General features: G+C 66.4%; 165 protein-coding genes, 1 tRNA gene, 2 pseudogenes and 2 riboswitches. Of the genes and pseudogenes, 66 read left to right on the top strand and 102 right to left on the bottom strand.

Annotated features, from left to right (window positions below):
• Positions 1–271: 271 nt before the first annotated feature.
• A complete protein-coding gene (locus tag AC6A67_RS01080) occupies positions 272–1,921 on the bottom strand; it encodes an acyl-CoA dehydrogenase family protein (protein WP_498034672.1) in 1,650 nt (549 codons plus the stop codon).
• A 133-nt stretch (positions 1,922–2,054) separates the two neighbouring features.
• Between AC6A67_RS01080 and AC6A67_RS01085 the strand changes: the two genes are divergently transcribed.
• A complete protein-coding gene (locus AC6A67_RS01085; protein ID WP_498034673.1) occupies positions 2,055–2,861 on the top strand; it encodes a hypothetical protein in 807 nt (268 codons plus the stop codon).
• Positions 2,862–2,986: 125 nt separating this feature from the next.
• On the opposite strand, the gene AC6A67_RS01090 is transcribed toward AC6A67_RS01085, so the two are convergent.
• Both AC6A67_RS01090 and AC6A67_RS01095 read right to left on the bottom strand, forming a co-directional pair.
• A complete protein-coding gene (locus tag AC6A67_RS01090) occupies positions 2,987–3,838 on the bottom strand; it encodes a fumarylacetoacetate hydrolase family protein (RefSeq protein ID WP_498034674.1) in 852 nt (283 codons plus the stop codon).
• Between the two features lie 130 nt (positions 3,839–3,968).
• A complete protein-coding gene (locus AC6A67_RS01095; RefSeq protein ID WP_498034675.1) occupies positions 3,969–4,760 on the bottom strand; it encodes a TetR/AcrR family transcriptional regulator in 792 nt (263 codons plus the stop codon).
• A 161-nt stretch (positions 4,761–4,921) separates the two neighbouring features.
• Here AC6A67_RS01095 and AC6A67_RS01100 point away from each other — a divergent pair, with 161 nt between their 5' ends.
• Complete coding sequence (locus AC6A67_RS01100; RefSeq protein ID WP_498034676.1) at positions 4,922–6,172, top strand: multidrug effflux MFS transporter; 1,251 nt, start codon at positions 4,922–4,924, stop codon at positions 6,170–6,172.
• 59 nt (positions 6,173–6,231) lie between these two features.
• Here the strand turns inward: AC6A67_RS01100 and AC6A67_RS01105 are convergent, their stop codons facing one another.
• From AC6A67_RS01105 to AC6A67_RS01120, 4 genes are all read right to left on the bottom strand, one after another.
• Positions 6,232–7,047, bottom strand: coding sequence for an ABC transporter ATP-binding protein (locus AC6A67_RS01105; RefSeq protein WP_498034677.1), 816 nt, complete (start codon positions 7,045–7,047; stop codon positions 6,232–6,234).
• Complete coding sequence (locus AC6A67_RS01110) at positions 7,047–7,982, bottom strand: FecCD family ABC transporter permease (RefSeq protein ID WP_498034832.1); 936 nt, start codon at positions 7,980–7,982, stop codon at positions 7,047–7,049. The genes AC6A67_RS01105 and AC6A67_RS01110 overlap by 1 nt, the downstream gene beginning before the upstream one ends.
• A 118-nt stretch (positions 7,983–8,100) precedes the next feature.
• Complete coding sequence (locus AC6A67_RS01115) at positions 8,101–9,039, bottom strand: ABC transporter substrate-binding protein (RefSeq protein WP_498034678.1); 939 nt, start codon at positions 9,037–9,039, stop codon at positions 8,101–8,103.
• Between the two features lie 241 nt (positions 9,040–9,280).
• The gene (locus AC6A67_RS01120) at positions 9,281–11,266 is read right to left on the bottom strand and encodes a TonB-dependent receptor plug domain-containing protein (protein ID WP_498034679.1); all 1,986 of its coding nucleotides are present in this window, start codon (positions 11,264–11,266) and stop codon (positions 9,281–9,283) included.
• Between the two features lie 120 nt (positions 11,267–11,386).
• Positions 11,387–11,586: riboswitch (cobalamin riboswitch) on the bottom strand.
• A gap of 253 nt (positions 11,587–11,839) precedes the next feature.
• On the opposite strand from AC6A67_RS01120, the gene AC6A67_RS01125 reads away from it, so the two are divergent.
• Complete coding sequence (locus tag AC6A67_RS01125; RefSeq protein WP_498034680.1) at positions 11,840–12,181, top strand: hypothetical protein; 342 nt, start codon at positions 11,840–11,842, stop codon at positions 12,179–12,181.
• 64 nt (positions 12,182–12,245) lie between these two features.
• On the opposite strand, the gene AC6A67_RS01130 is transcribed toward AC6A67_RS01125, so the two are convergent.
• Both AC6A67_RS01130 and AC6A67_RS01135 read right to left on the bottom strand, forming a co-directional pair.
• Positions 12,246–13,172, bottom strand: coding sequence for a response regulator (locus AC6A67_RS01130; RefSeq protein WP_498034681.1), 927 nt, complete (start codon positions 13,170–13,172; stop codon positions 12,246–12,248).
• On the bottom strand, positions 13,135–16,830 hold the full coding sequence (locus tag AC6A67_RS01135; RefSeq protein WP_498034682.1) for an ATP-binding protein: 3,696 nt from the start codon (positions 16,828–16,830) through the stop codon (positions 13,135–13,137). Before AC6A67_RS01135 ends, AC6A67_RS01130 begins: the two co-directional genes overlap by 38 nt.
• A 452-nt stretch (positions 16,831–17,282) precedes the next feature.
• Here AC6A67_RS01135 and urtA point away from each other — a divergent pair, with 452 nt between their 5' ends.
• The 7 genes from urtA (at position 17,283) to AC6A67_RS01170 (ending at position 24,863) form a co-directional block, all read left to right on the top strand.
• Positions 17,283–18,548, top strand: coding sequence for an urea ABC transporter substrate-binding protein (gene urtA / locus AC6A67_RS01140; protein ID WP_498034683.1), 1,266 nt, complete (start codon positions 17,283–17,285; stop codon positions 18,546–18,548).
• 250 nt (positions 18,549–18,798) lie between these two features.
• The gene (gene urtB / locus AC6A67_RS01145) at positions 18,799–19,725 is read left to right on the top strand and encodes an urea ABC transporter permease subunit UrtB (protein ID WP_498034684.1); all 927 of its coding nucleotides are present in this window, start codon (positions 18,799–18,801) and stop codon (positions 19,723–19,725) included.
• Positions 19,726–19,882: 157 nt separating this feature from the next.
• Positions 19,883–21,154 carry an urea ABC transporter permease subunit UrtC gene (urtC, locus tag AC6A67_RS01150; RefSeq protein WP_498034685.1) on the top strand — a complete coding sequence of 424 codons (1,272 nt, stop codon included), beginning with the start codon at positions 19,883–19,885 and terminating at the stop codon, positions 21,152–21,154.
• A 22-nt stretch (positions 21,155–21,176) separates the two neighbouring features.
• Positions 21,177–21,926: an urea ABC transporter ATP-binding protein UrtD gene (gene urtD / locus AC6A67_RS01155; protein WP_498034686.1), complete on the top strand. Its 750-nt coding sequence runs from the start codon at positions 21,177–21,179 to the stop codon at positions 21,924–21,926.
• A gap of 134 nt (positions 21,927–22,060) precedes the next feature.
• Positions 22,061–22,750, top strand: a complete 690-nt coding sequence (urtE, locus tag AC6A67_RS01160; RefSeq protein WP_498034687.1) for an urea ABC transporter ATP-binding subunit UrtE — start codon at positions 22,061–22,063, stop codon at positions 22,748–22,750.
• Between the two features lie 50 nt (positions 22,751–22,800).
• Positions 22,801–24,033, top strand: a complete 1,233-nt coding sequence (fmdA, locus tag AC6A67_RS01165) for a formamidase (protein ID WP_498034688.1) — start codon at positions 22,801–22,803, stop codon at positions 24,031–24,033.
• A 449-nt stretch (positions 24,034–24,482) separates the two neighbouring features.
• On the top strand, positions 24,483–24,863 hold the full coding sequence (locus AC6A67_RS01170) for an FmdB family zinc ribbon protein (protein WP_498034689.1): 381 nt from the start codon (positions 24,483–24,485) through the stop codon (positions 24,861–24,863).
• Between the two features lie 396 nt (positions 24,864–25,259).
• On the opposite strand, the gene AC6A67_RS01175 is transcribed toward AC6A67_RS01170, so the two are convergent.
• From AC6A67_RS01175 to AC6A67_RS01190, 4 genes are all read right to left on the bottom strand, one after another.
• Positions 25,260–26,366: an acyl-CoA dehydrogenase family protein gene (locus AC6A67_RS01175; RefSeq protein ID WP_498034690.1), complete on the bottom strand. Its 1,107-nt coding sequence runs from the start codon at positions 26,364–26,366 to the stop codon at positions 25,260–25,262.
• Between the two features lie 11 nt (positions 26,367–26,377).
• Positions 26,378–27,589 carry an acyl-CoA dehydrogenase family protein gene (locus tag AC6A67_RS01180; protein WP_498034691.1) on the bottom strand — a complete coding sequence of 404 codons (1,212 nt, stop codon included), beginning with the start codon at positions 27,587–27,589 and terminating at the stop codon, positions 26,378–26,380.
• 210 nt (positions 27,590–27,799) lie between these two features.
• Positions 27,800–29,017 carry an ABC transporter substrate-binding protein gene (locus tag AC6A67_RS01185; RefSeq protein WP_498034692.1) on the bottom strand — a complete coding sequence of 406 codons (1,218 nt, stop codon included), beginning with the start codon at positions 29,015–29,017 and terminating at the stop codon, positions 27,800–27,802.
• Between the two features lie 684 nt (positions 29,018–29,701).
• Positions 29,702–31,072 (bottom strand): amidohydrolase, encoded by a 1,371-nt coding sequence (locus AC6A67_RS01190; RefSeq protein WP_498034693.1) that lies wholly within the window; start codon positions 31,070–31,072, stop codon positions 29,702–29,704.
• Positions 31,073–31,381: 309 nt separating this feature from the next.
• On the opposite strand from AC6A67_RS01190, the gene AC6A67_RS01195 reads away from it, so the two are divergent.
• Positions 31,382–32,851, top strand: coding sequence for an oxygenase MpaB family protein (locus AC6A67_RS01195; protein WP_498034694.1), 1,470 nt, complete (start codon positions 31,382–31,384; stop codon positions 32,849–32,851).
• A 22-nt stretch (positions 32,852–32,873) separates the two neighbouring features.
• The gene (locus AC6A67_RS01200; RefSeq protein WP_498034695.1) at positions 32,874–33,644 is read left to right on the top strand and encodes a CerR family C-terminal domain-containing protein; all 771 of its coding nucleotides are present in this window, start codon (positions 32,874–32,876) and stop codon (positions 33,642–33,644) included.
• A gap of 24 nt (positions 33,645–33,668) precedes the next feature.
• Here AC6A67_RS01200 and AC6A67_RS01205 read toward each other — a convergent pair whose 3' ends face one another.
• Positions 33,669–34,085: a PaaI family thioesterase gene (locus tag AC6A67_RS01205; protein WP_498034696.1), complete on the bottom strand. Its 417-nt coding sequence runs from the start codon at positions 34,083–34,085 to the stop codon at positions 33,669–33,671.
• A 268-nt stretch (positions 34,086–34,353) separates the two neighbouring features.
• Positions 34,354–34,815: a GNAT family N-acetyltransferase gene (locus AC6A67_RS01210; protein WP_498034697.1), complete on the bottom strand. Its 462-nt coding sequence runs from the start codon at positions 34,813–34,815 to the stop codon at positions 34,354–34,356.
• A gap of 326 nt (positions 34,816–35,141) precedes the next feature.
• Here AC6A67_RS01210 and gltS point away from each other — a divergent pair, with 326 nt between their 5' ends.
• The gene (gene gltS / locus AC6A67_RS01215; RefSeq protein ID WP_498034698.1) at positions 35,142–36,350 is read left to right on the top strand and encodes a sodium/glutamate symporter; all 1,209 of its coding nucleotides are present in this window, start codon (positions 35,142–35,144) and stop codon (positions 36,348–36,350) included.
• Positions 36,351–36,564: 214 nt separating this feature from the next.
• Here gltS and AC6A67_RS01220 read toward each other — a convergent pair whose 3' ends face one another.
• The 5 genes from AC6A67_RS01220 to AC6A67_RS01240 all read right to left on the bottom strand — a co-directional run bounded on the left by AC6A67_RS01220 (position 36,565) and on the right by AC6A67_RS01240 (position 42,469).
• On the bottom strand, positions 36,565–37,641 hold the full coding sequence (locus AC6A67_RS01220) for a glycerophosphodiester phosphodiesterase (protein ID WP_498034699.1): 1,077 nt from the start codon (positions 37,639–37,641) through the stop codon (positions 36,565–36,567).
• Positions 37,642–37,918: 277 nt separating this feature from the next.
• The gene (locus AC6A67_RS01225) at positions 37,919–38,461 is read right to left on the bottom strand and encodes an aspartate 1-decarboxylase (RefSeq protein ID WP_498034700.1); all 543 of its coding nucleotides are present in this window, start codon (positions 38,459–38,461) and stop codon (positions 37,919–37,921) included.
• A gap of 264 nt (positions 38,462–38,725) precedes the next feature.
• Positions 38,726–39,607, bottom strand: coding sequence for an SDR family oxidoreductase (locus AC6A67_RS01230; protein WP_498034701.1), 882 nt, complete (start codon positions 39,605–39,607; stop codon positions 38,726–38,728).
• A gap of 684 nt (positions 39,608–40,291) precedes the next feature.
• Complete coding sequence (locus tag AC6A67_RS01235; protein ID WP_498034702.1) at positions 40,292–41,833, bottom strand: acyl-CoA synthetase; 1,542 nt, start codon at positions 41,831–41,833, stop codon at positions 40,292–40,294.
• A gap of 180 nt (positions 41,834–42,013) precedes the next feature.
• Complete coding sequence (locus AC6A67_RS01240) at positions 42,014–42,469, bottom strand: nuclear transport factor 2-like protein (RefSeq protein ID WP_498034703.1); 456 nt, start codon at positions 42,467–42,469, stop codon at positions 42,014–42,016.
• A gap of 254 nt (positions 42,470–42,723) precedes the next feature.
• On the opposite strand from AC6A67_RS01240, the gene AC6A67_RS01245 reads away from it, so the two are divergent.
• From AC6A67_RS01245 to AC6A67_RS01255, 3 genes are all read left to right on the top strand, one after another.
• The gene (locus AC6A67_RS01245; RefSeq protein ID WP_498034704.1) at positions 42,724–43,794 is read left to right on the top strand and encodes a helix-turn-helix domain-containing protein; all 1,071 of its coding nucleotides are present in this window, start codon (positions 42,724–42,726) and stop codon (positions 43,792–43,794) included.
• A 570-nt stretch (positions 43,795–44,364) separates the two neighbouring features.
• Positions 44,365–45,366, top strand: coding sequence for a sulfurtransferase (locus tag AC6A67_RS01250; protein WP_498034705.1), 1,002 nt, complete (start codon positions 44,365–44,367; stop codon positions 45,364–45,366).
• Positions 45,367–45,492: 126 nt separating this feature from the next.
• Positions 45,493–46,761, top strand: coding sequence for a YeeE/YedE family protein (locus tag AC6A67_RS01255; protein WP_498034706.1), 1,269 nt, complete (start codon positions 45,493–45,495; stop codon positions 46,759–46,761).
• 131 nt (positions 46,762–46,892) lie between these two features.
• Here the strand turns inward: AC6A67_RS01255 and AC6A67_RS01260 are convergent, their stop codons facing one another.
• Positions 46,893–47,408: an Lrp/AsnC family transcriptional regulator gene (locus tag AC6A67_RS01260; protein ID WP_498034707.1), complete on the bottom strand. Its 516-nt coding sequence runs from the start codon at positions 47,406–47,408 to the stop codon at positions 46,893–46,895.
• A 383-nt stretch (positions 47,409–47,791) separates the two neighbouring features.
• Here AC6A67_RS01260 and AC6A67_RS01265 point away from each other — a divergent pair, with 383 nt between their 5' ends.
• The 6 genes from AC6A67_RS01265 (at position 47,792) to AC6A67_RS01290 (ending at position 54,460) form a co-directional block, all read left to right on the top strand.
• On the top strand, positions 47,792–48,517 hold the full coding sequence (locus AC6A67_RS01265) for a TetR/AcrR family transcriptional regulator (protein ID WP_498034708.1): 726 nt from the start codon (positions 47,792–47,794) through the stop codon (positions 48,515–48,517).
• Between the two features lie 370 nt (positions 48,518–48,887).
• Positions 48,888–50,042 carry an NAD-dependent epimerase/dehydratase family protein gene (locus tag AC6A67_RS01270; RefSeq protein ID WP_498034709.1) on the top strand — a complete coding sequence of 385 codons (1,155 nt, stop codon included), beginning with the start codon at positions 48,888–48,890 and terminating at the stop codon, positions 50,040–50,042.
• A gap of 88 nt (positions 50,043–50,130) precedes the next feature.
• Positions 50,131–51,111, top strand: coding sequence for an aldo/keto reductase (locus tag AC6A67_RS01275; protein ID WP_498034710.1), 981 nt, complete (start codon positions 50,131–50,133; stop codon positions 51,109–51,111).
• A gap of 801 nt (positions 51,112–51,912) precedes the next feature.
• Entirely contained in the window at positions 51,913–53,097 is a 1,185-nt protein-coding gene (gene exbB, locus AC6A67_RS01280; RefSeq protein WP_498034711.1) for a tonB-system energizer ExbB, read from the top strand.
• Between the two features lie 5 nt (positions 53,098–53,102).
• Positions 53,103–53,570 carry a TonB system transport protein ExbD gene (exbD, locus tag AC6A67_RS01285; RefSeq protein WP_498034712.1) on the top strand — a complete coding sequence of 156 codons (468 nt, stop codon included), beginning with the start codon at positions 53,103–53,105 and terminating at the stop codon, positions 53,568–53,570.
• Positions 53,567–54,460, top strand: coding sequence for an energy transducer TonB family protein (locus tag AC6A67_RS01290; protein WP_498034713.1), 894 nt, complete (start codon positions 53,567–53,569; stop codon positions 54,458–54,460). Before exbD ends, AC6A67_RS01290 begins: the two co-directional genes overlap by 4 nt.
• Positions 54,461–54,533: 73 nt before the next feature.
• Here AC6A67_RS01290 and AC6A67_RS01295 read toward each other — a convergent pair whose 3' ends face one another.
• Positions 54,534–55,067, bottom strand: coding sequence for a DUF2306 domain-containing protein (locus AC6A67_RS01295; RefSeq protein WP_498034714.1), 534 nt, complete (start codon positions 55,065–55,067; stop codon positions 54,534–54,536).
• Positions 55,068–55,169: 102 nt separating this feature from the next.
• Here AC6A67_RS01295 and AC6A67_RS01300 point away from each other — a divergent pair, with 102 nt between their 5' ends.
• Entirely contained in the window at positions 55,170–56,075 is a 906-nt protein-coding gene (locus AC6A67_RS01300; RefSeq protein WP_498034715.1) for a LytTR family DNA-binding domain-containing protein, read from the top strand.
• Between the two features lie 104 nt (positions 56,076–56,179).
• Here the strand turns inward: AC6A67_RS01300 and AC6A67_RS01305 are convergent, their stop codons facing one another.
• Together AC6A67_RS01305 and eno are read right to left on the bottom strand one after the other, a co-directional pair.
• Complete coding sequence (locus AC6A67_RS01305) at positions 56,180–57,157, bottom strand: alpha/beta fold hydrolase (protein ID WP_498034716.1); 978 nt, start codon at positions 57,155–57,157, stop codon at positions 56,180–56,182.
• A 430-nt stretch (positions 57,158–57,587) separates the two neighbouring features.
• Positions 57,588–58,874, bottom strand: coding sequence for a phosphopyruvate hydratase (gene eno / locus AC6A67_RS01310; RefSeq protein ID WP_498034717.1), 1,287 nt, complete (start codon positions 58,872–58,874; stop codon positions 57,588–57,590).
• 428 nt (positions 58,875–59,302) lie between these two features.
• Here eno and queF point away from each other — a divergent pair, with 428 nt between their 5' ends.
• Positions 59,303–59,779 (top strand): preQ(1) synthase, encoded by a 477-nt coding sequence (gene queF, locus AC6A67_RS01315; protein ID WP_498034718.1) that lies wholly within the window; start codon positions 59,303–59,305, stop codon positions 59,777–59,779.
• A 95-nt stretch (positions 59,780–59,874) separates the two neighbouring features.
• Here the strand turns inward: queF and AC6A67_RS01320 are convergent, their stop codons facing one another.
• Positions 59,875–60,246 carry a hypothetical protein gene (locus tag AC6A67_RS01320; RefSeq protein WP_498034719.1) on the bottom strand — a complete coding sequence of 124 codons (372 nt, stop codon included), beginning with the start codon at positions 60,244–60,246 and terminating at the stop codon, positions 59,875–59,877.
• Positions 60,247–60,756: 510 nt separating this feature from the next.
• Between AC6A67_RS01320 and AC6A67_RS01325 the strand changes: the two genes are divergently transcribed.
• Complete coding sequence (locus AC6A67_RS01325) at positions 60,757–61,071, top strand: hypothetical protein (RefSeq protein WP_498034720.1); 315 nt, start codon at positions 60,757–60,759, stop codon at positions 61,069–61,071.
• A 170-nt stretch (positions 61,072–61,241) separates the two neighbouring features.
• Positions 61,242–62,453: an ABC transporter substrate-binding protein gene (locus AC6A67_RS01330; RefSeq protein WP_498034721.1), complete on the top strand. Its 1,212-nt coding sequence runs from the start codon at positions 61,242–61,244 to the stop codon at positions 62,451–62,453.
• Between the two features lie 280 nt (positions 62,454–62,733).
• Here AC6A67_RS01330 and AC6A67_RS01335 read toward each other — a convergent pair whose 3' ends face one another.
• The 5 genes from AC6A67_RS01335 to tpiA form a co-directional block, all read right to left on the bottom strand.
• Positions 62,734–63,915 carry an MFS transporter gene (locus AC6A67_RS01335; RefSeq protein WP_498034722.1) on the bottom strand — a complete coding sequence of 394 codons (1,182 nt, stop codon included), beginning with the start codon at positions 63,913–63,915 and terminating at the stop codon, positions 62,734–62,736.
• A gap of 345 nt (positions 63,916–64,260) precedes the next feature.
• Entirely contained in the window at positions 64,261–65,118 is an 858-nt protein-coding gene (gene kdsA, locus AC6A67_RS01340; RefSeq protein WP_498034723.1) for a 3-deoxy-8-phosphooctulonate synthase, read from the bottom strand.
• 318 nt (positions 65,119–65,436) lie between these two features.
• Complete coding sequence (gene pyrG, locus AC6A67_RS01345) at positions 65,437–67,065, bottom strand: CTP synthase (protein ID WP_498034724.1); 1,629 nt, start codon at positions 67,063–67,065, stop codon at positions 65,437–65,439.
• 193 nt (positions 67,066–67,258) lie between these two features.
• Positions 67,259–67,684, bottom strand: coding sequence for a preprotein translocase subunit SecG (gene secG / locus AC6A67_RS01350; protein WP_498034725.1), 426 nt, complete (start codon positions 67,682–67,684; stop codon positions 67,259–67,261).
• Between the two features lie 375 nt (positions 67,685–68,059).
• A complete protein-coding gene (gene tpiA / locus AC6A67_RS01355) occupies positions 68,060–68,824 on the bottom strand; it encodes a triose-phosphate isomerase (protein WP_498034726.1) in 765 nt (254 codons plus the stop codon).
• 579 nt (positions 68,825–69,403) lie between these two features.
• Between tpiA and AC6A67_RS01360 the strand changes: the two genes are divergently transcribed.
• The 5 genes from AC6A67_RS01360 to trpC all read left to right on the top strand — a co-directional run bounded on the left by AC6A67_RS01360 (position 69,404) and on the right by trpC (position 75,534).
• Positions 69,404–71,302, top strand: a complete 1,899-nt coding sequence (locus AC6A67_RS01360; RefSeq protein ID WP_498034727.1) for a SurA N-terminal domain-containing protein — start codon at positions 69,404–69,406, stop codon at positions 71,300–71,302.
• Positions 71,303–71,310: 8 nt separating this feature from the next.
• Complete coding sequence (gene trpE, locus AC6A67_RS01365) at positions 71,311–72,828, top strand: anthranilate synthase component I (protein WP_498034728.1); 1,518 nt, start codon at positions 71,311–71,313, stop codon at positions 72,826–72,828.
• A gap of 248 nt (positions 72,829–73,076) precedes the next feature.
• The gene (locus AC6A67_RS01370) at positions 73,077–73,673 is read left to right on the top strand and encodes an anthranilate synthase component II (RefSeq protein WP_498034729.1); all 597 of its coding nucleotides are present in this window, start codon (positions 73,077–73,079) and stop codon (positions 73,671–73,673) included.
• Between the two features lie 18 nt (positions 73,674–73,691).
• Entirely contained in the window at positions 73,692–74,729 is a 1,038-nt protein-coding gene (gene trpD / locus AC6A67_RS01375) for an anthranilate phosphoribosyltransferase (RefSeq protein WP_498034730.1), read from the top strand.
• Positions 74,730–74,739: 10 nt separating this feature from the next.
• Positions 74,740–75,534 (top strand): indole-3-glycerol phosphate synthase TrpC, encoded by a 795-nt coding sequence (trpC, locus tag AC6A67_RS01380; RefSeq protein WP_498034731.1) that lies wholly within the window; start codon positions 74,740–74,742, stop codon positions 75,532–75,534.
• A gap of 560 nt (positions 75,535–76,094) precedes the next feature.
• Here trpC and AC6A67_RS01385 read toward each other — a convergent pair.
• A complete protein-coding gene (locus AC6A67_RS01385; RefSeq protein WP_498034732.1) occupies positions 76,095–77,927 on the bottom strand; it encodes a flavin-containing monooxygenase in 1,833 nt (610 codons plus the stop codon).
• A 470-nt stretch (positions 77,928–78,397) separates the two neighbouring features.
• On the opposite strand from AC6A67_RS01385, the gene lexA reads away from it, so the two are divergent.
• A complete protein-coding gene (gene lexA, locus AC6A67_RS01390; RefSeq protein ID WP_498034733.1) occupies positions 78,398–79,123 on the top strand; it encodes a transcriptional repressor LexA in 726 nt (241 codons plus the stop codon).
• Between the two features lie 113 nt (positions 79,124–79,236).
• On the opposite strand, the gene AC6A67_RS01395 is transcribed toward lexA, so the two are convergent.
• On the bottom strand, positions 79,237–81,747 hold the full coding sequence (locus AC6A67_RS01395; protein ID WP_498034734.1) for a ComEC/Rec2 family competence protein: 2,511 nt from the start codon (positions 81,745–81,747) through the stop codon (positions 79,237–79,239).
• A gap of 784 nt (positions 81,748–82,531) precedes the next feature.
• On the opposite strand from AC6A67_RS01395, the gene asnB reads away from it, so the two are divergent.
• The 3 genes from asnB to gltA all read left to right on the top strand — a co-directional run bounded on the left by asnB (position 82,532) and on the right by gltA (position 88,003).
• The gene (asnB, locus tag AC6A67_RS01400) at positions 82,532–84,508 is read left to right on the top strand and encodes an asparagine synthase (glutamine-hydrolyzing) (protein ID WP_498034735.1); all 1,977 of its coding nucleotides are present in this window, start codon (positions 82,532–82,534) and stop codon (positions 84,506–84,508) included.
• 394 nt (positions 84,509–84,902) lie between these two features.
• The gene (gene gltX / locus AC6A67_RS01405; protein ID WP_498034736.1) at positions 84,903–86,324 is read left to right on the top strand and encodes a glutamate--tRNA ligase; all 1,422 of its coding nucleotides are present in this window, start codon (positions 84,903–84,905) and stop codon (positions 86,322–86,324) included.
• Positions 86,325–86,713: 389 nt separating this feature from the next.
• Positions 86,714–88,003: a citrate synthase gene (gene gltA / locus AC6A67_RS01410; protein ID WP_498034737.1), complete on the top strand. Its 1,290-nt coding sequence runs from the start codon at positions 86,714–86,716 to the stop codon at positions 88,001–88,003.
• A 381-nt stretch (positions 88,004–88,384) separates the two neighbouring features.
• Here gltA and lpxB read toward each other — a convergent pair whose 3' ends face one another.
• From lpxB to AC6A67_RS01480, 14 genes are all read right to left on the bottom strand, one after another.
• Positions 88,385–89,557 carry a lipid-A-disaccharide synthase gene (gene lpxB / locus AC6A67_RS01415; protein ID WP_498034738.1) on the bottom strand — a complete coding sequence of 391 codons (1,173 nt, stop codon included), beginning with the start codon at positions 89,555–89,557 and terminating at the stop codon, positions 88,385–88,387.
• 261 nt (positions 89,558–89,818) lie between these two features.
• Positions 89,819–90,640, bottom strand: a complete 822-nt coding sequence (locus AC6A67_RS01420) for an LpxI family protein (protein WP_498034739.1) — start codon at positions 90,638–90,640, stop codon at positions 89,819–89,821.
• 3 nt (positions 90,641–90,643) lie between these two features.
• Positions 90,644–91,447 carry an acyl-ACP--UDP-N-acetylglucosamine O-acyltransferase gene (gene lpxA, locus AC6A67_RS01425; protein WP_498034740.1) on the bottom strand — a complete coding sequence of 268 codons (804 nt, stop codon included), beginning with the start codon at positions 91,445–91,447 and terminating at the stop codon, positions 90,644–90,646.
• Complete coding sequence (gene fabZ / locus AC6A67_RS01430) at positions 91,444–91,908, bottom strand: 3-hydroxyacyl-ACP dehydratase FabZ (protein WP_498034741.1); 465 nt, start codon at positions 91,906–91,908, stop codon at positions 91,444–91,446. Before fabZ ends, lpxA begins: the two co-directional genes overlap by 4 nt.
• A 160-nt stretch (positions 91,909–92,068) precedes the next feature.
• On the bottom strand, positions 92,069–93,109 hold the full coding sequence (lpxD, locus tag AC6A67_RS01435) for a UDP-3-O-(3-hydroxymyristoyl)glucosamine N-acyltransferase (protein WP_498034742.1): 1,041 nt from the start codon (positions 93,107–93,109) through the stop codon (positions 92,069–92,071).
• A gap of 97 nt (positions 93,110–93,206) precedes the next feature.
• Complete coding sequence (gene bamA / locus AC6A67_RS01440) at positions 93,207–95,570, bottom strand: outer membrane protein assembly factor BamA (RefSeq protein ID WP_498034743.1); 2,364 nt, start codon at positions 95,568–95,570, stop codon at positions 93,207–93,209.
• A 178-nt stretch (positions 95,571–95,748) separates the two neighbouring features.
• Positions 95,749–96,906, bottom strand: a complete 1,158-nt coding sequence (gene rseP, locus AC6A67_RS01445; protein ID WP_498034744.1) for an RIP metalloprotease RseP — start codon at positions 96,904–96,906, stop codon at positions 95,749–95,751.
• Positions 96,907–97,111: 205 nt separating this feature from the next.
• On the bottom strand, positions 97,112–98,341 hold the full coding sequence (dxr, locus tag AC6A67_RS01450) for a 1-deoxy-D-xylulose-5-phosphate reductoisomerase (protein WP_498034745.1): 1,230 nt from the start codon (positions 98,339–98,341) through the stop codon (positions 97,112–97,114).
• A gap of 65 nt (positions 98,342–98,406) precedes the next feature.
• Positions 98,407–99,270: a phosphatidate cytidylyltransferase gene (locus tag AC6A67_RS01455; protein ID WP_498034746.1), complete on the bottom strand. Its 864-nt coding sequence runs from the start codon at positions 99,268–99,270 to the stop codon at positions 98,407–98,409.
• Positions 99,267–100,115, bottom strand: a complete 849-nt coding sequence (locus AC6A67_RS01460) for an isoprenyl transferase (protein ID WP_498034747.1) — start codon at positions 100,113–100,115, stop codon at positions 99,267–99,269. Before AC6A67_RS01460 ends, AC6A67_RS01455 begins: the two co-directional genes overlap by 4 nt.
• A 224-nt stretch (positions 100,116–100,339) precedes the next feature.
• Positions 100,340–100,903 (bottom strand): ribosome recycling factor, encoded by a 564-nt coding sequence (gene frr / locus AC6A67_RS01465; RefSeq protein WP_498034748.1) that lies wholly within the window; start codon positions 100,901–100,903, stop codon positions 100,340–100,342.
• Positions 100,904–101,181: 278 nt separating this feature from the next.
• Positions 101,182–101,892: a UMP kinase gene (gene pyrH, locus AC6A67_RS01470; protein ID WP_498034749.1), complete on the bottom strand. Its 711-nt coding sequence runs from the start codon at positions 101,890–101,892 to the stop codon at positions 101,182–101,184.
• A gap of 386 nt (positions 101,893–102,278) precedes the next feature.
• Positions 102,279–103,199, bottom strand: a complete 921-nt coding sequence (gene tsf, locus AC6A67_RS01475) for a translation elongation factor Ts (protein ID WP_498034750.1) — start codon at positions 103,197–103,199, stop codon at positions 102,279–102,281.
• Between the two features lie 145 nt (positions 103,200–103,344).
• Entirely contained in the window at positions 103,345–104,355 is a 1,011-nt protein-coding gene (locus tag AC6A67_RS01480) for a 30S ribosomal protein S2 (protein ID WP_498034751.1), read from the bottom strand.
• 467 nt (positions 104,356–104,822) lie between these two features.
• Here AC6A67_RS01480 and AC6A67_RS01485 point away from each other — a divergent pair, with 467 nt between their 5' ends.
• Together AC6A67_RS01485 and AC6A67_RS01490 are read left to right on the top strand one after the other, a co-directional pair.
• Positions 104,823–105,770, top strand: coding sequence for an ATP-binding protein (locus AC6A67_RS01485; RefSeq protein WP_498034752.1), 948 nt, complete (start codon positions 104,823–104,825; stop codon positions 105,768–105,770).
• 64 nt (positions 105,771–105,834) lie between these two features.
• A complete protein-coding gene (locus AC6A67_RS01490) occupies positions 105,835–106,464 on the top strand; it encodes a DJ-1/PfpI family protein (protein ID WP_498034753.1) in 630 nt (209 codons plus the stop codon).
• Between the two features lie 112 nt (positions 106,465–106,576).
• Here the strand turns inward: AC6A67_RS01490 and AC6A67_RS01495 are convergent, their stop codons facing one another.
• From AC6A67_RS01495 to AC6A67_RS01545, 11 genes are all read right to left on the bottom strand, one after another.
• Positions 106,577–107,920, bottom strand: coding sequence for a peptidoglycan DD-metalloendopeptidase family protein (locus AC6A67_RS01495; protein ID WP_498034754.1), 1,344 nt, complete (start codon positions 107,918–107,920; stop codon positions 106,577–106,579).
• A gap of 804 nt (positions 107,921–108,724) precedes the next feature.
• Positions 108,725–109,477, bottom strand: coding sequence for a protein-L-isoaspartate O-methyltransferase family protein (locus AC6A67_RS01500; RefSeq protein WP_498034755.1), 753 nt, complete (start codon positions 109,475–109,477; stop codon positions 108,725–108,727).
• Between the two features lie 199 nt (positions 109,478–109,676).
• Positions 109,677–110,438, bottom strand: a complete 762-nt coding sequence (surE, locus tag AC6A67_RS01505) for a 5'/3'-nucleotidase SurE (protein ID WP_498034756.1) — start codon at positions 110,436–110,438, stop codon at positions 109,677–109,679.
• Positions 110,439–110,580: 142 nt separating this feature from the next.
• Positions 110,581–111,978, bottom strand: coding sequence for a serine--tRNA ligase (gene serS / locus AC6A67_RS01510; protein WP_498034757.1), 1,398 nt, complete (start codon positions 111,976–111,978; stop codon positions 110,581–110,583).
• Positions 111,979–112,186: 208 nt separating this feature from the next.
• A complete protein-coding gene (tatC, locus tag AC6A67_RS01515) occupies positions 112,187–113,014 on the bottom strand; it encodes a twin-arginine translocase subunit TatC (RefSeq protein WP_498034758.1) in 828 nt (275 codons plus the stop codon).
• A complete protein-coding gene (gene tatB, locus AC6A67_RS01520; protein ID WP_498034759.1) occupies positions 113,011–113,982 on the bottom strand; it encodes a Sec-independent protein translocase protein TatB in 972 nt (323 codons plus the stop codon). Before tatB ends, tatC begins: the two co-directional genes overlap by 4 nt.
• 331 nt (positions 113,983–114,313) lie before the next feature.
• Positions 114,314–114,559: a twin-arginine translocase TatA/TatE family subunit gene (locus AC6A67_RS01525; RefSeq protein WP_498034760.1), complete on the bottom strand. Its 246-nt coding sequence runs from the start codon at positions 114,557–114,559 to the stop codon at positions 114,314–114,316.
• Positions 114,560–114,767: 208 nt separating this feature from the next.
• Positions 114,768–115,781 (bottom strand): beta-N-acetylhexosaminidase, encoded by a 1,014-nt coding sequence (nagZ, locus tag AC6A67_RS01530; protein WP_498034761.1) that lies wholly within the window; start codon positions 115,779–115,781, stop codon positions 114,768–114,770.
• A gap of 139 nt (positions 115,782–115,920) precedes the next feature.
• A complete protein-coding gene (locus AC6A67_RS01535; protein WP_498034762.1) occupies positions 115,921–117,534 on the bottom strand; it encodes an SPOR domain-containing protein in 1,614 nt (537 codons plus the stop codon).
• A 113-nt stretch (positions 117,535–117,647) separates the two neighbouring features.
• Positions 117,648–119,408 carry an arginine--tRNA ligase gene (argS, locus tag AC6A67_RS01540; protein WP_498034763.1) on the bottom strand — a complete coding sequence of 587 codons (1,761 nt, stop codon included), beginning with the start codon at positions 119,406–119,408 and terminating at the stop codon, positions 117,648–117,650.
• Between the two features lie 1,162 nt (positions 119,409–120,570).
• A complete protein-coding gene (locus AC6A67_RS01545; RefSeq protein ID WP_498034833.1) occupies positions 120,571–121,848 on the bottom strand; it encodes a deoxyguanosinetriphosphate triphosphohydrolase in 1,278 nt (425 codons plus the stop codon).
• Between the two features lie 309 nt (positions 121,849–122,157).
• On the opposite strand from AC6A67_RS01545, the gene erpA reads away from it, so the two are divergent.
• The 4 genes from erpA (at position 122,158) to metA (ending at position 127,241) form a co-directional block, all read left to right on the top strand.
• Positions 122,158–122,484: an iron-sulfur cluster insertion protein ErpA gene (gene erpA, locus AC6A67_RS01550; RefSeq protein ID WP_498034764.1), complete on the top strand. Its 327-nt coding sequence runs from the start codon at positions 122,158–122,160 to the stop codon at positions 122,482–122,484.
• 368 nt (positions 122,485–122,852) lie between these two features.
• Entirely contained in the window at positions 122,853–125,000 is a 2,148-nt protein-coding gene (locus tag AC6A67_RS01555; protein WP_498034765.1) for an aq_1923 C-terminal domain, read from the top strand.
• 279 nt (positions 125,001–125,279) lie between these two features.
• On the top strand, positions 125,280–125,891 hold the full coding sequence (locus AC6A67_RS01560; protein WP_498034834.1) for a CatB-related O-acetyltransferase: 612 nt from the start codon (positions 125,280–125,282) through the stop codon (positions 125,889–125,891).
• 254 nt (positions 125,892–126,145) lie between these two features.
• Positions 126,146–126,253, top strand: a riboswitch (SAM-I-IV-variant riboswitch).
• Between the two features lie 70 nt (positions 126,254–126,323).
• Positions 126,324–127,241 carry a homoserine O-acetyltransferase MetA gene (gene metA, locus AC6A67_RS01565; RefSeq protein ID WP_498034766.1) on the top strand — a complete coding sequence of 306 codons (918 nt, stop codon included), beginning with the start codon at positions 126,324–126,326 and terminating at the stop codon, positions 127,239–127,241.
• A 258-nt stretch (positions 127,242–127,499) separates the two neighbouring features.
• Here metA and AC6A67_RS01570 read toward each other — a convergent pair whose 3' ends face one another.
• The 3 genes from AC6A67_RS01570 to aspS form a co-directional block, all read right to left on the bottom strand.
• Positions 127,500–128,615 carry an acyltransferase family protein gene (locus AC6A67_RS01570; RefSeq protein ID WP_498034767.1) on the bottom strand — a complete coding sequence of 372 codons (1,116 nt, stop codon included), beginning with the start codon at positions 128,613–128,615 and terminating at the stop codon, positions 127,500–127,502.
• Between the two features lie 321 nt (positions 128,616–128,936).
• A complete protein-coding gene (locus AC6A67_RS01575; protein WP_498034768.1) occupies positions 128,937–129,911 on the bottom strand; it encodes a glycosyltransferase family 2 protein in 975 nt (324 codons plus the stop codon).
• Between the two features lie 215 nt (positions 129,912–130,126).
• Positions 130,127–131,920 carry an aspartate--tRNA ligase gene (gene aspS / locus AC6A67_RS01580; RefSeq protein ID WP_498034769.1) on the bottom strand — a complete coding sequence of 598 codons (1,794 nt, stop codon included), beginning with the start codon at positions 131,918–131,920 and terminating at the stop codon, positions 130,127–130,129.
• Between the two features lie 253 nt (positions 131,921–132,173).
• On the opposite strand from aspS, the gene rnd reads away from it, so the two are divergent.
• Complete coding sequence (gene rnd / locus AC6A67_RS01585) at positions 132,174–133,331, top strand: ribonuclease D (RefSeq protein ID WP_498034770.1); 1,158 nt, start codon at positions 132,174–132,176, stop codon at positions 133,329–133,331.
• 977 nt (positions 133,332–134,308) lie between these two features.
• On the opposite strand, the gene AC6A67_RS01590 is transcribed toward rnd, so the two are convergent.
• The 5 genes from AC6A67_RS01590 to AC6A67_RS01610 form a co-directional block, all read right to left on the bottom strand.
• Positions 134,309–135,772: a Ppx/GppA family phosphatase gene (locus tag AC6A67_RS01590; RefSeq protein ID WP_498034771.1), complete on the bottom strand. Its 1,464-nt coding sequence runs from the start codon at positions 135,770–135,772 to the stop codon at positions 134,309–134,311.
• A gap of 37 nt (positions 135,773–135,809) precedes the next feature.
• A complete protein-coding gene (locus tag AC6A67_RS01595; RefSeq protein ID WP_498034772.1) occupies positions 135,810–138,497 on the bottom strand; it encodes an RNA degradosome polyphosphate kinase in 2,688 nt (895 codons plus the stop codon).
• Positions 138,498–138,614: 117 nt separating this feature from the next.
• Positions 138,615–139,526, bottom strand: a complete 912-nt coding sequence (locus tag AC6A67_RS01600; RefSeq protein ID WP_498034773.1) for a P-loop NTPase family protein — start codon at positions 139,524–139,526, stop codon at positions 138,615–138,617.
• 437 nt (positions 139,527–139,963) lie between these two features.
• Complete coding sequence (locus AC6A67_RS01605) at positions 139,964–141,073, bottom strand: AI-2E family transporter (RefSeq protein WP_498034774.1); 1,110 nt, start codon at positions 141,071–141,073, stop codon at positions 139,964–139,966.
• 112 nt (positions 141,074–141,185) lie between these two features.
• On the bottom strand, positions 141,186–141,716 hold the full coding sequence (locus AC6A67_RS01610; RefSeq protein ID WP_498034775.1) for a CDP-alcohol phosphatidyltransferase family protein: 531 nt from the start codon (positions 141,714–141,716) through the stop codon (positions 141,186–141,188).
• A gap of 448 nt (positions 141,717–142,164) precedes the next feature.
• On the opposite strand from AC6A67_RS01610, the gene purM reads away from it, so the two are divergent.
• Both purM and purN read left to right on the top strand, forming a co-directional pair.
• Entirely contained in the window at positions 142,165–143,238 is a 1,074-nt protein-coding gene (purM, locus tag AC6A67_RS01615) for a phosphoribosylformylglycinamidine cyclo-ligase (RefSeq protein ID WP_498034776.1), read from the top strand.
• A gap of 19 nt (positions 143,239–143,257) precedes the next feature.
• Entirely contained in the window at positions 143,258–143,914 is a 657-nt protein-coding gene (purN, locus tag AC6A67_RS01620) for a phosphoribosylglycinamide formyltransferase (RefSeq protein ID WP_498034777.1), read from the top strand.
• A gap of 267 nt (positions 143,915–144,181) precedes the next feature.
• Here purN and AC6A67_RS01625 read toward each other — a convergent pair whose 3' ends face one another.
• Entirely contained in the window at positions 144,182–144,532 is a 351-nt protein-coding gene (locus AC6A67_RS01625) for a hypothetical protein (protein WP_498034778.1), read from the bottom strand.
• A 109-nt stretch (positions 144,533–144,641) separates the two neighbouring features.
• Entirely contained in the window at positions 144,642–145,064 is a 423-nt protein-coding gene (ndk, locus tag AC6A67_RS01630) for a nucleoside-diphosphate kinase (RefSeq protein ID WP_498034779.1), read from the bottom strand.
• Positions 145,065–145,517: 453 nt separating this feature from the next.
• Between ndk and AC6A67_RS01635 the strand changes: the two genes are divergently transcribed.
• Positions 145,518–145,961 carry a DUF2147 domain-containing protein gene (locus tag AC6A67_RS01635; protein WP_498034780.1) on the top strand — a complete coding sequence of 148 codons (444 nt, stop codon included), beginning with the start codon at positions 145,518–145,520 and terminating at the stop codon, positions 145,959–145,961.
• Between the two features lie 187 nt (positions 145,962–146,148).
• On the opposite strand, the gene AC6A67_RS01640 is transcribed toward AC6A67_RS01635, so the two are convergent.
• Together AC6A67_RS01640 and AC6A67_RS01645 are read right to left on the bottom strand one after the other, a co-directional pair.
• Positions 146,149–146,835 carry a Crp/Fnr family transcriptional regulator gene (locus AC6A67_RS01640; protein ID WP_498034781.1) on the bottom strand — a complete coding sequence of 229 codons (687 nt, stop codon included), beginning with the start codon at positions 146,833–146,835 and terminating at the stop codon, positions 146,149–146,151.
• A 229-nt stretch (positions 146,836–147,064) separates the two neighbouring features.
• On the bottom strand, positions 147,065–147,313 hold the full coding sequence (locus AC6A67_RS01645; protein WP_498034782.1) for a hypothetical protein: 249 nt from the start codon (positions 147,311–147,313) through the stop codon (positions 147,065–147,067).
• Between the two features lie 513 nt (positions 147,314–147,826).
• On the opposite strand from AC6A67_RS01645, the gene AC6A67_RS01650 reads away from it, so the two are divergent.
• A complete protein-coding gene (locus tag AC6A67_RS01650) occupies positions 147,827–149,689 on the top strand; it encodes an ABC-F family ATP-binding cassette domain-containing protein (protein ID WP_498034783.1) in 1,863 nt (620 codons plus the stop codon).
• Between the two features lie 101 nt (positions 149,690–149,790).
• On the opposite strand, the gene AC6A67_RS01655 is transcribed toward AC6A67_RS01650, so the two are convergent.
• The 5 genes and pseudogenes from AC6A67_RS01655 to AC6A67_RS01675 all read right to left on the bottom strand — a co-directional run.
• The gene (locus AC6A67_RS01655) at positions 149,791–150,285 is read right to left on the bottom strand and encodes a hypothetical protein (protein ID WP_498034784.1); all 495 of its coding nucleotides are present in this window, start codon (positions 150,283–150,285) and stop codon (positions 149,791–149,793) included.
• A 105-nt stretch (positions 150,286–150,390) separates the two neighbouring features.
• Positions 150,391–152,079: a S10 family peptidase gene (locus AC6A67_RS01660; RefSeq protein WP_498034785.1), complete on the bottom strand. Its 1,689-nt coding sequence runs from the start codon at positions 152,077–152,079 to the stop codon at positions 150,391–150,393.
• 225 nt (positions 152,080–152,304) lie between these two features.
• Positions 152,305–152,757, bottom strand: coding sequence for a DNA polymerase III subunit chi (locus AC6A67_RS01665; protein ID WP_498034786.1), 453 nt, complete (start codon positions 152,755–152,757; stop codon positions 152,305–152,307).
• Between the two features lie 284 nt (positions 152,758–153,041).
• Positions 153,042–154,292: pseudogene (locus tag AC6A67_RS01670) on the bottom strand (leucyl aminopeptidase); the annotation flags it as partial.
• Positions 154,293–154,343: 51 nt separating this feature from the next.
• Positions 154,344–155,081, bottom strand: a pseudogene (locus AC6A67_RS01675) (M17 family peptidase N-terminal domain-containing protein); the annotation flags it as partial.
• 196 nt (positions 155,082–155,277) lie between these two features.
• On the opposite strand from AC6A67_RS01675, the gene lptF reads away from it, so the two are divergent.
• The 5 genes from lptF (at position 155,278) to rsmA (ending at position 162,165) form a co-directional block, all read left to right on the top strand.
• Positions 155,278–156,441 (top strand): LPS export ABC transporter permease LptF, encoded by a 1,164-nt coding sequence (lptF, locus tag AC6A67_RS01680; RefSeq protein WP_498034787.1) that lies wholly within the window; start codon positions 155,278–155,280, stop codon positions 156,439–156,441.
• Positions 156,442–156,455: 14 nt separating this feature from the next.
• Positions 156,456–157,544, top strand: coding sequence for an LPS export ABC transporter permease LptG (gene lptG, locus AC6A67_RS01685; RefSeq protein ID WP_498034788.1), 1,089 nt, complete (start codon positions 156,456–156,458; stop codon positions 157,542–157,544).
• A 147-nt stretch (positions 157,545–157,691) separates the two neighbouring features.
• Positions 157,692–160,214: an LPS-assembly protein LptD gene (locus AC6A67_RS01690; RefSeq protein ID WP_498034789.1), complete on the top strand. Its 2,523-nt coding sequence runs from the start codon at positions 157,692–157,694 to the stop codon at positions 160,212–160,214.
• Positions 160,211–161,302 carry a 4-hydroxythreonine-4-phosphate dehydrogenase PdxA gene (gene pdxA, locus AC6A67_RS01695; protein WP_498034790.1) on the top strand — a complete coding sequence of 364 codons (1,092 nt, stop codon included), beginning with the start codon at positions 160,211–160,213 and terminating at the stop codon, positions 161,300–161,302. The genes AC6A67_RS01690 and pdxA overlap by 4 nt, the downstream gene beginning before the upstream one ends.
• Positions 161,299–162,165 carry a 16S rRNA (adenine(1518)-N(6)/adenine(1519)-N(6))-dimethyltransferase RsmA gene (rsmA, locus tag AC6A67_RS01700; RefSeq protein ID WP_498034791.1) on the top strand — a complete coding sequence of 289 codons (867 nt, stop codon included), beginning with the start codon at positions 161,299–161,301 and terminating at the stop codon, positions 162,163–162,165. The genes pdxA and rsmA overlap by 4 nt, the downstream gene beginning before the upstream one ends.
• A gap of 175 nt (positions 162,166–162,340) precedes the next feature.
• On the opposite strand, the gene gmk is transcribed toward rsmA, so the two are convergent.
• The 7 genes from gmk to fabD all read right to left on the bottom strand — a co-directional run bounded on the left by gmk (position 162,341) and on the right by fabD (position 170,010).
• Positions 162,341–163,009, bottom strand: coding sequence for a guanylate kinase (gene gmk / locus AC6A67_RS01705; protein ID WP_498034835.1), 669 nt, complete (start codon positions 163,007–163,009; stop codon positions 162,341–162,343).
• A 5-nt stretch (positions 163,010–163,014) separates the two neighbouring features.
• Positions 163,015–163,896, bottom strand: a complete 882-nt coding sequence (locus tag AC6A67_RS01710) for a YicC/YloC family endoribonuclease (protein WP_498034792.1) — start codon at positions 163,894–163,896, stop codon at positions 163,015–163,017.
• A 153-nt stretch (positions 163,897–164,049) separates the two neighbouring features.
• Positions 164,050–165,426, bottom strand: a complete 1,377-nt coding sequence (mltG, locus tag AC6A67_RS01715; protein WP_498034793.1) for an endolytic transglycosylase MltG — start codon at positions 165,424–165,426, stop codon at positions 164,050–164,052.
• Positions 165,427–166,191: 765 nt separating this feature from the next.
• Complete coding sequence (fabF, locus tag AC6A67_RS01720; protein WP_498034837.1) at positions 166,192–167,457, bottom strand: beta-ketoacyl-ACP synthase II; 1,266 nt, start codon at positions 167,455–167,457, stop codon at positions 166,192–166,194.
• Between the two features lie 155 nt (positions 167,458–167,612).
• The gene (locus AC6A67_RS01725; RefSeq protein ID WP_498034794.1) at positions 167,613–167,849 is read right to left on the bottom strand and encodes an acyl carrier protein; all 237 of its coding nucleotides are present in this window, start codon (positions 167,847–167,849) and stop codon (positions 167,613–167,615) included.
• 355 nt (positions 167,850–168,204) lie between these two features.
• Positions 168,205–168,942: a 3-oxoacyl-[acyl-carrier-protein] reductase gene (gene fabG / locus AC6A67_RS01730; protein WP_498034795.1), complete on the bottom strand. Its 738-nt coding sequence runs from the start codon at positions 168,940–168,942 to the stop codon at positions 168,205–168,207.
• 123 nt (positions 168,943–169,065) lie between these two features.
• The gene (gene fabD / locus AC6A67_RS01735) at positions 169,066–170,010 is read right to left on the bottom strand and encodes an ACP S-malonyltransferase (protein WP_498034796.1); all 945 of its coding nucleotides are present in this window, start codon (positions 170,008–170,010) and stop codon (positions 169,066–169,068) included.
• A 269-nt stretch (positions 170,011–170,279) separates the two neighbouring features.
• Here fabD and rpoZ point away from each other — a divergent pair, with 269 nt between their 5' ends.
• The 4 genes from rpoZ to AC6A67_RS01755 all read left to right on the top strand — a co-directional run bounded on the left by rpoZ (position 170,280) and on the right by AC6A67_RS01755 (position 175,467).
• Positions 170,280–170,678 carry a DNA-directed RNA polymerase subunit omega gene (rpoZ, locus tag AC6A67_RS01740; RefSeq protein WP_498034797.1) on the top strand — a complete coding sequence of 133 codons (399 nt, stop codon included), beginning with the start codon at positions 170,280–170,282 and terminating at the stop codon, positions 170,676–170,678.
• Between the two features lie 879 nt (positions 170,679–171,557).
• A complete protein-coding gene (locus tag AC6A67_RS01745; RefSeq protein ID WP_498034838.1) occupies positions 171,558–173,750 on the top strand; it encodes a RelA/SpoT family protein in 2,193 nt (730 codons plus the stop codon).
• A 29-nt stretch (positions 173,751–173,779) separates the two neighbouring features.
• Complete coding sequence (pyrE, locus tag AC6A67_RS01750) at positions 173,780–174,364, top strand: orotate phosphoribosyltransferase (RefSeq protein WP_498034798.1); 585 nt, start codon at positions 173,780–173,782, stop codon at positions 174,362–174,364.
• Between the two features lie 467 nt (positions 174,365–174,831).
• Positions 174,832–175,467 (top strand): LabA-like NYN domain-containing protein, encoded by a 636-nt coding sequence (locus AC6A67_RS01755; RefSeq protein WP_498034799.1) that lies wholly within the window; start codon positions 174,832–174,834, stop codon positions 175,465–175,467.
• Between the two features lie 432 nt (positions 175,468–175,899).
• Here AC6A67_RS01755 and smpB read toward each other — a convergent pair whose 3' ends face one another.
• Positions 175,900–176,373: an SsrA-binding protein SmpB gene (smpB, locus tag AC6A67_RS01760; RefSeq protein ID WP_498034800.1), complete on the bottom strand. Its 474-nt coding sequence runs from the start codon at positions 176,371–176,373 to the stop codon at positions 175,900–175,902.
• 2 nt (positions 176,374–176,375) lie between these two features.
• The gene (gene dapA, locus AC6A67_RS01765) at positions 176,376–177,275 is read right to left on the bottom strand and encodes a 4-hydroxy-tetrahydrodipicolinate synthase (RefSeq protein WP_498034801.1); all 900 of its coding nucleotides are present in this window, start codon (positions 177,273–177,275) and stop codon (positions 176,376–176,378) included.
• 823 nt (positions 177,276–178,098) lie between these two features.
• Between dapA and AC6A67_RS01770 the strand changes: the two genes are divergently transcribed.
• Positions 178,099–180,414, top strand: a complete 2,316-nt coding sequence (locus AC6A67_RS01770; RefSeq protein WP_498034802.1) for a lytic transglycosylase domain-containing protein — start codon at positions 178,099–178,101, stop codon at positions 180,412–180,414.
• 489 nt (positions 180,415–180,903) lie between these two features.
• Here the strand turns inward: AC6A67_RS01770 and AC6A67_RS01775 are convergent, their stop codons facing one another.
• On the bottom strand, positions 180,904–182,493 hold the full coding sequence (locus AC6A67_RS01775) for a porin (RefSeq protein ID WP_498034803.1): 1,590 nt from the start codon (positions 182,491–182,493) through the stop codon (positions 180,904–180,906).
• Positions 182,494–183,220: 727 nt separating this feature from the next.
• Here AC6A67_RS01775 and AC6A67_RS01780 point away from each other — a divergent pair.
• The 6 genes from AC6A67_RS01780 (at position 183,221) to AC6A67_RS01805 (ending at position 188,896) form a co-directional block, all read left to right on the top strand.
• The gene (locus AC6A67_RS01780) at positions 183,221–183,667 is read left to right on the top strand and encodes an EamA family transporter (RefSeq protein ID WP_498034804.1); all 447 of its coding nucleotides are present in this window, start codon (positions 183,221–183,223) and stop codon (positions 183,665–183,667) included.
• 429 nt (positions 183,668–184,096) lie between these two features.
• Positions 184,097–184,188, top strand: a tRNA-Ser gene (locus AC6A67_RS01785).
• A gap of 158 nt (positions 184,189–184,346) precedes the next feature.
• Positions 184,347–184,955 (top strand): tyrosine-type recombinase/integrase, encoded by a 609-nt coding sequence (locus tag AC6A67_RS01790; protein WP_498034805.1) that lies wholly within the window; start codon positions 184,347–184,349, stop codon positions 184,953–184,955.
• 185 nt (positions 184,956–185,140) lie between these two features.
• Complete coding sequence (gene istA, locus AC6A67_RS01795) at positions 185,141–186,667, top strand: IS21 family transposase (RefSeq protein WP_498034806.1); 1,527 nt, start codon at positions 185,141–185,143, stop codon at positions 186,665–186,667.
• A gap of 311 nt (positions 186,668–186,978) precedes the next feature.
• A complete protein-coding gene (locus AC6A67_RS01800; protein ID WP_498034807.1) occupies positions 186,979–187,347 on the top strand; it encodes a hypothetical protein in 369 nt (122 codons plus the stop codon).
• A gap of 268 nt (positions 187,348–187,615) precedes the next feature.
• Positions 187,616–188,896 (top strand): flavin-dependent oxidoreductase, encoded by a 1,281-nt coding sequence (locus tag AC6A67_RS01805; RefSeq protein WP_498034808.1) that lies wholly within the window; start codon positions 187,616–187,618, stop codon positions 188,894–188,896.
• Between the two features lie 60 nt (positions 188,897–188,956).
• On the opposite strand, the gene AC6A67_RS01810 is transcribed toward AC6A67_RS01805, so the two are convergent.
• Entirely contained in the window at positions 188,957–190,450 is a 1,494-nt protein-coding gene (locus tag AC6A67_RS01810; protein ID WP_498034809.1) for a UdgX family uracil-DNA binding protein, read from the bottom strand.
• Positions 190,450–191,682, bottom strand: a complete 1,233-nt coding sequence (locus tag AC6A67_RS01815) for a putative DNA modification/repair radical SAM protein (protein WP_498034810.1) — start codon at positions 191,680–191,682, stop codon at positions 190,450–190,452. Before AC6A67_RS01815 ends, AC6A67_RS01810 begins: the two co-directional genes overlap by 1 nt.
• Positions 191,683–191,987: 305 nt before the next feature.
• On the opposite strand from AC6A67_RS01815, the gene AC6A67_RS01820 reads away from it, so the two are divergent.
• Positions 191,988–193,628, top strand: a complete 1,641-nt coding sequence (locus AC6A67_RS01820) for a fatty acid--CoA ligase (RefSeq protein WP_498034811.1) — start codon at positions 191,988–191,990, stop codon at positions 193,626–193,628.
• Positions 193,629–193,873: 245 nt separating this feature from the next.
• On the opposite strand, the gene AC6A67_RS01825 is transcribed toward AC6A67_RS01820, so the two are convergent.
• From AC6A67_RS01825 to AC6A67_RS01850, 6 genes are all read right to left on the bottom strand, one after another.
• Positions 193,874–195,463 carry a sugar ABC transporter ATP-binding protein gene (locus tag AC6A67_RS01825; RefSeq protein WP_498034812.1) on the bottom strand — a complete coding sequence of 530 codons (1,590 nt, stop codon included), beginning with the start codon at positions 195,461–195,463 and terminating at the stop codon, positions 193,874–193,876.
• The gene (locus AC6A67_RS01830) at positions 195,456–196,592 is read right to left on the bottom strand and encodes an SMP-30/gluconolactonase/LRE family protein (protein WP_498034813.1); all 1,137 of its coding nucleotides are present in this window, start codon (positions 196,590–196,592) and stop codon (positions 195,456–195,458) included. The genes AC6A67_RS01825 and AC6A67_RS01830 overlap by 8 nt, the downstream gene beginning before the upstream one ends.
• 2 nt (positions 196,593–196,594) lie before the next feature.
• Complete coding sequence (locus tag AC6A67_RS01835; RefSeq protein WP_498034814.1) at positions 196,595–198,790, bottom strand: ABC transporter permease; 2,196 nt, start codon at positions 198,788–198,790, stop codon at positions 196,595–196,597.
• A gap of 367 nt (positions 198,791–199,157) precedes the next feature.
• Positions 199,158–200,210 (bottom strand): sugar ABC transporter substrate-binding protein, encoded by a 1,053-nt coding sequence (locus tag AC6A67_RS01840; RefSeq protein WP_498034815.1) that lies wholly within the window; start codon positions 200,208–200,210, stop codon positions 199,158–199,160.
• Positions 200,211–200,551: 341 nt separating this feature from the next.
• Positions 200,552–201,562 carry an ABC transporter permease gene (locus AC6A67_RS01845; protein WP_498034816.1) on the bottom strand — a complete coding sequence of 337 codons (1,011 nt, stop codon included), beginning with the start codon at positions 201,560–201,562 and terminating at the stop codon, positions 200,552–200,554.
• Positions 201,563–202,607: 1,045 nt separating this feature from the next.
• Positions 202,608–203,135, bottom strand: coding sequence for a hypothetical protein (locus tag AC6A67_RS01850; RefSeq protein ID WP_498034817.1), 528 nt, complete (start codon positions 203,133–203,135; stop codon positions 202,608–202,610).
• 539 nt (positions 203,136–203,674) lie between these two features.
• On the opposite strand from AC6A67_RS01850, the gene AC6A67_RS01855 reads away from it, so the two are divergent.
• Entirely contained in the window at positions 203,675–205,324 is a 1,650-nt protein-coding gene (locus AC6A67_RS01855; RefSeq protein WP_498034818.1) for an FAD-binding dehydrogenase, read from the top strand.
• Positions 205,325–205,616: 292 nt separating this feature from the next.
• Here the strand turns inward: AC6A67_RS01855 and AC6A67_RS01860 are convergent, their stop codons facing one another.
• From AC6A67_RS01860 to AC6A67_RS01870, 3 genes are all read right to left on the bottom strand, one after another.
• Entirely contained in the window at positions 205,617–206,225 is a 609-nt protein-coding gene (locus tag AC6A67_RS01860; RefSeq protein WP_498034819.1) for a hypothetical protein, read from the bottom strand.
• Positions 206,226–206,347: 122 nt separating this feature from the next.
• Positions 206,348–207,427 (bottom strand): zinc-binding dehydrogenase, encoded by a 1,080-nt coding sequence (locus AC6A67_RS01865; RefSeq protein ID WP_498034820.1) that lies wholly within the window; start codon positions 207,425–207,427, stop codon positions 206,348–206,350.
• Positions 207,428–207,649: 222 nt separating this feature from the next.
• Positions 207,650–209,212 (bottom strand): flavin-containing monooxygenase, encoded by a 1,563-nt coding sequence (locus AC6A67_RS01870; protein ID WP_498034821.1) that lies wholly within the window; start codon positions 209,210–209,212, stop codon positions 207,650–207,652.
• 459 nt (positions 209,213–209,671) lie between these two features.
• Here AC6A67_RS01870 and AC6A67_RS01875 point away from each other — a divergent pair, with 459 nt between their 5' ends.
• Positions 209,672–209,845, top strand: coding sequence for a hypothetical protein (locus tag AC6A67_RS01875; protein ID WP_498034822.1), 174 nt, complete (start codon positions 209,672–209,674; stop codon positions 209,843–209,845).
• 265 nt (positions 209,846–210,110) lie between these two features.
• Here the strand turns inward: AC6A67_RS01875 and AC6A67_RS01880 are convergent, their stop codons facing one another.
• The 3 genes from AC6A67_RS01880 to AC6A67_RS01890 form a co-directional block, all read right to left on the bottom strand.
• A complete protein-coding gene (locus tag AC6A67_RS01880; RefSeq protein WP_498034823.1) occupies positions 210,111–210,926 on the bottom strand; it encodes an SDR family NAD(P)-dependent oxidoreductase in 816 nt (271 codons plus the stop codon).
• A 419-nt stretch (positions 210,927–211,345) separates the two neighbouring features.
• Entirely contained in the window at positions 211,346–212,506 is a 1,161-nt protein-coding gene (locus tag AC6A67_RS01885; protein ID WP_498034824.1) for an ABC transporter substrate-binding protein, read from the bottom strand.
• Between the two features lie 280 nt (positions 212,507–212,786).
• On the bottom strand, positions 212,787–214,079 hold the full coding sequence (locus AC6A67_RS01890; RefSeq protein WP_498034825.1) for an acyl-CoA dehydrogenase family protein: 1,293 nt from the start codon (positions 214,077–214,079) through the stop codon (positions 212,787–212,789).
• Positions 214,080–214,391: 312 nt separating this feature from the next.
• On the opposite strand from AC6A67_RS01890, the gene AC6A67_RS01895 reads away from it, so the two are divergent.
• Positions 214,392–215,375 carry a LysR family transcriptional regulator gene (locus AC6A67_RS01895; RefSeq protein WP_498034826.1) on the top strand — a complete coding sequence of 328 codons (984 nt, stop codon included), beginning with the start codon at positions 214,392–214,394 and terminating at the stop codon, positions 215,373–215,375.
• Between the two features lie 118 nt (positions 215,376–215,493).
• On the opposite strand, the gene AC6A67_RS01900 is transcribed toward AC6A67_RS01895, so the two are convergent.
• The 4 genes from AC6A67_RS01900 to AC6A67_RS01915 form a co-directional block, all read right to left on the bottom strand.
• On the bottom strand, positions 215,494–216,003 hold the full coding sequence (locus AC6A67_RS01900; RefSeq protein ID WP_498034827.1) for an OsmC family protein: 510 nt from the start codon (positions 216,001–216,003) through the stop codon (positions 215,494–215,496).
• 131 nt (positions 216,004–216,134) lie between these two features.
• The gene (locus AC6A67_RS01905) at positions 216,135–216,917 is read right to left on the bottom strand and encodes an ABC transporter ATP-binding protein (RefSeq protein ID WP_498034828.1); all 783 of its coding nucleotides are present in this window, start codon (positions 216,915–216,917) and stop codon (positions 216,135–216,137) included.
• 3 nt (positions 216,918–216,920) lie between these two features.
• Positions 216,921–217,823, bottom strand: a complete 903-nt coding sequence (locus AC6A67_RS01910; RefSeq protein ID WP_498034830.1) for an ABC transporter permease — start codon at positions 217,821–217,823, stop codon at positions 216,921–216,923.
• 177 nt (positions 217,824–218,000) lie between these two features.
• The gene (locus AC6A67_RS01915; protein WP_498034831.1) at positions 218,001–218,999 is read right to left on the bottom strand and encodes an aliphatic sulfonate ABC transporter substrate-binding protein; all 999 of its coding nucleotides are present in this window, start codon (positions 218,997–218,999) and stop codon (positions 218,001–218,003) included.
• Positions 219,000–219,302: the final 303 nt, after the last annotated feature.

The following is a 219,302-nucleotide window of genomic DNA, read 5'->3' on the forward strand; positions in this document are numbered from 1 at the left end:
ACTGAAGGGCTGGCGCGCCGGCCTTAGGGCGCCAGCCACCGGCCCGCGCCGACCATCCCCCTCCTACGCGCGTCATGCCCGTGCTCGTCACGGGCATCCACGTCTGGTTACAGCCTCAAGGCGTCCATCGCGCAGGCCTGTTGGCGTCGCGGCGCTTGCGGGGTCGGCATAGAGCGTGGATGCCCGTGACAAGCACGGGCATGACGGCTGGTGGGGTGTGGTGCGTCTCTTCCCCTGGCCGGCGCGGAGCGCGACTCTGGCCAGCTCCCGCTCACGCTGATGGATGACGGGCGAGGATGGCTGCGATGTCGACGCTGGCGGGCAGCGTGCCGAAGCTGCGGCCGCCTTCGTCCATGATGCGGGTGGCGACGAAGGCGTCGGCGACGGCGGCGGGCGCGCCGGTCAGCAGGATCGCCGCCTGCAGGGCGAGCGCCATGCGTTCGGCGGTGATGCGGGCGTCGCGCTCGGCGACCCCGGCGCGCAATTGCGTCAGCAGCCGCTCCGCCGCCGCGTCGAAGCCGGCGTGCAGGCCGCTGGCCCGCCCCAGCTCATGGGCGAAGGCGTCGAGCGCCGCCGGCTCGCGCGCCAGGGTGCGCATGATGTCGAGGGCGATGACATTGCCCGAGCCCTCCCAGATGGCGTTGAGCGGGGCCTCGCGGAACAATCGCGGCATGATGCTCTCTTCGACATAGCCCGCGCCGCCATGGCACTCCATGCACTCATAAACGAAATTGGAATGGCGCTTGGTCAGCCAGTATTTGGCCACCGCCACCGCCAGGCGGGCGAAGGCCTTTTCTTCCCCCTCCGTTGCGTCAAACGCCCGGGCCACGCGCATGGTCAGCGCCACCGCCGCCTCATATTCCAGCGCCAGATCGGCCAGCACCGCCTGCATCACCGGCTGGTCGGCCAGGGTTTTCTGGAAGGCGCGGCGGTTGCGGGTGTGGTGCAGCGCATGGGCCAGCGCCATATGCATCATGCCGGTTGTGCCGGAGATGGTGCCGAGGCGGGTGTGGTGCACCATGTCGATGATGACATTGACGCCGCGGCCCTCCTCGCCCAGCAGCCAGGCGAAGGCGTCGTGATATTCGATCTCGCTGGAGGCGTTAGCTTTGTTGCCGAGCTTGTCCTTGAGCCGCATCACATGAATGGCGTTGCGCTCGCCGTCCGGGGTGATGCGCGGCGCCAGGAAGCAGGACAGGCCGCGATCCGTATAGGCCAGCGTCAGGAAGCCGTCGCACATCGGCGCCGAGCAGAACCATTTGTGCCCCACCAGCCGGAAGGTGGCGCGGCTGTCATCGAGCGGATAGGCCCGGGTGGTATTGGCCCGCACATCGCTGCCGCCCTGCTTCTCGGTCATCGCCATGCCAAGGGTGACGCCGGCTTTGCCGGCGATCGGTCGCAGTTTGGCGTCGTAGCCGCCGCCGATCAGCCGGTCGAGCCATGGCTGCGTCACCTCCGGCGTGCTGCGCAGCGCCGGAACCACCGCATAGGTCATATTGATCGGGCACAGCACGCCGGCTTCGGCCTGGGTGAACACCGCCAGCATGGCGGCGTGCGCCACATGGCGGCCGCGCTCGTTTGTGCGCCACGCCAGATCATGCACGCCATGGCGCATGGCGAGGGCCATCAGCTCGTGATAGGCCGGATGAAACCGCGCCTCGTCGATGCGCCGGCCGAAGCGGTCGAATTGCACCAGCTCCGGCGGAAAGCGGTTGGCCTGGGCGCCCAGCTCCAGCACCCGCTCCGACCCCACATCTTCGCCCAGCCGCATCAGCGGTTCATCCAGCCACGCGCCGGCCTCACGGGCCACCGCCTCGCGCAGCGCCGTGTCGATGGCGTACAGATTAACGTCGGCGAACTCGCCCGACTGGTTGGTCACTTCATGGGTGGCCAATGCATTGCGGGGGGCATAAGCGGGCATGTATTCCTCCTGTCGCGGCGGTGCGCCCGCCATTGTGGCGTTGCGGGGCGGTCTGGCGCGGGCCAGCAGGATCTCGGCAGCTGGCCATCGCGCTCCGCGCCCGCATGATGATGACGATGGAAAGTTGCTAAAATTGACCGAAACTGTCAACAACAGTAACAACTCCGCCATCTCATCGCGCGTGTTGCTGCTCGACCTGTTCACCACGGGCGAGCACGAAACCCTGAGCGCGCAACAGATCATGGCCATTGGCGCGGCCTTCGGCATGAGCCGCGAGGCGCTGCGCACCGCCTTGACGCGCCTGCGCGCCGAAGGCCGGTTGCGCGCCGTATCGCGCGGCGTCTATGCGGCGGGCGCCAATGATGATCCGATCCGCGCCCGCGCTGCGGTGTGGCGCCGCCACACGGCGCGCCGCATCGCCTGGGACGGCGGCTGGATCGGCGCCGCCATCCGGCCAACCAGCGTCAGCCGGGCGCTGTGGCGACGCACGCAATGGGCGCTGGAGTTCTGCGGCTTCCGCCAGGATGAGACCGGCCTGTGGCTGCGGCCCGACAATCTCACCGGCGGCGCCACGCTGATGGCCGCCGACCTCGCCGGCTTCGGGGCGACGCCAAACATGCCGGTGTTCCGCATGGATCATGTCGCCGCAGCGCATGCGGCGCGTTTCGCCGGCCTGTGGGACGTGAGCCGCGCCGCCCAGGGCCACGCCGCCATGATCGCCACCTTGCAGGCCTCGGCTGACAGCCTTGGCGTCGGCGCCGCCGCCGCCGTCGAGACCTTGCTCACCGGCCGCCGCGCCATCCGTCGCATTCTGCGCGACCCGCTGCTGCCGCCCGAACTGGCGGGCCCGGCGACGCCAGACGCGCTGGTTGCGGCGATGATCGCCTATGACGACATCGGCCAGGCCGCATGGCGCACATTTCTCGATGAGCTTGGCTGAGGCGTTTCTGCGTCAGGCAGGCAGGCGCTGGGTTCGCGCCCCAAGCCAGCCGATGCTGCCTGAGGCGTCCTTCCGCGTCGCACATGCGCCACACCGCCTGCACCGCGGGCTGCCCCCTCCTGATGTCAGCTGGCGTTGCTGGCGCGCACCTTTTGGCGCTGCACGCCGAGGCCGGCGCCGCCCAGTTCGACCACATCGCCAGGCTTGAGGAAGCGCGGCGGCTTCTGGCCCATGCCGACGCCCGCCGGGGTGCCGGTGGTGATGACGTCGCCGGGCTCCAGGGCCATGAACTGCGACACATAAGCGACGATGAACGGCGCCTTGAAGATCATGTTGGCGGTCGTGCCGTCCTGCATGCGCTGGCCGTTGACGTCGAGCCACAGCGCCACATTGTCGGCGGCGCCGAGTTCGTCGCGGGTCACCAGCCATGGCCCCAGCGGCCCGAATGTCGGCGCGCTCTTGCCCTTCATCCAGTTGCCGCCCCGCTCCATCTGCCAGGCGCGCTCGGAGATGTCGTTGCACAGGCAAAAGCCTGCCACATGCTGCAGCGCCTGCGCCTCGCTCACCTGTGAGGCGTGGCGGCCGATGACGATGGCCAGCTCGACTTCCCAGTCGGTTTTGACGGAGCCAGGCGGGATCAGCGTGTCATCATTGGGGCCTACGATGCAGGACGGCGCCTTGTTGAACAGGATCGGCTCGGCTGGCGCCGCCATGCCGGTCTCGGCGGCGTGGTCAGTGTAGTTGAGCCCCACCGCCACCACATTGCGCGTGCCGCCGACGCAGGGGCCGAGCCGCACGCCCGCTGGCGCCGCCTGCAGGCTGGCGGGATCGAGCGCCCGCAGACGCGCCAGGTTTTCGTCAGACAGGGCCGCGCCTGCGATATCCGGCACATAAGCGGACAGGTCGCGGATGACGCCAGCCTCATCCAGCAGCCCGGGCCGTTCGGCGCCGACCGCTCCAAAGCGCAGCAGCTTCATGCATGTCTCCATCGCAGCGGCGCGCCTGCGGCGCCGGTCACCTCAGCCGCAGCGCGGCTGGCGCCGTGCATATGACGGCATCGCAGGAGCGCTCGCAAGATCGCTCGCAAGCCGCCATGGAGGCAGCGCGTCAGCCGCCCGCAGCCAGCCAGTGCAGCAGTTGGCCACGGGTAGCCCGTAACACCTCCTCGGAGGTCGGCGTCTCGCCAAACACCCGCGCCAGCATCAGGCCGCCGACCATGGCGCTCCAGATGAAGATGGCGTCGTCGCGGCTGGCGCCCTCGCCCAGCGCCGCCTGCAACCGCTGAAAGCCGCGTTCGGCCAGATCACGCACCGGCTGGCTGGCGTCGGCGTCGGCCAGCCGCGCCATGTCCGCCGCCAGCGCGGCGATGGCGCAGCCCGCCGCCAGATTGTCGCGATGGCTGCGGCTGAGATAGCGACTGACAGCCGCCGCCGCCTGCGATCGCCCGTTGCTGTGGCTGTCAACTGGCGTGGTTTGCGCTTGAGCCGCAGCCGCCGCGCTCCTTGCGGCGTCCGAGGCCGCGGCGCGGTTCGGCGTCATGCCGGCCGCTTGCACAGCCCCGTCTGATCCGCCTCGCCCCGGTCGCAGCGAAGCGTCTATCTCCCCCGTCTGGCTAACCGATTTGGCCATCGGCGCGTCGCTGCGCCCAGTCTCCGCATCCGCCATAAGTCCCGCGCCGAACAGGCTGCTGCTGGGGGCGGCGGCACGGCGGATCGCCGCCTGCAGCAACGCCTCGCGCGAGGCGAAATGCTTGTAGAAGCCGCCATGGGTCAGGCCAACCTGGCGCATCAGCGCATTGACGCTGACGCTGTCCGGTCCGCCAAGGCGCAACTGTTCCGCCGCCGCCGCGAGGATCAGCTCATGGCTATGCTGCTTGTCGGCCCGCGATCGTCTGGTCATGGCGGCCTCCGCATATCGGCGTTGACAATCTGGATGATGACTATAATCTGACATTTGGATTATAACAATCATCCAAATATCGTAAAATAGTTCAATAACATAAGAGCATCGCCCTGCGATGCGGCGCGCGCGCCCTGGCGTCGCGTCAGGAGGAGGCCAGCATGGCCAGCCCACATGCACCCACCACTGCGCCCACCAGGGCGCCCACCACGGGCGCTCACGCCGCCGCCGCGCCGCGCAAGCTGACGGCGGGCCTGATCGCTTTGCTCGCCGGGCTCGCCGCCGTCGGCGTTCTGTCCACCAACATCATGCTACCGGCCTTCCCGGCCATCGCCGCCAGCCTGCATGTCGAGCAGCAGGCGCTCGGCGTCACCCTGTCCAGCTTCTTCCTGGTGTTCGCCCTTGGCCAGCTGGTGGTCGGCCCGCTCGCCGACAGCTATGGCCGCCAGAAGGTGGTCGTCGTCGGCCTTGGCCTGTTCCTGATCGGCTCGGTGGTCTGCGGCTTCGCCCAATCGCTTGACACATTGGTGCTCGGCCGGGTGCTACAGGCCACCGGCGTCTGCGCCACCTCGGTGCTGGCCCGCGCCATAGCCCGCGACCTGTTTGACGGCGACATGCTGGCCAAAGCGCTGTCGATGATCATGGTCGCCATGGCGGCGGCGCCGGGGTTCTCGCCTCTGGTCGGCGGCTTGGTCGCGACCTATTTCGACTGGCGCATGGTGTTCGCCTTGGTCAGCCTCGCCGCCGTCGCGCTGCTGCTGTTCCACAGCGTCAATCTCGGCGAGACCCTGCCGAAACATTTGCGGGCGCCGCTGTCCTTCGCCGGCGTAATGCGGACCTATGGCGGCCTCTCGCGCGATGTCCGCTTCCTCGGCCCGGCGCTTGCGGTGTCGCTGATCATCGGCGGGCTCTACGCCAGCTTTGCCGCCGCGCCGATCATCCTGATGCGCGATATCGGCCTGACGCCGATCCAATATGGCCTGTTCAACGCCGCCTCGGTGTTCGTGGTGTTCGGCGCCGGCATCGCCGCGCCACGCCTCGCCCAGCGTTTCGGCGCGCTGAAAACCGCCATCGGCGGCGCCATCCTGTCGGCCATCGGCGGCGTGCTGATGCTGCTGATCTACCGTCAGGGCGACATCATCTCTTACGTGGTCGCCATGGTGGTGTTTCTGATGGGCATGGGCATGGCCAATCCGCTGGGAACGGCGGTGGCGCTGCGCCCGTTCGGCGATCGCGCCGGCGCGGCCTCGGCCCTGCTTGGTTTCCTGCAAATGGCCTTCGCCGCCATCACCACCGGCATCGCCGCCGCCGTGGCCATCCCGCCAGCCATTCTGCTCGGCCTGTTACAGGGCTTTGGCGGCGCGCTGGCCTTCGCGCTGTTCATCTGGCTGTACCGCACAGGCGCGCGCTGATAGCGCATTATTTCAGCGCGTTGCGCCTATTTGTTCGTGCGCCGCCTGAGCCATGGCTGTCATGACTCAACTTGATCTAACGGCGCGCTCACCGGCCGCCATGGGGCGACGAAGGCTTCGCCCTGCCAGGCGCCATGGGCCAGCGTCACCCCGAAGGCCGACGCCATATGGGCGTCGGTCAGCACGGCGGCGGGCGGACCCTCCGCCTGCAGGCGACCACCAGCCAACAGCGCCAGACGGTCGCAGAAGCGCGACGCCAGGGTCAGATCGTGCAGCGTCACCAGCACGCCGACGCCCTGCGCCGCCCGCGCCCGCAACAGCGCCATCACCTGCAACTGATGCAGCGGATCGAGCGCCGCCACCGGCTCGTCAGCCAGCAGAAACGGCGCCTCCACCGCCAGCGCCCGCGCCAGCAACACCCGCATCCGCTCACCGCCCGACAACGTCCCCAGCGCCCGACCGGCCAATTCAACGCAGCCGGCGTCGGCCAGCGCCTGGGCGATGGCCCTGCGGTCGGCGTCGCTCTCGCCGCTGAACAGCCGCCGGTGCGGCAACCGGCCGAGCGCCACGACGTCGGCGACGCGCATCGGCGCGCTAAACTCCGGCGTCTGGGCGAGAAACGACACGGTGCGCGCCCGCTCCTCAGGCGGCAGCGCCGTCTGGTCCTGCGCGCCATACAGCGCCTGGCCGCCTGCTGGCTGCAGCACGCCGGCCAGCGCCCGCAGCAGCGTCGACTTTCCGGCGCCGTTAGGGCCGATGAGGCCAACCACCTCGCCACGCATCAGCGACAGGCTGAGCTGGTCAAGCACCAGCCGGCCGTCGAGCCGGCAACTGAGGGCGCGGGCATGAAGCGCGTCTGCGTCCGCCGCCTGCATCACAGCCTCCGCATCCGCAGGATCATTGAAATCAGGAAGGGCGCGCCGATCAACGCCGTCATCACCCCCAGTTTCAGCTCCTGCTGGGTCGGGATCAGCCGCACGACGATGTCAGCGGCCAGCACCATAATGGCGCCGGCGAAGCCGCTGGCCAGCAACAGCCGCCCCGGTCGATGCGCCACCCACGGCCGCATCAGATGCGGCGCCACGAGGCCAACGAAGCCGATCGCGCCGCTCACCGAGACCGCGGCGCCCACCGCCAGCGCCGCGCCCAGCACCATCTGCAAGCGCAGCCGTCGCAGGCTGACGCCGAGGCTGGCGGCGGTGTCCTCGCCGAGCGCCAGCGCGTCGAGCCTCCAGCCGCCGGTGAGCAACAGCGCCCAGCCCGCGACCATGAACGGCGTCGCCAGCGCCACCTGGGCGAGGCTGCGATCGGCCAGCGAGCCCATCAGCCAATAGACGATTTCGATCGCCGCATAGGGATTTGGCGCCAGATTGAGCGCCAGCGCCGTCAGCGCTCCGGCCAGAGCGTTGATGGCGACGCCCGCAAGGATCAAAGCGGTGGCGCTCTGCGCCCGGTGCGCCAGCTGCAGCAGCAGCGCCGTGGCGACAAAGGCGCCTGCCATGCCGCCAAGCGGCAGCGCGAGGGCGAAGGCGCCGGCGACGCCGAAATAGAACATGCACACTGCGCCCAGCGCCGCCGCGCCGGAGACGCCGATGACGCCAGGCTCGGCCAGCGGGTTCTGCAACAGCCCCTGCATGGCCGCGCCTGACACGCCGAGGCTGAAACCGATAAACACCCCCAGCAAGGCGCGCGGCAGGCGCAATTCCGTCAGCACCAGCGCCGCCACGCTGTCCTCTCCCGCCAGCGCCTGACGCAACGCCTCGCCGAGATTGAGCGGCGCATAGCCGATGGCCAGCGAGGCCAGGGTCATGGCCAGCGCCGCCAGCGCCAGCAGGACGATCAGCCCACGCCACGCGCGCAGGTCGGCGCGATGCCTCTGCTCAACCAGGTCGACGCCGCTCTGATGTAAGGCGCGGTGGCTCACGGCGTCATCTCCCGGCCCGCGCCCCAGCAGGCGCTGGCGCGGCGAGGACGACTGGCGCGGCAAGCTTGACTGGCGCGACAGAACCAGCTGCTTCGAGCGCCGCGCGCTTCTCCTGTGCGGGCTGAGACGGCGTCACGTCACCCAACGTCTGGCTGGCCCGCCAGTCGGCGACAGCGTCGTGTAGAATGGTCATGGCGTCGAGCACGCCAGGGCCGGGGCAGGTCCACAGCCGCGACGGCAGCACGACGATGCGGGTGTGGCCCTTGAGGCTGCGCAGCGCCGGATGGTTGAGGAATTCGCTGGCCAACGCCGGCGGTGAATCCGGATCGCCAGCGATGATCAGCAGCTCGGGCGCCGCCGCCAGCACGAACTCCAGCGGTAATTGCTCATAGCCGGCCAGCGGCCCGCCAGCGAGATTGCGCATGCCGGCGCGGGTCAGCATGTCGTCGAGCAGCGAGCCCTCGCTGGAGGTGAAACCCGCCGGCCGCAGCACCACGGCGGTGGGCCGGCGGCCCTCGGGCAGCGGCGCCGCCAGCAGCGCATCGAAGCGCGCCGTCAGCGCTTTGGCGGCCGCTTCATTGTGGAACAGCACGCCAGCCTCACGGATCTGGTCGCGCACGCCGGCAAGCGAATTGGGCACGTCGAGATCAGCCACCGGCACGCCGAGCCGCCGCAGCAGCGCCACGGTTGCGCGGGTGGTGTAGCGGCCAGCCACCACCAGATCAGGCTTGAGGCCGGCGATCTCTTCGGTGGCGCCGCGATTGACCGGCACGCCACGCGCCAGCGCAGCGACATTGGAGCCGATATTCTCCAGCGCCAGCGGCGATATGGAGATCAGCGTCCCAGGCCGCGCCAGCCGCAGCGCCAGCTCGTCGGCGCACATGTTGATGGAGACGATGCGACGCGGCGGAGCGCGGAATGCCGCGCGGTCCGCTTCCCCCATATGGATCTGGCTGAAGCCCGCTGCCGCGTCCTTCTGCCCGGCCGATGCCGGCGCGTAGCTTAGAAGCAGGCAAGCGACAATACCTGCGGCCAGGCAGGTAGCGGGTTTGAACGTCGCGGCTTTGCAAGTCGGGGGCATAAATGGCGCAAGCAGGCGCCCAGCCGCTACCTTGAGCGCGTAGCGCCCCTGTCGCGGCCTGCCCATGCTGCTGGCGCTCATGCTCATCGCCCTACCGCCGGCTTCAGAAGGTGATCCGCGCGCCGACCGTGGCCGTGCGACCGGCGACGCCGTAGCTGTAGACTTCCTGATAGCGCCTGTCGAACAGGTTATCGACCTTGGCGTAGAACTCGGCGTTGTCATTGAGGCGATAGGAGGCGCCGACATTGACCACCGTATAGGCGCGCAAGGTCACGAGGCTCTGGTTATAGAAGGCGTCGTAAGCGAAGTCCTTCTGCGGCCCATTATAGACCACGCCGACATTGACGTTGGCCTTGTTGTCGAGGAAGGCATAATTGACGTTGAAGCTGGCCATATTGCGCGGCCGGCGCGGCAGCGGCTTGCCCTCAGAGTCTTCGCCATCGGTATAGGTATAGGAGCCGACCATGGTCAGGCCGGTCAGTGGTTTGACGGTGAGGCCGATCTCCGCGCCCTGGATCGCCGAGGTCCCCGGCAGATTGACCGAGGTGTAGCCGGCGCCCGTGATCAGATCGCTGATGCGCTGGTTGAAATAGGTGGCGTTGAGCACCACCCTGTCGCCCCAGATCTCCTGATCGACGCCAAGATCCCAGCCGCGCGCCGTTTCCGGCTTCAGATTGGGATTGCCGCGATAGGTCGAGGAATAGCCGAACAGCTCGGCCATGGTCGGGTTCTTGACGCCCGTGCCATACGACCCACGCAATTTGGTTCCGGTCTCGTCGATGCGATAGGCGCCCGTGACGCGCCAGGTGGTGCTGTCGCTGAAGCGGTCGTTGAGATCGCGGCGCAGGCTGGTGGTGACAGTGAGATTGCGGAACGTGCCCTGATATTCGCCGATCAGTGCGTTGGAATTCATGCGGTTGTCGACATTGGACCAGGCGTTATCGGCGCGGTAGCGCTCTTCCTTGCGCTGGGCGGCGAAGGTGACGATGTGGCTGGCGTCGACGAAGGCCGGCGTGTCGAAGCGCAGGCTGGTCTTGTACTCATAGCCATTGACCACGCCGCGCGTCTCGCCATTCGGCAGCCGGTCCCAGCGGTAGCGCGAGGCCTGGTCGTTGTAGGTGGTGGCGACCGCCTGGGTCCAGCGACCGTCGAACAGCTTCAGCTTCGCCTCAGCCCGGCCGAACAGCTGCGTGCCGCGGCCATCCTCATCCGTGTCATAGGCGCCCATGCCGCCGGTGTAGCCGTCGAGCTTGTTGAAGAACCGCGTGTAGCGGCCCATCAGGTTGAATTCGAGATATTCATTGGGGCTGAAGCCCAGCTTGGCGTTGCCGGTGGCGTTGCGATAGCCGTCGGGCTCGTAATTGCCATTGCGGCGGTCGGCCACCGAGAAGCCATTGGTGCTGAAGCCGCTGGCGCCGAAGGCGTAATTGAAGCGCTCGTCGCCGCCGCTCAGGCTGGCGCCGCCGTTCAGGGTCTGGCGTGAGCCGCCGTCGAGGCGCACGGAGAGCTTCGGCTTGCCCGCGCCCTTTTTGGTGACGACATTGATGACGCCGCCGACGGCGTCCGAGCCATAAAGCGCGCTTTGCGGGCCACGCAGCACCTCAATGCGCTCGATATCCTCGGTGAGCAGATTGGCGATATCATATTCCGAGCCGGCCGCCGGATCATTGGCGACCACGCCGTCGATGATCACCAGCGTCTGGTTGGCCTCGGAATTGCGCAGCCGCACCTGGGTCTGCTTGCCGACCGGGCCGCTGCGGTTGACGGCGACGCCGGGAACCTGACGCAGCGCGTCGGCGACGAAGCGTATCTGCTGCTGTTCCAGCTGCTGCGCGGTGATGACGGTGACGGCGCTGCCGACCTTCGACATCTCGGTGGGGGTGAGATTGGCCGATACCGAAATGGTGTCGAGCTGCACCTCAGCCGGCGCTGCGGCGACGCTGGCCCCCGTTTGCTGGACTGATTGCCGGGCTGACTGCTGACCTTGGGCCACGGCGGTGGACAGCGCCAGGATCGAGCAGCCTGCGATCAGACTGGCGACCATCTGGGAAGAGCGCGCGCGCTGGATGGAGGAGCGTTGGAACGACATAAACAAAAACCCCGGCGGGACGCCTCGTGACACGTCACCGCGAGCAAGGTTTCTGCTGACGTCGCCACCACGCATGCGTCAGCCGTCCCCTTCCGGAAAGCCCCCGCTCCCTGGGTTCGCGTGTGACCACGACAGACGGCAGGTCTCCTGGCTCGCGGGTCGTGGTTCAGCGCCGCCTTCCCGGACCCGGTCGTCCAGTGGCTTGTTGACGCAAACTCGCCGCTCACAGTTGCGGGGGCAGCTGCAGATCCAGATGGCGGGCCATCCGTACTGCATTCCCTTTTGATCCTTTACAAGGAACCGTCCCTGCCCGCTTAGGCCCGCGCCATGGGCCTTGTCAATGCGGGCAAGGCGGCACGGGCGCTGGCGGCGCCCCTTAGGCCGTGGCGGATGACGTCGCCAGTGGGCGTCGGCAAGAAGGCGGCAGGAGGCGGCGGCGGCAGGCTTTTGTGCGGGGGCAGTTGCATATTTGTGTCGGTTCGGCGCGCGTTGGCGGCGTCTGTTGCGCTAGCGGGTGGCGGCCGCACCGGGACGTGCGCCGCAAAGACGTGGATGCCCGTGACGAGCACGGGCATGACGGCGTGGGGTGGTTTTGGGGTGGTGGTTTTTGACGAACCGGCGATGCGCTGGCGCTCGCGCCATCACTTCGCGCGCCAAGGTCGCGGCGACGCCACCAGCACGGCCGACGTAACCAGCACGTGCAACACACCCACCACAACCAGGTCACCCAGCACAGCCGGCACAGCCGGCACAGCCAACCCGACCACGGCCAATCTTACCACACCCAGCCTGACTACACCCAACCTGTCCACGGCCAACCTGACCACACCCACCGCCGTCATGCCCGTGCTCGTCACGGGCATCCACGTCTTCTGCGCCTCACAAGAAAAGTCAGCAGGCCAGCCTGCGCCGTAGCTGGGGCCCGCCGCCATGGCGACACAGCGCAAGGCCATGCCGCCAAGGGTCACGCCGCCAAGGGTCACGCCGCATGGCGGGCGTGGTCGAGGAAGCGGTCGGCGACGAGGGCGGCGGCGGTGCGGTTGTCGACGCCGAGCTTGCCCAGCACCTGCTCCAGATGCTTGTCCACCGTGCGCCTCGCCATGCCCAGGATGTCGGCGATCTCCTGATTGGTCTTGCCGAAGGTCAACCACAGCAGCGATTCGGCTTCGCGCGTCGTCAGGCCGAAACGCGCCTGCAGCCGCGCCACGTCATCGCCCTCATGATCGACCACAGCCTGAATGATAATCTCGCCGCGTCCGCCACGACCCAGGCAACTGAAACGCCGGTCGCGGTAGCGCAGCGTCGGCGCCTCCGAGACTGGCCGTCCGGCGACGGCCGCCAGCCAGGCCAGCGCCGGGCCAGGCAGGGTCAAAGTCACCGCAGCGCCTGGGGGGGCGTCATCCGGTTTGTCCCCGCCGAGCAATTGCGCCGCGCCATGGCTGGCCCACACCACCTGGCCGTCGGCGCGGGCGGCGAACACCGAGCGCCCGGACTGGTCGAGCGCCCCCGAGGCCAGCCGCATGCGGCGGGCGTTGAGGGCATGGATGGTGATGCGGGCCAGCAGCACCTCGTGATTGACCGGCTTGACCACATAATCGACGCCGCCAGCCTCAAGGCCGCGCACGATGTCCGCCGGCTCGCTGAGCCCGGTCATGAAGATCACCGGCGCATCCACCGCATGGGCGCCCTGGCGAAATTGCCGACAGGTCTCAAAGCCATCCAGCCCAGGCATCACCGCATCAAGCAGGATCAGGTCCGGCGTCACCCGCGCCGCGACATCGAGCGCGCTGGCGCCGTCGCGGGCGACGATGGTCGAGCAGCCAGCCTGCTCCAGCGTCATGCAAATGGCGCTGAGCGCGGCGGGGTCATCATCGACGACCAATACGATCAGGTCCTGCTGGTTCATGGCGTCGTTCCCTGAGAAGGCGGGCGATGGCGGGCAGGTCGAAGACGTCGAGCGCCGCACGGATACGGTCGAGCGCGGCGCGTTCAAGCCACGGCGGCGGATTCGCCAGCGCCTTGCGCAAGGCGGTGGCGCGCCCCTCTTCGGCGAGGCGCAACAGTTCAGCGGCGGATGGCGGTCGCCGCACAGTGACGACGGGCGCGGCCGCGTCAGCGCCGTCGGCGTCAGCACCGACGGAGCCAGCCCCGGCAGCTGCGCCGCCCGCGGCGTTGGGCCGTGGCGCGCCAGCCGGTCGCCCAGCCGCGTTCGCCTCATTGCGTCGCGCCAATGCGTCCGGGGCCAGCAAGCGGCTAATGCGCGCCGACAAATCGTCGAGCCGGAACGGCTTGACCAGCACGCCGTCGGGCGCCTGATCATCGTCTTCGCCCTGCACATCGGCCTCGCGGGCATGGCCGGTGATAAACAGCACCGGCGTCGCTACATGGCCGAGTTGGCGCAGCCGCCGCGCCATCACCGTTCCGTCCATGCCTGGCAGATCGATGTCGAGCAGGAACAGCTGCGGCTGCACCTCGTCGAGCAGCGCAAGGCCCGCCTCGGCGCTGGCGGCGGCATGCACGACGAAGCCGAGCGGCTCCAGATGGGCGCGCATCAGCCGGATCTGCGCCGGATCATCATCCACCGCCAACACCTCAACCGGTCCACCCGCGCCTGCCAGAGCCAGGTCTGGCGCCGCCAGCACGGCGGCAAGCGTCTCGCCCTCGCCCGCCGCCGCTGGCGTCTCGGCGGGCAGCATCAGGCGGACGGTGAAGCGCGCGCCCTGGCCGGGGGCGCTGTCGAGGGTGATCTCGCCACCCATCACGTCGATGAGCAGACGGGTGATGGTCAGGCCAAGACCCGAACCGGGGTGGCCGGCCCGGGCGGCGGCGCCGCGCTGGAACGGGTTCCAGATGCTGGCCTGTTCGTCGGGCGGAATCCCTGGGCCGGTGTCGGCCACCTCGAAGCGCGCCACCTCATTGCGATAGCGCACGCTCAGCGTCACCGCCCCCTGCTCCGTATAGGCGACCGCGTTGGAGCACAGATTGATCAGGATCTGCCGTAGCCGCTTTTCGTCGATGCGCACCAGAGGCGGCAGCGGCGTCTCAATCCTGAGCAGGAAGGAGACGCCCTTCTCCGCCGCGCTGGCGGTGAAGATGCGCTGGATCTGGTCGAGGAAGCCATGGATGTCGACCAGATCGACATTGAGGGCCAGCCGGCCTGCCTCGACCTTCGAGATGTCGAGCAGGCCTTCGATCAGCCCGGCCAGATGCTCGGACGAGCTGCGGATGGTGCGCACCGCCGCCTGGCTCTCATCGGGCAGGCCGCCGCTGCGCTCCAGCACCTGGGCGAAGCCATAGATGGCGTTGAGCGGCGTGCGCAATTCATGCGACATGCCGGCCATGTAGCGCGACTTGGCGCTGTTGGCCGCCTCGGCTCTCTCGGTTGCTTCGCGCAAAGCGGCGTCGGTGCGGCGGTGGGCGCGAATCTCACGCATCAGCCGGGCGCTCTGGCCGCGTACTTCGGTGAAGGCCTTGAGGTGATTGTCGTTGGTCAGCAGCAATAGCCAGATGCCGACGCCGGAGCAGATCAGCGCGAGGCAATAGACCATCACCGCCACGCGGTTGAAATCAGCCGAACCGCCAGCAGGCGCAAGCAGGGCCAGCATCGCCGCCATCGAACCGGCGGCCAGGGTCGTGAAGATCAGGAAGCGCCCGACCAGCGAGCGCACCACCTGCAGCGCCTTGCCCGGCAGGATCTGGCGCAGCAGCCGGTAGGTCTGGGCCCCGACCCGGGCGCTCCTGCGGCAATTGTCGTGGCAGGCCGCCTCGAGCGAGCAGCACAGGCTGCACACCGGCCCGCGATAAAACGGGCAGTGCAGCAGGTCCTCGCGGTCGAAGCTGTAGTCGCAGATGAAGCATTCGGCCTCGCCGGCGCTGGCGGCGTCTGGCTGTCGCGCCAGATAGAAGCGACCACGCGTCGCCCAGGCGATGGCTGGAGCCGCCGCGATCGCCGCGCCCAGGGTGATGAAGGACGAAAACGCCTGGGCCAGCTCGCCGCCGAGGCCGCTGGCGGCGAGCAGCGCCGCGACGCCCGCCACCGCCATGGCCCCGACGCCCACCGGATTGATGTCGTAAAGGTAGCCGCGCCGGAACTCGATATCTTGCGGCGCAAGATTCAGCGGGCGGTTGATGGCGAGATCGGCAAACACGGCGCCGACCCAGGCAAGGGCGAAATGGGCGTAAACCAGCAGCGCCCGCTCCAGCGTCTCCAGCACCCCGGCCCACATCAGGATGAAGGCGATGGCCACGTTGAACACCAGCCACACCACCCGCCCAGGATGACTGCGGGTCAGGCGGGCGAAGAAGTTCGACCAGGTGATCGAGCCAGCGTAAGCATTGGTCACATTGATCTTGATCTGCGACAGCACGACAAACGCCACGGTGAGCAGCACCGCCACGCCCGCAGGCGCCGGCAAAGTGGCGAAGGCGGCGTGATACAACGCCGACGGATCAGAGCTGGCCACGCCGGTCAGATGCACGCCGAGCACGGCGAGAAATGAGCCGAGCAACAGCTTGACCGCGCCGGGGATGATCCAGCCAGGCCCCGCGGCCAGCAGCGCCGCCCACCAGCGCCGCCGCCCGCGCGCGTCGACAGGTTCTGGCAGAAACCGCAAATAATCGACCTGCTCGCCGATCTGGCCGACCAGAGCAAACAGCACGCCGCAGGCGGCGCCGAACATCGCCCAGCTGGAAGCGGTGACGTCACGGGCTGGCCACGCCAGCCATTCCGCCGCGCCTGGCGCGCGCCCGAGCCAGAACACGGCGACGAACGGGATCAGATGCAGCAGCAGCCACGGCCAGGCGGTGAAGGCCTGGAAGGTGGAAATGCGTCTCACCCCGCCGGCCACGATAGGAAACACCACCAGAGATCCGGCCAGAAATCCGGCCCACACCGGAATGCCGAAGAACAGCCGCAAGGCTTCCGCCAGAATGGCCGATTCCAGCATGAAAAACATGAAGGTGAAGCCGGCGTAGACCAGGGAGGTCATTGTCGAGCCGAGATAGCCAAAGCCTGCGCCGCGGGTCAGCAGGTCAACGTCGACGCCGGAGCGGGCGGCGGCGCGGCAGATCGGCAGGCCGAGCACGAACAGGATCAGGCTGACGGTGAGGATGGCGGCGACGGCCACCATGGCGCCATAGGCCAAAGTCAACGCCGCGCCAATGGCTTCCAGCGCCAGAAAACTCACCGAGCCCAGCGCCGTCGAGGCGACGCGGCCGGCGCCCCAGCGCCGCGCCCGCCGCGCCGTGAAGCGCAAGGCGAAATCTTCCATGGTTTCGTCGGCGACCCAACGATTGTAGCGGCGGCGCTCGCGCGTGGCTGCGGCATGACGCAGTTCTGGTCGCTGCGGCCTCAGGCCTGCCGGAGGCGCCGTCTCACCGGCGCCCAGTGGCTCGATCTGTTCGCGTCGGGCGGCGTCACGGCGCAGCGCCTCCTGCTGACGCGCGGAAGGACGCTGCGCGGCGGTCAGACGCGCCGAAACGCCAATGGCGTATCGACCGGGCTGCGCGCCGCCTGCATCAGCAGCGGCGCCCGCTCCGGCCGCCTGGCCTGCCATGTCTCCCATCCGCGTCCCCCAGGCGGTCGCCGCGCCAGCGGTCGCTCGCCCAATTCCGCCTTGCTGCTGGCCCTCGCCATGTTGTTTGCGGAAAACGACGGCCACAGCTTCGGGCGACGACGATTCCGCCCGTAACGGTAGCCAGCAGACCTTGGGGACGCCCGCCGAACATTTGCGCAGGGCGCCAATAATGCGGCGCCTTACGCGCGTAATCCCGGCGCCTGACCCGCGCCAGCGATCAGATCTTACCTGGATTGGCGCCCATTATTCAGGCGCCTGCGCCGCAACATCAGCGCCAGCGCCCGGCGACTACGCAATTTCACGTATGCCGCCCTGCCCCGGACTTCTGCAGCATGAGCTCATTCCAGCCCACAGCCTTTTGGCGCCGGGCGGATCAGCCTCTTCCCTGGAGCGCGGCGGCGTTTGACCGCGCGTTTCCTGACCAGCGAGCAGGAGCCATCATGTCTGACGAAACCCGGTCCAGCAGCTTCAGCCCCTCGCGACGGGCGCTCATGCTCGGCGGCGCCGCGCTTGGCGCATCCCTGTTCATGCCGAAGAACCTCAGGGCGCAGGATTATCCCACCGCCAAGGTCAACACCACCGGCCTCAACGTCACCGACAAGGACGTCACCGTCGGCATCCTGCACTCGGTCACCGGCACCATGGCGATTTCGGAAATCGGCTCGGTGCAGGCAGAAAAGCTGGCGATCGAGCAGATCAACGCCCAGGGCGGCGTGCTCGGCCGCCAGATCAAGTTCATCCAGGAGGACGGCGCCTCCGACTGGCCGACCTTCGCCGAGAAGGCGCGCAAGCTTTTGGTCAATGACAAGGTGCCGGCGGTGATGGGCTGCTGGACCTCGGCCTCGCGCAAGGCGGTGCTGCCGGTGTTCGAGCAGAACAACGGCATGCTGTATTATCCGACCTTCTACGAAGGCCTCGAGCAGTCGCCCAACGTCATCTACACCGGCCAGGAAGCGACGCAGCAGATCATCGCCGGCATCGACTGGGTCACCAAGACCAAGGGCGCCAAGACCTTCTATCTGCTTGGCTCGGATTACATCTGGCCGCGCACCTCGAACAAGATCGCCCGCAAGCATATCGAGGACAAGCTCGGCCTCAAGGTGGTCGGCGAGGAGTATTATCCGCTCGGCCACACCCAGTTCAATTCGGTGATCAACAAGATCAAGCTGCGCAAGCCGGACGTGATCTACGCGGTGGTCGTCGGCGGCTCCAATGTGTCGTTCTACAAGCAGCTGATCGCCGCCGGCATCGATCCGGCCAAGGAAAAGCCGATCATCCTGACCATTTCGGTGACCGAAGACGAAATCCGCGGCATCGGCGGCGAGAACATCAAGGGCTCCTATGCCTGCATGAAGTACTTCCAGAGCCTCGACAATCCGGCCAACAAGGACTTCGTCGCCGCCTTCAAGAAGATGTGGGGCCAGGACATGGTGATCGGCGACGTCACCCAGGCCGCCTATCTCGGGCCGTGGCTGTGGAAGATGGCGGTTGAGAAGGCCGGCTCCTTCGATGTTGACAAGGTGCGCGCCGCCTCGCCAGGCCTCGAGATGACCAATGCGCCGGAAGGCGTGATCAAGGTCCACCCCAACCACCACCTCTGGTCCAAGACCCGCGTCGGCAAGGCGCTGGAGAACGGCCAGTACGAAGTGGTGTTTGAGACCAAGGACCTCGTCGAGCCCGATCCGTTCCCGAAGGGTTACCAGTAAGCCCGTGCGGCGACTGAGCAGGTCAGGTCGCGGATGCGTCAGCATCTTCACGGCCTGACATTAGGCTCCACACCGCCGGCGCCGCAGCCATCGCTCGATAGGCGGCGCCGGCCTCCTCCCTCATGCCAGCCAGGCCGGACGCATCGCCCGGCCCGCCGCCAGTGGCCTTTGCGCCTGACGGGGCCAGCGCCCCGCAGAAGCTGGCCCTGACGCCGCAGGCATGTCGCGCAACCAGCAATGGGGACGGAAGATGTTTGGCGAATACAGCATGTCCGAACTGGCGTCGATTTTTGCGATGCAGGGTATTTCAGGTCTGATCCTGTTCTCCGTGTTCGTGCTGATGGCGCTTGGTCTGGCGATTATTTACGGCCAGATGGGCGTCATCAACATGGCGCATGGCGAATTCATGATCCTTGGCGCCTATGTCACCTATCTGGTGTCGCAGGTTTTTGGCGCGATGCCGCCGGCCATGTTCAATATCTACTTCCCCATCGCCATGGTGGCGGCGTTCATCGCCGCAGGGGCGCTCGGGGCGCTGGTTGAGTGGGGACTGATCCGCCACCTCTACAAGCGGCCGCTCGACACCCTGCTCGCCACCTGGGGCCTGTCGCTGATCCTGCAGCAGATCTACCGCACCGTGTTCGGCGCCCGCGAAGTCGGCGTCACCATGCCTGATTGGATGATGGGCAGCCTGAAGCTGAGCGACAGCATCGAGGCGCCGATCAACGGCATTCTGGTGATGGGCATCGCCATCGCCATCTCCATCGTCGTCGGCCTGATGATGTATCGCTCCAGCTGGGGCCGCCAGGTCCGCGCCGTGATGCAGAACCGCATGATGGCCGGCGCCGTCGGCATCGACACCGGCCGCACCGACCGGCTGACCTTCGCGCTCGGCTGCGGCATCGCCGGCGTCGCCGGCTCGGCCTTCACCATGATCGGCTCCACCGGGCCAAGCTCCGGCCAGCTCTACATCGTCGACACCTTCCTCGTCGTGGTGTTCGGCGGCGCCGCCAGCCTGCTCGGCACCATCGCCAGCGCCTTCACCATCTCCCAGGCCCAGTCGATCCTTGAGTTCTTCCTCTCCGGCTCGATGGCCAAGGTGATCACGCTGCTCTCGGTCGTCGCCATCCTGATGCTGCGCCCGCAGGGGCTGTTCTCCCTGAAGTTGCGCAAGTGAAACGGCAAGTGAACCAGCAAGTGAACCAGCAAGTGAAACGGCGCATGAGCCCGTCAACCCAACCGGACCACGCCCGCTAAAGGCCCAGCCGCCGGACGGCCCCGATCATCCGCTGATCCGCCGCCCGGCGCGCACCCCGAACCAGCAGGAGACCGTTATGCGCTCGCCATACTCCCCCGTAGCCGGAGCTGGATCTGACGCCGGCCTGAAGCGCCAGATCATCGGCCTCGCCATCCTCGCCGTGCTTCTGCTCGTTGTTCTGCCCATCGGGCTCGACAGCTTCCGCCTCAATCTGTTCGGCAAGTATCTGTCCTTCGCCTTCGTCGCCATCGGCCTTGTGCTGTGCTGGGGCATGGGCGGCATTCTCTCGCTCGGTCAGGGCGTGTTCTTCGGCCTCGGCGGCTACGCCATGGCCATGTTCCTCAAGCTGGAGGCCTCGACGCCCGAGGCGACGAAGATCCAGTCGACGCCCGGCATCCCGGACTTCATGGACTGGAACCAGGTCACATCGCTGCCCTTGTGGTGGGAGCCCTTCCACTCGCTGGGCTTCACGCTCATCGCCATCATCGCCCTGCCGGTGATCTTCGCCTTCATCATTGGCACGGCCATGTTCCGGCGCCGGGTGGGCGGCGTGTATTTCGCCATCATCACCCAGGCCATCGCCGCCATCGCCACCATCCTGATTATCGGCCAGCAGGGCTACACCGGCGGCGTCAACGGCATCACCGATCTGCGCACCCTCGCCGGCTGGGACATCCGCCCGGAGAGCGCCAAGACCACCTTGTATTTCGTCTGCGTCGGCCTGTTGCTGCTCAGCGCCATCGCCGCCTTGCTGGTGCAGCGCAGCAAGCTCGGCCGCATCCTGATCGCCATGCGTGACCAGGAAGACCGGGTGCGCTTCTCGGGCTATGACGTCGCCGCCTTCAAGACCTTCGTCTTCTGCCTCGGCGCGGCGTTCGCCGGCATCGGCGGGGCGATGTTCACCCTGCAGGTCGGCTTCATGTCGCCGACCATCGTCGGCATCGTGCCGTCGATCGAGATGGTGATCTTCTGCGCGGTCGGCGGCCGGCTGTCGGTGATCGGCGCGGTCTATGGGGCGCTGCTGGTCAATCTCGCCAAGACCACCTTCTCGGAGAGCTTCCCGGAGCTGTGGCTGTTCGGTCTCGGAGCGCTGTTCATCGCCGTGGTCATGGCCTTCCCGTCGGGTCTCGCCGGGGTGTGGGTCGAGCGCATCGAGCCGCTGTTGCGCCGCAAGGGCGACACGGCGGGCGCCCAGCCTGCCGACGGCGGCGACGCCAGCCAAATCGCCACCAGGGACACCGGCCACGCCGCGACGCAGCACGCCGAGACCCCCGCCAGCCGTCCCGCGCCATCTGTGAGTGAGAGCGTCGTCGCCGACCTGCCGCCTGGCGCCCGCGCCGCGCACTGACCCCACCCGGAAGGAGCCAGCCATGTCTGACGCAGCGCCACACTTCATCCTGACGGTCGAGGGGCTCACCGTCTCCTTCGACGGCTTCAAGGCGGTCGACAGTCTGAACCTGTACATCGAGCCCAATGAGTGCCGGGTGATCATCGGCCCCAACGGCGCCGGCAAGACCACGGTGCTCGACCTGATCTGCGGCCGTACCAAGGCCACCGGCGGCTCAATCCAGTTCCGTGACATGGAGCTGCTGAAGATGCGCGAGGACCAGATCGTCCACGCCGGGGTCGGCCGCAAGTTCCAGACCCCGAGCGTCTACGAAGACCTCACCGTGTTCGAGAATCTGGAGATCAGCTACCCCAAGGGCCATGGCGTGTTCGGCGCCCTCGCCTTCCGCCGCGATCAGGCGGTGAAGGACCGCATCCAGGACATCGCCGAACAGATCTTCCTCGACGACGCCCTGGGCAAGAAGGCGGGCCTGCTGTCGCACGGCCAGAAGCAATGGCTGGAGATCGGCATGCTGCTGATCCAGGACCCGCAATTGCTGATGCTGGATGAGCCGGTGGCCGGCATGTCGGTGGCGGAGCGGCGCAAGACCGCCGAATTGCTCAACCGCATCATCCAGGACCGCAGCGTCATCGTCATCGAACACGACATGAGCTTCGTCGAAGACATCGCCACCCGCGTCACGGTTTTGCACCAGGGCAAGCTGCTGTCGGAAGGCTCGCTGGCCCATGTCAAGGCCGACCCGAAGGTGGCCGAGGTCTATCTCGGGCACTGAGCCGAGGCGGCGTCGCCTGTGACGCGCCCACACTAACTGTCTGATTTTTAAGAATTTCGCCTGATCCGACGCCCGCATTGCGTCTGCAGGCTGGCGCCAGGGCCGCCGCCCGTCGCCAGAAAGGAGCCTTCGCTATGCTGAAGATCTCGCAACTCAGATCCGGCTATGGCGCCTCGGAGGTGCTGCACGGCCTCGACCTAGAGCTGGCGCCGGGCGAAATCGTCGCGGTGATGGGCCGCAACGGCATGGGCAAGTCGACGCTGATGAAGACCCTGATGGGCATCATCCCGTCGATGTCGGGCGACATGCGCGTCGGCGACAAGCCGCTGAATGGCCTCAAGTCGCACAAGCGCGTCGCCGCGGGCATCGCTTACGTGCCCCAGGGCCGGATGATCTTTTCGGCGCTGACGGTGCAGGAGAATATCGAGACCGGCCTTACCGTCACCGGCCAGCGCGAGGTTCCGCAGGATCTCTACAGCATGTTCCCGGTGCTCTGGGAGATGCGCGCCCGCCGTGGCGGCAACCTCTCCGGCGGCCAGCAACAGCAGCTGGCCATCGCCCGGGCGCTGGCCTCCAACCCGCAGACGCTGCTGCTCGATGAGCCCACCGAGGGCATCCAGCCGTCGATCATCAAGGACATGGCCCGCACGCTGAAGCAGCTGCGTGACGCGCGCGGCCTGTCGATCCTGGTCTCCGAACAGGTGCTGTCGTTCGCGCTCGATGTGGCTGACCGCATCGTCGTCATCGACAACGGCCGCTTCGTCCACGAGGCGCCGCGCGCCTCCGTCGACGCCGCCGCCGTCGAGCGCTTCCTGTCGGTGTAACCGCCGCTTTTCCTGTCCCGCTTCCCTGACTGCAAGACTGAGAGGACGCCATGGCTGACACCCTCATCTCCGTAAATCTCTCGGAGAACCCGCACACCAATGAGAACGTCCATAACCGCTGGCACCCGGACATTCCGATCAATGTCTGGGTCGAGCCCGGCGATGACTTCAAGATCGAGTGCTATGACTGGACCGGCGGCCAGATCAAGAACAATGACGACGCCTCCGATGTGCGCGACGTTGAGCTACCGCAGGTGCACTATCTCTCCGGCCCCATCGGCGTGAAGGGGGCCGAGCCCGGCGATCTTTTGGTGGTCGACATTCTCGACATTGGCGCCAAGGAGGAGATGCAGTGGGGCTTCAACGGCTTCTTCTCGAAGAAGAACGGCGGCGGCTTCCTCACCGACTATTTCCCGGAGGCGCAGAAGTCGATCTGGGACTTCGAGGGCATGTTCACCAAGTCCCGCCACGTGCCAGGCGTGCGCTACGCCGGGCTGATCCACCCCGGCCTGATCGGCTGCCTGCCTGACCGCAAGATGCTCGACGCCTGGAACAGCCGCGAGAAGGCGCTGTTCGACACCAATCCGGATCGCGTGCCGGGCCTTGCCAATCTGCCCGACGGCGGCCCCACCGCCCACATGGGCGCGCTGAAGGGCGAGGCCCGCGACAAGGCGGCGGCCGAGGGCGCCCGCACCGTGCCGCCGCGTGAACATGGCGGCAATTGCGACATCAAGGATCTGTCGCGCGGCTCGAAGATCTATTTCCCGGTCTATGTGCCCGGCGCCGGCCTCTCCATGGGAGACCTGCACTTCTCCCAGGGCGACGGCGAGATCACCTTCTGCGGCGCCATCGAAATGGCCGGCTGGCTGCACATCAAGGTGTCGCTGATCAAGGAGGGCATGAGCAAGTATGGCATCCGCAACCCGATCTTCCGTCCCTCGCCGATCGTGCCCAAGTATGACGACTATCTGATCTTTGAGGGCATCTCGGTCGATGACGCTGGCACGCAATATTACCTCGACGTCAACGTCGCCTATCGCCAGGCCTGCCTCAACGCCATCGCATATCTGAAGAAGTTCGGCTACTCGGGCGCCCAGGCCTACGCCATCCTCGGCACCGCGCCGGTGCAGGGCCACATCTCCGGCGTCGTCGACGTGCCCAACGCCTGCGCCACGCTCTGGCTGCCCACCGACATCTTCGAGGGCGATCTGATGCCAGGACCGGATGGTCCGACGCAACTGGTCGATGGCTCGGTCGACGTGCCGCTGGCGCCGGACCTCTGAGAGCAGAACCCGATATCTGTCTTCAGAGGACCGCCTCTGGAGACAGATAGTCAGCGGCGGTCGGCGTGACCTGACACGTCGGCCGCCACTGGCGCGCGGGTTTCGGCCCGCGTCCGTGGGGACCTGGCGCCCGTGCAGCACTCCTGACGGGTCCTCGCCCATCGCGTCCCCAGACGTGGATGCCCGTGACGAGCACGGGCATGACGGAGGGAAATGGGCTGGGGCTGGGTACGCTCTGGCCGTAAGTTCGCCGCGACCGGGCGTATCGCCGGAGTCTCGCAGCACCGCCCCCCATGCCCGTCATGGTCGGGCTTGACCCGACCATCCACGACTTCCTGCTGCACACACGATCGCCGCCGCCTGCCCCCCTGCGCCCAACCCAACGTCAGCGCCGGACGCGACACCCACAACCATCCATCGCCACAGATCACCGAACCCGGGAGACCGCCATGCCATCCTATGATTATGAATGCGCCGGATGCGGCCCGTTTGTGGCCTTCACCAGCATGGCCAATTACGCCGCGCCGTGCGCCTGCCCCGATTGCGGCGCAGACAGCCCGCGCGCCTTCTTCACCGCCCCGATGCTCTCCGGCATGTCCAGCGAGCGCCGCTTCGCCTGCGAAACCAACGAGCGCAGCGCCAACGCGCCGCGACGGCTGTCAAAGGATGGACCCGGCAAGTTCGCGCCTGGCGGCGAGGCGCCGAAGAAGCACGCCGCCAATTGCTCCTGCTGCTCCGGCAAGAGCCTCAAGGCCCCGCGCAAGACCCTGCACCGCCCGGATGGTTCGAAGAGCTTCCCGACGGCAAGACCGTGGATGATCTCGCATTGAGGGCGCCGGCGCCGCCACTGGTTCCTGCGAGGCCGTGGCGCCCGCCGCATGCCTGTCTCGCTCAGCAAGCGCGGCCAGCGCGTGGCGTTGCATGTCTGTCGCAGTCTGCGTGGATGCCCGTGACAAGCACGGGCATGACGGTGGGAGGGCGGACGGGGGGTGGCGGCCGGCGGCGCACATGACGACCGTTCAGTCGCCCGAAACATTGAGCTGCGAGGTCGCCAACGCATGGCCCCATGCGGAGACGTCAGCCCACCTCCCACCCAACGCGCGTCATGCCCGTGCTTGTCACGGGCATCCACGTCTTCCTGCAGAACCAACGCCCAACAACAAAGGCCGGAGCGTCGCCGCCCCGGCCCTGTTTGCACCTTAAACGAACGACGAAACAGCCGCCCCTCAGGCCGCCTCGCCCACCTTCCTGAAGTGGTAGTCCGGCGCGCCGAACATCGCTTCGAACGCCAGCACCCGCTTCAGATAGTGGCCGACAGACAGCTCATTGGTCATGCCGACGCCGCCGTGGGTCTGCACTGCGGCCTCCGCCACAAACCGCCCCTGCTTGCTGACCTGGGCCTTGAGCACCGAGATGTCGCGCGCCGTGGCGCGGCCGGCTTCGATGAGCGCCGTGGTGTAGATCAGCGTGGCGTAGGCCTTGGCGTGGGCGATCTTCATGTCGGCCAGGCGATGGCCCACTGCCTGGAACGAGCCGATCGGCACGCCGAACTGCTTGCGGGTCACCGCATAGGCGCCGGTGATGTCCATCAGCGCGCCGATGGCGCCGACGGTTTCCGCCGCCAGCACCAAAGTGGCGTCCTGCACCAGTCTGACCAGCGCCGCATGGGCGTCGCGCGACAGCACGTCGGCGGCGCCCACCGCCACATTGTCGAAGCGGATGTGGGCGGCGCTGCGGCCGTCCTGGGTGCGGAATGGCTGGATGGAAACGCCAGCAGCCTTTGGATCAACCGCGACCAGCACCAGACCAGCCTCGTCGCCCGCAGCGCCGGAAGCGCGCGCCGCCACCACCAGCAGGCCAGCCTCGGTGCCGGCGATCACCAGGCGCTTCTCGCCGCTGAGGCTGAAGCCGTCGCCATTCGCCTGCGCCACCATGGCGATCTGCGCCGGATTGGCGAGGCCACGTCCCTCGTCATAGGCGAAGGCCGCGACCAGCGCGCCGGAGGCCACATCGGCGAGACGCGGATGGCCCGCAGCATGCAGCGCGCCGCCAGCCAGCACCTGCGAGAACGCCCAGGGCTCGACGGTGAGATGCGCGCCGAACACTTCCGCCACCGGCACGAGGTCGACGACCGAACCGCCGAGGCCGCCGGCCTCTTCCGGGAGTGGCAGCGACAGAACGCCGAGCTCACCGAGCTGGCGCCAGGCGGCGTCGGACCAGGAAGCGCCTGAGCGCAGCAAGGCCTGGCGGGCGTCGAAATCATAGGTCTTGTCGAGGAAACGCTTGACGCTGTCGCGCAGCATCACCTGCTCTTCGGTGAAGGTGAAATCCATGGCTCAGCTCCTCACCGGTTGGCCGCAAGCACGGTGCGGGCGATCAGATCGCGCTGCACTTCGTTGGTTCCCGCGTAGATCGTGGTGGCGCGGGTGTTGAGGTAATAGGGCATGGCGACGAGGTCGAAGTCTTCGCCCAACGGCGCCACATTCGAGCCCACGGTCAGGGCCTCCAGCTGCTGCGGCACGGTCTCGATGCCCGAGACGCGGGTCATCATCACCGAGACGCGCTGCGACAGCTCTGAGCTCATGGTCTTGTTCATCGACGGAAAAGCGGCGTCCTTGACCATCGGATGGCCGCTGATCGCCAGCTTCTCGAAGTGCTGGTAGGACAAAACGTCGGCTTCCAGCTCGCCCAGATCGCGGACGAACACCGGATCATCGGCGAGCACGCCGCCGAACGGCGACGGCGTCGCCGCAGCCGCGACGCGGATCTCAGCCAGCGAGCGTAGCAGGCCAGGGGACGCCGCCGAGCCGCCGCGCTCATGCTTGAGCAGATGCTTGGCCACCGACCAGCCGTCGTGTTCGGCGCCGACGCGGCCCGACTTGGGCACGCGCACATTGTCGAAGAACACTTCGCACTGCTCGGGGAAGCCATCGAGGCCGACGATCGGCCGAATTTCCATGCCCGGATAATCGGTGCGGTCGAGGAGCAGGAAGGTGATGCCTTCCTGCTTCTTGCCGCTGCGATCGGTGCGCACCAGCATGAACATGCGGTTGGCGTGGTGGGCCAGCGTGGTCCAGATCTTAGAGCCGTTGATGATGTAGTCATCGCCATCGGAGGCGGCGAAGCACTGCAGCGAGGCGAGATCGGAGCCGGCGTTGGGCTCGGAATAGCCCTGGGTCCAGTAGTCATCGCCCGAGAGGATGCCCGGCAGGTGCTTGCGCTTCTGCTCCTCGGTCCCAAGTTCGATCAGCATCGGGCCGACCATGACGAGGCCATTGGGCAGCAGCGGCGGCAGGCCGCGCTTGCGATATTCCTCAGCGAAGATGTAGCGCTGCTCGACGCTCCAGCCGGTGCCGCCATATTCCTTTGGCCAGGCGGGCGCGGCCCAGCCCTTGGCGTGCAGGATCTTCTGCCAGGCCATCACTGGCTCAAACGGCGCGAACACGCTGGTGGTCTTGCGGCCTGCTTCGCTGATCTCTGGCGTGGGCGCCGTATCCAGGAAATCTGCGACCTCCTGCCGGAACTGCTCCAGCTCCGGTCCGAACTCGATATTCATCTCAGGCCTTCCCCCGCTCAGATGCGATTTCGGGCCGCCAGAGTCGACCCGTCAGCTTTTCGCCAGGCGCAGACTGCCAGCCCGCGCCCGGCCCGTAAACATGCCCTGATGGCAAGGGTGGACCGCAGCCCCCCGGCCAGTCAGCGGTTCAGCCAGGATGCGAAGATGCTGACGCATCCGCATCCTTAAATGCTCAGGCGCCGCTCGGGCTTAGCCAGCCGACACCGGCTTGTCGTCATAGGCCCAGGCGCCGCCACCCTCATAGGCGCCCATCACCAGCTCGTTGAACGGCGAATAGTCGGTGGGCGTGGTGGCGTAGGTCACGCCTGGCATCAGCACCGGCGTGATGACGCCCTTCAGGTTGGTGGCCTGCTTCAGCAGGTTCTCGCGGGTCAGCTCGTCGCCGCAACGCTCGAGGATCTGGTGCATCAGCACGGCGACGCCATAGCCGATGAAGGCGATGGAATTGTCCGGGGTGATGTTGGGCATGCGCTTGGCGCGGAGCTTCTCGAACGCCTGCACGCCAGCGTCGCTCTCCCAGCGCTTGCTGCCGAGCTGCTTGATGTAATGGGCCGAGATGATGCCCTTCGCCGCCTCATCGCCAGCGGCGGTGAGGATGGTGGTGCCGCTCGAGGTCGAGATCAGCAGCTGCAGCGGCTTCCATGCCAGCTCATGCGCCTTCTTCACCGACTGCGAGGTGAACTTGCCCGACGAGCAATTGTAGAACACGTCGGCACCCGACTTGGCCAGATTGATCATCTGCGAGTCGACGGTGGCGTCGGTCAGGTCGTAATGCGCCTCGGCGACGATCTTGCCGCGATCGCCCAGGCCTTCCTTGAACGCCTTGAGGTAGTCACGACCGAACTCGTCGTTCTGGTACAGCACGGCGATCTTGGCGCCTGGCTTCTTTTCGGCGAGATAGTTGGCGAGGATGCGTCCCTCGACCGAATACAGCGGCAGGCCAGGGGTGGTCCACGGGAACTGCTTCGGGTCGTTCCAGCGCGGCGCGCCGGCGTTGAGCAGCAGCTGCGGCACCTTCTTGTTGTTGAGGTACTTCTGCACGGCGGCCTGGGTGGCGGTGCCGAGCGACGAGAACAGGCCGAGCACCTCTTCCTGCTCCACGAGGCGGCGGGTCGCCTCCATGGTCTTCGGCGGGCTGTAGGCGTCGTCGAGCGAGATGAACTTGATCTTGCGGCCGCGGATGCCGCCATTGTCGTTCAGCTCATCGAAATAGGCCTTCTGGGCGTGGCCGACGGCGCCATAGACCGAGCCAGCGCCGCTGTAGGGGATGGTCTGGCCGAGGCGGATCTCGGTGTCGCTGGCGCCGGTGTCGTATTTCTTGCCCGAGGCAAGGACCGGCGCGCCGCGCAGGGTGAGGCCAGCGCCGAGCGCAGCTGCGCCGGCGACGATAAACTGCCTTCTATCCATCGTACGTTCCCTCTGGAATCGTTGCGCCGGCCATCGCCAGCGAATGGTCAGGGCCGCGTCAGCGCGCGGCGCGGACGGAGGTGTTCCCCCTGCTCCGCTCCGGCGACCAGTCTCCCAACCCTGCTGCGCGAGGCATTGCGCCTCAGCTGCTGCAGGGGCCTCCCAGGGATCCGGCGCGCCGCTCGATCAATGGGGCTGGCGCTGCCGTCTTCGAGACGATCTGACGTCGAACCGCATTGGTCCCAAACGGGACTATTGTTCCATAACCTATCTGCGATAAAACGCAAAGGGGTTGCCATAAGTTGCGCCGCCTGCTGCGCCACATGGCCGCAAAGTGGGCGCCTTCCGTTGGGGGCTGGTGGATGAATTGTGGCCGATGCGCCGATTGCACGGCGGCCAAGGTCACGGCGGCGGTCACGGCTGTGGGTCAACCGGCGAGCGCGCCGGGCGCAGCCGGAAGACAGCGCAGAGCGCTTGCGGGATATCGCAAGGATCACTGCAGATTCGCAACGAGACCTGGCTGGTCGCGGCGCATGATCAGCATTTTCCGTTAAGTCAGGCGCGTGCGCATGCGTTCGCGGCTCACCGCGGGGGCGTGTCGTGCCGACGGCTGTCTACGCGCCGAGCCCCACGTCGGCGTCATGAGCGGCGCCAGGGCCGCCCATCGGCGCGCAGGCAGGCGGCTTACTTGTCGCCAGCCGCCGGCTTCTGCAGCAGATCGAGCGCCGACAAAGTGGCGACGCGGGCGCCGAAGGGAATCGCCTTCAGGTCAACGACGAAATTTGGGTTGTGGTTGGCGTAAGGGAATTTGCGCCCTTCCCGCGCCGCGCGGGTGAAGACGCCGGGATCGGCGACGCCAACGAAAGCGTAGTTGATCGGCACATCCTTGAGGTCGCCCAGCAGCAGATGGAAATCTTCCGAGCCATTGGCGCGGGGAATGTCGGTGATCACCGCCTTGTCGCCGAGCGCGCCGCGCAGGCTGGCGGCCAGCCGCTGCGACAGCTTCGCATCATTGACCAGCGGGGTGGAGCCGCCCTTCATGGTGATGGCCGGGGCGTCAGCGCCTGGCGCGCCATAGGTGGCCATGATCCCGGCGTTGACCGCCTTGATGCCCTTGAGCAATTGCTCGCGCACCTCGGGACGGTACCAGCGCAGATTTGCCTTCAGCGTCGCGGTTTCCGGGATAACATTGTTGTCGGCCCCGGCCTGCACCGAGCCCACGGTGATCACCGCCATGTCCTGCGGATCAATCATCCGGCTCACAATCGTCTGGTAGCCGAGCACCGCCTGGGCGGCCATCACCACCGGGTCGCGCGCCATCTGCGGCATCGAGCCGTGACCGCCGACGCCCTTGAAGGTGATGTCGAGCTGGTCCGTGCCAGCCATCCGTGGGCCTGGCGCATTGGCGACGACGCCCACCGGGATCGGCGCGGTGTGCAGGCCGATCAGATAGTCCGGCTTCGGCGCGCCGTCCTTGCCGATCAGTCCATCCTTGGCCATGGCGGCGGCGCCGGTGATGGTTTCTTCAGCCGGCTGCGCCACCAGCACCAGCGTGCCGCTCCATGCGTCCTTCATCTCGACCATGGCTTTGGCCATGCCGAGCATCCAGGTGACATGGGCGTCGTGGCCGCACATGTGCGCCACCGGAACCTCGGCGCCATCGGCGCGGGTCACCCGCACCTTGCTGGCGTAAGGCAGCCCGGTCTCTTCCTTCACCGCATTGGCGTCCATGTCGGCGCGATACATCACCACCGGCCCCGGACCATTGACCAGCGTGGCGACCACGCCGGTGCCGCCGACGCCCTCGCGCACGCTGAACCCGAGCTTGCGCAGATCGGCTGCGACAATGCCGGCGGTGCGCTTTTCCTCAAACGCCAGTTCAGGATGCTGGTGCAGATCCTTGTACATGTCAGTGAGCCGGCCCGTGTCCGCCTCGATGACCTTGCTGGCGCGCTCGACCACGGCTGGCGCAGGCGCCGCCAGCGCCGCCAGCGGCGCAGCTAGGGCGAATACAGCGGCGGACATGACGAGTGGGAGGCGGGACATGAAGGACATAACGGACAGATCTCCCTTGACTGGCGACCAGCGCCTGCGGCCGAGCATAGCCACATGACCGCCAATTGGGACAACAATCGTGCAAAAGCCGGCTTTTGTGATCGAAAACCGGGTTTTACACAGTCAAAATCCCAATTTATTGGCTTTTGCGGCGGCAGATACAAGTTCACTTGGCGCCTATTGCCTCGCACATGCCTGACGCTCTGGACACGGGCGGCATCCGTGCCGATCGGCCACGCTCACGCTAAAGATTGACAGGGCTATCGCGTGATAGAATTATATCAGCCGATATAAATTCGGGAGGCAAGATTGGCTCAAGAACAGATGGCCGGCGCGGACGCGGCGCAGCAGGACGCCACGCGGGACAGCACGGCCAGGCCGGCGCCTGCCGCCAATGGCGCAGCCCGCGAGGCCAGCCCACAGGCCGCATCTGGCCCCACCCATGCCTTCGACCACGCCAGTCCCGACGTCTGGGCCCGCGCCCGTCGCCAGGCGGCGCAGATCCCGGCGATTTACGGCAATATCGACTTCGACCGCATGCCGGAGCGTTTCACCGCCAGCCTGGGCGACGAAAGCTCGGTGCGCGGCCCGCTGGCCAAACATCGCCCGGAATTGCTGGCCAATAACGCCCGCGTCGCCATGATCGCCGCCTACACCATGACCGGCGACGTGGTGGCTGACGCCTATGCGGCGTTGATGCCGAAATATGGTTTTCGCGGAACCATCACCATGCTGGAGACGGCCTGCCGCAAAGGCATTGAGGCCGTGCCCGAGGCGCCGCCGGAACTGGTCGCCCTGATCGCTGACATGGAGCGCACGCCCGATTGGGTGAACATGGACATGGTGCGCGAGGGGGCGCGCTTTGAGCGCAACAGCATGGCGAATCTCGCGCCCTATGCCATTCGCGGCGCCCTGCTCGCCACCTTCATGAACAAATACTCCGCCCTGCCGATGGCGCTGACCGGCACGTTGACCGATAGCCTCGCCGCCAAGCGCGCCTTCGAGACCGCCACCTTCTTCACCCTTACGGTGATGCCCGGCGGGCTGGAGCGTCATTCCGAGGGTTTCCGCTCCGCCGCCATGGTGCGGCTGATGCATTCCATGGTGCGCTTTAACGTCATGCGCCGGCCTGGCCTGTGGGACGCCTCGGTGTTCGGCGTGCCGATCCCGCATGTCGACCAGATGCCGGCGGGGCTGATCGGCTCCTTCCTGCTGTCGTTCAAGGTGCTGGCCAAGGGCCGTGAGCATTTCACCCATGATGAGCGCTGCCAGGTGGAGCTGGCGCGCTACCGCTGCCACCTGCTCGGCCTGCCGGGCGATCTGCTGGCCGATACGCCGCGCGAGATCGTCAATCTGCTGATGACCCGCCAGGCGACCCTGCGCTACGGCTTCGATGACAAGATCTGCGGCACTCTGGTGCGCGGCGCCATGTCGGCGGAGATGTCGAAGGACCCGTCGCTGGTTGGCCGCATCCGCCGCACCATGGAGCGCAGCTTCTCCAAGGCCTATCTGGTGCGCAACTTCCTCGACGGCAGCGTGGCCAAGGCCCACGCCATGGGCGTGACTTATACCGGGCGTGACCGCGCCATCGCCATCGCCACCGGCCTGTTCCTGTTCCCGCGGCTCAAGGCCTATGACATCGCGGCCCGCGTGCCGGTGCTGCGCGACATCGCTGACCGCCGGCTGGTGGCCAAGCTCAACCGCCGCCTCGCCAGCTATGGCCACGCCGACTTTGCCTCTGACGGCGACGCCTACCGGCCGGCCCACGCCGGTGGCTGAGCGCCGCAAGGCCGCTGACGCAATGGCGTCGGCGGTCAGTGCTGGGAAAGGGCTGGCGATCAAAGCCGCCACTTCTGGAGCCGCAGCGAGCGCGACCGCGAGCCTCGCTCCGCGCCAGGCCGGGCGGCGTAATGCGCAGGCCGGCTATGCGCGAGGCGACGACACCCGGCGCGCCATCCTGCAGGCGGCCTTGCTAGAATTTGGCGAGCACGGCTTCGACCGGGCCACCACCCGCCGCATCGCCGAGGCGGCGGGAGTGACGTTGCCCGCCATCGCCTATCATTTCGGCGGCAAGCAAGGGGTGTATCTGGCCTGCGCCGAGGCGATCATCGGCAGCTACCAGCGCCAGTTCGCCACCATTCCGGCGGCGATTGTCGCGGCGACGCGCCCAGGCGCCGACAGCGACGCCTGCCGGGCGCTACTGCGGCGGCTCCTGCGCCAGCTTGCGCAACTGTTCGCTGGCAGCGACGCCGCCCTCAACTGGGCGGGCTTTGTCGCCCGTGAGCTGCGTGAGCAGGGCCCTGGCTTCGCATTGCTGTACGACCAATTATGGCGGCCAGGCGTCAGGCTGCTGGCGCGGCTGATCGCCGGCATACGCGGCGGCGGCGAGGTGACGGAAGCCGACACGGTCGATGCGCTGCTGCTGCTGTCGAGCCTCGTGGCGTTTTACAGCGGCCGGGCCGTATCGCTGCGCACCCTCGGCTGGCGCCAGATTGGCCCGCAGCAGCTGCAGGCGCTCTACGCCGCCGCCGACCGGCTGGCCTATGGCGTTGCGAGCCAGCGTCAGGGCTGAGCGCGCTCGCCACGCCACACGCCATCAGGCCGGGCGCGGCCACAGCACCATCTGGGTGCAGCGAAACAGCGCCAGTGTCTTGCCCGTGACCTCACTGCGCGCCTCCGCGTCCCAGACCTGGGTGGTGCGGCCGCCATGCGCCATGAAGGCGCGACAGCGCACCGCGCCCTCGCGGGCCGTGCCGAGGAAATTCGATTTCAGCTCAATGGTGGTGAAGCTCTCCGCCCCCTCGGGCAGCGACAGCATGCAGCCATAGCCGCAGGCGCTGTCGAGCAAGGCGATCAGCGTCGCCGCGTGCAGAAAGCCATTGCCCGCCAGATGGTGGTTCTGGATGGTGAAGCCGCCCTCCACCAGCCCGCGCTCGGCCAGCGACCATTCCATGCCGAGATGCTGCGGCAGGGTGCCGACATGCCGCGCCGCAATCATCGCCAGTCCTGACATGTCGCCCTCCATGTTTGAACGCCCTCAGGCCCTGCTGGGGACCATGCGCCGGGTTTGTCGCAGGACACCGCCGTCACGCCACGCCGCGGATGCGCGGGAGGACAGGCCCGATGCGTCCCAGCTTAACCGCCCGCCGCCGGGAAGGGCTTCACGATCTGGCAATAGCGCCTGGACCCGCCTGCGCAGCCGCTGACCCATCCGCGCCCTGAGCTGTCCCGTGGCGAGCGCTCGCCAGGGCCGCCTTGCGAAAGGCGCGCCGCAACTGGCGTCAATCGTCGAGCGCCAGCACCATGAACAGCGAATTGGGGTCGGCCCTGTAGTCGCCGAACGGTCCGGTCTCGGCGAAACCATGGCGCAGATATAGCTCCACCGCCGGGCGGAAATAATCCCACGACCCCGTCTCCAGCCAGACCTTGCGCACGCCCTGGTCACGGGCGTCGGCGATCAGGTGACGCAGGATCTGGCCGCCGACGCCGCGCCGCCGCAACGCCTCGACCACATACATGGATTTCACTTCTGCATGCGCGCCATTGAATCGCTTCCACGCGCCAACGCCAAGCAACGCGCCCTGATCCCACATCGACCAGAAGCGGATCTCCGGTCGCTGCAGGCCGGCGATGTCGAGCGCATGGGCGCTGCCAGGCGCGGTATTGGCATAAGCAGCGTCAAAATGCGCCCGCAAAGCGGCGATTACCCGGGCGTCTTCGAACACCCCAAGACGGAACATCATCAACGACCTCCCGCATACCAAATTTGCGTCGCTGTAGCCGCGACTTCGCCTGTCTTCAGCGTCAGTGCGCTCAACAGCATCATAGAGAATATCTGAGGCGAACTGCATCACATCTCGCTTTGCCTGCAACGTCCCTGGCGAACACAGAACGACAGGCAAATCCGCGCATCAGATGGGCCCCATGCAAGCAAGCGTCATCACAACCATTGACACCGGCCTTCAATATGTGGAGCCAGACGGTGACAGACCTGCGCGGCCGTCTCCGCACGCGCAATCGACCAATGCACGGCGCCCGGCCAAAGCCGCTCGACCGCTACTGATGGCGCATGATGATTGACGTTTCAGCCTTCCTCTCGTTCACGATCGCAGTGTCTTTGCTGCTCGGCGGCAAGCTGATCACCATGCAGGCGCCGTTATTGCAGCGCTACAGCATCCCCGAGGCGGTGACGGGCGGCATTTTGTGCGCGGTCGCGGTCGGGCTGATCTATGCTTTCACCGGCCAGAAGGTGCAGTTCAGCCTCAACGCTCGCGACTTTCTGCTGCTGATGTTCTTCGCCTCGATCGGCCTGAGTTCTGACCTGCGCTCGCTGCTCAGCGGCGGCAGGCCGCTGCTGATCCTGCTGGCGCTGGCCACCGGCTTCATGCTGCTGCAGAACGTGCTCGGGGTCGGCATCGCCGGGGCATTCGGGCTGGAGCCTTTGGCCGGACTGATGGTCGGCTCGATCTCGCTCACCGGCGGGGTGGGCACCACTTTGGCCTGGGCGCCGATCTTCCGGGAGCAATTTGGCGTCGCCAACGCCATGGAGCTCGGCGTCGCCGCCAATACGGTCGGGCTGATCGCCGCCTGCGTCATCGGCGGCCCGATGGCCACCTGGCTGATCAGCCGTCACCATCTGCGCGCCGCCAAGGAGCAGCCGCTCGACGTCGGCGCGCGCAACGTCAATCCGCCGCCGCTTGAGCATTTCAGCGTGTTGTGGGCGCTGCTGGTGATCAATGTCACCATCATGCTCGGCATGGGTCTGCACAGCCTGATCGCCAAAGCAGGCGTGACCCTTCCCGCCTTCGTCAGCTGCCTGATGGCCGGCATCATCGTGCGCAACGTCACCCCGGCCTTCGCCAAGCGGCGGCTCAACCAGATCTGGCCAGGCATGCGCCAGGGCATGGCGCTCATCTCGGACATCGCGCTTGGCCTGTTCCTGATCATGGCGCTGATGGGCCTGCAATTGTGGGAGCTTGGCGGCGTGCTCGGCTTCATCCTCGTGGTGCTGGCGCTGCAGATCGGCCTGACCGTGCTGTGGACGCTGCTGGTGGTGTTTCCGGCCATGGGCAAGGATTATGAAGCGGCGGTGGTCTGCTCCGGCTTTGGCGGCATCACCCTGGGCTCCACCGCCACCGCCATCGCCAATATCACCGCCGTGGCCCAGCAACATGGCGCGGCCCACCGGGCCTTCATCATCGTGCCGCTGGTCTGCGGCTTCTTCATCGATCTGGTGAACGCGGCGGTGATCACCGCTTTCATCGCCGTGATGGGTTGATACCAGAACCCGGTGAGTATGACTCATCGGGTTCTGGTTAAGCCCATGCGGCGTCTGAGCATTTCAGGATGCGGATGCGTCAGCATCGTCGCATCCTGGTATGACGCCTTTGTTCTGAGGCGCATGCCCTGACGGCAAATTTCAAGCGAGGGATGCCGCCTGACCTTGGCGCGTCGGCGCGCCGCTCGCCCTGTCGCTGCTCGCCTTGCGCGCCTCAGCCGCGCGCCATGGCGTCGCGCACCATGGCGTCGCGCACGGCGACGGCCACATCGGTGAAATCGGTGAACAGGCCGTCGACGCCCAGCGCCAGCAAGGCGCGCACTTCCGCCGCTGCATCGCCATGGTAATCGCCGGCCAGAAACTGTGGCTCGCTGCGCACGGTCCAGGTGATCACCCCGAGCCCTGCCGCATGCGCGTCGCGCACAACGCCACTGGGCGGTAGGGTCATGCGCGCGCCCTCGCCTTCCATCTCCACCGCAAGCCCATCCGACGCCGTGGCGGCGCGGGTCGGAATCAGCCAGCGCTTCCACGGCGCGATGTAGTCGGCCCAGTTGCGCGCCTCGGCCAGCCCCTGCGGCGTCAGCAGATCCGCCCAGCTGCGGCTGTCACCGGCCAGACGCCAGTCAAAGGGCCCGCGATTGTGCGGATCGAGCGTCATGGCCCCCTTGGCGTCGCAGCCGTCGCCATCGACCAATTGCAGCAATTTCACCCCAAGCCGGCGGCGCAACCAGCGCAGATTGGCGGTCTCGAAACTCTGGATGATCACGGGCGCATCTGGCCCGGTCCAGCCAGCCTCGGCCAGCGCCGCCACAAGGGGCTGCTCAAGTCCGAGCCCCAGTTCGTCGTGCCAGGATGGGTGCTTGGTCTCGGGGGCAACGCCGATCACGCGGCCAAGCCGCGCCGCCGCCTGCTGGGCCAGCGCAATCACCTCAGCGAAGCTCGGGATCAGATACAGATCGTTATGCGACTGGTCGCGCCACGGCATCGGCTGGCGGGCGCGCAAGCTGCGCAGCTCGGCGAAGCTGAAATCGCAGGCAAACCAGTCGGTGACGCTTACCCCATCCAGCAGCAAGGTGCGCCTGCGATCGGCGAAGGCGGGATGATCGGCCACATTGGTGGTGGCCCCGAGCTTCGGCTCATGCCGGGCGACCAGCACGCCGTCGCGGCTACACACCAGATCGGGCTCGATATAATCCGCGCCCAGCGCGATCGCCCGCTGATAGCCTTCGAGCGTGTGGTCAGGCAGATAGCCGGAGGCGCCCCGATGGGCGATGATCAACGGTCGCGTCATTTTACGCCCTCCGGTTCGCCATGCTGCGGCCTGTATGCAGCTTGAGCCCCATGCCTACGTTCAGGCAAGTGGCCATGGCGACAGACCCGTCGCTGGCAACGGCGCTGGCAAGGGGCTCGCAAGAGTGCTGGCAAGCATGCTGGCGAGGGCGCGCACAAGTGTGGGCGCATATTCCCGGCGCCAGGGCGCCTGCGCGTGAAGCGGACAGGCAAAAGGCCGGGCGAACCCGGCCTTGTCGAGGATGTGTAGCTGGATGGCGCCAGATGCTGGGCGCTGATTACGCCACCGACTTCAGATGGCGCGACAGCACGTCGGCGATGGCGTGGTCGTCGAGGCCGCGGGCGCGCAGATCATCGGTGAAGGCCTGGACGTTGAAATCGCCAACCTTGCGCTCGGACGGGTTCTGCTGCGGCTCAGTGACCATGCGGAAGTTGAACGGACGCTCCGGCGCCTCGAACACTTCGTAATGAATCAGGTCCTCGACCTGATTGCCGGCGCCGTAGGTCAGCACCTTGGGCCGCATCGAATACAGCTCGGTCTCCTGCACGAAGGCCGAGGCGCAGATGATCAGCTGGTCGCCCTTCTGGCAGTTGCGCGCGGCGGCGCCGTTGAGCACGCAGGCGCGCGAGCCTGGCTCGCCATAAATCACATAGGTGTAGAAGCGCGCGCCATTGGCCTTGTTGAAAATATCAACGAACTCCAACGGGCGAATGCCAGCCTGGGTGCACTGGTCGGGATCGAGCGTAATGGAGCCGTGATAATCCAATTCGGCGCCCGTTACGCGAATTCCATGCAGCTTGGCCCTGACAACCTGGATCATAGCAAACCTTCCACGGCGTCACGGCAAAGGCGTGCGCCCTGTTTCACCTTCCCGCACATGCAGCAGGCGCGGAAGCGCGGGATATACTTAATATCAACGCGCTTCGCTAGCCTTATCCGCACCGTCACGACGCCTATTCGCGACGGGGGCGTCACGGCATGCCAGATGACGCGGCGACGCCGTTGACAGGTGATCGGTGTGCCAGGCCGCAGATCCGGGGGGCGGTTGCGCTGCCACGCAGTGGAGGCCCGCCGCCGCGCCTCTTTAGCCGCCGCGCTGGGCCCGGTCCTTTTGGTTCTGGCTGGTGATCAGCTCCCGCGCCTTGCGCCAGTCGTCATCCGACCACTCGCGCAGCGCCATGTAAAAATTGCCGCCGGTGGCGAGCCCCTGGGCGCCGTCGAGGGCGATGGTCTCGCCTGTCAGCCAGTTGCAGCCGTCTGACTGCAGGAAGCTGGCGAGGTTCTGCAATTCGGCGAAGGTTCCGGTGCGGCCCATCGGGTTGACCTTCGACGAACGGTCGCCAGGCGTCGCGCCGGGATTGAGCCGGGCGCTCATGCCTTCGGTGGGGATTTCACCCGGCGCGATGGCGTTGAGGCGGATGCCATAATGGCCCCATTCGGCGGCCAGTGACTGGGTCATGACATTGACCGCCGCCTTGCTCATGGCCGAGGGCACGACATAGGGGCCGCCATTGCGCACCCAGGTGGCGAGAATGGAAATCACCGAGCCAGGCAGCTTCCGGGCGATCCAGCGCTTGCCGACCGAATGGGTGACGTAAAACGTGCCATGCATGACGATATTGGCGATGGCGTTAAAGCCGCCTGGCGTCAGCTCCTCGGTGCGTGAGATGAAATTGCCGGCGGCGTTATTGATCAGGCCGGTCAGTGGCGGGCCATCGCGAAAAATCTCCTCGACCATGGCGTCCACCGCGTTGAAGTCGCGGATATCGACGCCATAGCTATCCACCCTGCCGCCATGCCGTTCCGTCAGCTCGCGCGCCGTGTCATCGAGCACGCCCTTGCGCCGGCCACAGATCACCACATCGGCGCCCAGCTGCAGAAAGCCCTCGGACATCGCCTTGCCGAGGCCGGTGCCGCCGCCGGTGACCAGAATACGCTTACCCTTGAGCAAATCCTTGCTGAACATCGCGTCCTCCCTTGCCCGCCGGCGTTGGGGCCGTCGACGCCAAGGCGCCCGCCCACATGGCCCAGGCCTGCTGGCCCGGCTCCGGTCGATGCTCGAGAATGACACCGCGCCTGCGCCGCCGCCGCAAGCGTTTTCCACGCCCGCGCCGCGCGTCTCCATCAGCGTGGAAGACGAATTGGCAAGGATGAGCCGCCCAAATTTGACCCGCCGGTGCGCCTGCCTGCCCCCCACCTCTCCGCCGTCATGCCCGTGCTCGTCACGGGCATCCACGGTTGCGCGGATCCGGGCGCAGTCGCGCCGGATGACAGGCGATGGCTGGCGATTGCGGCGAACAAAGACGTGGATGCCCGTGACGAGCACGGGCATGACGTGGTGGGGTGGGAGCTGGGCGCGCTAACCCCCGCGCTCCAATGCGCAGTCGCGGCAGGCTGTCGCAAGCTGCGGCCCGAGCCATCGCTATCCCCGGCCATCGCCACCACGACGCCGCGCCCCACCTCCCCGCCGTCATGCCCGTGCTCGTCACGGGCATCCACGGTTGCGCTGATGACGGGCGTAGTCGCGTCAAATGACTGGCGACCGGCCAACGATGGCGACGTCCAAAAACACAAATGCCCGTGACGAGCACGGGCATGACGCATGTGAGAGGGAGCCAGGCGGGCCAGCTCCCCGGGCGTTTGGGATTGTTCAGCTGCTGGCGCGGGCCTCGTCGCGCAGCACATTCTTGAGCACCTTGCCAGCGGCGGAGAGCGGCAGGGCGTCGCGGAACTCGTAGCTGCGCGGGACCTTGTAGCCGGCGATGCGTTCGCGCACCCAGGCCGACAGCTCGTCTGGCGTCGCCGCAGCGCCTGGCTTCAGCACCACCACGGCGTGCACGGTCTCACCCCATTTTTCGTGCGGGCGCGCCACCACGGCGACCGAAGCCACCGCCGGATGGGTCGACAGCGCGCTCTCCACTTCGGCGGAATAGACGTTCTCGCCGCCGGTGATGATCATGTCCTTGATGCGGTCGACCACATAGACATAGCCGTCGGCGTCCATGCGGCCGGCGTCGCCGGTGTGCATCCAGCCGCCACGCAGTGCCTCTGCGGTCTCCTCCGGCCGCCCCCAATAGCCCAGCATCATATTGGGCCCGCGCACCACGATCTCGCCGGTGTCGCCGAGCGCCACTTCATTGTCCTGAGGATCAACGATCTTGACCTCGGTGACCATCGACGGGCGGCCCGCCGAGCGGTGGTGACCGCGCTCGCGATGCGCGCCCGTATGCTCCGCCGGGCGCAGCTGGGTGGCCACCGGGCTGAGCTCGGTCATGCCATAGGCCTGGCTGTAGCCGACATGCGGCATGGCGGCCATGGCGCGGTCGAGCAGCGCGTCGGTGATCGGCGAGGCGCCATAGGTGACGTTCTCCAGCGAGCTGAGGTCAGCCGTGGCGAACTCCGGCGCATCGAGCAGCATCTGCAGCATGGTCGGCACGAGGAAGATGTTGTTCACGCCATGAGCGCCGATGGCGGCGAGCGTGCCGGCGGGGGTGAAGCCTGGCAGGAACACCATGCGGCAGCCATTGATCAGATTACCGAACACCGAAGTCAGGCAGCCGACGTGGAACATCGGGGCGACCATCAGGCCGACGCCGCGCGGCGCGCCCTCGCCCATACCGGCATAGCTGAGCGCCGACGACATCAGATTGTTGTGGCTCAGCATCACGCCCTTGGGCCGGCCCGTGGTGCCGCCGGTATAGAGCACGCCTGCCAGCTCATCACCGCGCCGACCCACATCGGCGATGGGCGTGGCGGCAGCGATCAGATCGTCAAGATTTGGCAGATCCTCCGGGCCCTTGCCCTCGCCGGAACGGATCAGCGTCACCTTCACAGTGGCCCTGGCCACCGCCTCGCGCGCCTGGGCGAGGAACATGTCGTCGGCGATCAGCACGCGGGTGTCGCAATCATCGAGCGAGAACGCCACTTCCGCCGCCGACCAGCGGATATTGACCGGGTTGATGACGCCGCCCGCCCAGGGTGTGGCCATCAGATAATGCATATAGGCGTCGGAGTTCGGCGCGAACATCGCCACGCGATCGCCTGGCGTTATGCCAAGGCCCTGGAGCACGGCGGCGAAACGGGCTACGCGCGCGCCGGTCTCCCGCCAGCTCAGCTGACGGTCGCCGTTGATGGAGGCAATGGCGTTGGGTTGCACGCGCAGGGCGCGGTGCAGCGGCTGGGTCAGATACATGGCAAGCCCCGATGGAAGGTCTGGATTGTTATGATGTTGGCCCTGCGCCAGTGATCCGGCCAACCGGTTACACTGGCGCACGGGCATCTCGCGAAAAAAAGGCGTCCGGCCCCGGCGCGCCGGCGCCGCGGTGGGGCACGCGCCCGCCCGTGGCGTTGTCGACTTATCCGCTGGCGTGAGTCACGCAGCTGGCGACGTCTGCGACTTCTGCGCCTGCGCCTGCGCCTGCGCCGCCTGCGCTGCGAAGCGCTGCTTCATGCGCTCCGCCACTTCGGCCAGCGCATTGAGCGGCCGGATCATGATCTCAAGCTCGGTGATCAGCCCCTGATCATTGAGCCTGAAGCGGTCGATGCCGCGCAATTTGTGTTCACCGACATTGGCCTCGAACAGCAGAATGACGCCATCGTCACTGATCCACTGGTCGACGTAACGGAAGTTCTCGAACACCGCCAAAGCGTTGCACACCACCGCGACCGCGTAGGGCTTCGACGGCTTCGCGCCATAAAAGGCTGGCGACATCAGCACGGCGTCATCGGCGAAGAACGCCTCCGCTCCCGCCGCATCATGTTGCAACGCCCATTGCTTCCAGCGTTGCACGAAATCAGCGGCGATGGCCGCCCGATCCTTGTCCGACATTGGACGCCTCCCCTTGTCCCCAATGCGCCAGCGAAAGGCCGCAGAACAGCCCGAGATTCCGGCGGCATAAGCAATGCCGGTTCAACGACAGGCGGCAAGCGTGGCGTGCGCCATAAACTTGTGTTTTTGCGCCAAGTAAGCCAGCATGCGCCAGGCCGCCCAAAGCGGGCCTGCCCATGGGCAGGTCCAGGGCGCCGCCGCCGTCTGCGGGGCGGCCCGCCGGGCCGTTGGCCGGCAGGCCCAGGACGCGCCCAATGTTGCTCTCGCTGTACCGCAAGATATCCGTATCGCCGCAGAGCATCCGCGCCATGGCCGAATTGCTGGCCGAGGTCGGCATCGACGCCGCCCCGGCCTACGCCGCCGCCGGGGTCAGCGCTGAATCTGCCGCCAATCCATTGGCCAGCGTCAGCGGCGCGGCGGAGCTGGCGTTTCAGGAAAAATTTGTCGAGCTGACCGCCGGACAGCGCCACCTCTGGCTGGAGCTGGGCCTGCGTTCACGGCTGCTGCTGCATGGGCCGTTTGGCGCGGCGGTGATGACGGCGCGCACCCTGCGCGCCGCCATGGAAACCGCCGGCAGCCTCGCCTGGATGCACCATTCGCTGGCGCTGTACCGGATGGAGATTGACGGCCCCATTTGCACCTTGCGGATGAATCTCGACCAGACGCCGCCGCATATGCGCGAGTTCACCGCCCTGCGCGACGCGCCCACCACCACCGATCTGCTCAATCTCATCTGGGGCGGTCGCTTTCCATTTGGCAGCATCGTCATCACCACCACCGGCGCGGTGCAGACTGGCGTGCGCAAGCCCGAGGCCATGCAGGTGCTGCGCGGCGAGCCAGGCGCTGTCTGGACCTGGCCGAGCGAATTGCTGGACCAGCGACTGCCAGCCTCAGACCGGCGCTCGCATGAGGCGGCGCTGCGTCAGGCCGCCTCGTTGCTGCAACAGGCGAAGTCGTCTGGCGACAGTCGCGACCTCACCAGCCGCATCTGCGCCCTGCTGCACGCCGACGGCCCTGGCCTCAGTCTCGCCGAGGTGGCGACGCGCCTCAATATGAGCGCCCGCACCCTGCAGCGCCGGCTGGGCGAGGCCGGGGTCAACTTCCGGCAATTGCAGGGCCAGGAGCGGATGAACGGCGCCAGACGCCTGCTGCGCGACACCGATCTACCCGTGGCCGAAATCGCCTGGCGGCTGGGCTATACCGAGACCTCGGCGTTCAACCACAGCTTTCGCCGCGCCTTCGGCATGAGCCCCCGCGCCTGGCGACACAGCGTGGCGCTGAGCGCCCGCACCGGCCAGAACGCCGCGCCGTTAGCTGACGATTGACGCGAGGCCCCTGGCGCTTGCGACAGGCCAGCACCTTGATGGGCAGCCCCAGCTGATCATCGCCAGATTTCACCAGCTGGCGCCCGGCCATACCATTCCGATCGAACATATCACGCGCACAATACTGCATCCGCATGCGCGAATTGCAGACCAATGACCGCTACAGGGCTGATTTCACGGCGTGCCCCTATCGCCAGCCACGGTCGTGGCCGCCAAGGCCAGCCGGTGTTGGGCGCGCCAACATCGCCACAAGACTGGCATGAAAAATTATTCTACACACGCTATGGCGAACGGACTAAAATTCCACGCCATGCGCCGTAATAAATAGTTTTAATCACTTCTTTGTGCGTGCATTATTTGCGACAACCATTCTGGAAAGTGTTTTGCGGCGCTGGACGGGGAGCGAAGCCCTCGCCGGGTCAGGCGTCGCGTCCGGCCATTTGGCCGCCACCGGTCACATCGGCGCTGGCGCAGCTGAGCTTAAGGCTGTCGCCGCCCATTTGACCGGCGTTTTGCCCCACGGGGCGCAAGGCGCTGGCGGCTCAAGGCGCAAGCAAGCGGGGGGTTCCCATGTCGATGTCATTTACCGCAATTATCCGTCACACGGCCGCCGCCGCCGTGCTGGCCATCGCCGCCACCGCCATCTCGGCGCCGGCCTTCGCCGCCACCGACAAATCGGCCGCCGCCGCGGTCGCCAAGGTTGATCCGGCCGCCGCTCACAACGCGCTTGTCACCACTGACTGGCTGGAGAAGAACCTCGACAACCCCAAGCTGCGCATCATCGAGGTCAGCGTTGATCCCGGCCTGTTCGAGCGCGGCCACATCCAGGGCGCGCAGAACATCAACTGGCACACGGATCTGGTCGACACGGTGCGGCGCGACATCGCCAGCCCGGAGAAGTTCCAGGAGCTGCTGCGCAAGCTCGGCGTCGACAAGGACACCACCGTGGTCCTGTATGGCGACAACAATAACTGGTTCGCCGCCTGGGGCGCCTGGGTGTTCGACATCTATGGCCTGCGGGACAATGTGAAGCTGCTCGATGGCGGTCGCAAGAAGTGGGAGCTGGAGCAGCGCCCACTGTCGACCTCGGTCGCCACCGTCGCCCCGTCGAAGATCGATATCTCGGGCCAGAACAAGAGCCTGCGCGCCCGCCTGCCGGATGTGCTCGCCTCGGTGGAGAAGAAGAGCAACGCCACCATCCTCGACATCCGCGCGCCAGATGAGTTCAACGGCAAGATCATCGCCCCGCCCGGCGTGCAGGAACTGGCCATCCGCGCCGGCCACATCCCCGGCTCGGTCAATGTGCCATGGGGCAAGGCGGTGAACGCCAAGGACGGCACGTTCCTGCCGCTCGACGAACTGAAGAAGGTCTATGCCTCAGTGGGCATTGACGGCTCGAAGCCGGTGATCACCTCGTGCCGCATCGGCGAGCGCTCCAGCCACACCTGGTTCGTGCTGTCGCGCCTGCTCGGCTATGACGCCGCCAATTACGATGGTTCGTGGACCGAATATGGCAATGTCGTCGGTCTGCCGATCAACAATCCGGCGGGCACGGTCTGGGGCGGCAAATAAGCCGTCAGACTGACGCCGCTACATTTGAGGGCCCGCGCCATCGCGCGGGCCTTTCGCCGTTGACCTGACGTCGCCGCATGCGGCGGCGTCCCATGCCTGCGCCCTCGCCGATCTGGATCACTCGCCATGACCATCGCCTCGCCCGCGCCAGCCGCTGGCGCTCCCGCCAATCCGTCGCCTTCCGGCGCCGCATCCGCCGCCTCGCCTGCCCTGACGCAGTTGCCAGACTGGCGGCCATCGCCGCTCGCAGTCGTCGTGGCGCTGGCGGTCATCGCCGCGCTCATCGCCGGCGTCTTCGCCCTTGGCCAGCAGCCGGGCCCTGGCGCGCAATTGCAATTGTCGCTGGCGCTTGGCGCATTGTTCGGCCTGGTTCTGCAGCGCTCGCGCTTCTGCTTCCAGTGCATCTGGCGCGACTGGCTCGACAAACGCGACCCATCGGGTCTCTTGGCGATCATCGCCGCCCTCGCCGTCGGCGTCGCCGGCTATACGCTGATCTTTGGCGCATGGCTGCCCAATCCGTCCGGGACCCGCCTGCCGCCCACCGCCCATATTGGCCCGGTTGGCCCGGCGCTGGTCGTCGCCGGGCTCGCCTTTGGCGCTGGCATGGCCCTGTCCGGTTCGTGCATCAGCGCGCACATCTACCGGCTGGGCGAAGGCTCGCCAACCTCGCCCTTCGCGCTGGGCGGCGTGGTGATTGGCTTTGTCCTGGGCCTGATGAGCTGGAACAGCATTTACCTGCTCAGCATCTCCGAGTCGCCGGTGCTGTGGCTGCCGCATCATCTCGGCTATGGCGGGGCGCTTACCCTGACCTTGCTGACGCTCGGCGCGCTGGCGTTCTGGCTGTTGCGCTACCGCAAGCCGGCGCAGGTCGGGCCTTCCACCCCCTATCATACCGTCTTCGTCCAGCGCTGGCCGGCGTGGGCTGGCGGCCTGCTGGTCGGCGTCATTGGCGTCGCCGCTTATCTGCGCATCAGCCCGCTCGGCGTCACGGCGGAAATCGGCTCACGCTCACGGCAACTCGCATCGTCCTTTGACTGGCTGCCGGAGCGGCTTGAGGGGCTGGATGGCTTTCGCGGCTGCGCCACCGTGGTGCGCGACGCCTTGCTGACCAACAATGGCCTGTTCATCCTCGGCATCGTCGCCGCATCGTTCGCCGCCGCGCTGCTCGCCGGCGCCTTCCGCCCGGCGTGGCCCAGCGCCTCGCAGATGGTCCGCGGCGTCATCGGCGGCGTCCTGATGGGCTGGGGCGCACTGATCGGCCTCGGCTGCACCATCGGAGTGTTGCTCTCGGGCATCTCCGCCGGGGCGCTGTCGGGCTGGGTGTTCGGCGCAGCCTTGCTCGTCGGCGGAACCGCCATGACCTGGGCTGGGCGCAAGGCCGGGTTCCTCAGCTAGGCGCGCAGTTCGGGCGCCGGCAAGCGGCGCTCGCTATTTGCGCGACACATACAATAATGGCGGCCAGCTGGCCGCCATATCCGTCTTTGTCAGGCTTTGGAGCTAACCCATGCTGGTTGCTTCAGGCGCCGTCAGATCACCGGAATCGCCGTCTCCGATTTCAGCCGTTCGAGGGCGAAGCGCGACACCACATTCTTGAGATTGCCGGCGGCGATGATGCGTCGGTAGACCTCGTCATATTCGGCCATGTCGCGCACCACCACGGTCGCCAGATAATCGACGTCGCCAGCCATCCGGTAGAACGACAGCACCTCCGGCATCTGGCGCAAGGCGTCGGCGAAGCGGCGGATCTCCGCTTCGGAATGCTCGCCAATCTGCATTGAGACGAACACGGTGACGCCATAGCCGAGCATCTCATGATCGAGCAGCGCCACCCGCTTGCGGATCACCCCCGCCGCCTCCAGCCGCTGGATCCGCTTCCAGCACGGCGTCGGCGACAGGCCCGCCTCATCGGAGATTTCAGCGATGGTCAGCGAGGCGTCGCGTTGCAACGCCCGCAGGATACGCCGGTCGATGGCGTCGAGTTTCGGCGCCGCTGCGCGCGGCGCGCTGCGCGTGCTGTCCCGGTTGCTGGCCAGATCCGCCATGACGAGTGCCCCTGTGCGACGTCAGTCCGACCATGGCACTGGGCAAAGCGGGGGGCTTCACCGGGCACGGCCAAATTCACATTGTTTGACGAGTTAATATGCCAATATACATATGAAGTTGCATATTTGACAATATCATTATCTATGGATGTGAAATATACCCTCCCTTCCCCCGTTCGCTGCACAGCCGGCTCGTCCAGCAAGGCGCGCGCCGTCCTGCCCGTCAGGCGCAGCCCCCCGCCCGCTGCGCGCTGGCGGCGCCAGAAGCGGAACCATGGCCATTGCTGCTGCGTTAAACCGGTAACCAGGCCGTTAATGGCCAAGCGGATGATTTCGCTGAATAGTCGCAACCCAGTTTGGGGCCAGTCGGGGGACTTGGGGCTTTGACCAAATACAATGACGCTACGAGGCGCCTGTCGCCGGCGTCGGTTTCGGCCGTTGCCAGCCTGAAGCGCAAACCTGGCCGCCCGCCACGGGACAACGCGGAGCATGACGATACTCGCCTGCAGCTGACGCAAGCCGCCGCGCGCCTGTTCGCCAGCAAGGGGTTTGATGCGGTGAGCACCGCCCTGATCGCCAGCGAGGCTGGCATGGCGCAGTCCATGGTGCATTATCACTTTGGCTCAAAGGAGCTTCTGTGGCGCGCCGCCGTCGACTGGCTGATGCGCCGTCGCGGCGACGCCATCGCCCTGCGCGGCCCCGAGCGCCAGGACATGTCGGTGGCGGCCGATCCGCTCATTGATCTGCGCATCAAGATCTGGAAACTGGTGGCGGCCAGCGGCGACGAACCGGACCTGGTGCGAATCGTCATGCATGAGGCGATCAGCAACAGCGAGCGCTACGACTGGTTCTTCGCCCACTACGTCAGCAGCACGCTGCAGGCGATCGAGAGCGCCATCGCGGCCGCCCAGTCCGCTGGCTCCCTTGGCCATATCAAACCCGAAGCCGCGGCGCGCATCATCACCGCCGCAGCCACCATGACGCTTGGTTTCGCCACATCCGGGATGGACGACGCCGAGCAATACCCAGCCTATGTCGAGATGATCACTGATCTGCTGTTTCAGGGGCTGATTGGTCTCGACGCCAGCAGGGCGCCCCCAGCCGCCTGACAGCCGGACCAAAAGCCCCCCGCGCATGTCGCACGTCGGCGAGGGCGCAAACCGGCCATTTCCGAACTCACTCCTCAACCCGATGCGCATGCTTCCTCGGGTTCTGGTTCAGCCCGTACGGCGAGTGAGCATTTTTGGTCGCGGATGCGTCAGCATCGTCGCGGCCCGGCGTCAGCCTCGCCCCCGCCATGCCCGGCCCAGTTCCTCGCGTCTTGCGCTGCGCGCCTGGCCCCCTGCTGGCGACGACGCTGGACGCTCCACCGCGCTTCCGTGCACACTTCCAGAAAAGCAGCCATGGTCATCGCGCGCCTTGCATTGGGCGCGCCATGACGCGGAGTGCATGAAAAGAACATCGCAAGGGAGGACAGCCATGACCGGGGCGGAAACGGCGCAGGTTGGCGCAGGTTCAGACAGACTGGCGGACGCCACTGATATGCATGTGCTGGTGGCCGGCGCCTCTGGCCTGGTTGGCCACGCCGCCATCCAGCACTTCCGCGATGTGCTTGGCGTCAAGGTCACGGCGCTGTCGCGGCGACCGCCGCCGGACGACCATGGCGCGCGCTTCCTGTCGCTTGACCTCACCGACGCCAATGCCTGCGCCGCCGCCGCCGCCAGCCTCGGCGACGTCACCCATGTGGTCTATGCGGCGCTGTATGAGAAGCCAGAGCTGATCGACGGCTGGCGCGACGCCGAGCAGATCGCCGTCAACGCCGCCATGCTGCGCAATCTGATGCTGCCGCTGGCCAAAGCCGCGCCAGGCCTGCGCCACATTACTCTGTTGCAGGGGGCCAAGGCCTATGGGGCCCATGTGCGGCGCATGAACCTGCCGCCGCGCGAGGATCGCGATGAGGCCCATGACATCGCCAATTTCTACTGGGAGCAGGAGAACTGGCTGCGCGCCGCCTGCGAGCGGCATGGCTGGGGCTGGACCATCTGGCGGCCGCAGATCATTTTCGGCCTGTCATTTGGCAGCGCCATGAATCCGATCTCCGCCATCGGCGCCTGGGCGGCGCTGCTGCGTGAACGCGGCGAGCCGTTGTATTTCCCTGGCGGCCTTAGCGGCAATGTCCTGCAGGCGGTGGACGCTGACCTGCTGGCCCGGGCCATCGCCTGGGGCGCCACGAGCGCCATGGCCCGCGACCGCATCTTCAACATCACCAATGGCGATGTGTTCGTCTGGGCCAATGTCTGGCCGGCCATCGCCGCAGCGTTGGGCATGGCGGCTGGCGAACATCGCCCCAGCAGCCTCGCCGATACGCTGGCCGGCGCGGGCGACGCCTGGGAGGCGATCTGCCGTCGTTACCGGCTGTCGGCGCCGCCGCTAGCCGATTTCGTCGGGGCCTCGGCGCAATATGTCGACTATCTGATGGCGCGCAACGCCAGCGGCGGCCCCAAGGTGTCGATCATTTCCGACATTCGCCGCCATGAGGCCGGATTCGGCGAGGTGATGGACACCGAGGCCATGTTCCGCAAATGGTTCGCCGAGTTTCGCGCCGCCCGGCTGTTGCCTGGCCTGCCCGGCTGACGCAGTCTGCTCGCGCCTTCGCACTCCTCGCCCTTGACTGGCGCGGCGCGCCGCCGGTCGCGGCGCCCGAACGACAGGAAGCCTCGCCGTGAAATATGTAAAATTTGGCGCAACCGGTCTCGACGTCTCGCGCATCTGCCTCGGCTGCATGACCTATGGCGCGCCCGAGCGCGGGGCCCATCCCTGGACCATGGATGAGGAGGCCAGCCGCCCGCTGATCCGCAAGGCGGTGGAGATGGGCGTCAATTTCTTCGACACCGCCAACGCTTATTCGGATGGCACGTCGGAAGAGATCGTCGGCCGGGCGTTGAAGGACTTCGCCCGCCGCGACGAGATCGTGCTCGCCACCAAGGTGTGCCTGCGCATGCGCAAGGGCCCCAACGGCGCCGGCCTGTCGCGCAAGGCGATCATGCAGGAGGTGGACGCCAGCCTGCGCCGCCTCGGCGTCGATTACATCGATCTCTACCAGATCCACCGCTGGGATTATGGCACGCCGATTGAGGAGACGCTGGAAGCGCTGCACGACGTGGTCAAGGCCGGCAAGGCGCTGCATATCGGCGCCTCCTCCATGTACGCCTGGCAGTTCAGCAAGGCGCTCTATACCTCCCGCCTCAATGGCTGGACCGAATTCGTCTCGATGCAGAACCACCTCAATTTGCTGATGCGCGAGGAGGAACGCGAGATGTTGCCGCTGTGCGCCGATCAGGGCGTGGCGGTGATGCCATGGAGTCCGCTGGCGCGCGGTCGCCTGACCCGCGACTGGGACCAGAGCAGCCATCGCCAGGACACCGACGTGTTTGGCGGCACGCTCTACACGACCAGCGAGGACAGTGACCGCCGCATCGTCGCCGAAGTGGCGCGCCTCGCAGATGCGCGCGGCGTGTCCCGCGCCCAGATCGCCATGGCCTGGCTGCTGCAGAAGCCTGGGGTCACCTCGCCGATCGTCGGCGCCAGCAAGCCGCAGCACCTCGATGACGCCGTCGCGGCGATCGACCTGCAACTGAACGCAGACGAAGTCGCGGCGCTCGAAGCGCCCTATACGCCGCATCCGGTGGTGGGCTTTAGCTGAGCCAGCGGTCTGGCGCGCCGCAAACAGGGACGCCGCGCGTCATCTGCGGCGCATTCCCTTGCGCCGTCCTGATGGCGCTGCGCGCCTGACGTCGCTTGCTCTGCGTAACCGGGCGGAGCCTCATCTTCGCCCCTACGCCGCCCCTGCTGCGGCGAGCATGAGCCCGATCTGGAGCGTTGACGCGGGCGCCGCAGCCGACGCTTCTCCCCTGCAAACGAACTGGGCGTTTCATTTTCCCGCGATAATTCACAACAGCCATTCTCGGCTTGTATCGCCACGACGCCGCCGCTGCCGCTAGCGCCTCAGCCTGCGGTAACCAACTGGGGACAAACAGCCTTTGCCGGCCATGGCGGACGGCGCGGCGCGGTGCGCCGCCTTTCCGGCGACGCTCGCGCCACGTCACGGCGCGCGTTTCTTGGAATAACTCTAAATCATTGAGATTGCGTTCAAATTTCCGCAGGTCTAGTGAACCCCCATGGCGCGGGCATGGTCGAACAATGCGCGCTGGTCATGGCGCGTCTGGCTGGTCCGCCTGATCTTAACAATGACGCATGACTGCAATGGCTTGGCGGTCTGGGCTTGGCGGTCTGGGCTTGGCGGTCCGGTCCCGGGTTCAGAGCGGCGCGCCAGGGTTGCGCACCGTTCGGCGAGGGCCATCTAGGCCACCGCACTGCCCCAGCGGCACACATGCGCCAGCAGCAAAGGCACGCCGCCTCGCGGGCGGCCGCCGGAAACAGGATCACGTCAGGGCCTTCGCCCCATGGGCTGAGGCGCCGCTGGCGTTTTGAGGGAGTGGGTCGTTTGTCCGCCGTTTCGATGAATTTCGCCTGCGCGTCCGCATCGCGCGCCGCTGTCATCACTGAACGCGCCGCTCCCGCCAAACGGCGCAGCCTGTCGACCACGCTCGCCGCGACCGCCGTCTCCGCCTTGCTGTTCGCCCAGAGTCTTGCGCCCGCCGCCCTCGCCCAAGGCGCCGCGGCGCCGGGGGCTGAAACGGTTGCGCCGCAGGCGCCAGCAGCCGCCCAGCCTGCGCAACCGCAAGCCGCGCCAGCGCAAGTGGCTGCTCCCACTCAGGCTGCCCCCACGCAGGCCGCGCCTGCTCAGGCCGCACAGCCCCAATCTGCGCCAGCGCAGAGCTATCAGGCCCAGCCTGGCGGCTCCGCCCCGGCCCTGCCGCCTGGCCATCCGCCGCTGCCATCGCCGGCGCCGATGCAGGGCAGCGTGCAGCAGCCGGCGGCGCCTGCTCCCACAGCGTCACCGGCCAGGCCCGCGAACGCCGCCACCCTGCCGCATGACCTCTCGGCGTGGGGCATGTTCATGCAGGCCGACATCGTCGTGAAGGCGGTGATGGTGGGTCTGGCCTTCGCCTCGCTCGTCACCTGGACGATCTGGCTCGCCAAGTCGCTGGAGCTGGCGGCGGCCCGCCGCCGCGCCTCACGCGCCGTGCGCGCCCTCAAAGCCTCAGACAGCCTGCCGGATGCGGTCAACAATCCTCACGTGCGCAACGCCGGCGTGGTGGGCGCCATCGCCGCCGCCGCCGCCGAGGAAGAGCGCCTGTCGGACGGTTTGCCCGCCGAGGGCGTCAAGGAACGCGTGGCCATCGCCTTGTCGCGTATCGAGGCCAAGGCTGGCCGCGATATGGCGCGCGGCACCGGCCTTCTGGCCACCATTGGCTCGACCGCGCCGTTCGTCGGTCTGTTCGGCACGGTGTGGGGCATCATGAACTCGTTCATCGGCATCGCCGCCTCGAAGACCACCAATCTGGCCGTCGTCGCCCCCGGCATCGCCGAGGCGCTGCTGGCTACGGCCATTGGGCTCGTCGCCGCTATCCCGGCGGTGATCATCTACAATGTGTTCTCGCGCTCGATCACCGGCTATCGCGCCATGCTGTCGGACGCTTCCGCCCAGGCGCTGCAGCATCTGTCGCGTGACCTCGACCGCCGCGACGCCGGCTTCGTCGTGGCCCAGCGCCGCGCCGCGGAGTAAACGCCATGGCAGTCTCCCTGAAGGAAAGCGGCGACGATCTCGCCGAAGTCTCCGACATCAATGTGACGCCGTTCATCGACGTCATCCTGGTGCTGCTGATCATCTTCATGGTGGCGGCGCCGCTATCGACGGTCGACGTGCCAGTGGACCTTCCGGTGTCCAACGCCCAGACGGCGCCGCGTCCGGAGCAACCGCTGTATCTGTCGGTAAAGAATGACCTTGGCCTTGCGCTTGGCGAGGACGCCGTGGCCCGCGAGCAGCTGCAGGCGACGCTGGACGCCCGCACCCAGGGCGACCGCGAGCAGCGGGTGTTTCTGCGCGCCGATCAGGGCGTGCCCTATGGCGAGCTGATGCAGGTGATGAATCTGCTGCGCAGCGCTGGCTATCTGAAGATCGCGCTGGTCGGCCTTGAGGATACCTCGGGCGCGACCGCCCCTGCCGCTGCGCAACCCGCAGCCGGAGGCGCGCAATGAGCCTGTTCGCTGGACATGGATGGCAGGCGGTGCGTTGGGGCGCCGCCGGCGCCGTGGCGGTGGCCGCGCATTTCGGCGGGGCCTGGGTTGCGATGAACTGGGCCAGCCATCCGGCGCCGCAGGGCGAGCCGCCCGCCGCCGTGATGATAGAGCTTGCCCCTTTGCCCGTCGCCGCCAATAACGCGCCAGAAATGGACATGGCGCCGGGGCCGCAGCAGGCCGAGGCGCAGGAATCCGAGCAGCCGGTGGAATCGAAGGTGGCCGAAAACGAGCCGCCGCCGCCGGAGCCAGAGCCCGAGCCCGTCCCCGAGCCTGAGATCAAGGTTCCGGAGATCGAGAAGCCGGCGGAAGTGATGCTGCCCGTCGCTCCGAAGGTCGATCCGGCCAAGGAGCGCGAGAAGAAGCGCAGGCTGGAAAAGCGCCGCAAGCAGCGTATCGAGGAAGCCCGCGAGCGTAAGGAGCGTGAGCGCGAGCGCGAGAAGGAACGCGCCGCCCGCGCCAGGGCGCGTGACGCCCAGCGTGAGGCTGTCGCCCAGCGCACCAGCGCGCCCTCCGGCGCGCCCGGTCCAACCTCACCCTCGGCGGCCTCTGCCTCGTCCGGCGCCAACGCCTCGGCCATGGCCAGCTGGCGCGGCGCGCTGATGGCGCATCTCAACCGCTACAAGCGCTTCCCCGATGGCGGTGGCTCGGGCGGCACCGTGGCCGTGTCGTTCTCGATCAACCGCGCCGGCGCCGTCACTGGCGCCCGCCTGTCGCGCTCCTCAGGCAATAGCGCGCTCGACAGCGAGGCGGTGGCGCTTGTGCGCCGCGCCAGCCCGGTCCCGGCCCCGCCGGCGCATATCTCGGGCGGCTCGGTGTCGATCTCGGTGCCGATCCGCTACAGCCGCTGACGCCACCGTTAACGCCACTTGCCGCGTGCCCGCGTCGTGCGCGAAATAGCCCGGCGCAGGATGCAGCCGACGATCAGGCCTCCGCCATGGCGGGGGCCTTTTGCTGTGTGCGGCGAGCCCCATATAGCCGCCACAGGGTCAGCCCAAGGCCCACGCCAAGCCCAACGCCGAGCAGCGCGAGGCCAGGCCACAGGCCGCCGCCGAACACCACGCCGTGCATGATCCGGCCCGGGAGCAGCGTGAACAGACCAGTGACGACCAGCGCCAGCACATAGAGCTGCTGCATCGCCCGCCGGTGCGCTTCAATGCGTCCGGCGCGGGCCATGGCGATGGCGTAGACCAGCGTCGCCAGCACCACCAGCGCCAGCAGATGGATCGGGCTCCACCGCCCCCACAACCGGATCTCCGAAATGAACAGGGCAGATATGGCCGCCAGCGCCATCAGCGCCGCCCAGACCCGTCCGGCGATTTTATGGAGGCGATCACCCTTGCGGCGAAACAGCACGACGCCGCCGAGCACGATGGCTCCGAGCGCGCATGCTGCGTGTAGCTGGATAACGGCGGATGACTGAAGCAATGGCGCGAGATGTATGGGCGCGAGCTGCATGGCGCGTTCTCCTGTGACGCCCCTGGCGGCGCGATTGGAAAGCGCTTTGCCCGCAAGTAGCATGCGGCGGAATCCGGATTGCGTCAGAGGCGGGAATACTTCGTGAGCGACACGCCCCTGCATTTCACGATGCGCGAATTGCGCCGCCTGACCGGCGCGCCGCATTTCTGGCTGACCATCGCCGCCATCGGCCTCAGCCTCGGCGTGATCGGCCCGTTCGGAACCTATGGCGCCATGCCGCTCGCCCTGCGGCTTGGCTATTGGCTGCTGGTGACGGCGGCGACCTATCTGGCCGGCCACGCGCTGGTTGCGGCGTTACGGGCCTGGCGCAACGCCGACGCCGCGCCCTCTCCCCTGGTCTGGGCGATGTATGGCGCCCTCGCCGGCGGGCCGGTGGCGGCGCTGGTCTGGTTGCTCAACGCCATGAGTTTTGGCGTGGCGCGCGCCGGGCCCTTCGCGGAACTTGCCGCCGCCGTCATTGCGCTATCAGCCGTCGTCACGCTGCTGGTGGCATTGTTTGAGCGCAAGACAGCGCTGGGCCAGGGTCCCGACGCCAAAAGTAACCCTGGGCGTGATGCCCCCACAGGTGACGGACGTCCGTCCATCGGCGCCGCCCGGTTCGACACGGCGACGCCCAGTCCTGCGACGCCCAGCCCTGCGACGCCCAATCCTGCGACGCCGACACGCCCGCGCATTCTCGACCGTTTGCCGCTGCAGCAGCGCGGCCAGCTCAGCCATATGTCGATGCAGGATCACTATGTCGACGTGCGTACTGATCGCGGCGGCGGTCGGGTGCTGATGCGTTTCAGCGACGCCATCGCGGAAACCGCAGGAGTCGCCGGACTGCAGGTGCATCGCTCGCACTGGGTGGCGCGCGACATGGTGGCGGGCGCGGAGCGAAACGACGGGAAATGGCTACTGCGCATGCAGGACGGCGCCGTGCTGCCAGTCAGCCGTGGCTATCTCGCCGCAGCGCGGGCGGCAGGTCTGATCCCGACCTCTCTCTAAGGCGCGCATGCGACAGCTGGTCGTTGGCGTTTCGCGATAAAGGCGCCGGATCGGCGCGCGCCTTGCCTCAGCGCCCAGGTTTCGGCTGGCACTGGCTTTGCGCCTCAGTTGCGGCTGTCTGGCGGCGGCGTCACCGGTTGTAGCGGCTGGGCCGCGACGTCATGGCCGGCGCCAGCGCCGCCGCGGACGCTGGCCACCGCCTCCATGATCACCTTCGCCACCGCTTCTGGCTGCGAAAGGGGGATGGCGTGGCTGGCGGCCACCGTGGTCAGTCGGGCGTTGATGCGCCCGGCTTCGGTTTGTTGCGCCGCCGGATCGAGCATGCGGTCGTGACCCGCCAGCACATACCACACCGGCAAACTGCGCCACGCGGCGTTGTTGACCCGCTCCTCAAACACCTTGCCGAATACCGGGGCCTGGGTGGCGGCCAAAAGACGGTTCTGCCCCTCGTCGAGATCCTGGGCGAAATCCGTGGCGAAGGCGTCATCAGCCAGCCGCACAAAACCGGACGCGTCGGTGCGCAAGCGGGCAAGGCCCGGCGCGCGGGGCGTATTGCGAATGCGGTCGATAAATGATTGCCCGACATCCGGGGCCATGGCGGCGACATAGACCAACGCCGCCACCTTGCGATCCACCCCCGCCTCGGTGATCACCACGCCACCCCAGGAGTGGCCGACGAGGATCACCGGCCCGTTGGCGATGGCCAGCGCCCGCTGGATCACCGCAACGTCAGCCCACAGCGAGTTCAGCGGCAGTTGCACCGCCTGGGCGCGCACGCCCTGCGCCGCCAATAAGGGAATCACCTTACGCCAGGCCGAGCCGTCGGTGAGCTCGGAATGCACCAGAATCACCGTCGGCATGACCTGGGCGGCGAGCTTCGCGTCCGCTTGCGCAGGCGCGCCTTCCGCTTTGGCGGGCGGAGCTGCTGGCGGCGCGGCGGCAGGCGCTGTCACCTGTCCTGTGGCCTGTGCTGGCGCAGGCGCTGCCGGATCGGCTGCAAGCGCTGGCAGCGGCGACATGGCGGCGAGCGATAGCGCCGCAATCCGCAGCCATCTCCGCATGATGACGCCAGGCTCAGACATGTCGGCTCCCCTTGCAGATGGCGCTGAGGGCGGCGCAGCGTGGCTGACCGCGAAGGCCATGCCGTGGTGACCGCAGTCACATCCGTCCTGTGCGCCCCACCCAAGATCTTCTGCGTCCGCGCGCACGCGTGCTGACGCCTGCGGCAACCTCGCCCATGGCGGGTGGCGCTGGCGACGCCAGTGCGTCGACAGCCACCGATCGTCTGGCCGCAGCCGCGCGCTCTGCCGGGAAGTGTAGGCCATCCGCCCAAAGCTGCAACCGGCACGGTCGGCAGGCCTGCAAGCCTTTGGGAAGGAACGAAAAACGGCCGGATGCGTCCATCCGGCCGTTTCGAGCTATGACATCAAGGCCGCAGACAACACGGCCTTCACTCGCGGCGGGCGAAGCGCCTGAGCCAGCCCCTGTGTTGGACTGGCGGGGCGTTGCGCCTTAGCTGCGCAGGGCCTTGATGGCGTCGCGGCCTGCGTAGATGGCCTGACCGCCCAGCTGCTCCTCAATGCGGATCAGCTGGTTGTACTTGGCCGTGCGGTCGGAACGGGCCAGCGAGCCGGTCTTGATCTGCCCGCAATTGGTGGCGACGGCGAGATCGGCGATGGTGCTGTCCTCGGTCTCGCCTGAGCGGTGCGACATCACGGCGGTGTAGCCAGCGCGGTGCGCCATGTCGACGGCGGCCAGCGTCTCGGTCAGCGAGCCAATCTGGTTGACCTTGACGAGGATCGAATTGCCGACGCCCTGGCGGATGCCATCCGACAGGCGGGCGACATTGGTGACGAACAGATCGTCGCCGACCAGCTGGCAGCGCGAACCAACCAGATCGGTCAGCAGCTTCCAGCCAGCCCAGTCGTCTTCAGCCATGCCGTCTTCAATCGACATGATCGGATAGTCGCTGACCAGCCTGGCGAGGTACTTCGCCTGCTCTTCCGGCGAACGGGTCACGCCCTCACCTTCATAGACGTAATTGCCGCCCTTGAAGAACTCGGTCGAGGCGCAGTCGAGGGCGATCATCATGTCGTCGCCTGGCTTGTAGCCGGCGTCCTCGATCGACTTCATCACGAAGTCGAGGGCGGCCTCAGCCGACGGCAGGTTCGGCGCGAAACCGCCCTCGTCGCCGACATTGGTGTTCTGGCCAGCCGCCTTGAGATTGGCCTTGAGGCGGTGGAACACCTCGGCGCCAGCGCGCACGGCTTCAGCCAGCGTCGGCGCGCCAACCGGCATCACCATGAATTCCTGGAAGTCGATGGGATTGTCGGCATGGGCGCCGCCATTGACGATGTTCATCATCGGCACCGGCAGCACGCGGGCGGTCGGGCCGCCGACATATTTGTACAGCGGCAGGCCAGAGGCCTGGGCCGCAGCCTTGGCCACGGCCAGCGACACGCCGAGGATGGCGTTGGCGCCGAGGCGCGCCTTGTTCTCGGTGCCGTCGAGGTCGATCATCACCTCATCGACCGCGACCTGGTCTTCGGCGTCCATGCCAGCCAGCGCGTCATAGATTTCGGCGTTGACGGCGTCGACAGCCTGCAGCACGCCCTTGCCGGCGTAGCGGTCCTTGTCGCCGTCGCGCAGCTCGACAGCCTCATGGGCGCCGGTCGATGCGCCCGACGGCACGGCGGCGCGGCCAAAGGAGCCGTCTTCGAGCGCCACATCGACTTCAACGGTCGGGTTGCCCCGGCTGTCGAGAATCTCGCGGGCGATGATATCGACAATGGCGGTCATGGCATGAAGCTCCAGTGGTCAGGGTGCGCGAGAGTGGTCAGTTTGCGCGAGCCTTGCACAGCCAGATGGCGCGCGCATGAACGGGCGTCGGCTTTCCGACGGTTTCTGCTGGCCTTTTACGGCATCGACATGGGCTTTCAATCCCCTGGCTGCGAATTTGACTGCCGCCGGACAATGATGACGCAAGATCCGCCGCACATGCAGGTTTAGGGGGCATCACGGGTCCGCCGCCAAACAGCGCGATGCTGGACGCGCCCGCAGAGGTGGCGCTGACCCGCCCCCACCTGGCGGACGAGGACCACCACCGCCACTGGCCGACGAGCACAACACCTGCCGCTGGCCGAAGACGACGCCACCCGCCGCCTGGGCCGCCAAACCAGGCGCGAGGCGCCATTTCGCCGCGCGGGTAAAAGCGTTATAGGAGGCGCATGAGCGACCCCACACATTCACATCTGAGCCAGCACCTCAGCCATCTTGGCCAGCAGAGCGCCTCGCCGGTCGATCCAGCCAGCGCCGTGCTGGATCGCGTGCCCAATCCGCATGCCGACACGGATTATGTCGCCCGCTTCACCGCGCCTGAGTTCACCTCGATCTGCCCGGTGACCGGCCAGCCGGATTTCGCCATCCTGGTCATCGACTATGTGCCGGACCAGTGGCTGGTGGAATCAAAGTCGCTGAAGCTGTATCTGCACGCCTTCCGCAATCATGGCGCCTTCCATGAGGATTGCACCGTGGCCATCGGCAAGCGCATCGCCACGCTGCTCGAACCGCGCTTTCTGCGCATCGGCGGCTATTGGTTCCCGCGCGGCGGCATCCCGATCGACGTGTTCTGGCAGACCGGCGCGTTGCCGAAGAATGTCTGGCTGCCCGACACTGGCGTCCAGCCCTATCGCGCGCGCTATTGAGGCGACGCCCCATGCGGGTGTGGACGCAGACCTGTGCGTGCGTGTGGAGCTTTTGCGCCGACATCGGGCGTCGTGATCTGGCGCGCCCTGAGCAGTCAGCTTGCGTCGAACTGGGCGTCGATCGACCTGACCAGTAGCTCCAGCGCCAGGGCCTGCATGATCGCGAACAGATGTTTACTGTCGCCAACCGTCGTGACGCCTTCAAGGGCGCCATCGATCCACGACGCCTCCATTCCCAGCAAAGGCACAATTTTCCCCCTCACCAGAATGTCGCGAAGCTCCTGCCGATGCTGCCGGAAGCAGGCGTAGACCAGCTCCGACGAGGCCCGCCTGGTGCGGCGCCATGAGACCGGCAGGCCGCTTCTCCTGAACAGGTCGCGACGCAGCACGATCCTGTCGTAATCCGCGGTGTACAGCTCGCTGACGGGCTGAAGCATCACCGTTGACAGGACGTTCTGCAGCAGCATGGGGCTCAGGGTATTGCTGGCCGCGGAAGGCGAGATTTCCGGCCACGTATGCGTAGAGCAGCGCGCTGGATTAGAGGCCGCCGCAAAACGACAGCAGCACCCGCGACTGCGGACGCCGATCCAATAATTCCTGAAGCGGCTCCACGCCCTGACCTGCGCGCGCCCGCTCCGGCTCCGGTGCGGCAGGGTTGGCGCGACCACCCGATCACCATGAATAATGCGACATGATATGCATGAATACGATCGCAATACACAATATATCAGCGCATTTACGTCACATACATCTGATTTGTCGTCACCATTCATCTGGCGCATCGTAACGCTGTACGACATTCCTCTACGAAACAGCTATAGAGCCACCACGCGTCCCGGCCTCGCGCGCCAGGACTGGGCACGGCGCGGGCCGGCGCCGGGTCGCTGGCCGCCGGCCCTGCCCACATGGCGCGGACAGGCGACCGTCTGATTGATCCTGGCTGGCCCTGTTACAGGCTTGCAGATCATCAGGAGCGCATGCTGGACGATGTGCGGCCTGTCGTGAACGCCAGGGAGAGCACAACCATGCGCAACGCCATTGCAATATTGTTTCTGTCGATTGGCCTCCAGATTTGCGGAGGGGTCAGCGCCCAGGTGGCGACGAGCTCTCCATCGAGGGAGCCATCTGAAATGCACGACTGCATGCAAGAAGTTGCGGCGATTTGCAGCCGCTCCTCCACGTATCATGTGCCCGCCTGCCTCGCCACGCGCCTGCGCCAGTGCCTGGCCGCTACATCGCAGCGTCAGCAGATGGGCGTCGATGGCGACGCCCTGCCCGGGCAGTATCCCTGACGTAGAAAGCCGGCGCGGCGCCTGTGGCAGGCGCTCGCGCCGCGCCGATGACAACCAAATTGCAAATATATACGTTATAACAACTTGTGGCGCCCGGCTCCCCTGGCGCAAACTCCTGTGGCGGACCAACGACGTTCGCTTGCGCCCATACGGGCGGCCGGGAGGATGTGATGAGGAAGTTTTTGGCGGCTGCTGCAGCGGCCCTGTTGATCGCTGGCGTCGGCCAGCCCAGTCACGCCTTGGCGCAGGCGGCGGACACGCCAGGCGTCACCAAGGATTCCATCAAGATTGGCCAGACCACGGCGTTCAGCGGCGGCGCCTCGGCCTATTCGGTCATCGTCAAGGGCACCGAGGCCTATTTCAAGGAGATCAACGCCAAGGGCGGGATCAATGGCCGCAAGATCGAACTGATCCAGCTCGACGATGGCTATGCGCCGCCCAAGACCGTGGAGCAGACCCGCAGGCTGGTCGAGCAGGACGGCGTCTCCTTCATCTTCAACCCGCTTGGCACCCCCACCAGCCTCGCCGTGCAGAAATATCTCAACAGCAAGGGCGTGCCGCAGCTGTTCATCGCATCGGGCAACAGCTTCTGGGATAATCCCAAGCAGTTCCCGTGGACCACCGGTCTGCAGCCATCCTATTTCAGCGAAGGCGTGGTGATCGGCCGCTACATCGCCCAGAACCACCCCAATGGCAAAGTGGCGCTGCTGCATCAGGCGGATGACTTCGGCAAGGATTACCTCAACGGTCTGAAGAAGGGCCTTGGCCCTAACGCCGACAAGCAATTGGTCAAGATCGCCACCTATCAGCCGACCGACCCGGTGATCGACAGCCAGCTGGTTGACCTGAGAGCCTCTGGCGCCGACATCTTCGTCAACATCACCATCCCGAAATACACCGCCCAGGCGATCCGCAAGGTGGCGCAGCTCGGCTGGAAGCCGACGCATTTCGTATCGTCGATCTCCGCCTCGGTGGCCGCCGTGATGAACCCGGCAGGGGCTGAGAATGGCGTCGGCGTCATCGCCACTGCCTATGTCAAGGACCCGAAGGATCCGCAATGGGCCGATGACAAGGGCATGAAGGACTTCCACGCCTTCATGGACCGCTCCATGCCAAACGCAGACCGGGCCGACACCAATTACGTCTACGGCTATTTGGCTGCCAAGATTCTCGAGGACGTGCTGACCCGCGCCGGCAATGACCTGTCGCGCAAGAACATCATGAAGGTCGCCACCACCATGAACCTCGATGTGCCGGTGCTGCTGCCGGGCATCAAGATTCAGAACAACCCTGAGCGGTTCTCGCCCATCACCAAGATGCAGCTGACCAAATTCGACGGAAAGACCTTCCGTCCGTTCGGCAATGTCATCTCGGCTGACTGACCGCGGCTGATCAAAACACGTTTGCGGCGGCGCCCCAGGGCGTCGCCGTTCTGCTTCCAGCCGACAACAGTCGGCGAAATTCATTGGCTGATTGGTTCAGGTATAAATGGCAGAGTGCTGATATATATGAATTTTATTGCGCCACGAAATGCGTTGCGAGACAGCTTGACGCACGATGGGATGTGCAGAGAAGAATCTGATGATCGAAGGCAAGAGCCCGGCTGCGGCCCATTGAGGCCGCCAGATGCCCCAGCCGGCGGCGGCGTAAATGAGCCGTAACCTATTGCGCGACGACCTGCCTCAGCTTGATCGAACAAAAGGCGCCGACAAGCGCTATCATGACGGCGCCGAGCAGAATGGCGACGCCATCGCCCAACGCCGGCAGGGTGACGGCCCACATGATTGGCCCCAGCGCCTGGCCGGTCATGAAGCTTGTGCCATGCAGGGCGACGGCTGAGCCGCGGAACGCGGGCGCCAGCTCCGTCGCCTGCACCTGTAGCGAATTATGCAGGCTGTAGAAGCCGAACCCCAGAACGGTGAACGCCAGCAGATCGACAGGCCACGACAGCCCCATGGCGAACAGCGCCAGCGCCAGCGCCGCCAACATCCCGCCAAGCGCCATCAGTCCTGTTCCGCCGAGCCATGCGGTGAGCCGCCCGGCGGTGAGGCTGTAGCCAATGCCGCCGAGCGGAAAAGCGGCGATGACCAGGCCGGCGATCACCGGATCGGGCTGGCCGCGCGTCGCCAGCAGCACGGCGACGAACGGCATCAGGCCAAAGATAAACAGGCCTTCGCAGAACACGGCGCTGAAGCACACGGCGGCGCGCGGATTGCGCAACACCGCGCGAAAACCATCGAGCACGCTATGCTGCGGTGGCGACAACGGACGCGCGCCACGTGGCAGCACGCGCATGACGGCGATGGTGGTGATGGCGCAGACCACGCCATAGAGGCCGAACACGCCGCGCCAGCCAAGCCAGCCAACGAGAAGGCCCGCCCCCACGGCGCCAGCCAGGCCGCCGGCGATGGTGGCGCCGAGCATACGGGCCAGCACCGCCTGGCGCTGCTCAAGCGGCACGCGATCACCGATCAGCGCGATGGTGGCTGGGAAGATGCCCGCTGACGCAATGCCGCAAACAACGCGCATCAGGAATTGCCAGTCATAGCTGGGCCACAGGGCGCTGGCGACGCCGCCTGCCGAGATGATCGCCATGCAGATGCGGCTGACGCCGCTACGGCCAAAGCGGTCGCCGATCGGGCCCCACACCAGCTGCATCAGACCAAACGGCAAAGCGAAAGCGCTGCCGAGCAACGCCACCTGGCCTGGGCTGACGCTGAGGTCAGCGGCGATCACCGGCACCAGCGGATCGACGGCGCGGACAAACAGCGTGGCGGAAAAACAGGAAATGGCCAGCCACAATTGCAGGCCCGCAAGCGATGGCCCGGCGGAAGACTGGCTCATGGATCCCCCCGACGCGCGTCCCCCTGGCGGCGCCGGAGAACCGGGTCGATACGGGCGCGCCTTATCTTGTGCAGCGCGTGACCCGTCGATTCTGCCGCAGACCACGCTGAAGGGTTAGCGCCGGCGCAAGGCTGGAGCCATGGCGGCGCATGCGGGGCGGCCATGCGTGGCGCGTCTGCGCCATCTCGCAAGCCAGGACGCAGCCGGCTGCAGGCGCCATCCCCACCCTCCTGTTCCGACCCTATCCGCATGACGCTTTGGGGCCACACCGGGCCCGGGCGGCGCTGGAGCCGTGCAAGTGGCTCGTGCAAGTGGCTTCGGCGCCAGCAGCTTCGCGGGCTGGAATCAGGCGCCCTGCTTGACGATGGCGTCAAAAGCCATCAACTGCCGCAGCAACGCCTCCAGCTCGGCCAGCGGCACCATATTGGGGCCATCCGATGGGGCGCGGTCCGGGGCTTCATGGCTCTCAATGAACACCCCGGCGACGCCCACGGCGACGGCGGCCCGCGCCAGCACGGGAACGAACCTTCGCTCGCCGCCCGACGACGTGCCCTGCCCGCCTGGCTGCTGCACCGAATGGGTGGCGTCGAAGATGACCGGCGCGCCAGACTGCTCGGCCATGATCGGCAGCGCCCGCATGTCGGACACCAGCGTATTGTAACCGAACGAGACGCCGCGCTCGGTCAGCAGCACATTGGGGTTGCCTGCGCTGGTCAGCTTGGCCGCGACATTCTTCATGTCCCAGGGCGCGAGGAACTGGCCCTTCTTGACATTGACGGCGCGGCCTGTGGCGGCGGCAGCAAGTAGCAGATCTGTCTGGCGGCACAGGAAGGCCGGGATCTGCAACACATCGACGACCTCGGCCACCGGCGCGCACTGGGCGGCGTCATGCACATCGGTCAGCACCGGCACGCAGTAGGTCTCGCGAATCTCTGCGAAGACTGGCAGCGCCCCGGCGAGGCCGATACCGCGCGCCGCGTTCGCCGAGGTGCGGTTAGCCTTGTCGAAAGAGGTCTTGAACACCAGCCCCATGCCGAGCCGCCCGGTGATCTCCACCAGCGCCGCCGCCATCTCCATGGCGTGGGCGCGGCTCTCCATCTGGCAGGGGCCGGCGATCAGCGCCAGCGGCAGCTGCTGGCCGAAACGCACGGGCCGCGGCAGATCGGCGCCGACAGTGACAATGGCGTTGGCGGCACTGGACATGGCTTAGGGTCCTCTTCGCGCGCGTTTCGATCAGCAAGGTAAGGTTTGGCCGATCAGAATGCGCTCGTTCCATGGAGAAACTGGGCGTCTGCCGATCCGTGTAGATCGGAACGCACTCTAACATGTGGCGCGACCGCGCCATCAAACGCCAACGCCCCGCGAGCGGGGCGTGGATACGCGGTGCAACTGTGACCGCGTGGCGCTGAAAGCGCAACGTCGACCCACGTCACCTTGCCAGGGCGCCAATGCGTCCTAGCAGGATGGCGCGAGAGCCAGCGGCTTGAGCCGCCGGTTGGGCCGCGAACGGCCAGGGTCTGTTCAAACCAACCGGCTCTGGGCGATGGCCGCCTCGATGAAGCTCTTGAACAGCGGATGCGGATCAAGCGGCCGCGACTTGTATTCAGGGTGGTATTGCACGCCGATAAACCACGGGTGGTCGACATGCTCCACCGTCTCCGGCAACACGCCGTCGGGCGACACGCCGGAGAAACGCAGACCCGCCGCCTCCAGACGCGAGCGGTAATCCATATTGACCTCATAGCGGTGGCGATGCCGCTCGGAGATCTCCGTGGCCCCATAGATGGCCGCGATTTTGGTGTCAGCCGCCAGCACCGAACGATAGGCGCCGAGGCGCATGGTGCCGCCCAGATCGCCTTCAGCAGTGCGCCGCACCAGCTCATTGCCGCTCAGCCATTCGGTGAGCAGGCCGACCACCGGCTCATCCGTCGGGCCGAATTCGGTGGAGCTGGCGTTGGCGACGCCGGCCAGCGAACGGGTCGCCTCGACCACCGCCATCTGCATGCCGAAGCAAATGCCAAAATAAGGCACCTTGCGCTCGCGGGCGAAACGCGCCGCGCGAATCTTGCCCTCGGCGCCGCGCTGGCCGAAACCGCCGGGCACCAGAATGCCGTGCACATGCTCGAGGAAGGGCGCCGGGTCTTCGCGCTCAAACACCTCGCTCTCGATCCAGTCGAGATTGACCTTGACCCGATTGGCGATGCCGCCGTGGGTCAGGGCCTCCATCAGCGATTTGTAGGCGTCCTTCATGCCCGTGTATTTGCCAACGATGGCGATGGTCACTTCGCCTTCGGGGTTCTTTACGCGCTCGGAAATCTGCCGCCAACGGGTGAGGTCGGGCTCTTTGGCGTCCTTGATGCCAAACGCCGCCAGCACTTCGTCGTCGAGGCCTTCGGCGTGGTAGGACAGCGGCACGTCATAGATAGACGAAACGTCGCGCGCCTCAATCACCGCCGTCTCACGCACATTGCAGAACAGCGACAGCTTGCGACGCTCTTCACGCGGAATAGGGCGGTCGGTGCGGCACAGCAGGATATTGGGCTGCACGCCGATCGAGCGCAGCTCGGCCACCGAATGCTGGGTCGGCTTGGTCTTCAGCTCGCCGGCGGAGGGGATGTAGGGAAGCAGCGTCAGGTGCATGTAGATCGCCTGATCGCGCTCCAGTTCCTGACCCAGCTGCCGGATGGCCTCGAGGAACGGCAGGCTCTCGATGTCGCCGACCGTGCCGCCGACTTCCATCAGCACGAAGTCATAGCCCTCGTTGCCGCTGAGCACGAATTCCTTGATGGCGTTGGTGACGTGCGGAATCACCTGCACGGTCGCGCCGAGATAATCGCCGCGACGCTCGCGGGCGATGATGTCGGAATAGATGCGACCCGTGGTGATATTGTCCTGGCGGGAGCACGGCGCGCCGGTGAAGCGCTCATAGTGCCCGAGGTCCAGGTCCGTCTCGGCGCCATCGTCGGTGACGAACACTTCGCCGTGCTGATACGGGCTCATGGTGCCCGGATCGACGTTGAGATAGGGATCCAGCTTGCGCAGGCGGACCTTGTAGCCCCGCGCCTGCAACAGCGCCCCAAGCGCGGCGGACGCCAGGCCTTTGCCCAACGAAGAGACCACGCCGCCAGTGATGAAAACATACCGCGTCATGGGACCTGCTGAGTACGCCGTTTCGTCTGCTTTGGCGAGAGGCGTCGAGGAATTTTGTTCAGTCATCACAAAAAAATGCCCCGCCGCTCATCGCGGCGGGTCCATCGTCTGGCGGCCATGCTTGCGGGCAAAATTGACCGCGCGCGGCCCATTACCGGGAGCGGCCGCGCAAGCGGCCGCCTGATGGGGACTGTTACTGCTGCGTCGGGACCTGCGGCGAAGCCGGGGCTGCAGGAGCGGCTGGCGCGGCGGGCGCAGCCGGAGCTGGCTGCTGCATCTGCTGCAGCTGGTTGAGCACGCCGCCGCCCGTCGGGGCCGCAGGCGAGCCCGGAGTCGCCGGCGCGGTGGAGGCCGGCAGATTGCGGTCGAGAATCGAGCCGCCGGTGCGCGACATGCTGGAAATCACCGTGAGACCGAGGCTGGTGATAAAGAACAGGCCAGCCAGAATCGCCGTGGCCCGGGTGAGCGCATTGGCCTGGCCGCGACCGGTCATGAAGCCGGACACGCCGCTGCCGCCGCCGCCCATGCCGAGCCCACCGCCTTCGGAGCGCTGAAGCAGCACGACGCCGACCAGCGCCAGCACGATGAGCAGGTGAACCACGATAAGGACAGTATGCATGTACGGCGCCCACTGGCCGCCAGGCGGCCGGTCTCGAAGTGAAATGAAATGAGGCTTTCAGTTAACCGGGGCGTTTAGCACGCCTCCAGCCCTGAGCAAAGCGCCGAGGCGCACGGCTGGCGCGCGCCTTTGGTCTGCCTCAACCTTTACGGTCCCCATGGCCGCGCCTGGATGGGCCTCGCCCGAGGCAGCAGGCGCTGCCTTCTGGGACCCCGGCGCGCGCGGCCTTTCAGCCATCGCCTGCCCGACGTCGCCTGCCCGACGTCGCCACGCAGACGCTTCAGCGCCAAAGCCGCGACGCCGCCCCCGCGCCGAAAGCCTGCCCTCGCCCACCTTTCAGCGCCAAAGCGCACGGCAGGCGAGCGCCTTCAGATATCAGGCCGGGCAGCCAGCGGCAATGGCGAGGAAATCCGCGGCCACGAGGCTGGCGCCGCCGACCAGCGCGCCATCCACATCCGCCACCGCCATCAGCTCGGCGGCGTTCGACGGCTTGACCGAGCCGCCATACAGCAGCCGCACGCCGTCGGCGAAGGCGGCGCCGAAACGCTTGCGCAGCTCGGCGCGCATGAAAGCGTGCACCTCAGCCACGTCAGCGACGGTCGGGGTCAGGCCGGTGCCAATCGCCCACACCGGCTCATAAGCGACGATCAGGGCGCCTTCGGCGTCGGGAATCGACCCCGCGAGCTGGCTGCCGACCACCTCGAGGGCGCGACCGGCGTCACGCTCCTCGCGGGTCTCGCCGACGCAGACGATCGGCGTCAGGCCAGCGGCGCGGGCGGCTTCGGCGCGCGCGCGCACATCAGAATCGCTCTCGCCATTATAGGCGCGGCGCTCGGAATGGCCGACGATCACCGCCGTGGCGCCGACATCGGCCAGCATCTCCGCCGAGACTTCACCGGTATAGGCGCCAGAAGTTTTGGCGTGGCAGGTCTGTGCGCCAATGGCCACGCCGCTGCCGATGGCGGCGGCGGCGAATGTATAGAGCAGCGGCGCCGGTGGGCAGATCAGCAGATCAGCGCGGGCGCGCAGATTGGCGTCATAGCCGTCGATCACCTGGCCGAGCGTGCGGGCGCCGGCGATCTTGAGGCCGTTCATCTTCCAATTGCCTGCGATCAGCGGGCGGCGCGTCTGTCCGGTCATGCTGTTATCCTTCTGTGGCGGCGTCTGACGGCCTTACGCCGTGGCCCTGCCCGCGCTGTCGCAAGGGTTGCGGCCGGCGCGGCCCAGGCAGGCGATGGGCGCAACATCCCCCGCAGCGCCATCCCTGGCCCTATGCCCTGGCCTCTAGCAGAGACGCCCGCCTTCGGGCAATCCCGGCGGCGCGCGCCCGGCGCCATGTCCAGGCGGCTGTAACTGCGCTCGAAGGCGACAGCCCGCGCCGCCACCCAGCCCAGCGCCATGCGGTTTCCCCCCGAAACGCGTCAGTGTAGCGGCTGAAACGCCCCGGCTGCCGCTGGCTACAGCCCATGGACTGGCGTGCTGCGGTGCTTTATGTCAGCACTGCTATATTGGCCTGGTTTGTCCGTCGCGGATTCAGCGGGTCGCGCCCCTTCGCCATACTGGCGGCGGCGCGATTGTCGGCGGTTTTCGACGCGCGCGACGCGCCACGGCGCTTCATCCGGAACACCGGCGCAACATTGCGCCCGGCGACGCCCCTTGCCTGGGACGCGTTTCGCCGGGGCCGCCTCAGGAAGGTCGATCGATCTCATGCTTCAGGGAATGCGTAACGCGAGCAAGGGACTTGTTGGCAAGATCATCGTCACCATCCTGTTCGGATTGCTGGTCGTGTCTTTCGCCATCTGGGGCGTCGCGGACGTATTCCAGGGCGGCTCACGCAATACGGTGGCGCGCGTCGGCAAGACCGAGATCACCATGGATCAGCTGCGCACCGCCTGGCAGAATGAGTTGCAACGCCTGTCGCAGCAATATCGCACCGTGATCACCCCCGCCCAGGGCCGTGAGATGGGCCTCGACGCCATCGTGCTCGGCCGCCTGGTCACCGAGGCGGCGCTCGATCAGGAGGCGCGCCGGCTGCAGCTCGGCGTCACCGACGCCTTTGTGGTGCAGTCGATCGCCAATGACCCGAACTTCAAGGGGCTGAACGGCCAGTTCGACCGCGCCCGCCTCGCTGAGGTGCTGCGCAACAATGGCTTCACCGAAGCCGCCTATGTGGCCGAGCAGCGCAACACGCTGATCCGCCGCCAGATCCCGGAGGGCCTGGCAGGCGGCGTCGTCACCCCGCAGGCGATGCGTGAGGCGGTTTATCGCGTCAACGCCGAGCGCCGCGCAGCCTCATTCGTCACGCTGCCCGCCTCCGCCGCCGGCGATATCGCCGCGCCCAGCGACGAGCAACTGAACACCTGGTTTGCGGCCAACAAGGCCAGCTTCCGTGCGCCTGAGTTCCGTTCGTTTAACGTCGTGGCGCTGACCCCGGCCGCCCTTGTCAAAGCGAAAAATCTCGCCGCAGCCATCACCGAGGCCGACATAAAGGCGCATTACGACAAGGTGCGCGAGACCGCTTTTGGCTCGCCCGAGCGCCGCCGCCTGCAGCAGATTTCGTTCCCCGATGAGGCTGCGGCCAAAACGGCGCTCGAATCGATCCGCGCCGGCAAGAGCTTCGACGCCGTCGCCAGCGAGCGTGGCGTCACCGGCAAGGACCTCGACCTCGGCGACGTCACCCGCGACCAGGTGTTCGACCCGGCGGTGCGCGACGCCGCCTTCGCGCTCGCCCCGGGCGCCGTCAGCGAGCCGGTGAAGGGCAATTTCGGCACGTTCCTCGTGCGCGCCCAGAGCGTCACGCCGGCCTCGGTGAAGCCGCTGGATGAAGTGCGCGACGCCATCCGCAATGACCTCGCCCTGCAGAAGGCCAAGGCCGAAATGCAGACCCTGCATGACGCCATTGAGGACAAGCGCATCAACGCCCAGCCGCTGACGGCCATCGCCGCCGACAATGGCCTTACGGTGACCAAGATCGACGGCGTCGACGCCAAGGGCGCCGACCGCAAGGGCGTGGCCTCAGCTGAACTCGCCGCCCTGCCGGGCGCGACCGAACTGCTGAAGGAAGCCTTCCAGACCGATGTCGGCGCCGACAATGAGGCGCTGAACGCCGATGACGGTTATGTCTGGTTCGAGGTGACCAATGTCGAGCCGGCCCGTGATCGCACCCTCGACGAGGCCCGTCCGCAGGTCGAGAAGCTGTGGCGACAGAATGAGGTCGCCACGCGTCTCGCCGCGCGCGCCAAAGAGATTGTCGCCAAGGTCGACGGCGGCGAGAGCCTGCAGGCCGCCTCGGGCCTGACGCCGCAGAGCGTCTCCGGCCTGCAGCGCAGCCAGGCCAGCGGCGAGCTGTCGGCCGATGCGGTGCGGCAGATCTTCTCGGTTCCAGCCGGCAAGGCGGGTTCGGCGAAGAAGGGCGATGACCTCATCGTCTTCCGCGTCGACAGCGCCACCATGCCCGCCTATGCCGCCAGCGCCATTCCGGCCCAGCTTGGCGAGCAGATGAACCTTGCCCTCATCGACGACCTGCTGACCAGCTATGTGCGCGTGTTGCAGGAGCGTTTCGGCGTCAGCGTCAATCAGCAGAACCTTCGCAATGCGATCGGTTCGGCCCAGCAGTAAGCTGAACCATGCAGTTTGAACCTTCCCTTGACGAGGCCATCGCGCAATACGCCGCCGGTCGTCCGTTCTCGCTGGCTGTCCGCTTCGTCGCCGATCTGGAGACGCCGCTCAGCGCCTATATCCGCCTCGCCACCGTGGCCGGCCCCAGCTTCCTGCTGGAGACGGTGCAGGATCTCTCTGTGCGCGGCCGCTATTCGATGACTGGCATCGCGCCCGACGTCATCTGGCGCTGCATCGACGGCAAGGCGCAGATCAACCGCCAGGCGCTGGTCGATCTCGACGCCTTCGTCGATGAGGCTGCGGCGCCGCTCGATTCCCTGCGGGCGCTGGTGCGCGAGAGTGAGATGGAGCTGCCCGCCAGCCTGCCGCCGATGGCGGCGGGGGTGTTCGGCTATCTCGGCTATGACATGGTGCGGCAGATGGAGCGTCTGCCGGACATCAATCCGGACGCGCTGCGGGTGCCGGAGGCGATCATGGTCCGCCCCACCATCATGGCGGTGTTCGATTCGCTGAAGGATGAGCTGATCCTCGTCACGCCGGTGCGCCCGCAATCCGGGATCAGCGCCACGGCGGCGGTGGCCAGCGCCCAGGAGCGGCTGGAGCAGGCGCTCGCCGCGCTCAGCACGCCGCTGCCGTCGGAGGCCGCCATCGACGTCTCCGGCATGCCCGCGCCAGAGCCCGTGTCGAACACGCCGCCCGAGCGTTTCATCGCCATGGTCGAGCAGGCGCGCGAATATGTGCGGGCCGGCGACATCTTCCAGGTGGTGCTGGGCCAGCGCTTCGAGGCGCCGTTCAGCCTGCCGCCGCTGGCGCTGTATCGGGCGCTGCGCCGCATTAATCCCTCGCCCTATCTGAGCTTCCTCAATTTCGGCGATTTCCAGCTGGTGTGCTCCAGCCCGGAAATTCTGGTGCGCTCCCGCGAGGGCAAGGTGACGATCCGGCCGCTGGCTGGCACCCGCCCCCGCGGCGCCACGCCGGAAGAGGACCGCCGCCTTGGCGAGGAGCTGCTGGCCGACCCCAAGGAACGCTCCGAGCACCTGATGCTGCTCGATCTGGGGCGCAATGACGTGGGCCGCGTGGCGAAGACGGGCACGGTGAAAGTCACCGAGAGCTTCGTGCTCGAGCACTACAGCCATGTGCAGCACATCGTCTCCAATGTGGAGGGCGAGCAGGACCCGCGCTTTGACGCGCTGGACGCGCTGGTCGCTGGCTTCCCCGCCGGCACGCTGTCGGGCGCGCCCAAGGTGCGGGCCATGGAGATCATCGACGAGCTGGAGCTCGATCGCCGCGGTCCGTTCGGCGGCTGCATCGGATATTTCAGCGCCAATGGCGACATGGACACCTGCATCGTGCTGCGCACCGCCCTGGTCAAGGACGGCAAGATGGCCGTGCAGGCCGGCGCCGGCGTGGTCTATGATTCCGACCCGAAGTCGGAGTTGATGGAATGCATCAACAAATCGCGGGCGCTTTTCCGCGCGGCGGAAGAAGCCATTCGCGTCGCCGGCCAGGGAGGACGCGGTCAATGAGCGGCGTGTCGACCGGCCAGCACGGCGCGCGCCTGGGGCCAGGAAAGGGCCGCGTCGCAGCGCTCTGGCGCCTGCCAGCGCTGGTCTGGCGATGGTGACGCTCGCCACAGACCTGGCCTGAGCGCCCTCCCCGCAGCTCCTTCGGCGACAGCCAGGGAGCGCGGGACGGCGGCGCCAGGCGCAACCGCCGCCTTCCCGCCTGTGGCTCACGATAGCCGGCAGGCGCCGCACATGATAAAGGCCCAGCCATGACGCGCGTGGTTCTTGTCGACAATTACGATTCATTCACCTGGAATCTGGTGCATCTGATCGGCGGCCTCGGCCCGACCGTCGAGGTGCATCGCAATGACGCCCTGACGACGGCGGACATCGCCGCCATGGCCCCAGACGCCGTGGTGCTGTCGCCTGGGCCGTGCACGCCCAATGAGGCGGGCGTCTGCCTCGACGTCATCCGCGACCTCGGCGCGCGCATGCCAGTGTTCGGCGTCTGCCTTGGTCTGCAGTCGATTGGCCAGGCCTATGGCGGCCAGGTGGTGCGGGCTCCCTTGCCGATGCATGGCAAGGTGTCGGTGGTCAGCCATTGTGGCTCCGGCATTTTCGCCGGGATCGACGGGCCGTTTAACGCCACCCGCTATCATTCGCTGATCGTCGACCGCGACAGCTGCCCCAGCGAGCTGGCCATCACCGCCGAGACGGCGGATGGGCAGATCATGGGCCTGTCGCATGTCAGCCATCCGGTGCATGGCGTGCAGTTCCATCCGGAGAGCATCCTCTCCGAGCACGGCGCGACCATGATGCGCAACTTCCTGAACCTCGCCGCCGCCTTCAACAGCGCGCGCGCCTAAAGGGGCTGAGGCTTCGTTATGGACGCATTCAAACCTTTCATCGCCAAGGTGGCCACCGGGGCTGCGCTGAGCCGCGACGAGGCGCGCGCCGCCTTCGAGACCATGCTGTCGGGCGAAGTGACGCCGGCCCAGGCAGGCGCCTTTTTGATGGCCCTGCGGGTGCGCGGCGAGAGCCTTGATGAGATCGTCGGCGCCGTCTCGGCCATGCGCGCCCGCATGGTTCCGGTCGCCGCCCCTTCGGGGGCCATCGATATCGTCGGCACCGGCGGCGACAATGTCGGCACGTGGAATGTCTCGACGCTCAGCGCCTTTGTCGTCGCAGGCTGCGGCGTGCCGGTGGCCAAGCATGGCAACCGCGCGGCCTCATCCAAATCCGGCTCGGCTGACGTGCTGATGGCGCTTGGCGTCAATCTCGACCTTGCGCCCGATGACATCGCGCGCTGCATCGAAAGCGCCGGCGTCGGCTTCATGTTCGCGCCGAACCATCATTCATCGATGCGCCATGTGGCGCCGGTGCGCTCGGAACTGGGCGCCCGGACCATCTTCAATATCCTCGGGCCGCTGTCGAACCCGGCCTCGGTGCAGCGGCAGCTGCTTGGCGTGTTCGCCGCCAGCTGGCTTGAGCCGATGGTGCAGGTGTTGCAGACCTTGGGTTCGGAACGCGTCTGGGCGGTGCATGGCTCCGATGGCCTCGATGAGATCACCACCACGGGCCAGACCCAGGTGGTGGAGCTCAACCAGGGCGAGATCCGCCAATTCAGCATCAGCCCCGAGGACGTTGGCCTGCGCCGCGCCACGCTGGATGAGCTAAAGGGCGGCGATCCGCAGCACAACGCCTCCGCCGCCATGCGCCTGTTGCAGGGTGAGCCCGGCGCCTATCGCGACATCGTGGTGTTCAACGCCGGCGCGGCGCTGGTGGTGGCTGGCAAAGCCGCCGACCTCGCCGAGGGCGTGAAGATGGCCGCCGCGGCGATTGACAATGGCGCCGCGCGCAAGGCGCTGCAGAAGCTGGTGCAGGCCAGCCATGCGTCCGCGCTTTCGACAGCAGACAAGTGAGACACGCGGGATGAGCAACGTTCTGGAGCGCATCGGCGCCTACAAGCTGGAAGAGATCGCCGCCGCCAAGGCCGCCATTCCCCAGGCCGCAATTGAAAAGCTGGCCGCCGCCGCCCCCGCCCCACGCGGTTTTCTGGCGGCGCTGGAGCGCAAGATCGCCGCGGGCCAGCCGGCGCTGATCGCCGAGATCAAAAAGGCCAGCCCGTCCAAGGGGCTGATCCGTCCGGATTTCGACCCGCCGGCCCTCGCCCAGGCCTATGAGGCCGGCGGCGCCGCCTGCCTGTCGGTGCTGACGGACACGCCATCCTTTCAGGGCAGCCCTGAATACCTCAAGGCCGCCCGCGCCGCCTGTGCGCTGCCGGCGCTGCGCAAGGATTTCCTCTACGACCCCTACCAGGTGTTTGAGGCCCGCGCCTGGGGCGCGGATTGCATTCTGGTGATCATGGCCTCGGTGGACGACGCCACCGCGCTCGCCCTGACCGAGACCGCCACGCGCCTCGGCATGGACACGCTGGTGGAGGTGCATGACGGCGACGAACTGGAGCGGGCGCTGAAGCTGCCGTCGCGGCTGATCGGCGTCAACAATCGCGATTTGCGCACCTTCGAGGTGTCGCTGTCGGTGACCGAGCGTCTGGCCCCGCGCGTGCCCGCCGACCGGGTTCTGGTGGGCGAGAGCGGCATTTTCACCCCAGAGGACATCGCCCGGCTCGCCGCCTGCAAGGTCAACGCCTATCTCGTTGGCGAGAGCCTGATGCGCAAGGACGACGTGGCCGCCGCAACCCGGACGCTGCTCGGCGGAGCCTGACGCGCCGTGCCTGCGCAAACCGCCATCGCGCGCCAGACGCGTCACGTCACCCAACAATGCGCCGTCATGCCCGCGCTCGTCGCGGGCATCCACGTCTTCTTCTGTCCGCGCAGTGAGCGCTGCTCGTTGCAAACGAGCGCGCGAAAGGCAGTCGCCCCGATCAACCGGGGCACTGTCATCGCAGTCCAGCCGCCAAAACGTGGATGCCCGCGACGAGCGCGGGCATGACGGTGGAAATGTCGAGCGGAGAGTTCGCTCCTTCTGGAAACACGCGCACACGCCTGCCAAAGCCTTCCGAGACACCCTGATCAAGCGCAGGGCGCCTCCCTTCGCGCCGTCATGCCCGCGCTCGGCGCGGGCATCCACGTCTTGCTCAGCCGAACGGCAAACCCCGCCAGCTCAAACGATGGTCAGGCGCAGGCATGCGACCCCAGCGACCACGGCCCCCTCCCCACAACGCAATAGCCAAACCGTGGATGACCGCGACGAGCGCGGGCATGACGGTGGAGAACGACAGCGTCAATAGCCAGGGCCATGGCCCCGAACACCCAGCTCAGCGCCTATTCCGCCGCCGCGCGCTGGTCGTAGCTCAGTTCGAGCCCATCCAGATCGCCCTTGCTGCGCCATTTGTCCCACATGCGCAGGAACACGGTCGGTCCGCGCCAGTACTGATTGTTTTTCAGCTCGCGCATACGGCCAATCTGGCCCTCATTATTGTAATAGCCTGGGGTGCAGGCTTCGAGATAAGGCACGCGCGCCTTCGCCACGTCGACGCAGGCCTTGACCCACGCATCCTGCGCCGCTTGCGACGCCTCGATGGTCACGGCGCCGCGCGCCCGCATCTCCTTCAGCACCCAGGCGATGTGCCGGGTCTGCTCGTCCAGCATGTGCTGGAAGTTCGGGCTCTGGCCCGACTGGATAGGGGTGACGATGAAGCAGTTTGGGAAGCCGCGTGAGAACAGGCCGTGGAACGTCTCGGCCCCATCCTTCCACCGCTCCGTCAGCGTTACGCCCCCGCGACCATACACCTCGAGGCCGAAGCGGCGGGTAATGTCGGTGCCGACCTCAAAGCCGGTGGCGTAAATCAGGCAGTCGAGCTCATAGAGCTTGCCATTCACCACCACGCCCTCGTCCGTAATGCGCTCCACGCCCTGGCCGTCGGTATCCACCAGATGGACATTGGGGCGGTTAAAGGTCGGCAGATAACTGTCGTGGAAGCACGGGCGTTTGCAGAACTGGCTGTACCAGGGCTTGAGCGCCGCAGCGACCTGTTCCTGGCGAATGATTTCGTCGACCCGGGCGCGCACCCGCTCCATTTTCTGGAAGTCGGCCAGCTCAATCAGCTTTTCAGGATCCTCAACCGCCTCGCCCTGCTTCTGCTTGCGCCGCGCCGCCAGCAGAATATTGCCGATCAGATCGGTCCAGCCGTCATTGACCATGTCTTCTTCAAAATCACCGCCAGAGACCACGGCGGTGAAATTGTCCATGCGGGCGCGCTGCCAGCCGGGCTGCAGCGCCCTGGCCCATTCAGGATCGGTTTCATGGTCATTGCGCACGTCGATCGATGACGGCGTGCGCTGGAAGACGTAAAGTTCCTTCGCCCATTCGCCGAGGTGCGGCACGCATTGCACGGCGGTGGCGCCGGTGCCGATAATGCCGACGCGCTTGTCGCGCAACCCGGTCAGCCCGCCATGGGAATCACCGCCGGTATAGGCATAGTCCCAGCGGCTGGTGTGGAAGCTGTGGCCGGCGAAGCTGTCGACGCCAGGAATGCCAGGCAGCTTCGGCCGCTCGAGCGGACCACCATTCAGGATGATGAATCGCGCAGAGATCTCATCGTCACGGCTGGTGCGCACCCGCCAGCGCGCGGCGCTTTCATCCCAACGCGCCTCGGTGACCACGGTCTGGAACAGGGCATGCGGATACAGGTCGAAATGCCGCGCGACGCGCTGCGCCTGGCCGAGAATCTCCGGCGCACGGGCGTATTTGCGTTGCGGGATGTAGCCAGTCTCCTCGAGCAGCGGCAGATAGATGTAGCTCTCGGTGTCACAGGCCGCGCCAGGATAGCGGTTCCAGTACCAGGTGCCGCCGAAGTCGCCGCCCTTTTCGACGATGCGGAACCTGTCGACGCCGATCTCGCGCAGCCGCGCGCCCGAGAGCAGGCCGCCAAAGCCGCCGCCCACCACCAGCACCTCCACCTCCTCACGCACGGGATCGCGGGTAAAGCCAGGGGCGACATAAGGATCTTCAAGATAGCGGGCGAAATCGCCGGCCATCTCGACATATTGCTGGTTACCATCCGTGCGCAGACGGCGGTCGCGTTCCTGCTGGTAGCGCGCCTTCAACGCGTCAATGTCGATCTGCGCGGCGTCCCTGTCGGTGGCGGCGGCCATTTGTTCTCTCCCACGCCTGCCCGACGGGCCGGCCCTGTCAGTATTTTTCTATATCAAATATGATACTGGTCAGTACCAATGATGCTGTCAACCATCGGAAACGCGAGGTCCCGCGCTGTTGACGGCACCTGTATGGACGCCGGGGGCCCACGCCGGCCGCCGCGCTGATCAGGTCATGGGCCGCGCAATCTGCCATTGTCCGTCCGTCAGCAAAGTTTACGCTGTCCTGGGCAAGAGTTGGCCATTTAAACAAGAGTTGGCCAATTAAATCGGCCGGCGACGGTCGCGCCGGTTGCAGAACACAGCGGGAACATGTAATACTGTTCATGCTTTGTTTCGACACAGATTCGGCGCTCGCGACGACTTCAGCATCAAGGCGACCACTTCGGAGTGAAGGGGCCGCCTCAGCCAGAAGGTCGTGAATTCCGACGGCAGCGCCCCGGGGCGGCGCGCAACGGGAATGTTTTGCGATGCTGACAGCCAAGCAACATGAGTTGCTGCGTTTTATTCATCAGCGACTGCAGGAAACCGGCGTGCCGCCGTCCTTCGACGAAATGAAGGAGGCGCTCGACCTCAAATCCAAATCGGGCATCCACCGCCTGATCATGGCGCTCGAGGAGCGAGGCTTCATCCGACGCCTGCCCAACCGGGCCCGCGCTGTCGAAGTTCTGCGGATGCCGGACCTGCAGGGCGACGCCGGGGCCGGATTCAAGCCGCGCGTGGTGATGGGCGGCAAGGCCGATGCCGAAGCGCAGGCGCCTGCGCTGCAAGGCCGGTCGGCGCCAGGCGCGGGCAATGCCCCTGATGCGCGCGGCGTTGTCTCCATACCCCTGGTTGGCAGGATTGCGGCTGGCGTGCCGATCAGCGCCATCCAGCAATCCGGCGACAGCATCCCCCTCCCCGCCGATCTGATCGGCACGGGCGAACATTACGCGCTTGAAGTGCGTGGCGATTCGATGGTCGAGGCCGGCATTCTCGAAGGAGATACGGTGGTGATCCGCCGTCAGGATTCGGCTGACAATGGCGATATCATCGTGGCGCTGATCGACGATGAGGAAGCCACCCTGAAGCGACTGCGCAAGCGCGGCAGGGATGTGGAGCTGGAAGCGGCCAATCCGCTGTTTGAAAACCGGGTGCTGCCTGCTGCACGCGTCAAGATCCAGGGCCGGCTGGTAAGCCTTTTGCGCCGCTACTGAGAGCGGCGCGCGGTGGTTGCTGCGTTTGGATGGTCGGACAAGGATTGTGGACTGCCCAACCTGGCGACGCCGAACTGTCAGAGCGCTATGGCGGATGTTCAGCGGACGACGTTTCATGGCTGATGAGTGATGGCGGTCGCTGTGTTCTGGCCGATCTGTTGCGGCGCTCCAATCTGTGATTCCAGGCGTGGTGGATCAGGCTGGTTGAGGGCGGGCCGTCTTTGCCAGGAGCCGGGCGCATGCGAGATGGATTGGCCTTCTGCTGGATCTGACATCTGGGGGTGGGATGGGGCTCCATGGACGCCCGGCTGAGCAGGCGGCGCCGGCTCGGTCGGCCCGATCGTCATGGGGTCGGCTGTGGTTGGCCGGCGCGGCGTGGGCGCTGGCCAAAGTACCGGCAAGACCCTACGCCAGGGCCAGCTTTCACCAGGCCGTCGCACCGCACGCAGGGCAATGTCGCCGTCGTTCAGCCAGACGCTCACCGCGCCGCTGCGGACCAGCGCCGGCCCGTCGAGCAGCAGCGCCGGACGGCAAGGCCCAGGGGCTGGCAAGCTGCTGATCAACACGTCAATGTGGCGGCAATCCCCCTGCATGGCCTCGGTGCGACGGGCCCAGACGACGAGGCCGCCATCATTGCGGCGGACCGCGCAGGCATTCGCGTCACAATTCCCGGTGTCGGGCCGGGATCGCGCGCCATGCGGCATTGCCAGGCCGTGGAGAGCGTACCATTGGCGCGCGACGAACGGAGACACCCGTCCGAGCAGCGCCAGCTGAACTTCGCCGTGCGCATCATCCAGACGCACCAGCGCGCCGCGACCGTTGCGGTCAACCATCACATCGGGCGGCGTGTTGGCTACCGCCAGCAGCAGCCCGGCGCTGGCAGGCGCCATGGCGAACCAGCGCAGCGGCGTGCGGCACGCCACGAACCAGAGCCACGCCAAAGCGATCAGGAGCAATGATGTATCGCCGGAGGCTGCGACCAGTTTCACTGCGCCAGGCGTTGCGGCGATCCATTCTGAGACCCACAGCACCGGCTCCGTCGCGGCGCCCATCAGCCACCAGACAGGCCAGTCCGCGCCAAATGGCGCGAGCGCCATGCCCAGCATCGCGGCAGGCATCACCGCCAGCGACAGAAACGGCAGCGTCATGGCGTTGCCAAGCAGCCCGAGCGGATAGATGTGCTGGAAATGCCAGATGCTGAAGGGCGCCGTTGCGATCTCGCACACCGCAGTCGCGACCAGAGTGGCGCGCAGCGGACGCCAGATCCAGCGCTGTAGCCAAAATGCCCTGTCGCTTTGCGGTTCGACATCGCCCCCCCGGGCGCCAAACGCAATGATCAGGGCAGCGACCGCAGCGAACGACATCTGAAAGCCTGGCGTAAGCAGACTTTCCGGCTGCCATAACAACAGCAGCACGGCCGCCAGCGCCAGATTGTGCAGGGACAGCGCCGGACGATCGATCAGGATGGCTCCGAGCAACGCCGCAATCATGATCAGCGCCCGCACCGTGGCGACGTCTGCGCCAGTGAACACGCAATAGGCGAGCGAGCCTGCAATCGCCAGGCTTGCCGCCAGCTTGCGCACCGGCAGATGCAGCGCGCACCAGGGCGTGAGGGCGAGCAAAGCCCGGGACGTCCAGAACAGCATGGCGGCGGCCAGCGCCATGTGCAGACCAGAGATTGAAAGGATGTGATAGATGCCGGCGGCGCGCAGGGCCTCGTTGGCCTCATCACTGATCTGGCCGCGCTTGCCCGTCACCAATGCCGCCGCCACCGCGCCCGCCTCGCCGCCCCAGGCCCCGGCGATCCGCCCGGTTAGCGCCACCCGCTGCCGGTCGACCCATGCCGCCCAACGCACGGCGACAGGAAAATCCGCTTCCCGCGCATCCGTAACGACAATGGGCGCGTGATGGGCCGTGCCCGTAGCCCCGATGCCGCGAAACCATGCGCTACGGGCAAAGTCATACCCGCCAAACATGTACGGATCAGGCGGCGCGGTCAGCCGCGCCCGCACCGCCACCACATCGCCCGGCAGAACGGCGCGCGCGACGACCGTGCCCGGCTCCGCATTGGGGCGGGGCGATGGCACGGCAAGCCGCACCAGCGCGATGTCCTTTCCACGCCTGGCGTCCGGCAGGACTGACGGGGCCAGCAACAATTGCGCGCCCTGCGGGCGCTGTTCGACCTGCACCACCAGACCGATGACCCCGCCATGCATGACGCCGCCCATGGTGGAGGTCGGGGCCATCGCGACTCGCAGGGCCGCCGCTGCAAATCCGCTGACCACCAGGGCCAGCCCCAGCAGCGACAGCTTCGCCAGTGACTGCGTCCGTGTCAGCGAGGCAACGACAAGCGCAAGCAACGCTACAAAGGCCAGCCCGACTTTCCCCGGCCCAGGCCCCGCGAAAAACCACAAAATGCCAGCGCCGATGCAAGCGGGCGCCAGTAGCCAATGGCGTCGGTCATCGATCTCCGCCGCCAGCCATCCTGAGCAACGCGCTCGCAACCAGCAGCCGCCTGCCCGCGCGGCCATCTGGGGGCGACGCGCGACAGTCGCCGCCCATCCCACTTTCACCGCATAAAGCGGCTGCAGCCCATCCCCCGCCAGACGGCGCAGACGCGCCATCGCACCATCGCGCCCAATGGCCGGCTTGCCCCCATCAGTCTGTGGCACGGCGCCTGCCGCCACCCCACAGGCAGCGCCGCTGATCTTGCCGGGTTGCTGTCACGCACCGGTTTTGGCGACCGGTCACCGCAGACCACCTCACCTCGACCTCCACTCTGAGCCCACCCGGCGCCGTGTTTTGATCAGCTCGTGCTCCCCGCGCGGCCACGCGACCGTGACAGGATCAACAACAGGACGCCGTCGGACTGCGCCCAAGCATGGATTGATGCCGCCACACCTGAGACTATGGCAATAGTCTTGCAGTATACATAGTCAAATTTAACCATGGAATCTCTTGATCGTTACGATAATCTATCGCATAGAATTGCAAGTAATCACTCCTATGATATGCCAAGATTCCATTCTCGTCTGGGAACACCATAACATAAACATTCGGATTCAATACGCCTGCGCACAATCAGCTTTGCTTGAATGACATGAGCCGTTATTCCGCCCGTAGCGTCGTTGACAACTGGCGGGCGCGCCGCGGCTATTCATTGACAGCGAACAGGATGCGCCGCGGCTATGTGAGCTGCCCACCACGGCCATGTGCGATCGTCACACGACCCGCCACACGAGGCGGGACGCCAAGACTTACATAAACAATTTCAATGACAAAGCATCTGATCGGGATTCACCCTCAACGCGCGCGCCCCGATGCGCGTCACATATGTGGTCAGCGCTGTATTAAACCCGCATTGAACGAAAACTTTGTTGCTGATAGACCTCACGCGGGGGACTATATATGTGCGGATTGACTGGCGTTATTGCATATGACGCAAATACGAGAGACGATCTCGGCGCCATTATTCGGGACATGACGGAAATATTGCGCCACCGCGGCCCGGATTCGGACGGATTCTGGACTGGCGATGGGGTCGCTTTGGGCCATCGTCGCCTGTCTATCGTCGAGCTTAGCCCTGCCGGCGCCCAGCCAATGATCTCCGGTTCCGGGCGGTATGTGCTCGCCTATAACGGAGAAATTTATAATCACCTTGCGTTACGCCGCGCCCTTGAGAAGTCGAGAGCCGTCGCGGCGTGGCGAGGCGGTTCGGATACTGAGACGCTGCTGGCCGGCATCGAATTCTGGGGCCTGGATGAGACCCTGCGGCGCGCCCACGGAATGTTCGCCATCGCTGTCTGGGATCGTCAGCAACGCAGGCTGTCGCTCGCCCGTGACCGGCTGGGCGAAAAGCCGCTGTACTGGGGCTATACGGGCCGCAATCTGGTGTTTGGCTCGGAGCTGAAAGCGCTGCGCGCTCACCCTGATTTTGCCGCCCATGTCTGTCCGGAGGCGGTGCAGCAGTTTCTGCGTTTCGCCTACGTCCCAGCGCCTCGCAGCATCTACCGCGGCGTCTGGAAACTGGAGCCCGGCTGCATCCTGGATATTGAGGGCCAGCCAGCCCCTCTGCGCGCCCCGCTCCGCCCCGGCGAGGCCAGGGATGGCCATTCAGTCCGGCGCTACTGGTCGGTCAACGATGTTATCGATGCCGGCGCAGCAAGCCAGTTTGCCGAGGAAGCGCCAGCCCTGACCGCGCTGGAGCGCAGTCTCTCGGAAGCCGTTGGGCGCCAGATGATGGCCGACGTGCCTCTGGGGGCGTTCCTGTCCGGCGGCATCGACAGCTCGTTGATCGTCGCGCTGATGCAGCAGCAATCCGACCGGCCGGTGCGCACGTTCACCGTGGGCTTCGCCGAGGCCGCCTATAATGAAGCGCCGCATGCAGCCGCCGTCGCGCGCCATCTGGCGACTGACCACACGGAGTTGATGGTCTCTGAGCAGGATGCACGCGACGTCATTCCACTGCTGCCCGATATGTATGATGAGCCCTTCGCTGATTCATCGCAGATTCCAACGTTCCTTGTGTGCCAGGCGGCGCGGCGGCACGTCACGGTCGCACTGTCCGGCGATGGCGGCGACGAATTGTTCGGCGGGTATAACCGGTATTCTTGGGGCCCAAGGATCTGGAAGAAGCTGAGATGGATGCCGCACCCTGTGCGGACCGCCATCGCCGCTGGCATCAACGCCACGCCAGCCCCCGCCTGGGACGCCATTGGCGCGCTCAGCGCGAGGGCTGGGGGACCAGACGTCGGGCGACTTAGCGAAAAAGCCCATCGCCTGGCAAGCCGCATGAGCGGCGTCAGAAACGTCGACGACCTCTACCGCAGAACCGTCTCCTGCTGGTCGCCTGACGCACTGAAGGCTAGCGCGCACGAACCTGCGTCGCTGCTTGACGACCCGTTGCCGGCGACCCTACCAGACGCGGCCGCCAGGATGATGGCGCAGGACATGCGCAGCTATTTGCTTGACGACATCATGTGCAAGGTTGATCGCGCCGCCATGGCGGTGAGTTTGGAGACAAGGGCGCCGTTTCTCGATCCGGACGTCGTCGCCGTATCGCAGCGGCTGCCGATCGATATGAAAATTCGCAACAATTCCGGCAAATGGGCGTTGCGGCAGATCCTTTACCGGCATGTGCCACAGGCGTTGATTGAGCGCCCCAAGACCGGTTTTTCAATTCCGATTGGCGCCTGGCTGCGTGGACCCCTGCGCCCCTGGGCCGAAGGGATTCTGCGATCCGACTGTCTGTCCCCCTACATCGATCAACGGCGCCAGGTTGACCTGATCTGGGCCGAGCACCTGCGCGGAACGCATGACCATACCCCCCAGCTCTGGACGATCCTGATGCTGGGCGCGTGGCTGCAGCGCTGGCGTCCTGCCTAAGGCCCCATCGGCTGCCGCCATGGCGCTCGCGGCGGCAGGCCCCGGCGCCGCCACTTGGCGCGCGATCGCCTAAAAGGGTGGGCGCGCGCCATCCGGGCGCTGCCGCGCAGGACGGCGTCATCTGGGCCAACATCTGCGCAAGGCCGCAAGGCGGCCCTCATACACCCGTGGCGGTCATGACTTCGACACGCGGCCTGGCCATGCTAAACCAGCCGGCAATGAATGCGCCGTTCTCGCCGCCTGAGGCGACGGGCGTGCGTCTTTGCGTGTAAGGCTCCGTCGCCGGCTGCGGCGGCGGGGCGTTTGCGCTTTCGCAAGAACGTCTTCACCGCGCGCATGAACCGTGCTGGGCGAGCCTCGCCCAGACCTCATGCCAAGCAATGCTGTCGAGCCAATGACCGATCAGATCATCACGCGATTCGCCCCCTCTCCGACCGGCTACCTGCACATCGGCGGCGCACGCACGGCTTTGTTCAACTGGCTCTACGCCCGCAAGATGGGCGGCAAGATGCTGCTGCGGATCGAGGACACCGATCGCGAGCGCTCAACCGACGGCGCCATCGCCGCCATCATCGATGGCCTCGGCTGGCTCGGGCTCAATTGGGACGGCGACGTGGTCTACCAGTTTGGCCGCGCCGACCGGCACCGTGAGGTGGTGGCGCAATTGCTGGCCAGCGGCGCAGCCTATCACTGCTACGCCACGCCAGAAGAACTCACCGAGATGCGTGAGCTGGCCCGTAAGGAAGGTCGGCCAATGCGCTACGATGGGCGCTGGCGTGACCGCGACCCTTCGGAGGCCCCGGCCGGCGTCAAGCCGGTGGTGCGCCTCAAGGCGCCGCTGCATGGCGAGACCAGCATCGATGACCAGGTCCAGGGGCTGGTGACCTGGAAGAACGAGAACCTCGACGATCTGGTGCTGCTGCGCTCCGACGGCAACCCCACCTATATGCTGGCCGTGGTGGTCGATGACCACGATATGGGCGTCACCCATATCATCCGCGGCGACGACCATCTGACCAACGCCGCCCGCCAGAAGCAGATCTATGAGGCGCTCGGCTGGCGGACGCCGGTGATGGCGCATATTCCGCTGATTCACGGTCCAGATGGCGCCAAGCTTTCCAAGCGTCATGGCGCCCTTGGCGTCGAGGCCTATCGCAGCATGGGCTATCTGCCCGAGGCGTTGCGCAATTATCTGGTGCGGCTGGGCTGGAGCCATGGCGACCAGGAAGTGTTTTCCACTGAGGAAATGATTGAAGCCTTCGGCCTCGGCGCCATTGGCCGCTCGGCGGCGCGCTTCGACTTCGCCAAGCTGGAGAACCTCAACGGCATTTACATGCGCAACGCCAGCGACGCCCGGCTGGTTGAAGCGCTTGAGACCATCCTGCCAGAGCTCGGCGCCGCCCGTGGCCTCGGCGACCGCTTCACCGACGCCCAGCGCAGCCAGCTGCTGGCCGCCATGCCAGGCCTCAAGGAGCGCGCCAAAACCCTGGTGGAGCTGCTCGACAGCGCCGCATATCTCTACGTCTCCCGTCCGCTGCCGCTGGAGCCGAAGGCGGCGGCGCTGCTGGATGACGGGGCCCGCGACCGGCTTGCCCAGGTGCTGGCAGGCATTGAACAATTGCCCGAGTGGACTGCTGAGGCGCTTGAGGCGGTGGTCCGCCAGGTAGCGGAAGCGGCTGGGGTCAAGCTTGGCCAGGTGGCCCAACCCCTGCGCGCCGCCCTCACCGGCAAAACCACCTCTCCGGGCCTGTTTGACGTCATGGTCGTGCTCGGCCGCGACGAAACCATCGCCCGTTTGCGCGATCAGACGACCTGAACATTGTTGCAGGCCGCTCACCCTCGCGAACCGGGTATACTGGCGGCCAACAACCCAGTTCGCCGGGCGGCGGCTGGTCCGCCTCCGCCCGGGTTCTGGCCGTGAGCAGCACAGGCGCGCCGATGCTGGCGCAGGCCCGACGCATGACCGCAACCTCTGGCAACCCTTGCCATGCAAGGGTCGCGACCTCGCCCAATATTGGGCAGTGAACTGTGCTCCAGAAGTGTAGTTACGCTTGATGGGGCATCCCAAATCGGGTACCGAGACACAAGCCTGCCCGTCGTTCTTACGAGGGGTTGCACAATAAAACCCAACACCGCGTGGCGCGACAGGCGCCCTGCTTCGGCCTCCGGAGCGCCGCACGGTCAGACCAGGCCAAGGGTGATTCAATGACAGCAAAAACGGCTGCGCTAAGCGTCGATGGCAATTCGGTGGACCTCAAGGTTAAAGAGGGCACCATCGGACCGAGCGTCGTTGATATCGCGCCCCTGTATAAAGAAACAGGGATGTTCACCTTTGATCCGGGCTTCACCTCGACGGCGTCGTGCGAGTCCAAGATCACCTATATCGATGGCGACGAAGGCATCCTGCTATATCGTGGCTATCCGATCGAGCAGCTGGCCGAGAACGGCGACTTCCTCGAGACCTGCTATCTGCTGCTGGAAGGCGAGCTGCCGACCGCCTCGCAGAAGGCTGACTTCGACTACCGCGTCACCCGCCACACCATGGTGCATGAGCAGCTGCTGCGCTTCTTCCATGGCTTCCGCCGCGACGCGCACCCCATGTCGATCATGGTGGCGTCGGTCGGCGCCCTGTCGGCGTTCTATCACGACTCAACCGACATCAACGATCCCAAGCAGCGCATGATCGCCTCGATGCGCATGATCGCGAAGGTCCCCACCCTCGCCGCGCTGGCTTACAAATATCATGTCGGCCAGCCGTTCGTGTATCCGCAGAACGATCTGGACTACACCTCGAACTTCCTGCGCATGTGCTTCGCCGTGCCGTGTGAGGAGTACAAGGTCAATCCGGTGCTGTCGCGCGCCCTTGACCGCATCTTCATCCTGCACGCCGACCACGAGCAGAACGCCTCGACCTCGACCGTGCGTCTCGCCGGTTCGTCTGGCGCCAACCCGTTCGCCTGCATCGCCGCTGGCATCGCCTGCCTGTGGGGACCTGCGCACGGCGGCGCCAACGAAGCCGCCCTCAAGATGCTTGAGGAAATTGGCACCGTTGACCGTATTCCGGAGTTCATCGCTCGCGCCAAGGACAAGAACGATCCGTTCCGTCTGATGGGCTTTGGCCACCGCGTATACAAGAACTACGACCCGCGCGCCAAGATCATGCAGAAGACCACCCATGAGGTGCTCAACGAGCTTGGCATCAAGGACGACCCGCTGCTCGAAGTGGCGCTGGAGCTTGAGCGCATCGCCTTGTCGGACGAGTACTTCATCGAGAAGAAGCTGTATCCGAACATCGACTTCTATTCGGGCATCACCCTGAAGGCCATGGGCTTCCCCACCGCCATGTTCACGGTGCTGTTCGCCCTCGCCCGCACCACGGGCTGGATCGCCCAGTGGAAGGAAATGATCGAGGATCCGGGCCAGCGCATCGGCCGTCCGCGCCAGCTTTACACCGGCGCGCCAGAGCGCGACTACGTCAACATCAACATGCGTTGATGCCTGGCGCAGGCCACGAGATGATGCAAACCCCGGCCATTGGCCGGGGTTTTTTGTTTGTGGGTTTGGCGGAAGGCTGGCGCGGCGGACCTTGCCGGCAGACCTGGGTTCGCCCCGACGCTGTGACGCTTGCAGCCAGAGATTAGCTGGCGAGAGCGTCGCTTTGGCTAATGCCGTCATTGGACACAGGCGCCCCGTGTCGTCGGAGCCGCTTGCGCGCGTGATGGACTGATGCATCGAATGAATGCGCTGGCCTGCGCCCGGCGGCGCGCAGGTTCGGATGGCTCGGCCTGGCGCGGCGCGGACTGGAAAATCTGGCGCCGATGGTGGCCTCGCGCGGCCCGCTATCATCATGCGGCCTGCCCGCGCGGCTATTCGCCGTCAGCGGCTGCGCGCAGCGATCACCTCAAGCACGATGCGGGCGGCGCGTTCGGATGGCGTTTCGTCGCCGGTGCGCATCTGGGCGTCGAGTCGCGCCAGAGCGGCGACCTGGGCGCGCCGCTCCGGCGTGTCAGCCAGCAACGGCGCCAGCGCAGCGGAGAGGTTCTCGGGCGTGCAGGTTTGCTGGATGAATTCCGGCACGGCGTTCTCACCCAGGGCCAGATTGGCCAGCACGGCTGACGGCGCGATAATGAGCCGGCGAAGGATCATCTCTTCGATGGCGGCGACGCGATAGCCGATAACCATCGGCACGCCGGCCAGCGCCAGTTCCAGCGATACGGTGCCCGATGCAGCCAGCGCCGCGTCGGCCGAACGAAACGCGGCGAACTTCGCCGCTTCGCCGAGCACGATCTCGGGCTGCACCGGCCATTGCGCCACGCCGTCGCGCACCATGTCCAGCAGATGCGGCACGGCAGGCAACGACAGCCGGAAGTCATGGCCATGGGCGCGGAGCGCGCCAAGGGTCTCGCCAAACACGCCGAGCAGGCGCGACACCTCACTGCGGCGGCTGCCAGGCAGCACCAGCAGATGCGGCGGCGACGACAGCGCATGGTCAAACGGCCGGTGGCCCCGCAGCACATCCAGCTTCTCGATCAGCGGATGGCCGACATAGGTGCAAGGCGGCCCGCCGAGGCGACGGTGCGCTTCTGGCTCAAACGGCAGCAGGGCCAGCAGATGATCGACATAGGGCGCCATCTTGCGCGCCCGCCCTGGCCGCCACGCCCACACGCTGGGGCTGACATAGTCGACGATGGGCAGCTCAGGCATCCGCTTGCGCACGCGCCGCGCCACGGCGTGGGTAAATTCGGGGCTGTCGATGATCACCAGAACATCCGGGCGCGCGGCGACAACAGCCTCAACCGTCTGGCGCATGCGGCGCAACAGCGTCGGCAAACGCTTCAGCGGCTCGATGAAGCCCATCACCGCCACATCATGCAGGGGAAAAATACTGTTCAGCCCCAGCCGGGACAGCCGCTCGCCGCCAACCCCGCCGAAGCGCACACCATCCGCCCCCAGCCGCGCCAGCATGGCCTGCGCCATGCCCGCCCCCAGCTGGTCGCCCGATTCTTCACCGCACACGATCCAGACATTCAGCGGTGAACTGGCGCTCATGCAGATGTTCTCCCAATGATCAGCGGGCTGATGCAACAGCCTCATCAGACAGGCGCATTAAGCGCAACGCAATCCGCTCCGGCATGGGCGTCCGCCGGGACGCCCCCCCGTCGACAGGCCCCAGAGCATTTCCCCCCTGCAGGCGAGCGCATCACCCCAACAACCACCGTCATGCCCGCGCTTGACGCGGGCATCCACGACTTGCCTTAGGCCATGCCCCGCCGTCATCAGCCCAGAAGCGCGGCCCTCATCCAACCGCCATCAGAAACCACACAAGAACAACCCGCGCCGATCAGCCTCCGCGATGGCCTGCGGCTGGTCGATGATCAGCGTCCGCCCTGCCCCAACAGCGATGCCGGCAAAGCCGGCGGCCGCCGCGCGGCGCACGGTGCGTGGGCCAATCACCGGCATGTCGATGCGCAAATCCTGGCCGTGCTTGGCGGTCTTGACCAGAACGGGCGGCCCGGGCGAGCGCGGCAACCGCCCAGTGCCCCACAATTTGCCAACCCGGCGGATCATGGCGTCGGTGCCTTCGGGCCCCTCAACGGCGCAGATGCGACGCCCGGAGACAACCGCCGCCTGACCGACATCGAAGGGCGACAGCGCCGTGAGCATGTCATTGGCAAGCGAGATCGCCTCTGGCTGACTGATGGGACAGCCGCCGATCTGGCCCGCCGGCGCCAGCAGCTCCGGCGCCAGATCATGCACGCCACGAATGGCGAAGCCCTGGTCTTCCAGCAGGCGCACCACGCCGCGCAACAATCCATCATCGCCAGAACTGGCGAGCTCGGCGATCAGGTCGCGGTTGCGAAAGGCGGAATAGGCGCCGAGCAGCGCCAATGGTCCGGGCCGGTGGACATAACCGACCAGCGTCACCGCGCCAGGCGACAGCCGACGCAGCGTATCGAGCACGCCGCGCCCGTCGAGAATGCCGTGGCAGGCGGTCGCCGCCCGGCGGGTCGCCCGGTCGGCGAAACCGCGCAGGGCGATGATGTGCACGTCAACGCCGCGCCGCGCCAGCACATCGCGCAGCGCCAGCGGCAGCGCGCCGCCACCAGCAATGATGGCGACAGACGCGCTCATGGCTCAGTCTGCGCTCCGCGGCGTGCAGATGGCGCGGTCGCCGCCTTCGCGAATAAAGGCCAGCACCTCGGTCACCAAAGGATGCGCGCCCAGCTCGCTCTCGGTGTCCGCCACCCGCTCCAGCAAGGTGCCTTCCGCCGCAAACAGCATGCGATAGGCGCGACGCAGGGCGTGAATATCCTCGCGCTCAAAGCCGCGCCGCTTCAGCCCGACCAGATTGAGGCCAGCCAGATGGGCGCGGTTACCGATCACCATGCCATAAGGGATCAGGTCATTCTCCAGCCCCGACATGCCGCCGACAAAGGCGTGCGAGCCGACGCGGGTGAACTGGATCACCGCCGAGCCGCCGCCGAAGATCACATGGTCGCCAACGGTGACGTGGCCAGCCAGCATGACATTGTTCGACATGATGACATTATCGCCCACCCGGCAATCATGCCCGACGTGCGAATTGGCCAGCAGGGCGCAACGATCACCGACCACCGTCTCCAGGCCGCCGCCAGCGGTGCCGGGATTGATGGTGACGCCCTCACGCAGCATGCAATCGGCGCCGATGCGCAGCGTCGATGGTTCGCCAGCGTATTTCAGGTCCTGCGGCGCATGACCGATGGAGGCGAACGGATAAATCTTCGTGCGCGGGCCAATGCTGGTGCGCCCGGCGACCGCCACATGGCTGACCAGTTGCACGCCATCGCCCAAAGTCACCTCCGGGCCGACCGTGCAGAACGGGCCGATGCTGACGCCGGCGCCAATCGTCGCCGCCGGATCAACCACGGCGAGCGGATGGATCTCCGCGCCGCCGCTCACTCGAGCACCAGCATGGCGGAGACTTCCGCTTCAGCGACCAGCGCGCCATTCACCTTGGCCTCGCCGCGATACCACCACATGTTGCGGCGGTTATTGAGCTTGCGCATGTGGAATTCCACCACATCGCCGGGCTCAACCGGCTTGCGGAACTTGCACTTGTCGATGGTCATGAAGAACACCTGCTTCGGCGCCTTCGACTCGGCGATCTTGGAGGCCACGCAAATGGCGCCCGCGGTCTGGGCCATGCCCTCGATCAGCAGCACGCCCGGATACAGCGGCCGCGTCGGGAAATGCCCCTGAAACTGCGGCTCATTGATGGTGACGTTCTTGATGCCGATGCAGGAATTGTCCCCGTCGATCTCCACGATCCGGTCGACAAGCAGGAATGGATACCGGTGTGGCAGATAGCTCATGATCTGCAGAATATCGGCGGAATCCAGCTTCTGCGGCGCCCCTTCCATCAACATGCTCCCTGATATGCGCTGTCCGGCGGCAAAGCGCCCCGGCCTGTAGACCCTCAGCCTGACGCGGCCCTAAGTGACCCGCCCTGCCTGTCTGCCCTGGTCTGGGCGCAAGGTTGACCGACCGAGGGGTCTCAATGGTCAACCGGCGCCCGATGAATCAGTTGTTGCGATCACGCGACGCCAGCTTTTTAAGCGCTGTCATCTCGCGGAACCACTCCTTGATCGGTCGGGCGGGCGTGCCCCCCCATACCGATCCGGGCGGCACGTCGGAATTGACGTTCGAAGTGGCGGCGATCTGCGACCCGGCGCCGATGCGCACATGGCCGACCACACCGACCTGGCCGCCGATCACCACATAGTCTTCAAGCGTCGACGAGCCGGCGATGCCAACCTGGGCGACGATGACGCAATGGCGACCGATCACCACGTTGTGGGCGATCTGCACCAGATTGTCGATCTTGGTGCCCTCGCCAATCATCGTGTCGCGCGTTGCGCCGCGATCAACCGTGGTGTTGGAGCCAATCTCCACATCATCCTGAATGATCACCCGGCCAATCTGCGGCGACTTCAGATGCGTCGCCCCCATGGCGAAGCCGAAGCCATCCTGGCCCACGCGCACGCCGGGGTGCAGAATGACGCGGTTGCCGAGCAAGGCATGCTGCAACACGACGCCAGGAGCGATGGAGCAGTCCCGGCCAATACGCACCCCCGGCCCCACAACCGAACCCGCGCCGATCACCGTGCCACGGCCGATCTCGGCGCCGGCGCCAACGATGGCGCCTGGGTCGATCACAGCCCCCTGCTCGATGCGCGCTTCCGGATGAACGATCGCGCCAGGGGCCACGCCGGTGGCGCCAAAGAAGGAGCCGGGCCGCATGGAATCAGGAAACAGCGCCGCCAGCGCCTGGGCGAAAGCGCGATGCGGATCGCGGCAGACAATCGCCACCGTCTCGCCCTGCACGCGGCTGGCGTAGCGCTCCGACACCAGCACCGCAGCGGCGCGGCACTGGCCGAGCGCCGTCACGTAGCGGGCGTTGTCCATATAAGCGAGGTCGCCGGGGCCGGCGCTCTCCAGCGGGGCCACCGCCGTGATTTCCCGCGCAGCATCCACGCCCTCAGGCAGGGTCGCGCCAGCAAGGCCAGCCACTTCCCCCAGCGTCACGCCCCGTGCGGGCCGGAAAAATACAGGATCAGTCATTATACGGGGCCATACTGCGAAAACGGCGGGACGTCCAGAAGACGACCCGCCGCCACAAGCTGGAAGTTCAGGCCGCGCCCGGCGGCCTGAGCATGGATCAGAAGCTGCCGCCGCCCGAGAAGCGGAAGGCCTGGGTACGGTCGCCGGTCGCCTTCGACAGCGCGTAAGCGTAGTCGAAGCGGATCGGACCAAGCGGCGACTGCCACAGGATCGAGGCGCCGACCGAGGTACGGATAGCCTTGCTGTCGTAGACGTTCACGCACTCTGGCTGAACCGGCAGACCGGCGGTGTTGCAGCCCGTCGGACCCCAACCCTCGATAACGCCATTGTTGTTCAGGTCGAACTGACGACGACCCTTGTAGCCAAACAGCGTGCCGGCGTCGGCGAACACGGCGCCCTTCAGGCCGATCTCACGCGGAACCAGCGGGATCGGGAACTGGATCTCGGCGCTGGCGCCGAAATAGGTGGTGCCGCCGATGGCGTTGGTCGAGGGATCGCCGTTCAGGTCACGCGGGCCGAGACCCGAGGGAGCGAAACCGCGGACCAGCGTCGGGCCCATGAAGAAGTGGTCGGTAAGGCGCAGGTCCTTGCCGCCGATGGCGTTGATGTGGCCGCCCTGCAGCTTCAGGATACCGACGTAGTCGTCGAAGATCTCGTGGTAGTAACGGGCCTCACCGGTGGCGCGGATGAAGCGGGAGTCACCGCCCAGACCCGCCACTTCCGGACGGAACTCGGCGTAGATGCCGTTACGCGGATCCTTGACGTTATCCAGCGTGCTGTAGGTGAGCGTGGCGCCGACCAGCGAGGTGATGGTGTTGCCGCGCGCTTCCTTGACCGCGATCGACGCTTCACCGTCGTATGCGCAGTTCGGATAGAGCGCCAGCGCCCCTGGCTGACCGTCATAAAGGAACAGATTACCCGGCGCGCCCGGCAGGAACGTCGTCGTATAACCCGGCAGCGGCACGGAGCAGTCGTTGTACGGCTTCTTGTAGCTGTTCGGCACCTTCAGATTGGTCTGGTACAGCGAATAGCGCAGCTGCAGCGAGAACTCTTCGGTGATCGGCAGGCCGAAGCGGATGGTGCCGCCCGAGGTGCGGGTCTCGTAGTTACCGTATTCGGTATTGTCCACATATTTGGTGAACACGTCGAAGCCGGCGGCGAGACGCTGACCGAGGAAGTAAGGCTCGGTGAAGGAGAACTGCACGCCATTGGCGCGCTGGCCCAGCTGACCCGACAGCTTCACATACTGGCCGCGACCCATGAAGTTGGACTCAGCCACGGCGACCTCGCCGATGATGCCGTCCTGGGTCGAGTAACCGCCCGAGATCGAGAACTGGCCAGTGGCCTGATCTTCAACCTCAATGTTCAGGACCACCCGGTCAGGCTGGCTGCCTGGCTCATTGGTGACGCGAACCTTCTTGAAATAGCCAAGGTTGTTCAGGCGGCGCTCAGCGCGATCCACCAGCACCTTGTTGTAAGCATCACCCTCTTCCAGGTCGAGCTCACGACGGATGACGTAGTCGCGGGTACGGGCGTTGCCACGGATGTTGATGCGCTCAACGTAAACCCGCGGACCTTCCTCAACGATATAGGTGAGGCCGATGGTCTTGTTGTCGCTGTCGCGCACGCCAGCCGGACGCACCTGGGCGAAGGGATAGCCACGACGCATCACGTCGGTGGTCATCGCCTCAAGGCCCTTTTCGATGGCGTCAGCGTCATAGGTCTGACCGGCCGAGGTCTTCATGCGGCCACGCACTTCCTCAGCGGCGACGCCAGGAATGCGGGACTCAACGTCAACGGCGGCGATGCGGTAAGGCGCGCCTTCATCGACGCCAATGGTGACGATCCAGCCGCCCTTGGCCTCATCGAACACGGCGTCCGACTGCACGATACGGAAGTCTGCGTAGCCGTTCTTCAGATAGAAGCGACGGATCGCGTCCTCGTCCTGGGCGATCTTGTCCGGATCATACACGTCGGTGGTCTTCAGCCACGACAGCAGATTCATCTCGGTGGTCTGCATCAGATTACGCAGACGGGTCGATGAATAGGCGTGATTGCCGACGAAATTGATTTCCTTGATGCCAGTCTTGTCGCCTTCCTTGATGGTGAAGACGACGTCCACGCGACCATTGTCGAGCGGCACAATCCGGCTGGAGACAGTGGCGAAGCCACGGCCGCCGCGCTTGTAGATTTCGCGCAGCAGCGCCTCATCAGACTGAACGCGGGCAGGACTGAACGGGTCGCGGGCCTTGGTGGAGAGCTCGCCCAGAAGCACGTCCTTCTGGATCTTCTTGTTGCCCTCGAACACCACGCGATTAACGATCGTACGCTCACTGGCGCGCGATGCGCTGGCATGGTGGCCACGGCCCTCCGCCGAAGACTGGGCCTGAACGCTGACGACGCCAGTCGCCAACACCAGCCCGGTGGCAAGGGCAAGACGGCTCACGCTCGTCAAACCCATCCTGCGGATCGTTGCAGTCACATTCATAAACTGGCCGCCCTGATTCTTATGGACCCCGGAACGGGGGCATTATCCATGCGTTCTACGCTGCCTCTGAAATTGCTTCTAACGTGTTTACGTTGGCATGCAATCGAAGAGAAGGTTAACAAAACCTTTTTTTGAGAGCGTGGTTACGAAGTCACGATCCCCCCAGACCGAGCCGGCTGCCGAGGTGCATCAGATCGTTCCAGGTCACGAAGATCATCAGCATCAACACCAGCGCCAGCCCGATACGGAAACCGTACTCCTGCAGCCGCTCGCTCATGGGGCGGCCGCGCACGGCCTCCACTGCATAAAACAGCAGGTGGCCGCCGTCGAGCATCGGTATCGGAAAGAGGTTAAGCAGTCCGATCGACACTGACAGGAATGCCGCCAGATTGAGGAGCGGCGTAATCCCCATTTGGGCCACATGGCCTGATACCTGGGCGATGCGAATGGGCCCCGACAGCTGGTCGACGGATTCCTTGCCGACGATCAGCTTGCCCAGATAATCAAAGGTGCGATCGACCACATACCAGGTCTCCATCACCCCCATCTGCAGGGATTCCAGCGGCCCGAAATGGCGCACCCGCGCGTCTTCGGGATTGCGCGAGCCCTGCACGCCGAGCATGCCGATGCGCTGCTTGCCGAAAGGCGTGGACAACTCGCGCGTCGCCGGCGTCGCCGTCAGCTGCACGGGAGCGCCGCCGCGGTCGACGGTAAAATTCAGCGCCTCGCCCGCCTTGGCCGAGATCACCCGCTGCATGTCGGCGAAGCTGCTGACGCGGGCGCCGTTGATCGTGGTCACCACATCGCCTGGCTTGAAGCCAGCGGCGGCGGCGGCGCTGTTCTCCTGCACCGCATCGATGCGCGGGATCAGCTCGACACGGCCATAGGCGTAGATGGTGGCGCTGAAGATGGCGATTGCCAGCAGGAAGTTGGCCACCGGCCCGGCGGCGACAATGGCGGCGCGGCGCGGCAACGTGGCGTGCTGGAAGCTCTCCGCCCGCTCCTGGGCCGTCATGGTCGCCATGGCGGCCCGGTCAGGGGTGCTGGCGGCGCCAGCGTCGCCAGCGAATTTCACATAGCCGCCGAGCGGAATGGCGGCCACCTTCCAGCGCACGCCGCGCTTGTCGGTCCAGCCGAACAGTTCGCGACCGAAGCCGATGGAGAACACCCTGACGCCGACGCCGCACCAGCGGCCGACGATATAGTGGCCATATTCATGCACGAACACGACGATCGAGAGCACGAATATGAATGGGATGACAGATCCCAGGAATGACCCGAACAGACCAGTCAGTCCGCTAATATCCATGTGCTCCGGCTCCATCGACGCCCGGCGTTAGCGCCGGCCGATCTGTATCAGCAATAATCCTGGCTGGATTCAGGCGAAGGCTGCGCCATGCGCCGGCGCGTCGCCCGCGTCAAAATTCCGGTGACGCACGTTCGGTGGAACATGTCTGACAGCCCCGACCGCCCGCCCCGCAGCCCCTGACGCAACCGGCGCCGAAGCCGGCCCCTCAGGCCAGCTTCTCCAGTGTATATGCCCGCGTTTCAGCATCAATGGCCAGCGCGGCGTCAATGCTGTCTGGCGCCGGCCCTGAGCCCGAGCTGGCGCAGACCTGGTCGATGAGCCTTGCGATGTCGGCGAAGCCAATGCGGCCATCGAGGAACGCAGCCACCGCCACCTCATTGGCGGCGTTCATCACCGTGGCCGCCCGGCCGCCGGCGCGCATCGCTTGCTGGGCGATGGCGAGGCAGGGGAACCGCTCGAGGTCCGGCGCCTCAAAGGTCAGCGCGCCGATGCGCGCCAGATCGAGCCGCGGCGTCGTCAGCGCAAGGCGCTCCGGCAGGCCGAGACAATGCCCAATGGGGATTCGCATGTCGGGCGAAGCCATGCCGGCGGTCACCGAGCCATCGCTGAACGCCACCAGACCGTGGATCACCGATTGCGGGTGCACAAGGACGTCGAACCGATCGGCATCAAGACCAAAAAGATGCATCGCCTCAATAAGTTCGAGGCCTTTGTTCATCAAACTTGCCGAGTCAATGCTGATCTTGGGGCCCATCGACCAGGTTGGATGGGCCAGCGCTTCCTTCGGCGTGATGCTGGCCATCTCAGCCGCCGGGCGGGTGCGGAACGGGCCGCCGGATGCGGTCAGCGTCATGCGCTCGACCCGCTCCACCGGCTCGCCGCCCAGCGCCTGCCACAAGGCGTTGTGTTCAGAATCGACGGGCAGCACTGGCACGCCAAGGGCCCGGGCGTCGCGCATAAAGGCCTCGCCGGCGCAGACGAGGCATTCCTTGTTAGCCAGCGCCATGGTGCGGCCCGGGCGCATCGCTGCATGGGTCGGGCGCAGGCCGGCGGCGCCCGAGATCGCCCCCACCACCAGCTCACAATCCATGGCGATGGCGTCGTCAACGGCGGATGGACCGGCGCCGCAGGCCACGCCCGCGCCCGCCAGCGCCTCACGCAACGGCGCGTGCAGCGCAGGATCAGCGAGCGCGACGAAATCCGGCTGCAACTGACGCGCCAGCTGCGCCGCCCCGGCGACGTCGGCGCCAGCGACCAGCGCGGTGACGCTGAACCGCTCAGCGTGCTCGGCGAGCACCGCCGCGGTGGAGCGCCCGACCGAGCCGGTGGCGCCAAGCACCGTCACGCGACGACGGCCCGCGTCCCCGGCCAGCGTCTGGGCTTCCGCCGACCCGGTCCATTGCCTGTCAGGGGAAGGCGCGAAGGATTTGCTCATAAGTCACTTGTTCCCGTTCGGGGCCGCGCGGCGTGGCGCCGCTGACCAGGGGCGCACGGTCAGGTTCAGGCCGCGCCGACCAGTCGCCAGCCAATGTAGCCAACGGCGACCAGCGCGGTGACCGCCCAAAAGGCGTCCAGCCGGTCGAGCACGCCGCCATGACCAGGGATCAGCTGGCCGGAGTCCTTGACCCCTGCCCGACGCTTCAGCGCCGATTCCGCCAGATCGCCGCCCTGGCCGAGCACCGAGGCCAGCGCCGAGACGGCGATGACCGGCCCGACCGACGCCCAGTCAAAGGCGGTGACCAGCACCAATACGCCAGCCAGTACGCCAGCGAGGCCCCCGCCAAAGAAACCAGACCAGGTTTTGCCGGGACTGACCGCTGGCCACAGCTTCGGTCCGCCGAGGCTTTTGCCAGTGAAATAGGCGCCGATGTCGGTGGCCCAAACCACGGCGAACATCCACAGCAGCACCGGCAGGCCAAGCGCCGGATCAGCGCGCACCAAAGGAGGCGTCAGCGCCAGCACCGCGCCAACGAGGAATCCCGCGCCAAACAGCGCCGCCAGCCGGATCGACGCCCCAGCGACGAAGCCGCTGACCAGCGCGCCAACAAGGCCAAGCCCGAGCGCCGAAAGCAGCCAGCCTGACCAGGCGGCCAGCGCAACCAGCGCCACCGACAGGGCGCAGACCAGCCGCCAGCCGCGGCGCCGTTCCCGGCTGGCCAGCGGGGCGGTCTCCGCCGCATCGGTGAGCCGCAGGAATTCATGCGTTGCGACGCCGCCGGCCGCCGCCCAGAACAGGGTGAGCCACAGGCCGCCCGAAAAGGCGACGCCCAGCGCCACCGCGCCAAGGATCACCGCAGAAACCGTACGCCGCCACAGCTCGGAACGCCCACGGAACAGGCTGTCAGCCAAAGAAAACCCGCTCAAGCGTCTTCGCCTCCCCCATGGGCATCGCGACGGCCGGCCGTCTGGCCTGCCGCACCGCTCATTGACTGCTGATCAAGCCCGGCGCCGCCCCCCGGCGCCTGTGGATCGGCCACAGCATCCACGCCGCCATAACGGCGCTCCCGGCTGGCGTATTCAGCGATGGCGGCGCGCAGCAGCGTGTCGTCAAAATCTGGCCACAGCACGGGCATGAAGACATATTCCGCGTAAGCGGTCTGCCACGGCAGAAAATTGGAGGTGCGCACCTCGCCGGAGGTGCGGATCACCAGATCCGGGTCGGGAATATCGCCGGTGTCGAGGGCGGCGCTCACCAGCTCCTCGGTGATGTCATCTGGCGCCAGTGCGCCCGCCGCCACCTGGCGGGCCAGCCGGCGCATGCAGGCGACGATCTCCTGACGGCCACCGTAATTAAACGCCACCACCAGGGTCAGACCGGTGTTGTGGCGGGTGCGCTGTTCGGCCTCTTCGAGGATGCGCCGCAGATCTTCGGCCAGCGCCTCACGCTCGCCAATGAAACGGACGCGCACGTTGATGCGCTCGAGATCGGCGAGGTCGCGGCGGAAAAACAGCCGCAGCAGCCCCATCAGCTGGCCAACCTCGACCGCCGGGCGCCGCCAGTTTTCGGTCGAGAAGCTGTAGACGGTGAGAAAATCGACGCCGAGCTCAGCGGCGCTGCGCACGGTGCGGCGCAGGGCCTCGACGCCCCGGCGGTGCCCCTCGACGCGCGGGAGGCCGCGGCGCGTGGCCCAGCGCCCATTGCCATCCATGATGATGGCGACATGGCGCGGCGCCCGCGCCCCGTCCGGGGCCTGGGTGACAGGCGTCATCAAGGTATCTGTCGCAACGCCCATTGCTCGTTGGCCTGTCTAATCCTGGCCAGACTGGCCCTGCCCGGCAGGTTGGGCGTCGGCTGCCAGCGCAGGCAAACGCCCCATCCCGTCCGGTATCGCGCCGCCATGGCCACGGCGTCACCGCCGGCCCACAGGGCGCTCCCCCCTATCGTCACATGGCTACGCCGTCCGAGGCCGGCGCAGCATGCAGGCTGAATGTCTCAGACCTGCATGATTTCCTTTTCCTTGGCGGCGACCGTGGCGTCCGCGTCAGCCACGGCGGCGTCGGTGGCCTTCTGCACCTGCTCGCCGAACCGCTTCTCGTCATCCTCGGAGATGTCGCCGTTCTTTTCCAGCTTCTTCAGCAGGTCCATGCCGTCACGACGCACGTGGCGGATGGCGACCTTGGCCTCTTCGCCATATTTATGGGCGACCTTGACCATCTCCTTGCGGCGCTGCTCATTCATTTCCGGAATGCGCAGGCGGATCACCTGGCCTTCGGTGTTCGGATTGAGACCGAGGTCGGATTCGCGAATGGCCTTCTCAACCGCATTGACCATGCCGCGATCCCACACCTGAACGCTCAGCAGGCGGGGCTCAGGCACGCTGACGGTGGCGACCTGGCTGATCGGCGTTGGCGAGCCATAAGCGTCGACGGTGATCGGATCGAGCAGGGTCGACGAGGCGCGGCCCGTGCGCAGGCTGCCGAGGTCATGGCGCAGCGCGTTGATGGCGCCGGTCATGCGGCGCTTGATGTCGTCGAGGTCGAAAGTTGCGGTCGTCATAGGTTTCGCCCTGGCAATCGGTTCATTTCGGACGGCGGCCATCGGCGCGCCAGCTGTCCCGGGCGCCTATAGCATGTATCAGCCGCAAGGGGCGCCACATCCTCAGCCTTCCCGGGCGCCTGTCGCGCCAGACCCACCTGCAGCGCGCGCCTGATAGGCAGACCGAGGCCAGCCATTCGTGGCGCGGCGCCATCCTGGGTGAAGGCTACATAGCTGCTTTGCCCCGCCGGCGCGAGACCTCATATCGGCGCGCGCCGATCTGCAACCCTGGCGACGCCTCAGTTGGGCGTCACAAGGGTATGGGCGCCCTCGCCGCGCAGCGCCGTGCAAATCGCCCCGGGGCTGTGCAGCGAGAACACCAGAATGCTCAGGCCACTGTCGCGCGCCAGGGCGAACGCCGCCGTATCCATTACCTTGAGATCGCGATTGATCGCCTCGCCATGGGTCAGACGATCAAAGCGGACGGCGTTCGGATTACGGTGCGGATCGGAATCATAGACGCCGTCCACATTGGTGCCCTTGAGCAGCACGTCGCATTCCAGCTCGGCGGCGCGCAGGGCCGCGCCAGTGTCGGTGGTGAACCACGGATTGCCAGTGCCGCCGCCCAGCACAACCACCTTGCCATTGCGCAGATGGTCGATGGCGCGCCGACGGGCGTAGCTCTCACATACCTGCGGCATGGAAATCGCCGACATGGCGCGGGCCGGAACGCCAGCCGCCTCGATGGCGTGCTCCAGCGCCAGCGCGTTCATCACCGTGCCAAGCATGCCGATCGAATCGCCGGTATTGCGGGTCAGGCCGCGGGCCATGCCCTGAACGCCGCGAAAGAAATTGCCGCCGCCGACCACGATGGCCACTTCAAAACCGGCGCGACTGGCTTCCGCCACATCCGCCGCGATGGTCGTCAGGGTCTCGCCATGCAGCCCTAGGCCATGCGGCCCGGCCAGCGCCTCACCCGACAGCTTCAGCAACGCGCGTTTCACCTGCATGGGGAACTCCCTGTCCGGAAAACCGCCCCGGCTGAGCGGTTTTCGCCCTGTTGCACCTGGGCCTGGCCCCGTGAGCCCGGCCCGTTGACCAGACGGGCTGGTCAACCTTTTGTCCGCCGATCTTCGGAAGGGTTTGCGGCCATCCTGGGCCGCAAACCGCTCCAAAGCACCCGGGACGCCCCATATCAAAGCCCGATGAGCAATCTACCGCATCCGCCGACCATCGCGCAGGCGCGTAACGCCGCGCCATCCCGGTCTGGTATGGAGCCCTCCAGGCGCCGCCACAATGGCCTGGATACGCCAACCCCGGCCATTGGGCCGGGGCTGGTCAGATCTCGATCCGTGGCGCCGGGCCCGCTCAGGGCCGGCGCAACAGTCTGCGCAGCTTAGCCGCGGGCAGCGGCGACTTCAGCCGCGAAGTCCGGAGCCACTTCCTTCTCGATGCCATCGCCGAGGCCATAGCGCACGAAGCCCTTCAGGGCGACCGGTGCGCCGATCTTGCCTTCGGCTTCCTTCAGCACCTGGGCGATGGTCTTCGAAGGGTCATGGATGAAGCCCTGCTCCACAAGGGTGTTCTCCTTGTAGTAGCTCTTCATGCCGCTCTCGACGATCTTGGCCAGAACGTTCTCGGGCTTGCCAGCGTTCTTGTCACGCAGGATGGCGATCTCGCGCTCCAGCACGTCAGCCGGGATCGACGTGGCGTCGAGGCCAGCGGGGCTGGTGGCGGCCACGTGCATGGCGATCTGGCGACCGAGGGTCTCCAGCGCGGTCACGTCGCCGGTCGACTCCAGCGCAACCAGCACGCCGATCTTGCCGAGGCCTTCGCCAGCCGAATTGTGCACATAGGTGGCGATGTAGCCGTCAGCCACATGCAGGCGATCGACGCGGCGCAGGTTCATGTTCTCGCCAATGGTGGCGATCAGCTCCTGCAGCTTGTCCTTGATGGTCAGCGACGAGCCGGGGAAGGTCGAGGCTTCAAGGTTCTCCAGCGTGCCGTCGCCATTGAGGGCGATCTTGGCGGCTTCGCGGGCAAAGGCCTGGAAGGCGTCATTGCGGGCGACGAAGTCGGTCTCGGAGTTCACCTCGACGATCGCCGCGGTCTTGCCCGACGACTGCACCGACACGAGGCCCTCAGCGGCGACGCGACCAGCCTTCTTGGCGGCCTTCGACAGGCCCTTCTTGCGCAGCCAGTCAACGGCGGCTTCGATGTCGCCAGCCACTTCGTTGAGCGCAGCCTTGCAGTCCATCATGCCCGCGCCGGTCTTCTCGCGAAGCTCTTTCACCATTGCGGCGGTAATGTTCGACATGGTTGTCCCCTGAGTTTTGGGTCCGGGACAAACGTCCCGTTACAGACAGGAAGGGCCCGGCGTTGTTACGACGCCGGGCCGATGTGTTCAAAGCCGCCGCCCTGCTCACCCTGAGGAGCGCGGGCGGAATGCTCCAAAATCTTGATCAGGCTTCGACGAGCGCGCGGGCCTGGGCGACCCAATTGCCGCTCTGGATGCGACCGTTGAGCTTCAGGTCGGCGTCGAGCTTGGTGATGTCGGCGTCCTTGAGAGCAGCCAGCTGCCAGTAGTGGAACACGCCGCCTTCGTTCAGCTTGCCTTCCAGCTCCGGGCCAACGCCGGTCAGCTTGGTCAGGTCGTCCGGCGCGCCGCGCGGGGCGGCCAGCACTTCGAACACTTCGTCAGCGAAAGCTTCCGGAGCCTCGACAGCGCCCAGATCCTCAACCAGCTCTTCTTCAGCGCCCTGGTCGAAGCCCATGTCCGAGGCAGCGCGCGAAATGCCGTCGATGGCGGCCTTGGCGATCAGGTCGCAGTACAGCTGAATGGCGCGGCCGGCGTCGTCATTGCCCGGAACGGCGTAGGTGATGCCATCCGGATCGCAATTGGTGTCGACGATAGCGACGACCGGGATGCCCAGACGACGGGCTTCCTTGATCGCCAGCTGCTCCTTGTTGGTGTCGATGATGAACAGCAGGTCAGGCGTGCCGCCCATGTCCTTGATGCCGCCCAGCGCCTTCTCGAGCTTCTCCTGCTCGCGCGACAGCATCAGACGCTCTTTCTTGGTCAGCGCGTTGGCGGCGCCGCCCGAAAGCATCTCGTCGAGCTTGCGCAGGCGCTGGATCGAGCCGGCGATGGTCTTCCAGTTGGTCAGCATGCCGCCGAGCCAGCGGGAGTTGACGTAGTACTGGGCCGAACGACGGGCAGCGTCAGCGATCGAGTCCGCAGCCTGGCGCTTGGTGCCGACGAACAGCACGCGACCGCCGGAGGCGACGGTGTCAGACACGGCCTGCAGGGCGCGGTGCAGCATCGGCACCGACTGGGCCAGGTCGATGATGTGGATGTTGTTACGAACGCCGAAGATGTACTCGCTCATCTTCGGGTTCCAGCGGTGAGCCTGGTGACCAAAGTGCGCGCCGGCTTCGAGCAGCTGACGCATGGTGAAGTCAGGAATCGCCATAATTCTATTTCTCCGGTTGGTCCTCCGCGAAGCCGTTTTGACCAAGGGTCACCGGACAGCCCATTACGGACATGGGCCTGCACTTCGCGTGTGGGATGGCGCGGCTTATAGGCGCCCCGCGTTCATCAGGCAAGCCCTGCGACCTGCGGCGAATGCGATAATTGAAGGCGATCAACGCCTAACTGGCGAATGACGGCGGATTTCCGCCAGCCTTGGCGGCCTGCCGGGCCAATTCTCTCCCCCAACAAGCTGAGGTTGGCTGTCGGGAGGCTGCGACCAGCGCCGTCAGCAGGCTGCCGCGGACTGATTCATCGCGATGCGCATCAGCCGACCAGGCGTTCGCCGTGCGCGTCAGAGCGGCGACCAACGCGCATGGCGCTCATGCCGTCATGTGGTCGACAAGCCTGCAACGGCGCCGCACAACTGTCGCCCTTGGCCACTGAGCAACAATCTGACTGGGTTTGATCATGCCCCATGGCGCATCCGCCGCTCTTACCGCCGCCGCAGGCGCCCTCACCGCAACGCCGGGCGCTGACGCCGCCGGGACCGACGCTCTGCAGCGCATCGCCGCCGCGCTGGAGCGCGCCTACCCGCCGCCGCCGCCGGCGCCGGACTTCAACGCCGCCGACGCTTTTGTCTGGCTGGCGACGGGAAGCCGGTTACAGCCGGTGCCACGGGTCAACCGGGTCGCCATGGTGCTGCTGCAGGGGGTGGATCGGGCCCGCGACACCTTGCAGGACAACACCACGCGCTTCGCCAATGGCCTGCCTGCCAATAACGCCCTGCTCTGGGGCGCGCGCGGCATGGGCAAATCCTCGCTGGTCAAGGCGGTGCACGCCGCCATCAATCAGGACGACGGAATGGGCGCGCCACGCCATGGCGAGGCCCGCCTCAAGCTGATCGAGATCCATCGCGAGGACATCGCCAGCCTGCCGGCGCTGATGCAGCTACTGCGCGACAGCGCCTACCGCTTCGTGGTGTTCTGTGACGATCTGTCGTTCGATTCCGACGACACCTCCTACAAGTCGCTGAAGGCGGCGCTGGATGGCGGCATCGAGGGCCGGCCAGCCAAGGTGCTGTTCTACGCCACCTCCAACCGGCGCCACCTGCTGCCGCGCGACATGATGGAGAACGAGCGCTCAACTTCCATCAACCCGCACGAGGCGGTGGAAGAGAAGGTCTCGTTGTCGGACCGCTTCGGCCTATGGCTCGGCTTCCACAAATGCAGCCAGGACGACTATCTGGCCATGGTGAATGGCTATGTCGCCCATTACGGCCTCGCCATCGCCCCGGAGCAGTTGCGCCGCGACTCGCTGGAATGGGCGACGACACGCGGCTACCGCTCTGGCCGCACCGCCTGGCAATATATTCAGGACCTCGCTGGCCGCCTCGGCAAACCCTTGCAGGCGGAGTGACGCTCATAACCTCAGGGCGGGTTCGCCTGACGCGGTGAGGTGACGCCACAGACAGGAGCACGCCATGCATATCGTCATCTTCGTCTATGACGGCGTCACCGCCCTCGACGCCATTGGCCCCTATGATCCGCTGTCGCGCCTGCCTGAGGCGCGCATCAGCTTCGCCGGGCTGACATCGGGGCCAGTCACCGCTGGCGGCGGCGCCCAGCTGATGGCCACGGCCCTTGACCAGATCGACGCCGCCGATGCGCTGATCATTCCCGGCGGCATGCCAGCCGATCTCCGGCCCATCCTGCAATCCCGGGAAGCGCTGGACTGGCTGCGCGCCATGGACGCAGACAGCGCCTTTACCTGTTCGGTCTGCACCGGCGCCCTGCTGCTGGCGGCGGCGGGGTTGCTTGACGGTCGCCGCGCCGCCACCCATTGGCGGGCCGTGGAGGCGCTCGCGAAAATGGGCGTCGACGTCGCCCCGGAGCGGGTGCACCGGGACGGCAAATATCTGACCAGCGCCGGGGTCACCGCCGGCATCGACATGGGCATCACCCTCGCCGGACTGCTCGCCGGTGATGACGTAGGGGCAGCCATTGAGCTGAGCATGCATTACGCCCCGCAACCGCCGTATGGCACGGGCGACCCCGCCCTGTGCAAGACGCCGGAGCGGCTCCGCCTGATCGCGGAACGTCTACGCAACTGAGCCAGGCCGCAGGTGGGTTGGCGCCATCGGCGCGCGCACATAAGCTCTGCGCCCACCAACAGAAAACGCCCCGGCGGGGGACCGGGGCGTTTCCACTACTGCGACGGGGGTCTCAACCACCGGCGAGATGTGGCAGCGGGTCGACTGGCGTCGAACCCTTGCGCAATTCGAAGTGCAACTGCGGCGTCGAGACATTGCCCGACTGGCCCGAGGTAGCCACGGTCTGGCCCCGGCTGACCTTGTCGCCGCGCTTGACCTTGAGCTCGCCATTGTTGGCATAGGCCGACACCCAGCCATTCTCATGGCGGATCAGCACCAGATTGCCATAGCCCTTAAGCTCGCTGCCGGCGTACGCCACGACGCCGCCTTCAGCCGCCTTGACCGGCGTGCCCTCTGGCAACGCGATATTAATGCCTTCGCTGCCGCCACGACCGTTAAAGCCCTGGATGATGCGGCCACGCGCCGGCCAGCGGAAGCTGCCGCCCGAACTCTCGGCCTTGGCCGGAGCAGCCTCGGGCGCAGCCGCTGCCTGTACAGGCGCTGCCTGGGCAGACACGGCCTTGGGCTCGGGCGCAGCCTTGACCGGGGCGGCGGCGACCTGGCGCGCCGGCTCGGCAGGCTTCGCCTTCTCAGGCGCGGCCAGCTGTTGCGGCTTCGGCGCCGGCTGGGCGACGGGCTTCACCGCCACCTGCGGCTGAACCTGTGGCTGTGGCTGGGCGCGCACCACCTGGGGAGCGCGGTTGGCCTGGCTGGCCTGCTGCTGCAACGAGCGCGGCGGCTCGCCAGCGCGGACGGCTTGCGCCGGCTGCTGGGCGACAGTGCGCGAAGCGGCGATCACCTGGCGGGTGCGGTCCTGCGTGCTGGTCGCCATCTGCTGCGGCGCGGCGCGAACCGACTGGGCCTGGGCATTGACGCTGGCCGCGCCCTGGCGCGCGGTGGCCGTCGCCTGGCCCGCCGCCGACGTTGCTGCAGACGGATTATAGACCGGAATGATGATATTGGCGCCTGGGTTAAGCCCATTGCCGCTGAGGTTATTGGCCGAGCGGATGGCCGCCGGCGGCACGCCATAGCGATCAGCGACGCTCTGCACCGTATCGCCCTGCCCCACAGACACGGTGGCGCCGCCGATGGCGGTCCAGCCGTTGCTGCTGCCGGTGACCTGATCGGGACGCACGCCGGAGAAGCCGGACTGCTGCGGAGCCTGGTAGCTGGACTGGCTGGCGCCAGACGGCGGCGGCAGGCTCGAGGTCTGCACCGACGAGGCGCCATAGCCAGAGCCCGCGGGATTGGCGCCAGAGGAGCTCGCTCCATAAGAGCCGCCGCCATAGGACGGCGCGGCCTGACCTCCAGGCACATCCGCCGGCGGCAGGCTGCCGGTGGACATCTTGTCTGCGCCAGAGAAGCCGGCGAAACGCTGGGAATCTGCGGCGCAGGCCGCCGCCAGAAGCGAGAGCATGCTCACCCCGGCAATCCGGGCCAGAGCGCCAGAACGGTTCGTCGGATTCGTTTGAGGCATTTCACATCCACCGGCTACGCAACACAGGCAGTTAAAGCGGATTCAGGTTAAACAACGGTTTCCATTGGTCGCATCCGGTCGTTTTTCGGGCGACAATTGTCATGTTTTCCAAAGTTGCGACGTCGAGGCCGAAGAGACGTAAGGCAAAGGCCGCCATGCTCGCACGGTGCGCGCGGCGGTCGGCGCCAGCGGCGCGAAGATGCATCCAAGGCGCTGGGGGCGCGTGGCTTATCCGTCTGGCTGGAACCGACGAGGGGGCTGACGCCAGATGAACGCCCCGCTCGCGCGATGGCTACGTCGCCGCCTGACCAAAGGCGCCCCAGAACAGCACAGCTAACGCCGCAAGCACGCCGCAGCCCTGCCCGCGCATGACGCACTATGGTTAAGCGCATGCGTGGGAATGGGCGCGGCTGGCGTCGCCTGCTCGCGGGCGGAATGACGGTTGGGGCGTGGCGATGGCATCCTCGGCCGCGCTGGCAAGGACAAATGGCGGCGCAAGGGCTGGCATATCGCGCTGGGATTACGCGTTGGGATCAAGACGTGGATGCCCGTGACAAGCACGGGCATGACGGCTGATTGCTGGTCGGGGGCGCGGGGCAAGACGAGCGCGATGGGAGCCCAGCCCGCGGCGCGCATCGAGTGGGCCGTCGCGCATGGGCACGTTGCGCCTCGCACCGTCGCATATGACCTTGGCGCGCAGGGATGTTGCGCGCGCAGGCCAGCGCTGTCGCGTCTGGCGCCGCCTTACAGCGCCTGGGCGAGGCCGGGTTGCAGGCGTGGCAGGCGCAGCGGGCGACCGAGGGTTTCCGGAAACGCATCGCCCTGGCGCGCGACACAGACGAGGCGCGGGCCGGCGTCGGTGAGCATCGCCGCCACCATCCGGCCGCCGTCGTTCAGCGCCTCGACCAGCGCTGGCGGCGCATGTTCCAGCGCGCCATTGAGAATAATCCGGTCAAACCGCCCCAGCTGCGCCACCGCGTCGGCAAGGCCGTCGCCGATTTCGACCCTGGCGTTGGTCAGGTTGAGCCGGGCCAGCCGGCTGGCGGCGGCGATGGCCAGGGTGCGCATCCGTTCCAGCGACACCACCTCGGCGCCCAGATGCGCCAGCACCGCCGTGAGGTAGCCGGAGCCAGCGCCGATCTCCAGCACGCGGTGCTCGCGGCTCACCGCCAGCTCGCGCAGCATCAGCGCCAGCTGCATCGGCGAGGTCATGGTCTGGCCGCAAGGCAGCGGCAGGGCCACATCTGCCCGGGCCAGATCAGCAAAGCCACGTGGCGCGAACATGTGGCGCGGCGCCAATTCCATGGCGCGCAGGATCGCCGTGTCGCGCACGCCGCGCGAGCGCAGGCCGAGCAAAAAGGCCGCAGTTTCCTCACGTCCCGCCTCTTCACGGGGCAATTGCGCCAGCGCGGCCAAATCATTCTCCGCCATGCAAGGCGCGCCCACGACGTCGCCGTCATAAGGCGTCGTCGCGGCGGCCAGGATATTCTGGGGCATTAACACACGCAGAGGCTTAAAAATGTCTGTCGCCCGTGGGGACAGGGCGATGGCTCAAAGCAATGGCGCCAGGCACGGTGAAAGGCGCCGTCAGGGCACAGCAAGGGCAACGCGGGTGAAGCGGCGCGCCTGCCCGGCCATCCGCCACGCGCTCACCTTCGGGCGCAGCGAACGGCCCAAGCGCCAGCGGCCTTTGCCCTCAGGCGAAGGCCTGGGCGTAGCGGGTCATCAGCGGCTCATCGGTCATATTGATGCGCAGCGGCGTCACCGAGATTTTGCGGTCATACAGCGCCTTGAGGTCGGTGCCATTGCCAGGCGTCGACGGCGTCTTGCGGAAGGTCAGCCAGTAATAAGGGATCATGCGGCCGTCAGCCCGCTGCTCGACATCGAGCAGGCCCGGATCGCGGCGACCCTGGGCGGTGACGGCGACGCCCGTCACCTCGGCGGCGCTGCACGGCGGAAAATTGATATTGACCAGCGTGTCGGCGTCCATGCCCAGCGCCAGCACCTTGCGCACCACGGCCTCGCCATGGCTGGCGGCGCAATCCCACGGCGCATCCTCACGCATGCCTGGCATGAAAGACTGCGACAGAGCGATCGACTGGATGCCCAGCATGCAGCCTTCCATCGCAGCGGCGATGGTGCCGGAATAGATCACGTCCTCAGCGACATTGTGCCCCTTGTTGACGCCTGACAGCACAAGATCGGGCCGGGCGTCGCGCATGACATGGCGCACGCCCATCAGCACGCAATCGGTCGGCGTGCCGCGCACGGCGTAACGCTTGTCAGCGATCTTGCGCAGCCGCAGCGGGTCGCTCAGCGACAGCGAATGGCCGACGCCGCTCTGGTCGGATTCCGGCGCGATGACCCAGACATCGTCTGAAATCGCCCGGGCGATCTTCTCGAGAACGATCAGGCCCTCGGCGTTCACGCCGTCGTCATTGGTGATCAGGATACGCACATTTGTCTCCGGGCCCCATGGTCAGCTGGGCGGCTGCGCTGCTGGACAGCTGGCTGGGCAGGGCCGCAAGGCGCGGCCCCAAGGGTGTTGCGGACACCGCCCGCTGGCGCGTGCCCGTGGCGCAGGCAGCGCCTTGCGCGGCTCAGCCGATGCGCGTCAGGCCGCCCATATAGGGAACCAGCACGTCTGGCACGGTGATCGAGCCATCGGCGTTCTGATAGGTCTCCATCACCGCGATCATGGCGCGGCCAACGGCGGTGCCCGAGCCATTGAGCGTGTGGACGAAGCGCGTCTGTTTGGCGTCCTTCGCCCGGCAACGGGCGTTCATGCGCCGCGCCTGGAAGTCGTTGCACACCGACACCGACGACACTTCACGATAGGCCTGCTGGCCCGGCAGCCACACTTCCAGATCGAAGGTGCGGGCCGAGGCGAAGCCCATGTCGCCGGTGCACAAGGTCACCACGCGATAATGCAGGTCGAGCTTTTGCAACACCGCCTCAGCGTTGGCCAGCATGCGCTCATGCTCTTCCAGCGACGCCTCGGGCGTGGTGATGGCCACCATTTCGACCTTGGAGAACTGGTGCTGACGCAGCATGCCGCGCGTATCGCGGCCCGCTGAACCGGCCTCCGCACGGAAGCAATGGGTCAGCGCGGTGAAGCGCTTCGGCAATTCTTCTTCCGAGAGGATGCTCTCGCGCACCAGATTGGTCAGCGGCACCTCAGCGGTCGGGATCAGCCAGTGCCCATTGTCCTGCCAGTCGGCGAAGGCCTGGGCGGCGCTATCTGCGACGCCGGCCTCGGCGTGACGCCGGGCGTTGGCCGCGAACTCCTCGCGCGTCAGGCCGCCCGCGATGACGCGGAACTGGTCCTCGCGGAATTTCGGCAATTGCGCCGTGCCGAACATGGCGTCATCGCGCACCAGAACCGGCGGGTTGACCTCTTCATAGCCATGCTCACCGACATGCAGGTCGAGCATGAACTGGCCAAGCGCCCGCTCCAGCCGCGCCAGCTGCCCCTTGAGCACGACAAAGCGCGCTCCCGACAGTTTCGCCGCCGTCTCGAAGTCCATCAGGCCGAGCGCCTCGCCCAGCTCAAAATGCTGCTTTGGCGCAGTAACGCCCTGCAGGCGGTCAGGGCGGGCGTCGGGGCGCTCGCCATAAACGCTCTTCAGCACATTGTCGGCCTCATCCGCGCCATCGGGAACCTCGGCCAGCGGGCTGTTGGGGATCGCCGCCAGCTCCTGTTCCAGCGCCGCCAGCGCCTCGCGCTCGCGCGCCTCCAGCTCCGGGGCGGTCGCTTTCAGCTGCGCCACCTCGGCCTTGAGGGCGTTGGCCCGGTCGAGGTCCTTGGCCCGCATCGCCTCGCCGACCTCTTTCGACAGAGCGTTGCGGCGCTCCTGGGCGGTCTGGGCGGCCTGAATGGCGGCGCGGCGCGCGTCATCCAGCTCCAGCAGACGGGATGACAGCGGGGCAAGGCCACGGCGCGCCAGCGCGGCGTCAAAGGCTTGCGGGTCATCACGGATGAGGCGGATGTCGTGCATGGAGATCACACGTTAAGGCTGGGCCAGCGCCGGCGACAGGCCAGGGCAGGCGTTTCGGGATGGCCGGGACGCGCGACGCCACAGGCTGCGCGACACAGGGCCAGACTGCTGGGTGTTTGCGATTGTCGGCGCGCCGGGTCAACCCCGGAACGAAACCAGGCCGGCTTAGCCGGCCTGTTCCACTATGCCCGCGACAGGCCGCCCTGGCTTAGATGCCGTCACCTATGGTGGTCGCCACCTCGCGGGCTTCTTCTGCCTCGCGCGCCGCCTCAGCCGCCGCCCGCTTCTTCTCGGCCATACGCACGGAGAAGATCGACGCCTCATACAGAAGCAGCGTCGGAATGGCGAGGGCGAGCTGGCTGATGACGTCCGGCGGCGTCAGCACAGCGGCGACAACGAACACCGCCACGATGGCGTAACGCCGCTTCTCCTTGAGGAACTGCGAGGTGACGATCCCCGCCCGACCCAGCAGGGTCAGGATCACCGGCAGCTGGAAGCAGATGCCGAAGGCGAAGATCAGCGTCATGATCAGCGACAAATATTCGCTAACCTTGGGCAGCAGCTGGATCGCCGCCTCGCCCTCGCCGCCCGCCTGCTGCTGGCCGATGGAGAAGTTCATCACCATTGGCATGGCGATGAAATAGACCACCATGGCGCCGAGCAGGAAGAACAGCGGCGTGGCGACCAGATAAGGCGCAAAGGCCTGGCGCTCATTCTTGTACAGGCCAGGGGCGACAAACTTGTAGATCTGCGTGGCGACCACCGGAAACGACAGGAAGGCGGCGCCGAACAGGGCGATCCTGATCTGGGTGAACAGATATTCCAGCGGGGCCGTGTAGATCAGGCGCACGTCGGCGCCAGGCCCTGCGGCGAACACATAAGGCCACACCAGCACATTGTAGATGTACTTGGCCAAAGCGAAGCACAGGAAGAACATCACCACGAACGCGATCAGCGAACGGATGAGGCGCGAGCGCAGTTCGATCAGATGGTCGATCAGCGGGGCGCGGGAGGCCTCAATATCGTCGTCGCTCATGATGTCGCGTCACCGGAATTCTTGTCAGGGGTGGCGGCAGGCGTCGCCGCCTGGGCACCTGCGGCTGCGGGCGTAGCTGGCGACGTGGCGGCGGCCACAGCAGCCGCAGGGACGTCAGACGGTGGCGGCAGCGCCACGACCGGCTCAGGCGCGGGCAAGGCGACAGGCTGCGCAGCTGCATCAGCGACGAGACTCCTGTCGGCGGCGCTCTTGCTGGTCGTGCGCTTGCTGGTTGTGGTCTTGCTGCCAGCGCTCTTGCTGCCAGCGCTTTTGCGCGCCGGAGTCTTGCGCGGCGCAGGCGTCTCGCCGTCGACATCCGAAGGAGGCTTGCGACGGGTCGGCTTGCTGACAGTGATCACGGCGCCATCGGTCGTCTGGGCTTCGGTGGCGACAGTCTCCGTCTTGCGCCGGCTCACGCGCCGGGGCCGCGCCGCAATCACATCGACCTCACCTGCGTCCGCCGCAACCTCAGCCGTCTTGCGCCGCCGTGGCTTTGCGGCTGGCGCCACAGGATCCATCCCACTCCCCGCGGCGTCAGCTTTGCCGGAGATCGCTGGCTGGCTGGCCTGGGCGAGGTTCGTCGGCGCATCAGGCACGGGCGGCAGGCTGCTCAGATAGTCGCCCGCGCTGGCAAGCTCCGTGCTGGGCAGGCTGTCGGCGCCAGTCGCCGGCTTGGCCGGGGTGTCGATGGCGTCGCGAATCTCGCTGCGCAAACGGTCGACCGGGTTGAAATTGTTTTTGAGATCGCGCGCGGTGTCGACCACGTCGGACACGCCCTTGCGCAGATCCTCCATGTCGGCTTCCTGCAGCGCCTGATTGAACTGGCGCTGGAAGTCGCCGGCCATGCGCCGGACCTTGGTGGTGGTCTGCCCCAGCGTGCGCAAGGCGCGCGGCAAATCCTTCGGCCCGATGACCACGAGCGCCACGCCGCCGATGAGCAGCAACTCACTCCAACCGATATCAAACATGTCGCGCTCTCTGGCCTGATCGGCCGCAACGGGCCCAGCCCCCAGCCACCGATACCCCAATTGGCGGCGCCACCCCTGGCGGCGCCATGGCCATCTGACGGCAAGGCGCGCCGTCCCCGCCATCAGCTAACCGAGGCTCCAGCCCTGTCACTGGCTCGACAGGGCGAGCGGCAGACGCTGGCGGCAAGCCGTGCTGGTTTTACGGGGCGCTGGCCGCTCCGCAACTGCAATGCCCGCGCCCGCCTGACCGCGCCCGACCCAGCGCGCGCCGGGTCGTGAACCACTGCCAGCGCAAAGCGCCGCCATGCAGCCGCATCGCAAGACCGAAGGCTCAGAGCTTGTGGCCGGCCTCATTGCGGACGTTGGCGTTGGCGTCGACGGTCGGCTGGTTCTCCAGCGGACGCGGCGGCTCGGCCGGGGTGCGCGGCGCTTCAGGCTCGTCGTCCTGCATACCCTTTTTGAAGGACTTGATGCCCTTGGCCACATCGCCCATCAGATCGGAAACCTTGCCACGGCCGAAAAGCAGCAGCACGATCACGCCGACCACGACCCAGTGCCAAATGCTGACGCTACCCATTAACGACTCTCCTCAGGCCACGCGGAAGAGTCCCCCGCCCGGCGAAAGCTGACAGTCCGGCGCCGTAAAATACGGCGTCTGCAGGCGCTCGACCTGCCGGAACTGCACGATATGGCGTCAAACTACGCGGCGCTCGCGGCCAAAACAAGGAAATGCGCGCCTGACGGGCAGACGCGCATGCCAAAAAAATAATCGCTCTGGACAATGCTCAGGCGATAGCCGGCGCCAGAAGCTCGGCCAGACGCTGGCGCGCCGCCTCAACGTCAAGCGGCTCAACGCTTTTCACGATCCGCGACAGCGCGGCCTCAGCCCGCTGCTCTGCCTTCCCTGACAGCAGCGGCGCGGCGGCGGCGATCTCAGCCATCTCGGCGGCGTCGCCGTTACAGTGCAACACCACATCGCAACCGGCGGCGATTGATTCTTGCGTGCGCTGGGCAAAGCTACCCTTAAGCGCCTTCATCGACAGATCGTCGCTCATCAGCAGCCCATCGAAGCCGATGTGGCTACGGATCACCTCGGCGATCACCCGCGGCGAGGTGGTGGCGGGCCGTTCAGGATCGAGCGCCGTGTAGACCACATGGGCGGTCATCGCCAGCGGCATGTCGGACAGCACCTGGAAGGGCGCGAAATCGCGGCGCTCCAGCTCGGCGCGCGGCGTATCGACGACTGGCAGCGCCAGATGGCTGTCGGCCCCTGCCCGGCCATGGCCCGGAATATGTTTGATCACCGGCAGCACGCCGCCGGCCAGCAAGCCTTCGGCGGCGGCGCGACCCAGCCGCGCCACCGTCTGCGGCTCGTCGCCATAAGCGCGGTCACCGATCACGTCATGGGCGCCTGGCGTCGGCACGTCGAGCACCGGCAGGCAGTCAACGTCGACGCCGACCTCATGCAAATCATGGGCGATCAGCCGCGCCCCCAGCCATGCGGCCTCACGACGACCGGCGGCGCTGGCCACTGCGCCATAGGCGCGGCCTGGCGGATAGGCCGGCCACACCGGCGGCGCCATGCGCTGCACCCGCCCACCTTCCTGATCAATCAGCACCGGCGCACGGCGCCCCACCAGATCCCGCAGTGATTGCGTCAGCCGCGCCACCTGCGCCCGATCCTGCACATTGCGCCGGAACAGGATGAAGCCCCATGGATTGGCTTCCCGGAAAAAGCCGCGCTCGGCCTCGGTGAGCTCCAGGCCGGACAGGCCCAATATCAGCGCCCGCGTTGACATGTTCACTTCCTCACAGGGCATGGCCCCTGATGATGGCTGGCGACGCCTTTGGCTGCGCCCCCTCGCCGGAGCGCCCCGCGCCAAAATGCATGAAGGGCGGTCGAGCCGCCCTTCTGCGCAATCCGTGACGGCGGTCGCCTCAGCCCTGGGCGACGAAGCAGGAGCCGCCGGAGGACTTGAGCTGGGCGCACAGGCTGTTGGCGCTGTCGCGGCTCAGCCCCGGCACGCGCAGCCGGTAGATGGTGCGGCCATTGGACTGGGCCTTGACCACGGCGGTGCTGTGCGCGGCCAGCACATTGTATTTGCGCTTGAGGCTGGCGGCGAGCTTGCGCGCCTCTTCCTCGCTGCCTGGCGCGCCGAGCTGCACCGCAAAGCCGCCCCTGCCGACGGGCGCTGCGGAAGTAGCAGGCGTCGCTGCTGGCGCAGCCGCGACCTTCACCGGCTTCGGCTCCCTTTGCGCAACCGGCGCATCGACGCCGCCGACCGATCCGGTCGGGGTCGAATCAACCATGGTGCTGGGCACCCGGTGCTCCTGCTTCGGCGCCGCAGCGACAGCCACAGGCCGCGCCGGGGGCGTGGCGGCGGGCATGGCTGAAGGCGTGGCCGCGACCTGTTGCTGGCGCACCTTGCCATCCGGGCCAATCGACACGGTGCGAACGCGCTTCGGCTCACCCAGACCTTCACGCGGGTCACGATTGCCGCCCGGGGTGGGCAGCGGCACCACCTTACCCGCGCCAAACGACACGTCCTCGGCGGCGACCTCCGACGGCAGGCGGCCGGCGGCCACGGCGGCGGCGCGCTGCTGGCGCAGCGTCTGCTCGACGTCGACGGGCTGCTCATTATTGGCCACGACGCGGGTATTGGCCGACGGCTTGGCGAGCTGCTCGTATATTTCCTTGGTGGCGGCCGGGTCGGCGGTGTTTTCCACCGGCGGAGCGACTTTCACCGGGCTGGCGTCGGCGCGAATAATCGGGGCCTCGCCGCCAGCGCCAGTGGAGCCACCGCCCTGGCCAAGCATGAAATAGCCTGCCGATGCCGATGCGCAGACGGCGATCACCGCCGCAGCCGCCAGTAGCGGCGCCCGGGCAGGTTTACGCCGGCGCAACCGCGCGCCTTCCAGCGCCCGCAGCGGGTCGGGCGCGGGGGCGTAGCCCTGGGCGTGACGGTCACCGTCAAACCCGCGCGCGGCGACCGGAGCGGCGGCGGCGAAGCCAGCCGCCGGAGCCGCGTCAGCGTATGATCCGGCGTAGTCCTGGGCATAGGCAGGCTCGGCCTGGCCGTGCGCGGCGTAGCCCTGGGCGCCCTGATAGCCATAGGCGTCGCCGGCGTGGGCTGGCTGGCCGGCCCAGCTGGCGTCTGCGCCCTGTCCTGATGCGTGAGCTGCGGGCTGCTCGCATTGCGGCTCGCTGGCCCACTGGCTGGCGGCGGCGGGCTGCGCGGTGTAAGCGTGCAGGCGACCAGCTTCCTCAACGGCGGCGGCGTCCCATTGCGGCTGCGGCGCCGGGTCGAAATGCGGCTCCTGGCGGGTGGCATAGCCCTGCCCGGCCACAGGCTCGGCGGGACGCGGGCTGCTCAGCGGCGTGCGCAGCAGATCGCGAAAGCGGTCATTCTGGCCGACAATCCGGGCCAATTCCGCAAGACGGGCGTCTTCCGCCGACGGACTGCGGGCGCCGTGCGGCCGGGCGTCGAGGCCCAGCTCAGCTTCGAGCGCCCCCAGAACCTGCGCATCGCGGAGATTGGATCGGTCTGTCATCGCGCGTCCCGTTTCCTTGTCACAACTGGCTGGCGGAAACGCGCTGCTGACGGACCAATCCCGGTCCTGTCCTGGGTGATGCCTGTGGTCAGAGCCTCAGGCGGCTACCCGTCTCAACGCATTTCGTCTGGCGCTCCCACTCCGAGCAGCCCCAGACCGGACGCCAGCACCGACCGGACCGCATCAACGAGGGCCAGCCGGGCATAGGTCAACTGTGAATTCTCCTGGTTAACAAAGCGTAAGCCATGATCGTCTCGACCACGATTCCAGAGACTGTGGAAGGCGCTGGCCAGCTCATACAGATAGAAGGCGACGCGATGCGGCTCATGGGCCGCCGCAGCCGCGCCGATCACCCGTGGATATTGCGCCAGCCAGCGCAGCATATCCATTTCGGCGTCGCTGGAGAGCAGCGCCAGATCGACCTGCGCCAGCGCCGGCCGGCTGAAGTCGCCGCCCGGGAAGGCTTCGCCCGCCTGGCGGAACACCGAGGCGCAGCGCGCATGTGCATATTGCACATAAAACACGGCGTTATCCTTGGACTGTTCAACCACTTTGGCAAGGTCGAAATCCAGCGTGGCGTCATTTTTGCGGAACAGCATCATGAAGCGCACGGGGTCAGAACCGACCTCATCAATCACATCACGAAGCGTCACGAAGTCACCGGAACGCTTGGACATTTTGACCGGCTCTCCATCGCGCAGCAGGCGCACCATCTGGCACAGTTTGACGTCGAGATCGCCGACGCCGCCGGTCACGGCTTTCACCGCCGCATTCATGCGTTTGACGTAGCCGCCATGGTCGGCGCCCCAGACGTCGATCATGCTGGCGAAGCCGCGCTGGAACTTTGAGCGGTGATAGGCGATGTCCGCGGCAAAATAGGTGTAGGCGCCGTCGGACTTCAGCAGGGGCCGGTCCACGTCATCGCCAAAGGCGGTGGCGCGGAACAGAGTTTGCTCGCGATCCTCCCAGTCCTCCACCGGCTGGCCCTTGGGCGGCGGCAGGCGGCCTTCATACACGAGGTCGCGACTGCGCAGATCGGCGATGGTGGCGGCGATCTGGTCGCCCTCCGTCCCCTTGCTCAGCGAGCGCTCCGAGAAGAACACATCGTGACGGATGCCAATGGCGGCGAGATCGCCACGGATCATCTCCATCATGGCGTCGATGGCGGCGTCGCGCGCCAGCGGCAGCCATTCCGTTTCCGGCAAGGCCAGCAGCGCCTCGCCATGGGCGGCGGCCAGCGTCTTGCCGACCGGAACCAGATAGTCGCCTGGGTAGAGCCCCGCCGGGATCTCGCCGATGTCCTCGCCGAGCGCCTCACGATAGCGCAGGAAGGCCGACCGGCCGAGCACGTCGACCTGGGCGCCGGCGTCATTGATGTAATATTCGCGCGTTACATCATGGCCGGCGGCGGCCAGCAGGCTGGCGAGGGCGTCGCCAAACACTGCGCCACGGCCATGGCCCACATGCATCGGGCCGGTGGGATTGGCCGAGACATATTCGACATTGACCTTACCCTTGCCGGGCTCGCCGCGGCCGAAGCCCGCCGGGTTGGTCAGAACATGCTCCAGCACATCCGTATAAATATCGCTGTTCAAACGGATATTGATAAACCCAGGTCCGGCGATCTCGACAGCGGCGACGCCTGCAATCTCGCGCAGCCTGTCGGCGATCAGGCCGGCCAGCGCCTTGGGATTGGTCTTCGCTTCCTTGGCCAGCACCATGGCGGCGTTGGTGGCGAGATCGCCGTGGCTCATGTCACGCGGCGGCTCGACCACCACACGCGACAGATCCAGACCCTGCGGCAGCGCGCCCCCGGCCGCCAGTTCGCCGAGGACCGTTTTCAGGCGCTGTTCGTACAGATCGAAAATATTCATGCTGTGCTAGCTTCTCACAACGCCTGACAGGTCGCCGCTGCTCGACGCAGGCGGTTCCAGGAAGGGCGGTTTCAGATGATCTGCGCAGGCAATAGCAGGATTGGGGCCTCAGCAAAACCACGTGATGGCCTGCCTGTCCGCGAGGACGCTCGCCGCCGTGGCCGACGCCCGGGAAGTTTAAGGCCAATCGCCGGGGATGCGACCAGGCCTCCGCTTATCCGCCGCAGCCGTTCCGCCACAGCCATTCTGCCGCAACCTTTTCAGCCCCAGTCTTTCTGCCGGAGTCTTTCTGCCGCAACCTTGCCGCCTCGGCTTCTCCGCCGTCATCCCCGTGCTTGTCACGGGGATCCACGTCTTGCGGCCCACAAGCCCGCACGCTGGGCTCCGGCTGGCCACCCAGAAGGTTACCGGCTGGAGTACACGGTCATGGTCCACCTGCGTCGCATCAAGACGTGGATGCCCGTGACGAGCACGGGCATGACGGCAGTGGGTCGGGTAAGGGCGCGATGCCTTAAGGACGCGGGGGCGATGCCTGCCAGGCCTTGCGCCCATTGCCGGGCGTGCGCTAAACGCCGCCCCTCATACCGCGTTTTTCCGCCACCGCTCTTCCGCCGCCGACCTGCCGCCGCCGACCTGCCGCCTCGGCTTCTCCGCCGTCATCCCCGTGCTTGTCACGGGGATCCACGTCTCGCGGCCCATAAGCCCGCACGTGGGGCCCCGGCTAGCCACCCAGAAGGCTACCGGCGGGAGTACACGGTCATGGTCCACCTGCGTCGCATCAAGACGTGGATGCCCGTGACGAGCACGGGCATGACGGCAGTGGGTCGGGTAAGCGCGCGATGCCTTAAAGACGCGGGGGCATGCCTGGCGCCCCTTGCCGGGCTTGCGCTAAACGCCGCCCCTCATGCCCGCGTTTTTCCGCCACCGCCCTGCCGCCTCGGCTTCTCCGCCGTCATCCCCGTGCTCGTCACGGGGATCCACGTCTTGCGGCCCATAAGCCCGCGCGCTGGGCGCCGGCTGGCCACCCACAAGGTTTCTGGCGGCAGTACACGGTCATGGTCCACCAGCGTCGCATCAAGACGTGGATGCCCGTGACGAGCACGGGCATGACGGCAGTGAGGTCGAGCCTAGCGTCACGCCCGATGGACGCCGCGTCGTCAGCCTATGCCTGGGCGCCGTCGAGCGTTGTGGCGTCCTGCGGGGTCGTCAGGTCTGGCGTCACGTCGAACAACGCGCGGTGGCGGGCCAAAGCGTAGCTGTCGGTCATGCCGGCGATGTAATCGGCGATGCGGCGGCGCAGGCGCACATCCATGCGCGCATCGCCAGAAGCGCCTGGCCCGCCATTGAGGTCGCGACGCCATTCCGCTGGCAGCAGTTCAGGGCGTTCGACAAAGCGCGCATAGAGATCGCGGACAATGGAATCAGCGCCGGCGCGCAGCCGCATCATGCGGCGGTGGCGGTACATGTTGGGGAACAGGAACTGCTTCATGTCGCGATCGGCGCTGACGAAGCGCTCCGAGAAGGCGATCACCGGGGCGTCGGCGCGGCGGATGTCGTCGGCGCATTGCGGACCGAGCGCGGCTAGTCGCCTGCTGCTCTCACTGATGGCGTCCTCAACGAAGCGCGTGATCACCCGACGCACCACCTCATGGATGGTCCGCGCCAGATCAAGATCCGGCCATTGCGCCTCAACCTCCGCCAGCACGCCAGCCAGAAACGGCGCCTGGCGCACCTCGGCGGCGCTGAACAATCCAGCCCGCCAGCCATCGTCGAGGTCATGGGCGTTATAGGCGATGTCGTCGGCGATGGCGGCGCATTGCGCCTCGGCGCTGGCCTGGGTCGACAGCCACAGATCGTGACCGGCGTCATATTCCAGGATGGCGGCGGGCACGCCATGGGCCGCGTAGCGCGGCGTCGGCTGGCCATCGGCGCTCCGCAGCGGGCCATTGTGCTTGACCAGGCCCTCCAGCGTCTCCCAGGTCAGATTGAGCCCGTCCCAGGCTGCGTAGCGGCGCTCCAGCCGGGTGACGACTCGCAGCGCCTGGGCGTTATGATCGAATCCGCCGATCTCGCGGGTGCACGCATCCAGCGCGTCCTCGCCAGCATGGCCGAAGGGCGTGTGGCCAAGATCATGCGCCAGCGCCACCGCCTCGGCCAGATCTTCATCCAGGCCCAGACAGCGGGCGATGGCCCTGGCGATCTGGCTGACCTCGATGGTGTGGGTCAGCCGGGTGCGATAGTGATCGCCCTCATGCTGGACGAACACCTGGGTCTTGTGTTTCAGCCGCCGAAACGCGGTGGCGTGAATGATCCGGTCACGGTCACGCTGGAACGGGCTGCGCGTCGGCGAGGCGTCATCGGCGAACAGCCGCCCGCGGCTCTCGCCCGGACGGCACGCCCACGGCGCTGTCCAGCGTTCGCCATGCAGTCGCGCCTGCATCATCATGCGCCCTCCGGTGGTTGAAGCCCGCGCCCGCCAGACATACCTTTGAGGTAAGGTCGGCCAGGGCGCCGCGCCAGCCAGGACGGCCAGCGCATCGACGGCAAGGTTATATGCAAGCTATCTGGCCCAGCCAGAAGGCGGACCCTGCGGCGGATTCGGCGGCATGCTATCAGGCGTTGAGCCAGTTGCGCCATCGACGCCGCCGGACGCTGGACCCAGGGTTACGGGCGTCAGGCGACGCGCTTTGGCCCCGAACAGGCGGCTCATCGGCTATTGGGCCTGAATGACAGTGGTGAGACACGCGCGATGCAGAATGTGACAGTCACAGAACGGGCGGTGAACCGCATTCGCAAGGTGCTGGCAGGCGAGCCGCAAGGCGCGATGCTGCGCATCAGCGTCAATGGAGGCGGCTGTTCCGGCTTCCAATATGTCTTTGACATCGACCGCGATCAGGCGGCGGATGACGTCATCATCGGCGAGCCCGGGGCTGGCGTGCTGGTTGATCCGGTGTCGCTGGAATATATGCAGGGCTCGGTGATCGATTTCGTCGATGATCTGATGGGCCAGGCCTTCAAGATCGAAAACCCCAACGCCACCGCCTCCTGCGGCTGCGGCACCTCCTTCGCCATCTAAGCGCCGGACGCGATCCGCGGCGCTGCGCGCGAGGCGACGGATGCCCGCGCCGGACAAGGCTGACGCCTGACCACTGGCACAGGCCCACTGGTGCAGGCGCAGCGCTCAAGGCTGCGCTTACAGGCTGGGTCATCCACCCACAATCATGTGTGCTGGGCGCCTGGCTGCGGCCCGCGCCACAATCCGCGCTGGATTGCCGTGCACTTCAACCGCATAGAGCGTGCACTGTGCGGTCCGTTACAGACGCCGCTCCGTATAGACCAGTACAGACCGGATGAAGCGCCATCAGGCCGCTTGCGCCGCGCGATCGCTCTGGCTTCGGCCATGGCCTTGCGCCGCCTTGCGTGCAGCATAAGGATCAGTGTTCCATGACGTCACGACCGACTGGCTCCCACGCGCCTCTGTCGACCCCGCGCAAGGGCCGTCGCATCGCCGTGGCGGGCGCGACCGCCTTCGCTGTGGCTGGCCTCGCCCTCGCCGGCGGCGCCCAGTGGACCGCCCATGAGGTGCGCAGCGCATTGGCCGGCGCCGGCCTCGATGTCGCCGCCGTCAGCGTCGACCCGCTGTCAGGCGCCGTCACCCTCGACGGCCTGTCCGCCAGCCAGAACGGCGTGCAGATTCGCGTCGGCTCGATCGAATCGACGGGCGACTTCGCCCTCGCCTCGCCGGCGTCCGCCGCCAGCGCCGTGACGCTGACTGACATCGCCATCAGCGGCGACAGCATCACCCTGCGCATTCCGCGCCTTGAGGTCAGCGGCGATGATCTGGACGAAGCCCGGCTGCGCGCTATTTTCGACAAGACCGCCAAAACCCCACTGGCCCAACGCCTGGCTGGGCTGAAGATCAGCAAGGCCACCTTGCCCGAACTGATCATCGAGCAGAAGGCTGGCGACGTCAGCTCCACCTCCACCTGGTCGCAGGTGACGATCACCGATCTGCATGATGGCGTCGCCGGGGCGGTGACGGCGGCTTCGGCGAGCTTCGCCACCAAGGCCGACAAGGTCGACAGCAAGGGCTCCATCGGCGCCTCGACCATGGAGCGCGTCAACCTCGCCCACATCGCCCGCATCTACACCGAGGGCGCCGCCAGCGAGGCCGATCGCGCTGTGCTGCCGGCCTATGGCGCATTCAGCGTCAATGATGTGCGGGTGAGCTCTGAGGACGCCAACGTCGCCATCAAGAGCGTCACCGGCAAGGAATTCCGCATGCGGCTGCTGCGCGCGCCGCTGATCGACATCATGGCCGAGATCGAGAAGGTCAAGGATCCGGAAGAGCTGGAGCCCAAGGCCCGCGCCGCCTATCTGCGCAATCTGGCCGATGTGGTCGACGCCTTCTCCTTCTCCGAGGCCGCCATCACCGGCGTGACCTTCGACGCGCCAGCCGCCGACGACGACGCCGAAGAGGCCGACGCTGACCAGGCGGGTGCAGGCGAATCGGGGGCAAGCAAGGCGGATGGAGGCAAAACCCAGTCCACCAAGGTCAAGCCTGCGGCTGAGCGGGTGCGGGGCGAGCTCGCCAGCATCGGCCTGTCTGGCGATCCGGCCAAGGGTGGCCTGACCCTGGGCGGCTTCAAAATGGTTCCGGCCCAGGGCGATGTGGTGTCGTTCGCCTCGGCCAGCCTCAGCGGCTTCGGCGTCAACAGCCTCGCCAAATTCTTCCGCGAGCAGGCGGCGGCGCTGGAGGCCGGCAAGGAGGCCGACGACCTCTCCGCTTTGGCCCTCGACGGCGACTTCAGCCTCAATGACCTCACCGTTGACGTCGCCCAGGATGACAACCCGGCCGAGCGGGTGAAATTCACCCTGCGCAATTACACCGGCAGCTATCGCAATCCGGTCGACGGCGTGCCGAGCAGCATCAACACCGCCATCAACAATCTGGTGATTGATCTGCCAAAGCTCCCCGACGCCCCAGCCGCATCGGAGGATGGCGAGGAAGACGAGTCCTCCATGAGCGATAGCGTCCGCAAGTTGCGGGCCATGGGCTATGAGCGGCTTGACCTGTCGGCGAAGCTGGACGGCGGCTGGAACGCCGCCGCCAAGGAATTGCGCATCGGGGAAATCTCGTTCAGCGCCGTTGATCTTGGCGGCCTCAGGATCTCCGGCCTGCTCGGCAATGTCAGCAAGGATGTGTTCACCACGGACACCGACCGCTCGCAGGAAGCCCTGATGGATGCGCGGCTGAAGACCCTGACCCTGGGCGTCACCGACAGCGGCTTCGCCGGCCGCTTCGCGGCGCAGCAGGCGAAGGAGCAGGGCGGCGACGCGGCGACCATCCGTGCTGGCTGGGCGGCGCTGGCCCAGATGCTGCTGCCGTCGGTGCTGGGAACTAGCGAGGGCGCCAAAACCCTGAACACGGCGCTGGGCAATTTCATCCGCGCCAATAATGGCGGCGTCGACATCACCCTGACCTCGAAGAAGCCCGATGGCGACGCCATCAGCGACATCACTTTGTCAGCGATGTCTGGCGAGCCGGACAAGCTGTTCCAGCAGTTTGACGTCAAGGCGGTGAACCGCTGAGCGCCCAGGCGTGGTCAGGCTGGGGTGGCGATATCGGCTTTTGCTGATGTAAAGCGCCCGCCCACAGCCTGTCGCTAAGGCTTTTTGACTTTTGCCTGTCGGGCGTCGCACATTGCGGCGCCCGGTTTGCTTTGGCGTCGCCTTTAAGCGCCGGCCCTGCGCGCAACGCCAGCTGGCGGCCAGTCCGGTCACTGCGGAGCGCCAGCAAGATCATTTGATGGGGCGGCGACCGGATGCATGACCGGTCGGGCTCGGGGACCAGGCAGGGGGCGGGTGCGCATGGGGCTGATCGGACGTCTGGTGAACCCGCACAATGAAACGCGCGTCCACCTGGCGAAACTGGCGAAAAAGCGCGGCTTCGAGATCGGCGCCTATAGTTATGGCCGCCCCAAGGTGCGCTTCGCCGAATCCGGCGCGCCGCTCAGCATCGGCCGTTACTGCTCCATCGCCGACAAGGTGGAGATCCTGCTCGGCGGCAATCACCGCATGGACTGGATCTCGACCTTCCCGTTCCCGGCGTTTCCGGCGGTGTGGCCGTCCGCCAACGCCGATTATCACGCCACCTCCGGCGGCGTGCACATCGGCCATGATGTGTGGCTCGGCTCGGGCTGCATCATTTTGTCGGGGGTGAGCATCGGCCATGGCGCGGTGGTGGCGGCCCATGCGGTGGTCACCAAAAACGTGCCGCCCTACGCCATCGTCGGCGGCAACCCCGCCCGCGTCATCCGGTTCCGCTTCAGCGAAGACGAAATCGCCGCCCTGCTGCAGACCGCCTGGTGGGACCTGCCGAAGGAGCGGGTCGAAGCGCTGCTGCCATTGCTGCAGGACGTCAGCGTCAGCAATTTCTGCGCGGCGGTGAAGCAGATTCGCAAGGAAGGCCGCGCCGCCTGAGGCGCGCCTTCGGGCGGCTCGCGGCTCGCGGCTCGCGGCTGACAATCGCGTAGCGTCAACTGCTGGTCGTGCGGGCGAGCGTCTATGCGCGGGACCGGCGCCCCCGCCCGATCACGAACTCAACGCCGCCAGCAGCAAATATTTTTCCCTGCGGCGCAGATCAACGACAAAAGCCGTCGCCGCGCGGCGACGCCAATCAGGCGCCCTCTTCGCAACAGCCCACTTGTCTCGACGCCGGAAGCATAATAAACACGATGCAACATCAGGAGTTGGGATCTGTCCCAACGCCAACCTGCCTCATCCGGGCAAGGTGGCGCTCCCTAACGGGAGGATGTGGCCAGCCGGCAATTATACGGATAAAGCCACCGCGCACCTGTCCTGACGAGGCGAAGATCCTCACGCCACTTGCTGGCCATGACACTGGTTGCGCCCATGCCGATCAAATTGCCTGACGACCTGCCCGCTTTCAGCACGCTTGAGGCTGAGGGCGTGATGGTGATGCGCGAGACTGACGCCGTGCGTCAGGATATCCGCCCCTTGCGGATCGGCCTGCTCAATCTGATGCCCAACAAGATCCGCACCGAGACGCAGATCGCCCGGCTGATCGGCGCGACGCCGCTGCAGGTGGAGATGACGCTGGTGCGCATCTCCGGCCACGTGCCGCGCAACACCTCAGCGGAGCACATGATCGCCTTCTACCGGACCTGGGAAGAGATCCGGCATGAGAAGTTCGACGGTTTCATCATCACCGGCGCGCCGGTGGAGCGGCTGCCGTTCAACGAGGTGAATTATTGGGACGAGCTGCGCCAGATCTTCGACTGGACGCAGAGCCATGTGCACAGCACCTTCAACATTTGTTGGGGCGCCCAGGCGGCGGTGCATCACTTCCACGGCATGCCCAAATACGACCTCGACCAGAAGGCGTTCGGCGTCTACCGCCACACCAATCTGTGCAAGGGCTCGCCCTATCTGCGCGGCTTCTCGGATGATTTCTCCATCCCGGTGTCACGCTGGACCGAGGTGCGTCGCGCCGACATCCCGGCGGATTCAGGCATCAAGGTGCTGGCCGAGAACGCCGACGCCGGCCTGTGCCTGTTGCACGACCCGGCCCACCGGTCGCTGCACATGTTCAACCACATCGAATATGATTCCACCTCGCTGGCGGAGGAGTATTTCCGCGACGTCGAAAACGGCACGCCGATCCAGATTCCGCACGAATATTTCCCGGACAACAATCCGGAGCGGACGCCGCGCAATCGCTGGCGCAGCCACGCCCATCTGCTGTTCGGCAACTGGATCAACCAGATGTACCAGACAACCGCGTTCAACCTCGACGATATTGGTCGCTGAGCCACGCCTGGCCCACCGGCTGGGCTGACGCATGCACACGGTGCGCATCAACAATCGGGTGCTGATCAAGCCCGTGCGGCGATTGGGCCGCGGATGCGTCAGCAGCTTCGCGGCCATGGTAGGACACATCAAAGGCCGCCGTCCCCCAGGGGCGGCGGCCTCGCGATTCCTGCCGGTAAGGCGCATGTCGCCATCGGCGCCGCCAGTGGGCCGCCCTGCCCGGGACAGCGCACCTGAACACCGCGCTGGCGCGTCGGCTCAGCGCATCAGCCGCCGTTTGAGATCAAGCGCCGGCTTCTCCACCAGCTTCCACGAGGCGAGGCTGACGAGGCCCGTAAGCAGCAGCGACGGCGCCATCAGCGCCCACGCCCCGAGCAATGGAAACAGCGCGTGCAGCGTCTGCTGCACCGGCCAGCCATAGAGATAGACGCCGTAAGAGATGTCCTCCTTCGGCTCGCGTATGCGTCGGCTCACCGGCACCAGCGACAGCCACATCAGCACATAGGCCGTGGTGACGAACAAAAGCGCGTTATAGGCGAACGTGCCATGGGCCAGCACGGTGGCGGCGATCAGCGCCGCGCAGGCCAAGAGCGACAGCCGGATCGCCCCGCCAAAGCGGTAGAGCAGCGCCCCCGCCGCAAACAGCATCGGCAGGCGCAACATAGTCTGCAGCCCCTTGTCGGCGTCTGGCTGCATGACATCGAGGGCGAGCACCGCCAGGGTCAGGCCGCAGAACAGGCCGAGCGCCAGCCGACGGCTGCGCAGCAGGCCAACGACGCCGATGACGAACACCGCCGCGTAGCAGATCACCTCATATTTCAGCGTCCACACCGTGCCCATGGGGAAGCGGTATGGATTGTCGGCGAACACCCCGGGCAGCACCGTGTTTGACTTGTAAGTGGTCAGCGTCTGCCAGACGAAGGACCACGTGCCGGGTTCGCGCAGATAGGCCAGAGGCCCCAGCGTGCTCAAGGCCGCGCCGAGCACCACGCCAACCATCAGGGTGGCGACGATCAGCCCGGGCGCGATGCGCAGGGTGCGGGCATAGAGGTAATCGAGCCAGCCGCGCCGGTCGAAACTCATGGTCACCAGATAGCCCGAGATGACGAAGAAGCCATTCACCGCATGCGAGCCCAGCGTGTAGCCGGTGGAGACGGTCAGCGGCTCGTCATTGAGATTGCCTGACACCACGGAGAAGCCATGCGAAATGACCACCAGCACCGCCATCACCAGCCGCAGGATGGTGAAATTATTGGGCCGCCCCAACGCCGCCTCGGTGACGGTGGGCGCGTCGAACAGCCCGCCGCTCCATGGCCTGGCGACGGCGGCGGGGCCAGCGGCGACGCCGGCGCTCACAGGTGACTGTGCGTTCATACAACCTTCCCGGCGACATTGCCGGCTCGCGCCAGCACCCGACGCGCCTCCGGCGTCGCGTTCTGGTCAAGCCCAGACGGCGCTTGCGTAGTGCAGGTCACAGATGCTTCAGCATCGTCGCGGCCTGCTGATCCTTCACGCGCGCCTGTCGAACATTTAGCCGGTTTGGACCAGATAGCGCGTCAAAGCACAAGCATGCAGCCGACGCCGCGTCACAGACGTGAAGCTGTAGACCGCCGGGGCCAGAGGTTGGGCCGCGCCCCCGCCGAGGCCTGGATGCACGGGCGCCGCTCGACAGAACCCACGGCAGCGCATCGCGCCTTACTCCGACAGCGGCGTGGTTACATCCAGCCCCTGGCGCGCCAACGCGCTGCCGCCGCGCAAATACGCCCACGCCCCGGCGGTGCTGCCGGCATAGCGTTCGATGACGCTGCGGCGGAAGCTGAACAGGGCCAGCAGCGTCTTGGCGCCATTGATCAGCAGCGTCGCTGGCGCCGGCGATTTGAGGCCCCATTTGGCGGCGACATAAGCGTTCGACCACGCCATATGCCAGCGGGTGCGAAAGATCAGGCCGCGCGCCTTGCCCGGCGCAGCGCCCGCTGATTTGCCGCGCCCGTGCCGGGCCACCGCCCCATCCACATGCACCAGCGCAAGGCCCGCGTCCGCGACGCGGCGGCACAGATCATTGTCCTCGTAGAACAGGAAGATATTGGGATCGTAGCCGCCCAATTGCAGAAACAGCTCGCGGCGCATCAGCAGGCAGGCGCCGGACAGAAATGGCGTGCAGCAATCACCTTCCGGCAGCCGTGATGCGTCGCGCTCATTGTGCAGATAAGGCGACAGCAGCGACCGGCGCTGGAAAAACACCCGTCCATCGGGCTCGACGATGCGCGGCGCCAGCATGCCGGCGTCTGGCCAGCGCTGCGCCGCCGCCAGCAATCGCCCGACGGCGCCAGGATCGGGCGCGCAATCAGGGTTGATGATCAGCACGAAGGGCGTGGCGGCGGCGGCGACACCGCTATTGTTGCCACGGCCATAGCCCTCGTTGCGGGCGTTGCGCAGCACGCGCGCCCCATGCGCCCTCGCGACGGCGACGGTGTCATCGCTGCTGGCGTTGTCGACCACCAGCATGGCGACGCCCTCGCCGGCCAGCGCCGTAAGGCAATCCGGCAACGCGGTGGCGCTGTTCCAGGCGACGATGATGGCGGTGACGTCAGACGCCGTCGCCGCCACCGGGCCGTCTGGCTGTGCGGCGCTGCATTCCGCTCCGTCAAGTGCTGTGCTGTTCGCCTGCATCGGCCCGTCACCGCCTCCAGCTCAAGCCCCGCCCCCATGCGCCACCATGGCGCGGACCCAGGGTCATGGCCCATTCCCAGGCTCCCCGCGCCCGCAAGCGCCTGCGCGAGCGCCAAAGCCCTTGTAATTGGTGGCGCGGACCTCAGCCCAAACGCAACAGGCGCCCGCCGTCTCCGGGGGCGCCTGCCATCATTCAGCTGTCGCCAGCCCCCGGCTCACTCTTCCGGGAGGTTGAGGCGGATGTGCAACTCGCGCAGTTGCTTCGGACCGACCTGGGCGGGCGCGCCCATCAGCAGGTCTTCGGCGCGCTGGTTCATCGGGAACAGCGAGATCTCGCGCAGATTGTTGACGCCGCACAGCAGCATGACGATGCGATCGACGCCAGCGGCCATGCCGCCGTGGGGCGGCGCGCCATACTGGAAGGCGCGATACATGCCGCCGAAGCGCTCGATCACCGTCTGCTCGTCATAGTCGGCCAGCTCGAACGCCTTGACCATCGCCTCAGGGCGGTGGTTGCGGATGCCGCCCGAGGCGATCTCATAGCCATTGCAGGCGATGTCGTACTGGAACGCCTTGATGGTCAGCGGGTCCTGATTGTTCAGGGCCTCAAGGCCACCTTGCGGCATCGAGAACGGATTGTGCGAGAAGTCGACCTTCTTCTCGTCCTCGTTCCACTCATAGAACGGGAAGTCGACGATCCACGCCAGCTCGAACCGGTCGTGATCGACCAGCTTGAGGTCCTCGCCGACCTTGGTGCGGGCCATGCCGGCGAATTTATAGAATTTCTGCGGGTCGCCAGCGACGAAGAAGGCGGCGTCGCCTTCCTTCAGGCCCAGCGCCTGACGGATGGCCTCGACGCGCTCCGGGCCGATATTGTTGGCGATCGGGCCACGGCCAACCACGCCGGTCGCGCCCTCGCCTTCGGCCGCGCCCCACATAATGTAGCCAAGGCCCGGCTGGCCTTCGCCCTGGGCCCAGGAGTTCATGCGGTCACAGAACGACCGGCTGCCGCCGCCTGGCCCAGGGATTGCCCAGACCTCATTGCCGGCGCTTTCCAGCATGCGGGCGAACACCTTGAAGTTCGACCCACGGAAGTGCTCGGAGACGTCCTGCATCACCAAGGGATTACGCAGGTCAGGCTTGTCAGAACCGTACTTGCGCAGCGCTTCCGCATAAGGAATGCGCGGCCAGTTCTGCGTCACCGGCTTGCCGTCGGCGAATTCTTCGAACACGCCGGTGATCACCGGCTCCACGGCGGCGAAGATGTCTTCCTGCTCGACGAAGCTCATCTCGAGGTCGAGCTGGTAGAACTCGCCAGGCAGACGGTCGGCGCGCGGGTCTTCGTCGCGGAAGCACGGCGCGATCTGGAAGTAGCGGTCGAAGCCGCTCATCATCAGCAGCTGCTTGTACTGCTGCGGCGCCTGCGGCAGCGCGTAGAACGTGCCGGGGTGGATGCGGCTCGGCACCAAAAAGTCGCGCGCGCCCTCTGGCGAGGAGGCGGTGAGGATCGGCGTCTGGAACTCGAAGAAGCCGCCATCCTGCATGCGGCGGCGCATGCTGGAGATGATGCGGCCGCGCTTCATGATGTTGTTGTGCAGCTTCTCACGACGCAGATCGAGGAAGCGGTATTTCAGGCGGATCTCTTCCGGATAGTCCTGATCGCCAAACACCGGCAGCGGCAGCTCGGCGGACGCGCCCAGCACCTCGGTCTCGGTGACATAGATCTCGATCTCACCCGTCGGCAGATCCGGATTGACCGTGCCTTCCGGGCGGGCGCGCACCTTGCCGTCGACGCGGATCACCCATTCCGAACGGGCCTGTTCGAGCTGGCTGAACGCTGGCGAATCCGGGTCCACCACGCATTGCACCATGCCATAGTGATCGCGCAGATCGATGAACAGCACGCCGCCGTGGTCGCGGATGCGGTGACACCATCCGGAAAGGCGCACCTGGCTGTCGATTTCCGACGCGCTCAGGGCGCCGCACGTATGGGAGCGGTAACGATGCATATCTGGACGCCAGATCCTTGAAACAAGACAACGCCGGGCGTGGCCGGCTGGTCGAAAGCCGACAGAACCCACACGGGGCGAAGCTTGTCAAGGAGCGCCCGCCGGGCCCAGGGGGGCCAGGGGCGCGCCCTTAGGGTGGCGCCAGCGGCGAGCAGACGGCGGCCCAGAGCCCTGCGGAGAAATTATGGCAGCCCTGCGCCAAAATCGTTAAACAGGCGGGACAAGTGAGACGCCCTGGTTTATAGGCAGGCACATGCATCCAGTGACTACCACCGCCGACCTCGAAGCGGCCTGCCAGCGTCTCGCCGCTCATGATTATGTGACGGTCGACACCGAATTCCTCCGGGAAACCACCTATTATTCGCGCCTGTGCCTGATCCAGCTGGCCTCGCCCGACGAGGCGGTGCTGGTCGACCCGCTCGCCCCTGGGCTCGACCTCGCGCCGTTTTTTGCGCTGATGGCCGACCCGTCCGTGGTCAAGGTGTTTCACTCCGCCCGTCAGGACGTCGAGATCATCTGGTTAATGGGCCATGTCATTCCGGCGCCGCTGTTCGACACCCAGGTGGCGGCCATGGTCTGTGGCTATGGCGACTCGGTGTCCTATGAGCAGCTGGTCAGTGATCTGGCCAAGGCGCGAATCGACAAATCCTCACGCTTCACCGACTGGTCGCGCCGCCCGCTCAGCGAGCAGCAGCTGACCTATGCGCTTGGCGACGTCACCCATCTGCGCAAGGTTTATGAGGCGCTGCGCGATCAGCTCGCCGCCTCTGGCCGCGAATCCTGGCTGGCCGACGAGATGGCGATCCTCACCTCGCCCGCCACCTATGAGACCGATCCGGAGCAGGCGTGGGTGAAGCTGGGCGGACGGCTGCGCAAGACCCGCGATGCGCTGGTGTTGCGCGACCTCGCCGCCTGGCGTGAGCGCGAGGCCCGCTCGCGCGACGTGCCGCGCTCACGCATCCTCAAGGACGACGCGCTGATCGACATCGCCGTCAACGCCCCGCGCACGGTTGAGGCGCTGGGCCAGCTGCGCTCGACCCCCAACGGTTTTGAGCGCTCGCGCGCCGGCGGCGAAATCCTCAATGTGGTGCGCGGCGCGCTTGAGAAAGATCCCAAAACCATCGCTCTGCCGACCAGGGAGCGGGGTCGCGCCAGTAATGGCGCCATCATGGATCTGCTCAAGGTGCTGCTGAAGGCGGTGTCGGAGAATGAGCGCGTCGCGCCCAAGCTGATCGCCACCACCGACGACCTTGAGGCCATCGCCAGCGACGATAACGCCGACACCCCGGCCATGCGGGGCTGGCGCCGCGAGATTTTCGGCGACCGCGCCCTCGCGCTCAAGCACGGCCGCGTCGGCGTGGTGGTCAAGGCTGGCCGGGTCAATTTCGTCGAGCTGCCTGCCGACAGCTGAGGGGGATCCCCGCCTGCGGGACGCGGCCGCGCGCCGCCCCCCGCTCGCCGCCTCGCCCGACCACCCCAGCCCGTCGCCCATCATCTGTGGCCGCCACCCGCTTTCCACCACCCGGCCGTCATGCCGGTGCCCGTCACGGGCATCCATGTCTTGCCGCGTGTGCCAGTTGCTCAACCGAACTCAGCCGGTGCCCCGGTCGCATAGTCTCCGCCACACGCAACGCAAGCGATGACGCGGCAGCGCCCTCGCCACTCCGACCAAACGCGTGGATGCCCGTGACAAGCACGGGCATGACGGAGGTCGGGACACCGGCGCGATGGCCCGGCGAGCAACGCCATGGCCGCCATTCGTCACGCGCCTCACAACTGCTTCAGCCTGCCCCGTTGTTCCAGCCTGCCCCGCGCCCCACCAAGGCCGTCATGCCCGTGCTTGACACGGGCATCCACGTCTTGCCGCCTTTGCCAATTGCTCAACCGGTCTCAGCCGGCGCCCCCGTCGCAGAGCCTCCGCCAAACGCACCGCAACCGATGGCGAGGATGCGCCCTTGCCCTTCTGATCAAACGCGTGGATGCCCGTGACAAGCACGGGCATGACGGAAGTTGGGACACCGGCGCGATGACCCAGCGAGCCAAGCCATGGCCGCCATCCGTCACGCGCCACACAACCGGTCCAGCGTAACCCCGTTGCTCCAGCCTGCCCCGCGCCCCTCCAAGGCCGTCATGCCCGTGCTCGGCACGGGCATCCACGTCTTGCCGCCTTTGCCAGTTGCTCAACCGGTCTCAGCCGGCGCCCCCGTCGCAGAGCCTCCGCCACACGCACCGCAAGCGATGGCCAGGGTGGGCCCTCGCCACCCCGACCAAACGCGTGGATGCCCGTGACAAGCACGGGCATGACGGAGGTGAATTGGATAGGGCCGCAATCGCTGGTGGGGCGCTGCTGGGCAAGTTCCGAGCCAGGGTCGGCGACTGCGGCCTGCGTCAGTCGGCCACCTGCACCGGCATGCCCACGGTGCGACCCAATTGCCTGAGCCGGTTGGCGATGCGGTCGGAGCGGAGGTTCTCGAGATCCTTCGGGATCTCCAGGGTCAAGATGCCCTTCTTCACCCGCACCGGGCAGCGGGGCAGCACGCCAGCCATGGCGGCGGAGAGGATATAGGCGACGCGCATGGCGGCGCCGAGGATGCGGGCGCGCTCCACCAGGTGCAACGGCATCAGCTCACGCATGCGCGCCGCCCTTGCGTCAATCGACAGACCTTCGTGGCGGATATAGTTGGACAGCGCCACAAACGCCCGTTCCGGATGGGTGATTCCGGTGTAGGTCGCCTGGGACAGCAAGGTCAGCGCCTGTTCGCCGCGATAATCGGGATGGGCGCGCCAGCAGATGTCGGAGACGAGGCAGGCGGCGGCGCGGATACGCGCCTCGGCGGTGCTCTCATTCAGGTGCAGCGAGGCGAACAGCCCGCCGACCCAGTCCACCAGCTCCTCGCATTGCCGCGGTGAGCGCGAGCGCAGCCAGTTCATCTCCGACGCCATGGTCAGCAGCGGGTCGGCGGCCTGCATCTCGGGCGCCAGCCCCTCAAACAGCAGGCCCTCGCGCACCCCGGAGGGCGAGATCATGATCGAGGCCGGATGGCCGCGGCGGACAATCTGCTCCAGCAGCAAGGCGCCATAGGCCAGCAGAGGACGCCGGGCCGAGGAGATGGCGCCGATGGCCTCGAGGGCGCTGATGTCGAGGCGCTGCACCATGCGGGCGAAGTCGATGGCCTCGCGCGGCGAAATTTCATAAGCGTGCATGACATGCAGCGGATAGCCGGTCTGCTCCATGTGCAACCGGCCGAGGGCCCGCCAGGTGCCGCCCACCGCATAGAAGGTCCGGCCCTTCAGCGCGCCGATCTGTGGCGCATTGGCCAGCGCGGCGCGGGCCAGCGCCGAGGCCTTCTTCAGCGAGGCGCCCGACGCATCCTGCAGGGCGAAGCCGCCCAGCCGCAGACTCAGGCCCGGGCGAAGCGCCCCATGCACCACCTCAACCAGCTCCAGCGAGCCGCCGCCCATGTCGCCGACAACGCCATCGGGCTTCCAGAATCCCGACGCCACGCCCAGCGCCGACAGCTCAGCTTCGCGTGAGCCAGCCAGCAGCGACACCGGCTGCCCGAGGATGGCCTCGGCCTGGTCGACGAAGGCCGCGCCATTGGAGGCGTCGCGCACCGCCGCCGTGGCCAGCACATGGATGTCGGCGATCTCCATGACGTCGCACAGGCCGCGAAACCGCCGCAGGGCGGCCAGCGCGCTGGCGACGGCGGACTCATCCATCTTGCCGGTGCTGGCGACGCCGCGACCGAGGCCACACAGGGCCTTTTCATTGAACAGCATGGCCGGGGAGCGCGTGCGCCCCTCATACGCCACCAACCGGACCGAGTTCGAGCCGATGTCGATGATGGCCACCGGCCTGATGGCTGGTAGCCGCCCGCCCCCGAGCCGCTCAGCGCCGTGCGGCGCGCTTGCGAAGGGTTTTGGGGCTGGACTCCTTGAGGGATTTTCCACGTCCGGACAAACTCGGATTGGTCATGAAGTAACGATGAGCGTTGAACGGCTCCTCGCCCTGCATGCGTTGAATGCGCGTGGCGGACCCATCGGGAAGGATGCGCCAGCTCTGTTCATTGTCCAGCAAATTGGCCAGCATGATCTGGTCCAGCACCTGCTGGTGCACCGTCGGCGTGGTGATCGGGCACAGCGCCTCGACGCGCCGGTCCAGATTGCGCTGCATCAGGTCGGCGGACGAAATATAGACGTGGGCATTGGCGTTCGGAAGCCCCTCGCCATTGCCAAAGGCGTAGATACGGCTGTGCTCAAGGAAGCGGCCGACGATCGACTTGACGCGAATATTCTCCGAAAGCCCAGGGATACCCGGCCTCAGCGCGCAGATACCGCGGATGACGCAGTCGATCTCCACCCCTGCCTGGCTGGCCTCATAAAGTGCATCGATAATCTGTGGATCGACCAGCGAGTTGCACTTCAGCCAGATCGCCGCCGGCCGTCCGGCGCGGGCGTGGGCGATTTCCTCTGCGATATGGCCGAGGATGCGCGGCTTGGCCGTCACCGGCGACACCGCCATCAACTCCAGATCATCTGGCTCGGCGTAGCCGGTGATAAAATTGAAGATGCAGGCCACGTCATGGGCGATCACCGGATCGGCGGTGAAATACGACAGATCGGTGTAAACCCGGGCGGTGATCGGGTGATAATTGCCGGTGCCGACGTGGCAATAGGTGACCAGCTGGCCGCCCTCGCGCCGCACCACCGACGACAGCTTGGCGTGGGTCTTCAGCTCGATGAAGCCGAACACCACTTGGGCGCCGGCTCGCTCAAGGTCGCGGGCCCAGCGGATATTGGCCTCCTCGTCGAAGCGCGCCTTGAGCTCGACCAGCGCCGTCACCGATTTGCCCGCTTCCGCCGCTTCGGCCAGCGCCTTGACGATCGGCGAGTCGGATGAGGTGCGATACAGGGTCTGCTTGATCGCCACCACATTGGGGTCGCGCGCCGCCTGTTGCAGGAACTGCACCACCACGTCGAAGCTCTCATAGGGGTGGTGGATCACCAGATCCTTCTCGCGGATCGCCGCGAAGCAGTCGCCGCCATGCTCGCGCACCCGCTCGGGGAAGCGGGCGTTGAACGGCTTGAACTTGAGGTCTGGCCGGTCGATCGACACCAGCTGCGACAGATCATTGAGCGCCGGCATGCCGTCGACCAGGAAGGTCTCGTCGGCGGAGACATCGAGCTCCTTCATGACGAAATTGCGCAGGTTCTCCGGCATGTTGCTGTCGAACTCGACGCGGATCACCGTGCCGCGCCGGCGGCGCTTCAGCGCCGTCTCGAACAGCCGCACCAGATCTTCGGCCTCTTCCTCGATCTCCAGGTCACTGTCGCGAATGACGCGGAAACCGCCGCGCCCGGTCACCGTGTAACCGGGGAACAGCCGGTCGGTGAATTTACCGATGGCCTGTTCGAGGGTGATGAAGCGCACCGCGCCGGTGTCGGCGAAGTCTGGCAGGCGGATGAAGCGCTCGATCTTGCTGGGCATGCGGATCAGCGCCGTGAGCTTGCGGTTGTCGCTCTGGCGAAACAGCGACAAGGCGATGCTGAAGCCGACATTAGGGATGAACGGGAACGGGTGCGCCGGGTCGACCGCCAGCGGCGTCAGCACCGGGAAGATGTTGTTGAGGAAATATTCCTCAAGCCACATGGTCTCGGCGCGGGTCAGATCCTTGTCTTCGGCAATGACGATGCCGTTTTCCAGCAGCTGGTCCTGCAGTTCGGTCCAGCGCCGTTGCTGGTCATCCGCCAGCTGCGACACGGCGTGGCCGATGGCGGCCAGCTGCTCGGCTGGCGTCAGGCCATCCTGCGACAGGGTCATCACCCCGGTGCGCACCTGGCCACGCAGGCCGGCGACGCGCACCATGAAGAACTCGTCGAGATTGTTGGCGGAGATCGACAGGAAGCGCAGCTGCTCCAGCAGCGGATGGGCGCTGTTGGAGGCCTCCTCAAACACCCGGCGATTAAATTGCAGCCAGGAGATTTCGCGATTGATGAAGCGCTGCGGCGTCTCGCGCAGCGCCGCGCCGTCTTCCGGCGTGGCGACATCGGCGGCGGCGGCGGAAATGTCGCCGCTCTTGCGGGCGACGCCGAGCTTCAGCGGATCGGGAGCGGCGGCACGCTTGTCGTCGCCATGGAACAGCGCCGCATAGGCGCTGGCGAGGCGGGCGCCGATGGCGCCGGGATCCGATTCTGCGCTGTCGGTGAGCGGAGCTGTGTCCGCCTGCGCTTTGGCCTCGGCGCCAGTGGGCGCCGCAGTCTTGCCGGTGGCCGCCGACGTCTTGCCGACAGCCGACGGCGCGTCAGCGGCGCGCTTGCGGCTGGCGGCGGCGGCGCGGGGCGCAGCACGTGGCGCCGCGCGGGGCGCGGCGGCATCGGCTGCGGCAGGCTTGGCGCGGGCACGACGGGTCACGGGCTTGACCGGAGCATCCGGCGCCGCGGGCGCATCTGGCGCCACAGCGCCATCCTGCGTCGGCGTATCAGGCGAGGCTGTCGCCGCAGCGGCATTGTCCTGGCTGTCGCCCGTGGCGATGTCCGTGTCAGTGACGTTTGCCGGCATTGGTTGTGTGCTCACCATCGACCCTTCCATGCGGCCGGTTGCCCCGGCGATTGTTGTCAGGCGCATTGTGACGCGAGGTGGCGGCCACTTCACGTCAAATTCGTGGCGCCGGGGCCTGCGACGTCGCCCGCCGTTTCAGCCCGCGCCGGGAGGGCCGTCCGGCCCTGCGGTCGCATCGCCCTCGCCCATCTCATCCAGCCCAGCCTCGTCATCTCCGGGTTCGTCATCGCGGGGCTCGTCATCACATCCGGCCTGATCTCCGGCCTGGCCCGCGTCGCGCAACACGTCAGCCACCAGCGCCCGCGACACCCTCCGGCCGAGGCTGAGCGAGCGTGCGTCGATCCGCGCCACCAACTCGCGGGCGCCCAGCACCGAACGATCGAGCCGCCGCGCCAGATAATCCAGCACGCTGACGTCGACGCTGAGCTGCCGGTCGTGGAACAGCTTGACGAGGATCGCCCGGAACAGCGCATCGTCTGGCTGCGCGATCTGCGCCACCGGCGACAGCCGCAGGCGTGACAGCAAATCTGGCGTGACGATGCCCCAGCTCTGCGGCGCCGTGCGTGACACCAGCAGCGCCGCGCCGCCTTCGGCGCGCACCCGGTTGAGCAGATGGAACAGGCCGTGTTCGTTCACCGGACCCGCATCGCATGAATCGATGACGATTGGACGACAGGCGTCATATTCAGCCAGATCAAGCCGGTCTGCGCCGGGGTCTACGGCGTCGCCTCCCATTGCAGCTGATGAGCCAGTGCGCGCCGGGTCAGTCGCCGCATCGGCCTCCCCGAATGTGCAGGCGTCGCGTGGGCGCGTCAGCGAGGCGTCCGGCAGCCACAGCGCTCCGGTGCGTCGGGCGAAGATCGAGGCGAGATGGGTTTTGCCAACGCCGGCGGGGCCAGAGAGCCGCAACACCGGCTCCGGCCAATTGGGCCAGCGCTCCAGCATGTCCCAGGCCTGCTGGTTGGCGTCGCCCACCATAAAATCTTCCGCCTCGAACCGGTCGGGGGCGGGCCAGGACAGGGTCAGTTGTTCGCCAGCTTCAGCCATGCCGCAGGTCCACGCTGAAAGTCCTCGCCGCAAACGCCGGGCGACGTGCGCCGGCGCTGCGCCGGACCACGCCCAACGCGATGCGCTCAACATAAGGCGGGCGATGCACGATCCGTCCTCTTCTGCCCCTGGGCGTTAGCTGATGTGGCCATATGCGCCTCACGTCCTGGCGTCGGCGCGTTCGGCCCGTGCAGGCAGTGGGCCTGCGTCGCCCGACCATGGCCAAACTGGCGCGGCGGCGCCAGCGCCACGACCGGCCCGGCGGCATATTCACGCCAGGACCTCCAACTGATCGCCGCAGTCCACAGCAGCCCACAGGCGCGCGGCGCCCACCCTGCCCCAGCGCCCAGGCTCACCAGGCAAAGCCCACGCCATCGCGCGCGGCCATCACGCATGGCGGCGCCGCCCTGATTCCTGTCAGGCCTATTGGCGCCGGCTCACAGCTCAGGCGGCGGCAGGCGCGGCGGGGCGTCCGGCTGGCGCAATGGCCGGTCGTGATAAAACCGGCTGGCGAGGTAGCGATGCAGCGCGAAACGGCACAGCACGCCGATGGCCGCGCCCGCTGGCACGGCGATCAGCACGCCGATGAAGCCGAACAATGAGCCAAAGGCCATCAGCGCGAACATCAGCCACACCGGATGCAGCCCGACCGCATCGCCGACCAGCAGCGGCGAGATAATATTGCCCTCGATGAACTGGCCGGCGACAAAGATGCCTAGCACCACCAGAATCCATGTCCATTCCGGCCAGAACTGCACGATCGCCACGGTCATCGACACCACGAGGCCGATGGTCGAGCCGACGTAAGGAATGAAGCTGAGGAAGCCGGTGCCGAGGCCGATCAGCGCGCCAAAATTCAGCCCGACGAGGCTGAGGCCGACCGCGTAGAACACGCCGAGAAACAGGCACACCAGGCTCTGGCCGCGCACGAAGCCGGCGATGGCGTGGTCGATGTCGCGCGCCAGCTTGCGCACGGTGGCGCGCTGGCTCTCGGGCGTCCAGCTGTCGATCGCCGCCACCATGCGATCCCAGTCGATCAGCATATAGAACGCCACCACAGGGGCGATGACGAACAGGCCGACGACGCCGATCACCGACTGGCTGCCGCTCCACACCGATTTGAGCACGCCGCCTGCCCAGGTCGCCGCCTGGGTGAAGATCTGGCCGAGCGAAGATTGCGCCTCGGTCAACAGATGCGCGCCGCCAAAGCGCTCGAACAGGGGCCGCACATATTCATTGGCCAACTCCTGCAGGCGCTGCAAATTGCGCGGCATATTGTCGAGGAAGCCAGCGACCTGCTGGCCCAGCAACGGCAGCAGCACCCACAGGCCGATCAGCAACACCAGCACAAACACCAGCAGGATCACGCAGGCGGCGACGACCCGGCTAAGACCAGCCCGCTCCAGCCGGTCGGCCACCGGGTCGACCAGATAGGCGATGCCCATGCCGATGACGAAGGGGAACATGGCGCTGCTGAACAGCCAGATCAGGAAGCAGCCGGCGACCAGCATGCAGAGCCAGAACGTACCCCGGGTCAGCGTCGGCATGAAATCTCCTGTGGTGTCAGCTTGGCGCGCAGCTTGGTTATGGTGATTGAGAAGGCCGGACCGTCGCCTTGCAATGGCTGACCCCCAATACGGGCGATGCCCGCTCGCCGCATTACGCCGCCATGTGCCGCAACCATAGCACGAGATATGCTGCTGCAGAGCACAGGGTCAGCGTCACCGTAATGATCAGCCCAGCCCAGATCAGCAGATCCGGCGCGCCGCCGAAGGCGTTGACCGCCAGCAGCAGCGCGGCGAAGCCAATCTGCGCCCCGGTGTTGAGCTTGCTGACGATCAGCGGCCGCACTTCCATCGGCCGCTCCAGCAGCATCGACAGCACCATGGCCGAGACGATCATGATATCGCGCGACACCACGACGATCGCCACCCAGGGCGGCAGCACGCCATGAATGGCCAGCGCCACATAGATCGACACCAGCAACGCCTTGTCGGCCAGCGGGTCGAGATAGGCGCCCAGTTGCGACTGCATGCCCCAGCGCCGGGCGATGAAGCCATCGACTGCATCAGACACGCCCGCCAGCACGAACACCGCGAACGCCACGCCCCACTGCCCGGCGCCGATCATCACGACGACCAGCGGAACCATCAACAGACGCGCAATGGTGATCAGGTTTGGTAACGTCATTGATCCCCCCGGACGCGCCCCTTGTCGGCGCGCCCAGAACTGCCTGTGGCGACACGGCTGGCGGCGTCTTGCGCCGATTCCCCCGGCCGCCGTTTCCGTGGCAGAGCCTATCGCGCAGCGTCAGCATTTGCGAGAATGCCGTTTGTTTAGCCACACCGGGACAGCGCCGCCGTCAAAGCACACGTTCACAGGCGAGGCTCCTGTCGGCAGGTCCGGGAGAAGCGCGTGCCAGGCGCCAGCAAGCCAGCGCAGGCGAGCGGGCGCTGTCGGGGGCGCCAATGGCGGCCATGGCAGGTACGGCGACCATGGCGGCCTGTGGCGCCAAAGGCGGCGCCCATGCGCCAATCGCCAGCGAAAACCCGCGAATATAAGCGCGCGCGCCTGTGAGGTCTTGCGCCCTGGGCCTGAGCGTCGTACCTGCCCCCCAACAGCGGAGCGCACGAAGCAGATGACTGAGCAGAAACCACAAGGTCTTACCTACGCCGACGCCGGCGTGAACATCGACGCCGGCAACGCCATGGTCGACGCGATCAAGCCTCTGGTGCGCTCCACCCGCCGTCCCGGCGCGGATGCGGAGATCGGCGGCTTTGGCGGCCTGTTCGACCTGAAGGCGGCTGGCTTCAGCGACCCCATCCTCGTCGCCGCCAATGACGGCGTCGGCACCAAGCTGAAGATCGCCATCGACACCGGCATCCACGACACGGTCGGCGTCGACCTCGTCGCCATGTGCGTCAATGATCTGGTGGTGCAGGGCGCCGAGCCGCTGCTGTTTCTGGATTATTACGCCACCGGCAAGCTGGAGCCGGCGGCAGCCGTCGCTATCGTCAAGGGCATCGCCCAGGGTTGCCGCGACGCGGGCTGCGCCCTGATCGGCGGCGAAACCGCCGAAATGCCTGGCCTCTATGCTGAAGGCGATTACGACCTCGCCGGTTTCGCCGTCGGCGCCGCCGAGCGCGGCCAGTTGCTGCCGCATGCCGACGTGCAGCCCGGCGATGTGATGATCGGCCTGCCGTCCTCGGGCGTGCATTCCAACGGCTTTTCGCTGGTGCGTCGCCTCGTGGCCAATCTCGGCCTCGACTGGAGCGTCCCCGCCCCCTTCGCCGCCGGCCAGAGCCTCGGCGCGGCCATGCTGACGCCGACCCGCATCTATGTGAAGCCGCTGCTCGCCGCCATCCGCAAGACCAACGCCATCAAGGCGCTGGCCCATATCACCGGCGGCGGCTTCCCGGACAATATTCCGCGCGTCCTGCCTGACGGCTGCGGCGTGACGCTCAACCTCGACGCCATCGATCCCCACCCGGTGTTCCGCTGGATGGCCGAGGCCGGCAATATCGCCGAGGCCGAGATGCTGCGCACCTTTAACTGCGGCATCGGCATGATCGCCGTCATCGCCCCCGACCGGGTCGACGCCGTGCGCGAGGCGCTGAAGGGCGAAGGCGAGAACACCGTCGTGCTGGGCGCGATCACCGCATGGAATGGTCAGGGCGAGCGCGTCGCCACGACCGGCCGCCTGTTCCATTGAGCGCAAGGCGCTGACCCACATGACCCGCAAGCGCATCGGCGTTCTCATTTCCGGCCGCGGCTCCAATATGGAGGCGTTGCTGGAAGCCGCCCGCGATCCGGCCTTCCCGGCTGAAATCGTGCTGGTGATGTCCAACAACGCCGACGCTGGCGGCCTCGCCACGGCGCAGCGTTATGGCGTCGCCACCGCCGTTGTCGATCATCGCCCCTATGGCAAGGATCGCGCCCGCTTCGAGCAGGCGCTGGACGCTCGCATGCGCGAGAGCGATGTCGAGCTGGTCTGCCTCGCCGGCTTCATGCGCGTGCTGACGCCGGTGTTCGTCGGAGCCTGGGATGGGCGGCTGATCAATATCCACCCCTCTCTGCTACCGTCTTACACCGGTCTGCATACCCATGAGCGGGCGCTGGCCGACGGCGTGCGCGTGCATGGCTGCTCGGTGCATTTCGTCACGCCGGTGCTCGATGTTGGACCGATCATCGCCCAGGCCGTGGCCCCGGTGCTGCCTGGCGACGACGCCGACACGCTGGCGAGCCGGGTGTTGCGGCTGGAGCACCGTATCTACGCAAGGGCGCTTGCGCTGATCGCCAGCGGCGCCGCCTGGCTGGAGAATGGCAAGGTGGCCTATCGCGACGCCGACACCGCGCTACAGGCGACGTTGTTCGACGCCAGACCCTGATCGCGGAGCGACGCTCAGGCCATTGGCTGACGCCCCCTTCTGCTGCCCCATTCGGCTTGCGCGCCCCGTCGGCTTGCGCGCCCCTTCGCGTAGGCGCCGGGGCGCTCAGTCATGCAGCGCCCCATAGCACACGCCCAGCCCCAGACATGACAAAGCCCGGCGGCATGGCCCCGGGCTTTTTCGCGCGCCGTACAGGCGGCGTTGGACTGGCGGCGCCCAACTGGCAGCGTCGGAATGGCGCAGCTCATGCCGCGCCAGTCATGGCGCTCAGATCGGACGCTTCAGCTTGCAGAAATCAACCGCTTCCAGCCCCTTGGCCTGGGCGCTGTCGTTGAAATAGCCAGTCTGGCGGAAAGCGTCGAGCTCGTCCTTGGTCATCCTGGCGATCGTGCGCTTGGCGTAGCAGCTGCACGGCGAATGCACGGCCTCGCGCGTGGTGTTCATCAGGCGCGACTGGGTGATCAGGCAGGCGTCAAAGGCGCGCAGGGTGATCTCATAGGGCGTCAGCTTAGCGGCTGTCGGATCATTCGGCGGCAGTTGCACCGATTTCGGATTGGCGGCGGCGAACGCTGAGGTGGCGACAAGCAGTCCCATGAGCGACAAGGTCGTGATGCGCACAATTGCTCTCCTGCCCCAGGCCGGGCGCGGCTCAAAACCGGGGTAACGCAGGCTATCCCTGCGAAATCGGGTATGAGCCGCCGCCAACTTTGCGTCAAGCGTCTGCTTGTTAGCCGACGATCTCGTTACCAGCGAAGAACTGGGCGATCTCGATCTGTGCGGTCTCTGGCGCATCCGAACCGTGCACCGAGTTCTCACCGACCGACTTGGCGTAGAGCTTGCGGATCGTGCCTTCGGCGGCGTTCTCAGGATTGGTGGCGCCCATCACTTCGCGATAGCGGGCGATGGCGTTCTCGCCTTCCAGCACCTGCACGACCACCGGGGCCGAGATCATGAAATCGACCAGTTCGCCGAAGAACGGACGCTCGCGGTGCACGCCGTAGAACTCTTCGGCCTGGGCGCGGGTCATCTGGATGCGCTTCTGGGCGACGATGCGCAGACCAGCCTGCTCGATGACGGCGTTGACGGCGCCGGTCAGGTTGCGGGCGGTCGCGTCAGGCTTGATGATGGAGAAGGTGCGCTCGAGGGCCATGCGAAGAACTCTTCCGGAAGTTATTGGAGAAGAAAGAAGTAGCGGCCTTATACCGGCGCCCCCGGATGCCGGCAAGCGCGCCCGCAAGGCTTGTCAGCCTTCATAATACTGTCGTGTGCACGCCAATGCGGCAAACCGGCCAGCGAGGCTTTGGCGCTTGCCGCTCCGGCGCCCGCGCGCTCCCTGCCAGCGGCTCGGCATGGAGAGGCCTGGTCTGGCGCGTCTTGGTCTGGCGCGTCTTGGTCTGGATTTGCCTGGCCTGGATTTGTCTGGCCTGGCGGCGAGCGCCTATTCGACATTGTGCTAGCTTGTCCACCGCCCGCGCCGCCGCTGAACATCGTCGCACCCAGCCAGGGCGCGCGCGGCCTCACGCCCCGATCCGCAGCGCCTGGTGGGCTTGCGTCGACGGCGCTGTTCGTCGCGCCTGAGCGGGTTCAACGGGCGGAGATCGTCATGCTGTCTGGAATGTATCGCGGCGCCGTCGCCGCTGTAGCTCTCGCCGCCGTGGCCGGCGGTCTTGCTGTCGCCACCCCCGCCCACGCCCAGGGCGCCGGCGATCTCTCCGGCGTCTGGCTGACCCAGTCGGGTGAGAGTAAGGTGCGGCTGGCGCCCTGCGGCGGCGCCGTCTGCGGCGTCATCACCTGGACCAAAGCCGGCGGCAATGACGTCAAGAACCCCGACGCCGCCAAACGCAGCCGCCCGCTCGCTGGCTTGCAGATGATCCATGACATGAAGCGCGGCGCCGATGGGGTGTATCAGGGCAAATTGTACAATCCCCAGGACGGCAAGACCTATACTGGCAAGCTGACCCAGAGCAACGCCAACACCCTCAAACTGTCCGGCTGCGTCATGGGCGGGCTAATCTGCAAAAGCCAGACCTGGACACGCAGCCAATAACCCTTGGGAGATGGCCCCGGACCTGCGTGTGCTGATCAGATGCCGTTAGACAAAGAGTCGAGCGCCTGCGGGACGGGGTTATGACCGCGCCGCGCGCTGCAGCGCGGCTTTGCGCGCCAGGCATCGCAACGATGTGTCGCACGCTGCAGCGCCCAAGGTCGCCCGGAGTGCGCCGGGGTCAGCGACCTCAGTCGGCTTCGCGCAGCGCCTGGGTGACCCGCGCCTCAAGCTCGCGCGGGTTGCGCAGCACCAGGGCGCCGCGCGTGCGTTCGATGAGATTTTCCTGCGACATATGGGTGAATTCCCGCGTCACCTGCTCACGCCGGCAACCGATGCGGGCCGCCAGCACATGGTGATAGGGCGGCGGCGTCACCACGCGCTCCTCCGGGTGACCGGGCCGCGGCGCCGACAGACGCAGCAGCTCCGAATACAGCCGGTGGCGCAGGTCGAGCACCGACTGCTCCATCAGCCGCGCGTTGAGCTCGCGCACGCGACCGGCGAGCAGGCGCATCACCCGCTCGGCCAGCGGCGGCGCCGCATAAATCATCTCACGGAACACCGGGGCCGGCACGATGCACACCTCGCCACGGGTCAGCGCCGTGACATTGGCCGAGCGCCCCACCCCGTCGATCGCCGACAATTCGCCGAAAAACTGGCCGCCGCGCATCTCGCCGAGAATGATCTCCTTGCCAGCCAACGTGCGATTGAGAATGCGCACGTCGCCAGTGACGATGAAATAGACGTCGGTCGAGCTGTCTTCAAAGTCGACGAGGATTTCATCTACGTCGAACTTGCGCCAGCGGCAGCGGGGTTCGAATGGCGTCAGGTCGAGGCCTGAGTCCCTGAAGAATGGTATGCGACTAAAGGAGATCACGGCGCCCCCGGGGTTGGCGCATGGTCGCGACGACGCGCGGCTGCGTCAAGCCTTGGCCGTAAGGTTACCTTGGGAAAGCCCGCCGACCTTGGCGCGGGCGGCGGCGCGCCTCCGCAGGCCATGCGCCGCATGGTCGGGCCAGCCTGCCCATACCCTCAAGCCATGTTCAACATGCACAGCCGCAACATCTCGCCAGCCTGGGCCCGCTAGCGCTGCCAATAGGCTTGCTTCAGGCGCGCTGCGCCTGGCGAACGATGGCGTGATGATGCGCCTCGGTCGGGGCAGCTGGCGCAGGCAACTCAATGCGTGGCGCGGTTGAGGTGATGCAGGTGGCGGCGCTCAGACAGGGGGAGGCGCCGCGCCCGTCATGGCTCGTCGTCCACGCCCGCACCGTGGTCTGGGCAAGCACTAGCGTCCCCAGGATGAGGCCAGCGAGCACCAGATAGAGGGCGTGATTGGACAGGCGACGCTCAGTCATGACTTTCACAACGAATCAACACGTTATAAACAGGTTTAGATAATCGGCGCGCAAAGGCGCAACCATGTCGCAAACGCGGCGACACTATGACCTGGCTGCCTGTCTGGCCGCCTGTGGCGCAGCCGCACTGCGTCGCTGCGCGCGTCGCCCCTGCCATCATCCCTGCTGTTCACCTCCGTCCCCTCCCGCTTTGCAAATTGCCTGCGTCTTCCCCATTTGGCCCTCTGCCTGCGCACAGACGGCGCCCTGTCGGCGCCCTGGGTTATTCACCCGGACAGGGCGCCCGGGCGTCCCAGGTTATGATTTCTTGGGCTGCGGATGGCGCGACGGCCCCAGGGCCATGCTGCGCTGCCCGCCCCGATGCGTGCGCGCCCCGACGCATGTGCGTGGGGCGGCGGCTCAGCTCAGCCTGAGCGGCGCTTCAGCGTTGCTGGTCGCGGATGCGTCAGCGTCGTCGTCACCGCGCGTCCGGCGCCTCTTGCGCGGCGGCGCCGTTGAGGCCAAACACCGCTGATGCTTACCATCAGCGACCTCACCTACCGCCTTGGCCCCCGCATCCTGTTCGACGGCGCCAGCGCCGCCATACCGGATGGCGCCCGCGTTGGCTTTGTCGGGCGCAATGGCGCGGGCAAATCGACCCTGTTCCGCATCCTCACCGGCGAGCTCGCCACCGAGAGCGGCGCCGTGTCCCTGCCCCGCCACCGGCGCATCGGCGCCGTGGCGCAGGAGGCCCCATCGGGTCCGGAGACGCTGGTCGAGGTGGTGCTGGCCGCTGATGTCGAGCGCGCCGCCCTGATGCGTGAGGCCGAAACCACCGACGATCCCATGCGCCGGGCGGAAATCGAGACCCGCCTCGTCGATATCGACGCCCATTCCGCCCCGGCGCGCGCCGCCGCGATTTTGCACGGTCTGGGCTTCGACGCCGAGGCCCAGGGCCGGGCCTGCGCGTCGTTCTCTGGCGGCTGGCGCATGCGCGTGGCGCTGGCGGCGGTGCTGTTCTCGGAGCCGGACCTGCTGCTGCTCGACGAGCCGACCAACTATCTCGACATCGAAGGCACGCTGTGGCTTTACGACTTCCTTGGCCGCTATCCGCACACGGCGCTGGTTATCAGCCACGATCGCGAATTGCTCGATGAGGCGGTCGATCACATCCTGCACCTCGATCGCGGCAAGCTGACGCTGTATCGCGGCGGTTACACCTCATTTGACCGGCAGCGGCGCGAGCGCATGGCGCAGAACAATGCGCTGCGCACCAAGCAGGAGAACGAACGCAAGCATATGCAGGCGTTCGTTGACCGCTTCCGCGCCAAGGCCACCAAGGCGCGCCAGGCCCAGTCACGCCTCAAGCGGCTGGAGAAGATGGAGCCGATCGCCGCCATGACCGATGAGGCGGTGCTGCCGTTCAGCCTGCCTGGGCCAGAGCGGCCGCTGTCGCCGCCCATCATCGCCATGGAGGGCGTGTCCGCCGGCTATGGCGATCGGGTGATCCTGAAGAACCTCAATCTGTCGATCGCCCCCGACGACCGCATCGCCTTGCTCGGCCAGAACGGTAACGGCAAATCGACCTTCGCCAAGCTGCTCGCCGGCTCGCTGGAGCCGCTCGGCGGCGTCATGACCCGCTCGGGCAAGTTGCAGACGGCCTTCTTCGCCCAGCACCAGCTCGATGTGCTGCGCATCAATGAGACGCCCTATCAGCATGTGGCGGCGCTGATGCCTGGCGTGCCGGAGGCGCGAATCCGCTCGCGCGCCGCGCAGATGGGCTTCTCTGGCCAGAAATCCGATACGCCGGTGTCGGCGCTGTCCGGCGGCGAGCGCGCCCGCCTGACCATGGGGCTCGCCGCCTTCCATGGCCCGCATCTGCTGATCCTCGACGAGCCGACCAACCACCTCGACATCGACAGCCGCCAGGCCTTGATGGAGGCGATTAATGACTATCCCGGCGCCGTGGTGCTGGTCAGCCATGACCGCTTCCTCGTGGAAGCCTGCGTCGACCGGCTGTGGCTGGTGGCCAATGGCGGGGTGAGGCCGTTCGACGGCGATCTTGATGATTATCGCGCTTTGGTGCTCGGCGGCCCCGACAACGGCAAGGGGCGCGGCGACAATCAGGGCAATGAGCAGGCCGAACGCCGTCGCGAGGCGGCGGAAAAGCGCCAGGCCCAGGCGCCGCTGCGCAAGAAGTTGTCGGCGCTGGAAGCGCGCATCGAAAAGCTGACCGCCGCCGTCGCCAAGGTCGATGCGGCGCTGGCCGCTGGCGACGCTTTTGCCAAAAATCCGGCCAAGGCGGCTGAGCTGGCCAAAATGCGCTCTGACGCCGCCGACGCCATCGCCGCAGCCGAAGAAGAATGGCTGGAGATTTCGGCGCAGCTCGAGGCCTGACGCCCGACCCGATGAGGATGTCTCATCGGAGACTGGTCAAGCCGCACCGGCGCCAGCGCCTTGCAGGTCGCGGTTAGGTCAGCGTCTTCGCAGCGCGGGTCTTAATCGACGACGCGCAACAGCTGGTTGTCGGAGAACAGATAGACCTGCTTGCCGCGCGGCTCCTGATACAGCACCTGCACCTCGCGCTGGCCCTTGCCGCTGCCGCCGATCAGCACGTCGACCGGCGGACCCTTGATCGCGACCAGTGCGCACTCGCTGATGCCAGGCGCAATCGCGGCAGGCAGAGGTCCTGCCAGGGGCCGCGAGCAGCTGCCATCGGCCAGCAGCACCGGACCAAGGTCCCGGGCCTGCCCGCCCGGCGGTGGCGCACTGTGGACGGAGGTCCCGGATGGGCCGCTCTGGATGGCGGTGACGCCGCCCGATCCCGCCGACACGGAGGCGCTGCGATCGCCCGCCACGCCGATGGCGCTGATATTGTACGAACAGCCGGCGAGGCTGAGCGCCACAACGAAGGCGGCGACCGCCGGGCCTGCCACGCGCAGGGTGGATCGGCTTGCGTCAGCGCGTCGGGCGCTTCTTCTGCTCAGCAACAATGGCTCACCTCCTGCTATCGTCAGGCCGCGCCGCAACCGCAACCAACCATCGCGCGCCTTGCCACGGGAGCGCCGCGCTGTGGCGAACGTCCTCCTCAGGCGCGGTCACTGCGGTCGGCCGTTGGTCTTCGTCGCCGCGCCGCCCGAGGCATCCTCTGGCGGCGCCGGGACCGGACTCGCCTGCGGATTGCGTCGCCCGGCAGCGTACAACTCCTGCACGTCCTTCAGGAACGCCTTGCGTGAAGATTGGCGTGTATAGAACATGTGGCCGCCCGGATAGACGCGCTGGGCCGAGGTCGGCGCCCCGCCCAGCGGCGGCAGCGTCGCCAGATCGAACCGGGTCTGGAAATAGGGCGTCACCAGATCGGTGTAGCCGTGCACGGTCAGCACCTGCATCTGCGGGTCGAGCGCCGCCGCCCGTTGCAGATCGCCAAGCGCCTCAGGCGCCCGGTATGAACGCCCCCAGTTCCAGCCACGATTGACCTCATTGGACAGCAAGGCATAGTCGCCGTCTGGCTTCCAGCCGATCACCCGGGTGATTTCATCCACCGCCGCGCTGGTCAGCGCCGGCTGGGCGCCGTCGAGGATCGGATCGTCCACCTGGGTCAGGGGATTGAACGGCCATGGGTCGCGCCCTGGCATGCTGGCGTCATAGGCGCTGACGATGTCGCCCGAGGCCCTGCGGGCTTCACGGGTAAAGCTGCGGGCGTCGATGCGGCCGCCGCGCGCCTTGACCAGCGCCGGATCAAGCCCGGTGAAGGCGCTGACCCTGTCGATCAGCCGCTGCTGCGCCGCCGCGTCCTGCGGCCCGCTCAGCAGATCAAGCACCATCTCGCCCCTGGCATATTCTTCTGCGGCGGCCAGCACATCTGGCGCGGTCTTGCCCTCGCGCTCCAGCCGCGCCGCCGTCATCGACGGCAGCAGCGCCGCATAGCCGAGCACCGGATCGCTGGCCGGACCAATGCGGCCGAAATCCAGCACCGGCGACAGCATGATCACGCCATTGACGCCAACGCCCTGCCCGGTCTGCAGCGCATGCGCCAGCTTGGGGGCGCGAAAACCGCCATAGCTCTCGCCCACGATATATTTGGGTGAGGTCAGCCGGCCCTGCTCGACCAGATAGCGCCGGACCACCGTGGCGAGCGCCTCGATGTCCCCGTCCACTGACCATAATTTGCGCCGCACCGCCTCCTTCGGGTCGATGCGGCTGAAGCCCGTGCCCGGCGGGTCGATGAACACCAGATCGGTGAACGCCAGCCAGCTATCAGGATTGTCCCTGAGCAGCGGCGGATCCGACGGCGCGTCGCCCTCGTTGCCGAAGCTGATGATGCGCGGGCCGAGCGCGCCTAAATTGAGCCAAGCCGACGCTGCGCCCGGGCCGCCATTGAACACGAAAGTCACGGGCCTGCGGGTCTGCGCCGCTGCATCCTGGGTCTTGCCGTCAGCGTCAGGGGCGAGGGTGTAGGCGAGATACGCCACCTCAGCCTGCACGGCGCCAGCATCATCGCGCAGCGGGATGCTGCCCGCCGTGGCGCGATAGCGCAGGGTCTTGCCGTCAAGCGCCAGCTCGCGGGTGATCGACGCCGGCGCAGGCAGACGCGGGGCCGGAGCGGCGGCGGGCTGGGACGACCCGCTGGCCGAGGCCGCCTGCCCGCCAGCCGCGGGCTGGCCGAGAGCTGACTGCGTGCTGATCGGTTGCCACAGCATCAGGCTGGCGAGGACCAGAGCCGCTACGGCGCAGGCCGGGCGTTGGCGGCGTGCGATGCGGACGTGTGTTGCGGTGACAATTGGCATAGGCCCCCCCACTATTTGTTCCGGCCAGGCATGGCGCATCCGGCGCCTGTCGACTGTCGCCTGTCGCCTGTCGCCAAGGATGGCGCAAAATTTCGCCCGCCCATTATGTGGCGTCCGGGCCCAGTCTGAGCCTGGACGACGGGCGAAAGTGAGGCCAGACACTGGCCAGAGACTGGCCATCGCGCCATCCCCGAATGGGCGCGTCCGTGCACTGCTATGGCGTGCTCAGGCCTTCTTTTCCCAGCGGCCCTCGTCATTCTGCTGCCAATAGGTGGCGTCGAGCCCCCGCGCCTTCACCTTGCGCCAGTCTTCGCGGGCATTGGCCAGCGCCATGTCGTCATTGCCGTCGAACATCAGAACGATGCGCGAAAGCCCGCCCGGCGCATCGGGCGCCCGGGCGCCATGCACCAGAAAGCGCACGCTGGCGTCATTGGGATTGTCGGGGCCGCTGACCAGCGCCACTGGCTGCGTCGCCAGATCCGCCTCGCCCTGCACGCCGTGCGGCAGAAAGCTGTCGTCGGAGAAGGTCCACAAATGGTCGTCCAGCGCCTGCAGCCGCTCGGCCTCGCCGGTCTCAACCACCACTTTCCAGCCGCGCTCCAGCGAGCGCAGCAGCAGCGTCGGCAACACCGCCTCAAGCGGCTGTCGCTGCAGATGGTAAAACAGCACCTCGGCCATCACGCCTCCCAGGCCAGGCCTGCCAGTTTAGTTGCGGAAAATCCGGCAAACATCTGAATTGTCGTGCTTTTCACAGTAACAACCATCAACAGCCGCAGGCGTATGGCGACGCGGCGGCGCCGATGCGCGGACGCAGGCAACCGGCGGCGAGCGCCGCCCGCCGCCTTTTGCGTCTGACGCTTATCCAGCTTATGGCTCGCCAGGCCATGCTGCGGGCCAGGCGAGATCACATGGCTGGCGCGCCGTCAGATGCAGTCATCTGATCGACGCGCAGGCCACGCCTGTCAGCTCTCGTAATGGTCGGCCACGAGGCGGTCGAGCAGCCGCACGCCCCAGCCCGGACCCCAGGACTGGTTGATGTCGCTGGCCGGCGGCCCCATGGCGACGCCAGCGATGTCGAGATGCGCCCAGGGCGTGTCGCCGACGAACCGCTTGAGAAACTGCGCCGCCGTGGTCGAGCCAGCGAAGCGCCCGGCGCTGTTCTTCATGTCGGCGAATTTGCTGTCGATCATCTTGTCGAACACATCGCCCATCGGCATGCGCCACACGGTCTCGCCGGTGGCCTCGCCTGCGGCGGCCAGCTGCTGCGCCAGCGCATCGTCATTGGCGAACAGGCCGGCGTGCTCATGCGCCAGCGCCACCAGAATGGCGCCGGTCAGCGTAGCCAGATCGATCATAAACCGCGGCTTGAAGCGCTCTCTGGCGTAATGGAGGATATCCGCCAGCACCAGCCGGCCCTCGGCGTCGGTATTGATGATCTCGATGGTCTGGCCCGACATGGATTTGACGATATCGCCAGGCCGCTGGGCCGCGCCGTCGGGCATGTTCTCCACGAGGCCGATGACGCCGATGGCGTTGACCTTCGCCTTGCGGCCTGCGAGGGCCCGCATCAGGCCGGTGACGCAGGCGGCGCCGCCCATGTCGCCCTTCATGTCCTCCATGGAGGCGGCGGGCTTGATCGAGATGCCGCCCGAATCGAAGCAGACGCCCTTGCCGATGAACGCCACCGGCGCATCGCCCGTGCGCCCGCCATTCCAGCGCATCACCACCACGCGCGGCTCAAAGGCCGAGCCCTGGGAGACGCCGAGCAGCGCGCGCATGCCGAGCCTGGCCAATTGCTTCTGGTCGAGCACCTCGACCTCGACGCCCAGCTGGCCGAGCGCCGCCGCCCGTTCCGCGAACGCCACGGGATACAGCACATTCGGCGGCTCATTGACCAGGTCACGGGCCAGCAGCACGCCCTCGGCCACCGCCTGATGGTTGCGCCACGCCTTGCGGGCGCCGGCGGCATCGCCGAGCATCAGGGTGAAGACGCCTGTGGCGTCAGCCTGATCGTCGTCTTTCTTCTTCGTCTTGTACTGGTCGAAGCGATAGGCGCGCAGGCTGAGACCCATGGCGAAGGCCGCCGCCGCCTCGCCTTGCGACAGCCCCTGGGACGCCGTGGCGGCCTCCGGGACCTCCGACGTCTTTACGGCCCCCTTTTCCGCCCCCTTGGCCGCCGCCTTCGCCGACGCCTTTTTGCCAGCCTTCTTGCCGTCAGCCTTGTCCTTGCCGGCCTTCGCCGGCGCCGCCGCCGCGCCAGCGCCAGGCAGATCGAACACCACATGGGCGGTGCGACCGCCGCCAACCTTGCCCATCACCATGCCGCCGAGCCGGGTGAAATCGGTTTTGGCCCGCGCCGCCTCGTCGCCGACGCCGATCACCACCAGACGGTCCGCCGTGATGCCAGCCGGCGCGGTGACGGTCAGCGCGCTACGCGGCTTGCCCTTGAAACGCTCCACCGACGCCGCGCGGGTGACCAGCGCCTGGGCTGCGGCGCCCAGCAGATCCTGGGCCAACGGGGTCAGACGCAGGTCGTCGCCGACGAACACCACCACGTCGCCGCCGACGATTGGCTCGACGCCCCTGAACTCAATCTTGACTTGCTCGCTCATGAAAACCTCTATCCGGACCCGCTCGTCTGCGGCGGCGCGGCGTGCCATGATCCCGACCTGGCGCCGGGAGCTGATCGCCGCCACCCTACGCCGTTTGCCGGAGGATTCCACAGCAGTTGCGAATTTGACAGTGCGCCGACGCAGCGCCTGGCCCGGCAAAAGGGTTATGCGCCCTGCGCGCGGCCCAAACGTCGCCATCCACCGCCGCCAGCAGCCGTCTGCCGCCATCTGCCGCCGCCAACCCGCCTTGAAACAGCCACGCCGCCAGGCAAGCTGGCCGCCGTTGTGCGCAACGACGTGACGCCGCCGCCCCTGATCGGCAAGGGTCATGGACCGGCCAGGGCCGGCGACCGCATGGCGCCCGTGGCCAAAGCGCGCCATGCGTGGCATGCACGCACTTACCTCGCGCGCTGCGCCAGGCTAGGAGCAATGACATATCGGTCGCCGCCGCGCGGCCACGCCCGCCCTGCCAGGTCCGGGCAAGCGCATCCGGTCAGCATGTCTGGCCGCATTTTTCATCTGGACAGGCTGGGCTGCGTCCGCAGAGGCGTCGCGCCAGACCTGCGCCGGGGCCAGAGCACACTGCATGACGCTGATTGAACGCTATATCTTCCGGAACGTGATCACAGGCTTCATCAGCTGCCTGCTGGCGCTGACGCTGGTGATCTGGATTACGGAATCCCTCAAGCAGATGGACCTGCTCACCGGCAAGGGCCAGACGCTGTGGGTGTTCTTCACCGTCACCGCGCTGTCCTTGCCTGCGCTGATCACCGTGATCGCCCCGGTCGCTTTGTTCATTGGCACCACTTACGCCCTCAACAAGCTCAATGGCGATAGCGAGCTGATCGTGATGAGCGCCGCAGGCGTGTCGCCGGGCCGGCTGCTGCGGCCCTTCGCCGTCGCGGCGCTGGCGGTGGCGCTGGTCACCGGCTGGATGACCATCTGGCTGATGCCCAACAGCTTCCAGGGCCTGCGCGACATGGTCACCAATATTCGCGCCGATTTCGTCGCCAATATCGTCAAGCCGGGCCAGTTCACGGCGCTGGATAGCGGCGTCACCTTCCATTACCGCGAGCGCGCCGGAAACACCCTGCAGGGCATCTTCTTCCAGGACCGCCGCGAACAGGGCAAAACCTCGATCTATCTCGCCCAGCGTGGCCAGACCGTCGACCTCGACGGCCAGAGCTATCTGGTGCTGGAGAATGGCTCGATCCAGCGTCAGGACGGCGGCAATGGCGACAATTCCATCGTCGCCTTCGACCGCTACGCCATCGACCTCTCCGCTTTCGGCGGCGACGGCGGCGAGGTGGTCTACAAACCGCGCGAACGCTCGACCTTCGATCTGCTCAACCCCAATACCGAGGACGGCTATTACAAAATGCAGGCCGGCCGCTTCCGCGCCGAATTGCATGACCGTTTCGCCGCGCCGCTCTATCCCATCGCCTTCATGCTGATCGCCTTCGCGGCGCTGGGCCAGGCGCGCACCACCCGCCAGGGGCGCGGCTACGCCATGGTCATGGCGCTGATCGGCGTGGTGGCGATCCGCGTGCTCGGCTTCCTGGCCTCGTCGGCGGCCGTGCGCACCCCTGCGGGCGTCGTCGGCATTTACGCGGCGCCGCTGCTTGGTTGCTTTGGAGCCCTGCTGGCCATCTTCTTCGAAGAGCAGGTCAGCCGGCTGACCGACCGGCTCGACGCCCTGCGCGCGCGCCTCGCGGCGCATCTGCCATCACTGCCGCTGCGGCGCGCCTGAGGACTGCCGACGACATGATTATCGGACCAACCCTCGGCCGCTACTTCGCCAAAAACTTCTTCCGCTCGGTGCTGATCGTGTTCGGCACGGTGTTTGCGCTGATCTACACGCTCGACCTCGTTGAGCTGATGCGCCGGGCAGGCGACACGCCTGGCGCCACCACCTCAATCCTGGCGCTGATGGCGCTGTTTCGCACCCCGGCGGTGGCCGAGCAGGTGCTGCCCTTCGCCATTCTGTTCGGCGCCATGGCGACGCTGCTCAACCTCAGCCGCAAGCTCGAACTGGTGATCGCCCGCTCGGCTGGCGTCTCGGCCTGGGAGTTCCTGCAGCCGGTGATCATCGTCGCGCTGGTCATCGGCGTCGTCGCCGTCACCGCCTATAATCCCCTCGCCGCTTTCCTGAAGCAGCAGGCCTCGCAGATCGAGGCCGGGCTGATCACCAAAAGCCAGAAATTCCAGCCCGGCAAGGAGCAGTGGCTGCGCGAGCGCCGGCCCGAGGGCGAGGTGATCATCCGCGCCGACCAGGTGGTGGAAAACTCAACCCGTCTCAACCGGGTGACGTTTTTCAACTTCAAACCCGATGGCTCCTTCCGCGATCGCATCGAGGCGAAGAGCGCAATCCTCGAACATGGTTACTGGACGCTTGACGACGGCAAGGTGATCTCCGCCGGGGCGAGGCCTGAGGATTTCACCACCCGCCGCATCCCCAGCGCGCTCGATGCAGATCAGGTCCGCCAGGCCTTCACGCCGCCGGAAAGTGTGCCTTTATGGGCGCTTCCGCGGATAATCGAGCGCACGCAGAAGGCTGGACTGGACGCCACGCGCTACCAGTTGCAGCTGGATGTTCTTATTGCCAGGCCTATGCTTTTTGTGGCGATGGTGCTGGTGGCGGCATCATTTTCCTTAAGGTTTTTCCGTTTTGGTGGCGTGGCCAAAATGGTGCTCAGTGGCGTCGTCGCCGGCTTCATGCTTTATGTGGCGACACAGCTGATGCAGGATCTCGGCGGCTCGGGAATTTTGGGGACAGCGGTCGCCGCATGGTTCCCGGCAGTGACCGGCGCCCTTCTCGGCGTGCTCGCCCTCCTCTATCAGGAAGATGGCTAGCCGCACGGGGCGCACGCCCCGCAAGGGGACACACATGTGACGCGATCGCCGCCCGGCGATCGTTATGGCGCGAGGCGACAGGGGCAGACGGCGCATGCCGTCGAACCCGGGGCGTCGGGCCACAGGCGGATGAGACGGAACGGCAGTATGAAGTCACGGATCGGCATGGTCGCCCTCAGAGCCATCGCGGCAGTTCTGCTCGTGAGCGCGGCGCCCTGCGTTCTGTCGGCCCAGACCCTCAATGACGCCCTCCAGGCCAAGGCGAACAAGCCGGGCGAGAAGGACAAGCTGCTCGTGGAAGCGGGTGAGCTGGTCTACAACAATGACAAAAACACCGTCTCCGCCGTTGGCGACGTGCATCTGTATTACCAGGGTCGCACCCTGCAGGCTGACCGCGTCACTTATGACCGCGCCAATCGCCGCGTCTTCGCCACCGGCAACGCCCGCATCACTGAAACCGACGGCACGGTGCTCACTGGCGACCAGTTTGAGCTGACCGACGATTTCAAGGACGGGTTCATCGACTCCCTGCGCGTCAAGCGCACCGGCGAGTTTGAAGGCAAGACCGTCACCACCCGCTTCACCTCGCCGCGCGCCGAGCGCACGGCTGGCGAAACCATGGTGTTCGACAAGGGCACCTACACCGCTTGTGAGCCCTGCGCCGACAAGCCCGACCGTCCGCCGCTGTGGCAGGTGCGCGCCGCCAAGATCATCCACAAGAACGAAGAACGGATGATCTATTACGAGGACGCCACGATTGAGTTCGCTGGCATCCCGCTGGCTTATATCCCGTACATGTCGGCCCCCGATCCCACGGTCAGGCGCAAGACCGGCTTCCTGTCACCGCGCTTCGTCGTCACCTCGGCGACCGGCTATGGCGTGGCCGTGCCCTATTTCATCAATATCGCGCCCAATATGGACGTGACATTGACGCCGACCTTCATGACCCGCCAGGGCGTGATGGGCCAGGCCGAATGGCGCCACCGGCTGGAGACCGGCAGCTACAATGTGCGCGCCGCCGGCATTTTCCAGCAGGACGGCGACGCCTTCCTGCCGTCGCCGATCGGACCGCGCGACAAGGACTTCCGTGGCTCGATCGAGAGCGCCGGCCGCTTCTGGATCAATGACAAGTGGCAATATGGCTGGGACGTGGCCATGGTCACGGACAAATGGTTCTTCGACAATTACAAGGTGAAGTCCGAGAGCCTGTCGACCACCTATTTCCGCGAGTCGACCTCAACCGTCTTCCTCACCGGCAAGGGCGACCAGGGCTTCTTCGATCTCAGGGCTTATTATTTCAAGGGCCTGTCCAGCCTCGACTGGCAGAAGCAGCAGCCGGTCGTGCACCCGGTGCTCGACTACAACAAGGCCTTCGACGGCCCATCCTGGCTGGGTGGTCAGGTGACCATCGACGCCAACGTCACCTCGTTGAGCCGCGACCAGGCGTTCTTCCAGCAGACGCCGGACATGCTCAATAACTGGCTCGGCTATTATTCGAACTGCACTGTCTTTGAGAAGGGCCGCTGCATCATGCGCGGCATGGCCGGGACCTATTCGCGCGCCAGCGCTGAGCTGTCGTGGAAGCGCAAATTCATCGACCCGTTTGGCCAGGTCTGGACGCCGTTCGCCTCGGTGCGCGTTGACGGCACGTGGACCCGCGCCGACCTGAATGGCCCGCTGAACCAGCACATCCCGAGCTTCATCGATCCCGATCCGAGCGCGCTTGGCCGCGTCATGCCGGCTGTCGGGCTTGAGTATCGCTACCCATTCGTCGCCGCCACCAATAATGGCGTGCAGCACACCATTGAGCCGATCGCCCAGATCGTCGCCCGCCCCAATGAGGCGCGGATCGGCAAGCTGCCCAATGAGGATTCCCAGAGCCTGGTGTTTGACGACACCAATCTGTTCGAGTGGAACAGATTCTCGGGCTATGACCGGGTTGAAGGCGGCGTGCGCGTCAATTACGGCCTGAAATACGCCATCACCACGGACAGCGGCGCCTATGCCGACGCCCTGTTCGGCCAGTCGGTGCAACTCGCCGGCAAGAACTCCTTTAAGGAGGGCTATCGCGACCCCACCAACACCGGTCTCGACTCAGGCCTCCAGCAGCGCGCCTCCGATTATATCGGCCGCGTGCATTTGCAGCCGAACAGCCGTTTCTCGTTTACTGCGCGTGGCCGCTTTGACCAGGAAAGTTTTGCGCTGAAGCGCATGGAGCTGACGTCGAGCCTCAATCTCGGGGCGCTTTCGGCCAGCCTGACCTATGGCCAGTACGCCGCCCAGCCGCAGCTCGGCTATTCGGTGCGTCGTCAGGGTCTGGCGCCGTCCCTGGTGTACAATGTCACGCCGAACTGGCGCGTGCAGGGCAGCATGCTGTTCGACCTCAGCGCCCAGAAGAACGCCCAGCAGTATTTCCTGAGCAACCCGCTCACCCCCCAGGCCTATGTCAAGGCGCCCTATGGCACGCTGGCCTCGGCCTCGTTCGGCGTGCAGTACCAGGACGAGTGCACCACCTTCGCCGTGGTCTACACCAACTCCTATAACGACCCGACCACCGGCGTGCGCTCCAACAACCAGAGCGTGATGCTGCGGCTTGAGCTGACGACGCTGGGCGCCGTGCAATTGAGCCAGTCGATCGGCAATTCCACGAGCGACGGCGTCTCGCAATGAGTGGGACAGGCGCTGCGGCGGCCGCTGCGCCTGCCGCCGCCGCCCGCGATGCGCACAATGGGCTGTCGCAGGCGCTGTCCGCGCCTCTGGCCATGACCATGGGCGATCCGGCGGGAATCGGGCCCGAGCTGGCTGTCGCCACCTGGTTGCGTCGCCGCGACCTCCCCCCTTTCTTCGTGATCGGCGATGTCGCCGTGATGCGTCGCGCCGCCGCGGCGCGTGGGCTTGGCGTGCGCGTGCTCAGCGCGGCTGCGCAGGCGATGGAGGCTTGTGCCGGCCATGAGCTGCCGGTGTTGGCGGTGGACGCCCCGCCTGCAAAGGGCGTGCCCGGCCAGCCAGACGCAGCCAACGCTCCGGCGGTGATTGCCGCGATCACCGATGCGGTGGCGCTGGCGCGGGCGGGCGAGATTGCGGGCGTCGTCACCTGCCCCATCGCCAAATCCGTGCTGTATGACGCTGGCTTCCGGCATCCTGGTCACACCGAATTTCTCGCCGAGCTTTGCCGCGATGGCGACGCGCCCGCGCCCGTCCCGGTGATGATGCTGTGGTGTGACGAACTGGCCGTCGTGCCGGTGACCATCCACATACCGCTGGCCGACGTTCCCAGGCGACTGACCACCGAATTGATCATCGACACCGCGCAGATCGTCGCCGATGATTTGCGTCGTCGCTTCGGCATTGAGCAGCCGCGCCTCGCGCTCGCCGGGCTCAACCCCCATGCCGGCGAAGGCGGCGCCCTGGGGCTGGAGGATGCGGCGATCATCGCGCCAGCAGTGGCGGAGCTGATGAGGCGCGGCGTGTCTGCGCGCGGGCCCCTCCCTGCCGACACCATGTTCCACGCCCGGGCCCGCCCCAGCTATGACGCAGCGCTGTGCATGTATCACGACCAGGCGCTGATCCCGATCAAGACCATTGCCTTCGATGAAGGCGTCAACGTCACCCTTGGCCTGCCGATCGTCCGCACCTCGCCGGACCATGGCACGGCCTTCGATATCGCCGGCACGGGCGTCGCCCGCCCCGACAGCCTGATCGCCGCCGTGCGGCTCGCCGGGCGCCTCGCCATGGCTGACAGAAACAGCACCCGATGATTGATGACCTGCCCCCGCTGCGCGACGTCGTCGCCGCCCATGGCCTCGAGCCGAAAAAGTCGCTCGGCCAGAATTTTCTGTTCGACCTCAATCTGACCGCCAAGATCGCCCGCTCCTCTGGCCCGCTCGAGGGCGTCACGGTGATCGAGGTTGGCCCGGGACCCGGCGGGCTCACCCGTGCCCTGCTTGCTGGCGGCGCCCGCGAGGTCATCGCCATTGAGCGCGACGCCCGCTGCCTGCCAGCGCTGGAGCAGATCGCCGCCCGCTATCCCGGGCGGCTGCGCGTCATCAACGCCGACGCCCTCAAGGTGGATTTCGCTGAACTGGCGGGGCCCGACGCGGGCCCGGTGCGCATCGTCGCCAATCTGCCCTACAATGTCGGCACCGCCTTGCTAATCGGCTGGATCACCACGGATGCGTGGCCGCCGGCGTGGGAATCGCTGACGCTGATGTTCCAGCGCGAGGTGGCCGAGCGCATTATCGCCGACCCATCCATGCCCAATGATTACGGCCGGCTTGGCGTGTTGTGCGGCTGGCGCACCGAGGCGCGCATCCTGTTCGATGTGCCGCCGTCGGCGTTCACACCGCCGCCGAAGGTGATGTCGTCGATCGTCCGCATCACGCCGCGCATAGCGCCTGAGCCGTGCCGGCTGGCGGCGCTGGAGGCCGTCACCCACGCCGCCTTCGGCCAGCGCCGGAAAATGCTGCGCCAGAGCCTGAAGGGCGCTGTCAGCGACCCCATCACCTTGCTCGCCCGTGTCGGCATCGAGCAGACCGCCCGCGCCGAAACCATCCCGGTCGCCGGCTTCGTCCGCCTCGCCAATGAGCGCGACGCCATGCTGGCCGAGGCAAGCGGCGGCTGACCCACCAGCGGCGCTGGCACCTTGCAGTTCACCGATGCGTCAGCGGAGTCGCAACCTCGTTTGAGGCGACGCTGGCAGTCAGTGTCCGCCACATGGGCGCGCTGCCTGGCGATTCACCCCACAAAAAAGGCGCGCCAGCCGGGCGCGCCCTGTGTCATATAGTCGGTGTTGAGGCTCAGTCAGCCCCGGGCAGCGGTCCCTGCATCAGGCCGTCGATGAACGGCGCAAGCCCGGTCTGGCGGCGGCGCTTGAGGCGCTCGGCGGCGATGATCGCCAGCAGCGCATTATAGCTGGCGTCGAGATCTTCATTGATCAGCACATAATCATAGGCTTCCCAGCGCGCGATCTCGTCACGCGCCGCCTTGAGCCGCGCGTCGATCACCTCTGGCGCATCCTCAGCGCGGCGCACCAGGCGATTGCGCAGCTCGGCCATGGATGGCGGCAGGATGAAGACCGTGACCACATCGTCCTTCATCTTGTCGACGACCTGCAGCGTGCCCTGCCAGTCGATGTCGAACACCAGATCATGGCCGGAGCTGAGGGTCTTCTCCACGGAGGCGCGCGGCGTGCCGTAGAAATTGCCATGCACCTCGGCCCATTCGAGAAAGCCGTCGCGGTCGCGCAATTGCTCGAAGCCCTCACGGTCCATGAAAGCGTAGTGGACCTGATCGATCTCTGATGGCCGCTTCTGCCGCGTCGTCGCCGACACCGACAGGCGCAGATCGAGGCTCTGGTTCTGCGACAGCAGCCGGGTCAGCGTCGATTTGCCGGCCCCGGAGGGCGACGACAGGATCAGGATGAAGCCGCGGCGGGCGCCAGGGGCGTCAGGAATATTGGCTTTCATACGGGTCACTCGACGTTCTGAACCTGCTCACGGAACTGCTCGACCACGGTCTTCAGGTCGAGCCCGATGGCGGAGAGGCTGGCGTCATTGGCCTTGGCGCACAAAGTGTTGGCCTCGCGCGACAGCTCCTGGGCGAGAAAATCCAGCCGACGCCCCACGGCGCCGCCCTCATCGAGCAGCGCCGTCACCGCGTCGCCATGGGCGCGCAGCCGGTCGAGCTCTTCGCGGATATCGGCGCGGCTGGCCAGCAACACCGCCTCCTGATGCAACCGTTGCGGATCGAGGCTGCCCGGAGCGCCAGTCAGCAAAGCGATCTGCTGTTCGATGCGGGCGCGAATGGCCTCGGGCCGCCGCGCCGGGGCCGCTTCGGCCAGCGCAGTTAGCTCGGCGATGCGGCTGATCTGGCCGCGCAGCACGCCTTCCAGCACCGCGCCTTCCGCCGCACGGGCCGCGACCATGGCGGCGACCATGGCCTCCGCGGACGCCTCGATGGCGCTGAACACCGCCTCATCGGGGCGCGTGTCGGCCTCGACGCTCTCGACCACGCCGCGCACGCCGAGCACCGCGTCCATGGTCAGCGGCGCGACGTCATCAGGGCGCTCGAGCGAACGGAACGCCTCCAGCACCATGCGGGCCACCTCGAGATTGACCCGCACGGTCGGAGCGGCGCTGAGGCTTGTGACATTGAGCGACACGTGACAGGCGCCGCGGCGCACCGCGGCGGTGATGGCCTTGCGCGCCGCCTCGCCGCACCGGTCATAACCAACCGGCGTGCGCATGCGGATGTCGAGGCTGCGCCCGTTGACGCTGCGCACCTCCCACGCCCATGACAGCACGCCATGGACGCCCTCGGCGCGCGCGAAACCGGTCATGCTTGAGATCGCCATTGGCCAGTACGCCCCTTCTGTCACAGCTTAAAAACACGGGCCGCGCCATGGCGATGGCGCGGCCGAAACCTTCTGAACCTGGGATCAGGACCGATGACCCGATCGCGGCGCATGGCTGGTCGAGCCCGCGCCAGTTGCCGGCGCGGCGCCTGATCAGCGCACTTTTGGCACAGTCTGCGGCGAGTTCAAATCCCAGGTCTTGTTGCGCAAGGGATCAAGGTTGGTGCCCTCTGAAGCGTCGAACGCCCGTGGACGCGCCCCAGGGGCCGCAGGCGCGATCCCGCCCTGACCAGGCGCGGGCTGCTGCTCCGCACCCGCCTGGCCCGGCACAGCGGGGGCTTCGCCAGACGGCTGACCATTGCTCTGACCTTGAGCCGGGGCTTCAGCTCCGGAGGCGACGGGCTGCTGGTTCCGCCGCTCCGCCTCCATCTGGCGCAGACGCGACACGCCGCGATTATGCTGGTCGAGGGTTTCCGAGAAGGTGTGGCCGCCCGTGCCATCGGCGACGAAATATAGATCGCGGGTGCGCGAGGGATTGGCCACCGCTTCAAGCGCCGCCCGGCCTGGATTGGCGATCGGGCCCGGCGGCAGACCGTTGATGGTGTAGGTGTTATAGGGCGTCGGCGTGGTGATGTCGGCGCGTGAGATCGGCCGGCCCAACGTGCCCTTGCCGCCGGCGATGCCATAGACAATGGTCGGATCAGACTGCAGCCGCATGCCCTTCTGCAGCCGGTTGACGAAGACGCCGGCGACGCGGGTGCGCTCATCGGCGCGGCCGGTCTCTTTCTCGACGATCGAGGCCAGCGTCACCAGCTCCTGCGGCGTCTTCACCGGCAGATCAGCCACGCGTCGGCCCCAGACCTCGGCGATGACGCGCTTGCTGTCCTGGGTCATACGATCCAGCAGCTGCTGGCGCGAGGCGCCGCGCGAGATCTTGTAGGTCTCCGGCAGCAGCGTGCCCTCTGGCGGCGTCTCCGTCACCTCGCCGGTGAGCAGATCCGACTCACGCAAGCGGGCGACAATCTGTTCGCTGGTCAGCCCTTCCGGCACGGTCAGATTGTGCAGCACGGTCTTGCCGCTGACCAGGGTCTCCATGACGTCGCGCAGGCTCGAGCCCTTCTTGAACAGATACTCACCTGCCTTCACGTCATCATTGGCGCCGGAGACATAGACGCCGGCTAAAAACAGCGTCGGCTGTGAAATCACCCCCTCGCGCTGCAGCGCATCGGCCACGGTGCGGGCGCCGCCCCGGACGATCACCACCTTGTCGGCCACCAATGGGCCGGGCGCGTTGAACTCGCTGCGCAGCACATAGGCGCCGCCGCCGATGGCCGCCGCGCCGATCAGGATAGCGGTGAGGAAATTGCTCATGGAATTGACGAACCCGCCCCGCTCGCGGCGTTTGCGCGGCGGCGGCGGCGGCACAGCTTCGGGCTTGATCGCGTCGCTCGGGCTCTTCAGCGAACGCACCCGCGCGCCTTTTTCAGCGGGCGGCGGCGTTTTGCCGATGGACGTCCTGTTGTCGTTCATGCCTCATCCATTCAAAGCCACGTCCACAACGCCAGGCGCTGTCGTCGTGTGGCGCCGGGACCCGCGACACTGCGCGCTACGACGTTGCGTCAATCAAGCTGCGCCGTGCGGCCAGCACGCAGACAGCGCGACAGAGGGCGCAAAACCATTGGGGCGACACGCAGCGGGGCCTGGCCTCGATCAGCGATCACAGCCTTCGCGAATGGCAGGTCGCCACCGGCGCCATCTGGCCCCATCGCCAGCAGGGATCGTCCAGGCGGCGACACTGTCGCCGACGTCAGCCCGAGCCGCAAGACGCCATCCACAGCTCTACGCCATCCACAGCTCTGCAGAGCGCCTGGCGCAAAGCCGGCAGTGGCGACGCCAACGGCTCGCGGCAAGCCAACCTGGGGCCTGGTTTGCTCCAGTCGCTTGCCCAAGCCGCTTGCCCCAGTCGCTTGCTTCAGTCGCTTGCCCCCTCCGCTGCCGCCGCGACGCCCGGAACACGCCGACGGAGAATCTGCCAGCGCAAGCACCATTTGGGATGACAGGGAAATGCGCCAAAATCTGGTCAGCGCGGCGTTCCGAGGGGCCGACATCCGATCATTGCAGCGCGCAGCCGCCGACGGCCGGTGCGTGCGGAGCCCGGGACGTCAACTCCCGATGAGAGCGGCGCCTGAGGCACCGATTCCTGGTGGCCCCGGCGCCTGAGGCGCCAGTTCCTGGTGGCCGCGGCGCCTGAAGCGCCGCCTGCTGATGAGCGCGGCGCCCAAGGCGCCGCTTGGCTCAGGCGTCGTGGCGGGCGAAAATCACTGACGCGTTGGTGCCGCCGAAACCAAAGGAGTTCGACAGCGCCACATTGATCGCGCGCTTGCGGGCCGTGTGCGGGGTCAGGTCAATCGCCGTCTCAACCGACGGATTGTCGAGGTTGAGGGTCGGCGGCACGATCTGGTCACGGATGGCCAGCAGCGCGAAGATCGACTCAACCGCGCCAGCGGCGCCGAGCAGATGGCCAATCGACGATTTGGTCGAGGACATCGAGATGCTGCCAGCGTGGTCGCCGACGAGGCGTTCGACCGCCCGCAGCTCGATCTCGTCGCCGAGCGGCGTCGAGGTGCCGTGGGCGTTGACGTAATCGATGTCCGCCACCTGGATGCCGGCGCGCTTCAGCGCCGCCCGCATGCAGCGATAGGCGCCGTCGCCGTCTTCCGACGGTGAGGTGATGTGGTGCGCGTCGCCGGAGAGGCCATAGCCAATGACTTCGCCATAGATGCGGGCGCCGCGCGCCTTGGCATGCTCCAGCTCTTCCAGCACGACGATGCCAGCGCCCTCGCCCATGACGAAGCCGTCACGGTCCTTGTCATAGGGACGCGAGGCGCGGGTCGGATCGTCGTTAAAACCGGTGGACAGCGCCCGGCAGGCGGCGAAGCCAGCCAGCGACAGGCGGTTGATTGGTGATTCCGTGCCGCCGGCCACCATCACATCGGCGTCGCCCAGCGCCACCAGACGGGCGGCGTCGCCAATGGCGTGCGCGCCGGTCGAGCAGGCGGTGACCACCGAATGATTGGGGCCCTTGAGGCCGTGGGCGATCGAGACATAGCCCGAAGCCAGATTGATCAGCCGGCCCGGAATGAAGAACGGCGACAGCCGGCGCGGCCCCTTCTCGTTGAGAATGGTCGCGGCTTCATAAATGCCGCCGACGCCGCCAATGCCGGAGCCAATCAGCACGCCGGTGGCGTTCTGGTCGTCGGGGGTTTCAGGCTTCCAGCCTGCGTCGGTCAGCGCCTGCTGCGCCGCCGCCATGGCGTAAATGATGAACGGATCGACCTTGCGCTGGTCTTTCGGGTCCATCCACTGGTCGGGATTGAACGTGCCGTCAGCGCCGTCGCCGACCGGAATCTGGCAGGCGATGCGACAGGCGATGTCAGAGACGTCGAACGCTGTAATGGCCCGGGCGCCGCTCTTGCCGGCGAGCACGTTGCTCCAGGTGGACTCAACATCGCCGCCCAGCGGCGTAACCATGCCAAGACCCGTGACGACCACCCGTCTCATTGTCATGCGCATCCAACCCCATACATCGCTTCAAGCCATCCAGTCATGCTTCGAGGGCCGCAAGGCCCCCGAAACAAATGGCTCCTCCCATGTCCGGTCGCTCGGGCGTCCCGGACAGAAAGTTCACCCAGTTCTGATGACGAAGAAACGCTGGCTCAGCCGGCGTTCTTCTCCAGGAACTTCACGGCGTCGCCGACCGTCACGATGGTCTCGGCGGCGTCGTCCGGGATTTCAACGTTGAACTCTTCTTCAAACGCCATGACCAGTTCGACCGTGTCGAGACTGTCAGCGCCGAGGTCGTCAATGAAATTGGCGTTGTCGACGACCTTGTCGGCTTCCACGCCCAGATGCTCAACAACGATCTTCTTAACGCGTTCAGCGATGTCACTCATCGTTCGGTCCTCGTTTCATTGTCTAAATGGCGTACGGCCGCCCGATGTCCGAGTGGCGTGCTTCAGGAGCCTCGGCCGCTGGCGCCCGTTAATCGTCGGAACAGTCCCGTCCGTCAAGGCGCGTTGTCCGTCGCTACTGCAAGCCTGCTTTTGCCCCCGCCGTCAAGAGCGGGGCTGGCTGGCGGGCTCTGGTAACACAAGGAAAACGCCGATGCGAGCGGCTCATCGCCCGCGAGACGCATGCACACATGTGCGCGTGTAGCCGCAAATGCGGACAGGTCAGGCGGCCTGACATCGGCGCCGGCGGCGCGATTCGCCCGCCGGACCGACGCTGGCATCCCCCCAGTTCATTGCCTCAGATCATCGCCATGCCGCCGTTGACGTGCAGCGTCTGGCCGGTGACGTAAGCGGCCTCAGTCGAGGCGAGATAGACGGCGGCTGCGGCGACATCGCCGCCCTCGCCCAACCGCCCTGCCGGCACATTGGTGAGGATCGCCTCTTTCTGCTTGTCGTTGAGGGCGTCGGTCATCGGCGAGGTGATGAAGCCCGGCGCGATAACATTGACGGTAATATTGCGGCTGGCGACCTCGGCGGCCAGCGCCTTGGTCATGCCGACGAGACCCGCCTTGGAGGCGGCGTAATTGCCCTGGCCCGGGTTGCCGGTGGTCCCAACCACCGAGCCGATATTGATGATGCGGCCATAGCGGCGACGCATCATGCCCTTGGTGGCGGCGCGCATCAGCCGGAACGAGGCGGTGAGATTGACGGCGAGCACCTGATCCCACTCGTCGTCCTTCATGCGCATGAACAGATTGTCCCGCGTCACGCCGGCATTGTTGACCAGAATATCGAGGCCGCCCATGGCCGCCTCGGCGGCGGGAATCAGCGCTTCCACCGATTCGGCGCTCGACAGGTCAGCCGGAACCACATGGGCGCGCGCCCCGAGGTCTGCCGCCAGCGCCTCCAGCGCCTCGCGGCGGGTGCCAGACAGCGCCACATCGGCGCCCTGGGCGTGCAGGGCGCGGGCGATCGCGCCGCCAATGCCGCCGCTGGCGCCAGTCACCAGGGCCTTGCGGCCGCTCAGATCAAACATGCTGGTTTCCCCTGAAGCATGGACTGATCCGCCCCATCGACGGATCAGTGAGAAATCGGACGCCGCGGCGCGGCCGGGACGTTGGCGCAGCGCCGGCGCGTCCCGCCGCCACGGCGGCTGGGCTTACTGGCGGGCCGCCACGAAGGCTGCGACGTCATCCGCCGTGCCGACGGCGACGCCCTTGCCATTGCTGGCGATTCGCTTGACGAGGCCGGTCAGAACCTTGCCAGCGCCAATCTCATAGAAGGTCTCGACGCCCTGGGCGGCCATGAAGCCGACGCACTCGCGCCAGCGCACGGTGCCGGTGACCTGCTTCACGAGATTGGCGCGAATCGCCTCCGGATCAGAGCCGGCTTCCGCCGTGACATTGGCGACCAGCGGGGCCAATGGGGCCACGACCGTGACCTTTGCCAGGGCTTCGGCCATGGCGTCGGCGGCAGGCTGCATCAGCGCGCAATGGAAGGGCGCCGACACCGGCAGCAGCATGGCGCGCTTGGCGCCGCGGGCTTGGGCGATCGGCAGGGCGCGTTCCACCGCCGCTTTGGCGCCGGAGATCACCACCTGACCGCCGCCATTGTCATTGGCCGCCGAGCACACCTCGCCCTGGGCCGCCTCGCGAGCCACGGCGTCGGCCTCGTCGAACTCAAGGCCGATCAACGCCGCCATGGCGCCCTGGCCCACGGGCACGGCCTGCTGCATGGCGTCGCCGCGAATGCGCAGAAGGCGCGCCGTATCGCCCAGCGTGAGGCTGCGCGCGGCGGCCAGCGCGGAATATTCACCTAGCGAATGGCCAGCGACAAAGGACGCCTCAGCGGCGAGATCGAGGCCAGCCTCGGCCTCAAGGGCGCGGATCACCGCCATGCTCACCGCCATCAGCGCCGGCTGGGCGTTGGCGGTCAGCGTCAGCTCATCGGCCGGCCCTTCCCACATCAGCTTCGACAGATGCTGGCCGAGCGCGTCATCGACCTCGGCGAAAACCTCACGCGAGACGGCGAAATTGTCGGCGAGCGACTTGCCCATGCCGACGGCCTGGCTGCCCTGCCCCGGGAAGGTGAACGCTGGTTTCATGGTCATTCCATCTTGTGCTGCGTCGGTGTGGCGGGGGGCGTTGCGCCCACCATTACCCGTGAAGGCGCCACGTGTTAGCGCCACATATTGGCGCAATCTCATCCAGACGCTATGATAAGTTGATTTTCGGCTGTCGCGGCCAGTGGCGCCGCCCCGGCTGGCTGTCAAGTCAACCGGTGGCTGACCATCCGGAAAGCTTGCGTCGTCGGGCGCCAGCGTGTATCTGGACGTGATTCCGCACCATTCAGATCCTTTGAAGGGAGCCCTTAATGGCTCGCGTCACTGTCGAAGACTGCATCGACAAGGTAAATAACCGTTTCGAACTGGTCCTGCTCGCCGGCTACCGCGCGCGCATGATCTCGTCCGGATCGCCGCTGACCATCGAGCGCGACCGTGACAAAAATCCGGTCGTGGCGCTGCGCGAGATCGCTGATGAGACGATCTCTGTGGATGACCTTAAGGAAGATCTGATCCACTCCATGCAAAAGCATGTGGAAGTGGACGAGCCGGAAGAGGACGCCGTGCCGAGCCGCGCCTCGATCGGCTCCTCGGTCAGCGCCCGCAGCGACGACGATCTGCAGGAATTCGATCGCATGAGCGAGGAAGACCTGCTGCGCGGTCTCGACGGCCTGGTGCCGCCGGCCCAGACCGACGACGACGAGGGCTGATCGGCGCGCCGACTGACGTCGGCGGCGCATCTCGCCTCGCGGCACATTTTGCGAAAAGCCTGGCCTTGCGGCCGGGCTTTTTTGCGTTTGGCGAAAGGCTTTGGGCGGACATGGGCCAGGCCGCGAGGGCTGGGAGAACGCCCCCTCCAGGATGCCCGACCGCCCCGACCTGCGCCGGTTTTCGCGCCGGCTTTGCGCTGGCTTTGCGCGATCGCCCGCTGGTTCTCGCCACACATTTGCCTGTGCTGCCGCAGCAACCTCCACATGGCCGTCGCATTTTGGTGACATTCGACACGTTTTTGTGGCCGGGGACCAGCCAGGTGATTAACCTTTAAACAGTCTGATCTATGAGGGATTGACCAGCGCCTTGACGCGCGTCCGCTGCAGCACCGGCCCGTGATCCGCCATCTCCGGGCGTCGTTGCGTCAGCAGCGGCTGCATCGCGGGGCGCGCAGACGACAACATGCGGTGGCGATGGGCGGGCTACGGGGCGCCCCAGGCTACGGGCGGACCAGGTGCGCGACAGTGGCGAAGCAGACAGGCACAGACAATGACGCGCGGCGCAGGCCGCAGACGCCCGACGACCGCCACAAGCCAGCCGCCGGCCTGCCAGGCGATGGCCCCGCGCAGGCCAATGGGCCAGTAACCGGAGTAGCCGGCCAGCCCGCGGACAAGACCGCTGGCAAGTCGGCTGGCGAGTCTGCTGATAAGCCGGCTGGCAAGAAGCATGCGGATGAGAAGGCGTCTGGCCGCCATGCTGGCGTGAAGACCGACGCCGCCCCGCCAGTTGACGCCGCCCCACCCGCCGCGCTGCCCGCCGCTCTCGCCCCGCAACCAGAGGCCGCGCCCGCGCCGCCGCGTCCGGCGCGCAAGCCCTTCATGCGTCAGTATGAGCTGGTGGAGCGGGTCAAGAGCTATGACCCGCAGGCTGATGAAGCGCTGCTTGACCGCGCCTATGTCTACGCCATGCGCGCCCATGGCAGCCAGGTCCGCGCTTCTGGCGATCCCTATTTCAACCATCCGCTCGCCGTCGCCGCCATTCTTTGCGACATGAAGCTGGATGACGCGACCATTGTCGCCGCCATCCTGCACGACGTCATCGAGGACACAGACGCCACCCGCGAGGAGATCGACCGGCTGTTTGGCCCGGAGATTGGGGCCCTGGTCGACGGCCTGACCAAGATCAAGAAGCTCGATTTCGTGTCGCGCAAGGCGCAGCAGGGCGAGAATTTCCGCAAGCTGCTGCTGGCCATCGCCGCCGATGTGCGCGTGTTGCTGGTCAAGCTCGCCGACCGGCTGCACAACATGCGGACGCTGGAATTCGTGCCGCCGCACAAGCGCCAGCGCATCGCCCAGGAGACCCTCGACATCTATGCGCCGCTGGCTGGCCGCATGGGTATCCAGGAAATGCGCCAGGAGCTGGAGGAGCTGTCGTTCCACCACCTCAATGGCGAGGCGCAACAGACCATCACCCGCCGGCTTGAGGAGATGGTCGGTCGCAATGGCGCGCTGATCCAGCAGATTGAAGGCGATTTGCGCGACCGGCTGGCGGCCGAGGGGGTGGAGGCCACGGTCAAGGGCCGGGCCAAGAGCCCCTATTCCATCTTCCGCAAGATGGAGCGCAAATCAGTCGGCTTCGAACAATTGTCCGACATCTTCGGCTTTCGCGTCATCGTCAATTCGGTGTCCGACTGTTACCGGGCGCTTGGCGTGGTGCAGACCACCTGGCCAATGGTGCCAGGGCGCTACAAGGACTACATCTCGACGCCGAAGCAGAATGACTACCGCTCGATTCACACCACGGTGGTCGGCCCCGGCCACCAGCGCGTCGAGCTGCAGATTCGCACCGCCGAGATGGATAGCGTCGCCGAGCTCGGCATCGCCGCCCACGCCCTGTACAAGGAGGGCATCGACAGCACCGGGGCCCTCGCCTCGGAAAGCCGCGCCTATCGCTGGCTGAAGCGCACTGTCGATCTGCTGGCCGAAGGCGACAGCCCGGAGGAGTTCCTCGAACATACACGGCTGGAGCTGTTCCACGACCAGGTGTTCTGCTTCACCCCCAAGGGTCGCCTGATCGCCCTGCCGCGCGGCGCAACGCCGATCGATTTCGCTTACGCCGTGCACACCGACGTGGGCGACAGCGCCGTCGGCGTGAAGATCAATGGCCGGGTGGCGCCGCTGCTGTCGGAATTGCAGAACGGCGATGAGGTCGACATCGTCCGCGCCAATGGCCAGACGCCGCCAGCGGCGTGGGAGAGCCTTGTCGTCACCGGCAAGGCCCGCGCCGCCATCCGCCGCGCCTCGCGCAGCGCCGTGCGCAAGCAATACGCCGGCCTCGGTCACCAGATCCTTGAGCGGGCGTTTGAACGCGCCGGCAAGGCGTTTGACGACGACAAGCTGCGCGCCGCCTTGCCCCGCCTCGCCCGCCCTTCCGTAGAGGATGCGCTGGCGGCGGTCGGTCGCGGCGAGATCTATTCTGGCGATGTGGTCAAGGCGATCTATCCCGACTACCAGGACGACAGCCGCGTCTCGCCTGACGCGCCGTCGATGGCGGGCTGGTTCGATCTCAAATCCGACAGCACCGTGAAGCTGCAGCTGCCGGTGGGCGGTGAAAATCCCCAGGCGCTGCCGATCCGCGGAGCCGGCAAGGATCTGCCGGTGCGCTTCGCCCCTGGCGGCGGCGCCGTGCCCGGCGACCGCATTATCGGCATTTTCACCCCCGGCGAAGGCGTCACCATCTATCCGATCCAGTCGCCGGCTCTTGCTGACTTCGAGAACGAACCAGAGCGCTGGATCGACGTGCGCTGGGATACCGAGACGCGCTATCGCCAGCGCTATCCGGCCCGCATCCGCATGAAGTCGATCAACGAGCCAGGCAGCCTCGCGCAGATCACCCAGGTGATCGCCGACCACGATGGCAACATCGACAATGTCGCCATGGTGCGCCCGACGGCGGACTTCACCAATGTCACGGTTGATTTGTCGGTGTGGGACCTTAAACACCTCAACAACATCATCGCCGAGCTGCGCGCCAAGCGCGTCGTCACCAATGTCGAGCGCGTCACCGAGTGACGCGGCAGCCGCCAACAGGTGCAAGGTCCATGAACCAGGAAGAAACTCTCGCGGAATTCCGCGACGCCGGCGCCCTGCTTGAGGGTCACTTCATTCTGTCATCGGGGCTGCGCAGCCCGATGTTCATCCAGAAAATGTTTATCTTCCAGGATCCGGCCCGCACCGAGAAAGTCTGCCGCGCCCTGGCGCAGAAGGCTGAAGCGGCGTTCGGCAAGATCGACGTGGTGGTGTCGCCTGCCGTCGGCGGCATCGTGCCGGGCTATGAGACCGCCCGGCATCTCGGCGCCAAGGCGATCTTCGTTGAGCGCGTTGAGGGCCAGTTCGAACTGCGTCGCGGCTTTGAGATCCCTGAGAACGCCCGCGTGCTGATGGTCGAGGACATCATCACCACCGGCCTGTCGTCGCGCGAGTGCCTCGCCGCCATCGCCCGCTATTCGGCCAATGTGGTGGGCGCAGCCTGCCTGATCGACCGCTCCGGCGGCAAGGTCGACATCGGCGCGCCGCTGGTGTCGCTGGCCGCCTTCGAGGTCCCCGCCTATCCGGCTGACCAGCTGCCGCCCGAGCTGGCCGCCCTGCCCGCCATCAAGCCCGGCAGCCGTGGCCTGAAGGCCTGATGCCCCAACCCGATGGGCATGACGTCATCGGCTTTCGGTGAAGCCCGTGCGGCGCCTGAGCATGTCAGGATGTGGATGCGACACATGCTTCGCATCCTGCTCTGAGCCGTCGCCGACCATATCGACCGCCGCCCACGCGTCATGGCGGCGGTTGCGCGCCGGTGCATCGTCAGCTGACGTTGCGGCGCCTCCCTGCTCCTCCCGTCCTGTGCAAGCCCGTGATCCGCGCCCGCAAGCTGCGCGCAACAGCGCAGCGCGCGGGCTCAAGTGGCGCGGAACATATGCGCCTCCGGGCAATCTGCGCGTGGCGCTGCAGTCCCGTGCAGGGTATGGCGCGCGCAGCGCCAGTGTAAACGCCTGTTGTCGTACCCTTGTGTTTCCGCTAATGCTTGAAGCAACAGTAGCCGCATATTCCGCGATTTGATTTCCCTACAGGCGCTCCTGCCTGCACAATATTTTGAGGCGCCATGAGCAACCGTGATCGCATCGCCCTGTTTATTGATGGCGCCAATTTGCACGCCACCGCCCGCAACCTTGGTTTCGAAATCGACTACAAGCGTTTGTTGAAGGAATTCAATGCGCAAGGCACACTTGTGCGCGCCTATTACTATACGGCGATGATCGACGACCAGGAATATTCTTCGCTGCGCCCGCTGGTTGACTGGCTCGACTACAACGGTTTTCGCGTCGTCACCAAGCCGGCCAAGGAATTCATCGACTCCACGGGCCGCCGCAAGGTGAAGGGCAATATGGACATCGAGCTGGCGATCGACGCCCTCGACATGGCCCCTTATCTCGACCGCGTCGTGCTGTTCTCCGGCGATGGCGACTTCCGTTCGCTGGTCAACGCGCTGCAGCGCCGTGGCCTGCGCGTCACCGTGGTGTCGTCCATCGTCACCCAGCCGCCGATGGTCGCCGACGAACTGCGCCGCCAGGCTGACGAATTCGTCGATCTGGCCAATCTCGCCGCCCGGGTCGGCCGCGAGGCCTCCGAGCGTCCGCCACGCGGCGACCGCTTCGAGCGCCCCACCGAAGAGCGCCCACGCAACCTGCAAGCGCGCTATGGCATCCGCCAGGCCGGTGAAGAAGAAGTCGACAGCTGAACGCCCGAAGCTGAGGTCCAGCCTGGCGCCTGATCGGCGCCTATCAGGCTGGCATGTTTGAGGCAGATCGCGCCTGCGCAGCCATCCCACTGCCAGCCACTGCCGCCGGCCGCTGCCGCCAGCCACTGCGCCAGCCACTGCCGCCTCAGGCGAACATCGCCTGCCAGCTGGTCGTCTCAGCGCCACTGGCCAGCCGCGCAAGCGAGCGCACGCCACACCTCCAGCGTCGACATGGTCGGGCTTGACCCGACCATCCACGTCTCACCCAAGCTCAGCTTGCAACGCCCGCCTGTCGCCAGCCCACAATCCCACTCCCTCATGCAACCCGCTGCCGAAACAACAAAGCCGCCCCTCGCAGGGCGGCTTACGTTTTCGGCATCCCGCATCGACACCAGTGACCAGCGATCCGACCCGTCACAACACGGCGTCACATCACCCCTTGTCGCGCAAAATTCGCGACTTCTCGCGATCCCACTCGCGCTTCTTCACGGCCTCGCGCTTGTCGGCGGCGTTCTTGCCGCGCGCCATGGCCAGCTCGACCTTGGCCATGCCCTTCTCGTTAAAATACACCCGCAACGGCACGATGGTGTAGCCGTCGCGCTGCACGCCGCCGATCATCTTGCTGATCTGGCGGGCATGCAGCAGAAGACGGCGTGGCCGCTTCGGCTCGTGGTTGAAGCGATTGGCCTGCAGATATTCGGGAATGTAAGCGTTGAAGAGGAACAGCTCGTTGCCAGACGGGCCGGCATAGGACTCGCCGATGGTCGCCTTGCCCGTGCGCAGCGACTTGACCTCGGTGCCGGTCAAGGCGATGCCGGCCTCCACGGTCTCGAGGATCGCGTAGTTAAAGCGGGCCTTGCGGTTGTCAGCGACGACCTTTTTGTTGTCCTCTTTCTTCGCCGCCATGCTCAGGCGTTCTCCACGAGGCCCGCATGCGCCATGGCGGCGCGCACCGTGGCGCGACCAGCCTCTGACATCGGGACGATTGGCAGGCGGACATGTTCGCCCATGCGGCCCAGTTCGGCCAGCGCAAACTTGGCCGGCGCCGGGCTGGGCTCGCAGAACAGATGCATGTTGAGCGGCATCAGGCGGTCATTCAGCGCGAGGGCCTGGGCATAGTCGCCCGCCAGACACGCCTTCTGGAAGGCGCTGTACAGGGCCGGCGCCACATTCGACGTCACCGAGATGCAGCCATGGCCGCCATGGGCCATGAAGCCGAGGCAGGTGCCGTCTTCGCCGGACAGCTGGATGAAGTCCTCACCGAGCGCCAGCCGCTGCATCGAGATGCGGGTGATGTTGGCGGTGGCGTCCTTGACGCCGACGATATTCTTCAGCTCATACAGACGCTTCATGGTGTCGATCGACATGTCGATGATCGAGCGGCCAGGAATGTTGTAGATGAAAATCGGAATGCCGATGGCGTCGTTGATCGCCTTGAAATGCTGGTACAGGCCCTCCTGCGAGGGCTTGTTGTAATAGGGCGTCACCACCAGCACGGCGTCCGCGCCCGCCTGCTCGGCGTGCTGGGCCAGCTCAATGGCCTCGCGGGTGTTGTTTGAGCCAGCACCCGCCATGACAGGCGCCCGCCCGGCCGCCTCCTTGATGCACCACTCGACCACCTGGCGATGCTCGTCATGGGACAACGTCGGGCTCTCGCCCGTGGTGCCGACCGGCACAAGGCCGTGGATGCCATTGGCGATCTGCCAGTCAACGTGCGCGCGGAAGGCCCCTTCATCGAGCTCCCCATCGGCGCCGAACGGCGTCACGAGGGCGGTGAAAGCTCCCTTGAAGATGGTGTGCGTTGTCATGAAAGTTCCTGGACTGTGACGCCGCAAGGCGGGGGACCGCCAGCTCGTTGAACGGGAGGAGCGTGGCTGCAGCAAGGCGACCAGGCGCTCCTGATCCTGATATTCCGCCAAAACAGCGGCGCGCCGCACGCCGCCGTTGTCATCAACCTGGCCGCCCCAGCGCCGCCGCCAACCTGTCGCCAGCCTGTCGACGGGCCAGCGCGACCGGCCCGGGCGCAAGGCGCCGAAAGCGTGACTGTCGCTGCAGTCTGCCGGCGTTTACGTTGCATTAACCGTAAATGCGGCTGAATCTGTAGCGTCAATTGGCGTGATCGCCGGATCTCGCGCCCGACTGATGACGTATTTCCGATCTACCGCTGACGTAGCGCCAGCGGTGACATGTCATCCCCCTGGCTCATACGCCGACTGACACACATAGCTGCTCTTTTCACCTCATGAAAGGGCGTGAATGACCGAGCCCCAGGAAATCCGCAAGACCACAGCCCCTGGCCCAGCCGCTGGCCATGATGGGGTTCCTGCGTCAGGCGCCGGTCGCCATGGGGTCCACCCGCGCAAGGCCGATGCGCCTGAGGCTCTGGCCGCCCCCCTGCCACATGGTGAGGACGCCCGGACAGACCAGACGCCGCCCCCTCAACAGCTGGACATCCATGGCGCGGCGCGTGGCTCTGCGCACAGTAGCGTCCCGGACGGAGCCAGGGAGAAACCCGCCGCGCCCGCTGCCGCGAGCCATGCCAAAGGCCAGGCGGCGCCGCCGCAGCAGCCCGCCGCTCCGCCCCCCCAGGCTGCGACCGCGATGGACGCCGCGACTGGACGCGCCGGTCGAATGCGCCGTGGCTGGGCGATCGGCGGCTGCGTCTCCCTCGCCGTGGCGCTACTCGGCGTCGGGGCAGCGCACCATTATGGCTTCACGCCCGGCGGCGCCCATCTTTGGCTGCCAGCTGCGTGGCGGCCCGCTCCAGCCCCAACGCCAGCGCCAGTGCAGGCGGTTCAACCGCACCGCGTCGGCGACAAGGATTCCGCAGGTCCGAACGCATCGCTCCCGACGCCAGCGGGGGCGCTGACCCCGCCGTCTGCGCCGGCGGCGTTGAGCGATCCACAGCTCACAGTCAATGACCGGCCGGTGGCGCCGCCCCCGACAGGGGTGGCGTTGGCCCCATTGCGTGAGGCGCTATCCGCCTATCGCAGCGGCGATGTCGGCAAGGGCGACGCAGCGGCGGCGCGCTTGCGCGATCCGGCGGCGCGGGCGCTGCTCGAATGGACCGCCATTCGCTATGCCGGCGCCACACTCGATTTCGCCCGGATCAACCGCTTCCTGACGCAATATCCTGACTGGCCGTCGCTGCAGATCGTCCGCCGCCAGGCAGAATACGCGCTGATGCGGCAGAAGGCCGGACCAGATGCAGTCATCCGCTTCTTCGGCGATCGTCAGCCAGAAACGCCGCATGGCGTGCTGCTGCTGGCCGGTGCGCGCCAGGCGCGCGGCGACGCAGCCGCCGCCAGGGAGCTCATCGTGCAGATGTGGCGCGATGACGCCCTGCCCGCTGCGCTGGAGAATCGCGTCGTCGAGCAGTTCGGCGCCGCCCTCAGCCAGACCGAGCATCGCAACCGCATGGAGCACTTCCTGCTGCGTGAGGACTGGGCCGCAGCCCTGCGCGCCGCGACGCGGGCCGGGCCAGACTACGTCAGGCTGGCGCGGGCGCGCACGGCCGTCGCGCAGGCCCGCACACCTGGCAAGGCGGCGGAGACGGCGCTGAACGCCACGCCCGAGGCGCTCCGCAAGGATGTGTCATGGCGGCTGTCGCGGGCGATGTACCTGCGCAAGCGCGACGACAATGATGGGGCCCGCGCCATTCTGCTGGCGACGCCGGCCAGCGAGCTGGCCGTCGATGGCGGAGACGGCTGGTGGATCGAACGGCGCATCCTGGCGCGTCGTTACCTCGACGCCGGCAAGCCGGACATCGCCTACCAGCTGGTCAATCAGCATGGCGCCGAACGCGACGCCCTGAAGATCGAGGCTGAGTTCCACGCTGGCTGGATCGCCCTGCGCTATCTCGACAGGCCGAAGCTGGCCCTGGCGCATTTCGAGGTGGCGGCGGGGATCGCCGGCACCCCGGTGTCGCTGGCGCGCACCTTTTACTGGCGCGGGCGCGCCCAGGAAGCCCTTGGCGATGACAACGCCGCCCGGGCCGATTATGAAGCCGCCGCCCGCCATGGCGAGACCTTTTATGGCCAGGCGGCGCGCATCAAGCTGGGCGACCGCAGCCCCTTGATCACGGCCCAGCCTGCCCCGCCTGCCGATGGTCTGGATCGCCTCGCCGTGCGCGCCGTGCGCCTGCTGCACGAGGCGGACGCCGATGATATGGCTGGGCCGCTGTATCTGGGCGTGGCTCGCACCGAGGTAGATGCCGGCGTCGTGGACCTGCTGGCTCGCCTCGCCGCCAATCGCGACGATGCCCGCGCCATGGTCAATATCGGCAAAGCGGCGATGCAACGTGGCCTGCCCCTCGCCGACGCCGCCTGGCCGGTGCAGGGCGCGCCGCAGTTCACGCCCACCCGCAATGACGTTGAGCGGTCACTGGTGCTGGCCATCGCCCGTCAGGAAAGCGTGTTTGACCCCGCCGCCATGTCATCGGCCGGGGCGCGCGGACTGATGCAATTGATGCCGGCGACGGCGCAGCGCACCGCCGCAAGCGCGGGCAAGGACTTTGACCTTGGCCGCCTGACCACGGACGCCGCTTATAACGCCACGCTCGGCGCGCACCATGTTGGCGAACTGCTTGACGACTGGCGCGGCTCCTACATATTGAGCATCGCCGCCTATAACGCTGGCGGCGGCAATGTCCGTAAATGGCTGCAAAGCCACGGCGACCCGCGCGACGCCGCCGTTGACCCAATCGACTGGATCGAGCTGATCCCTTTCAGCGAAACCCGCAATTACGTGCAGCGGGTGCTGGAAAATCTGCAGGTGTATCGCCAGCGCCTGCAGCCCGGCGCGCCCATGCAGCTGGCTGACGACCTGCGACGTGGTGTGAGCCGCCGCAGCGTCGCCGTCACGCCGCCGTCGCAGCAGCAGGTCGGCCCGAACGGCGCGGGCCGCACCGCCAGCATGCCAGAGCCGCCAGCGAGCCGCACGGACTAGGCGAGACGCCCTGGACGCATATGTGGGGAGGCCTTCCAGAGAAGGCGCCTTCCCGCGCGGTGCGCCCTGCGCGGGGCAAGCTTACGGCGCCCACTACCTTCAGCTGTGGCGCCCGGCCCTTTAGCTGCATTGCTCACCTGCAGATGTCGGAACAAGCTCGCCGCTGCAGGCAGTCACTCTGCTTCTCAAAGCGCAATGTGCAGGTGGGCGCCGGGCTGACACTGGGGCGGCCTGATGCGACCATTCATGCCTGCTCTTTCGCCCAACAGGCTTCAATAGCAGGAATAACAATAATTTAATCTATTACTTCAATAGCTTAACATAAATTTCCAACAAACAACAACAGATGTAGATAGCCCGTACAGGGCTCTCTGGGTGCGTATGGCCGCCCACTGCGGAATCCACAGTTGGCACGCCGTCTGCATACTGCCAGATCACAAAAAAAGGCCCCGGCTTGCGCCGGGGCCTCTGTTGTCAAACTGACAGGTATCAGAACGAGCGGTCGATGCGGATACGGGTCAGGACGTTGTCGTCATAGCCAGCGGTCTTGCCGGTGAGCGTGCCATAACGGTTGTTGTCGATGACGCGGCCCTTCGGATCGATGCGCGAGTAGAGAACTTCGACGCCGAAGTCGAGATCCTTAACCGGCGACCAGACGATGTTGGCGAGACCAACGAACTGGCTGTAGTCCTTGAAGGCGACGTTGTACGGCTGGTTCGAGATGTTGCCCAGCGGACCGTTGATACGGGCGCCCGACGGGAACTTGACCTGGCCGTAGGTGGCCACGAAGCCAGAACGCAGCTGAGGGGTCCAGTAGTGCAGGAACGCTGCAGCAACCGACCAGGCTTCGGTCTGCTTGATGTCGCCGGTGACCGGGTCGAGGTAACCGTCGACCTTGTACACGCCGAAGCGCGAACCGCCGCCGATGCCGCCCTGAACGGCCGAGTCATGACCGACCGGAGCCGACATGCCGGTGTAGGACATGGCGCCCTTGGCGTAAGCAGCCTGCAGCCACAGGGCGTCGCCCGGAGCAAGGAACGGCAGGTTGAACTTCACGCCGCCCTGGATGGCGTAGCCCCACTTGGCTTCCGGACGGGTAGCGTAGCCACCGTTGGTCACGCCGCCAGCGAAGTTGCCGACTGCGATCTGGTGCGTGGCGACCGACAGCTGTGCCGAGCCCCAACCCTGATCGACGCGCAGATTGGCGACGAAGTCCGGAACGTTCAGGCGCTGCTCGATCGGAATATTGGCGTAGCCAACCGGATTGCCAGCAGCGTCATAGGTGGTGATCGGAGCGGTGAACGAGCAGCCAATCACGCCGCCGTTGACGCAGATCGCGTTCGGAGCGCCGCTGATCAGACCGGTGACCGCAGAGGTGACGACAGCCTGACCCTGGGCCGCGTTGAACGCGCCAGCGCCGAAGAACAGCGGGTTACGACGGAAGGTCGGGTCTTCCATCGAGAACGTGGCGCTGAAGCCGCCGCCGAACTTGGCGGTGTAGGCGAGCAGGTTGGTCGAAGAGGCGTTCGAGGTGATCGAGAAGTTCGTCAGCTCGATGTCGGTCATGTAGAAGTCGTAGAAGGACGACGAACGACCAGCGGTCAGGCCAGCGAACTGGATGAACGCCTTGTCAACTTCGACGTACTTGTACGCGCGGTTGTAGGTGTCGACGCCAGTGGCGTTGAAGCTCGACGGGCCATGGTTACGCAGGGTGCCCGAGGCGCCGTGCTGCTGGCCGGTGCGGCTGGCGATGTCGAAGCGCACGAACGTACGGATCGTGCCCCACTCGCTGGCGGTACGACCGTCGACCTGGATACGGCCGGCGACCATGAAGTTGGACTTGTCGTGGCCCTGGATCGAGCGCCACTGGCCGACCTGGTAGCCGAACGACACGCGGCCGCCGATGCGGATGCAGGTGTCGGTGCCCGGGATGTAGAAGAAGCCAACGCCGTGGGTGGCGCAAACTTTGACGTATTCCACAGGAGCGGACTTGGTGGCGGGAAGATCCGCCGCCTGAGCGCCGGCGACTGCCAGGAAACCGGCTGCCGAGCCGAGCAGAAGGCTCTTTGCGAGCTTCATGTTAAACCTCCAGATTTGAGACCCCATGGGAAGTGGAACATCCACCCCTGCCGTGGCAGGGATCGATCCCCTGTTCCTCTCCGCCGCTTTGTCTCCGCCCCCGTCTGGCGAACCAGAACAATGGAGACGCGCGGCGCAAGAAACTTCCCACTGACCGGAACAATATCGTTACAGATGATCCGATCAACCATCAGCCGCAGGCCGAGAACGTCTGTGACGGGCTTTTGGCAGGGGATGTGGCCCAAATGACACGAACTGACCGCCGACAGGCCGGTTTTCGCCTGTTTTGTTTAGGCGCCTTTAACTAGAACCGCGCAGGTCCACAGCACACACCGACGTTCGCCCGCCCAATTGCCGATGAAACGTCGTGAATCAGAGATGAATCAACAACCGCCAAATTAATCTAAATTGACTAGTTATAGCGGCGTGTTACGACACTGTTGTGTCATCGTGCTGCGCCGCGACACGCGTTGGTTGACCGCGCCGGCGCACAGCCAATGCAGTTTTGCCAGCGCAGCTTTGCCCATGCAGCTTCGCCAATGCAGGATTGCCCAGCTGGTCTGCCCCCCCGGAAGGCGGCTTAGCGCCTGGCAGCCAATGTGCAAGGGCAAGGCGTGCGGCGAGGCGTGCTGCAAGACGTGCGGCAAGGCTGCCGCATTCACCGCCACAAGGGTGTATTGTCAGCCGCAGCGCCGCACCCGGGCGCGCCTAAAGCGGATCACCTTCCATGTTCAGCCTGTTTCAGGGAGGCGCGGCGCCATGGCTTGGCTGGGCGCTGCTCTCAGCAGCCTTCGCCGCCCTCACCGCCATCTTCTCCAAGGTGGGCGTCAGCGCCATCCATTCCGATCTCGCCACCTTCATCCGAACCATCGTCATCCTCGTGGTCGCCGGATTAATGGTCAGCCTCAATGACGCGTGGCGCGCGCCGGCGTCGATACCGGCGCGTACATGGCTGTTCCTGACCCTGTCGGGCGTCGCCACCGGCCTGTCATGGCTATGTTACTTCCGCGCCCTGCAGGCAGGCCCGGCGTCGCTGGTGGCGCCAATCGACAAACTCAGCGTCGTGCTCACCGCCATCTTCGCCGTCAGCTTTCTCGGCGAGCGCATGTCGGCCAAGGCCATCATCGGCGTGGCGTTGATCACCATCGGCGTGGTGATGACGACACTCAAATAGCCGGCGCACCCCCTCCCGCCCTGTCGCCGCTGTGACGCGCCGCCGGGAAATTGCACCGCGTCTGCTGGCGACCGGGGCCTGGGCGGGGCGCGATGGCTTACAGCGTTCTCCCGCCGCTGCTCTCGCTGCCATCATTGGAAGCTGTTTCGGGCCATCGCGCCCGCCGCACACTATGAAGCCAGCCGTCGCCGATTCCCCGCCCTGCCGCTGCGCCGCAGCCGGACGGCCTGACAGTTCGCCGCCGCCAATCGACCGGGCCTCGCAGCATGCAGGGCCGCATTTCGCCAAATCTTCAGATCACGCAGAACGATGGCTCGTTGGCCGGCTCGAACGACCAGACGCCGCCATCCACAATCCCCATTGAATTTTTCCGGGCCCGCGCTTTGCCATTGACCTGCCCGGCGGCAGCGACTATCCCAAGCGTCGTACGGAGACGTGGCCGAGAGGCTGAAGGCACTCGTTTGCTAAATGAGCAAGCCTGGAAACGGGCTTCAAGGGTTCGAATCCCTTCGTCTCCGCCACCCCCCTTTTTCCCCCTGTTTCATCCTGTGTCGGTTTGACGCTTAGACCCCTTGATTTACAAAGGGTTTCACGCGCTAGCTGTATCTGCCTGTCGCACGGCGCTCCCGCCAAACGCGACGAGAGCATTAGGATATCCATTAGGATACAGGATGGGGCGATGGCTGAGATCAACCGCCTGAATGCACGGCAGGTAGCGGCGTTGAGGGCACCGGGGCGGTACGCCGACGGTGCCGGTCTCTATCTCCGAGTGACGCCGAAGCAGCGGGTCTGGTCCTTCATGTTCCGCTGGGCGGGACGGCAGGCGGAGATCAGCCTTGGAAACCCGGATCGGGTCTCACTCGCAGAAGCTCGCCGTAAAGCTGAAGCCGCCCGCCGTAAGGTCGCCGATGGCATCCATCCCGGCGCTGACAAGAAGCACGAGGCTGCGAAGACGACGCCGACCTTCGGCGAGGTCGCCGACGAGTATCTCGCCTCCCTGTCGCCAAGCTGGAAAAACGACAAACACCGGGACCAGTGGCATATGACGTTGGGCCGGACGCGGGACGATGCAGGCGACCTCACCGGCAAGGGCTATTGCCTGAGCCTCGCCGACAAGGCCGTTGATGCGATCACGGTCGATGTCGTGCTGGCCGAACTCAAGCCGATCTGGTCGACGAAAGCCGAGACTGCATCGCGCATCCGTGGGCGCATCGAGGCAGTCCTTGACGCCGCCAAGGCGCGGGGCCTCCGCTCAGGCGGTAGATTCCTGGCGATGGCGCCCCCCTAAAACGAGATGATGGCGCCCCTCTATTCCTGGATGATCCCGCCCCCCGATTCCTGGATGATGGCGCCCCCCATTCCTGGATGATCCCGCCCGGGTCATTTCGATGGTGAGACGGTTCCCGCTGGCATGTTCACACTCGCTCCCCTGGTCACCCTCGGGAGCAAACGATGCCAGCGGAGCGACTTTCCATGCGCAAGGCGCGCGACATCATTCGACTGAACTTCTCGTCTCTCTCGGCGCATGAAATTGCCCGACGGCTCGCCATGGCGCGATCGAGCGTGCGAGAGACCCTGCAAAGGGCCGAGAGCGCAGGTCTGTCATGGGAGCAGGTCGAGGCGCTCAGTGACGATGCGCTGGAAAGCGCCCTGTACGCCAACCGCCGCAGCAAACGGGGACACCGGCGCATCGCCGAGCCGGATTGGGGCAACGTTCACCGTGAGCTGAAGCGCAAGCACGTCACCCTGACCATCCTGTGGGATGAATACATCGCTGAGAACCCGGGCGGTTATAGCTACTCCCGCTATTGCGATCTCTACCGGACCTTCGCGAGAAAAGTGTCGGTGACCATGCGGCAGACCTATGCCGCCGGCGAGCGGCTGTTCGTCGACTATGCGGGCGATACCGTGCCCGTCCTCATCGACAGGCTCACCGGAGAGATCCGTGCGGCCCAAATCTTTGTCGCCGTTCTGGGCGCGTCGAGCTTTACATTTGCCTGCGCCAGCTGGACCCAAATGCTGCCCGACTGGATTGACGGCCATGTCCGCGCCTTCTCGGCAATGGGCGGCGCTCCTGACCTGCTCGTCCCCGACAACACCCGAACTGCAGTCATCAAGGCGTGTCTTTACGATCCACAGGTCAACCGGACCTACGCTGAGATGGCCGCGCACTATGGGAGCGCCATTCTGCCGGCCCGCCCGCGCAAACCCCGCGACAAGGCCAAGGTTGAGCGGGCGGTGCTGATCATCGAGCGCTGGCTTCTGGGTCGGCTGCGCCGGCAAACCTTCACCAGCCTTGCCGAACTGAACGCCGCCATCGCCGAAATGCTGAGGGTTCTCAATGACGAGCGGACCATCCGCCGCCTCGGCGTCACCCGCCGACAGCTGTTCGAAGACATTGACCGGCCCGCGCTCAGACCCCTGCCGTCTGAACCCTATGTCTTCGCGCAATGGAAAGCGTGCCGCGTTGGCGTCGACTACCACGTCGAGATCGCCGGGCACTACTACTCGGCGCCCCATCAACTGGCCCGGGCCGAGGTCGATGCACGCCTCACGGCCCGTACCGTCGAGATATTCCACCGGGGCCAGCGGATCGCCACCCATCTTCGCATGAGCGGCAATCACGGCCATACCACGGTGGCCGACCACATGCCCTCAAGCCACAGACGCTACCGGAACTGGACCATCGACAGGATCCGGAGCGATGCCCGACGGATAGGCCCCTCTACAGCAGCGCTGTGCGAGCAGATCATCGAACAGCGTCCTCATCCCGAGCAGGGCTTCCGCGCCTGTCTGGGCATTGTCCGTCTGGCGCATTCCTACGGCGGGGCTCGCGTGGAGGCGGCGGCGGAACGCGCCATCGACATCGGCGCACGCACCTACTCCTCCGTCAAATCGATCCTCGACAACAAGCTTGATCGTCACCCCGCCGAAAAGCGGGCTGCGGAGGCTCCGACGATCCTGCACGCCAATATCCGCGGCCCGCGCTACTACAACTAGGAGGCAGCCTTAGGCTTTACCCCTGCCTCACCGCCTCTTCCGCGACCAGGCGCCGCCTCCACGCCTGGCCGGCGCCGACTGCATGGCGCCGCCTCGTTTGACCGGTGCGTCCCACCTCGCCACCCGTCCCAAGCTGGCAAAAGCTCTGCAACCACCTTGACGGAGGTCGCATCGCCGATGACCCTGACGGCCGACGCAGGAACACGCCGGCCGCAAATGCAGGTCGTCTTGATGGGCGTTTTTGGGAGGCGTTTTGGGGGGCGTGCCGGTGCGACATGCGGGCGCCTTGCGAAGGGCTTGGGGGGAACAGCATGAGTGGGGACGGAGGCCCGGCGCGCCACAAGCGCTTGCTGGCGTGGATTACCTTTGGTCTTGTCATCTTCCTGCTGGCGCTGGGCGCGGTGTGGCATGGGCTGACAGCAGAGGTGGCGCAGCGCATTGGACGCGACGTTATCGATCGTGCCGGCGGACCGATGTGGTTTCGCTTCCTGCTTCAGCCAGCCATGGGGGTGCTGGCGGCCTTTTATGACGGCATGGCCGATGCGCGCGCCGGCCGCGTCAGTTTTGTCTGGAGCCTGCTGCGGCAGCGGGCCGGACGCGGCGACAAAATCCATGGCGCGCTGCTGGCCACCTCGCGTCTGACATTGATCGCGCTGGCCATGGATCTGGTTTACCAATGACGGGTGCTGGACACCTTCTATCCCGGAGAGGCGGCGCTGACGGCCCTGCTGCTGGCGGTGGCGCCCTATCTGCTGCTGCGCGGCCCCATCGCACGCATCGCCAGCATAACCGGGGCCACGCCGCCGGCCGTTGGCCTAAGTCCGGCGCTGGCGCATACAGATGCGGCCGCGCAGGCAGTGGACTTGGCGACGGACAGGCCGGACAACCAGGCTAGCGCGCAAACTGGCGCGCGGGCGCAGGACTGACCAACCGATCACGGAGAGCACCATGACCACGCCCCGCATCCTCATAGCCGGCGGCGGCATCGGCGGCCTTGTGCTGGCCTTGACCCTGCACCAGATCGGCGTGTCCTGTCGCGTGCTGGAAAGCGTAGGCGAACTCAAGCCGCTGGGCGTCGGCATCAATCTGCAGCCCAACGCTGTCCGCGAACTGCTCGACATGGGCGTCAGCGAAGCCGAACTTGACGAGGTGGGGACCCCGGCGCGCGAATGGGCCCTTGTGGGGCTGAATGGCCGCGAGATCTATGCCGAGCCGCGCGGGCGCTTCGCCGGCTATCACTGGCCGCAATACGCCGTGCACCGCGGCGCCTTTCACATGCTGCTGTTACGCAAGGTGATTGAGCGACTGGGGCCTGGGGCGGTGCTCACCGGCCATCGCGTCACCGGCTATAGGCTGAATCCGCAAGGCGGCGTCAGCGTCGAGGTCGATACTCCCGGCGGCCGCGTGACCATGGACGCCGAGCTGCTGATCGGCGCCGATGGCATTCACTCGGCGGTGCGGGCGCAGATGCACCCCGGCCAGCCGCCGATCCACTGGGGCGGCGCCATCATGTGGCGCGGCGTCGCCCGCGCACGGCCGATGCGCACCGCCTCGTCGTTTATTGGGCTCGGCACGAGCCAGCGGCGGGTGGTGATGTATCCGATCTCGGCGCCTGACGCCGATGGCTTCGTGGCGCTGAACTGGATCGCCGAGCAGACCTTTGACCAGAGCCATGACTGGGGCCGCGCGGGCTGGTTCCGCAGCGTCGCAGTCAGCGACTTCGCCCATCTGTTTGCCGACTTCGTCTATGACTGGCTCGACCTGCCGCAATTGCTGGCCCAGAGCCCGACGGCCTATGAGAACCCGATGATCGACCGCGATCCGATCCCGTTCTGGGTCGATGGTTCGGTCGCGCTGATCGGCGACGCCGCGCACCCCATGTATCCCACCGGCTCCAATGGCGCCTCGCAGGCGATCATCGACGCGCGCGTGCTTGGCCGGGCCATGCTCGACCACGGCGTCGGCGCCGAAGCCCTCGCCGCCTATGATGCGCAATTATGCGCGCCGCTCGGGGCGGTGGCGCTGCGCAATCGCGGCGCTGGCCCGTTCGGCCTGCTGGCCATGGTGGAACAACGCTGCGGCGGGGTGTTCGACGACATCAACACAGTGATCCCGGCGGATGAGCGCGCCGCCTTCATGCTGGCCTATCAACGCGCCGCCGGCTTCGCCCGCGACCAGCTCAACGCCGCGCCGCCCACCATCCCTGCGGGCGCGCGCGTTTCGGCCTGAGCAGGCTGACCAGCGGCTGAGCCCTGGAAACGGATGCGTCAGCATCTTCGCGGCCTGGCCTCACGGCCTGATGGCATGCCCCCCGACGCCGCCCCGACGGATGATCTCGCCAGCCAGCCGCAGATCGTCGTGGAGCTCACGGCGCAATTGCGCCTGCCGCGCCGCCGGGGCGCGCAGAATAAAGCTGGGGTGCCAGCTGAGCAGCACCGGCCCGCCCTCGCGGGCCCGCTCCAGCCGCCCACGACGCGCGGATAATGGGGCGTCGTCGCCGGTCAGCGCATAGGCCGCCGAGCGGCCCAGCGACAGGGTCAGTTTCGGCGCGATGAACTGACGCTCCAGGTCGAGCCACCAGCGGCACATGTCGATCTCGGCGCGATTGGGGCTCTGGTGCAGGCGCGCCTTGCCCTGTGGTTTGAATTTGAAGTGCTTCACCGCATTGGTCAGCCATGCAGGGCCAGGATCGGCCTCCACCATCAACTCGCGCAGCAGGGCGCCCGCCGGACCGACGAAGGGCCTGCCCTGCAGATCCTCGCGATCGCCGGGCTGCTCGCCGACGATCATCAGAGGCGCGTCAGCATCGCCCTCACCCCACACGGTCTGGGTGGCGGCCGTGCACAGCTGGCAGCGGGCGCAGCGCCGGGCGGCCTGCGCGGCGGCATCGAGGCTTTGCGGCGCAGCTTCGGCAGCCTCGGCGGCAGGCTGGCCCGCTGCGCCGCGCGCCAATATGCGCTCGGCGAAGGCCGGCGGCGGCTCGGGCATGGCGGCGCGCATGCGGGCCACCCGCGCATCAGCGGCTGCCAGCATCTCTGGAATCAGCCTGGTTTCCGGCAGGTTCTTCCAGTATTTCAGCGGCATCTCCGAGCGCATGGCCGACAGCTTGATGCGCGCCGGATTGAAAATATTGGCGAAATAGGCGCCCCACAATTCTTCCGACGCGTCCGGCGGCAGATCAGGCCGGGCGACGGCGGGGCCAATGCTCAGCACGCCATTGTCATGGCGCGCCGTGCCGAACGGCGTGGCGATCAGCCAGTCCATGTCGGCGAAACGTTTGGCGAAGAAGGGCGTCGCCACCTCAACGATGCGGTGCTCCGGCTCGAACCACGCCACGAAGCAGCGCCGCCCGCCCTCGGCCGCCGGCGCTTCGCGAAAGCGGACGAAGGCGTGCATCTTGTGGATGTCGCGACGCACCGCCTTAGACAGCGCCGCGATGCGTCGCGTCAGCGGATCGGCGGGATTGGACCAGGCGCGCGCATCACGCTGGTGACGGTACAGCGCCGCATACAGAAGGCCGGGTGTCTCAGGGTCACGATGGCACAGCGCCGTGCCCGCCTCGGCGATGAATGGCGCCGGCGCCTTGACCGGATGCGGCCCCTCTCCCAGCGGCAGCGGCGTGCGGGCGAACAGATCGCCGCTGTCATCGCCTGCCCCGTCCATATCGGCGTCCACCACGCGCCACACCACCTCGGCGGGGGCGATATGATGCGAGGCGAGGCTGCGGGCGATGCGCCGCCAGACCTGCGCCGTGCCCTGGGCGGGCAGATCGGCGCGATACATCAGAACAGGCTCAGCTGTTGCGGCGCGGGGGCAAAGCGGGCGCGCAGGCTGGCGCTGTCGGTCAGCCCGCCTGGGCGCCAGTCGGGCAGCACGATGAAAGGGCGGGCCCGGTTCATCGCCGCCCCCAGCCGCAACAGATCGGCGAAGCGCACCGGCCCCGAGCGGCGCGCCTGCAGGATGCGCTGCACGGTGCGGGCGCCGACGCCAGGGATACGCAACAGCATCTCCCTGGGGGCCCGGTTGACGTCGACGGGGAAACTGTCGCGATGCGCCAGCGCCCACGCCAGCTTGGGATCGATGTCGAGATCAAGCAGGCCGCCAGGCTGGCCTGCGGTGATCTCATCGGCGGAGAAATCATAAAACCGCATTAGCCAGTCGGCCTGATACAGCCGGTGCTCGCGCAGCAAGGGCGGCTTGATCAATGGCAGATTGGCGCTGGCGTGCGGGATTGGGCTGAAGGCGGAAAAATACACCCGCTTCAGGCCATAGCCGGAATAGAGATTGGCCGATGTGGCGAGGATTTGCCGGTCGCTGGAGCCATCGGCGCCGATGATCATCTGCGTCGACTGCCCCGCAGGCGCGAATTTCGCCGCCCTTTTGCCGGTGAAGCTGCGCTCACGCGAAGCTTCGCGCGCGAGGCGCACATCCGCCATGGCGGCGCGAATGGTCTCGGGCCGCTTCTCCGGCGCGAAATGCCGGATGCTGGCGTCCTGGGGGAGTTCGATATTGATCGACAGCCGGTCGGCGAACAGCCCGGCCTCATTGATCAGCTCCGGCGCGGCGTCCGGAATGGTCTTGAGGTGAATATAGCCCTTGAAGCCATGTCCCAGCCGCAGGGTGCGCGCCACCCGCACCATGTCGGCCATGGTCTGGTCGGAACTGCGGATGATGCCCGACGACAGGAACAGGCCTTCGATGTAATTGCGCCGGTAGAACTCCAGCGTCAGGCTGACGATCTCCTCCGGCGTAAACCGCGCCCGCTCCACCCGGCTGCTCACCCGGTTGACGCAATAGGCACAATCGAAAATGCAGAAATTGGTCATCAGGATCTTGAGCAGGCTGATGCAGCGGCCATCAGGCGTATAGGCGTGGCAGATGCCCGTGCCGCCAGCGCTGCCAATGCCGCCCTGGCGCGAGTCGCGCCGCTCCGTGCCGCTCGAAGCGCAGGAGGCGTCGTATTTTGCGGCGTCCGACAGGATCGCCAGCTTTTGTTTCAGACTAAGCGCAGCCATTGGAACAAAATAAGAACATTCGTGACATTCCTCAAGCGCCTTTGCTGCGGCGCCGCAGCGCAGCGCCGTAATGCCCTTGCGGCAGGGCGCATGGCGCGTCGCTCTATCTACGTGAGGCATAGGCAGCTGGATCACCGCGCCAGGCTGAGGCGGACGCAGTCGGGACCTGTCGCGCGGCGCGCGATCTGGTGTAGGCTGCGCGCAACAAGGGCGCGGCGTCTGACCACCACGGCGAGAACCGCAAGAGTGGGCGCCGCGATCCTTGACGACAGGCGCGCCGCAAAGGCGCCAGGGAGGCACAACGCATGAACTCGCAACAGCCCACCTCGGGGCTGGCGCCATCGCGCCCGCAGGCAACATTGCCCAGCGTCAAACCGACCGATTTCGCCACGCTGGGCGACGCGGTGCGCGGCCAGGCGGCGGCGCGGCCCGACGCCATCGCCTATGAATTCGAGGGCAGGCAAACCAGTTTCGCGCAATTGCACACAGACACCAACCGCATCGCCAATGGCCTTGCGGCGCTCGGGCTCGGCAAGGGCGACCGCATCGCCTGGCTGGGCAAGAACAGCGACGATTATTTCGCCTTGCTGCATGGGGCGGCCAAGGCCGGCGTGGTGCTGACGCCGGTGAACTGGCGACTGGCGCCGCCCGAGAGCGCCTATATCATCAATGACTGCGGGGCGAAGGTGCTGTTCGTTGGTCCGGAGTTCATCGATCTCGCCCGGCGGCTGGCGCCGGAGCTGCCGCAGGTGACGACCTTTATCGCCGCTGAGGGCGGGGTCGCTGACTGGCAGGATTTCCGCGCCTGGCGCGACGCGCACAGCGACAGCGATCCGCAGCACCAGGCCGATCGCCATGACGTGACCATCCAGCTCTACACCTCCGGCACCACCGGCAGGCCCAAGGGCGCCATGCTCTCGCACGCCAATCTGCTGCATATGGTGCAGGCGGGCGCAGGCCCCGACGCGCCGGCGTGGAACGCCTGGTCGCCCGAGGATGTCGCCTTGCTGGCCATGCCCAGCTTCCACATCGGCGGCGTGCAATGGGGCGTCAACAGCCTCGCCTTTGGGGCCAGGGGCGTGGTGGCGCGGGAGTTTGACCCGGAGAAGGTGCTGGATTTCTTCGAGCAGTCGGGAATCAGCCGCATCTTTATGGTGCCGGCCGCCCTGCAGATCGTGGTGCGCCAGCCGCGCGCCGCGCGCGCCGATTATTCGCGGCTCAAGACCATCTTCTACGGCGCCTCGCCGATCCCGGCGGCGCTGCTGCGCGAATGCATCGACACCTTCGGCTGCCAGTTCGTTCAGGTCTATGGCATGACCGAAACCACCGGCTCGATCGTCGCCCTGCCGCCCGAGGACCACGTGGAGAACAATCCGCGCATGCGCGCCGCCGGCAAGGCCATGGCTGGCGTTGAACTCGCCGTGCTGGGCGAGGATGGCGCGCCCCTGCCCTCCGGCCAGATCGGTGAAATCGCCACCCGCTCCGGCGCCAATATGGTCGGCTACTGGAACATGCCCGAGGCTACCGCCAAAACCGTGGACGCCGACGGCTGGCTGCGCACCGGCGACGCCGGTTTCCTCGACGACGACGGCTATCTGTTCATCCAGGACCGCATCAAGGACATGATCATCTCCGGCGGCGAGAACGTCTATCCCGCCGAAGTGGAGAGCGCCGTCTGCGACCATCCCGACGTCGCCGAGGCGGCGGTGATCGGCGTGCCTGACGACAAATGGGGCGAGACGGTCAAGGCGGTGGTGGCGCTCAAGCCTGGCCGCACGCTGACGGCGGAAGAGCTGATCGCCTTCGCCCGCACCCGCATCGCCGGCTTCAAGGCCCCCAAGTCCATTGACTTCATCGACGCATTGCCGCGCAACCCCTCCGGCAAGATCCTGCGCCGCGAACTGCGCGCCCCTTATTGGGAAGGCCGCGACCGCCAGGTCAATTGAGGCGGTTCAGGCGCTCTCGTTCTTCAAGCAAAAAACCCGGCGTCGTTGAGACGCCGGGTTTTTTGCGCGTGCTGGGACCGATTGGGTCGGGCGTGGCCCGTCAGCGCGCCATCGCGCCCAACCGCATGACAAGGCCTCGCCTCATGCCAGAACCCGATGAGTATGACTCATTGGGCTCTGGCTAAGCCCATGCGGCGCCCGAGCATTTCAGGATGCGGATGCGTCAGCATCTTCGCATCCTGGTATCAGTGGATCGCCGCATACATGATCTTGTGCTCATCCGCCTCCTCGGCGTCGAGCTCGGCGGCGATGCGGCCCATGCGGGTGACGAGGATGCGGTCGGAGACTTGCAGGATCTCTGGCAGATAAGACGAGATCACCAGCACCGCTTTGCCCTCATCCGCCTGCTTGCGGATGGCGGCGTGGATTTCCGGAATGGCGCCGACGTCGACGCCGCGTGTTGGCTCGTCGAAGATCACCACCTGCGGATCCTGGGCCAGCGCCTTGGCCACCACCACCTTCTGCTGGTTGCCGCCGGACAGCTCGATGATCTTCGCCCGGCTGTCGAGCGCCGCGATGCGCAGGCGCTGGATCAGCTCCTGGGCGACCCGGTTGCGCTCCTTTGCGTTGAGCAGGAAGCGCCAGCCCTGCTTCGTCGCCAGCCGGCCGATGTAGATGTTGTCGTCGATCGCCATGGTCTCGAAGAAGCCGTCGAGCTTGCGGTCTTCGGTGATATAGACGATGCCATCGTTAATGGCCTGGCGCGGCGTGCGATAGCGGATCGGCTTGCCGCGCAGATAGATTTTGCCGCCATTGATCAGATTGCGCTTCAGCGCCCCGGCGACCACGCGGGCGATCTCGGTGCGGCCAGAGCCGATCAGCCCCGCCATGCCGACCACTTCGCCGGCGTAGAGGGTGAACGACATGTTTTTCACCGCCGTGCCCATGGTGACGTTCTCGACGCTTAGCACCTTTTCGCGGGCTGCTGCGGCGGCGGCGCTTTTCGGGGCGCGCTGCGGCCGTTCCTGGTTGACCTCGCGGCCGACCATGTGGCGAACGATATCGGCGCGGGTCAGCTCGCTGGTCGGGGCGGTGATGACATGCTTGCCATCGCGCAGCACGGTGACCCGATCCGAGATCTTCAGCGCTTCTTCCAGCGCGTGCGAGATATAGATGATGGCGACGCCGCGGGCCCGCAGATCATCGATGAGATGGAAGAAATGCATGATCTCTTCCGGGGTCAGCGTCGCGGTCGGCTCGTCAAAGATGATCACCCGGGCCTGGTGCTTGACGGCGCGGGCGATCTCCACCATCTGCCGCCGCGCCGCGCCCAGCGTCGCCACATAGGCCGTCGGCTCCACATGGAAGTTCAGCGATTGCAGCAATTGCTGCGCCTGGATGTTGATGGAGCGAAAGCGGGCGATGACCGGCTCGTTGCCCAGCTCCAGATTCTGCGCCACCGTCATGGTCGGCACCAGCGAGGTCTCCTGGTAGACCATGTTGATGCCAGCGGCGAGCGCGTCCGCCGGGCGGGCGAAGCGCACCACCTGGCCGTCAATGGCGATGTCGCCCGAGGTCAGCTCGATCGCCCCGGCGATGGCCTTGCACAGGGTGGATTTGCCGGCGCCGTTCTCGCCGACCAGAGCGTGCACCTCGCCGGGGTAGAGATCAAAGCTCACCCCCTCGATGGCGTGCACGCCGCCATAGATCTTGCTGCCGCCACGCACTTCGAGCACCGGCGTCCGCCCGCTGGCCTGGGCCGCCTTGCCCTTATGGCCCAGGTTGTGGGCGGTGGTGTCGGCGCCGTTCATGGCTTCGGTCTTTACGTCAGTCATGGCGCGCTCCCTGTTCTGCCTGCCCATCTGCGTCGCCAACCAGCAATTGCCCGAGCGCCTTCGACGCCACGATCAGCCGGCCGCCGTCTTCAACGACGCTGACCACGCCATGATTGGCGCCGCCGACCCGGCTCTGGATGCTGCGCTGGAACGCGCCCGTCGCATCGATATGTCCGACAAAGCCATAGGAGCGCGGCGGGGCCCACGGCTTGAGAATGCCAAGCTTGCGCATGCCGCCGCCCTGCAGCGGCTCCAGATAGCTGCGGCCTGAGGCATATTGCGGGGCGATCCACAATTCCGGGCTGATCGTCGCCATCATCTCGGTGCGGAAGCTGTCTTCGGTCAGCACCAGCTCAACCAGATGGGTGCGCAGGGCGAACAATGTCAGCCAGAAGCCGCCGTCGGCAGTGGCGGTGAGCCGGCCCGCATAGCCCGGCAGATTGCCGATGACGATCTCACGCGCCCCTGGGGCGCCGTTGCGCCATGGCGCCCGGCTGACACGGTGCATCCAGCTCTCGGTGAACCACAGCGCGCCATCGGCTTTCGAGAACGCCACGCCATGTGGATAGTGCAAACCGCTGAACACGATGCGGGCGTTAGCGAGACGGGCGTCGCAGCTGACGATGACGCCATCGGCGCGCTTGCCCATCAGGTCCCACAGCCAGTCAGCGTGCAGGCGGCGGCCGCCATTGGCCAGCGCAATGCCGCCATCGGGCGCCACCGCCACAGCTGTCAGGCAAACGAGTTTTTCGCCGCCTGCCTCGGTGAGCCAGCTGATGGCGCCATTCTCGCCGATCGCCGCCAGACCCTTGCCGGCGACGCAGACCAGCAGGCGATAATCCGGATGCACCGCCAGCGCCCCGCAGGGGGCGTCGAAGCGCGCCACCAGTTCGCGACGGCTGGCGTCATTGGCCGGAACGAGGCTGACGCTGTCGCCATGGGCGACATAGAGCCCCTGCGGCCCGATCACCATATCCTCAACGTCACCCAGATCGGGGTGAAGCGGCGTGAAGGCGTCAAGCGCGCTATTGGGGCTGAGCGGGCCATCCATGGAGGGAATGGCGTGCTGGTCGCGATCGGGAAACAGGATCTGCTCCAGATTGCGGAGCATGTGCGAAAAGAAGGCCATGCTCAGACTCCCTGCCCTGCTGCGGATTTATTGGCCCCCGCGTCAACTCGCTTGCCCCAATAGGAGTTGAGGCCGGTCCAGTTCGGGTCAGCGCCCTCCAGCCTGACGCGGCCAATGCGGTTATTCTCGAGGCCGCCGATATACAGCCAGCCCTTGTGCTCGCGCATCGAGGTGATGGCCGGATGCAACTCGCCGGTGGGGTCCCACAGGCTTTCAACCGCATTGCCATTGGCGTCGAACTTGATGATGCAGCCGTTGTTCAGGCCCGGATACAGCCACTCATCGCGCGGGATCTCCTTGACCATGCGCAGGCGGAAGTCCGGGCTGCGCATGGCGAGGTCGTAGGCCGGCGAGCGGATGCCGGCCAGCGCCAGCCAGTAGCCGCCGTCCGAGGCGCGGTTGATATTGTCGGGATAGCCCGGGAGGTTGTCGGCGAAGGTCTCAAGCTGGCCCTTCTTTGGGCCAGCGATCCAGTAGCGGAAGATCTTGCACAGCCAGGTCGAGCAATACAGCACCGACATGCCGTCATGGGCGACGCAGACGCCATTGGGGAAGCGCTGGTTCTTGATGATGGTGCGGGTGGTTTTGGTCGCCGGGTCGTAGCAGATCATGCGGCCATTGCCGCGCCCTTCGATGCCATCCATGTCCCAGGAGTGCATCTCGTAGCGGATGGTGGCCTCGGAGAAATAGATCTTGCCGTCAGGGGCGATGTCGAGATCGTCGGCGAGGCGCAGGCGCGAGTCGTCATTGAGCTTGCCCCAGGTGCGGTTGGTCTCATCCGTCACCTTGAACACCTCGCCGCTGGGCCGGACGCCATAGACGCCCATGCCGCCGGAGCAGACGATCAGATTCTCGTCGCGGTCGAAGGCCATGCCGAGCGGACGGCCGCCGATGCGGGCGAAGATCTCGCGCTTCTCGAAATTCTCGCCGGAGAACCGCAGGATCCAGCCCTCGCGCGTGCCGGTGTAGAGCCTGTCCTGGCTGTCGAGGATAACGTCCTCGGGTCCTTCCACCTCACCCAGGCCAATAGCCTCTGCGTTGGCCAGCCGGTCATTTTCGGCAAAAGGCGAGCCGGTTCCACGGGCGATCGACGGCGTCGGCGCCAGCTTCAGCCAGGTCGGATTGACGTAGATCTTCTGGATGGCCTTGCCGCGGTTCTTGGCCCATTTGACGTCGATGCCGACGGCGATCAGCAGCACGAGCCCGAGCGCCGACAGCGTGAGATAACCCTCCAGCCCCAGCCGCACGAAGCCATTGATCAGCAGGAAGACGATGATGGCGCCGAGGGTGGCGCGGAACACCGTGCCGCGACCGCCGGCCAGCGAAATGCCGCCGAGCACCACCGCCGTCAGCGCCTGCATCTCCCAGCCGACGCCGGTGTCGGAGCCGGCGCTGTTCTGGCGTGCAGCGTAGAACAGGCCCGCCAGGGCGCAGAGCACGCCCGACAGCACATAAGCGTTGAACAGCACCCGCTCGACGCGGATGCCCGCGTGACGCGCCGCCTTGCGGCTGGAGCCGACCGCCGTGATATGCCAGCCCCAGCGCGAGCGGCTGAGATAAATGTGGCCAATGACAATGGTGACCAGCAGCGCCACGGCGTTGGTCGGCACGCCGAGAATCTTGCCGGCGCCGAGGAAATCCCAGGCGGGACTTTCAATGTCAGAGGTGGCGAACTCGGTGGCGTATTGGCCGCTGATAATGTCGAACACCGCCCGCAGGATGATCAGCGTCACCAGGGTCGTCAGGAATGGCCGCGCCTTGAGATAGCCGACGAGGAAACCGTTGATCGCCCCGAGCCCTGCCCCGACCAGCAGCGTGCCGATGGCCACCACCGGCACCGGCCAGCCGAAGATCTTGAACATGATCAGCGCCGCCAGATTGGTGACGGCGAAGATGGCGCCGACGCTGAGGTCGATGCCGCCGGAGATCATCACAAAGCCCATGGCGATGGAGACGAGGCCAATCTCGGCGAACAGGCTGAGCATCTGCTGCAGATTGTCGACAGACAGATAGCCCGGCACCGTGGTGGCGAAATAGCCCAGCAGCACCAGCATCAGCGTGAATGGAACCACCGGCTCCATCCAGTTCTTGGCCAGCAACTCCGCCAGGAACAGCTTGAACGAGAAGCGGTGCCGCAGGGCGCGCAGCCTGTCGCTGAACGGGGCGCTGACGGGGGGTGGCGACGTCGTAACCGACATGGGGCGTTTCCTGTTGGGCTTTTGCTGCGGGCGCCGGGCCTCGCGCCCCATACAGGGCGCAACGCCTCAGACTGTCCGGCTGACGGCGCCCGCCCGTGCAGGCAGGCGGCGCCGGGCGCAGGCGGTCAGGCGCCAGTTGCGGCTGTCCATGACCGGTGCAGGCTGGTTGCTCCGGCGTTCAGGCGCCGGTTGTGCGAGGCGGCGAGGCCACACGGTCCGTCGCGATGTCAAGGGATCGCGCGGCTTCGCCAGTGTCGTGAGCGCATCTCAACCGGGCAGATGACGCCGCTGATGGCCGAGGATGCAGATTGCGGCTACGGGCCCCGGCCCATGGCCAGGGACCCACCCGCCAGAGCCAAAGCGGCGCTTATTTGGCGCGGGCGCTGTAGCAGGCGTCGCCCTTGCCGCTGTCCTTGTCGAGCATCACCAGCTGGCTGAAATTGGCGATGTGCTTGGAGCCTGGCTTGTCGCCATTCTGCAGCAGGAAGCTGACGGTCTGGATGATGTCGTGGCCCTGCAGGCGGGCGTTGTAATTGAGATATTTGTACAGCAGGCCCTGTTGCAGCATGTCGCAATCGGCGGGACCACCCTCACCGGAAGCGTAGCTCTTGACCTGGTCGATCTTGCCGGCGGTCTTCAGCGCCTGCGAGGCGCCGCGCTGCATCACGCCCCAGAAACCGACGCTGGCGCACAGATCAGGGTGCTGCTGGATCACCGATGAGGTGATGTCGAGCGCCTTGGTGGCGTCCCAATTGGCGGCCTGGTTGGAGACGACCTTGATGCTGTCGTCCTTGTTCAGCACCTCCATCAGGCCGGCCAGCTGGTCGAGGCTGGCGGTGGCGGTGAGTTCGCCCTGGATGATCTGCACCTTGCCCGACGTGCCGGAGCCCTTGCCGCAGGCCTTGACCACGTCCTCGCCCAGCGCCTGGCCGATGCGGACGAAGTCGCCGCCGACATAAGCGTCGCCTGGATAGTTCGAGGCCATATTGACCTGCACCACATAGATGCCGGCTTCATTGGCGCGCTTCAGCTCGCGGGCCAGCAGCTGCACATTGGGGTTCTGCACCACCAGCACGTCGACCTTCTCGCCGATAAGCGCCGAGACGGCCTGCAACTGGGCGCTGGCGTTCCAGCCTGGATCACGCACCACCAGCTTCATGCCGAGCTTGTCGGCCTCCTGCTTCATCTGCGCCGTCCATTCGTCGGCCAGCGGCACGCCGAGCGTCACCGGCACCCAGCCGATGGTCTTGCCCTTCAGCGCCTTGTCGAACTTCGCCTGCATTTCCATGGCGTTCTTCGACGGCTTGGGCGCTTCAGCAGCGACGACGGCTGTGCTCGCCAGCGCCAGCGCGCAGGCGCCGGTCAGCAGGCCGCCGACGGCGCGGCGCATGAAGCCTTTATGGGTTGATGTCGCGGTCATGTGGGCCTCCCTGTGTGTTGTCCTTCGGCGCAAAGCGCCGGCGATCACGACGACAGACACTGGCTGCATCTGGCGGTCGGTGCGTTGCAGCGCTGGGCGCTGTCTGGTGTTGTGGGACCTCCGCTGGGCCTCCTGGCGTAGCGGAGCATCAATGTCGTGGTCGTCGTAGCCGCCTTTATTGGGGCTACCCGGGCTTGAGCCGCCCCACCCTTGAGCCGCGCCCAGGGGCTTCCGGCGTCATCCCAGGTCGCGAATGTGCTGACGCATCCGCCACCTGCGAAGCTCAGGCGCCGCCCGGTCTTGACCAAAACCCGATGAACCATGCTTATCGGATTCCGGGATCAGTCGCCCTGCCGCGCGGTTTCCTCGTCACGCGGGTGCAGACGATTGTCGAGAATGATCGCGCCGAGCAGCACGAGGCCGCGCACGATATCCTGCACCTGATTATTGACGTTCATGATGGTCAGGCCGTTGAGCAGCACGCCGATCAGCAGCGCGCCGACCAGAACGCTGAACACGCTGCCGCGGCCGCCGACGAGGCTGACGCCGCCGAGCACCACCACCAGCACCACGTCAAAAATCATCGTGCCGGTGATGATCTGCAGATTCATGCTGGCGGTCGACGCCGCCGAGACGAGACCAGCCACCAGGGCCAGCGCCGCGGCCAGCATATAGGCGATGATGGTGTCGCGGCGGACGTCGACGCCAGTCAGCCGCGCCGTATCGGGATTGTCGCCGCGGGCATAACTGAAGCGACCGGGCGTGGTGCGCGACAGGAACAGATGCATCAGCACGGCGGCGATGGCGAAGACGATGATCGGCATTGGCACGCCGAACAGCTTGCCCTGCCCCAGAAACAGAAAGGCGCTGGCGTCGGCTGGCGGATAGATGAGAACCGTCTTGAAGGCGAAGCGCGCGATGCCGAACACCAGCAACGACATGGCCAGCGTGGTGAACAGCGCCGGAACCTCGACGAAAGCGATGGTCCAGCCATTGACCAGGCCGATCAGCAGCGCGACGACAAGGCCCGCCAGCAAGGCCAGCGGCAGGCCGTAACCCGCGCCCAGCGCCGCCATAACCGTTGCGGAACCCGCAGCCATCGCGGCGATAAGCGACAGATCGAGGCCGCGTCCGATCACCACCAGCGCCATGGCGAGGCTGAGGATGCCCAGCACCGAGACGCTGCGGGCCAGGGTGAGCATGTTATGAATGGAGGCGAAGCCTGGCAGCATGATCGCAAAGGCGACGATGAGCGCCAGAGCGATGCCAAGGATCGCCAGCTCCTGGGACTTGAACGAACGCCGCACCGGCGCGGCGCGCTGACGCCCGATGGTGATGTCTGCCTGGCTCATATCCTCACGCCCTCTCGCGTCGCGCTTGCGCGCGACAGACGCAGGATGGTGGCGGCGACGGGCCGACGCAGTCCGTTGCCCGGACCCGTTGTGGCCTGCGCCGCCAGCGCCATCTGCGCCCATTGCCTGTGTGGCGGCCAGCATCATGCGCTTTCTGAACGGCTGCATCGGTGAACGGCGGCTGGCGCCAGTTCATGATGGGCCGCGCCGCGCACGCGTTGGCAACGCACATCAGGACGCCAGGGGCTATCGGTCAGGCGAACACATCGCCCGCCAGCAGCTTCTCCTGCGGCGTCCCTCCCTGTGCTGGATTACGTCATGCCAATCACCCAAAGTACAATAGTAAATTTTGTATATCGGCATAAGCGAGATTTATTGGTCCGCCCTGGTTACAGGTTGTGGGCGACTTACGGCCAAGTCCTCGCACGGCCAACACCTGCCGTCATCAGGCCCGCTGTCTGGCCTGAATGCTGGCCGTGTAGCTGCGACCCGGGAAACAGTATGAAACGCAGCGTTTGATCAGGCGTCGTCAGCCATGCGGCGTGGGGTGGCGCGGCAGGCGCAGCCGCGCGGATATACCGGGGCTCGCAGATTCTGACGTATTCGCGGCCGGAAAAGCGCAATCGCCGCATGGGCTTGACCAGAACCCGATGCGTCATGCTCATCGGATGCCGGTATTCGCCCCGATGTATCGTGGGCTGGCCGCAAGACGTCGGATCACTGATCCGTGGCGAAATCCCGGAAGACCCGGCTGCCCCCGATGGCTGGGCCCATGGCGTGCGTGGCCTTCACATGGGCCTTCACATGGGCCTTCACATGGGCTGGGGGACCTTTTCGCGCAAAGCCTCGCGCACGCAACGGATCATTCCAGACGCGTTCTTGCGCGATGTGTTCTTGCGCGGCCGTTGTTTGGCGGCAAGCCTTGCCCAAATCGCCTCTGTGACAGCTAAGCAGCAAGACGCCACGTCCCCCACGCCACATTTTTATGTCCTGAGCGGCGTGGCGCCAATGGGATCAGATATTGCCCGGCTTGCAGACCCCTCGCTCAGCGCAGGGCTGGCAATGCGGGCGTCTGGTTTTCATCCAGCCGGGCGCTGCGATGTTTCTCCGCCATCTGCTCCATGAACTGGAAGGCGATGGCGCAGTTCTCGGCGGATGGCTGCTGGGCCAGCAATTCGGCCTTGTTCCAGCACCCCTTGCGGACCACGCCGGTCACCCTACGCTCCGCTTCCCATATCTCCCGGCGCGCCTCCAGTCGGGCCCCGGAATTGTCCAGGAAGGCGGCGCAAGCATTGGCGAGCTGCCAGTTGCGATACAGGCGCAACAGGCGAAGCGTGTTCGGATCGGAGGTGCGCGCCAGCGCCACATCAGGATTGCTCCTGAGGAAATCCAGTTGCTCAGCCGCGGTCATATGCGCCGGCGTGGTCTCTGACCTGCCAGGCGACGCCAGCACGGGGCGCGATCCTGAGCCTGGCTGCGCCAACGCCGACGGCGTCATCAGGACGTGCGACCACACGACGCCTGTCGCCACCAGCGCAAGCGCTGTCATCAGGCTATTGCGGCGCTTCACCATCAGATCACCCCGTATCCATGCGGCCCTGCGGCAGCAAAATTGTCCGGACGTCGCCCCTGTCATAACGCACTCTCGCCAGGCGGCAATGCACAGCGACATCGTATGCGCCGCGTTTTCAACCGGTTAATGGCCACTTCGCTTTCAACCACAGTCATCCGCATCATTGATGCCGCATTAAGCATCACTCTCGCTTGTATACAGGCCAGCAATGACCTTAAGGCGCGCTGGCTTATGTTCCAACGCGACGAAAATGCGCCGTTTGTCTGGGACCCCGTTCCGCCGCCTCGCGCAACGCCGAACCAATGATCATGATCACCGCTTGTCAATTTAGCTATTAAAGTTAGCTAAATGCAAGCGGCGGCGCGCCATGGCCCGGAGCAGCTGCGTCCTTGCTCATGTCGTTCAACAATCCTCGCCGCCGCCCCAGCCCGCCCTCTCCCCCGACCAAGGTCGCGTTGCAGCCGATGGCCGGCGCTGCCACAGTTTTTGTGCGGCGGCCTGAGCAGCCATGGGCAGGGAAACGACGGTGGAGAAACCAGATGGCTGATGCAGACGCCATTGTCATCGGCGCGGGCCTCGCCGGGCTGGTGGCCGCGACCGAGCTGGCCGACGCCGGCAAATCGGTGATCGTGCTGGAGCAGGAGCCGCGCCAGAATCTCGGCGCCCAGGCGTTCTGGTCGCTGGGCGGCCTGTTTCTCGTCGATACGCCCGAGCAGCGCCGCATGGGCGTTCGCGACAGTTTCGAGCTGGCCTGGCGGGACTGGCAGGGCTCCGCGGCGTTCGATCGCGACGAGGACGCCTGGCCGCGTCGTTGGGCCGAGGCCTATGTCGCCTGGGCGGCGGGCGGCAAACGCGACTGGCTGCGCGCCATGGGCCACCGCATCTTTCCCGTCGTCGGCTGGGCCGAACGCGGCGATGGTCGCGCCACGGGCCACGGCAATTCCGTGCCGCGCTTTCACATTACCTGGGGAACCGGGCCTGGCGTCGTCGCGCCCTTCACCCGCCGGCTGCTTGAGGCGGCTGATCGCGGCCAGATTCGCCTGTGCTTCCGTCACCGGGTTGATGGCCTGATCCAGACGGATGGCGCGGTGACTGGCGCCCATGGGGCCATTCTCGCCGATGATGACGCGCCGCGTGGCGTCAGCAGCAATCGCCAGATCGTCGGGGAATTCCGCTTCGCCGCCGGGGCGGCGATCGTCGCCAGCGGCGGCATCGGCGGCGACCTCGACCTGGTGCGCGCCGCATGGCCGGCCCGGCTGGGGGCCGCGCCGCGCCGCATGGTCGCCGGCGTGCCCGCCCATGTCGACGGGCGCATGCTCGGGCTCAGCGAGGCCGCCGGCGCCCGGGTGATCAACCGCGACCGCATGTGGCATTATGTGGAGGGCGTGCAGAATTGGGACCCTGTGTGGCGCAACCACGGCATCCGCATCCTGCCCGGCCCCTCATCGCTTTGGCTCGACGCCCATGGCCAGCGGCTGCCGCCGCCGCTGTTCCCCGGCTATGACACTCTCGGCACGCTGGCACATCTGCGCCGCAGCGGCGCGGATTATTCCTGGTTCATCCTCACCCAGTCGATCATCAAAAAGGAATTCGCCCTCTCAGGGTCGGAGCAAAACCCGGACCTCACCGGCCAGAACTGGCGGCTGGCGCAGCGGGCCTTCGGCAAGGCCGCCACCGGCCCGGTCGAGGCCTTCAAGGCCAAGGGCGCGGATTTCATCGTCGCGGATCGCATCGACGATCTGCTGGCCCGCATGGCGCAACTGGCCGGCGACGGCCTGCTCGACGTGGCGCGCGCCATGGCGGAGGTCACCGCCCGCGACCAGCAGCTCGATAATGCGTTCAGCAAGGACAGCCAGCTGATGGGCGTGCTGAATGGCCGGCGCTATCGCGGCGATCGCCTGGTGCGCACCGCGCGTCCGCATCGGCTGCTTGATCCGCGTCACGGGCCGCTGATCGCCGTGCGTCTCAATATATTGACGCGCAAGACGCTGGGCGGGCTGGAGACCGATCTCGACGGCGCGGCGCTGGACGCAGGCGGCGCTGTTATCCCCGGCCTGTATGCGGCGGGTGAGGTAGCGGGCTTCGGCGGCGGCGGCATGCACGGCTATCGCGCGCTGGAGGGCACATTCCTCGGCGGCTGCCTGTTCTCGGGCCGGCAAGCCGGTCAGGCGGCGGCGCGGGCGACCTGATGCCAGAACCCGATGAGCATGAATCAGCGGATTCTGGCTAAGCCCGTGCGGCGCCTGAGCATTTAAGGATGCGGATGCGTCAGCATCTTCGCATCCTGATACGAGCTGCGGACGTCGCGGCCCGCGGTCATTTACCCGGCGCATATGGGGCCGCACGCGCTTGCGCGGCGCCCCGTGCGCATTCCTTGTCACGCCTGGCCAGAGCCCCTGACAGGCGACGACGCAAATGCGACGACGACCAGCGGCGCGCCCCGTTGATCGCCAGCAACGTCGTGGTCGCGACGGCGCTCGTTCAGAACTTGCGCGGCGTCAGCACGATTTCGGTCGCCTGGGTGAAGGTCAGCGTCACCAGCTCGCCCTTCTTGAGCTTCTTCAGCGCGACAGCGACCGCCGGATCGACGACGCGCACGGTGCGCGGACCCTCGGGTCCAACGAACGACACCGTGCCCTTGCTGTCATCCAGGCTCTCATATTTCACCGTGGCGATCACCCGACGCACGATCCAGCGGCCCGGCAGGCCATTGAACAGGCCGACATCGGTCGCGGCCTCAAACTGGATATCGGGCTTGGCCGACTTTGGCGGCGCGACCGAGACCAGGGCGCTCTCGACGCTATTGATCGTCAGCTTGTCGCGCGGGCGCACGGCGGCGAGGCCAACCGCCTCTTCCGGCACGGTGATGCGCCACTGGTGGCCCGCCTTCTGCACCACGAGGCTGCGCGACGGCAGATCGACCGAGACGACGCGCACTTCGATGCTGTCGACTTCCACGGCGCCAATGCCACGCACATCAACCTTTGCCGGGGCGCCCTGGGCCATCGCGCCCTGCGGGGCGACGGCGATTCCGGCGAGGGCGAGGCCAGTGACGGTGGCGACGACCATCAGCGGACGCGATGCGAACATGAGTTTCTCCTTGGTGCAGCACTGTGGCCCGCAACATCGGCGCAGCGGGCCAGCGAACATTGACCATGGCGTGGCTGCAACACACGCCCATGAATATGGGGCAGACGCACGTTTTCCGGCGGCTAGCGACTGGGATTGATGATGATCTTGACGTGCTCGCCCGCCTGTTTGGCCAGCTGGAAGGCCATGGGCGTATCGGCCAGCGCCGCCTCCATGGTCAGCGCGGCGCTGGCGTCGATCGCGCCGCTGGCCAGCCGCTCGAGGGTCAGCGCGAACTCTTCCAGCGTATAGGCGAAGACAAACTCCATGCTGAGCTGCTTGTTGATCGCCATCAGCGGCTCGATATGGTCTTCCTCCATGCAGGCGCCGACCACGACGATCCGCGCCAGCGGCGGCGCGCCCTCGATCACCGCCTGCAACATGCCAGGCGCGCCGACGCATTCGAAAATCAGCCCTGGCCGCATCGCCGCGACGCTGGCCAGCGCCAGGCCACGGCCCGCCAGCGTCGCCGGGACATTGTGGCGCTCCCACAGGCTAAACGGGCTCTCGTCAGCCGGATTGACCGCCACATCGGCTCCAAGCGCCAGCGCCGCCTTGCGGCGCACCGGCGAATAGTCGCTGGCGATCACCGGGCCAAGCCCACGCGCTTTCGCCGCAGCGATCACCGCAAGGCCGACCGGGCCACAGCCAAGCACCATCACCACGGCGTCGTCCGGCGCCGCCGCTTTGGCCACCGCATGCTCGCCTACGGCGAAGGGTTCGGTCATGGCGGCGTGGCTGGAGGGCAGATGCTCGGGCACCTCCAGCAGCATGGCTTCGGTGAGCACCATGCGCTCGGCGAAGCCGCCGTTATAGGTGTTGGAAAAGCCGATCAGTTCGGCGCCGCGCGGCCCGATGGCGAAGGGCATGGCGACGACGCGCGCGCCCGCCTTGATGCGTCCTTCCGTCTGCGGGCCATGGGCGATGACCTCGGCGCAAAACTCATGGCCGAACACCACGCCGCGCGATGGATCAAGGCTGGAGGCCGAACCGGCGCGACGGCCGAAACTGGCCATACGCTCGAGATGGTCGAGGGCGTGCAGATCAGAACCGCAGACGCCGCAGGCCAAGGTTCGCACCAGCGTCTGCCCAGGCCCCGGCACAGGCTCCGGCCAATTGCTGTCCAGCTCCAGTCGACCATCCCGTCGCACGACCGCTCGCATGGCGTCCTCCTGTCCGGCCTGATCTCAACGTCAGGCTGTAGCCAGTGAACGCCGGTTGTGGGCGGCGAGCAAGTGTTTCTGATGATAGTGGACAACACTATTTGCCGTGCGCCGCCAAACTCCCCGTGATTGACGTGTTTTACTTGCGTGGCGGCGACGCGCGCCCGCACAGCCGGCGCACATGCGCCGACCAACGCGTCGCCATGGCAGGCGCGGCGCCCCTCACCCCAGCCGAGGCTGCCGTGCCGCTGCGACCGGCGCGTAACGCAACTCTGGCGCATCAAGCGCCACCGCCGGCAGTTCATCCTTGTCGCGCCAGTAGTCCTGGGTATGCCGCCACGGCTGGCGATCGCCCTGCTGCGGCAGCAGATGCAGGCCGCGGGTAATATAGCCAGGGTTGAAATCATTGACGTCGACCCAGGGCGACAATGGCATGGCGGCCGCGTCGTCGCCGGGCGTCGGCGTCACCTGCCCCAGTCCGTGCTCGCGCATATGATTGAGCAGGCGGCAGACCAGATCCGCCACGATATCGACGCGCAAGGTCCAGCTGGCGCGGAAATAGCCGAATACCCAGACCATATTGGGCACGCCCGAGAACATCATCCCGCGCCAGGTGATTGTGCTGGCGAAGTCCAGCGGCGCGCCTTCGATCGAGAAGGCGATGTCGCCCAGCACGTTCAGCTCAAAGCCGGTGGCGGTGATCACCACATCGGCCGCCAGCTTCTCTCCCGAAGCCAGCACAATGCCGTCGGCGTCAAAATGCGCGATGTCGCCGGTGGCGACGCTGGCCTCGCCCTTACGCATCGCGGCGAACAGATCGCCATCAGGCACAAAAGCGATGCGCTGCCGCCATGGCCGGTAGGCCGGCGCAAAATGCGGATCGACGGGCACGGCGCCGCCCAGATGGGCTTCGACATTGGCCAGCAATTCCTCGCGCACCGCCTCGGGTTCGCTGGCGGCGCGTTCGGCGAAGGCTTTTTGCAGAAACAGTATCTGGCGCCGGACGATCTCGTGGATCCACGTCTCGTTGACCTCAAGTTGCCGCAGGGTGTCGGCAAGATCATTCACGTTGCGCCCGGTCATGAAATAGGTCGGCGAACGCTGCAGCATGGTGACCGAGCGGCATTTGCCAGCCAACGACGGGATCAGCGTTGCGGCGGTGGCGCCAGAACCGATCACCACCACACGTTTGTCGCTGAGGTCGCAGGCGTCCGGCCAGTTTTGCGGGTGGATGATCTTGCCGGCAAAGTCCGTCAACCCCGGCCATTGCGGCGTGTAGCCCTGATCATGGCGATAATAGCCCTGGCACATCCAGAGAAATTTGGCGCTGACAGTTCGCTCTGCGCCAGCTGCGAGGTCGCGCAGGGTGACGCTCCAGCGCTGGGCGGCGCTGTCCCACGCGGCGGCGATGACCTGGGTCTGATAATGGATCAGCGGTCCGAGCCGCTCCTCAACGATCACCTCGCCCATATAGCGCAGGATTTCCTCGGCGCTGGCGATCGGCGCGCCGGTCCACGGCTTGAAGCGGTAACCAAAGGTGTACAGATCGCTGTCGGAGCGGATGCCCGGGTAACGGTGGGTATGCCAGGTGCCGCCGAACGCAGGCGCCTTCTCCACCAGCATCAGGCTGTGATCGGGGCATGCGTGACGCAGGTGACGCGCGGCGCCGATGCCGGAAATCCCCGCCCCTACGATCAGCACATCCACTGCGTCCGGCGCCAGCGATGTGGCGCCGCCGTCACGCACGCTGCCGTGATCCGGCGGCATGACATTTTCTGTGGACATCTGTCGGTGATTTGTCCGCGATAGCGGCGTCTGTCCAGGCATGTCACCACGCCTCCCTGCCTTCAGTCGGGCAAAATAGCCCATCTGTTATAAAATATTACGATGCAGGACGCAGGTCGGCTTGTCCAGCGCAGCACGCCTTGACGCATTCACGGCCAATGCGACTGCAACAACCATTGCGCGGGGCACACATCAGCTAATTGATGCGTTCACCAATTCTTGAATGAACTGGTTGATCGCCGCGACCAGGACGCACAGACCGCAACACTGTCTGACCGGTACGCAACGTGACCAACCTTCCGTAGCGGTATACTGTAAAATACCTTGTTTATGCTGCCGCTGAACTGTCGCGGCGCGGTGACGCCTGGCCAATGAGCGTGAACGTCACCGCGTCAGGCAACGCCATCTACTGCCAAGGAACACCTTGAATTGACAATGCTATCGTATTAAACGCTGGCTATGAACGAACTCGAAAACCTCCTCGACCGGCTGAAGGCTGAACAGCGCGACATCATCCTGCGCGCCGCCCAGTCCAACGCAACTCCGGCGCGCTCGGCAATTCAGCGCATCGGCGAGCTGGAACTGGCCATCGGCGCAGTGGAACAGCTCATAAACGAGAGTGAAGGGCAGTAATACTACTGCCCTCCACAACAATTCATTGGCATTATAGTCCGAGGCGGCGGAGCGCCGCGTGGGTCGCAAGGCCTGAGATCAGGCCGCCCTGCGAAGCACGGGGTTTTGCCCCTCAGCTCCATGACATGCGCTTTCGGCATGCCTGCGCGGTCAGATAGCGGTCGCTTATGCGCAAATCGCGCGGCCATCACGGCGCCTGCCTGACCGCGGGGCGGCGCAGGAGCCACGCCCTGCGCCTGCGCCACATCCCCCGGCCCTGCCTGTGTTACAGCGCGTGCCCCACTGCATCTTGCAGACGCGCGGCGCGGCGGTTGAGGAACACTTCGGTTTCCTTGTGGGTCAGGATGTAGAGATCGCCGCGCTTCAGCGCCGCCACCACCAGATCCCCGACCGCTTCAACATCCAGCGTCCGCCCCTCGAGCGCGCCTGAGTCGCGATCCGTATAAGGCTTCACCGCTTCCGGGCCGCCGAATTCCTGCGGGCGGTTGCGATGGCTCTCATCGATGGCAGTGGCGACCCGCATCGGGCACAGCACCGAGGCGCCGATATTGAACGGCTTGCCATCTTTGGCGACACATTCAGCCAGCGACACCACAGCCGCCTTGGTGACCGAATAAGGCGCCAGATTGCGGTTGCTGATCAGCCCGGCGAAGGAGGCGGTGAACAGCATGTGGCCGCCCTGCCCCTGGGCGATCATGCGCGGCATGAACACTTCCACCCCATGCACCGGACCCCAGAGATTGACATTGATGGTCCACTCCCAATCGGCGTGGCTCATCTCCTGCACTGGCCCGAACACGCCGATGCCTGCGTTGTTGAACAGGATGTGGGCGCCGCCAAAGCGCGCCCAGGCGGCGTCAGCCAGCGCCTCGACATCGGCCAACTTCGACACGTCGCCGCGCACGCCGATCACCTCGGCGCCAGCGGCGGTGAGTTCGGCCACGGCCCGGTCCAGCGCCCCCTGCTCGATATCGCCCAGCACCAGTCTGACGCCCTCGCGCGCCAGCGACCGGGCGGTGGCGAGGCCAATGCCGCTGGCTCCACCGGTAATGACGGCGACCTTGCCCTTGAGATCCTGCATGACGTTTCCTTTCTGATGATTGATCTTCGCCGCCGCCTCACCGTGCGGCGGTCCTGAGGCGCGTCCTTGCGGCGCGCCGGCGCCGGTTATGCCCCCGGTCTTGCGCCAGCATACACGAGACCCCGATAAGCATGACGCCTCTGAGGCTGGCTATGGCCGTGCGGCGCCTGGGCATTTGGGGTCACGGATGCGTCAGCATCTTCACGGCCAGGTAAAAGGCTGCGCCCGCCGCAATGCAGCAGCGGTTGCGCCGCCTGAAACGACAAGGGCGGGAGAATATCCCCCGCCCCGCTTCATATTCTTCCCAGTCGCCCCTCATACCAGGATGCGAAGATGCTGACGCATCCGCATCCTGAAATGCTCAGGCGCCGCACGGGCTTAACCAGAACCCGATGAGTCATACTCATCGGGTTCTGGTATCACTCGCCGACGTTGATGACGTCGCCGAACAGCACCCAGCGATCACCCTCAAAGCGGGCCAGTTGCATCGCCTGCAGCGGCACATTGCGACCGGGGCCGGTCCTGACCTCGACGCCCGGCAGGGTCATCGCCGGCTTGAAGTTGATGTTGCGCGCCTGCTTCATCAGATTCTCGCGCGTCACATCCTCGCCGGCCTGCTTCAGCGCCTGCACCAGGCCCTGGATCATGGTGTAGCCATAGACCGCCCAAGTGTCATAAGCGTCAAGGTTCGGCGCATATTGCTTCATGAAGGCGAGGTATTCCTTGACCTCCGGATCGTCCTTCCACGCCGGATCACCCGGATCCTTGATGATGAAGCCGGAGACCACGCCCTGCGCTTTCTCAAGGCCCGCGGGCTTGAGGGTGCCAGCCACCGTATTGGTGGTGTTCGAGATGATGTGCAGCGGCTTCCAGCCGATCTCATAGACCTTGCGGATGGCCTGGGCGCCGAACTTCGGCGTCGCATGGGTGAACAAGACGTCGGCGCCCGAGTTGCGCAGCGCCAGCACCTGCGAATCCACCGTCGGATCGGTGACCTGATACGGCGCTTCGGCGACGATCATTTTCTTCACATTGTCCGGACCAAGGCCTTCCTTGAAGCCCTTGATGTAATCGCGACCCGAATCGTCGTGCTGGTACAGAATGGCGATCTTCGCGTCCGGCTTCTCCTTGAGAATATATTTCGCGTAGATCTTGCCTTCGGACTCGTAGTCGACCTGCCAGCCAATGGTCCACGGGAACTTCTCCGGCTGGTTCCACATGGTGGCGCCGGTGGAGATGAACAGCTGCGGCGTCTTCTTGCCATTGAGGTATTTGTGCACCGCCATATTCGGCGGCGTGCCGACGCTGCCGAACACCGCCACGACCTCATCCTGCTCCACCAGCTTGCGGGTCTGTTCGACAGTCTTGGGCGGCGAATAAGCGTCGTCGAGGCTGATCAGATTGATCTTGCGGCCGTTGACGCCGCCCTGCTCGGCGTTGATTTTCTTCAGATAAGCCTGACCGGTGAGGCCGATAATGCCATAGGCCGAGGCCACGCCGCTGTAGGGCATGGTCTGGCCAATACGAATCTCCGGCTTCTCCGCCGCCAGCGTGGCGTTCGGCGCGAAGCTTGCGGCCATCATCATGGCGCCTGCGACGAGCAAGGCGCGACGGCTCGTTTGCGCAGCAGCCGCTGCACACCCTCTGAACTGCATCATTTCCTCCAAAAGCCTGGGCATTCAGCCAGTTGTCTGGCTTTCTCACCCTGAAAGGCGGGCGCCGCCGGCGCTCATTGCGCCCCCGCAACGCCGGCGGCCGCGCCCTCTCCGTAGATCATCCTGCGCGTCGCCCCTGACGATCAGCCGCGCAAGGATCACCGCTCCCCGCGTGCGGGACACGGTTTGGTCATAACCCGCCTGATCAGGCGGCGTTCTCCAGATCTTCCAGCATCTTGCCGTATTTGGCGATGGCGGCGTCGCGCAGATAAGGAATGTAGCGGGTCGGGAACTTGCCCGAGGTCGCCTCATAGTCGCGCAGCACCTGGCGGGCGACGGTGACCTTGTGCACCTCGGCCGGGCCGTCAGCCAGACCCATGTGGAAGCTCTCGATCACCTGCTCGGCGAACGGCATGTCCGGGGTGACGCCCAGCGAGCCATGGATGTGCAGCGCGCGGGCGGCGACGTCATGGAACACCTTCGGCATCAGGGCCTTGATGGCGCCGATGTCCTTGCGGACAGCAAGATAGTCCTTGTGCTTGTCGATCTTCCAGGCGGTGCGCAGCACCAGCAGGCGGAACTGCTCGATCTCGATCCAGCTGTCGGCGATCTTCTCCTGGACCATCTGCTTCTCAGCCAGCAGCGTGCCCTGGGTGAAACGGCTCAGCGCGCGCTCGCACATCATGTCGAAGGCGCGACGCACCTGGCCGATGGTGCGCATGGCGTGATGGATGCGACCGCCGCCGAGACGGACCTGGGCCACGACGAAACCGCCGCCGCGCTCGCCGAGCAGATGGTCCTTCGGCACGCGCACATTGGTCAGACGCAGATAAGCGTGCGCCGGGTGACCGTGGTGGCCGACCGGCATGTTGCGCACCATCTCGATGCCGGGGGTGTCGGCCGGGATGATGAAGGTCGACAGGCGACGATACTCGCTGGCGTCCGGATCGGTCACCGCCATCAGCAGATAGAAGCTGGCGACGTGGGCGTGCGACGAGAACCACTTCTCGCCATTGATCACCCACTCATCGCCATCCAGCACCGCCGAGGTGGTGAACACCTTCGGGTCAGCGCCGCCCTGCACTTCCGTCATCGAGAAGCAGGAGACGATGTCATTGTTCAGGAGCGGCTTGAGGTAACGCTCCTTCTGCTCCGCCGTGCCGTAATGGGCGAGAATCTCGGAATTGCCCGAGTCAGGCGCCTGGCAGCCGAACACGGTCGGGCCGAACTTGGAGCGACCGAGAATTTCGTTCATCAGCGCCAGCTTGACCTGGCCATAGCCAGGGCCGCCCAGCTCCGGGCCGAGGTGGCAAGCCCACAGACCGCGCTCCTTGACGATCTTCTGCAGCGGCTTCACCAGCGCATTACGCTTCGGGCAGCTGGTGTCATAGGCTTCCGGCAGCAGGTAATCGAGCGGCTCGACCTCTTCGGTCATGAACTTGTCAATCCAGTCCAGCTCTACCTGGAACTCCGGATCGGTATCAAAATCCCATGCCACTGTAGCGTCTCCCGGGCGTGTGTTTATGATCAGCCGGCCGCGCAACTGGCGACCATTAATGCCTGATGACTATGATTGCGCCTGAGGGCATTTGCGTCCAATCGCAATTTTTCGGCCCGGCGATACAGACTGCTTATGGATTGAATAAAACGTCATGCGGTTGCCATAACTCCCGTCATGGGCGTATGGCTGCTGCAGAGGCCGCGCAGGGCGCACGGCTTGCCGGCGCCCGCCATCGCGGAGCCCCCTTAGGTCGGCGCCCCCCCCTGGCGGGAGCCCGCCGCCAGCCTGCCGCCGAGCTGGAAGACCGTCATGGATCTGGACGCCACGCCGTTTCGCTATTTCCTCACCGTTGCGGAGGAGCGCTCTTTCACCCGGGCGGCGCAGCTGCTGCACGTGTCGCAGCCGGCGCTCTCGGCGCAGATTCGCGAGCTTGAGCGACGGCTTGGCTTCGCTCTGTTCCAGCGCACCAGCCGCCGCGTCGAGATGACCGCCGAGGGGCGGCTGTTTCTGGGCAACGCCCGCCGCATGGTGGCCGAGGCGGCCTGGGCCAATCAGGCGGCGCGCGAGATCCGCGACAATGAGCTGCGCATCGGCGCGCCATTCTACACCAGCCACATCGCCGAGCGGCGCAGGATGCTGGATACGCTGCTCACCCGGCATGCCGACATTCGCCTGCGGATCTTCGACAAGACCCACGAGCGGCATTACCTCGACCTGACCCGCCGCGAACTTGACCTGGCGCTTCTGGTCGAGCCTGCCGACGTCGCCGCCGCCGCCAATAACGCAGTGGCGGAAGCCGACTGGCCCGGCGGGCTGGAGCGCCAGTCGCTGGCCGAGCGGCGGCTGTGCCTGCAGATCCCGCGCGAACATCCGCTCGCCGACCTCGACATCCTGCCGCTCGACGCCCTGAGAGGCTTGCCGGTGGCCATGCCCAACCGCGCGCTCGGCGCCCCCCTGTCGGTGGCGATCGTGCGCGCTTTGCGCGAGGCCGGGGCCGAGAGCGTGCGCCCGCCCGAGGGCAACCCGCTGGCGGTCGAGCGCTTTGGCCGCCTCACCCGCACGGTGGCGGTGTCGCTGGGCTGGTTCGATGCGCAACGGGATATGGACGCTGACGATGTGGTCATCCGCCATATCGACGGGCTCGACGTCCGCACCAGCCTGACCCTGGTGCGCGGCAAGGGCGAGCAGCGCCCCGCCGCCCATATGGTGTGGGAATCGGCCCGGCAATTGCTGACTGGCGCCGCCGCCACCAAAGCCGTGCCACGCCGCCGCAATCGCCTGGCCGACGCCTGAGCATTGCAGGATGCGGATGCGTCAGCATCTTCGCATCCTGGTATAGAAGACCTCTCGCGCAACAAAAAAGCGGGAGGCCTGCGCCTCCCGCCTGTACCTGTCGCAGATGTGCGCCGGATCAGACCTTGTTGGTGGCGACCGACAGCTGCGGCTTGTTGTTCAGGGTCTGGAACACCACACAATAGCGCTCGGTCAGCTTGATCAGCTGGTCGATCTTCTCCTGCGGCGCGTCGGTGTCGAGATCGAAGGCGAGGCGGATGGCGGAGAAGCCGACGGCGGCCTCCTTATCGACGCCAAGGGTGCCGCGGAAATCGAGGTCGCCCTCAGCCCGCACCACGCCGCTGCGCAGCGGAATCTCCAGCGCCGTCGACACGGCTTTCAGCGTCACGCCGGCGCAGGCCACCAGCGATTCCAGCAGCATGTCGCCCGAGCACAATTCGAGGCCCGAGCCGCCCGACAGGGGATGCAGGCCGGCGGCGGCGATGGCCCGGCCGGTCTCGACCTTGCACGAGATCGACTGGTCGTCGATGGCGCCCTGGGCCTTCAGGGTGATGGTGGCGGCGTCCGGGGTTTCCTTGTAGCGGGCCTTGATCGGGGCCTGCATTGCGCGAAGCGCTTGCGCGTCCATGTGGGGTTTCCTTCTGCGTGGGTCAGGCGGCGTCTCGCCTGAAATCTGCTGTCATACCTGGCCGCACGGCTGCTGACGCAACGGCGGACAGCAAGCCCGGGCCTCGCCGGGGATCGGGTGTGAAGCGGCGATCACCACCACATGGCGCCGCCGGTGGGCGGCGGCTGCGAGGCGACGCGCTCCGGGTTGAGCGACTGGTCCAGCGCCCGCAGCACCTGGCGCTTCACCGTATCGAAATTCGGCGACATGCGGTCACGCGGGCGCGGCAGGTCGACGTTGCATTCCTCAAAAATCCGGCCCGGTTTTGGCTGCATGACGATGATGCGATCGCCCAACGTCACCGCCTCCTCAACATCATGGGTGACGATCACCACCGTGGGGCGGCTCTCCTCCCACAGCGCCAGCAGATGGTCGTGCAGGCTGGCGCGGGTGAAGGCGTCGAGGGCGGAGAACGGCTCATCGAGCAGCAGCGCCTTGGGGCGCGGCGCCAGCGCCCGGGCGATGGCGACGCGCTGCTGCTGGCCGCCGGAGAGTTCACGCGGCCAGCGCGCGCCATAGCCGGCGAGGCCGACGCGCTCCAGCGCTTCCTCTGCGCGATCGCGGCGGGCGCCGCGCGGCTGCTCGCCCAGGCCAAACGCCACATTGTCGCGCACGCTCAGCCACGGCAGCAGGCGCGGCTCCTGAAACACGATGCCAACGGCCGGGTGCGGGCTGCTGATGCGGTCGCCGTCGATCTCGATGGAGCCAGCGCTGGCCTGGTCGAGACCAGCGACGAGGCGCAGCAAGGTGGTCTTGCCGCAGCCGGAGCCGCCGACGATGGCGGCGATCTCGCCCGCCTCGACGGACAGATTGACCTGCGACAGGGCGGTGGAGCCGCCGGCATAGACCTTGGTGAGGGCTGACAGGGTCAACATGGCTCAAAGACTCGCGCGCACGGTGTCGCGCCACGCCAGCAACGGGCGGGTCGCGATCACAAGGATCTGGTCGCACAATTTGCCGAGCACGGCGAAGGTGATGATGGCGGCGAGGATTTGCGCCGGCTTGCCCAACTGCTGGCCGTCGACCAGCAAATAGCCCAGCCCTTCGGAGGCGCCCATGAACTCGGCGGCGACAACAAACATGAAGCCAAGGCCAAGGCCGGAGCGCAGCGAGATCACCCATTCAGGCAGCACCGCAGGCAGCAGCACGCGCGTGGCCATCTGCACCCGGTTGAGGCGGAACACCCGCCCGACCTCAACCAGCTTGCGATCGATCGAGCCAATGGCGCCCATGACGCCGAGATAGACCGGAAAGAACACGCCGACGGCGATCAGCGCCACCTTGGACGCCTCAAAGATGCCCAGCCACAGGATGAACAAAGGCACCCAGGCGATCGACGGAATGGCGCGCAGCGCCTGAATGGTGGGATCGAGCGCCGTGCGCAGCCAGGTGGAGGCGCCCGTCAACACGCCGACGAGGGTGCCGGCGATGGCGCCGATGGCGAACCCGGCCATTACCCGCCACAGCGTGGCGAGCAGATGCGTCCACAGATCGCCGCTACGGGCGAGGCCAACAAGCTCGGCCCAGATCAGGCTCGGCGGCGGCATCAGCCGGCCATTGGCCATGCCGGTGGCGACAGCGATCTCCCAGCCGACGGCCAGGACCACCGGCAGCACCACGCCCACCAGCCAGACGCCGCCGACGCGGCTCGCCAGCCGCCAGCCGCCGGCCGCATTGGCCGCCGACCCATGCGCCGTCCCTTGCGCCGACCCTTGCGCCAGCCCTTGCACGCTGTCCTGTTCTGTCGCCTGTGGCGCCCCGACGCCTTGCATGGCCGTCATCTGCCCCTGTCCGTTTCCCTCGCGCGCCAGCGTTTGGCGCCGTCGTCCACCCGTATGCGGGTGTGTCTGTTCAGCACGAAAGCTCCCGGATGTCCGGGAGCCCGGCAGGCAGCGTCGCCTGCATTACGCGCCGTGATCGCATTGCGCGCCGCGACAGCTGCGCGCAAATCCGTCAACTCATTTACCTGCAGGCAAATACTGGGGATCAATCAACGCGTCGAGGGTTTCCTTGACCTTTGTCCCCGCCGGCAGCACGCCGGCCGCCACCAGCGCATCGCCAGCGGCCTGGATCGACTGGCGCTGCGGCTCGCCGATGACGCTATGGGTCAGCTCGGTGCGCTGGTCGATCTGGCGGTCCACCACCGCCTTGGGCAGCTTGGTGAGGGCGATGAACTCTTCCTTCAGCCCGTCAGGATTGGCCAGCGACCATTTGCGCGCCTCCTCATAGGCGGCGAGCACCTTCTTCACCAGCTCCGGATGCTTTTTGGCGAAGTCCTCGCGCACGTTGAGCACGCCCCAGGTGTTGGCTTCCGGCTTGCGGAAGAACAGCCTGGCGCCCTCCTCCACCTCTGCTGAGGCCATCATCGGATCGAGACCGGCCCAAGCGTCGACGTCGCCGCGCGACAGGGCGAGGCGGCCATCGGCGTGCTGCAGCAGCACGAATTTGACGTCCTTGTCGGTGAGCCCAGCGTCGGCGAGGGCGCGCACCAGGAAGATGTGCGGATCGGTGCCACGGGTGACGGCGACGCGCTTGCCCTTGAGGTCAGCCACCGATTTGATGGCGCTGTCCTTGCCGGTGACCAGCGCCGTCCATTCTGGACGCGAATAGACATAGATCGACTTGATCGGATTGCCGTTGATCTTCGCCACCAGCGCGGCCGAGCCAGCGGTGGAGCCGAAATCGATCGAGCCGGCGTTCAGGAACTCGAGCGCCTTGTTGGAGCCAGCGGACTGCACCCAGCGCACCTTGATGCCGTCCTTCTCCAGCGCCTTTTCCAGCAGGCCCTGCTTCTTCAGCACCAGCGACACCGGATTGTAGGTGGCGAAGTCGATGGCGACTTCCTTGGGCTGATCAGCCCAGGCGGCGCCCGAGGCGGCGAGCAGCGCAACGCCGGCAGCGCCGGCGGCAAGGCGGCCGAAGGCGCGCCGGGAAAGGTGACGAACGAAAATCGACATGAAGCCCCCAGAAACAGCCGCCGGTTGGTTCGCGGCGCAACGGTTTCCCTGGAAACTACATTCGTTCACGGCGACGTCAATACATTTTACGAGATATTTTGAATAATTTCATAAATAACATTTTACGATGGTGAATATCGCGTCGCACACCCGCCTGTTCGCAGGCACACCCCTGACCATGCAGACCCCAGGGTCGCCGGCGCATGCAGGCGCCAACGCCGCCTGGGCGCCTTGAGAACGACTGAATTGACGCGATATCGCGAGGCGCGCCGTCACCCCAGCAGCGCTCACGCAAGTAGCGCT

Source organism: Camelimonas sp. FR25 (assembly GCF_059740505.1).

Bases quoted from the DNA above. Each gene is read 5' to 3' on its own strand.
- AC6A67_RS01665 (WP_498034786.1), bottom strand. From the start codon at position 152,757: ATGGCCGAGGTGCTGTTTTACCATCTGCAGCGACAGCCGCTTGAGGCG.
- ndk (WP_498034779.1), bottom strand. From the start codon at position 145,064: ATGGCCCTCGAGCGCACCTTCTCCATCATCAAGCCTGACGCGACCGCC.
- AC6A67_RS01745 (WP_498034838.1), top strand. From the start codon at position 171,558: ATGCGTCAGTATGAGCTGGTGGAGCGGGTCAAGAGCTATGACCCGCAG.
- purM (WP_498034776.1), top strand. From the start codon at position 142,165: ATGACTGAGCAGAAACCACAAGGTCTTACCTACGCCGACGCCGGCGTG.
- gltX (WP_498034736.1), top strand. From the start codon at position 84,903: ATGACCGATCAGATCATCACGCGATTCGCCCCCTCTCCGACCGGCTAC.
- AC6A67_RS01875 (WP_498034822.1), top strand. From the start codon at position 209,672: ATGAACGAACTCGAAAACCTCCTCGACCGGCTGAAGGCTGAACAGCGC.
- AC6A67_RS01270 (WP_498034709.1), top strand. From the start codon at position 48,888: ATGACCGGGGCGGAAACGGCGCAGGTTGGCGCAGGTTCAGACAGACTG.
- tatB (WP_498034759.1), bottom strand. From the start codon at position 113,982: ATGTTTGATATCGGTTGGAGTGAGTTGCTGCTCATCGGCGGCGTGGCG.
- AC6A67_RS01185 (WP_498034692.1), bottom strand. From the start codon at position 29,017: ATGGATAGAAGGCAGTTTATCGTCGCCGGCGCAGCTGCGCTCGGCGCT.
- AC6A67_RS01260 (WP_498034707.1), bottom strand. From the start codon at position 47,408: ATGGCGGATCTGGCCAGCAACCGGGACAGCACGCGCAGCGCGCCGCGC.
- AC6A67_RS01610 (WP_498034775.1), bottom strand. From the start codon at position 141,716: ATGACGTTACCAAACCTGATCACCATTGCGCGTCTGTTGATGGTTCCG.
- AC6A67_RS01800 (WP_498034807.1), top strand. From the start codon at position 186,979: ATGAGTGGGGACGGAGGCCCGGCGCGCCACAAGCGCTTGCTGGCGTGG.
- AC6A67_RS01535 (WP_498034762.1), bottom strand. From the start codon at position 117,534: ATGACAGACCGATCCAATCTCCGCGATGCGCAGGTTCTGGGGGCGCTC.
- urtE (WP_498034687.1), top strand. From the start codon at position 22,061: ATGCTGAAGATCTCGCAACTCAGATCCGGCTATGGCGCCTCGGAGGTG.
- AC6A67_RS01130 (WP_498034681.1), bottom strand. From the start codon at position 13,172: ATGAACCAGCAGGACCTGATCGTATTGGTCGTCGATGATGACCCCGCC.
- AC6A67_RS01500 (WP_498034755.1), bottom strand. From the start codon at position 109,477: ATGCCCCAGAATATCCTGGCCGCCGCGACGACGCCTTATGACGGCGAC.
- fabD (WP_498034796.1), bottom strand. From the start codon at position 170,010: ATGAAACCAGCGTTCACCTTCCCGGGGCAGGGCAGCCAGGCCGTCGGC.
- AC6A67_RS01110 (WP_498034832.1), bottom strand. From the start codon at position 7,982: ATGACCCTGGCCTCGCTGGCCATCGGCTATGCGCCGCTCAATCTCGGC.
- AC6A67_RS01120 (WP_498034679.1), bottom strand. From the start codon at position 11,266: ATGTCGTTCCAACGCTCCTCCATCCAGCGCGCGCGCTCTTCCCAGATG.
- AC6A67_RS01755 (WP_498034799.1), top strand. From the start codon at position 174,832: ATGAGCAACCGTGATCGCATCGCCCTGTTTATTGATGGCGCCAATTTG.
- trpD (WP_498034730.1), top strand. From the start codon at position 73,692: ATGGACGCATTCAAACCTTTCATCGCCAAGGTGGCCACCGGGGCTGCG.
- AC6A67_RS01575 (WP_498034768.1), bottom strand. From the start codon at position 129,911: ATGCAGGCGAACAGCACAGCACTTGACGGAGCGGAATGCAGCGCCGCA.
- AC6A67_RS01125 (WP_498034680.1), top strand. From the start codon at position 11,840: ATGACGGCGTGGGGTGGTTTTGGGGTGGTGGTTTTTGACGAACCGGCG.
- bamA (WP_498034743.1), bottom strand. From the start codon at position 95,570: ATGGGTTTGACGAGCGTGAGCCGTCTTGCCCTTGCCACCGGGCTGGTG.
- AC6A67_RS01710 (WP_498034792.1), bottom strand. From the start codon at position 163,896: ATGGCGATCTCAAGCATGACCGGTTTCGCGCGCGCCGAGGGCGTCCAT.
- AC6A67_RS01095 (WP_498034675.1), bottom strand. From the start codon at position 4,760: ATGACCAGACGATCGCGGGCCGACAAGCAGCATAGCCATGAGCTGATC.
- dapA (WP_498034801.1), bottom strand. From the start codon at position 177,275: ATGACAACGCACACCATCTTCAAGGGAGCTTTCACCGCCCTCGTGACG.
- AC6A67_RS01600 (WP_498034773.1), bottom strand. From the start codon at position 139,526: ATGGCTGAAGCTGGCGAACAACTGACCCTGTCCTGGCCCGCCCCCGAC.
- lptF (WP_498034787.1), top strand. From the start codon at position 155,278: ATGACGCTGATTGAACGCTATATCTTCCGGAACGTGATCACAGGCTTC.
- istA (WP_498034806.1), top strand. From the start codon at position 185,141: ATGCGCAAGGCGCGCGACATCATTCGACTGAACTTCTCGTCTCTCTCG.
- AC6A67_RS01905 (WP_498034828.1), bottom strand. From the start codon at position 216,917: ATGTTGACCCTGTCAGCCCTCACCAAGGTCTATGCCGGCGGCTCCACC.
- AC6A67_RS01295 (WP_498034714.1), bottom strand. From the start codon at position 55,067: ATGCAGCTCGCGCCCATACATCTCGCGCCATTGCTTCAGTCATCCGCC.
- frr (WP_498034748.1), bottom strand. From the start codon at position 100,903: ATGACGACCGCAACTTTCGACCTCGACGACATCAAGCGCCGCATGACC.
- AC6A67_RS01570 (WP_498034767.1), bottom strand. From the start codon at position 128,615: ATGAACGCACAGTCACCTGTGAGCGCCGGCGTCGCCGCTGGCCCCGCC.
- AC6A67_RS01330 (WP_498034721.1), top strand. From the start codon at position 61,242: ATGAGGAAGTTTTTGGCGGCTGCTGCAGCGGCCCTGTTGATCGCTGGC.
- AC6A67_RS01115 (WP_498034678.1), bottom strand. From the start codon at position 9,039: ATGGGGGAAGCGGACCGCGCGGCATTCCGCGCTCCGCCGCGTCGCATC.
- AC6A67_RS01810 (WP_498034809.1), bottom strand. From the start codon at position 190,450: ATGTATCGCGCCGATCTGCCCGCCCAGGGCACGGCGCAGGTCTGGCGG.
- fabG (WP_498034795.1), bottom strand. From the start codon at position 168,942: ATGTTTGATCTGAGCGGCCGCAAGGCCCTGGTGACTGGCGCCAGCGGC.
- AC6A67_RS01860 (WP_498034819.1), bottom strand. From the start codon at position 206,225: ATGTTCGCATCGCGTCCGCTGATGGTCGTCGCCACCGTCACTGGCCTC.
- AC6A67_RS01220 (WP_498034699.1), bottom strand. From the start codon at position 37,641: ATGACGCGACCGTTGATCATCGCCCATCGGGGCGCCTCCGGCTATCTG.
- AC6A67_RS01910 (WP_498034830.1), bottom strand. From the start codon at position 217,823: ATGACGGCCATGCAAGGCGTCGGGGCGCCACAGGCGACAGAACAGGAC.
- fabF (WP_498034837.1), bottom strand. From the start codon at position 167,457: ATGAGACGGGTGGTCGTCACGGGTCTTGGCATGGTTACGCCGCTGGGC.
- fabZ (WP_498034741.1), bottom strand. From the start codon at position 91,908: ATGGAAGGGGCGCCGCAGAAGCTGGATTCCGCCGATATTCTGCAGATC.
- AC6A67_RS01230 (WP_498034701.1), bottom strand. From the start codon at position 39,607: ATGTTCAGCAAGGATTTGCTCAAGGGTAAGCGTATTCTGGTCACCGGC.
- AC6A67_RS01560 (WP_498034834.1), top strand. From the start codon at position 125,280: ATGGGGCTGATCGGACGTCTGGTGAACCCGCACAATGAAACGCGCGTC.
- metA (WP_498034766.1), top strand. From the start codon at position 126,324: ATGCCGATCAAATTGCCTGACGACCTGCCCGCTTTCAGCACGCTTGAG.
- AC6A67_RS01690 (WP_498034789.1), top strand. From the start codon at position 157,692: ATGAAGTCACGGATCGGCATGGTCGCCCTCAGAGCCATCGCGGCAGTT.
- AC6A67_RS01370 (WP_498034729.1), top strand. From the start codon at position 73,077: ATGACGCGCGTGGTTCTTGTCGACAATTACGATTCATTCACCTGGAAT.
- AC6A67_RS01885 (WP_498034824.1), bottom strand. From the start codon at position 212,506: ATGGCCGCAAGCTTCGCGCCGAACGCCACGCTGGCGGCGGAGAAGCCG.
- asnB (WP_498034735.1), top strand. From the start codon at position 82,532: ATGTGCGGATTGACTGGCGTTATTGCATATGACGCAAATACGAGAGAC.
- lpxD (WP_498034742.1), bottom strand. From the start codon at position 93,109: ATGACTGATCCTGTATTTTTCCGGCCCGCACGGGGCGTGACGCTGGGG.
- AC6A67_RS01645 (WP_498034782.1), bottom strand. From the start codon at position 147,313: ATGACTGAGCGTCGCCTGTCCAATCACGCCCTCTATCTGGTGCTCGCT.
- AC6A67_RS01555 (WP_498034765.1), top strand. From the start codon at position 122,853: ATGACGTCACGACCGACTGGCTCCCACGCGCCTCTGTCGACCCCGCGC.
- AC6A67_RS01805 (WP_498034808.1), top strand. From the start codon at position 187,616: ATGACCACGCCCCGCATCCTCATAGCCGGCGGCGGCATCGGCGGCCTT.
- AC6A67_RS01460 (WP_498034747.1), bottom strand. From the start codon at position 100,115: ATGACGCCTGTCACCCAGGCCCCGGACGGGGCGCGGGCGCCGCGCCAT.
- AC6A67_RS01850 (WP_498034817.1), bottom strand. From the start codon at position 203,135: ATGGTGAAGCGCCGCAATAGCCTGATGACAGCGCTTGCGCTGGTGGCG.
- aspS (WP_498034769.1), bottom strand. From the start codon at position 131,920: ATGCATCGTTACCGCTCCCATACGTGCGGCGCCCTGAGCGCGTCGGAA.
- AC6A67_RS01235 (WP_498034702.1), bottom strand. From the start codon at position 41,833: ATGTATCTGACCCAGCCGCTGCACCGCGCCCTGCGCGTGCAACCCAAC.
- AC6A67_RS01170 (WP_498034689.1), top strand. From the start codon at position 24,483: ATGCCATCCTATGATTATGAATGCGCCGGATGCGGCCCGTTTGTGGCC.
- AC6A67_RS01545 (WP_498034833.1), bottom strand. From the start codon at position 121,848: ATGCAGGCGCGACTGCATGGCGAACGCTGGACAGCGCCGTGGGCGTGC.
- AC6A67_RS01650 (WP_498034783.1), top strand. From the start codon at position 147,827: ATGCTTACCATCAGCGACCTCACCTACCGCCTTGGCCCCCGCATCCTG.
- lexA (WP_498034733.1), top strand. From the start codon at position 78,398: ATGCTGACAGCCAAGCAACATGAGTTGCTGCGTTTTATTCATCAGCGA.
- lptG (WP_498034788.1), top strand. From the start codon at position 156,456: ATGATTATCGGACCAACCCTCGGCCGCTACTTCGCCAAAAACTTCTTC.
- AC6A67_RS01915 (WP_498034831.1), bottom strand. From the start codon at position 218,999: ATGTCGATTTTCGTTCGTCACCTTTCCCGGCGCGCCTTCGGCCGCCTT.
- rpoZ (WP_498034797.1), top strand. From the start codon at position 170,280: ATGGCTCGCGTCACTGTCGAAGACTGCATCGACAAGGTAAATAACCGT.
- AC6A67_RS01360 (WP_498034727.1), top strand. From the start codon at position 69,404: ATGCGTAACGCGAGCAAGGGACTTGTTGGCAAGATCATCGTCACCATC.
- serS (WP_498034757.1), bottom strand. From the start codon at position 111,978: ATGCACGACATCCGCCTCATCCGTGATGACCCGCAAGCCTTTGACGCC.
- dxr (WP_498034745.1), bottom strand. From the start codon at position 98,341: ATGAGCAAATCCTTCGCGCCTTCCCCTGACAGGCAATGGACCGGGTCG.
- AC6A67_RS01100 (WP_498034676.1), top strand. From the start codon at position 4,922: ATGGCCAGCCCACATGCACCCACCACTGCGCCCACCAGGGCGCCCACC.
- AC6A67_RS01605 (WP_498034774.1), bottom strand. From the start codon at position 141,073: ATGCCGACGCTGACCCGGGGTACGTTCTGGCTCTGCATGCTGGTCGCC.
- gltA (WP_498034737.1), top strand. From the start codon at position 86,714: ATGACAGCAAAAACGGCTGCGCTAAGCGTCGATGGCAATTCGGTGGAC.
- AC6A67_RS01200 (WP_498034695.1), top strand. From the start codon at position 32,874: ATGGCGTCGGCGGTCAGTGCTGGGAAAGGGCTGGCGATCAAAGCCGCC.
- gltS (WP_498034698.1), top strand. From the start codon at position 35,142: ATGATGATTGACGTTTCAGCCTTCCTCTCGTTCACGATCGCAGTGTCT.
- tatC (WP_498034758.1), bottom strand. From the start codon at position 113,014: ATGAGCGACGACGATATTGAGGCCTCCCGCGCCCCGCTGATCGACCAT.
- AC6A67_RS01090 (WP_498034674.1), bottom strand. From the start codon at position 3,838: ATGAAGCTGCTGCGCTTTGGAGCGGTCGGCGCCGAACGGCCCGGGCTG.
- tpiA (WP_498034726.1), bottom strand. From the start codon at position 68,824: ATGACCGGACAGACGCGCCGCCCGCTGATCGCAGGCAATTGGAAGATG.
- rnd (WP_498034770.1), top strand. From the start codon at position 132,174: ATGCATCCAGTGACTACCACCGCCGACCTCGAAGCGGCCTGCCAGCGT.
- AC6A67_RS01480 (WP_498034751.1), bottom strand. From the start codon at position 104,355: ATGGCGATTCCTGACTTCACCATGCGTCAGCTGCTCGAAGCCGGCGCG.
- AC6A67_RS01210 (WP_498034697.1), bottom strand. From the start codon at position 34,815: ATGATGTTCCGTCTTGGGGTGTTCGAAGACGCCCGGGTAATCGCCGCT.
- AC6A67_RS01105 (WP_498034677.1), bottom strand. From the start codon at position 7,047: ATGCAGGCGGCGGACGCAGACGCGCTTCATGCCCGCGCCCTCAGTTGC.
- urtB (WP_498034684.1), top strand. From the start codon at position 18,799: ATGTTTGGCGAATACAGCATGTCCGAACTGGCGTCGATTTTTGCGATG.
- AC6A67_RS01255 (WP_498034706.1), top strand. From the start codon at position 45,493: ATGACCATCGCCTCGCCCGCGCCAGCCGCTGGCGCTCCCGCCAATCCG.
- AC6A67_RS01770 (WP_498034802.1), top strand. From the start codon at position 178,099: ATGCGCCGTGGCTGGGCGATCGGCGGCTGCGTCTCCCTCGCCGTGGCG.
- rsmA (WP_498034791.1), top strand. From the start codon at position 161,299: ATGATTGATGACCTGCCCCCGCTGCGCGACGTCGTCGCCGCCCATGGC.
- purN (WP_498034777.1), top strand. From the start codon at position 143,258: ATGACCCGCAAGCGCATCGGCGTTCTCATTTCCGGCCGCGGCTCCAAT.
- AC6A67_RS01325 (WP_498034720.1), top strand. From the start codon at position 60,757: ATGCTGGACGATGTGCGGCCTGTCGTGAACGCCAGGGAGAGCACAACC.
- AC6A67_RS01660 (WP_498034785.1), bottom strand. From the start codon at position 152,079: ATGCCAATTGTCACCGCAACACACGTCCGCATCGCACGCCGCCAACGC.
- AC6A67_RS01635 (WP_498034780.1), top strand. From the start codon at position 145,518: ATGCTGTCTGGAATGTATCGCGGCGCCGTCGCCGCTGTAGCTCTCGCC.
- AC6A67_RS01865 (WP_498034820.1), bottom strand. From the start codon at position 207,427: ATGCGAGCGGTCGTGCGACGGGATGGTCGACTGGAGCTGGACAGCAAT.
- erpA (WP_498034764.1), top strand. From the start codon at position 122,158: ATGCAGAATGTGACAGTCACAGAACGGGCGGTGAACCGCATTCGCAAG.
- AC6A67_RS01290 (WP_498034713.1), top strand. From the start codon at position 53,567: ATGAGCCTGTTCGCTGGACATGGATGGCAGGCGGTGCGTTGGGGCGCC.
- pdxA (WP_498034790.1), top strand. From the start codon at position 160,211: ATGAGTGGGACAGGCGCTGCGGCGGCCGCTGCGCCTGCCGCCGCCGCC.
- pyrG (WP_498034724.1), bottom strand. From the start codon at position 67,065: ATGACGCGGTATGTTTTCATCACTGGCGGCGTGGTCTCTTCGTTGGGC.
- pyrE (WP_498034798.1), top strand. From the start codon at position 173,780: ATGAACCAGGAAGAAACTCTCGCGGAATTCCGCGACGCCGGCGCCCTG.
- trpE (WP_498034728.1), top strand. From the start codon at position 71,311: ATGCAGTTTGAACCTTCCCTTGACGAGGCCATCGCGCAATACGCCGCC.
- AC6A67_RS01895 (WP_498034826.1), top strand. From the start codon at position 214,392: ATGGATCTGGACGCCACGCCGTTTCGCTATTTCCTCACCGTTGCGGAG.
- AC6A67_RS01180 (WP_498034691.1), bottom strand. From the start codon at position 27,589: ATGAATATCGAGTTCGGACCGGAGCTGGAGCAGTTCCGGCAGGAGGTC.
- AC6A67_RS01190 (WP_498034693.1), bottom strand. From the start codon at position 31,072: ATGTCCTTCATGTCCCGCCTCCCACTCGTCATGTCCGCCGCTGTATTC.
- AC6A67_RS01825 (WP_498034812.1), bottom strand. From the start codon at position 195,463: ATGACTGACGTAAAGACCGAAGCCATGAACGGCGCCGACACCACCGCC.
- AC6A67_RS01855 (WP_498034818.1), top strand. From the start codon at position 203,675: ATGGCTGATGCAGACGCCATTGTCATCGGCGCGGGCCTCGCCGGGCTG.
- AC6A67_RS01900 (WP_498034827.1), bottom strand. From the start codon at position 216,003: ATGGACGCGCAAGCGCTTCGCGCAATGCAGGCCCCGATCAAGGCCCGC.
- AC6A67_RS01815 (WP_498034810.1), bottom strand. From the start codon at position 191,682: ATGGCTGCGCTTAGTCTGAAACAAAAGCTGGCGATCCTGTCGGACGCC.
- AC6A67_RS01175 (WP_498034690.1), bottom strand. From the start codon at position 26,366: ATGGATTTCACCTTCACCGAAGAGCAGGTGATGCTGCGCGACAGCGTC.
- AC6A67_RS01225 (WP_498034700.1), bottom strand. From the start codon at position 38,461: ATGATCCAGGTTGTCAGGGCCAAGCTGCATGGAATTCGCGTAACGGGC.
- gmk (WP_498034835.1), bottom strand. From the start codon at position 163,009: ATGAAAGCCAATATTCCTGACGCCCCTGGCGCCCGCCGCGGCTTCATC.
- smpB (WP_498034800.1), bottom strand. From the start codon at position 176,373: ATGGCGGCGAAGAAAGAGGACAACAAAAAGGTCGTCGCTGACAACCGC.
- AC6A67_RS01335 (WP_498034722.1), bottom strand. From the start codon at position 63,915: ATGAGCCAGTCTTCCGCCGGGCCATCGCTTGCGGGCCTGCAATTGTGG.
- AC6A67_RS01320 (WP_498034719.1), bottom strand. From the start codon at position 60,246: ATGCTGCTGCAGAACGTCCTGTCAACGGTGATGCTTCAGCCCGTCAGC.
- trpC (WP_498034731.1), top strand. From the start codon at position 74,740: ATGAGCAACGTTCTGGAGCGCATCGGCGCCTACAAGCTGGAAGAGATC.
- AC6A67_RS01595 (WP_498034772.1), bottom strand. From the start codon at position 138,497: ATGGTGAGCACACAACCAATGCCGGCAAACGTCACTGACACGGACATC.
- fmdA (WP_498034688.1), top strand. From the start codon at position 22,801: ATGGCTGACACCCTCATCTCCGTAAATCTCTCGGAGAACCCGCACACC.
- AC6A67_RS01205 (WP_498034696.1), bottom strand. From the start codon at position 34,085: ATGTCAGGACTGGCGATGATTGCGGCGCGGCATGTCGGCACCCTGCCG.
- AC6A67_RS01780 (WP_498034804.1), top strand. From the start codon at position 183,221: ATGTTCAGCCTGTTTCAGGGAGGCGCGGCGCCATGGCTTGGCTGGGCG.
- queF (WP_498034718.1), top strand. From the start codon at position 59,303: ATGAGCGACCCCACACATTCACATCTGAGCCAGCACCTCAGCCATCTT.
- AC6A67_RS01820 (WP_498034811.1), top strand. From the start codon at position 191,988: ATGAACTCGCAACAGCCCACCTCGGGGCTGGCGCCATCGCGCCCGCAG.
- AC6A67_RS01495 (WP_498034754.1), bottom strand. From the start codon at position 107,920: ATGCTCTCGCTTCTGGCGGCGGCCTGCGCCGCAGATTCCCAGCGTTTC.
- secG (WP_498034725.1), bottom strand. From the start codon at position 67,684: ATGCATACTGTCCTTATCGTGGTTCACCTGCTCATCGTGCTGGCGCTG.
- urtA (WP_498034683.1), top strand. From the start codon at position 17,283: ATGTCTGACGAAACCCGGTCCAGCAGCTTCAGCCCCTCGCGACGGGCG.
- AC6A67_RS01305 (WP_498034716.1), bottom strand. From the start codon at position 57,157: ATGTCTGAGCCTGGCGTCATCATGCGGAGATGGCTGCGGATTGCGGCG.
- kdsA (WP_498034723.1), bottom strand. From the start codon at position 65,118: ATGTCCAGTGCCGCCAACGCCATTGTCACTGTCGGCGCCGATCTGCCG.
- urtD (WP_498034686.1), top strand. From the start codon at position 21,177: ATGTCTGACGCAGCGCCACACTTCATCCTGACGGTCGAGGGGCTCACC.
- rseP (WP_498034744.1), bottom strand. From the start codon at position 96,906: ATGGATATTAGCGGACTGACTGGTCTGTTCGGGTCATTCCTGGGATCT.
- urtC (WP_498034685.1), top strand. From the start codon at position 19,883: ATGCGCTCGCCATACTCCCCCGTAGCCGGAGCTGGATCTGACGCCGGC.
- AC6A67_RS01240 (WP_498034703.1), bottom strand. From the start codon at position 42,469: ATGTCGGACAAGGATCGGGCGGCCATCGCCGCTGATTTCGTGCAACGC.
- AC6A67_RS01485 (WP_498034752.1), top strand. From the start codon at position 104,823: ATGCCCCATGGCGCATCCGCCGCTCTTACCGCCGCCGCAGGCGCCCTC.
- pyrH (WP_498034749.1), bottom strand. From the start codon at position 101,892: ATGCAGGTGAAACGCGCGTTGCTGAAGCTGTCGGGTGAGGCGCTGGCC.
- AC6A67_RS01135 (WP_498034682.1), bottom strand. From the start codon at position 16,830: ATGGGAGACATGGCAGGCCAGGCGGCCGGAGCGGGCGCCGCTGCTGAT.
- AC6A67_RS01245 (WP_498034704.1), top strand. From the start codon at position 42,724: ATGTTGCTCTCGCTGTACCGCAAGATATCCGTATCGCCGCAGAGCATC.
- AC6A67_RS01525 (WP_498034760.1), bottom strand. From the start codon at position 114,559: ATGGGTAGCGTCAGCATTTGGCACTGGGTCGTGGTCGGCGTGATCGTG.
- AC6A67_RS01775 (WP_498034803.1), bottom strand. From the start codon at position 182,493: ATGAAGCTCGCAAAGAGCCTTCTGCTCGGCTCGGCAGCCGGTTTCCTG.
- AC6A67_RS01420 (WP_498034739.1), bottom strand. From the start codon at position 90,640: ATGAGCGCGTCTGTCGCCATCATTGCTGGTGGCGGCGCGCTGCCGCTG.
- argS (WP_498034763.1), bottom strand. From the start codon at position 119,408: ATGAATATTTTCGATCTGTACGAACAGCGCCTGAAAACGGTCCTCGGC.
- AC6A67_RS01845 (WP_498034816.1), bottom strand. From the start codon at position 201,562: ATGAGCCAGGCAGACATCACCATCGGGCGTCAGCGCGCCGCGCCGGTG.
- nagZ (WP_498034761.1), bottom strand. From the start codon at position 115,781: ATGTCAACGCGGGCGCTGATATTGGGCCTGTCCGGCCTGGAGCTCACC.
- AC6A67_RS01080 (WP_498034672.1), bottom strand. From the start codon at position 1,921: ATGCCCGCTTATGCCCCCCGCAATGCATTGGCCACCCATGAAGTGACC.
- AC6A67_RS01870 (WP_498034821.1), bottom strand. From the start codon at position 209,212: ATGTCCACAGAAAATGTCATGCCGCCGGATCACGGCAGCGTGCGTGAC.
- AC6A67_RS01395 (WP_498034734.1), bottom strand. From the start codon at position 81,747: ATGGCGCGTCTGCGCCGTCTGGCGGGGGATGGGCTGCAGCCGCTTTAT.
- AC6A67_RS01790 (WP_498034805.1), top strand. From the start codon at position 184,347: ATGGCTGAGATCAACCGCCTGAATGCACGGCAGGTAGCGGCGTTGAGG.
- mltG (WP_498034793.1), bottom strand. From the start codon at position 165,426: ATGAACGACAACAGGACGTCCATCGGCAAAACGCCGCCGCCCGCTGAA.
- AC6A67_RS01490 (WP_498034753.1), top strand. From the start codon at position 105,835: ATGCATATCGTCATCTTCGTCTATGACGGCGTCACCGCCCTCGACGCC.
- AC6A67_RS01385 (WP_498034732.1), bottom strand. From the start codon at position 77,927: ATGGCCGCCGCCACCGACAGGGACGCCGCGCAGATCGACATTGACGCG.
- AC6A67_RS01830 (WP_498034813.1), bottom strand. From the start codon at position 196,592: ATGGCCTTCTTTTCGCACATGCTCCGCAATCTGGAGCAGATCCTGTTT.
- eno (WP_498034717.1), bottom strand. From the start codon at position 58,874: ATGACCGCCATTGTCGATATCATCGCCCGCGAGATTCTCGACAGCCGG.
- exbD (WP_498034712.1), top strand. From the start codon at position 53,103: ATGGCAGTCTCCCTGAAGGAAAGCGGCGACGATCTCGCCGAAGTCTCC.
- AC6A67_RS01880 (WP_498034823.1), bottom strand. From the start codon at position 210,926: ATGCAGGATCTCAAGGGCAAGGTCGCCGTCATTACCGGTGGAGCCAGC.
- AC6A67_RS01725 (WP_498034794.1), bottom strand. From the start codon at position 167,849: ATGAGTGACATCGCTGAACGCGTTAAGAAGATCGTTGTTGAGCATCTG.
- AC6A67_RS01840 (WP_498034815.1), bottom strand. From the start codon at position 200,210: ATGACCGCGACATCAACCCATAAAGGCTTCATGCGCCGCGCCGTCGGC.
- AC6A67_RS01835 (WP_498034814.1), bottom strand. From the start codon at position 198,790: ATGTCGGTTACGACGTCGCCACCCCCCGTCAGCGCCCCGTTCAGCGAC.
- tsf (WP_498034750.1), bottom strand. From the start codon at position 103,199: ATGTCGAACATTACCGCCGCAATGGTGAAAGAGCTTCGCGAGAAGACC.
- AC6A67_RS01250 (WP_498034705.1), top strand. From the start codon at position 44,365: ATGTCGATGTCATTTACCGCAATTATCCGTCACACGGCCGCCGCCGCC.
- lpxB (WP_498034738.1), bottom strand. From the start codon at position 89,557: ATGAGCGCCAGTTCACCGCTGAATGTCTGGATCGTGTGCGGTGAAGAA.